Raw genomic sequence first — 163,434 nt, 5'->3', positions numbered from 1 at the left:
CACCCCCGGACAGACAGCCCGAGACGGACACCCCCGGACCGACGGCCCCAGACGGACAGCCCCAGACCGACGGGCCCCGAACGGACGCCACCGAACCGACACCCCCGAACCGACGACCCCGGACAGACGACCCCGGACAGACAGCCCCGCACCGACGCCCCCGGCCCCGCCTCACAGCACGGCGATCGGGTTCACCGGTGCCCCGGTCGCCGCCGGCAGCCGCAGTGGCGCGATCACGCACAGGAACGACCAGCGCCCCTGCGCCACGCATACCGGCAGCACCTCCTCCAGCCGCAGATAGTCCAGCAGATGCAGCCCCATGGCGTGCACGGCGAGGACGTGCACCGGGAAGTCCACGCCGCGCACCGGGCTGGGCGCGGTGTCGTTGTTGCCGTCGCCGCCGAGCACCGCCACCCGCCGCTCGGCCAGGAACTCCAGCGCCGCCGGGTCCAGTCCGGCCCGCGCGACGGAGGCGTCCCAGGGCCCGAGTTCCTCGCGGCGGCGCCGGTGCCCCACCCGGACGAGCAGGAGGTCCCCGGGGCCGGTCCGGACGCCCTGCCGGGCCTCGGCGGCCTCCAGGTCCTCCGCGGTGACGCTCGTCCCGGGTTCGAGCCAGGGCCGTCCGTGCAGCCCCGGGATGTCCAGCAGCACGGCGCGTCCCACGACACCGTCGTGGACGAGGTCGGCGGAGAGGGTCCGCGCCCCCTCGGGAGTGAGGGCGTCGGCGGCCGGGAGACCGCCGTGCACGGTGTCGTCGTAGAGGACGTGGCACAGGGCGTCGAGGTGGGTGTTGACGTCACCGTGGACGTCCATCGCGAACCGGTCCCGGGCGAACTCGAGGCCCCCGCCGGGCGCCGGGACCCCGCCCTGCGGCGCGGTGAGCCGGTGCTCGGCGGGCCGCGGGTCGTCGGGCGCGGCGACGGTGTTGACCGGGGAGGCCAGCGACACCGTACGGCCCGAACGCACCTCGCGTACGGCGGCCAGCACCCGGTCGGGTGTGAGGGTGTCCAGGGCGCCGCGCGGGGAGGCGGCGCCGGGTGCCGTGCTCAGCAGCCGCCGGTACAGCGACCGGAAGCCCGGCTCGCCGAGCTGGTCGGAGGTCCGCATGCTCCCACCATCGGGCAGCACCCGGCCGCGCGCACCCAGAGCCGTGCCGTCAGACCGTCCTCGGTGCGCCCTCGGACCCGGTGTCCCCGGTGTCCCCGGTGTCCCGGGTGTCTGCGGTGTCCCCGGTGTCTCCGGTGTCGAGGAACTCGCGGATGCCGAAGGCGGCCAGCACGATCACGGCCGTCCAGATCACGACGGCCATGGTCGGATAGCTCCAGGTGAACAGGACGATCGCGGCCACCGCGAGGATCGCCACCCCGATCCACATCTTGAAGCGGTGCACGAACCGGCCCACCGGGCCGAGCCGCAGCCCCGCCGAGAGGGCGACGTCCCGGCCCGCGCCGATGCCCTTGGTGAAGAAGTGCCGGGTGAAGACGGCGGGCCGGGAGGGCCCGACGAAGAACGCGCCGATGGCCGTGACCAGGGCCAGCGCCCCGACCGCCCGCACGCTGGAGCGCAGGAACCGCACCAGCGCGTCGTAGATCGCGCCCGCCGCGCCCTCGTTCGTGCCCGGCGGCAGATGGTCGAGGTACACCGCGCGGAAGACGGTGAGGGCGACGCCCAGCAGCACCATGGCGAGGAAGAAGCCGATCGCGGCCCCGATCAGCGCCCGCCGGCGGTGGGCGGCCATGAACACGCCCGCGGCGGCGACCAGCACCGCGATGACCGGCAGCCAGTTGCCGACGATCTCCAGGATCCGCAGGTACGTCTTGATCTTGCCGATGTCCTTGCCCTGGACCACCACGAAGTCCGTGTGGACGGCCGGGATCTTCGACGCCACGGTCAGTCCCGACTCGACCAGCCGGTCCTTCACCTGGGCGACGATGGGCCCGACGTCGATGGCGACCTGATCGTCCTTCAGCTGCACGACACTGTCGGAGCTGCCCGTCAGCGCCTTGTCGACGGCGGAGTGGGCCCGGCGGTTGGCGTTCGTCCAGGCCGTCTCGAAGGCGGAGCTGGAGACCACGCGCATCACGGTGGTGCTGATCAGCTGTTTCAGTCCGTTGGTGATGGGGCCGTCGAGGTTGTCGACGAGACCGGCGATCTTGGGCGGCACGCCCTTCTCCGCCGCCGCGTCACTGAGCTGCTTGACCAGCCCGTCCACGTCGATCTGCTGGATCACTGCGTCGGTGACGCGGGTGGTGACGGCCTTCTGGATGTCCGGGTTCGAGGCGAGCGGCGCCACTGTCGCGACATAGCGGTCGGTGTCCCGCACGATGCTGTTCGCCCAGACCGCGACCACGGCGAGCAGGGCCAGCAGGGACGCCAGGATGATCAGCAGGGTCGAGCCGAGCGCGCGCAGCCGGTGCTTCGGCTCGTGCCGGGCGCTCTCCAGTTCTCCGACCCGGCGCCGCAGTTCCCGGAGCTCCTGATCCGGGTCGCGGTCCGGCTGCCGCTCCGGCGGCGGTGTGTCGCTGCCTGTCATGTCTCCGAGCAGATCCCGGCGGGGACCGGCGGGCGAGCCGGGAGGGGCCGGTGGGGTGACCGGGCGGCCGGGAGGCGGCCGGTCGGGTGAACCGGGCAGCGGGTGCGACGGCCCAGGTCCGGTGTTGCAATGGCTGTCGGGGGACCCCCGAGCACCAGAGGTGACCGCCGTGAGCGAGCAAATCGACGAGATGGGACCCATCGACTACGTGGTCGTGGAGTTCCCCGGCAACCGCATGACGGGCGAGGCCTTCCCGCTGCTGGTCGATCTGGTGGACCGCGGCATCGTCCGCATCCTGGACCTGATGTTCATCAGGAAGGACGAGGACGGCTCGGTGACCGCCCTGGAGATCGCCGATCTCACCGGTGACGGGGAACTGGACCTGACCGTCTTCGAGGGCGTCCACTCCGGTGTGCTGGGCCAGGACGACCTGGAGGAGGCGGCCGCGGCGGTGGAGCCGGGCAACTCCGCCGGACTGCTGGTCTACGAGAACCTGTGGGCGGCGCCGTTCGCCGCGGCCCTGCGGCGCGGCGGCGCCCAACTGGTCGCCTCCGGGCGGCTGAACGTCCAGGCCGTCCTCGCGTCCCTCGAAGCCGCCGAGGCCGCCTCCTGAGAGAGCGGCCCAGCCGCCCCCGCCGGCTCAGCCGCCTCCACCGACGACGGAGTAGCTCAGCCACGGGGACTGGCCGGGCGTGTACTCGACGGACATCTGCGTGCCGAGGTAGAAGGCCTCGCCGCCGGTCCGGCCGCTCTGGTCGTTCCCGGCCGTCGTCAGCACACAGTCCGCGTTGGCGTACAGCCGGATGTCGTCGTCGGTGTGGTTGGTGACGTGGTGGGCACCGCCGGGCAGCGGGTGGCAGCCGTCGCGGGAGGGGCTCTGGATCTGCACCACCCGCTTCTCCGGGGTCGTGTACTCGATCGTGCCCACGGCGGAGTGCCCCGTACAGCCCGCGACGGCGAGCAGGAGAACGACGGCTGCGGCCCGCCGGCCGGCACGGCTACGACAGATCATGGCGACGGGTCCTCGTCTGTGTGGGAAGCCCTGCGGAAGGTCGTCGGGCTCTCTTCCGCCCAGGCTGCCGCGACCTGCGGTCCGCGTCATCCGGGACGGGCCCAGTCGTATGAATCCCGGTGCCGGGGACGCCGCTCAGGCGGGCCCCTCCGGGCGGCCGCTCCCCGGGGCCGCCCGGCGCAGGTCGGCGTCGGTGAGGGGCTGGAGGGCACCCTTGGTGTCGAGGCGGTAGAGCAGGACCAGGGGCGGCCCGACGAGCACCACCGCGATCAGCGTGACCAGGGCGAGCCAGCGCAGGGTGGTCGAGGCACCGGCCCCCTGGGAGACGGTCAGCGAGGTCGGGATGAGGTACGGCCGCTGGGCGGTCCCCCAGGCCAGGACGACGAGGGCGACCGAGGCGGCGGCGGTGAGCCGGGCCCAGCCGGTGGCCACGAAGCGGAGCAGTACGGCGGTGGCGAGGGCGCAGCAGGCCGCGAGGACCACCAGGAGCAGCCCGGTTCCGCCGGTGAGCCCGTCGTACACGTACCGGGCGTCGTCGTGGGTGATGCCGAGGCCGACACACGCCAGGACGGCGACCGCGCCGAGGCTCGCCCAGGCGCGCAGCCGGAAGTAGCCGACGAGCGGGGTCTGTCCGAAGCGGCGGGCGTCGGCGGTGAGGTTGACCGCGCCCAGGTACGCGGTCGCCGCGACGGTGAGCAGGCCCGCGATCACGGACGTCTTGTTGGACCAGGCGTCGGCCGAGGCCGGGGTCCCCGGGGCGACCCGCCCGGTGGCGAGGCCGCCGACGACCGCGCCGAGGAAGAACGGCGTGAGCAGGGAGGCGACGGCGAACACGGCGCCGTAGACCCGGCGTCCGGCGAGCCGCCGGGTCGGTTTGCGCAGGGCGAACCCGGCGCCGCGCAGGACCAGGCCCACCGCGGCGAGGGCCAGCGGGAGCCACATCGCGGAGAAGACGGTCTGGAACAGGACCGGGAAGCCGGTCCACATGACGACCAGGATGAAGATCAGCCAGACGTTGTTGGCCTCCCACACCGGGGCCATCGCGTGGTCGACGAGCCACCGGGGCCGCCGCCCGCGCTCGGCGCCCCCGGCCATCAGGTCCCAGAACCCGGCGCCGTAGTCGGTGCCCCCGGCGCAGGCGTAGGCGGCGACCAGGATCAGCAGCACCCAGGCGATGACACTGGCGATCGTCATGTCCGGTCCCCGTCCCCGTCCCGGTGCGCGGGCCCCGGTGCGCTCTCCCCGGCACCCGACATCGCCCGCGGCCCGTAGGGGATCTCGCTCTCCGGCCCCTCCGGTACGACGTCCCCGGCCGCGTCGGCCGCCTGCCAGCGGGCGCTCATCCTGCGGACGACGGTCAGGAACGCGGCGAAGGCGCAGACGTAGACGACGACCACGGTCCCGAACATCGTCCACAGCCCGTAGGCGTGCGTGCCGGTGACCGCCTCCGACACCCGCATGTGCTCGTACACGATCCACGGCTGGCGGCCCACCTCCGTGGTGATCCAGCCGCACTCCACGCACACCAGACAGGCCGCGCCGGCGACGGCCGCGCACCGGAAGAACCAGCGCGAGCGGGGCAGGTCGCGGCGGCGGAACCAGACCCAGCCGTACCAGAGGGCGAGCAGGATCAGCAGGCTGCCGAGGGTCACCATGATGTCGAACGCCCAGTGCACGAGGGTGGCCTGAGCGGCCGTCGGGCGGGTGTCGGCGGCGACCGCGGTGAGGCCCTGCACCTTGGTGGAGGGGCTGAAGCCGGCCAGGATCGAGTCCAGTTGGGGGATCTTGACGCCGCCGGAGATGCTCCCGTCGGAGTGCAGGATCCCGAACATGTACTCGGGCACATGGGTGCCGGTCGTCCAGACGATCTCCATGGCGGAGAACTTCACCGGCTGCTGGTGGAAGACGGCCCGGGCCAGCGAGTCGCCCAGCATGAACTGGATCGGGGTGAGGATCGCGGCCACCGTGAACGGCACGGTGAAGCCGAGCCGGTGGTAGCGGTCCCGGCGGCCGCGCAGCCGGCCGACCGCGTACACGCCGGCCACGCAGTACGCGGCGGTCATATAGGCGGCGCCCACGAAGTGCCAGTACTCGGGGCCGAAGATCGGCGTGAAGATCGCCCGTCGTACGTCGACGTCGGCCGGGTCGCCGGACGCGTCGAGGGTGAAGCCCCGGGGCGTGTTCATCCAGGAGTTCGCGGCGATGATCCCGAACGCCCCGAGCAGGGCGGACGCGCACAGCGGGACCCCGACCCAGAAGTGCGGCCACGGGCGCAGCGTGCGCCAGCCGTACAGATAGACGGCGATCAGGATGGCCTCCAGGAAGAAGGCCCAGCCCTCGATGCCGAAGGCCAGCCCGAAGACGTCTCCCCAGCGGCCCATCATGCCGGGCCACAGCAGCCCGAACTCGAAGGACAGCACGGTGCCGGTGACGATGCCGATGGCGAACTGCACGGCCATCACCGCCGACCAGCGGCGGGCGAGGCGCAGCGCGGCCTCGTCGCCCTTGCGCAGTCCGCGGTGGTGCATCAGCAGGGTGAGGAAGGGCAGCGCGACACCGAAGGGCACGAGCAGGATGTGGGTGCCCAGGGTGAAGGCCATCAGCTCGCGCGCGGGCAGCAGCTGGGGCGGGGTCGCCGCGAGGAGCCCGGCGGCGTGCACGGCGTCGATGTCAGCCGCCGGTGGCGAAGCCGGGGAACAGTGTCATGCCGCCGTCGACGTAGATCGTGGTGCCGACGACGTAGTCGAGCAGGTCGGAGGCGAGGACGGCGACCGTGTTCGCGATGTCGTCGGGGTCGCCGACCCGGCGGTAGGGGATGAGCCGCAGCAGATCGGCCTCGGCCTCCGGGGTGTCCCAGGCGCTGCGGTTGATGGGGGTGCGGATCGCGCCGGGGGCGACGGCGTTGACCCGGATCCGGAAGGGGGCGAGTTCCTGCGAGAGGGTCGCCATCAGCATCAGCACCCCGCCCTTGGACGAGGCGTAGTTCACGTGCCCGGCCCAGGGGATGAGCTGGTGCACCGAACTCATGCAGATGATCTTCCCGGCGGAGCGGGAGACCTCCGGGACGACACCGCGCCGCAGGAACTCCTTGGTGGCCTCGCGGGCGCACAGGAACTGGCCGGTGAGGTTGACGTCCAGCACCTTGTGCCACTGGTCCAAGGTCATGTCGGTGACAGGCGCGTCCCGTTGCAGGCCCGCGTTGGCCACCATGACGTCGATGGTCCCGAACTCCTTGACCATCGCGGCGACCATGTCGACGACCTGGTCCTCCTGGGAGACGTCCGCCTCGTGCGCGTACGCGCGGACCCCGAAGCCCTCGATCTCGCGGACCACCTCCTCGGCGGCGTCCCGGCCGGAGACGTAGTTCACGACGACATCGGCGCCCACCCGCCCGAGCGCCACGGCGGTCGCCCTGCCGATTCCCGAGTTCGCACCCGTGACGAGTGCTTTCTGGCCTTTCAGAAGGGGAAAGGCGATCGGCTGAACTCCCGGGCCGCCGCTGCTGCTCTCCACTGATGTCTCCCTACGGGTGCGCCCCCGGGACCGGGGAATTCCACACCCCACGAAAACACCGGTGTGCCGCCGGGGCCCGGTGGTACGGGCCCCGGCGGCACGTGCGGGTGACCGCCGGGGCCGAACGGCTCAACGCGGCGCCGGACGGGGAGCGGCGGCTCAGGTCGCCCGGGTGTCCCTGCTGGGTCCGACGCACAGCGCCCACATCACGAAGCCGTCGATGATGATCAGCATGACCGCCCAGAACGGGTACCAGGGCAGCCAGGCGAAGTTGGCGATCATCGAGATCCCGGCCAGTGCGATGCCGACGACCCGTGCCCACATGGCACCGCTGAACAGAGCGATGCCCGCCAGAGTGACCACGATGCCGAGCACGAGGTGCAGCCAGCCCCACCCGGTGAGGCTCCACTGGAAGGTGTAGTTCCTTGTCGAGACGAACACGTCGTCCTCGGCTATGGCGGCTATTCCCTCGAATATCGCCATGACGCCGCCGAACATCATCATGATCGCGGCGAACAGTATCCAGCCGGACACGGCCATTCCCCCGCGAGCCGTCGTGTCCGTCATTCCCCTGCCGTGCGTGGCCATGTCGAGCTCCTTCGCTTCGGCGAACACACAGACTCAGGCTGCCACGGATTACGGCACCCGGCAGATCAAGGGGAGGCGTGCTGCAATGGAGTGACCGTTCCGGACGAGAAAGGGGATCGTCATGCCTGGTCTTCTGCGCGGAGTCGCCCGCACCGCGGTGGTGGCGGGAACGGCGACCGCGGTCTCCAACCGAGTGTCACGCCGTCAGCAGGGCCGCTGGGCCGCCCAGGCCGAGGAGCAGCAGCCCCCGCAGCCCCCGCCGCCGCCCCCGGCACCCGCGGCACCCGCGGCGCCGCCGTCCACGGCCGACGAGATGACCAACAAGATCGACCAGCTCAAGCAGCTCGGCGATCTGAAGTCCCAGGGCATCCTCAGCGACGCCGAGTTCGAGGAGCAGAAGCGCCGGCTGCTCGCCTGAGGGCAGGGCGTACGACGGCGTACGATCGCCCGATGCCGCCCACCCCGGTCTCCCTCCGAGCCGCCGCGCACGCCGGCGCCCCCGCCCTCACCCTGCGCCCCTGGCGCCCGACGGACGTCCCCGCGCTGGTCGAGGCGCTGCGGGACCCCGTGCTGCGCCGCTGGACCAGCCACCGGGTGGACGACGAGGCCGAGGGGGCGCGCTGGATCGCCGCCCAGCGGGAGGGCTGGGAGGCCGGGACGCGGTTCTGCTTCGCCGTGACCGAGGAGAGCGCCGGCCCCGAGGACGCCGGCCGTCCGGGTGACCTCCTGGTCGGCCAGGCGGTCCTGAAGACGGTCGCACCCGGTGCCCCCACCGCCGAGGTGGGCTACTGGACCGCCGCCCACGCGCGCGGCCGGGGCGTGGCGCCCCGTGCCCTGCGCACCCTCACCGACTGGGCGTACGCCACCTTCGCACCCACCGGCCTGAGCCGCCTCGAACTCCTCCACCAGGTGGACAACGACGCGTCCTGCCGGGTCGCCGAGAAGACCGGGTACGTCCTCGACGGCGTCCTGCCCGCCGCACCGCCCGCCTACCCGCTGGACGGCCATCGCCACGTACGGAACGTCACCGGTCCGTCACGGCCCGCCGTCCGATCGCACCCCGCGCCGCGCCCCGCCGTGTGAGTCCGGGTGGGCCGGTGCGGACCCGGTGACGCACCCGACACCGGTCGCCGGCCGGTGACCGTCACCCGTCACCCCCGTGTCGTGGACCGAGCCCGCCCGGCCGGGCTCCCGGTGCCCTCGGCCCGGCCGCCCGCCAGGGCCAGCCCCGCGGTCACCGCCAGCGACGTCAGCGCCGTCACCGTCATCGCGGTGGCCGCGGAGGTGAGCTGGGCGACCGTGCCCGCCACCGCCGCGCCCACCCCCTGCATGGTTCCCATCCCGGCGGAGTGCAGCCCGAGCGCCTGCCCGCCGAGTTCGGCCGGGGTGAGGGCCATCAGGCGCTCCTGCTGGACCAGACTCGCCCCGAAGCCCACCGAGGCGAGGGCCGCGCAGCCGGCGGCGACGGGCAGGGCGGGCCGCAGGACGAAGAGGAGATAGGGGGTGGCCAGCAGGAGCAGCAGAGGCGTGGCGAGCCGCGCCCGCAGCGCCGGCGGGACGAACCGGCCGACCGTCACATCGCCCACCAGCATCCCCAGCGCCGCGCACGCGAACAGCGTGCCCGCCGCGTCGGGGGCGTACGGCACGAACAGCGCCTCGCAGCCGACGACCAGGCCGTTGGGGACCCACAGGCCGAGGTAGGTGAGGCGGCGGGGCCGTGAGGACCACAAGGCGGCGTTGGTGCGCAGGGTCGCGGCGGCCGAGGGGCGGCCCGTGGCGCGCGGCGGCCGGGCGGTCAGGCCGAGCCGGGCGACGGCCGCGGCGACGGTGTGGAGCAGGGCGGCGAGCAGGAGCACGGGACGCGGGGCGAGGGCGGTGACCAGGGCGCCGCCGACGGCGTACCCGGTGACCTGCGTCAGCCCGCTCATCACGTTGAAGAGCGAACGCCCCGGCAGATACGTCCCGTCGCCGCTGAGGAGCTCGTTCAGCAGGCCCCAGCGGACACCCCCGCCGAGCGAGGCGATCAGGCCCCCCAGGAGGACGACCGCGAGGACGGCCCGGACCGGGAGGCCGGGCAGGGCGACGGCGGCCGTGGTGACGGCGAAGGCGAGGGACAGGCCGATCAGGGTGGCCCTCGGGGCCAGCCGGTCGGCGCCCGAGAGCAGCAGGGTCGCGCCGACCGCCTGGGCGAGCGAGGGTCCGAACATGCTCACCGCCGACAGCAGCGGCGAGTCGGTGGCCTGGAAGACGAGGGTGCCCAGGGCGAGTCCGCTCACCGTCTGGGCGGCGGTGTGGGCGGCGGACGAGAGGAAGAGAGGGGTGAACTCCGGGGTGCGGAAGAGCTGTCGGTAGCCGGTCATGGCCGGAGTCTCGGGCGGCCCGGAAGGGGGTGGTTATTGTTTCGCGGTCACGCGAAAGGTCGTAGGGCACGGGGAGGTCCGCGGTGGGCTGGTGGCAGTTGAACGCCGACACGCTGGCCCGCAGCCGGTTCGTGCTCTCGCCGCTCGCCGAGACCTTCGCGAGCGTGAAGCTGCTCCAGTGGGGGGTGGGCGCCCACCCCGGCGAGCAGGCCTGGCTGCGGGCCCATCTGCCGGCCTACCGGGCCGAGTTGGCGGCGGACCCGGTCACCGCGCTGCTGATCCGCGCGGGGCTCGGGCGGAGCTGGATCGCGGACTTCCTCACTCCGACCCCGCGCGACGGCGAGAGCTTCGCGCAGGGGGTGGCGCGGGTGCGGGCGGCGGATCCCGCCGAGGCCCGCGCGCATCTGCGGCTCTCCGTCGGCGGTCCGCTGCCCCCCGCCCTGGACCGCGACGATCTGCCCGAGCGGGCGGCGGCACTGCTGGAGTACGTGTGGGAGGCGGCGGTGCGGCCGTCCTGGGAGCGTCGGCGGCATGTGCTGGAGGCGGATGTGGTCGCGCGGACGGCGCAGGTCAGCCGGGGCGGCTGGGCGGCGGCGCTGGACTCGCTGCGGCCGGGGACGCGGTGGCTCGGGGAGAGCCGGTTCCAGGTGAACGCGCATGAATACCCGCCCCGGGAGATCTCCGGCGCGGAGCTGGTGTTCGTGCCGGTCACCCCGAGGGCCGGCTGGGTGTCGTGGGAGGGGCGGGAGCGGTACGCGGTGGTGTACCCGTGCGCGGGGCCGCTGGCCGGGGACCCCCGGGAGCGGGCGGTGCCGGCGGCGCTCGGCGCGCTGCTGGGGCCGGGGCGGGCGGCGGTGCTGGTGCTGCTCGGGCAGGGGCCGCTGAGCACCACCCAGCTGGTCGCGCTGACCGGGCAGGGGCTGGGCTCGGTGGGCCGGCATCTGCGGGTGCTGCTGGACGCGGGGCTGGTGGAGCGGGGGCGGGCGGGGCGGTCGGTGCTGTACTCGCGGACGGCGGCGGGGGAGGTACTGGCCGGGGCGGCGAAGGAGACGGAGCGGGATACGGCACAGGAAACGGAAAGGGAGAGCGCCCCCGGTTGAGGGAGGGTTCACCGGGCGGGGCTAGCATCCGCCCATGACTACTGATGCCGTTTCCTCCCCCCTCGATGTCGAGATCGGCGCCCTCAAGGGTGGGTCCGCGCAGCTCTCGGAGTATTCGGGGCAGGTCGTCCTGATCGTGAACGTGGCCTCCAAGTGTGGTCTGACCCCGCAGTACAACGGGCTGGAGAAGCTCCAGGAGCGGTACGCCGCGCAGGGCTTCACCGTGCTGGGCGTGCCCTGCAACCAGTTCCTCGGGCAGGAGCCCGGCAGCGCCGAGGAGATCGCGGAGTTCTGCTCGGCGACGTACGGCGTGACCTTCCCGCTGACCGAGAAGGTCGAGGTGAACGGCGAGGGCCGGCACCCCCTGTACGAGCGGCTGGTCGGCTTCGCGGACGCGGAGGGCCACACGGGTGACATCCGCTGGAACTTCGAGAAGTTCCTCGTCGGCCGGGACGGGGCCGTCGTGGCCCGCTTCTCACCGCAGACCGAGCCGGAGTCCGACGAGATCGTCACCGCGATCGAGGCACGGCTCGGCTGATCGGGACCGCTTGACCTTGCCCCTGGGGCAAGGCGGAGTCTCCTCGTCGCCGGGCGGAGCAGACCGCCCGGTGACGGAGGATGACCAGGTGAACGTACGCGACGACGACGAACTGCTGACCATCGGCGCGTTCGCCGCGCGGGCCCGCCTCACGGCCAAGGCGCTGCGTCTCTACGACCGGCTGGGCCTGCTGGCCCCGGCGCGGGTCGACGAGGCCAGCGGCTATCGCTACTACCGGGCCGGCCAGGTGGACCGGGCCCGGCTGGTGGCGATGCTGCGGCAGCTGGAGATGCCGCTGGCCCGGATCGCCGAGGTGGTGGAGACCGGTGGCGCCGAGGGCGCGGACCTGCTCGCCGCCTACTGGGCCGAGGCCGAGGACCGGTTCGCCGGCCGGCGCGCGCTCGCCGAGTACCTCCGTGGACGACTGTCGGGGAGGAGCTCCGAAATGTACGAGAAGTTCGAGGTCGAGATCGTCGACCTGCCCGAGCAGGTGATCATCAGCGAGACCCGTCATGTGCTGGCGGACGAGCTGCCCCGGTGGATCCCCGCCGCCCTCGGCCGGCTGGAGGAGGCGGCGGGCGCGTGCGGGGGCACCACCGGCGCGCCGTTCGTGGCGTACCACGCCGAGGTGTCCATGGAGAGCGACGGACCGGCGGAGTCCTGTGTCCCGGTCGCCGACGAGGCGGCGGCCCGCGCGTGGGCGGCCGCGCAGGGGCGGGCCCGGGGGATCGAGGTGAAGGTGGAGCCGGCCCGGCGGCTGGCGTCCACCCGGATCAGCAAGGCGCAGGTCGCCCATCCGCAGATCATCGCCGCGTTCGAGGCGGTGGAGGCATGGATGAGGCGGGAGGGCTGGACGTACGACGGCCCGTGCCGCGAGATCTACTTCGCCGACTGGGACGCGGCGGGCCCGCAGGACCCGGTGTGCGACGTGGCGTTCCCGGTTCGACACACGCCCTAGGGCCCTTCGCCCGGAACAGGCCGAGCCCCCTCGGCAAGGACGGCGATCTTGTCGAGAGGGCTCTGTCGGTGGCTGTGCGATGGTCGAAGTGGAACCGGTGTGTTGCGGAGAACGTTCCTCGCCCTACTCCTTCACCGACGCCACGAAGGCGTTCCACGCGCCGGCCGGGAAGGCCAGCTTGGGGCCCTCGGGGATCTTGGTGTCCCCGAGCTCCAGCGTCTCCAGGACGGTCGACCTGACCATCACACAGGCGCCGTTGCCGTTGGTGTAGGAGGACGTCGTCCACGTTTCCGTGGCGCCCAGACGAATTGCCATTGATTGCTCCGTTAGCCAGTTGGCGAGTCACGGTTTTGCGCCAACGTCGGTGATCGTTGGCGTGATCGACGCTACTCGCCAACCCCGCTAATCGGAGGAGTCATTCACTCGGTCGAATGGCATATTCCAGGTGAGTCTTCCAATCGAGCGTGTCAGCGGTGTACCATCCGCCGCCACACCCCGGAAAGCTCATCCCGGGAGGATTTTCATCGCGCGTAATCCTTCGCCAGGTCGTCGATGACGCGGCGCGAGTGCTCCACGTTCAGCGCCTGCGCCCGCAGGTGTTCGTACATCACCGAGTACTGCTGGACGTCGTACGCCTTCTCCAGGTAGAGGTCGCTCGTCACGCCCTCGATGTAGACCACGCTGGAGTCGGAGGCGTCGGCGAACTCCAGGATCGTGTACTGGCCGTTGAGGCCGGGATGCGCGCCGACCTCGAACGGCAGCACCTGCACGGTGACATGCGGAAGCCTCGACAGCTCGGCGAGGTGCTCCAGTTGCTCCCGCATCACCAGCCTGCTGCCGACGACCCGGCGCAGGGCCGCCTCGTCCAGCACCACCCACAGCCGCAGCGGCCCGTCCTCGGTGGTGATTCGTTCCTGCCGCCGCAGCCGCACCTGCACCCGTTTGTCGACCTCGGCCTCCGGCCGCTCCGGCAACGCGCCCCGGATGATGGCCTCGGCGTACGCGCGGGTCTGCAACAGGCCGGTGACGGTCTGGGGTTCGTACACCCGCAGCGACTCCGCGTCGGTCTCCAGACCGATGTACACGCTGTACGGAATGTCCCCGAAGGCATGCCACCAGCCCTGCTGCCGGGAGTCCTTCGCCATTTCCATCAGCGATTCCACCATGCGCTGGTCCTCGACCTCGTAGACTCCGCAGAGGTCGCGCACATCACGCTGGCTGATGCTGCGCCGGCCGTTCTCCAGGCGGCTGATCTTCGACTGGGACACAAGCAGGCGCTCGGCGACCTGTTCGGCCGTCATGCCCTTCTCTTCACGGAGTCGGCGCAGCTCCTGGCCCAACCGGCGTCGCCTGACCGTGGGATTGACATTGGACGTCACGGGACGCGCACCTCCGGCTGCATGCCTGTAATTGACACTTTGCGTATCTGCTGTTGAGCAGACTGCCACCAAGGTGCTTCGTACCGCTGGAAAACGGTGGATATGCGGCCGGTACACGCCAGTTCGGATCACGCCCCGCACAACCTGCCGACCACGCCCCGGACATGCGTCCGCGCGGGGCGGCGATGCCGTGCGTCGCGACGGACGTACGGCCTCACCACCCCGCGCGGGCCGCGGCGGCTCCCGAACGGGTCATACGGGTCGTGCTCCCGGCGCTCGCGGTGCTTTCCGGCGCCGTGCCGGGTGTGCCGTGGAACTGCGGCTCAGTGGGCCACGACACGCGCCATGGGGCCGCGGCGCGGCTGTGCCGGAACTCCACGGGCGGGTTCCGGTACGGGCCGTCCGCCCGGTCCGGTCGGCCGGCCGGCCGGAGCCGCCGGGTTGCGGCGCGGCTGGGCCGCCGCACCGTTCTGGACGTCCATCACGGCGTGCGCGACGAGACCGCCCATGGGGTCGTGCCTGATCAGGTCCCGCAGCCGGGAGCGGGACGAGCGTCCCTCGTTCCCCGGGTACAGGTGCTTGCCGAGACCGACCGCGTGCGCCAGTGCGGCGAGCGCCGCGGTCCGCGGGTCCGGCGGTACGCCGGTGCGGATCGCGGAGTCCAGCCGGGCCTTGATCTCCCGGCTGATCTCGGTGTCCGTCGCCTGGTAGCGAGTGGTCGGCAGCACCCCGCACATCTGACCCGCCACGGCATGCACCATGCCGCACCGCTCCAGATGCGAGAGGTAGGTCTGGCGCAGCCCGAGACGCGGCCCGCCGATCCAGTGGACGGCACGGACCGGGGCGCCACGCCTTCGCAGCAACTCCAGTGCGCAGTCCAGTGTCGGATCTCCTGTCGGCCGTGGGGACACCACGGCGATACGATCCCCGTCAGGGGCTATCCGCCCGGCCAGCGCCAGCTCCACTAGCTGTGCTCCGGCCAGACCAAGGTCGAGCGACTGCGGCTGTGCGGTGGTACCCGTGGTCGGGTCCAACGCCAGCAGAAGAAGCTCTTCCGGAATCGTTCTGCGGCTCCTGCCCATCCATGCCTCCCCGCGTGGATGAATGACAGGGTGACCCCTCTCACATTGGTCTGTCGAGGGTGCGTGACCTGTTTGTAGTGGAACCAGTAGGTATGTCGTTCTCGTCTACCGCAGGAGCCAAGCCCTCTACACAGGACACTGGTACATGGTTCGGACAACGCCTCGAGGCGTTGTCCGGGGCGGGCGTTCACGGTTCGACAGGCACAAGGAGGCATCGGTGGCGGGCGAGTCCCCCGACAGGTCGAAGCAGCGCGAGTCGTCGGCGGAACCGACGTCGGGGAGCGCGGGTACGGTTCCCGAGGCACGCGAGGCCCGCGAGGTCCGCGATCCGCGGGTGGCGGTGGCCCGGGAGAACGGGGCCCCGGCGGCCTCGACCGCCTCGCGGGGCGGCGTCGACACGGCGACACGGGTTCTCTCCGTACGCGAACTGGAGATCGAGGAGCCCGAGGACGCTCGCCCGGAGCCCGAGGACGCGCCCGCGGAGCCCGAGGACGCGCCCGCGGAGGCCGACGGGGCCGAAGGCGTGGACGACGCCGAGGGGAGCCCTGAGAGCCCTTCTGAGGGCCCCGAGGGCACCGGGGCCGACTCGGACGCCGCCGAGGGCCGCGAGGACGCGGAGGACGCCGCCGAGGGGCGCGCGGACGCGGACAGCGCCCCGGAGAGCCCCGAGGACGCCGAGGACCCCGAAGACGCCGAGGACCCCGAAGACGCCGTCGGTGCGGGTGACTCTTCGGACGGTTCCGAGGGGGACGCGGACGAGGAGGGCGACGCGGAGGGCAGTGCGGAGGGTCCGGAGGACTCGGCTCCGGAGACCTCCGGGGCAGACTTGCGGACGGATCCTCGTACGGAACCCCGTACGGACTCCGCCGGCGCCGAGGACGACGACGACGCGCCCGCCCCCTCCGCCAAGCCCGTGCCCAAATGGGCCTCCGGGGGCGAGAAGGCCGACACGGCCGAGAAGGCCGAGAAGGCCGAGGAGGACGGGGAGGACGGGGAGGACGACGGCGGCAGGGCCGACGACTCCCCCGTCGACCAGCCCACCGCCATCTTCAAGGCGCCCCGGCCCAAGCCCACCGTCGACCAGCCGACCACCATGCTCAAGCTGGGCGGGGCCCTCAAGCCCAAGGCGGACGAGCCCAAGGCCGACGAGCCCAAGGCCGACGAGCCCGCGCCCGGTGAGAAGTCCTCGGCGGAGGACGGCGACAGGACCCCGCCGCCCGCCGAGCGGACCAGCAGGTTCGTCGCGCTCAAGCCGCTCGACGAGCCCCGCCCCCCGAAGGCGACCGGTGACATCACCGCCGTCACCGCGCTGGTGCCCCAGATCGGCCCCGAGCGGACGACCCAGCAGCCGCTGCCGCCGAAGCCGCCGATCGACCTGCTGGCGGAGCTGACCAACACCCCGCCGCCCCCGCCGACCCCGCTGCGCACCCTCGGCCGGCGGGTCAAGATCTGGACGCCGCTGGTCATCCTGCTGGTGATCGCGTTTGCGGTCGTACAGGCCTTCCGCCCGCTCCCGGCCACCGCGCTGGCGCTCACCGCGAAGGACTCGTACACCTTCGAGGGCGGCAAGCTCGCCCTGCCCTGGCCGGACGAGGGCCAGGGCTGGATGGACGTCGACGGCGTCGGCACGATGGACAGCTTCGGCAAGCAGACGCCCGTCGCCATCGGCTCGGTGGCCAAGACGATGACCGCGTACGTCGTCCTCAAGGACCACCCGCTCAAGGCGGGTGCCGACGGTCCGAGCATCACCGTCGACGCCACCGCCGAGAAGGAGGGCGGCTACGACCTGAGCGGCGAGTCCACCCTCAACAGCGTCAAGGCCGGTGACAAGCTCACGCTCCAGCAGGCCCTCTCCGCGGTCATGATCCCGTCCGCGAACAACATCGCCCGGCTGCTGGCCCGCTGGGACGGGGGCACCGAGGCGGCGTTCATCAAGAAGATGAACGCGGCCGCCAAGGAGCTCGGGATGACGAACACCACGTACACCGACGCCTCCGGGCTGAAGGAGACCACCGTCTCCACGGCCGAGGACCAGGTGAAGCTCGGCAACGCGGTCGTGAAGATCCCGGCCCTCGTGGCGATCACCAGCGCGGCCAGCTGGACCGACCCCTCCGGATACAACTGGCCGAACTACAACGAGCTGCCCTACCGGATGGGCGCGATCGGCATCAAGACCGGCTCCACCACCGCGGCCGGCGGCAACCTCCTCTTCGCCGCCCGCAAGGAGGTCGGCGGCGAGACGGTCACCGTCGTCGGCGCGATCCTCGGCCAGCACAAGCCGACCATCCTCAAGACGGTCAACGAGGTCAGCAAGACGGCCCTGGCCGCCGCCGAGGACGCGCTGAAGTCCGCGAAGATCCTCAAAAAGGGTGATGTCGTCGGGTACGTGGACGACCGGCTCGGCGGCCACACCCCGGTCGTCGTCACCAAGGACGTCACGGCGGTCGGCTGGGCCGGGCTGACGGTGAAGCTGAAGTTCGCCGCAGAGGAGGTGCCGCACACCGCGAAGGCCGGCACCCAGGTGGGCACGCTCACCGTCGGGGACGGCACCAGCGGCGCGGTGAAGGTCCCGGTCGCCCTGGAGAGCGACCTCGTCGAACCGGGCTTCCAGGACAAGCTGACCCGGCTCGGCTGACCCGCCGACCGCGTCCGTACCTCTCGCCACCCCGCCGGGCAGCCGCCCGGCGGGGTGCGTGCTAGCGTCGCGAAACGGGACAGGTCGCCGGTCGCAACGACGCTGCCGTGAAGCGGACGCGAACAGGGCGCGGCCGAGAACAGAAGACGGGACACGGGGAGTGCCTTCAGGTGGCCACTGCGGAGCCGACACGCGCCGACGACACCGGTCCGGGCCCGGACACCGGCCCGCGCATCAAGCTGCCCGCACCGCAGTCCGGTGACCACGACCATGATCCGCCCGCCCCGACGGCCGCAGCGCGTCGCGACGCCATGAAGGCCCCGACGCAGGCCTCGGCGGAGGCCACCGCGCCGCAGGACCCGGCGAAGGCGGGGCCGCGCGCCGCGCTCCACCGCCTCGGCGGCTTCCTCCGCCGGCACCTGGTGCTCTCCGTCACCGCGCTGTCCGGGATTCTGCACGTCATCTGGTTCTTCATGTTCGCGAACAGCGGTGGCGATCTCGCGGCGCAGGACGCCTGGGCCGAGTTCGTCGGCCGGCACCCCGACTCCGCGTACAACCTCGCCTGGTACGGCGGGATGCACCCGGTGTCGTACAGCGTCATCTCGCCGTATCTGATGTCGGTCCTCGGCGTCCGTACGACGATGATGATCGCCGGGACGCTGTCGGCCGGCCTCCTCACCCTGGTCCTGCTGCGGTGCAGGCCGGTGAAGAACCCGGTGTGGCCCGCCCTCGCCGGTGTCTTCGCGCTGCTGTGCAACGCCGCCTCCGGCCGGGTGACCTACGGCCTCGGGAACCTGTTCGCGCTGGCCGCCGTGGCCGTCGTGTTCTGCTGGCCGTACCGCTGGCGCTACAAACGCTGGGCGAAGGCCCTGTGCGCCGCCCCGCTGGCCGCGCTCGCCACGATGGGTTCGCCGGTGGCGGGGCTGTTCGTGGGCATCGTCGCCGTCGCGCTGTTCCTTCAGAAGCGGCGGCCCGGCGCCTGGGCCCTCGGGCTCGCGCCGACCGCCGTCGTCGCCGTCTCCGCCTGGCTGTTCCCCTTCTCCGGCACCCAGCCGATGTCCTTCGGCTCGGCCTCGCTGCCCCTGCTGTACTCGGCGATCGTCTTCGCGGTCGTCCCGCGCGACTGGAAGACCGTGCGGATCACGGCGGCGGTGTACGGCCTGGGGGTGCTGGGGGTGTGGCTGATCAGCTCCCAGATCGGGTCGAACATCACCCGGCTCGCGATGCTGTTCTCGGGTGTGGTGCTGGCGGCCGCGCTGCCGTTCGCGGTGCGGCGCAGCCGCAAGTGGTACGTCATCGTGCTCGCCCTGCTCGGGTTCGCCGGCTGGATCGGCTTCAAGTCGGTCGACGACGTCATCCGGACGACCCCGGCGGCCTCCTGGGCGCGCGAGCTGGCGCCGCTCGTCAACGAACTCCAGGGCGTCGGCGCCGAGAAGGGCCGTGTCGAGGTCGTCCCGGCCCGCTCCCACCGCGAGGCCTCCGCGCTCGCGCCGTACGTCAACCTGGCCCGGGGCTGGAACCGGCAGGCCGACATGGAGCGCAACCCCCTCTTCTACGACGACACGCTCAACTCCGCGAACTACCACGAGTGGCTCCAGCGGTGGGCCGTGCACTACGTCGTCGTCCCCAAGGAGGCGCTCGACGGGGACGGCGGGGAGCGGGAGCGGGAGCTGGTGCAGCGGGGGCTGCCGTATCTGGAGCAGATCTGGGGCGACGCCAACTGGCAGCTGTTCAAGGTCACCGATCCGGCGCCGATGGCCGAGCCCGACGCGGTGGTGGAGCGGGCCGAGCAGGGCGAGATGACGATCGACGTGGAGAAGGCCGGCCGGGTGCTGATCCGGATCCCGTACTCGCCGTGGCTGAGCGTCGTCGACGCGGAGGGCAAGAGCCTGAAGCCGCCGCAGGAGACGGAGGCGTCCAAGCACCGGGCCGAGGGCGAGCCGAAGTCCTACACGAACGTGAACGGCTGCCTGTACGAGACGGAGGAGGACGCGCAGGGCGACAAGTGGACGGTGCTGCTGGCCCCGAAGGCCGGGGTCTACCGACTCGCCGCCCCGTATCAGCTCCCGCGCGGCACTCCCTGCCCCGACGAGCTGAAGCAGCCCTGATCAACGCAGCCGGTCGACGTACCGGTCGGTGCCGGGCACGGTCGGTACGAACGGGGCCAGCAGCTCCAGTCTGCCCAGGCCCGATGCGGTGATCCGGGCGTCCAGGCCCGTGAAGTGGTCCTCCCAGCAGTCCCTGGGGTCGCTCTCCAGGAACCACAGCAGGGTCAGGCGGGTGTCGACGCCCTCGACCTGTTTGACGTAGGTCATGCGGTCGCCGGGGAGCGGGGTGGGGCGGAAGACGGTGACCAGGGCGGTCGGGGAGCCGGCCAGGAGCCGGGGGAGGTGGCGGGTGCGCAGCCACTCCAGGAGTGCGGTGCGCTGTTCGGGGGTGTCGGTGTCGATGACCTGGAGGACCAGGCCGGCGTAGGGGTGGTCGAGGGCGTGGTGGTCGCGGGGCCCCGCCGCGCCGTCGCGGTAGACCGTCGCCTCGTGGTCGTGGAACGCCGTGAAGACGTGGGTGCGGTCCTGGTAGACGCGGGCGTCGCGGTTGAGGCGTTGGTTGATGGCGACGGTCCACTTCATGTGGTCGTCGTAGCGGCCGGCGGTGATCCAGTAGGTGGAGAGGTAGCAGCCCGCCGTGACGGGCTGGGCGATCGCGGACTTCTCCGGGACGCGGAGCAGTTGCAGATCCCTGGTCGCCACCCAGCGGCGGCCCGCGTACATCCAGGGCATGGCCATCGCGCCGGCGTAGTAGTGGTCGTCCTCGTACCAGCGGTTGTAGGCGTACTCGTGGCCCGGGTGCGGTTCGACCATGGTGATCAGGGCGTGGCCGGGCCGGACCCCGTACGGTCCCACGGCGGCCAGCTCGGCGTACGTCTCGCTGCGGGTCTCCTCGCTCATGCGTGCTCCCCTTCCGTCCTCCTGCACCGGCCCCTACTCTGACGCCCCGTCAGAAAAGACACCAGAGCCCGGGAGGTCCCCGATGTCCGTGACACCACTGCTCGCCGGCAAGACCGTCGTCGTCTCCGGAGTCGGCGCCGGGCTCGGCCATCAGGTCGCCGCGGCGGTCGTCCGGGACGGCGGCAACGCGGTGCTGGGCGCCCGTACCGAGGCGAACCTCGCCAAGAGCGCGGCCGAGATCGACCCGGACGGGGCGCACACCGCGTGGCGGGCGACCGACATCACCGACGAGGGGAGTTGCGAGGCGCTGGCGGGGCTGGCGCGGGAGCGGTTCGGGGGGATCGACGCGGTGGTGCAGGTGGCGGCCTGGGATGCGTACTTCGGGGGCGTCGAGGACGCCGACTTCGCGACCTGGCAGTCGGTCATCGACGTGAACCTGCTGGGCACGCTGCGGATGACGCGGGCGTGCCTCGGGGCGCTGAAGGTGCGGGGCGGGTCGGTCGTGTTCATCGGGACGCAGTCGGCGGTGGCGGCCCCGTCCCAGGTGCGACAGGCGGCCTACGCGGCCTCGAAGGGGGCGCTGACCAGTGCGATGTACTCGCTGGCGCGGGAGCTCGGGCCGCACCGGATCCGGGTCAACACCGTGCTGCCGGGGTGGATGTGGGGGCCGCCGGTGCAGGCGTACGTGCAGTTCACGGCGCACACGGAGGGGGTGCCCGAGGCGGAGGTGCTGGGCCGGCTGACGGAACGGATGGCGTTGCCGGAGCTGGCCACGGACGGGGACGTGGCGGATGCGGCGGTGTTCCTGGCCTCGGACCGGGCGCGGGCGATCACGGGGCAGTCGCTGCTGGTCAACGCCGGGGAGCTGATGCGGTGACAGCTCGAGGGTAAGTTCATGTAGGTGAACGCAGGCCACCATGCCGAATAGCTTTACCTCCCTTTGACCTTACGGTTACTTGTCGTGTTCATGCGACAGCGCCCACGATGAGCGCCGGGCTGAACCCTGGGAGGACGCACATGAACGGTCTCGACTGGGCCGTGCTCATCGGCTATTTCGGCGTGATGGTCGCCATCGGCGTCTGGTCGCACAAGCGCGTCGACGACGTCAGCGACTTCTTCACCGCGGGCGGCAGGATGCCCTGGTGGCTGTCCGGGATCTCGCACCACATGTCGGGCTACAGCGCGGTGATGTTCACCGGGTACGCGGGCATCGCCTACACCTACGGCGTCACCTCCTTCGTCACCTGGTCCTTCCCCATCGCCCTCGGCATCGCGATCGGCTCCAAGCTGTTCGCGCCGCGCATCAACCGGCTGCGCTCGCGCCTGCACGTCGCTTCCCCGCTCGAGTACCTGAAGAACCGCTACGACCTGAAGACCCAGCAGGCGCTCGCCTGGTCCGGGATGCTGCTGAAGATCGTGGACGTGGGCGCCAAGTGGGCCGCCATCGCGACCCTGCTGTCCGTCTTCACCGGCGTCTCCCTCAACCAGGGCATCCTCATCACCGGCGCCATCACGGCCGTGTACTGCACGATCGGCGGCCTGTGGGCCGACGCGCTCACCGAACTCGGCCAGTTCGTCATCCAGTTGCTGGCCGGCATCGCGATGTTCGTGGCCGTCGTGCTGAAGCTGAACGACAAGGGCATCGGGTTCCTCGACGTCTGGGACGAGCCGGCGCTCCAGGGCCACGACAAGCCGCTGGTCGGCCCGTACGGCACGGTCTTCCTGCTCGCGTTCCTCTTCATCAAGCTCTTCGAGTACAACGGCGGCATGCTCAACCAGGCCCAGCGGTACATGGCCACGGCCACCCCGCGCGAGGCCGAGCGCTCCGCGCGGCTGTCGGCGGCGCTGTGGCTGGTCTGGCCGGTGGTGCTGTTCTTCCCCATGTGGATGTCCCCGCTGCTGGTCACCGCGCAGAAGCCGGACGGCTCCGACTCCTACGGCCTGATGACCGAACAGCTCCTGCCGCACGGTCTGCTGGGCCTGGTCATCGTCGGCTTCTTCTCCCACACGATGGCGATGTGCTCCTCCGACGCCAACGCCATCGCCTCCGTCTTCACCCGGGACTGCGCACCGGTGATCTCGCGCCGGGCACGGGAGTGGAACGCGCGGTCGGGCCTGATCGCGGCCCGGGTGACGACGGTCGTCTTCCTCGGCCTGTCCATGGCGGCGGCCACCCAGGTCAACTCGCCCACCTTCAAGGACATCATCACCGTCGTCATCAAGTGGGTCGCCGGTCTGATGGGCCCGATGGCCATCCCGATGATGCTGGGCCTGCTGCGCCCCTTCCGCCGCTCCGGCCCCACCGCCGCGCTGACCAGCTGGTCGATGGGCCTGCTCGCCTTCTGGCTGGTCAACTACCCCGTCAACTGGAACGTCGACGGCGGCGTCCCGCTCCAGTACCAGGTCTCGATCCCGCTCGCCGTCTCCCTCGTCCTCTACATCCTCATCGGCTTCGTCCGGCCGGAGGACACCCCGGAGCGGCTCGCCGTCATCGAGAAGATCAACACGGACGACGACTCCTCGGGCGCGGCGGCCGCCGTACCCGGACCGCGGGAGGCCGTACCGGCTCCGGCGAAGGACTGAGACCGGCCCGGGTCCCGTCGTCACGACAGGACCTGGCCGCCCCTCGGGTATCTCGCCAGCCACCCCGGTGAGGCGCCCGCCGGGTTGTGCAGGGCCGGACCCTGGGTCATCTCCATGGCGAAGTCGTCGGCGATCTCCAGGATCGTGGGACGGCCCTCCAACTCGGCCAGCCAGGCCGGCGGGAGGGCCGTCTCGCCGTGCAGGGCGCCGAGCAGTCCGCCGGTGAGGGCGGCGGTCGGGGCGGCGGGACCGCCCTGGTTGACCGCGAGGCGCAGCCCGTGTCTGACGTCCTCCGCGACGAGCGCGCAGTACACGGCGGCGGACAGCACGCCCGGCGCCCGCCCCTCCCCCACCAGTTCCGCCACCCGTGCCGGCCCCGGCAGCCCCTGCCGTACGGCGCCCAGCGCGCGCTGCAACGCCTCCGAGACGAGCTCGTGACCCGGCCGCGCCGCCAGCAGCGCGAGCGCCCGCTGCACCGCGCCGTCCATCTCCTCGCCCCGCGCCAGGGCGTGCACGGTGACCGCGTACGCGCCCGCCGAGAGGTAGGCCACCGGATGGCCGTGGGTCTGGGCCGCGCACTCCACGGCGAGCTGGGCGACGAGCTGCGGCTCCCAGCCGACGAGGAGCCCGAACGGCGCGGAGCGCGCGGTGGGTTCGGGCCCGTCGGCCGCCGGGTTCTTGGGATCGTCGAGCGTGCCCATCCGCTCGTCGCCGAGGCCCATGAGCAGCGGGCGGGTCGGCTCCCGGCGGGCGTACAGCCACTCCTCGCGGGCCAGCCAGCCGTCGTCCTTGCGGCGCAGGTCGGGGCCCCAGTCGCGCTGGGTGGCCGCCCATCTCAGATACGCCCGGTGCAGATCGGTCGGCGGATGCCAGGCGCCGGTGTCGCGCCGCACCTGGGCCCGGATGAGCCCGTCCACGGTGAACAGGGTGAGCTGGGTGTGGTGGGTGACGGCACCGCGCCGCCCGAAGGCGGGGGCCAGGTCGACGACCCCGTCCGGCCCGTGGAGCTGCCGGATCTCCTCCGGCCCCAGCCCGTCGACGGGCGCCCCGAGCGCGTCCCCGACGGCCGCCCCCAGCAGGGTGCCGCGCACCCGGCTGCGGAAGTCCTGCTGCTCGGCACGGCCCCAGACGGCCCCTGATGTCGTACTCACCAAGTCCTCCCAAGGCCACCCGGGCACCGTCCGTACGTACGACGTCCGTCACTGTAATCGAACGGGGTCACGGGCAGGCGATGGGTGGAGGGGCGGTGCAGGCCCGGTGGAGGTCTCGGTGGCCGGGGCGGTCCCGCGTTCCCTCCTGACGCACCTCAACTCGGAGGGGACGCCGGCGACTTGACGGGGTAGGGGAAGCGTCATGACCACGTCCACCTCACGTATCACGCAGACCTCACGCGTCCTTCCGCTGACGGCCACCCTGCTCACCGGCACGGTGGCCCTCTACATCGCCCTCGTGGCGTTCGGGAACATCACCGACTTCGGGACGAACCAGCAGTTCGTACGGCATGTGCTCGCGATGGACGACACGTTCAAGGACGACGACCTGATGTGGCGGGCGGTGACGAGCAAGGGGCTCCAGGACGCCGCGTACGTGGCGATCATCGCGTGGGAGACCGTGGCCGCCGTGGTGCTGGCCGCCGGGACCTGGTTCTGGGCGCGCCGGGACCTCGCACGGGCGCACACCTTCTCGACGTACGGCCTGCTGATGCTGATGCTGCTGTTCGGCGCCGGGTTCATCGCGATCGGCGGCGAGTGGTTCTCGATGTGGCAGTCGAAGACCTGGAACGGGCTGGAGGCGGCGACGCGGGTGTTCGTGCTCAGCGGGGTCGTGCTGCTGGTCGATCTGCTCGCGTTCAAAGAGGCCCGGCGGGACACCGCCTGACCGCTACGCGACGACCCTGACCTTCGTCCCGAGGTCGCCGAACGCCCACAGGGCCGCCCCGTCCGCCTTCGGCATCCGGATGCCACCGGTCTTCGCGCCGGCGGCGGCCGGGGGCGGGGAGGCACCGTCGACGGCGTTGGAGAAGGCGATGTTGACGCCGGAGACGACCGAGAAGTAGATGATGTGCTCGATCTCGACGCCGTCGGAACCGGTCGTCGTGTCCTTGCGGACGGAGATCGTGTAGGTGCCGGGCACGGGCGCGACCGTGCCCGGCCAGACCGTGAAGGTACGGCGGGCCGTGTCGTCCGCGTCGACCAGCCAGACCCGGTGGTCGGAGAGGTCGTAGACGATCCGGCGGCCGGTGCCGGAGGCCTCGGGCACATCGGTCGCGGCCGGGGAGGCCGAGGCCTTCGGCGAGGCGGACGCCTTCGCGCCCGGCGCGGCGGACGCCGACGCGCTCGGGCGGACCGCGGCGGCCGTGGGATGCGGGCCCCGCTCGGCCTGCACCGTCAGGGCACCGACCGCGGCGACGGCGCCGACCGTCAGACCGGTGACCCAGATCCACGAGGGAAGTCGGGCAGGCACGGGCACGCATCTCCTCGGCTATGGGACCCCGCCGGTGGGGTCTCCCCTGGGATCCTCCCTCCATGGGAGGGTCGGATCATCGTACTCACTCCAGCACGGGCAGGAGTTCCGGCAGATGCCCGTCCGAGGCCCGGGCGGCGCGCTGCCGTTCCTGCGGTACCTCGCCGTACAGGGTGGTGCGCGGGCGGGCCGGGCGGCCGGCGGCCTCGGCGACCGCGATCAGGTCCTTGACGGACTTGTAGGAGCCGTAGGAGGAGCCCGCCATGCGGGAGATGGTCTCCTCCATGAGGGTCCCGCCGAGGTCGTTCGCGCCGGAGCGCAGCATCTGAGCCGCGCCCTCGGTGCCGAGCTTGACCCAGCTGGTCTGGATGTTGGGGATGTGCGGGTGCAGGAGGAGGCGGGCCATCGCGGTGACCGCCCGGTTGTCGCGCATCGTCGGGCCGGGGCGGGCGATGCCGGCCAGGTAGACGGGCGCGTTGGTGTGGATGAAGGGGAGCGTCACGAACTCGGTGATGCCGCCGGTCCGCTGCTGGATGCCGGCCAGGGTGCGCAGATGCCCGAGCCAGTGCCGGGGCTGGTCGACATGGCCGTACATCATCGTGGAGGTCGACGGGATGCCGACCTCGTGGGCGGTGGTGATGACCTCGATCCAGGTGGCGGTGGGCAGCTTGCCCTTGGTGAGGACCCAGCGGACCTCGTCGTCGAGGATCTCGGCGGCGGTGCCGGGGATGGAGTCCAGCCCGGCCTCCTTCGCGGCGATCAGCCACTCGCGGATCGACAGGCCGGTGCGGGTCGCGCCGTTGACGACCTCCATCGGGGAGAAGGCGTGCACGTGCATCCCGGGGACCCTGGCCTTCACCGCCTTCGCGATGTCGAAGTACGCCGTGCCGGGCAGGTCGGGGTGGATGCCGCCCTGCATGCACACCTCCACCGCGCCCACGTCCCACGCCTGCCGGGCGCGGTCCGCCACCTGGTCGAGGGACAGGGTGTAGGCGTCGGCGTCGGTGCGGCGCTGGGCGAAGGCGCAGAAACGGCAGCCGGTGTAGCAGACGTTGGTGAAGTTGATGTTCCGGGTGACGATGTAGGTGACGTCGTCGCCGACCGCGGCACGGCGGACGTCGTCCGCGATCCGGGTCAGCGCGTCGAGCGCCGGACCGTCGGCGTGCAGCAGGGCGAGGGCCTCGGCGTCCGTGAGCTTCGTCGGGTCGTCGGCCGCCGTGCGCAGGGCGTCCCGTACGTCCGTGTCGATGCGCTCGGGTGCCATGCCGGGCGCGGCCGCCTCCCGCAGGGCGGACCAGTCGCCGTACACCTCGTCGAAGTCCGCGCGCCGGTCGGACGTACGGCCCTCGGTGTCGATGGCCGTGTGGAGATCCGTGCGGCCGGTCGCGGTGAACACCTCCTCGGGCTCCTGCCACGGCCGCCCCTCCACCACCGCGTCCGGCACGGCGAGGCCGGTCTCCGGGTCGGCGAGCGCGCGGACGTGCGGCAGCAGGCGGGGGTCCAGCCAGGGTTCGCCGCGGGTGACGAACTCCGGGTACACGCAGAGCCGTTCCCTGAGCGCGAAGCCGGCCGCCGCGGACCGTGCGGCCAGTTCCTCGATCTGCGGCCAGGGGCGTTCGGGGTTGACGTGGTCGATGGTCAGCGGGGAGACCCCGCCCCAGTCGTCGATGCCCGCGCCGATCAGCCGCTCGTACTCGCTGTCGACGAGGTTGGGCGGGGCCTGGAGGTTGGCGGACGGGCCCATGAGGAGGCGGGCGACGGCCACCGTCGCGACCAGTTCGTCGAGTTCGGCGTCCGGCATGCCGCGCATGGCCGTGTCCGGCTTGGCCCGGAAGTTCTGGATGATCAGTTCCTGGATGCCGTGGTGGGCGCGGGAGATCCCGCGCAGCGCGAACAGCGACTCCGCCCGCTCCTCGTACGTCTCGCCGATCCCGATGAGGATCCCGGAGGTGAAGGGGACGGAGGAGCGGCCCGCGTCCTGAAGGACCCGCAGCCGTACGGCGGGTTCCTTGTCCGGGGAGCCGTGGTGGGGGCCGCCGGGCTCGGACCACAGCCGGGTGGCGGTCGTCTCCAGCATCATGCCCATGCTGGGCGCGACCGGCTTCAGCCGCTGGAAGTCGGTCCAGGACATCACCCCCGGGTTGAGGTGCGGGAGCAGTCCCGTCTCCTCCAGGATGCGGACGGAGATGGCGCGGACGTAGGCGATGGTGTCGTCGTAGCCGTGCGCGTCGAGCCACTCGCGTGCCTCGGGCCAGCGGTCCTCGGGCTTGTCGCCGAGGGTGATGAGGGCTTCCTTGCAGCCGAGGGCCGCGCCCTTGCGCGCGACGTCGAGGACCTCGTCGGGGGACATGAACATCCCGTGCCCGGCGCGCCGCAGCTTGCCGGGGACGGTGACGAAGGTGCAGTAGTGGCATTTGTCCCGGCACAGCCGGGTGAGGGGGATGAAGACGCTCTTCGAGTACGTGATGACGCCCGGTCGGCCGGCCGCCTCCAGGCCCGCGTCGCGCACCCGGGCGGCGGACACGGCGAGGTCGTCGAGGGCCTCACCGTGCGCCTGGAGCAGGACGGCCGCCTCGCTCACATCGAGCGCGACGCCGTCCCTGGCCCGTTTGAGAGCGCGACGCATGGAGTTCTCGGTGGGGCCGGGAAGAGGGCCGGGGCCGGTTCCGGAGGTCGCGGAAGTCGTCATCTCTTGAGCATACGTTCGGGCTGATCAGGGCCGGTGGGGGAGCCCGATTCGTCCCTCATGGGAGGTCGTTACACGGTGTCACTGGAACCCGTGGTGTAAGGGCCGTACTCGTCGAGGACCTTGAGGATCTCGCTCTCGCCGGCCGGCGGCAGCTGGAGCACGACCTCCTCGATGCCGAGGTCGGCGTAGTACGCGAGCTTGCCCGGGGACGGGTGGACGGCGTACGGCACGATCCGGAGCGCCTCCGGCTCCCGCCCGGCGTCCGCCCATGCGGCGCGCAGCACCGGCAGGGTCTCGGACAGCCCGCGCCCGCCGATCGGCAGCCAGCCGTCGGCGTACTCGCAGATGTGGGAGAACAGCTTGGGCCCGGCGGCCCCGCCGATCAGCGTGCGGGGTCCGACCACCGGCCCGCGCGGCCGCTGCACGGGCTTGGGATGGGCGCTGCTGGCCCGGACGGACCCGTACGGTCCCTCGTACGCGGTCGGTTCCTCGCTCCACAGGGCGCGCATCAGCGCCATCCGGTCGCGCACCAGCTCCCGCCGGGTGCGCCACTCGACGCCGTGGTCGGCGGCTTCCTCCACGTTCCAGCCGAAGCCGAGGCCGAGGGTGAGCCGGCCGCCGGAGAGGTGGTCGACGGTGGCGATCTGCTTGGCGAGGTCGATCGGGTCGTGCTGGGCGACCAGGGTGATGCCGGTGCCGAGGCCGAGGCGCTCGGTGACGGCGGCGGCCTGGCCGAGGGCGACGAACGGGTCGAGGGTGCGGCCGTACTCACGGGGCAGTTCACCGCCCGCCGGGTACGGGGTGGTCCGCTCGACGGGGATGTGCGTGTGCTCGGGCACGTAGAGCCCGGCGAACCCGCGCTGTTCCAGCTCACGGGCGAGGCGGGTCGGGGTGATCGTCTCGTCGGTGAGGAAGATCGTGACGGCGATGCGCATGGCGGGCCTTTCGGTGCCGGTTCCTCTGTGTTCATCTGGGCCGGTTCATCTGTACCGGGAGATGGGGTCGGTGTCCATACCGACCGGTCGGCATTGTGAGGAGGGTGACTTGGTGACGAACGCACAGGACAACCCGATGGCACGCCGGGCGCTGTTCGCGACGGGAGCCGCCGCCGCGCTTACCTTGGGGAACGTGAGCTTCGCCGCCGCAGAGGGACAGCAAGGTCAGCAAGGACCGCAGCCGGAGACGAGGACGGTACGGGGCACCCTGCCGCCCGGCTCCCCCGACTACGTGTACGTGCCCGTCGACGTGCCGCCGGGCGTACGCGAGCTGAGGGTGTCGTACGCCTACGACCGCCCCGCCGTCCCCGCCGGCACCCCCGGCAACGCGCTCGACATCGGCCTCTTCGACGAGCGCGGCACCGAGCTGGGCGGGGCGGGCTTCCGGGGCTGGTCGGGCGGGGCGCGCACCGAGTTCTTCGTCCGGGCGGACGAGGCGACACCGGGCTATGCGCCGGGACCGGTCCGCGCGGGCCGGTGGCACATCGCGCTCGGCCCCTACACGGTGGCGCCGCAGGGACTGACGTACGAGATCACGGTGAGGCTGACGTACGGCGACCCGGCGCCGGCCGCCCCGCCCGCCTCCTACCCGCCCTCCGCCGCGAAGGGCCGGGGCCGGGCCTGGTACCGGGGCGACTGCCACCTGCACTCCTGGTACTCCGACGGCCGCCGCACCCCGGCGGAGATCGGCGCGCTCGCCCGGGCGGCGGGCCTGGACTTCGTCAACACCTCCGAGCACAACACACACGCGGGCCACGGGGCGTGGGCGGACGTGGCCGGCGACGACCTGCTGGTGCTGCTCGGCGAGGAGGTCACGACCCGCAACGGCCACGTCCTGGCGGTCGGCACCGCGCCCGGCACCTTCGTGGACTGGCGCTACCGGGCGAGGGAGGGGCGGTTCGGCCGCTTCGCCCGCCGGATCCGCCAAGCGGGCGGCCTCGTCGTCCCCGCCCATCCGCACGCCACCTGCATCGGCTGCTCCTGGAAGTTCGGCTTCGGGGAGGCCGACGCGGTGGAGGTGTGGAACGGGCCCTACACCCCCGACGACGAGGTGACGCTCGCGGAGTGGGACGCGACCCTGCGGGGCGGTCCGGCGCAGTGGCTTCCGGCGGTGGGCAACAGCGACGCCCACCGGGACCCGGACGTCGTGGGCCTGCCCCAGACCGTGGTCCTCGCGGACGCCCTGACCCGGGAGGCGATCCAGGAGGGCATCCGGGCGGGCCGGGTGTACGTGGCGGAGTCGAGCGCGGTGTCGCTCTCCTTCACGGCGACGGGCGGCCCGGGCGAGCGGGCGGGCATCGGCGAACGGCTGCGGGTGGACGCCGGCACCCCGGTGACGGTCCGTCTGGAGGCGACGGGTGCCCCGCGCTGCACGGTCCGCTTCGTGACGGACGAGGGCGTGGTGTTCACCAGCGCCCCGCTGCCGGTGTCGGGCACGGGCGTCGTGGAGTGGCGTACCACCCCGGCGTACGCGGCGTACGTACGGGCGGAGGTACGCCACGAGGTGGCGGCGGGACCGCTGCCGGGGGCGCTGGCCGCGTTCACGAATCCGGTGTTCCTGGGGAGGTGAGGCATTGCCGGAACCCGGCAGAAGAGCACGGCTCCCGACTGCCTGCCGCTTGCCTTGTCCGCCTGGTCACGGGGGGAGAGGCTACGGCGACGGGCGGACGGGAGCGGGGGATGCCGGAAATGGTGCGGACGAGACTTTGGGGAGCACTGCTCCTGACGCTGTCCTTGATCCCGGCCCTGGCCTGCTACCTGGTCTTCACCCTCTGGCTCCCCGGCGACATCGACCGCTACCGGGACTACACGAGGGCCGAGCCCTGCGCCGCGGGCACGTCACCGCGGGAGCACGAGGACTGCCTCCGCGAGGTCGCCTTCACGGTGGACGGGACGAGGATCAAGGGCGGCAGGAGCGCCGTCTACGAGGCCACGCTCTCCGGGGCACCCTCCTGGAACGGCGTCCTGGAGTTCGGCGACTCGGGCCCGCTGCTGTCCGAGCTGGAACGGGGCGACCGGGTCACCGGCACCGTCTGGCGCGGCGACATCATGGCCCTCAGCCGCGACGGCGTCCGCCAGAAGTCCTCCGACGAGCCCCGCGACGAGCCCCAGATGGCCGCCGCGCTCGGCACCTGCGCCGGACTCCTCTCCGCCCTGGCCCTCGCCGTCGGCGCGGCCCGCCTGACCAGGCCCCGCCCGCCTCACCCGTTCCCCTGGCGCGGCTGGGGCAAGCCGCTGCTGATCGTCCTCTCCGTCGGCTGCCCCGTCCTGGGCCTGGTGGCGGTGTGGTGGGGCATCCCCTGGTGGCTGCTCCCGACGGTCCTCGTCCCGCTCATGGGGTACACGGCGTGGGAACTCCACCGCTATCCCGGGCGCCGCCCGGGGCCGGCGGCGGATTCCGGGGGCGCTACGGGTTCCGGGAGCGCGACATGACGTGGACCGGCCGGCCGTGGGTCGGGACGTGTGTGGTGCGGTCGAGGGTCATGCCGAGTTTGGCCATCACGCGGGCCGAGGCGTGGTTGTCGACGTGGCAGATGCTGACGACATGGTCGAGACCCACCTCGCCGAAGGCGAACGCCAGGACCTCCCGGGCCCCTTCGGTGGCATAGCCCCGCCCCCAGGAGCGGCGTCTCAGCCGCCAGCCGATCTCCACCGCCGGCATGATCTCGGGGAGGAAGGCCGGAACGGCGAGTCCCACCCAGCCGACCAGCTCGCCGGTCTCCGTCTCCTCGGCGGCGAACAGGCCGTATCCGCGCTCGTCCCAGCCCGAGCGCACCCGGGCCAGCGCCGCGGCGGTCCGTTCGCGGGTTCCGGGTGAGCCGTCGCCGATGTAGCGCATGACCTCCGGGTCCGCGTCGATCTCCGCGAGAGCGTCCAGGTCGGTGTCCCGCCACTGTCGCAGCCACAGACGTTCGGTGTGGCGCTCCGGGTGTCGCCTGGGCACGGGGTCCTTCCCTCCGGTCGTGGAACGGCGCAAGCTCCGCGAGCGGGCCGGACTCACGGAAGTCTGGCACACGGGCCCGCGACACACGCCGCGTTTCGCTGGCCGGAGCCTCCCGCCCCGGCGTCTAGTCTCGGCCCGTGGAACAGCCCGAGCAGCGCGCCGAGGGTGCGGGACCGTTCACGACCCGGCTCACCTGGCGGCCTCCCGGTGGCGGCACCGCCGTCTGGGAGTCGCGGCCCGCCCGGCGCCAAGGCGTCATCGCCGTCCGCGCGCCCGGCGCGGACACCCACCACCCCACCAGCGCCGACGCGGTCGCCGTCCGCCGGCTGCGCCTGCTCAACGCCGTCGCCGCGACCGCCTTCGTCATCGGCGGGGCCCTCTTCGCGCTCGGCGCGGGCGTCGCCCAGTTCGGCTCCGGGGACGCCACCACCTGCGCGTCGATCTACTTCGCCGGGGGTCTGTTCTTCAACACCGGCGGTTTCGTCTCCCTCCTCCAGGTCGTCAACGCGCCCCGCCACGTCCCCGGCGGCGAGGGCCGGCTGGTCACGCTCCCGTGGCGCTGGTGGAGTTACGAGCCCACCCGCATCGACTGGCTGAGCCTGTTCGTCCTCTTCGCCGGAACCCTCGTCTTCGGCGTCAACCTGCTGGACTCGTTCCTCCAGGGCCTGAGCGTGCAGCAGGTCAACCGGCTGATCTGGGTGCCGGACGTGATCGGCTGCGCCCTCTTCCTGATCTCCGGCCACCTCGGCTTCTCCGAAATCTGCCACGGCCACCGGCCCTGTCTGCGCTGCCGCAGCCTCGGCTGGTGGATCGTCGCCGTCAACCAGTTCGGCTCCGTCCTCTTCATGGTCTCGGCGATCGCCGCCTACACCCGCCCCGCGACGGACAGCCTCGTCAACGCCGACATCGCCAACTGGGGCACCCTCCTCGGCGCGGCCTGCTTCTCCGTCGGCGGGGTGCTCCAGCTCTTCGAGCGCCCCTGACACCGCGCGGGACGGCGTCGGGGTTTCAGTCCACCACCTGTGGATCACGGAAGTAGAAGACGACCGTCACCCCCATGCCTCGAGTGTGCGTATAGACGACCGTGATCGCCTCGGCCGAGTCGCGCGCGAGAGGGGTCGTGTACGTGTATTCGACGGACGGCGGCCGCCAGCCGGGGATCTCTCGGCCCACCGCCGGGTCGCGTCCGATCGCCAGGAGCGCGTCCCGGACGACCTCCCGCTCCCCTTCGGTCAGATCACCGAACGCCTTCCTCGCGGGCTCGGCCTCCTCCAGAGGGACATCGTTCACGCACGGCCGCCTTCGCCGCGCGCGTCCTCCAGAGCGGTCATGATCTCCGGCGAGTTCCTGATCAGGATCCGGTGCCGGTAGGCCCGCACCACTGCTGCCGCGCCCGCAAAGTCATTGGTCGGCGCGGCTCCTATGGCGGCCGCCAGCTCCTCCTCGAAGCGTTCACGGTCGCCCGGGAAGCCGTAGCGGCTGAGCGCACTGCGCAGATCGTCCACGGTCCGGATCTCCGGGAGAGGCATCGCTCCCCAGCCGTGCTCGGGCTGTGCACTCATGGTCTGCTCCTGATGAACGGGGCATGGCTCCACTTCCAGTATGACGTCGGCCGACCGGGCCCGGCAGCGCGTACTCACCACGCCACCCCGCCTCCGCAGTCCGCCCACAGCAGCTTGCCGCCCTTCGACGCGCCCAGCTCGCGCAGCACGGACACCCCCACCTCGTCGGCACAGGCCCGGACCAGGTGCAGGCCCCGGCCGCCCTCGGTGTCGGGCGGCGGTACGGCGTCCTTGTCGACGTCGGCGGAGAAGGCGGGCGGGACCCTCGGGTCCGTGTCCCATACGGCGACCCGTAGACGGCCGGGGTGCGGGGACAGTACGCGCAGGGAGTACGGGCCCTTCGTGTGGCAGTGCGAGTTGGCGAGCAGCTCGCCCGCGACCAGTTCCGCCGTGGGGGTCAGCTCGCCCAGGTCATGGGCGGCGAGGATCAGTCTGAGGGTGCCCCGGGCGATACCCGGTGCGCGTGGATCCCGGGGAAGGTGCAGGGTGTAGTTCCAGGACGGGGATACGGTGGCCATGGAAGTCTCCGGTCACTGAGGGGAGTTGGACGAGTGCCTGGTGTCATTGCCGCGGCGTCCCGCGGTGCGCTTCCGGGCGGGGCGCCTGTGCAAGAAGGTAGGGGTTTCGCAAAGGTGCTTTGCGAAATTCCGAAGAATCTCGGCCTCTTTACCCTCGTGTGGGTGACAAGCTCCCTGGGAGAGGAGGGCACATGACGGCAAGGCCCGCTCCCACGGCCCGACGACTGCGGCTGGCCACGGAGTTGCGCAAACTCCGTGAGCGAGCCGGACTCACGTCAACAGAGGCGGCGAAACTGCTCGGGACGAGCTCCGGGCAGCTCAGCAACGTCGAGTCGGCCCGGTTCGGAGTGAGCGCGGAACGGGTCCGAGCGATGGCCAACGTCTACTCGTGCACGAACCCGCCCTACGTCGACGCCCTCGTCGCCATCGCGGCCGACAAGAGGCGCGGCTGGTGGGAAACGTTCCGGGAGGTGCTACCACCCGCGCTTCTGAACATCGCGGAGGTGGAGTTTCACGCCACCGCGCTGCACTCGGCCAACACCGCGCACATCCCAGGATTGCTGCAGACAGCGGACCACGCCCGAGAGATCTTCCGGCAGGTCGTCCCCGAGTTCTCCCGATCGGACATCGAACTCCGCGTGAGCCACAGGTTGCAGCGCCAAGCACTTCTGGACCGCGACGACCCGGCACCGTTCCACGCGGTCATCCACGAAGCCGCACTGCGCGTGCCCGTCGGCGGAGCTGCCGCCGCCAAGCGGCAGTTGGAACACCTGGTGGAGCAAAGCGAACGCGACCACGTCACGATTCAGGTGATCCCGTTCGCCATCGGCGCATACCCCGGGTCCGGGCAGAACATCCACTACGCATCCGGACTCGTCCCCCAGCTCGACACGGTCTCACTCGACCAATCTCATGGTCCCGTACTCGTGGACGCCGAGGCACAGTTGGAGATGTACCGCATCCTGCTGGACCGCATGGAGCGCGTGGCCATGACTCCCTCGGAGTCCCGCGACTTCCTCCGCACGCTCATCCACGACCTGTGAAGGGGAGCCGATGCCCACCTACATCTGGCAGAAGTCGTCCTACTGCGGACAAGGCGAATCGTGTGTCCATGTCGCCTCCACGGCCCAGAAGTCCTCGTACTGCCAAGAAGGCGACGCCTGCGTCCACATATCCACAGCGCCCCACCCCCACGCCATCCACCTCACCGAATCCGCCGACCCCGCCCAAGCCGTCCTCTCCGCCACCCCCACCGCCTTCGCCGCCCTCCTCCGCACGCTCGGGCGGAACCCGGACGGCCGTCGCCCGCGTCCTTGCCTCTGATCGGATCCGATGTGGAGGGGGGCGGCGCGTGAACGCGGGTCGGCAGACGGAGTTCCATGCCTCGTGCGGGCACTTGATCTCGGCTCCGGCCGACCGGGCCGGGCAGGACGTGCGCTGCCCCCACTGCCACCAGGTGGTCCGCGTCCCGCGGCCCGACGTGCCGTATGCCTCGCCCGTCCCCGTGCCCACCAGCGCCGTCGAGCCGGTCGGGCTGACCGCCGTCTATGTGATCGCGCTGCTCGGCGGCCTCGCGGCAGCCGGTTACGTCTACCTGGTCGCGTTCGACGACTTCTCGGAGTCCGAGCTGGTCTCGGTCACCCCGCTGTGGTTCTTCCCCATCGTCCTCGGCCTGTACGGCTTCGTCTCCCAGCGGCTGCTCCGCCGTATGGCGACGGGCGGCGCGAGAACCCTGCACGAGGCCGCCCGCATGTCGATCGACGTGGCCGGGCACTGGGCGGCCCTGGTCCTCTTCCCCTTCCTGGTGCTGAGGTGGCGCAGCTCGCTGCTCGTGTCGCTGGCGGCGGCGGTCTTCTGGGCCGTGCTGCTCTGGCTCTTCTTCGCGCTGGTCTTCCCGAGCCTCTAGGACAATGTCCCGGTGAACCACTTCTCGTACGGCAGCATCGGCCCCGGTCGTGACCGGCAGCCTCGCCCGGAGCCCAGGCCGGCCGAGCCCGGTCAGTGGCCGAAGCTGGAGGCCGCGCTCGCCGTGGTCAACCGGGACCTGAGGGCGACCCTGCCCGGTCAGGACGCGCTGATACTGATGTTTGACCCGCCTTGGCAGCCTTCGCCCCCGCCCGGAATCGACTGGGGTCAGGTCTACGTGGCGATGCCCGACGGCCGTTGGCACGGCAACGCGGTGAACGCGTGCGACCTGGAGGAGGGCGATCCGCCGGAGCCGGACGATATGGAGACGGTCCTGACGGTGGTCGCGGACGCGGCGCAGTCGACCCTGATGGAGTTGCTCTGGCAGGCCTGGCCGGTCTGCCAGGAACACAAGACCGGAATGCATCCTCGTCCCGCAGGCGGAACGGATGGGGCCGGCCCACCGGTGTGGTGGTGCCGGGGCAGTCTGGACGGCAACGGCCACGACGTCTCCCCGGTCGGCGAGTTGGCCGCCACCCTGCCGGGAGAACGGCGTCGCGCCCTGCGGCGCGGCGAGCGTGAACGGGACGGCCGCGGATAACCGCGGACAGCCGCAGGGCCGGACAACGGCGTTCAGCCGCCCTCCCCCAGGTCCGCCACCACCGCCGCATGGTCCGACGGCCACACCCCGTCCACCGGGGCCAGGCCCGCGCGGCGTACGCCGAGCACGTGGCCCTCGCCGACCGGCCCGGGTGGGCCCACGTGGATGTAGTCGATGCGGGCCGGGGGTTCCAGGACGCGTGCCGCGTAGGGGTTCTCGGGGGTCCAGGTGGCGGCGGGCGCGGACGGGTCGGCGTAGTCCCAGGCGTCGTAGAGGATCTGGCCGGGGACGGCTGGGGCGGTGCGGATGCCGCCGAAGAGGCGGAGCTCGTCGGAGTCGGGGCGGGCGTTGAAGTCGCCGGTGACGACGGGCGGATGGGGGGTGTCGCCCGCCCACGAGGACACGAACTCCGCCAGTGCCCCGACCTGTTCGCAGCGGACGGCGGACGTGCCCGGTGCCGAGGTCAGATGGACGGTGAAGAACGGGATGTCGTACGACGGGGTCGCCACGCGCGCGTAGAGCGCCGCCCGGCCGTCCGCCACCTCCGCGGGGGCCGGGAGGAGCAGCGTCCGACAGGCGGTGACCGGCCAGCGGCTGAGGACCGCGTTGCCGATGTCCACCGTGTCGTCGTCGATGCGGCGGCGCCAGCGCCCGGGAAAGGGCGAGGGGGCCCAGGCGCAGTGCAGGCCCAGGTCGGCGGCGAGCCACTCCGCGAGGTTCTCGCCGTCCGCCGCCCACACCTCCTGGAGGCCGACCACGTCGGGGCGCAGGTCGCGCAGGACGGCGAGGATCGCCTTCTGCCGCTCGCGCCACGGGCCGAAGCGCCACCACAGGTTCCAGGTCACCACGCGCACGACAGGCACCCGCTCTCGTCACGACGACCGCATGGGCGACCATTGAATCAAGTGATGCAGCAGAGCCTCACGCGAAGGAGTCCACCGGACCATGCCGCGCCCCAACGACCTCCGCTACCGCGCGACCACCGCCTTCCAGCGGCATGTCGCCAATCCGCTCATGCGCCGTCTGCCGTTCCACACGCTCCTGGAGACCACCGGCCGGGTCTCCGGCCTGCCCCGGCGCACCCCGCTGGGCGGCAAGCGGGTCGGGGACACCTTCTGGCTGGTGTCGGAGTTCGGGGAGCGGTCGCAGTACGTCCGCAACATCAAGGCCGATCCCCGGGTGCGGGTGCGGATAGCCGGGCGCTGGCACACCGGCACGGCCCACCTGCTGCCCGACGACGACCCGGTGGCGAGGCTGCGCACCCTGCCCAGGGCCAACAGCACGGCCGTACGGGCCCTGGGGACGCAGTTGCTGACCGTGCGGGTGGATCTGGACGGCTGAAGGGGAGAAACGCGAACAGTGGCCCCCTCGCACCGGGGGCCACTGCCTGGCGACCCATGCCTACTTGGCGGGCTTGTAGAACGCGTACGTCGCGGTGTACGGGACGCTGACCTGGTCGGTGCCCGTGCAGGCGGTCGTCGGGGCGACGCCGCCGGTGGTGTTCAGGCGCTGGATGTAGGTGACACCGGCGAAGGTGCCCGTGCCGCGCGTGGCGGTGGCCTGGAGCAGCAGCTCCGGGATGGTGCCGGTCTTGGGCGAGTTGGCGATCGCGGAGGCGTTCACCGCGCTGCCGTCGACCGTGGAGACCCAGACGGGGCCGCGGGAGTGCAGGGCGACGGTGCGCCCCCGCTTGTCGGAGAGGGTGGCGGCGGGCTCCAGGAGCTTCCAGGCGCCGTCGGTGCAGGTGTAGGTCTGCACACCGCGGGCCGGGAAGACACCGGTCAGCTTGTTGCCGTCGGGGACGGCGAGGGCGGCCGGGGCGGCCGGGGCCGTGGGGGCCTTCACCGCGGTCACGGCGGGCTCCGTGGCGGCGGCGTTGCCCGCCGTGGTGCCCAGGAAGAGACCGGCGGCCGCGGTGGCGGCAGCCGTGGTGGTGAGGACGAGACGCTTGGCGTGCTTCAAGTGAGCTCTCCGCAAAGGTTTCTGACGAAAGGGTGCGTGCCTGGCAGACGGCGCCTGGCAGACGGCGCCTGGCAGATGGTGTCTGGCAGACGTTGCCCGGCCGATGGTGCCCGACCGGTGTTGTCCGTCTGATGTTTCCGAGTCCGCGTCAGGGGGTAGAACCGATCGATGGGCCGTCCGTGTCCGTGTCCCCTGGGCCGGGACGCTACGGGCTCACCGGCGGATTTCCAGCCCCACCGGCCGAATGTGGACCTCTCGCACTCCCCTGTCTGCCCGCCCGGAACAGCCCCCGTGGCATCAAAGGGCACCTCGATCCGGCCGGACGACCGGGGGCGGCGGTCCATGCCGCCCGGTCCCCCGGCCCCGTCTCTCAGTCGCGCCGGATCAGCTCGGGATCGATGCGGCGCCCCACCAGCGGGAGCGACCCCACCCCGGCCACCACCACGACGCCCACCGCGGCGAGCGTCAGCAGCGGTACGCCCTCCACGTCCCAGCGGACCGCGCCGCCCCCGGTGATCAGATAGCTGGACTCGGCGAGCTTGCCGGTCACGAGTGCCAGGACGAGTCCGAGACTCAGCGGCAGCACGACCTGGGCGCACTGCACCGCCCGCATGGTTCTCGCGCGGGCGCCGATCAGTGTGACGGCGGTGACCTGTGCACGGCGTTCGACGGCCCGGTCGGTGACGGACACCAGGAACGCGGCCACCCCGATGACCAGGCCCATGATCATGCCCAGGGCCAGCAGGGTCTCGACCACGGAGATCTGCTCCAGCCCCTGGACGTTCAGTCCGACCAGCTCGATCTCGGCGATCGGGGCGACGGCGGCGATGCCGTCGAGGACGGCCCGCACCCGTCCGGGGTCGGAGCTGCCGACGAGCACGAGGTCCGCGTCGCGCGGGCGGGCGTCGGCGGGGAGCGCGGACGGCGGGACGAGGAGCACCGCGCCGCCGACCGCGGACGCCTCGTACCCCCGGTAGACGACACGCTCGGCCGGCATGGTGATGTCCCGGGTCTCGTCCTGCCCGGTGTCGGTGCGGAAGCGGAACGGGAACGACGTGCCGGGTCTGAGTTCGGATCCCACACTCGAGTTGCGGTCGACGAGCCGCAGCACCTTGCCGTCCACACAGCCCTCGGTGCGCACGGTCAGCTCCTCCAGCTGGGCGCAGGTGGCCACCAGGGCCGTGGCCGAGGACCCGAAGCTCCGCGAAGCCGGGTCGTCGAGGTCGATCCACGAGTTCATCAGGATGGTGTGCGCGCCGACGCCCGGCACCTCGGCGAGGTCCCGCTGCTGCTGCGCGCCGAGCTTCGACAGGGGCAGGGAGTACTCCTGTACCGGGCCGTACGGGCGGGTGACCTGTTCCAGCTGGATGAGGACGCCTTGCGCGAGTGAGGCGGCGTAGACGAGCAGGACCAGGCCGGTGACCACCCGCATCGTGCTGCCGGGCTCGGCCTCGTTGCGCCGCATCGCCAGGTTGAGAGTGAGGGATTGCGTGGTCCGCGCCACTCGCCTCGCCAGCTCGTACGACAGCAGCGGCAGGGTCAGTACGAGTCCGACGCCGGTCAGGACGACACCGGCGACCACCAGCAGCGCGTTCAGGCCGAGGCTGGAGGCGGGACGCCCCATCAGACCGGTGGCGCAGAAGCCGCACACGATGCCCAGGCCGCTGAGCAGCAGCAGACCGACCCATTTGGTCGGGGGGCGTGGCACCGCCGTACGCCGAACGGCGAGCGGGTTGGCGGTCGCCTCCCGCGCGCTCTTGCGGCCGACGAACCAGGCGAGGGCCGGGCAGCCGATCAGGCAGATCGCGACGGTGGTCGTGGACAGGGCACCGTCGTCCGGGTACCACCTCAGTCCGGGCAGCCCGGCCCGGGACATCACCTGGTTGAGCACCCCGTACTCACCGAGCCCCAGGACCGCGCCGAGCAGCGCGGCGACGACGGTCTCGGCGGCGTTCACCCGCTGAGTGCCCCTGCTGCTCAGGCCCAGCAGCCGCAGGGCGGCGAGCCGGCGCATCCGGCTGGCGGCGGACAGCCGGGCGCAGACGGACAGGAAGATGCCCAGGGGCAGCAGGACCAGCGTGGCCAGGGCGAACCGGACGTCGGTGAGGGTGGAGGAGTCGACGGCGGGGAACGGGGCGTAGCGGTAGCCGAAGTCCTTCAGGGTGCGGCCGTCGGCCGCGATCTTGGCCCGTTCGGTGCCTATGTACGCGTACAGCTCGTCGGGGTGGGCGAGCCCGGCTGGGCCGATCACGCCCGCTTCCCGGCCGGGCAGCAGGCCCTTGACGGCGGGTGCCTCGCGCAGCAGTTCGTGAACCCGTGGGGAGACGAACACCTCGCCCGGGGAGGGCAGCTCGCTCAGTCCCGGGGGGACCGCGCGTGCGCCCCCGGCGCCCTGGGCGACGAACACACGGGTGAAGGACTGGGAGCCGTAGGAGTCGTCGCGCTGCAGGACGAGGGTGCCGTCCGCCGGGCCCTTCGCCGACGTGACGGGCTGCCGTGCGGCGGCGCGCGCGTCGTGGGCGTCGAGGATCGCCGGGACGGTGAGGACGAGGGCGAGGCAGCACACCCCGATGGACCCGCCGGCCGCCATCAGGAAGAACCGGATGCGGTTGCCGCGGCCCGAGCCGAACAACAGGCGCAGGCCGAGCAGGAATTCGGTCACCGGGCACCTCGTGGGCCGAGAACGCCGTCGGACATCGTGTAGTGGGTGTCGGCCTGTGCCGCGATGGCGTGGTCGTGGGTCACCAGGATGACGGCGGTGCCCTGTGAGCGGGCCAGGTCGAGGAACTCCTTGAGGACGGCGTCGGCGTTGGCGCTGTCGAGCGACCCGGTCGGTTCGTCCGCGAAGACGACGGCGGGCCGGTGGACGAGGGAACGCGCGACGGCGACGCGCTGGCTCTGCCCGCCGGACACCTGGGCGGGCCGGCGTTCCCGCAGGTCGCCGAGGCCGAGGCGCTCGAGTACCTCACCGGCGGCCGCGAGGGCGGGGCGCTTGCGCTGCCCGGCCAGCCTCAGCGGCAGGGCGGTGTTCTCCTCGACGGTGAGTTCAGGCAGCAACTCGCCGTACTGGAAGACGAATCCGAAGCGTTCCCGGCGCAGCGTGCTGATCTCGTCGTCGCTGAGATCACCGAGCGTGCGCCCCTCGAACCGGACCTGCCCCCGGGTGACGGGCAGCACCCCGGCCAGGCAGTAGAGCAGCGAGGACTTCCCGGAACCGCTCTGCCCGGTGATCGCCACGACTTCCCCGGCCGAGACGGACAGATGCGCGTCACGAACGGCGAGCTGACTGCCGTAGGAGAGGTCAACTCCCGTGGCAGTGAGTATTTCAGACATTCCTGTGCTTCCCCCAAGAAGCGACGCGGGCCCAGGTGTGCACCCCTGGGCCCGCAGAGTCTGCCGAAGCGGTGGCTTACCTCTGGTAGTGCTTGGTCGGCGAGCAGTTGTCCGGGTTCAGCGATCCCTTGTCACGGCAGACGCGTATGTACGCGTCGTCGGTGTGGAGCGCGGCACCGTCCCAGTTCAGCTGGTCGAAGTGCACGGTGCTCCGCTGCTTGCCGTTGTACCGGCTCCAGTCGTAGCCCTCGACGCGCACCTGCACGTAGACGTTGTGACCGTCCCCGTTGTCGGTGTCGTCCAGGTCGCCCTTCCACTCGAAGGCGCCGTGGTTCTGCCCCGACGGCCAGAACGCGTACTGGCCGTTCAGGAACTTCGCTCCCCCCGTGGACAGCGTCGGAATGGTGTGCCAGGAAACCGCCATCGCGGACCCGGCGCTGAGCGCGAAAATGCCGCCGGCGAGCACGCCAACTGCCAACTTACGCAAGGTTCCTCCCGTTTTTTCTCCCCGGCGGGTCATGGCCGGGAATCGTCGGGAGATTAACAGGTGTTAACCGCGAAGGCGCAGCCAATTTTTGATCAAGCCACGACAAGGATGATTTTCGGCCACCCGGAGCCGCCTCACCCCGGCCACACGATCGCCTGCACCTCGCTGTACGCGTGCAGCGCGTACGAGCCGACGTCGCGGCCCACCCCGCTCTTCTTGAAGCCGCCGAACGGCGCCTCCATGTTGCGGGCGACCGTGTTGACGCCGACGCCACCGGCGCGCAGCTGCCGCGCCACGCGGAAGGCGCGGGCCACGTCGCCGGACCAGACGTAGTCGATGAGGCCGTAGTCGCTGTCGTTGGCCAGGGCCACGCCCTCGTCCTCCTCGTCGAAGGGGATGACGACGACCACCGGTCCGAAGATCTCCTCCCGGGCCACCCGCATGTCGTTGGTGCAGTCCGCGAGGAGGGTCGGGCCGACGTAGAACCCACGGGAGGGGAGCCCGTGCCCCGCCCCGTCCCCGCCCAGGACGGTCGCGCCCTCCTTCCGGCCGAGTTCGACGTACGACTCCACGCGGTCCCGGTGCGCGGCGGAGATCACCGGCCCGACCACCGTGTCCCGCCCCCTCGGGTCGCCGACCTTCAACCGGCCTGCGTAGGCGGCCAGTTGCTCCACCAGGCGTCCGTACACCCCGCGCTGGGCCAGCACCCGGGTCGGGGCCGTGCAGATCTGCCCGCTGTAGAAGGAGAAGGTGGTGCCGATGCCGGCGACCGCCGAGCCGAGGTCCGCGTCGTCGAAGACGAGCGCCGCGCCCTTCCCGCCCAGCTCCATGAGCTGGCGTTTCATCCCCCGCCCGCACACCTCGCCGATCCGCTGCCCGACCGCCGTCGAACCGGTGAAGCTCACCATGTCCACGTCCGGCGACTCCACGACCGCCTCGCCGACGGCGACCGCCCGCCCGGAGACGACGTTCACCACCCCGCGCGGCACCCCGGCCGCCTCCAGCGCCTCCGCCATCCGGTACACGGACAGGGGGTCCTGCGGGGCGGGCTTCACGACCACCGTGTTGCCCATGGCCAGTGCGGGGGCGATCTTCCCGGCCGGGTTCGCCCAGGGGTTGTTGTACGAGGTGACGCAGGCGACGACCCCGACCGGCTGGCGTACGGCGAGCGCGCCCATCACGCCCGCCCTCCCCATCGGCCCGGCCTCGTTGATCTGCGGCGCGATCGCCCACTCGGCGGGCTCCACGCGCGCGTACCGCCGGAAACGGGCCCCGGCCACCCCCACCTGCATTCCGCGCGCGGTACCGGTCGTGGCGCCGGTCTCGGCCTGCGCCAGGGCGGCGTACGGCTCCAGCTGCCCGCGGATGATGTCGGCGGCCCGGCCCAGGATCGCCGCCCGCTCCTCCGGTGCCGTGCGGGACCACGGACCGAAGGCCTCCCGGGCCGCCGCGCAGGCCGCGAGGGCCTGCTCCCGGGAGGCCTCCGGCGCCCCGCCGACGGTCTCCTCGGTCGCCGGGTCGGTCACCTCGTAGTACCCGCCGTCCGGCTCGGTCCACGCCCCGCCGACGAACAGCCGCTGCCCGTCGCCCCCTTGAGGAACCGGCCGGGAACTCACCGGGTGCTCACCGTCTCGGTGTCCCGCCCCGACCGCAGCACCCGCCCCGGCACCGCCCCGGTCACCACGTCGTCGCGGATGGCCTCGACGCCGTTGACCCAGACGGCCCGTACCCCCACCGCACGGGAGTCGAGGCGCGGGCTGTCACCCGGCAGGTCGTGCACCAGGGTGGCCTTGCCCGCGTCGATCCGGTCCGGGTCGAACAGGACGAGGTCCGCATGCCAGCCCTCCCGCACCCGCCCGCGTTCCCGCAGCCCGAACAGCCGCGCCGGGTCGTCGGTCAGCATCTTCACGGCCTGTTCGAGCGTCGCCAGCCGCCGCCCGCGCAGACAGTCGCCCAGGAAGCGGGTCGTGTACGGGGCTCCGCACATCCGGTCCAGATGCGCGCCCGCGTCGGAGCCGCCGAGCATCACGTCCTCGTGCTGCCAGGCCTCGGCGCGCAGGGCCCAGGAGGCGGGGTCGTTGTCGGTGGGCATCGGCCACAGGACCGTGCGCAAGTCGTCGGCCACGCAGATCTCGACCAGGCAGGAGAACGGATCCAGCCCCCGCTCCCGCGCGATGTCCGCCACCACGCGCCCGGTGAGCCCCTCGTTGGCCGCGCTGTACGTGTCGCCGATGACGTACCGCCCGAAGTTGGTGAGCCGCCGGAAGACGCCCGCCTCCTTGGAGCCGGCCCGCCGCACCAGTTCGGCCCGCACGTCGGGATCGCCGAGCCGCTCGATCCGCTCCGGCACGGGCAGTCCCAGGACCTCCCCCCACCCGGGGATCAGGTTCAGCGCGCAGAACGTGCCCAGGGACATGTTCATCGGCGTGAGGATCGGCATGGTGAGCGCCACCACCCGCCCGCCGGCCTTGCGCGCCCGCTCGCTCGCCACCAGCTGCCGGGGCACCCGCTCCGGCACGGCCGAGTCGATGGTCAGCACGTTCCAGTTCAGGGGCCGCCCGGCCGCCGCGCTCATCTCCACGAACAGATCGATCTCGGCGTCGCTGAACTGGTCCAGACACCCCGCGACGATCGCCTCGATCTGCGTCCCCTCGTGCTCACCGACGGCCCGGGAGAGGGCCAGCAGCTCCTGCGGCCCCGCATGCCGCGAGGCGACCGGCTGCCCGTCCCCGTCGGAGTGCGTGGACGACTGCGTGGTGGAGAACCCCCAGGCGCCCGCCTCCATCGCCTCGTGCAGCAGCCGTACGATCGCGTCCAGCTGCTCCGGGCTCGGCTGCCCTCCGACCGCGTCCGCCCCCATCACATACCGCCGCAGCGCGCAGTGCCCCACCATGAACCCCGCGTTGACGGCGATCCGCCCCTCCAGGGCGTCCAGGTACTCCCCGAACGAACTCCAGCTCCACGGCGCCCCCTCCTCCAGCGCGACCAGCGACATCCCCTCGACCTTGGACATCATGCGGCGGGTGTAGTCGGCGTCGGAGGGACGGGAGGGGTTGAGCGGGGCGAGGGTGAACCCGCAGTTCCCGGCGGCGACGGTCGTCACGCCGTGGTTGAGGGAGGGGGTCGCGTACGGGTCCCAGAAGAGCTGGGCGTCGTAGTGGGTGTGGGGGTCGACGAATCCGGGGGCGAGGACGAGTCCGGTGGCGTCCTCGGAGGTGCGGGCCTCCTCGGTGACCACACCGATGACGGCGATCCGCCCGTCCCGGATACCGACGTCGGCGATACAGGCGGGCGCCCCGGTCCCATCGACGACGGTCGCGCCCTTGATGACGTGATCAAGCATGGGGTGCCTCCTCGAGGTACGTGCCGGATGCCCACCTGGGGGCGCGGGGCCGGATCGACTTGCGGCTCCGCCACGTCGGCGCGACAGACCACGACGCACCCGCACCCCGCAACGGCGATCAAGCGGCTTGACGGAACCGCGTCGTCCGGTGAACGGGATCCGTGTCGATCTTCGGGATCACGTGCTCCCCGATCAGCCGGATCGTCTGCAACGTCTCCTCCTTCGGCACCCCCACCGGCAGCCCGAACGACAACTGATCGGCCCCCGCCTGCTCCCACCGCTTGCACTGCCGCAGCACCTCGTCCGGGTCCCCGCAGATCAGCAGCTCCTCCTCGACGAGCAGCTCCACGAACTCCGGCGTGTACTCGGGCAGCGTCTCCGGCCACTCCGGGAACCCCTCGGGCCGGGGGAAGGTGTCGTGGTACCGGAAGACGAGCGACGGCAGATAGTGCAGCCCGCCGCTCACGGCGACACGGATGGCCTCGTCGTGCGTGGGCGCGCAGATCGCCGTGGTCGTCACCATCACGTTGTCGTTGACGAAGTCCCCGACGGGTTCCGCGTTGACGATCGCGGTCTTGTACTTCTCCAGCACCCACTCCATGTCGGAGACCTTCTGGATGCTGAACCCCAGCACGCCGAGCCCCTTCCGCGCGGCCATCTCGTACGACGGCGGCGACCCGGCCGCGTACCACATCGCCGGATGCGACTTGCCGTACGGCTTGGGCAGCACCTTCCTCGGCGGGAGCTGCCAGTGCTTGCCCTGGAAGCCGGCGTACTCGTCCTGGAGCCACATCTTGGGGAACTCGGCGATGGTCTCTTCCCAGATCTCCTTGGTGTAGTTCATGTCGGTCACCCCCGGTATGAACCCGAGGATCTCGTGCGAGCCGGCACCCCGGCCGGACCCGAACTCGAAGCGGTTCTCGGAGAGATGGTCGAGCATGGCGACCTTCTCGGCGACCTTCACGGGGTGGTTGACCTGGGCGAGGGGGTTGAAGATGCCCGATCCGAGGTGGATCCGTTCCGTCGCGTGGGCGAGGTAGGCGAGGAACACCTCGTTGGCGGAGAGATGCGAGTACTCCTCCAGGAAGTGGTGCTCCGACGCCCAGGCGTACTTGAAGCCGGACCTGTCCGCCTGGATGACGTACTCGGTCTCCTCCATCAGCGCCTTGTGCTCGGCGAGGGGGTCGGTCTCGGCGCGCTTGCCCACGTATCCCTGTACAAAGAGCCCGAATTCCACGGAGGTTCACCGTCCCAGGTCCTGGATTGCGGTCCATTCGGTTCACTGACGATCCGTCAGATCTGCTGGATGGTCAATACCTGACGGGTAGTCAGATACTTTGGTTCGGATGATGGGGACCTCAGAAGAGGGGGACCTCAGATGATGGAGACCCCGGCCAGCCACCCCCCGTCGATCACGAACGGCTGTCCGGTGATGTACGAGGAGTCCTCCGAGGTGAGGAAGAGGGCGAGCCTGGCCACCTCCTCCGGCCGCCCGACCCTGCCCAGCGGCACGAGCTTGCGGTACAGCCCGTCGAGGGCCTTCGAGGTCTCCTCGGGGTCCGCGTCCGGGTCCAGGAGGGACGGGTTGGACATCGCGGTGTCGACGGCGCCGGGGCACATCGCGTTGACCCGGATGCCGCGTGGCGCGAGCTCCAGGGCGGCGACCCGGGTGAGCCCGAGGATCGCGTGCTTGGTCGCCGCGTACGCGCCCACCGCCGCCATCCCGGTCACGGCGGTGTACGAGGCCGTGTTGACGATCGTGCCGCCGTCCGCGAGCACCGGGGCCACCGTCTTCACACCCAGGAAGCAGCCGACCTGGTTGACCTGCACGACCTGCATGAACTCGTCGAGGGGCGTGTCGACGAGGGCGTTGAAGCGCAGGATGCCGGCATTGTTGACGAGGCCGTCGAGGCGGCCGTAGGCAGCTTGCGCTGCGCGCACCGCGGACCGCCAGTCGTCCTCCCGCCCCACGTCCAGGTGCACGTACAGCGCGCCGATCTCCTCGGCGAGGGCCGCGCCCTGGTCGTCCAGCACATCGGCGACGACGACCTCGGCCCCCTCCGCCCGGAACAGCCGGGCCTCCTTTTCCCCCTGGCCGCGTGCGGCGCCGGTGACGAGGACGACGCGCCCGTCGAGCTTGCCCATGCCGAACCCCCTTCGCATCGCATCACTGGAGTTCAGCATCGTAACGCCGGAACTGACGATGCGTCAGACAGTGGTCAAGAGTCGGCGAGAATTGCATAAGTACACATCAAGTGACTTGCGAGTAGGGATATTTGACCCTGGCCGCAGCCTGTGCAGAACCCCAATAATCCACAGCAGAAATGCAAAGGCACCCCCAAGAGCGGAAAAGGATATGGCCAAAAGGAGCAGGAAGTTCAAGAACAAGAAGATCCGGTTCGTCGCGATCGGCGCGGCGCTGGCGACCGGCGGCGCCGTTGTCGCGCTGCTGCCGTCGGCGAACGCGGCCGATGAGAAGACGCCCGAGCAGATCGTGGCGATGTGCGACAGGGCCGCGGTGATCAACGGCGAGCAACAATCCGCCAAGGGCGGGTTCGCGGACGGTTTCCAGGCCGACAACTGCGACTACGTCGAGACGAAGTTCGAGACCTTCGACGGCCCCACCGAGAAGTCGTCCATCGATTTCCCGAACTGTGAGCCGAACGCCACCGATCCGGCGAAGGTGTCCGTCACCTGGTCGGCAACCGTGGCCCAGGGCAAGGGCAAATACACGGAGACCAACCAGGGCGGTGGCGGCGGCCTCTTCGGATTCCTCAGCGGATCCTGGGTCAAGCACAAGAGCACTCTGGACATGACCGTGAACTCGGCCACGGCCAGCGCCACGGAACAGCGTGAGGTGCCGGTCGGCAAGGTGCTCCACATGGAGTTCACGCCGAAGATGCAGCGCATGACCGGCGAATGGCGAGCGCGGATCGACGCCAGGGAGGCGACGACCACCACCAATGCCACGCCCGAGCAGAACTTCGTAGCGCCGGAAGTCGTCGAGGGGCCCTTCGTCCTGCCGGGTGCCGCGGGCGCGCCGGGAATCGCCGACGGCACCTCCAAGGCGGTCCTGGAGGACTGCTGATCCCGGCAACAGCGCAGGAAGTCCCAGCTTTCGACCAGCACGCCATCCCCAGGAGGACCCATGACCACCCCCGCCCCGCGCCCCAGAAGGCACCGCAGCAAGAAGAAGCGCATCACCCTCGCTCTGGCACCCGTCGCAGCCCTCGCGGTGATCATCCCGCTGATGAACCAGGCGAACGCCTCCACCCCGTCCGAAGTGACCTCCGACTGTTCCTCGGACTCCGACAAACTCGAGAAGTGCGAGTTCGTCGACGTCCAGGCCAAGGCGAACAGCCTCGGCCCCAACGAGCGCGTCTCACCCGTGACCCAGAACTGCGGGACGACGACCGCGGCGACCAGCACCTTCAATGTCAGCACATCTGTCACCAGGGTGGTTCAGCTGCAGGAGGGATTCACCGCGAGCGCCGATTCGAGTCTGGGTGGTTCCCTCTTCGAGATCGGTGCGAAATTCAACACCACCGAGTTCAAGGTCTCGCGCGACGACAAGGCGACCGGCCTCGCGTTCAGCCGCTCCGACACGGTCCAGCCGGACAGCATCGGCTTCTTCATGTGGTCGCACAAGCGCACCGACGTGAGCGGATTCCTGCGGGCCACCTACAAGGAGGAACAGGACGGCCAGAAAGTGTTCTTCGCACCGAGCGATGGCGGCACGTCGGTCCATGTCTTCTATCCGCAGATCCTGAACAACGGCACGCCGGACGGCCGGCTGTGGCTGCGCAACGTGAAATGCGGTACGCCCGAGGCGAACGGCATCATCAACTCGGGGAACAGCCTCCGGACAGAGCCCGGATTCAACGAAGGCGGCGACGCCGTCACTGACGTGGAAATCCCGGTCTCGGAAATTCCCGCACCATGAGAGCGAACTGAAATATTTTCAGGTGCGAAGTACGGGCGCGACCGGAGTGGCCCCGAGCCACCGCAGGACCGCGTCCGTGCTGCCCCGCGCGTCCAGCTTGGCGTAGATGTTGCTGAGGTTGTTGCGGACGGTCTTCTCGCTCAGCCGTAATCTCAGCCCGATCTCCTGCGCGCCCAGGCCGGTCGACAGCAGCTCCATGACCTGCCGTTCACGCGGCGAGAGCAGGCCCCGCAGCCGCTCGACGGCGTCGCCGCCCATGGATATCCACCGGGCCCCCTCCCGCAGCGCGGCGCCCGCGGAGGGCGAGAGGTAGGTGTGCCCGAGGGCCGCCGCCACGGCCGCCGAAGACAGCATCCGGGGGCAGTAGTCGCCCTCGACCAGATAGCCGGCCCCGATGCGGAACACCTCGACCACGGCATCGGTGTCCCGGCGGGGGCTGATGACGATCACCGGGATGCCCCTGCGCCCCAGCTCGCGCAGATCCCGGAGAACGGCCGACGGGTCCTCGCAACGCAGGACGACCACGTCCACGTCCTCGGGGAAACGGAAGGGCCGGGACAGCCGGACGACCCGGCCCACGTACGGGTCGTCCGGGGCCGGCCAGTCGTCGCACGGCCAGTCGCCCTCCGCGCAGGCGAGGGCGACGGAGAGTCGTTCGGAGGATCGCACTTCACGGGTCCTTCCGCCGGAACCATCACGTCCGTACGTCCGTACATACGCGGCTCGGCGTGGCCGTGTTCAAAGCTTCAAGAAAATTCGGCTCGGCTGTCAGACAGGTGAGGTCAGGAGGTGGGTCAGGCGGGCGGCTCCTTGAGCAGCGGCCCCACCTCCGCCCCGAACTCGCTTATCTGGTCGGTGAGTTCGGTTCGGCTCCGGCAGCGGAAACGCACCTGGATCTGGTCCACGCCCATCGCCGGGTAGGCGCGGAGGGACTCGGCGAGGACCTCCGGCGGGCCGGTGAGGGTGCGGCGGCCGACGTCCCAGGCGGGTGCCCCCACGTACAGGGGCTCGGTGATGGCGCCGACGACGAACGGCTCCTGAACAGCCGCCTGTTCACGCAGCCGCCGGATCCGCTCGATCTGCGCGGGCAGCCGGTCCCTGGGGTCCCCCTGGGGCAGCCAGCCGTCGCCCTTGAGCGCGGCCCGGCGGACCGCCGCCGGGGAGGAGCCGCCGACCCACAGCGGCACCCGTGCCTGGGCCGGCCGGGGCCGCTGCCCGAGCCCCTCGAAGTCGTACCGCTTGCCGTGGTGGACCGGGAACTCCTCCTCCCCGAGCGCGGCCCGCAGCGCGTCGAGCGTCTCGTCCAGTACGGCGCCCCGCCGCTCGAAGTCGCCCCCGAGCGCCTCGAACTCCTCCCGTACGTGCCCGGCGCCGACCCCGAGGATCAGCCGGCCGCCCGAGAGCGCGTCCAGGGTGGCGTACTGCTTGGCGGTGACGAGGGGGTGGCGCAGGCCGACCACCGCGACATGGCTGAGCAGCCGGACGCGCTCGGTGACGGCGGCGAGGTGGGCGAGGGTGGCCACGGGGTCGTACCAGACGGTGCTCATCGCGTCCGCGAGGCGGCGCGGGATCGCGACATGGTCGCAGCAGGCGACATAGGCGAATCCGGCGCGGTCCGCGGCGCGGGCGATCTCCACGAGGTCCGCCGGTCCCGCGTCCGCCTCCCAGGGCTCGGCGAACATCGCGGACTGGGACTGGACGGGGAGCTGGATGCCGTAGGCGACGCGGTCCGGGGGCCCGTCGAGGCTCACCGGGGCCCCCACAGGCCGTCCGGGGTCAGGCCCAGCAGGTCGATGGCGTTGCCGCGGACGATCCGCTCGACGACCTCCGGGTCCAGGTGGCCCATCTGGGCCTCGCCGACCTCGCGGGACTTGGGCCAGGTGGAGTCGGAGTGGGGGTAGTCGGTCTCGTAGAGGACGTTGCCGAGGCCGATGGAGTCCAGGTTGCGCAGGCCGAAGGCGTCGTCGAAGAAGCAGCCGTAGACGTGGTCGGCGAAGAGCTCGGACGGCGGCTGGTGGACCTTGTCGGCGACCCCGCCCCACCCGCGGTTCTCCTCCCAGACCACGTCGGCGCGCTCCAGGATGTAGGGGATCCACCCGATCTGGCCCTCGGCGTACATCACCTTCAGATTCGGGAAGCGTTCGAACTTGCCGCTCATCAGCCAGTCGACCATCGAGAAGCAGCAGTTGGCGAAGGTGATGGTGGAGCCGACGGCGGGCGGGGCGTCGGCCGAGGTGGAGGGCATCCGGCTCGACGAGCCGATGTGCATGGCGACGACCGTGCCGGTCTCGTCGCAGGCGGCGAGGAACGGGTCCCAGTAGTCGGTGTGGACCGAGGGCAGGCCCAGGTGCGGAGGTATCTCGGAGAAGGCGACGGCGCGGACGCCGCGTGCGGCGTTGCGGCGGACCTCGGCGGCGGCCAGTTCGGCGTCCCACAGGGGGATGAGGGTGAGCGGGATCAGCCGGCCCCGCGCCTGCGGGCCGCACCACTCCTCCACCATCCAGTCGTTGTAGGCGCGCACGCAGAGCAGGCCCAGCTCGTGGTCGGCGGCCTCGGTGAAGGTCTGGCCGCAGAACCGCGGGAAGGTGGGGAAACAAACCGCGGACTGCACGTGGTTGACGTCCATGTCGGCGAGCCGGGAGGGGACGTCGTAGGAGCCGGGGCGCATCTGCTCGTAGGTGATGACCTCCAGCTTGATCTCGTCCCGGCTGAAGCCGACGGCGGTGTCGAGGCGGGTGAGGGGGCGCTTGAGGTCCTCGTAGACCCACCAGTCGCCGAGCGGGCCGTCGTCGCCGGGTCCGCCCATGACGGGCTTGAAGTGGCCGCCGAGGAAGGTCATCTCCTTCAGCGGGGCGCGCACGATGCGCGGTCCGGTGTCGAGGTGCTTCTTCGGGAGCCGGTCCTGCCAGACGGTGGGGGGTTCGACGGTGTGGTCGTCGACGGAGATGATCAGCGGGAGAGGGGTCGTGGTGCCGGATGTGGTCTCCATGGGGGCACGGTAGCGCCGATCTGACGACCCGTCAGCTCCGTCGGCTGTATCAGACGGGGCCGGAGTTGATCGACTCTGTGGAGAGGTGTGCGTCCCGGATGTGAGGGCTGTGCCGACTCACGTGTACCGCCCGGAATCGACGTCCTGCGCGGCTGACGACTCCGGCACCGACAAGGCAAGATGAACCGGTACTTCGGATGTCTAAGGGGAGCCCTGATGGACCACCGCGTAGGACCCGGCGGCCCGCGCGTGCCGGAGCAGAGGCGTCCCGGCTCCACCGGGGAACCGCCGGCGCTCCGCTTCGACGTGCTCGGCCCGGTGCGCGCACGGCGCGGCGAGGAGCATCTGAACACCGGGTCCCCCCAGCAGCGGGCGCTGCTGGCCGCCCTGCTGCTGCGCGAGGGCCGTACCGCGACGGCGGGTGAGCTGATCGACGCGCTGTGGGGCGAGGAGCCTCCGTCGCAGGCACTGGCGGCGGTACGGACGTACGCCTCGCGGCTGCGGAAGGTGCTGGACCCCGGGGTCCTGGTGAGCGAGTCCGGCGGCTATGCCGTGCGCGGCCTCGGCGAGGGCGCGCTGGACCTCGCGGTCGCGCAGGAGTGGGCGGCCGAGGCGGAGAAGGCGCGCACGTCCGGCGACCTGGGCCGGGCCCGCGAGGGCCTCAACCGGGTGCTGGGCCTGTGGGACGGGGAGGCCCTCGCGGGGGTCCCCGGTCCGTACGCGGAGACCCAGCGGGTCCGGCTGGAGGAGTGGCGGCTGGGGCTGCTGGAGCACCGGCTGGACCTGGACCTGGAGCTGGGCTGCCACGCGGAGGCGGTCTCCGAGCTGACCGCGCTGACGGCCGCGCATCCGCTGCGCGAGCGGCTGCGGGAGCTGCTGATGCTGGCGCTGTACCGCAGCGGCCGGCAGGCGGAGGCGCTGGCGGTGTACGCGGACACCCGGCGGCTGCTGGCGGAGGAGCTGGGGGTGGACCCGCGCGCGGGGCTGCGGGAACTCCAGCGCCGTATCCTCCAGGCGGACCCGGAGCTGGCGGAGCCCTCGGCCTCGCCGGCCGAGCCGGGGGTCGTCCGCGTGCGCCCCGCGCAACTCCCGGCGACCGTACCCGACTTCACCGGGCGGGCGCCCTTCGTCCGGCAGCTCGGCGAGGTGCTGGCCTCGGCCGAGGGCCGGGTCATGGCGGTCTCGGCGCTCGCCGGCATCGGCGGCGTGGGCAAGACGACCCTCGCCGTGCACGTCGCCCATCAGGCCCGGCCGGTCTTCCCCGACGGCCAGCTCTACGTCGATCTCCAGGGCACCGGCCCCCGCGCGGCGGAGCCGGAGACGGTCCTCGGCTCCTTCCTGCGCGCGCTCGGCACCGCCGACTCCGCGATACCGGACTCCCTGGCGGAACGGGCGGCCCTGTACCGGTCGGTGCTGGACGGGCGACGGGTCCTCGTCCTGCTGGACAACGCGCGCGACGCGGCACAGATACGGCCGCTGCTGCCCGGCACGGCGGGCTGCGCCGCGCTGATCACCTCCCGGGTCCGGATGGTCGACCTGGCGGGCGCGCACCTCGTCGACCTGGACGTGATGTCCCCGGACGAGGCACTCGCCCTCTTCACCCGGATCGTGGGCGAGGAGCGGGTGGCCGCCGAACGCAAGGCCGCGCTGGACGTGGTCGCGGCCTGCGGCTTCCTGCCGCTGGCCATCCGTATCGCGGCGTCCCGGCTGGCGTCCCGGCGCACCTGGACGGTGTCCGTGCTCGCCGCCAAGCTGGCGGACGAACGACGGCGGCTGGACGAGCTCCAGGCGGGCGATCTCGCGGTGAAGGCCACCTTCGAGCTGGGCTACGGCCAGTTGGAGCCGGCCCAGGCGCGGGCGTTCCGCCTCCTCGGCCTGGCCGACGGCCCCGACATCTCGCTGGCCGCCGCCGCGGCCGTGCTCGACCTGCCGGTGGTCGACACCGAGGACCTGCTGGAGTCCCTGGTCGACACCTCGCTGCTGGAGTCCGCGGCACCCGGCCGCTACCGCTTCCACGACCTCGTACGCCTCTACGCGCGTGCGTGCGCGGAACGCGACGAGCAGCCGGCCGGGGGGCGGGAGGAGGCGCTGTCGCGGCTGCTGGACTTCTACCTGGCCACGGCGGTGGGGGTGTACGCGCTGGAGCGGCCGGGCGACCGGCTGGTGGACCATCTGGAGCGGACCGAGCGTCCGGGGCTCGTCTTCTCCGACCGGGCCTCCGCGCGGGACTGGCTGTACACGGAGGCCGACTGCCTGCTGGCCTGCGCGCGCCAGGGCGCCGGGCGGCCGGGCACCCTCCACAAGGCCGTCGACCTGCTGTGGACGGTCCACGACATCTCCGAGTCCGGGGCCAACTCCCGTGAGTACGAGGCGACCGCGAAGGCCCTGCTGGAGGCGGCGCGGGAGGCCGGTGTCGTCCCGAGGACCGAGGCCCGGGCGCTGATGACCTCGGCGCACACGCACCTGGACGGCGGCCGGTTCGACACCGCCGACCAGGAGGCCGAGCGGGCGATCCGCCTCGCCCACGCGGCCGACGACCTGCTGACCGCGTGCTGGGCCCGCAACGCCCGCGGGGTCATCGCCCTCTACCAGAGCCGCCACTCCGACAGCGAGGAGCACCTCTCGCAGGCGCTGGAGCACTTCCGCACCCTGGGGGACCGCCCCGGCGAGGCCAGCGCGCTGTGCAACCTCTCCCGGATGCATCTGGCGACCGGATCCACCCACAGCGCCGTGGCGCTGGCCCAGGAGGGCATGGAGATCTACGACGGCATGGGCAACTCCATGCGCGGGGCCAACGGGCGCTACGCCCTCGGCATGGCGCTCACCCAGAGCGGCCGGCTCGACGCCGCGGCCGAACGGCTCCTGGAGGCGCTCCGGGTGTTCCGGGACAGCCGGCAGCGGCTGTGGGAGGGCATGACGCTGTTCCGGCTGGCCGAGGTGGATCTCGCCGGCCGGCGGTTCCGTGAGGCGGCGGGCCACGCGGAGCGGGCGCTGACCGTGCTGCGCGGGATCGGCGGGGACTGGCGGCGCGCCAATGTCCTCACCGTGCTCGGGCACGCCCTCACCGGCGTGGGCCAGACCGGCCGGGCCCAGGTCTGCTGGCAGGAGGCGGTACGGGTCTACGAGGAGCTGGGCTCCCCGGAAGCGGCCGCCCTGCGGGCCCTGCTGTCCACCGCGCCCACCACCTGAACCCGGTTGCCCGGGTCGTTCATTGTTCGTTTATCGTCGGGCTCCATGCTCAGGGGCAGTCGATGCGTCCCGTCGGGGAACGGACGGATCGCGGCGGGGCCGCCCACCGGAGAACCGGGGGGGGACGGGCGGCCCGAGGGCCCGCCCGGCCATCCGCGGGGGACGGACCGGGTGGGCCCTGATCACCCGAGCACAGCACACCACATGGGGAAGCGAGCGATCATGAGCGACGAGTCGAAGGTCAAGCAGCAGGACATCCACGCCACCTCCGAGCCCGTCCAGGCAGCCGAAGCGGCTCTCATCACGGGGGCCAACGGCGAGGCGACCACGCAGGGCGACATCCACGCCACCACGGAGCCGGTCGACGAGACGATCGAGACGAAGGACATCCACGCGACGTCGGAGCCGTTCAAGCCGGTGCGCTGAGGTGACGTGACCGCAGGACACGCACCGGCCGTGGTGACCCGGAGGGGAGTCACCACGGCCGGTGCGTGTGCATGTGCGGGTGCGGGTGCGGGTGCGGGTGCCGGTGCGGGTGCCGGCGTCCGTCTCTAGGGGAGCCGTCGCAGCTCCCCCTTCACGACCTTCCCGCTCGCGTTGCGCGGCAGTTCCCCCACGAACTCCACCGACCTCGGCACCTTGTAGTTCGCCATCTCGCGGCGGGCCCAGGCGATGAGGTCGTCGGCGGTGAGGTGCGCGCCGGGGCGGCGGACGACGTAGGCCCTGCCGACCTCGCCGAGGCGGGGGTCCGGGACGCCGATGACGGCCACGTCCGTGACGTCCGGGTGCAGGCCGAGGAGTTGCTCTATCTCCGCCGGGTAGGCGTTGAAGCCGCCGACGATGAACATGTCCTTCAGGCGGTCGGTGATGCGCAGGTTGCCCGCCGGGTCCAGGACGCCGATGTCACCCGTGCGCAGCCAGCCGTCGGGGGTCAGCACCTCCCGGGTGGCCGCCTCGTCCTCGTAGTAGCCGCGCATGACGTTGAAGCCCCGGACCAGGACCTCCCCGGGCTGTCCGGGAGGCGCCTCCACCCGTACCTCCGTGCCGGGGATCGCGCGGCCCGAGGTCGAGGCGATCACCGTGGGGTCGTCGCCCCGGCGGCACATCGTCACGATGCCGCTCGCCTCCGAGAGGCCGTACGCCGTGAGGACCGTCCCGACGCCCAGTTCGCCCCGCAGCCGTTCGACGAGCTGGAGGGGCACCACCGCCGCGCCCGTCACCACCAGCCGCAGTGCGGACAGGTCATAGGTGTCCCTCGACGCGTGGTCCAGCAGGGACTGGTGGAGCGTGGGCGGGCCGGGCAGGACCGAGACCCGCTCCGCCGCGAGGTTCGCGAGGACCGTGTCCACGTTGAAGACCGGCTGCGGGATCATCGTCGCGCCCCGCATCAGACAGGCGATCACGCCCGCCTTGTAGCCGAAGGTGTGGAAGAAGGGGTTGACGATGAGGTAGCGGTCGCCGTGGCGCAGGCCGGCCAGGTCGCTCCACACCTCGTACGCCCGCAGGGTCTGCGCGTGGGTGATCACCGCGCCCTTGGGGCGGCCCGTCGTGCCCGAGGTGAACACGAGGTCCGAGGGCCGGTCCCCGCGCACCGAGTCCGCCCGGGTCCGCACCTCCCCCGCGCCCACCCCCTCCCCGCTCGCCAGGAAGTCCTTCCAGGTGCGGAAGTCCACGGGCGCGTCGTCCGACAGGACCACCACCTGTTCGAGGGCGGGCAGGCCCGGCAGCGGACCCCGGCCGCCCGAGGGCCCCTCCCCGGCCGCCCGCCGCAGCGAGGCCACGTACGAGGTCCCCAGGAAGGTCCCCGTCACGAACAGCAGCCGGGCCCCGCTGCGGCGCAGCACGTCCGCCGCCTCCATGCCCTTGAAACGGGTGTTGAGCGGCACCAGCACCGCGCCCGCCGTCACCGCGCCCAGCGCCGCGACCATCCAGTCCAGGGAGTTGGGGGCCCAGATGCCGACCCGGTCGCCCGCCCGCACCCCGTTCGCCAGGCAGGCCGCCGCCGCACGCTCCACCCGGGCGCCGAGTTCGCCGTACGGGATCCGGGTGCGGCCCTCGACCACCGCCTCGGTGTCCGCGTACCGCTCGGCCGCCCGGCGCACCAGTTCGGGAATCGTCCCCCACTCCACGTCACCGCGCATGACCGGCCTCCCTGCCTCCCGGTAGCTGACCCAGTAGCTGACTACCCGTCAGATTAGCGGTAACCTGACGACCTGTCAGCCACGTCGGCTGCCTGTTGCCTGCCCTGTTGTTCTCCTTGCGGAGGTGCGTGCAGCGTGACCCTCAAGGACACCACCGCGATCGTCGGCATCGGCCAGACGCGGTTCGCCAAGCACCTCCCCGAGAGCGAGAAGACCCTCGCCTGCCGCGCCGTCCTCGCCGCGCTCGACGACGCCGGGATCGCCCCGGACGAGGTCGACGCGCTCGCCTCCTACACGATGGAGGAGACCGACGAGGTCGAACTGGCCAAGGCGGTCGGGTTCGGGGACCTGACCTTCTTCAGCAAGGTCGGCTTCGGGGGCGGGGGTTCGTGCGCGACCGTCGCGCATCTGGCCGCCGCCATCGCCGCCGGCCAGGCGACGGTCGGCGTCGCCTGGCGCTCCCGCAAGCGCGGCAGCGGCCCCCGCCCCTGGACCAACACCGCCGTCCAGCTCCCCACCCCCGCCCAGTGGACCCGCCCCTACGGCCTGCTCCGCCCGGCCGACGAGATAGCCATGCTGGCCCGCCGCTACATGCACGAGTACGGCGCGACCAGGGACCACCTCTTCAACGTGGCCCTCGCCTGCCGCAACCGGGCCAACCAGAACCCCGCCGCGATCATGTACGACCGCCCCCTCACCCGCGAGATGTACATGACCGCCCGCTGGATCAGCGAGCCCCTGTGCCTGTACGACAACTGCCTGGAGACGGACGGGGCACTGGCCTGCGTGATCGTCGGCCGGGAACGGGCCCGGGACTGCCGGCAGCGGCCGGTGTACGTCCACTCCGCCGCCCAGGGCCTGCCCGCCCAGCACCACGGCATGGTCAACTACTGGAACGACGACCCGCTCACCGGCCCCGCCTGGACGGCGGCCCGCCACCTCTGGAAGCACTCCGACGTCACCCCCGCCGACGTGGACGTGGCGCAGATCTACGACGCGTTCACGGCCCTGGTCCCCCTCTCCCTGGAGGGCTACGGCTTCTGCGGCCGGGGCGAGGGCGGCGCGTTCACCGAGGGCGGCGCCCTGGAGATCGGCGGCCGGCTGCCCCTGAACACCGGCGGTGGCGGGCTCAGCGAGGCGTACGTGCACGGCTTCAACCTCATCAACGAAGGCGTCCGCCAACTGCGCGGCACCAGCACCGCCCAGGTCCCCGACGCCGCGACCTGCCTGGTCACGGCGGGCGAGGGCGTCCCCACCTCCGCCCTCCTGCTGAGGAGCTGACCGCCCCATGCCTCTGCTGACCCCGGTCACCGACCCCGACGGCGCCCCCTTCTGGCAGTACGCCGCGCGGGGCGAACTCCGCGTCCAGACCTGCGCCGACTGCACCGAGCCCCGTTTCCCGCCCCGCCCCTGCTGCCCGCACTGCCAGTCCTTCGCGAGCGAGTGGCGGCCGACGTCCGGACGGGGCCGCATCTGGTCCTACGTCGTCCCGCACCCGCCCCTGCTCCCCGACTACGCGGCACAGGCCCCGTACAACGTGATCCTCGTCGAACTCACCGACGCCCCCCGGATCCGCCTGGTCGGAAACCTCGTCCGGCACGCGGGCGCCCCCCTCGACTCCCTCTCCCCCGACCGGATCCGCATCGGCGCCCGGGTACAGGCGGTCTTCACCGCCGAGGGGCTGGTGCAGTGGGTCCTGGAGCGGCCGTGAGCGTGAGACTGGAGGTGGCCGAGAAGACCGGGGTCGCCGTCGTCACCCTCGACCGCCCGCACAAGCTGAACGCCATCGACCTGGACACGGCCCGGCGGCTCGCAAAGGTGTGGCGGGACCTGCGCTTCGACGACACGGTGCGGGCCGTGGTCCTCACGGGGGCGGGGGGCCGGGCCTTCAGCACCGGCCTGGACCGCGACACCGCCGTCCCGCAACCCCCCTCCCCCTACATGCAGGACGACCCCCTCCTCACCATCGGCCCCAAGGCGAACGACCTCTGGAAGCCGGTGATCGCCGCGGTGGAGGGCATGGCCTGCGGCGGCGCCTTCTACCTCCTCGGCGAATGCGAGTTCATCGTCGCGGGCGCGGACGCCGTCTTCTTCGACCCGCACACCACGTACGGCATGGTCAGCGCCTACGAGTCCGTCCTGATGGCCCAGCGGATGCCGTACGGCGAGACCGCCCGCATGATGCTGATGGGCACCGCCGAACGGATCTCCGCCCGGCGGGCCCACGCCGTCGGCCTGGTCTCCGAACTCACCGATCCCGGCGAGGCACTGGGGGCCGCCACCGCCTGCGCCACGGTCATCGCCGGATACCCGACCACTGGCGTCCAGGGCACGGTACGGGCCCTGTGGTCGGCGACGGAGGCGGCACGCGGGGCGGGCTGGGCCCAGGCGCCGCATCTCATCGCGCTGGGGAACCTGCCGGACGAGGAGCAGGCGAGGTTGTTCGGGGGGCGGTCGGGGTCACGGCCCCGGGTCAGGTGAGGGGCTTCTGAGCGAATACAGCAAAGGAACATGCGGGACTGCGCCCACGCAGCGGCGGGACGGTGAGCATCCGCAGGGGCTTTTTGCGTTCCGTTGGCTGATTGCCGAGCGCGGCCGGCGGACGGACCAGCCGTTCGCCTCGGCGACCACCTCCGCCTTCGACGGGCGGACCAGCGACAGACAGTGGCGCAGCCGCTCCACATCCAGGACCGCCGAGCGGCCGGAGTCACGGCGCACGGTCGCCACGCGCCCCTCGTCGGCCGCGTCAAGGAGGTCCTTCAGGTGAGCGCGCGCCTGGGTGTAGCTCTCATAGTGGACCGCGGCCATGGCCTGCCTCCTCGCTCGTCCCGGCCTCTTCAGGGTGCACCGGGTCAGCAAGTACGTGAAGTACGTGAAGTACGCGATAGGCGTGGTCAGCTCATCGGTGCGTACGCCTCCGGCTCGCAGTGGTCGATCTTCGCTGTGAGGGCCGGGTCGGAGAGGGCCACCCGGACCGTCGTCGTGTCGTTTCCGGCGACGTACTCGGACGCGGTCCGTTCCTCCACCCGGTGGGAGTCGGCGTCGAGGAAATCGACCGTGACGGTGAAGGTGGCACCCCCGGAGTTGGGGTTGAACACCCGCACCGTGGCGTACGGTTCGGTCTTCGTCGCGCAGTCCAGCAGCTCGACCTCCGCCGCCTGCATGTCCTGCACGGTCGTGGAGCCGCTGCCGGACCCCCCGGACGTCGACGACGACCCGTCATGGTCCTGGCTGGAGCTGCTGCACCCGCCCCCGCCGCTGCCGTCGCTGTCGCCGTGGCTGCTGTGGTGGCGGCTCTTGCCGGTGGAGAAGCCCGTCAGGGCCAGCACCACCAGCACCGAGACCGCCGCGAACCTGAACTTTCCGTGCCCCCGTGTGTTCATACGGTCAGCCTAGACAGGTGCTGTCACGGGCATGTCACTGCCTGGCGACCGGGCGGCACCCGGCGTAGCGTCTGCGGTGGCGGCCGCCGCGCGGACCCCTTCCGTGCAGCCCGAGCCCGGTGCGACGGCCGTCCCGCACCCGGACGAGACGGGCGTCAGACCGTACGAGCCGTGCCCGTCCCCTTCTCCGCGTCCAGCGCGTACACGCAGCGGTCCTTGCTGCACGCGTACACCACGCCGTCCCGGACCACCGGGGAGCCGGTGATCTCGCCGCCGGTGGCCAGCTTCCAGCGCAGGCGGCCGTCGTCGGCCTTCAGGGTGTACAGGAGGTGGTCGGTGGAGCCGAAGTGGATACGGCCCGCCTCGACCGCCGGGGAGCCCACGATGTCGCCGCCCGCCTGGAAGCGCCACTTGGGCGTGCCGGTGACCGCGTCCAGGGTGTAGAGGCCCTTGCCGCTGCCGACGTGGACATGGCCGGCCGCCACCAGGACCGGGTCGATGGAGGAGCGGGACTCCGTCGCGATGCGCCAGCGGTCGCGGCCGTCGGCGGCGTCGAGGGCGTAGACCGTGCCGAGGTAGTCGGCCAGGTAGACGCCACCGCCGGTGACGGCCGGGCCGGGGACGAAGGCGGGCGGGGAGAGGAAGACCGCCGGGGCCTCGAAGTGCCAGCGCACCATGCCGCTCACCACGTCGACGGCGATGACGCGGGTGCCGGCCGAGAGGTAGACATGGCCGTCGGGGGCGGGGGTGACCCGGACCGGGACGCCGCCGCAGGAGGCCGCGTCGCCGATGGGGTACGACCAGCGCTCGTCACCCGTACGGGCGTCCAGGGCTCTGAGCCGGGCGTCCTGCCAGACGAAGACCGTGCCGTCGTGCAGGGCGGGCCCCGCCTCGGGCGACTCGAAGTCGCTCTGGCAGCCGGTGATCTCCCAGAGCTTCTGCCCGGTGGAGGCCTCCCAGGCCTGGACCCCGCCGCCACGCGTACCGGTGACGACCGTGCCGCGCTCGGCGCGCAGGCAGTAGACCCAGGCGTCGGTCTGGAGCCGCCACAGGTCCTGGCCCTCGCGGGCCTCCAGGGCGAACAGGGTGGGGCCGTCGGAGGCGTGGACGCGGCCGTCCGCGACCGCCATCGACCAGGCCACGTCCCGGGTCTTGAAGCGGCGCCGTCCGGTCGCCACGTCGAGCGCGTGCACCTCGAAGGAGGTGACGTAGACGAGGTCACCGGAGACGGCCGGGGTGCCCCACACGTCGTTCGACATGCGGAACCGCCAGGGGCGCCAGCCCGCCGGGTGGGCGTCGGGGGCCGCCGTGGTCTGCGGGGCCGTGAGGGCGGTGTCGGCGCCCGCGCCCAGGGCGGGGCGGATCCGGGTCCAGTTGGCGACCAGGCCGGGCTCGGGCAGCGGTGCCTTGACGGCGGCGGTGGCGCGGACGTCGGCGACGCGCGGGCCGGGGCCGATCGGCACGGCCGCGCCGGCCAGGCGCACCGGGCCGGTGTCGGGGGCGCCGACGGCGACGGGCACCGGGCCGAGGGCGGGCGCGGGCGCGGGCACCACGGGGTCGTGGGCGGGGGGCGGCGGCAGCGCCGGGACGCGCGGGCTCACCGGCGCCGGCTTGAGGGCGGGACGGCCGCCGCGGCGGGTCTCGATGAGGGTGACCGCCTTCTCGGGCAGCCACGCCGACGCCGTACCGCTGTCGTCGGAGCCGGAGCCGAACAGGTGCGGGGCGAGCTGGGCCTGGAGGTCGGCCGGGTTGGGGCGGGCCGTGGCGTCCATCTGCATACAGGACTCGATGAGCGGCCGCAGCTCGTCCGGAAGGCCTTCGAGGTCCGGCTCCTCGCGGAGCAGCATGAAGACCGTCTCGACCGGGTTGGCGCCGTGGAAGGGCGGGTGGCCGGTGGCGGCGAAGACGAGCATCGAGCCGAGGGAGAAGACATCGCTGGCGCCGGTGACGCTGCGGGAGTCCTTGGCCTGTTCGGGGGACATGTACGCGGGGGTGCCGACGGCGACGTTCGTCATCGTCAAACGGGTGTTCGAGACGCCGGAGGCGATACCGAAGTCGATCACCCGGGGGCCGTCCTCGACGACGAGGACGTTCGACGGCTTGAGGTCACGGTGGACGAGTCCCGCGCCGTGGATCGACTGGAGCGCCTCGGCGACGCCCGCCGCCAGCCAGCGCACGGCCTGGGCCGGCATCGGCCCGCAGTCGTTCACTATCTCCTCGAGGGAGGGCGCGGGGACGTAGGCCGTGGCGAGCCAGGGCACCGCGGCGCGCGGGTCGGCGTCGACCACGGCGGCCGTGTAGAAGCCGGACACCGCCCGTGCCGCCTCCACCTCGCGCGTGAAGCGCACGCGGAAGAGCTGGTCCTCGGCGAGCTCGGTCCGGACCGTCTTGATCGCCACGCGCCGGCCCGACGCGGAGCGCGCCAGATAGACCAGCCCCATGCCGCCGGCCCCCAGCCGTCCCAGCACCTCGAACGGCCCGATCCGCCGCGGATCGTGCTGCGTCAGCTGATCCACCACTTGCCTGCCACCTCCCCGTACGGGCCACGTCACCCACTATGTGTACGCGACCGAAGTGCAGCGTCTCACCACCGCACCGCCATGGCGGCACGCACCCCAGATTCTTCCTGGCCGGGCGGCTGGTTGCGAACCCGGGGGCGATCGGGGTGTCTCATCTCATATACGGGCGAAACAGCATGCGGGACGGTGCGTGAGCGGGTACTCCGGTACGTGGTTCAACGCTGAAGCAGCGCGAACGACGCACCTTGATTGTCCGTGACGACCGCCACGATTCCGTACGAAGCCGTGAACGGGCCCGCCTGGACCCGCCCGCCGAGCCGGCTCACGGTGCCGAGCGCCGCCTCGCAGTCCCGGACCCCGAAGTGGACCAGGAAGTGCGGCGGCATCACCTCCGGGAAGACATCGGTGACCGGTACCCGGCCGAAGTCGGGTGCGGCGCCGGGTCCGAAGAGGGCCTCGTGGAAGAGATGGCCGTAGAAGGTGTTCGCGACCTCGGTGTCCCGGGCGTAGAGCTGCGCCCAGGCGAAGGCGCCGGGGAGGTGCCGGACGCCGAAACCGGGGTGGGCGACCGGCTGCCAGAGGCCGAAGACGGCGCCCTCGGGGTCGGCGGCGAGGGCGGCGAAGCCCAGGCCGTCCACCGGGAACGGGGGCATCACCACCTGTCCGCCCGCCGACCGGATCCGCCGGACGGTCGCCTGGGCGTCGGGGGTGGAGAAGTACACCGTCCAGACGGTGGGCATCCGGCCGTCCGTCTTGTGGGCGAGCGCGGCGACCGGCCGGCCGTCCAGCAGGGCCCACACGGAGGCGCCGGACGCCGCCCCCGGCTGATCGAAGGTCCATCCGAAGAGCTCGCCGTAGAACCGTCTGCCCGCGTCCACGTCCGGAAGCTGCGCGTCCACCCAGCACGGGATGCCCTCGGGGACCGCCCCGGCGCCACCCTCTGCGTTCACCGATGCCCTGTTTTCGGCCATGCAGCCAAACTAACGGCGGTTCACGCAACGCGCAGACCAGCACACCCTTCCTCCGTGCCCCGCGCACCCCATTTGCAGTCGGCCGAATCGCGCTCCGATCACCCCTCGGTAAGCTGACGGCATGACAGGACAAGTGCGTACCGTCGACGGCCGCGTGGCCGGCCGGCGCGGGCAGGCGACGCGGCAGAAGCTGCTGGACTGCCTCAGCGAGATGCTCAGCTCCTCTCCGTACCGGGACGTCAAGGTCATCGACGTGGCCCGGAAGGCGGGCACTTCGCCCGCGACCTTCTACCAGTACTTCCCGGACGTCGAGGGCGCCGTCCTGGAGATCGCCGAACAAATGGCCGCCGAGGGCGCCGGGTTGACCGAGCTGCTGGAGGGCCGCTCGTGGGTCGGCAAGGCGGGCTGGCAGACGGCGCAGGAACTCGTCGACGGGTTCTTGGAGTTCTGGAAGAAGAACGACGCGATCCTGCGGGTCGTCGATCTCGGCGCCGCCGAGGGCGACAAGCGCTTCTACAAGCTGCGTATGAAGATCCTCAACTCGGTGAACAACTCCCTCTCGGAGGCCGTCGCCGAGCTCCAGTCCAAGGGCCGGGTCGACCAGGACGTGAACCCGGCCGCGGTCGCCGGTTCGCTGGTCGCGATGCTCGCGGCGGTCGCCTCGCACCAGAAGGGCTTCCAGTCCTGGGGCGTCAAGCAGGCCGAACTCAAGCCGAACCTGGCGCTGTTGGTGCACCTGGGCATCACCGGCAAGAAGCCGGCGAAGTAGTCCGGTCATCCCGGCGAGGTCATATCCAAGTCCTGTCTGACGGGCGGTGGTTCCACAGGGGTGGAGCACCGCCCGTGCCGTTATGCAGGCAGCGGCCGGTCCTTGACCACGTGCTTCATCACCAGCGTGGACGTCAGCCGCTGCACCCCCGGCAGGGTCGCGAGCCGCTCGTCGTAGAGCCGCTGGAAGGCCGCGAGGTCGGCGGTCGCCACCCGCAGCAGATAGTCGGGCTCCCCGAAGAGCCGCTGGGCGTCCAGGACGTGATCCAGCTCACCCACCGCCCGCTCGAACTCGGCGACCGTGTCCCGGTCCTCCTGCCGCATGGACACGAAGACCAGCGCCTCGAAGGTCAGCCCGACGGCGGCCGGTTCCACCACCGCCCGGTAGCCGCTGATCGCGCCGGACCGTTCCAGCTCCCGCAGCCGCCGATGGCAGGGCGAGACACTCAGCCGCACCCGCGCGGCCAGCTCGGTCACGGTCAGCCGCCCGTCCTGCTGAAGCTCGGCAAGAATCTTCCGGTCCACGTCGTCCATGGGGGAGATCTTCCCCCATTACACCGCGTTTCAGGAAAAGAACGGGAACACTTTCGGCCGGATCGCGCCTAATGTCCCCGGCATGGACACGGGAACGCTGATTTCTTTCCTCGCGCTGGACCTGCTGCTGGTCTGTGTGCCGGGCGCCGACTGGGCGTATGTGATCTCCGCCGGGCTGCGCGGCCGTTCGGTGGGCGCGGCGGTGGGCGGCCTGGTGAGCGGCTACGCCCTGCACACGGCGCTGGCGACGGCGGGCCTGGCCGTCCTGGTCGCGGGCTCGCCCGCCCTGCTCACCGCGCTCACGGTGGCGGGGGCGGGCTATCTGGTGCGGCTCGGGTGGGGGGTGCTGCGCCGGCCGGGCGTGCCGGAGGAGGGCGAGCCGGTGGCCGAGGGCCGGGTCTTCCTGCGGGGCGCGACGATCAGCGGCCTGAACCCCAAGGGGCTGCTGCTGTACCTGTCGATCCTGCCGCAGTTCCTGGTGACCGGGGGCGGCGCGCACCTGCCGGTGGCCGCGCAGACCGCCGTCCTCGGTCTGCTGCACATGGCGTGCTGCGCCGCCGTGTATCTCGCGGTCGGCGTCCTGGCCCGGGCGGTGCTGGGCGCCCGCCCGGCGGCGGCCCGGGCGGTCACCCGGACCTCCGGGGCGGCGATGCTGGGGATCGGCACGTTCCTGCTGATCCAGCACGCCTTCTAGGGCGTGTGTCGAGAGTAGTGTCGTCCGCCCGGAGGGCGGGGCCCGCGGCGTCCGGTGCGGTGCGTCGCACGGCGGAGGGTCGTCCGCGTACCGGGCGTACGCGGACGATCCCGACAACGCGGCGAGGCGCCGTGCCAGGCGTCGCGGGCCAGACGGGACTTTCGACACACGCCCTAGTGCCGCGGCACTAGCCGCCCCTGGGCACCAGCCGGAACACCCGGATCCCCCGCTCCACCCTCGCCTGGTAGGTCGCGTACGGCGGCCAGAACGCGAGCAGCTCCTTCCAGACCGCCGCCCGTTCCTCCCCCGTCAGCAGATGGGCGGTCACCGGTACGTCGGTCCCCTTCCAGCTGATCTCGGCGTCGGGGTGGGCGAGGAGGTTGGCGGTCCAGGCGGGGTGGCCGGTGCGGCCGAAGTTGGAGCCGACGAGGATCCAGGTGCGGCCCGCGGGCTCCGGCATGCAGGCCAGGGGCGTGCGGCGCGGCAGCCCGCTGCGGGCGCCGGTCGCGGTGAGGACGACCCCGGGCAGCATCTGGGCGCTGAGCAGCACCTTTCCCCGGGTGAGCCGGTGGACGGCCCGGTCGAGGGCGGGCACGACATACGGGGCGAGCTTGGCGAAGCCCCGGGTGGAGGACACCTTCTGCACCACACGGACGCCGATCACACCGTCACCCCCGCGCCCGCGAACAGTCCGGACTCCTCGGCCGCGTGGGCGCGCAGCCGGTGCACCGGCCCGAACAGCAGCTCGTCGCCGGCGGCCCGCTTGAAGTACAGGTGCGCCTGATGCTCCCAGGTGAACCCGATGCCGCCGTGCAGCTGGATGCCCTCGGCGGCGGCGAGCCGCAGCGCCTGGAGCGCCTGGGCGAGCGCGAGCCCGCCGACGTCCTCCCCCCGCCCGGTCGCCCAGGCGGCGTAGTACGCGGCGGACCGGGCGGCCTGGACCTGCACATACACATCGGCCAGCCGGTGCTGCACCGCCTGGAACGATCCGATCGCCCGTCCGAACTGCTCGCGCTGCTTCAGGTACTCCACGGTCCGCTCCAGCGCCCGGTCGGCGGCCCCGACGGCCTCGCAGGCGAGGAAGGCGGCGGCGAACTCCCCGGTGCGGGCCAGCGGCCCGTCCACCTGCGTCTCCTCATCCCCCAGCAACTCCGCCTCCACGTGCCGCAGTTGCACCCGGGCCTGCGGCCGGGTCGGGTCGAGGGCGGTCTGCCGGGTCCGTACGGCTCCGGCGGCGTCCCCCGCCACCAGGAACAGCAGGGTCCGTGACCGTACGAACCCCCCGGTGTGGGCGGCGACGAGCAGCAGCCCGGCGCTGTGCCCGTCGAGGACCTGGGCGGCCTCGCCGTACAGCCGCCAGCCGTCCCCGGCCCGCCGGGCCTGCACCCCGCCCGCGCGTCCGCCGCCGGACCAGTCGCCGCCGCCCGGCCCGGTGAGGGCGAGCGCGGTGGCGAGGACGGGCGCGGGGACGGCGAGGGCGGCGGTGAGGGTGCCGTCGGTGAGGCGGGGGAGCAGCCGGGCGCGCTGGGCGTCGGTGCCGAGGGCGAGGATCAGGGGCGCGGCGAGGACCGAGGTGGCGAGCAGAGGGGTGGGCGCGAGCGCCCGGCCGGTCTCCTCGGCGGCGAGCGCGAGGTCGGTGCGGGCGCAGCCGACACCGCCGTACGCCTCGGGGACGGCGAGGCCGGGCAGGCCCAGCTGTTCGGCGAGGGTGGTCCACAGGGCGCGGTCGTGGCCGGCCGGGGTGTCGAGGGCGGCCCGCAGCTCCTCGGGGCCGCAGCGTTTGTGGAGCAGTTCCCGCAGGGTGCGGCGGATCTCGTCCTGCTCGGCGGTGAGGCGGGGGTCCATGGATTCCCTCCGGATCTGGCACTTCCCTCCGGATCTGGCACTTCCCTCCGGATCTGACGGTCCGTCATATTAGGAGCGCCGGATCGAGATGCACAGAGGAAGACAGAGGAAGGTGGCTCCTCATGACCTCGGGGACCCGGAAAGTGGCCGTCGTCGGCGTCGCGCTCTCGGAGTGCGGGCGGGTGGACGACGCGACCCCGTACGCCCTGCACGCCCAGGCGGCCCGCCGGGCGCTGGCGGACGCCGGGCTCGACCGGTCGCGGGTGGACGGTCTCGCCTCCGCCGGGCTCGGCACCCTCGCCCCGGTCGAGGTGGCCGACCATCTGGGCCTGCGCCCCACCTGGGTCGACTCCACCTCGGTCGGCGGCTCCACCTGGGAGGTCATGGCGGCGCACGCGGCCGACGCGATCGCCGCCGGGCACGCGAACGCGGTCCTGCTGGTCTACGGCTCCACGGCCCGCGCCGACATCCGGGCCGGCCGCCGCAGCGGCACCTTCGCCTTCGGCGCCCGCGGCCCGCTCCAGTTCGAGGTGCCGTACGGGCACACCCTGATCGCCAAGTACGCGATGGCGGCCCGCCGTCACATGACCGAGTACGGCACGACGATCGAGCAGCTCGCCGAGGTCGCCGTCCAGGCGCGGGCGAACGCGGCGCTGAACCCGGAGGCGATGTTCCGCACCCCGGTCACGGTCGACGAGGTGCTCTCCGGGCCCATGATCGCCGACCCGTTCACCAAGCTGCACTGCTGTCTGCGCTCCGACGGGGGCGCGGCGGTCCTGCTGGCGGCCGAGGAGTACGTACGGGACTGCCGTACGGCGCCGGTGTGGATCCTCGGCACCGGTGAGCACGTCTCCCACGCGAGCCTGTCGCAGTGGGAGGACTTCACGGTGTCCCCGGCGGCGGTCAGCGGGCGGCTGGCCTTCGGGCGGGCGGGGGTGCGGCCGGCGGAGATGGACTTCGCGGAGATCTACGACGCGTTCACCTACATGACGCTGGTGACCCTGGAGGACCTGGGCTTCTGCGCCAAGGGCGAGGGCGGGGCGTTCGTGGAGAAGGGGCGGCTGACGGTCGGCGGGGAGCTGCCGGTGAACACCGACGGGGGCGGGCTGTCGGCCCAGCACCCCGGTATGCGGGGGCTGTTCCTGCTGGTGGAGGCGGTCCGGCAGTTGCGGGGGGAGGCCGGGGAGCGTCAGGTACGGCGAGGCGACGGCACGTTGCCGCGGCTGGGTGTGGCCTCGGGGACCGGCGGGTGGTTCTGCTCCTCGGGGACGGTGGTGCTGGGGCGGTGAGACCGGGCGGTGCCCGTTTCGGCGGGAAGCGGGTGAACCCGGGCGGCTCCACGAACGTATGGAGTGACGGCAACCTTTGGGAGGTCCGCGGCGACTGAAGAGGCGGATGCTCTCGTCACCGGAGCCCCGCCCGACCGAAGGACTCGACTGTGACCACCCCGTCGCACCGCCGCCGCTCCCGCCCCCGGCGCCACACCGCGCTGCTCTCCGCCGTCGCCGTCGCCGCCGTGGCGCTCGTCGTGTCGCTGGCCGTGGCCTTCCGCCCGGGCGGCCAGACCGCCGACGTGCGGGACGCGGCCAAACCCGTCGCCGGCACCCGGACGAGCGGGTCGCCGACGCCCGGGCCCCCCTCGGCCTCCGCGTCGCCGACGCCCTCCACCGGCTCCGCGAGCCCGACGGCCCGCGCGTCCGCGTCCCGCTCGGCCACCCCGACCGCCGCATCCGCCGCGTCCGCCCGCGCGAAGGCCACCACCGCCACCGCACCGAAGACGTCCGCGACGGGCTCCCTGGCCGGCCGGATCCGCCCCGGCGTCACCTACCCCGGCGTGGCCACCGCCTACGACGTCGGCAACGGCAACGGCGCCTGCTCCTACGGCCCCACCTCCGACGTGATGACCGCGGCGATGAACACCGCGGACTACGAGACCTCGAAGGCCTGCGGCGCGTTCGTGGCCGTCCATGCGGGCGGCAAGTCGATCACGGTCCGGATCACCAACGAGTGCCCGGCGCCCTGCCAGCCGGGCCAGCTCGACCTCAGCCAGCAGGCCTTCGCCAAGCTCGCCCCGCTGTCGGCCGGCCGGATCCAGATCACCTGGAACCTGCTCAGCCCGGCCACCGGCGACACGATCTCGATCCGCTACAAGACCGGCTCCACCCAGTACTGGTGCGGCATCCAGGCCATCGGCCACCGCAACCCGCTGGCCCGTCTCGAGGTCCGTACGGGCGGCGGATGGAAGCGGCTGGAGCGCACCGGGTACAACTACTTCCTCTCCGAGCAGGGCACCGGCTGCGGCGCCGCGATCCGGCTGACCGACATCTACGGCGAACAGCTCACGGTCGAGGGGATCGCCGTGAAGCCGGACACCGTACAGCCGACGGGCGTCCAGTTCACCCGGCGCTGACGGGCGGGCCCGATACTCGGGGCATGGCTACGGATCTTCATGAGCTGCTGAGGTCACTGCGGGTGTGGGACCCGGAGGTGACGGACCTGCCTCCCTTCGACCCGGAGCGGGCCCCCGGCACCCCGGTGGACCTGTTCGCCGCCTGGTTCGCCGAGGCGGTGGCGGCGGGTGAGCGGGAGCCGCACACCATGACCCTCGCCACCGCCGACGAGGAGGGCCTCCCGGACGCCCGGATCGTGATGCTGCACGGCGCCGACGCCACCGGCTGGTCCTTCGCGACCCACGCCACCAGCCGCAAGGGCCGCCACCTCGCCGCCCGCCCCTACGCGGCGCTCACCTTCTACTGGCCCCGGCTCGGCCGCCAGGTCCGCGTCCGCGGCCCGGTCACCTCCGCCCCCTCCGGCGAGTCCCGGGCGGACCTGCACGCCCGCTCCACCGGCGCCCTGGCCGCCGCCCTGACGGGCCGCCAGAGCGAGCCCCTCTCCTCGCCGCAGGAGCTGGCGGCCGTGTCCCGGGCCGCCTGGGAACAGGCGCAGGCCGACCCTACGGCCGAGTCCCCCACCTGGACCCTGTACCGGCTCCACCCCCAGGAGGTGGAGTTCTTCCAGGGCGAGGAGCGACGCCGGCATGTACGCCTGGTGTACGTCAGGGACGGCGACCACTGGTCACGGCAGCTCCTCTGGCCCTGAGGGGCCCGCGAGGTACCGGGCCGCCCCCGCGCGCGGCAGCACCGCCCACATCCGGGTGCCGCCGCCCGCCTCGCGCTCGCCGCCGATGCCCCAGTCGCCGTGGCAGGCCCGTACGACCTCGTCCAGGACGCGCAGCGACACGCGGCGGGACAGGACGCAGATGGCACCGAGGCGGGCCCGGTCGTGCCGGGGGTGGCCGTCGTAGACGGTGACGCGCAGATCACCGCTCCGGTGGCGCAGCGAGACGTACACCTCCTTGGTGGCGGACAGCCGGCAGGCGCAGGCGGTGAGTTCACTGACCACCTGGACGACCGCGTCCGTCACGTCGGTCAGGCCGTGCGCCCTGAGGATCGTCCGGGTCGCGGCGCGCGCGACACCGGGACTGCGCGGGGCGGCCGGGAGCGTGAAGCTGTACGAGAGGTTCTCCGGCAGCGCGGGGGCGAACGGGGCGTCGAGGGGAGCGCTGGTCGGCGACGGGCAGGTCGTGGTGTCGAGGTGCACGGCAACTCCCTGGTCTCATGGGGGTGTTCCCCAGAAAAGCAGAGAGCACGCGGGCCGCTGTGATGCCCGTCCGGACGACTCCGGTACGACGTTGTGGTCGGCCGGTGACAATCGCGGGACGGCGCGGCTGCGCCGTTCGGCCCTGTTCGGATTGCCGTCCGACTTCTGACCCTCTGTGATGATTCATGACTTTCCGTTGGCTTTCCCAGCCTTCGGACGAATCCTGCGGAGGTATCAGTGATGTTCCGTCGTTGGAGTGCGGCCGTGGCCGCGACGGCCGGGCTCGCCGGTTCCGTGCTGCTCGGCGCGCCCTCGCCCGCGGTCGCGGAGACGGGCGCCCGGGCCGCCGAGCGGCCCATGACCGCGCCGTTGCCCGTCGCGCGCTCGGGCGGCGAGGACAGCCGGACCCGGCAGGGGTACGGCGCCCCGGCACCGGAGGGCGGACACGCGTCCTGCCTGGGGCTGGTGCCCTCGCCCTACCCGTACGCGCACACGCCGTACTACTGCAACGACTGGCGGTTCGGCCCGGCCCGGCTGCCCGACTCCGGTCTCATCGGCGCCACGCTCGAGGGCTACAACCGGTTCGGCACGCTGACGCCCGTCGAGTTCCTGACCAAGTGGTGGAACCCCACCGCGGACCACGGGCAGGGCGACTGGAAGTACTCGTCGATCCCGGACGACGGCTTCGACCACAACGCCCAGGGCGCGCCCCTCGCGACCGAGACGGTCCTCCCGGTCGGCCAGTTGCTGGACCGCTTCGGCAACGAGTTCGGCAAGTTCCTCGCCCCGGCCGGCGCCAAGTACGCGGAGCGGTCCATTCCGCCGTCCGGCCTGGACACCCAGGACCCGCGCTTCCCGTACAACTACCACCTGTACCGGGTGAAGAAGCCGACGCTGGTCTGCGCCGGCCCGACCGCCCCCGCCTTCGAACAGCCGGGCCAGGGGGTGCAGTACGTCACCTCGGTCGCGTCGATGGCGATGTACTGCCCGCATGTGAAGACCGGCGCCACGGTGAGCTCCCTGATCAACAGCGAAAACCTGGAACGCGCCAACTGACACGGGACGGGAAGGGGGCCGGGGCATGGACGTACAAGGACTGTGCGCGGCACTGCGCGCGGCGGGTGTCCCCGCCGGGCTGTACGAGATCGCCGGCTGCCCCGCCCCGCCCGGCACACCCCGGCCGGAGGACCGCCTCTACCTGGCGCGGGAGGAGGGTGGCTGGGTCGTGGGCGTACGGCAGCGCGGCGTACGCACCGTCCTGGAGCGGTTCCCCGACGAGGAGCGGGCCTGCGGCAGTCTCTACGCCAGGCTGACCGACCCGGGGCCGCCGTCCGTGCCGCTCACCGCCGAGGAGAAGGCGCGGCTGCCGGGCCCCTGAGGTCGGTCCCCGAACCGGTACACCGCGAAGTCCGCCACCGGGCGGTAGCCGATGCGCTGGTAGAGGCCGTTGCTGGTGGGGTTGGCCAGGTCGGTGAAGAGGAGCACCTCGCGGGCCCCGGCGGCGCGGGCCGCGCGGCTGACCTCGGCGGTCGCGGCGCCGGCGTAGCCCCGGCCGCGCAGGTCGGCGGGGGTGTAGACGGTGGTGACCCGCACCTGGCCGGCCACCTGCGGGGTGACCACGGCCAGGGAGACGGGGGTGCCGTCCGGGGTCTCCCAGAAGAGGGCCCCGCCGTGGGCGATCCGGGCGTCGGCGAGCGCGCCGGGGTCCTGGAGGTTGCGCTCGCCGATGCTCTCGCCGAACTCCTCGTACCAGCTCGCGAGTCGGGCACGGTCGGTGGCGGTGGCGATCCGCGGGGCGCCCTCGGGCACCGGCTCGGGGACCGTCAACTCACCGAGCCGATAAAGGCGTTGCTCCCGCCAGAGATCCGCCCCGGCGCCGGTGTGCCGCTTCCAGGCGTCGGCGAAGGCGTCGGCCGTGGCGCGGTCGGCAAAGACTCCGGGGAGGCGGTGTCCGGCGGACGCCAGCCGGGCGGCGAGGGCGTCGGCCTGTTCCTCGGTGAGGGAGGTGGGATTGATCCAGTACGGCGGGGTGCGCAGGGACACCGCCTCCACCGCGCCGCCCCGCTCCAGCACACCGAAGACGGGGGCCTCCTCGCCGTAGACGTTCACTCCCCTGCGGCGCAGGTTGTCGAGCACGGTCAGCGGGACGGTGTGCGGCGCGGGCCTGGAGGCGAGGAAGTCGCCGGCGCGCCGGAGGAAGGCGTCGAGGTCCTGGGTGAGGTGCCAGTCGTCCGGTCTCATGCCCCGCATCGTGGCGCACCCTCCGGCCGTACCGCCCCCGATTTACGGCGCCTCCGGCTCCGGGTCCGTGGCCAGGCGTCCGTGCAGGTGGACGTCGCGGAAGGCGTCGCGTCGGCCCTCCTCCCACATCGCCCCGCGCACGGTCCCCTCGTACCGGAACCCGCACCGCTCGGCGACCCGGCAGGAGCCGCCGTGGCCGAGGGCGTGGCCCAGTTCCAGCCGGTGCAGGCCGACCTCGTCGTACGCCCAGCGGGCGGCGAGCAGCAGGGAGCGGGTGGCGATGTGCCGGCCGCGCGCCTCGGGCAGCACCCAGTAGCCGACCACGGCGTTGCTCAGCACCCGGTCGATCGCGTTGACGGAGATCTGGCCGAGGACCGTCCCGTCACCGGCGTCGGCGACACAGAAGGTCATGGCGCGCCCCGTCGCCCCGTCCGCGGCCTTGGCCTCCAGCGACTCCACGGCGCTCGCGGTGTCGGTGATCGTCCTGATCGGGGTGTTCCAGCGCCGGAACTCCGGGTCGAGGTGTCCGCGCAGCCAGGCGTCCACGTCGGTGGCGGACTCCGGGTCCCAGGGGCGCAGGGTCAGGCCGTGGCCGTGTATCTCCGGCGGGTGCGGGGCGGTGCGGGGGTCGCGGATGCCAGTCATCCGGCCATTCAACACCTGGCCGGTCAGCCGGCCGCCCGGAACACCGGCACCCCCTCCCGGAAGGTCACCTCCAGTGCCGTCCCGGCCCGCAGCGGGCCCTCCCCCACCACCTCGGTGGACATCCGGGGTCCCTCGGCGAGGTCGACGACCGCCGCGACGTACGGTGTCCGCTCCCCGAACGGCGGCAGGTCGTTGCGGTGGACGACCGACCAGGTGTACAGCGTGGCCCGGCCGCTCGCGTCCTCCCAGGTCACGTCCTCGCTCCAGCAGTACGGGCAGAACTCGCGGGGGTAGTGGTGGGCCCGTGCGCAGGCCGCGCAGCGCCGGATCAGCAGCCGTCCCCCGGCGGCCGCGTCCCAGTACGTCCGGGTGAAGGCGTCGGCCTCGGGGAGGTCGTACCGCGCGCTCACCGGAAGAGCCCCAGGGCGTCGTCCACCGACCACGTCTGCCAGGCCATGCCGCCCAGCGCGACCACCGAGATCAGGGCCATCATCCCGTTCTGGCCCTGCTCGGCCCAGTCGTGGATCATGAGGACGAGGTAGATCAGGTTGAGGAGCAGGCCTGCGACCAGGGCGATCGGGGTCAGGAAGCCCGCGATCAGCCCCAGGCCGAGGGCCAGTTCGGCGTAGACGACGACGTACGCCATGACCCGCGGCCGGGGCTTCACGACGACCTCGAAGCCGGACCGTACGGCGTTCCAGCGGTGCTTGGCCGCCACGTCCGCCGCCCAGGCGATACCGGAGCCCTCGAACCAGCTCTTCTTCTCCTTGTGCCGCCAGCTCTCCAGCCACCACAGCCCGAGCCCGATCCGCAGCACGGCCAGCCACTGAGCACCGTCGAGCCAGATCGCATCCATGGATCTGACGGTACGTCAGATCTCTGCTTCCGGGAAGCCCGTGGAAGCTGTGCGCCCGCCATGAAGCTGTGGGGTCCCCATGAATGACCCCAGATTGTTGGCAATTTTGTCTGCACTCTCGGTACGTTCACACCGCAAGCAGAGAAACCGAGGGAGTCGCACCGTGAAGCACAGGGCAATCAAGCGCAGGTCGGTCGTCATCGGCATCGGCGCCACCGCCGGGGTCGCCGCGATGGGCGGCATCGCCCTGAGCGCGCAGGCCTCCGACACGTCCTCGCCGGCCTCCGGCTCCCTGGTCTTCGACCCGGACGCCTACAACAAGCTGACGACGACCGTCACGGACACCGACGGCGACGAGCACTCCGTGACGTACCACTTCTGGAAGGCGATCACCTATGTCGCCGACCCCGTGGACGCCACCTACCAGTCCCTGATCGTCAGCGCCCCGGTCGAGATCGACGGCGAGAGCGTCGACGCGAGCAACGCGCCGATCCTGCTCGCGAACTCCGTCGGCGGGTACATGCCGTCCTCGGTCGCGGACGCCACCGGGGTCGGCGCGGGCGGGGGCGGCGGTATGCCCGGCGGCACCCTCCCCTCCGGCGCGGCCGGCGCCTCGGCCGCGCCCAACGCCAACGAGAACACCAACGCCACTGGCGGCGCCACCTCCTCCAACCAGCTGCTGGCCCTGGCCGCCGGGTACGTCGTCATCGAGCCCGGCGCCCGCGGCCGTACGCTGAAGAACTCCGACGGCGAGTACTACGGCGTCGCCCCCGCCGCCATCGTCGACCTCAAGGCGGCCGTGCGCTACATCCGGTCCAACAAGGGCCGCATCCCCGGCAACACCGACCGGATCGTCTCCGCGGGCACCAGCGCCGGCGGCGCCCTGTCCGCGCTGCTCGGCGCGTCCGGCGACAGCCCGCTCTACGACAAGCTCCTGAAGGAGATCGGCGCCGCCGACGCCTCCGACGCGATCTTCGCGACCGGCGCCTGGTGCCCGATCACCGACCTGGACCACGCCGACGGCGCCTACGAGTGGAACTGGGGCTCCAACGCCACCGGCTCCGGCTCGACGGTCGACCAGACCGTGTCGAAGGCCTTGCGGGCGCAGTTCGCCGAATACCAGGCCGGCCTCCGGCTCAAGGGCCTCGACGGGACCCGGCTGACCGCCCGCAACTACGACGCGTACCTCGTCGAGCAGTATCTGGAGCCCTCGGCCACCCGCTACCTCACCAACCTCTCGGACTCCGACCGCACCACCTACCTCGCCTCGAACACCTTCATCACCTGGAAGAACGGCAAGGCCTCCTTCTCCTGGGACGACTTCCTCACCCATGTCGGCGCCCGCAAGAAGACCGCCCCGGCCTTCGACGCCTTCGACCTGTCGGCGGGCGAGAACAACCTGTTCGGCAAGGGCACCGCCGAGACCCGCCACTTCACGGCGTACAGCCTGAAGCACGACACCAGCGGGGCCACCGCCAAGCGCCTCGACAGCGACATCCCCGAGGTGCTGCGGCTGATGAACCCCATGCACTTCCTCGTCGACCAGCCCAACCAGGCCCGCACCAAGCACTGGTGGATCCGCCTCGGCACCAACGACTCGGACACCTCGCACACGGTCTCCGCCAACCTCGCCGCCGCCGCGCACACCCTCGGCGACGACGTGAACCACCTCTACTACTGGGACGAGGGCCACGGCGCCAACACCGACCCGGGTGACTTCATCGCCTGGATCGCGAAGGTGACCGGACACCGGGCGAAGGCAAAGAAGTGAGCCGGACCCGGCAGTGATCCGTACCCTGAAGCACGGCACCCCCGAACGCGGCGGCGTCCGTTTCCCGTCATAGCTACTGACGCCGTCCGCCCGCGACGCCTGGCCCAAGCGCACCTGGACCAGGCGTCGCACCCTTCTCACAAGTAAGTGGCCTACGCCACAAGTTCCCCGCACCACTCCCCCAAGCGTGATCGATCCGCAATCAATTCCGGTCTTGACCGAGACCCACCAATCTCGCGCGTGATTACGCTCGCGCTCATGGAAGACTCCGCACCGCCCGCGATCACCACCGCGAACCCCGCCGACCGCCCCGTCTACGTCATCGGCGGCGGCCCCGGCGGACTCGCCACCGCGTACACCCTGCGCGCCCAGGGGATACGCGCCGTCGTCGTGGAGAAGGCCGACCGGGTCGGTGCGTCCTGGAGCCGCCACTACGACCGGCTGCATCTGCACACCACCCGCCGCCTCTCCGCCCTGCCGGGGCTGAAGATGCCCCGCCGGTTCGGCCGCTGGGTGACCCGCGACAACGTGGTGCGGTACCTGGAGAAGTACGCCGAGGTCCACGAGCTGGAGATCGTCACCGGCGTCGAGGTCTCCCGGATCGAGCGCACCCCCGACGGCACCGGCTGGCTGCTGCACGCCACCGGCGGCCGTGAACTGACCGGCGCCGCCGTCGTCGTCGCCACCGGCTACAACCACACCCCCTTCCTGCCGGACTGGCCCGGCCGCTCCGCCTTCACCGGCGACCTCACCCACGCCTGCGCCTACCGCGACGGCAAGCCCTACACCGGCCGGGACGTCCTCGTCGTCGGCGTCGGCAACACCGGCGCCGAGATAGCCGTCGACCTCGTCGAGAGCGGCGCCGAGCGGGTGCGGCTGTCCGTGCGCACCGCCCCGCACATCGTCCGCCGCTCCACCGCCGGCTGGGCCGCCCAGTACACGGCGATCCTCGTACGGCGACTGCCCGTCGGCCTCGTCGACCGGCTGGCCCGCCCGATGGCGAAGCTCAGCGTGCCGGACCTCTCGGCCCACGGCCTGCCGCGCCCCGGCACCGGCCTCTACAGCCGGGTCAAGGAGGGCGCGATCCCGGTGCAGGACGTCGGTCTGATCGACGCGATCCGCAGGGGCCGGGTGGAGGTGGTGGCCGCCGTCGAGTCCTTCGAGGACGGCGGCAAGGTCGTCCTCGCCGACGGCACCCGCGTCACCCCGGACGCCGTCGTCGCCGCCACCGGCTATGTCCGCGCCCTGGAGGGCCTGGTCGGCCATCTCGACGTCCTCGACGAGCGCGGCCTCCCCCTCGCCCACGGCCCGCGCACCCCGAAGAACGCCCCCGGCCTCTACTTCACCGGCTTCACCACCCCCATCAGCGGCACCCTGCGCGAACTGTCGATCGACGCGGAACACATCGCGAAGGCCGTCGCCCGCCACCTCCGGTAATTTCCGTTACTCACGGTAACTCCCGTCATTCTGCTGCCAGTTACACCTGTGCCAGATGTGGCGAGAGCGTTGTCGTGCGCCCTCGCGCGGAGCCAGAATGTGAGCCCTGTTCACCTTTCTGCTCCGCCCCCCTCTCTACGGAGGACGCACGTGGCACGTGAAAGACAGCTCTCCCCCCGCTCCGGCGACGGCCTCTCCCGCCGCTCCCTGCTCGGTCGCACCGCCGCCGTGGCCGCCGGCGCGACCGCCCTCACCGCGACCGCCGCCGGCCCGGCCTCCGCGGCGGCCACCCGGGACGTGGACGTCGCGATCGTCGGCGCCGGCCTGGCCGGTCTCACCGCGGCCCGCGACCTGGTGGCGGCCGGCCGGACGGTCGCCGTCCTGGAGGCCCGCGACCGCGTCGGCGGCCGGGTCCTCAACCTGTCCCTGGCCAACGGCGGGGCGACCGAGGGCGGCGGTGAGTTCATCGGCCCCACCCAGGACCGCATCAAGGCCCTCGCCGACTCCCTGGGCGTGGCCACCTTCGCCACCTACAACACGGGCGACAACCTCCTCTACAAGGACGGGAAGAAGACCCCGTACGCCACCGACGGCGTGCTCGGCTCGGTCCCGCCGGTCGACGTGGCCGGGCTCGCCAACGCCGCGATCGTGCAGTCCGCGCTGGACGACATGGCCAAGACGATCCCGGTCGACGCGCCCTGGACCGCCGCCAAGGCGCAGGAATGGGACCGGCAGACCTTCGAGACCTGGCTGCGCGCCAACGCCGTGATCCCGTCGGCCAAGTTCCTCCTGGACGTGGCCTGCACCTCGATCTTCTCGGCCGAACCCCGCGAGCTCTCCCTCCTGTTCGTGCTCTTCTACATCGCCGCCGCCGGCAACGAGTCCACCGTCGGCACCCTGGAACGCCTGACCGAGACCGCGAACGGCGCCCAGGAACGGCGCTTCGTCGGCGGCTCCCAGCAGGTGCCGATCAAGCTGGCCGCCACGCTCGGCGACCGGGTGGTGCTGAACGCCCCGGTGCGCACGATCACCCGGTCCGGCGGCACGTACGTCGTCACGGCCGACGGCATCACCGTCACCGCCAGGAAGGTCGTCGTCGCCGCGCCCCCGCCGCTCGCCGCCCGGATCGTGTACGACCCGCTCCTGCCGGCCGGCCGCGACCAGCTCACCCAGCGGCTGCCGATGGCCTCCGTCGCCAAGGCGATCGCGATCTACGACACCCCCTTCTGGCGGGCCGACGGCCTCAACGGCCAGGTCGTCAGCGACACCGGCGTGGTCAGCTCCACCTTCGACAACTCCCCGCCCGACGCCTCCTACGGCGCCCTGATGGGCTTCATCGAGGCCGACGAGGCCCGGGCCTACGATGCGGCGAGCGAGGCCGAGGTCAAGGCGGCGGTGCTGAAGGACTACGTGACGTACTTCGGCGCGAAAGCGGCCTCCCCCACCTCCTTCGTCCTGCAACGCTGGAACAACGAGGCCTACACCCGCGGCGGCCCCGTCTCCATCGCCGCGCCCGGCGTCCTGACCCAGTACGGTCCCGCCCTGCGCAAGCCGGTGGGCGGAATCCACTGGGCGGGGACCGAGACCTCGACCTACTGGATGGGCTTCATGGACGGTGCCGTCCGCTCGGGCGAGCGGGTGGCGAAGGAGGTTCTGGCCGCGCTGTAGGGCCATGGGCCGCCACCGCCGTCCCCGAAGGTCCGCCCCTTTCTCACTGCACGCCCATTCCTGACATCCCGTCAGGTATGTAATCTGACAGTGCGTCAGTTACTTGGCAGTCACACAGGAGCGGGCGGACCGATGCTTGGATCAACCCACGGCACCCTCACCACCGACTCCCGCCGCGCCCGGGTCATCGCGTGCGGCGAACAGCCCGGGCCCGCCGTCCACGGCCGGCCCGCCGACGTCGACGACCTGGACGTCAGCGGCCGGCCGCTGTATTCGACCGTCCCCGATCTGGACCGGTTCTTCCGGCCCGAGTCGGTGGCGGTCATCGGCGCCTCGGACGCCGAGGGACGCCCCAACACCGGTGTCACCCGGCAACTGGTGGGCTGGGCCGAGCGGGTGGGGGCACGGCTGCACCCCGTGCATCCCACCCGCGCGTCCGTCTTCGGCATCCCCTGCGTGGCGTCGGTCGCCGACCTGCCGGAGCAGATCGACCTGGCCGTGCTGCTGGTCGCCGATCCGCTGCCCGTGATCGAGCAACTGGCCGAGGCGAAGGTGCGGTTCGCCGTCGTGTTCGCCTCGGGCTTCGCGGAGACCGGCGAGGCCGGCGCGGCGGCGCAGGCCCGGCTCGCGGCGGCTGTGGAGGGCTCGGGCATCCGGCTGCTCGGCCCCAACACCAACCTCAACGCCTTCGAGCGGTTCCGGGAGGATCTCACCGGCCCGTCGATCGCGCTGATCACCCAGTCCGGTCACCAGGGCCGCCCGGTCTTCGCCCTCCAGGAGCTGGGCATCCGGCTCTCGCACTGGGCGCCGACCGGCAACGAGGCGGATCTGGAGACCTCCGACTTCCTGTCCTACTTCGCCGAGCGGCCCGAGGTCGGCGCCATCGCCTGTTACGTGGAGGGGCTCAAGGACGGCCGCGCCTTCCTGCTGGCCGCCGACCGGGCGGCCCGGCGCGGGGTCCCGGTGGTGGCGGTGAAGGTGGGCCGCACCGAGACCGGCGCCCGCACCGCCGCCTCCCACACCGGCAAGCTGACCGGCGCGGACGAGGTGGTGGACGCGGCGATGCGGCAGTACGGGGTGATCCGCGTCGACGGCCTGGACGAACTCCAGGACACGGCCGCCCTGCTGGCCCGCGCCCGCCGACCGCAGGCGGACGGTGTGGTCGTCTACTCGATCTCGGGCGGCACCGGCGCCCACGCGGCCGACCTGGCGACGGCGGCGGGACTGCGGCTGCCGGCCCTGTCGCCCGCCAAGCAGGCCGAGCTGCACCAGTGGATCCCCGAGTACCTGAACGTGGCCAACCCGGTCGACAACGGCGGCCATCCGGTGGGCGACTGGCGCGGCCGGAAGATCATCGACGCGATCCTCGACGATCCCGGGGTGGGGGTGCTGATCTGCCCGATCACCGGCCCCTTCCCCCCGCTGAGCGATCGTCTGGTGCAGGACCTGGTGGACGCGGCGGAGCAGACGGAGAAGCTGGTGTGCGTGGTGTGGGGCTCGCCGGTGGGCACCGAACCGGCCTACCGCGAGGTGCTGCTGGGCTCCTCCCGGGTGGCGACCTTCCGCTCCCTCGGCAACTGCGTCACCGCGGTCCGGGCGCATCTGGAGCACCACCGCTTCGTGAGCGACTACCGCTCGCCCTTCGACCAGGCCCCGCGCACCCCGTCCCCGTCCTTCCGCAAGGCGCAGCTGCTGATGCGTCCGGGCCAGCAGCTCAGCGAGCACGCGGCGAAGCAGCTGCTGCGGGCGTACGGCATCCGGGTCCCGCGCGAGCAGCTGGTGACCAGCGCGGCGGCGGCGGTACGGGCGGCGGCGCTGGTCGGCTACCCGGTGGTGATGAAGGCGTCCGGCGAGCGGATCGCGCACAAGACCGAGCTGGGACTGGTGAAGATCGGCCTGACCTCGGCGAGCCAGGTCCGCGACGCCTACCGCGAACTGACCGACATCGCCCGCTACGAGGGCGTCTCGCTGGACGGCGTCCTGGTCTGCCAGATGGTCGAGCGGGGGGTGGAGATGGTGGTCGGGGTGACCCATGACGACCTGTTCGGCCCGACGGTCACCGTCGGTCTGGGCGGGGTCCTGGTGGAGGTGCTGCGCGACGCCGCCGTGCGGGTACCGCCCTTCGGGGAGGAGCAGGCGCGGGGCATGCTCGCCGAACTCCGCGGGAGGGTTCTGCTGGACGGCGTCCGCGGCCGCCCGCCGGCCGATGTCGACGCCCTCGTCGAAGTCGTCCTGCGGGTCCAGCGCATGGCGCTGGAGCTGGGCTCCGACCTGGCCGAGCTCGACATCAACCCGCTCGTGGTGCTGCCCTTCGGGCAGGGCGCGGTGGCGCTGGACGCGTTGGCGGTGTGTCGCTGAGATGGACATGTTGGTACGGCACACCACGGACCACCACGTCGCGTTCCTCACCCTCAACCGCCCCGAAGCCCTCAACGCCATCACCCCCGACCTGCGAGAACATCTGATCCGGAGTTTTTCGGAGGTCTCCGCCGACCCCGCTGTCCGGGCCGTCGTCCTCACCGGCGCCGGGCGTGGCTTCTGCGCGGGAGCGGACCTGCGGGGCGGCGCGTCGGCGGGGGACCGGGTCCCCGGCGACGTGGCCCGCACGATCCGTCTCGGGGCCCAGCGCCTGATCGCGGCCGTGCTGGACTGCGAGAAGCCGGTGATCGCCGCGGTGAACGGCACGGCGGCCGGCCTCGGCGCGCATCTCGCCCTCGCCTGCGATCTGATCCTGGCCGCCGAGTCGGCGCGGTTCATCGAGGTGTTCGTCCGCCGCGGCCTGGTCCCCGACGGCGGCGGCGCCTATCTCCTCCCCCGGCTGATCGGCCCTCAGCGGGCGAAGGAGCTGTTGTTCTTCGGCGACGCGCTCGGCGCACCGGACGCCGAACGCCTGGGCCTGGTCAACCGGGTGGTGCCGGACGGCGAGCTGGAGAAGACGGCCCGGGAGTGGGCGGCCCGCCTGGCCGCCGGCCCCACCCGCGCCCTGGCCCTCACCAAGCAGCTGGTCAACGCCTCCCTCGACACCGACCGCGGCACCGCCTTCGCCGCCGAGGCCGCCGCCCAGGAGATCAACATGACGACGGCGGACGCGAGGGAGGGCATCGCGAGCTTCGTGGAGCGCCGGGCGGCCGAGTTCGGGGGGCGGTGAGAAACAGCCCGGGTCGGCTCCCGGCCGGTTCCAGGATCCGCACCCGCGCGGCGTCCCGGCCCCGACGAGCCGGAACAGCCCGGGCTCGCCCGCACCGCGCCGGACGCCCCCGCACGCCCCCGCACGCCCGCGCGTGGGCCATCGCGGGCAGGACACCGAGCGCCGCGAGGACGAGGGGCGGGCCCCGTTTCGCGCCCCCGCGCACTGCCCCCGCACACCCCTTCCTATCTGACATACCGTCAGCTTCAATGGGGGACATGATGGGACACGCGGGGATGGCGGCCGCCGCCGTCCGTTACCTGAGGGCGGGCCCGGTCGAACCGCTGCCCCGTCCCGAACTGCGCTGCGTCCGCGAGGACGAGCGGGCGCCGGTGGACCAGGGCGAGTTCCGGCGGGTGCTGGGGAACTTCGCGTCCGGCGTGACCGTCGTCACGGCGACGACACCGGACGGCCCCGCCGGCTTCGCCTGCCAGTCCTTCTCCTCCCTCTCCCTCGACCCGCCCCTGGTCGCCTTCATGGTCGGCCGTACGTCCACGACCTGGCCGCGCATCGCCCACGCGGGCGTCTTCTGCGTCAACGTCCTCGCCGCGAGCCAGGCCGCGCTGTGCCGCGCCTTCGCGGTGAGCGGCGGGGACAAGTTCGCGGGCGTGCCCCACGACGCGGCCCCGGTCTCCGGTTCCCCGCGCCTGACCGGCAGCCTCGCCTGGATCGACTGCACCGTCCACGCGGTGCACACCGGAGGCGACCACCTCATCGTCGTGGGACGGGTGGACGCCCTGGGGTCGACGCCCGCCGCGGACGCGGAACGGCCCCTGCTGTTCCACAGGGGCCGGTTCCTCTAGGCACGCGCCTCCCGCGCGCCCGGTCGCGCGCGGGACGTCCTCGCCGTCAGGCCGCCGCCAGGGCCGGGCTCACCGGCCGCCGGCGGATCACCAGCGCCATCAGCGCCGCCGCCGCGCACAGGGCGCCCGACGCGTACCAGACCACGTCGTACGAGCCGAAGGTGTCGCGGGCGACGCCGCCGAGGAAGGCGATCAGGGCCGCCCCGACCTGGTGGGAGGCGAGGACCCAGCCGAAGACGATGGCGCTGTCGTCGCCGTAGTGCTCGCGGCACAGGGCGAGGGTGGGCGGCACGGTGGCGACCCAGTCGAGACCGTAGAAGACGATGAAGAAGATCATCGGGGGGTGGACGGTGGGGGCCAGCAGCAGAGGAAGGAAGAGCAGCGAGATCCCGCGCAGCGCGTAGTAGACCGCCAGCAGGCGGCGCGGGGAGAAGCGGTCGGTGAACCAGCCGGAGGCGATCGTGCCGACGACGTCGAAGACACCGATGACCGCGAGGAGCGAGGCCGCCGCCGTGACCGGCATGCCGTGGTCGTGGGCGGCCGGCACGAAGTGGGTCTGGACCAGGCCGTTCGTGGAGGCGCCGCAGATCGCGAAGGTGCCGGCGAGGAGCCAGAAGGGGCCGGTGCGCATCGCGGCGAGCAGGACCTTGACGGTGCGGCTCGCGGCCCCCTGCACGGGTGCCGGCTTCGGGACGAACTCCTTCGCGCCGTACGGGCTCGCCCCCACGTCCGCCGGGTGGTCGCGCAGCAGCAGCCAGACGAAGGGGACGACGGCGAGGGCGGCCAGGGCCACCGTGACGGCCGCGGGACGCCAGTCGTGGCGGGTGATCATCCAGGACAGCAGCGGCAGGAAGATCAGCTGGCCGGAGGCGGACGCCGCGGTGAGGATGCCGCTGACCAGACCGCGGCGCTCGGTGAACCAGCGGTTGGTGACCGTCGCGGCGAAGGCCAGCGCCATCGAGCCGGAGCCCAGGCCGACCAGCAGGCCCCAGCACAGGAGCAGTTGCCAGGCGGCCGTCATCCATACCGTGAGGCCCGAGCCGAGCGCGATCACGGTCAGGGCGGCCGCCACCACCCGGCGGATGCCGAAGCGGTCCATCAGCGCGGCGGCGAACGGCGCGGTGAGCCCGTACAGGGCCAGGTTGATCGAGACCGCCGCGCCGATCGTGCCGCGCGACCAGCCGAACTCCTGGTGCAGCGGGTCGATGAGCAGGCCGGGCAGCGAGCGGAAGGCGGCCGCGCCGATGATCGTGACGAAGGTGACGGCGGCGACGAACCAGGCGCGGTGGATGCCTCGACGGGTAGGGGGCTTCTGTCCCTTTACGGCTGCGGGAGCCTCGCTTGTCTGGGTCACGACATAAAGGATCCGTTTTCCTCCCGCCCTCAACGAGTGGCCCGAGGGACAGCATTAGCTAGGATCGGGCCATGAGTGTCCGGACTCCCCATCGCGTCGTCGTCCTCGCCCTGGACGGCCTGCTCCCCTTCGAGCTGGGCATCCCGCACCGCATCTTCGGCCGCCCCAAGGACGCCGGGGGGCGGCACCTGTACGAGGTCGTGACCTGCTCGGTCCGGCCGCCGGGCCCGGTACAGACCGACGCCGACTTCGCGATCATGGTGGAGCACGGGCCGGAGACCCTCGCCACCGCCGACACCGTCGTCGTCCCCGCCTCCTACGAGCTCGGCCCGGTCTTCGAGGAGGGCGTCCTCACCGACGAACTCGCCGCCGCGCTCGCGCACATCCGCCCCGGCACCCGCCTCGCCTCCATCTGCACCGGCGTGTACGTCCTCGCCGCCGCCGGACATCTCGACGGCCGCCCCGCGACCACGCACTGGGCCGACGCCGAGCGTCTCCAGCAGCTCTTCCCGAAGATCGACGTCGACCCGGACGTCCTGTTCATCGACGACGGAGACGTCCTCACCTCCGCCGGGGTCGCCGCCGGCATCGACCTGTGCCTGCACATGGTCCGCCGCGACCACGGCACCGCGGTCGCCAACGACGTCGCCCGCCGCACCGTCGTACCGCCGCACCGCGACGGCGGTCAGGCGCAGTACATCGAGCGGCCCGTGCCCGATCCGCAGCAGGCCGGCACCACCACCGCGCGCGCCTGGGCGCTCGGGCGGCTGCACGAGCCGATCCAGCTGCGGGACATGGCCGCGCAGGAGTCCCTGTCCGTACGGACGTTCACCCGCCGCTTCCGCGAGGAGACCGGTGTCAGCCCGGGCCAGTGGCTCACCCAGCAGCGCGTCGAACGGGCCCGGCATCTGCTGGAGTCCAGCGACCGGTCCGTCGACCAGGTCGCCCGGGACTCCGGGTTCGGCACCGCCCAGTCGATGCGGCAGCACCTACAGGCGGCCCTCGGGGTCACCCCCACCGCGTACCGCCGCACCTTCCGGACCGGCGCCGGCGGGACGGGCGCCGGCGAGCGCGAGCGCCGGGGCGGTGTCGGCGCCCCGAGCTGACCGGGCGGCGTGCCGGGCCTCGCCCCACCAGCCGATCCCGGTCAGCGCCAGCGTCAGCCCCACCCCGGCCAGCACCGCCGTGGACGGCGCCACCACCCGCAGCAGCGCGCCGGCCAGCGATCCCGTCGCCGCGTAACCCGCCCCCGCCGCCGCGTACATGACGGAGTAGCCCGCGGCCAGCGCACCCGGCGGGAGGACCTCGCGCAGGGACAGATTGCGGGTGAGCATCGCGCCCGACTGGAGCATGCCGCCCAGGGTCAGCGCCACCGCGATCCCCGCCGCGTGGGGTATCAGCGCGGCGGCCGTCACACACACCGAGGTGCCGGCCATCAGGACCACGCTGCGCTCGCGCAGCCGCCCCGGCCAGGCGCGCAGTCCGTGGACGAACGCGCCGAACCCGCCGCCCACCGCCATCCCGGTCAGCAGCGGGCCGGACCAGCCGACGGCGACGCCCCGCTGTTCGAGCAGGGCCGGCAGGACCAGTTCGGACAGGCCGAGCAGGGTCAGGCTGGCCGCGCCCGTCACGTACACCGGCCAGGCGCCGGCCAGGACCCGCGCCGGCGACGCCCCGCCGCGGGCCGCGCCGGTGCCGCCGTCCGCGCCCCAGGCGGCCGGCAGCAGCGACAGGCAGGCGACCGAGGAGGCCATCAGCGCGGCGGCGAGAAGCAGCGGGACGCGCGGCGCGACGCCGAGGGCCAGGCCGGCGACGGCGGCCGGGGAGGCCGCCCACACACCGGCCGTCAGGATCGACTCGGCGGACAGCGCCTGCGCCGCCGACCGCTCCGGGACCAGTTCGGTGAGCAGGGTGCGCAGGCCGCCGGTGGTGGCGGCGGGCGCGGCACCGGCCAGGAACGCGAACCCGCCGAGTACGGCCGGATGCGCACCCGGCAGGACGCCCGGCCCGGCGAAGCCGACGGCCCCGAACCCGAGGCCGACGGCCAGATGGGCGCGGGCCCGGTCGTGGCGCAGCCGCATCCCGAGGACGGGGGCGCCCAGGATCTCGCCGAGGACGTAGGCCGCCGCGAGGATCGCCCCCAGGGAGTACCCGCCGGGGCGCTCACGCACCAGGAACACCAGGGCGAGCGGTGCCATCGCGACCGGCATCCGCGCGCCGACGGCGGTGCAGGCCCAGGTCAGGACCTGTCGGGAGGCGAGGTCGCGGTAGCTCATGCTTCGACGGTAGGGCGTGGGTCCGACGACGTCCCACGGGTTTTCGGCCGGTCGCGGAGGCCACCGCCGTCACCCCGGCATCACCCCGGCATCACCCCGGCCCGCCCTCAGGTGAGCATGCCAAGATGCTTCTGCACCGGGGCACTTGCCCGGACTGGGAGCGCGAGCAGAGTCATGCCTGAGACAGAGACGGTCCGCCGGTGGCTGCTCCCCGCACTGCTGGCGGCGGCGCAGCTCGCCTGGCTGGCGATCGCGGGCCCCTGGCGCGACGGCGATCCGCGCGCAGTGGTCGCGGCCGGGGCGGTCGGGTGCGCTCTCGCGGTGGAGACCGCGGCCCTCGGCCGGCGCCGGCAGGCCCCGGTGAGCGCCCTGGCCTGGTCGGTCGGCGCCATGGCGGTCGGGCTGGTCGCCTGGCAGGACGGCTACTTCGCGCTGGGCGCCATGGTGTCCCTGTACTCGGTCGCGGTGCGCTGCCCCCTTCCCGTGACGCTGCGGGCCGTCGCCGCGGTCGTCGGCGCCGAATGGCTCCTGTCGTTCGCGCTGGCGGGGTTCCGCACGGTGCCGGTGGCGGAATGGGCGGTCGCGGCCCTGCTGTACGTGCTCTGCGCGGGCCTGGGCGAGGCGCGCCGCAAGTGGCACGCGCGGCGCCTGACCGCGGCCCGTCGGCTGGCGGGGGCCGAGGAGGGCCGGCGGAACGCCGCCGAAAACGAACGCCAGCGCCTCGCACGCGAGTTGCACGATGTGAGCGCACACCATCTGACCTCGGTGGTCGTCACCGTGGACACGGCACTCCGGCTCGGCGGCACGCGGCCGGAGCTGACCGCCGAGGCCCTGGAGTTCGCGGAGCGCACCGGCCTCGAGACACAGGCGTCGCTCCAGCGGCTGGTGGGACTCATGCGGGACCCGGAACCGCGCGAGGCCGCGTCGCTGACCGGCCGCATCCAGGAACTGGTCGCGGGCTTCGGCCGGCTGGGCCGCCCCATCGCCACGGAACTTCCCCCGGACCTGACGGGCCCGGTCGGGGAGGCCGTCCACGGGATCGTGCGCGAGGCCCTCACCAACGCCGTCCGGTACGCCCCCGGCGCGGCCGTCCGGGTCTCCGTACGGCGTGCGGCGGGGCGGTTGCTGCTGTCGGTGACCAACGGCCCCGCGGAGGCGCGGGCATCCCGCACGACCGGCATCACGGGGGCGGGGCTCGGCATCAAGGGGATGGAGCAGCGCGCGGCCGCGGTCGGCGGTGAGCTCGACGCCGGTCCGACGGCCGAGGGCGGCTGGCGGGTGGAGGCGGTGCTGCCCGACGCGGGCGGGGCGCAGCCGGCGCACGGGTGGCAGCGGGACGTCCTGAGGGAACAGCTGCTGGTCGATCCCGCGCTCGCGTTCACCGCCGCGGTGCTGCCGGTCTTCTTCGTCCTGGTCGGGGCCGAGGACCTGAGCCGGCAGGCCAGGCACGCGGCGATCCCCGGAATCGTCCTGGCCTCGGTTCTGTTCGCCCTCCACGGTCTTCCCCTGGTGTGGCGGCGGCGCGCGCCCCGAGCCGCGCTCCTCGCCGTCCTGGCGAGTTCCCTGCTCTGGCCGGTGGCCGCCGCACGGGCACCGTTGTCGCAGCTGTCCGCCTACTTCGTCGTGGGCCTGGTCGCCGAATGTCTCGCCGTGAACGCGCTGGGCGCCTACAGCCATCGCGGCGCCCGCACCTGGCCCTGGGTGATCGCGGCGGGGACCGTGAGCGCCTGTGCGGTGATCACCACGGCGGCCGCCGACGGCGAACTGACGGCAGAGGAGCCCTCGTGGCTCCTCGCCACGGTACTGATCGTGCCGTCGGGCATGCTGGCGTGCGCGGGCTTCGCCCTCCTGTGGGGTGCCGGCCTGTTGGTCCGGCGGCGCCGGCTGCGCGTGCTCGCCCGGGACGACTTCGCGCTCGCCAGTTCCGCGTGGCAGGCCGACCGGTCCGCCGGAGCGGAACGGGAGCTGCTGGCCGGACAGTTGAGCGATGCCGTACTGCACCGCACGGCGCGGCTGGTGGAGCTGGCCCGTGCGGGACGGCTGGACGAGGTCGCGGCCGAGGCCCGCTCGACCCTCGCCGCCATGCGCGCACTGCTGCACGGCCTCGACCGGCCGCCGCGCGCCTGACGCGGGTCTCTACCCAGAGATACAGGCAGGGTTCGTTCCCCAAGACGATGGGAGGGCCTTCGTCCGCCGGAACACTCATGGGTATGTATCTCACCCTGGTCGTCGCGCTCTGCGCCGTCGTGGCCCTCGCGGGCGTCGTGGTGACCGTCGTCCACGAGCCGCCGACTTGGGCCGTGGTCGTCGGCACCGTCGTCGGATTCGCGCTGGGCACCGTGCTGCTCCGGATGCCGGCCCTCGCCGACGTCGCGCAGTCCTCGATCGGCTCCTGGAGTCTGCGCCTCGGCGCCTTCTCCGCGGTCGAGGCGCTGCTGAGCCTCGCCGTGACCACGAGGAGCCGTACCGCCGAGAGCCGACCGCTGTCTAGTGCCGCGGCAGGCAACGTTCGCCCCGTCGCGACGCCCGGCACGCACTCTCGCCGCACCGGCCGAAAGCCCAAGTACGTCCAGTACGAGGACTTCCGGCCGGCACGCCGAGAGCACGCACCGGACGCCGCTCCTTGACGGGCAAACGTTGCCTGCCGCGGCACTAGAACGTGAGCACCCCCCGCGCCACCCGTCCCGCCTCCGCGTCCGCCGCCGCCTTCTCGAAGTCCTCCACCGGGTAGGTCCGGGTGATGAGTTCGTCGAGGAGCAGCCGGCCCTCGCGGTACAGGCCGGCGTACAGGGCGATGTCCCGCTGGGGGCGGGAGGCGCCGTAGCGGCAGCCCAGGATGGACTTGTCGAGGAAGAGGGAGGAGACCAGGAAGGACGCCTCGGCGGTGGCCGGCGGCACCCCCAGCAGGACCGCCTGCCCGTGCCGGTCCAGCAGGTCGACGGCGGCCCGGATCAGCTCCACCCGTCCGACGCACTCGAAGACATGGTCCGCGCCCGTCGGCAGCACGTCCCGCACGGCCTCCGTGGACGTCAGGAAGTCGGTCGCCCCGAACCTCCGGGCCACGCCCTCCTTCGCCGGGTTGGAGTCGACCGCGACGATCCGCAGCGCGCCCGCGATCCGCGCGCCCTGGAGCACGTTGAGCCCGATCCCGCCCGTGCCGATGACGACGACGCTCTCGCCGTACCCCACCCGCGCGCGGTTGAGCACGGCGCCCACGCCGGTCAGCACCCCGCACCCGATCAGGGCGGCGGACGCCAGCGGGATGTCCTCGGGTATCCGCACCGCCTGGACGGCCTTCACGACGGTCCGCTCGGCGAAGGCGGAGTTGGAGGCGAACTGGTACACCGCCCGCCCCGCGCGCGTGAACGGCCTCTGGGGCCGCCCGATGGCCTGCCGGCACATCGTCGGCCGCCCCCGGTCGCACTCGGCGCAGGTCCCGCAGCTGGCGAGGGTGGACAGGGCCACGTGGTCGCCGGGGGCGACATGGGTGACCCCGGCCCCCACGGCCTCCACCACCCCCGCCCCCTCGTGCCCGAGCACCACCGGCGCCGGGAAGGGGATCGTCCCGTCGATCACCGACAGGTCGCTGTGGCACAGCCCGGCCGCCGAGATCGCCACGAGCACCTCGCCGGGCCCCGGATCGCGTACGTCGAGGTCGTCGACGACCTCCGCCCGCTTCCCGTCGAACAGCACGCCTCGCATCAGACGACCCCCTTGCGTTCTCTGGGCAGGCCGAGCACGCGCTCGGCGATGATCGTGCGCTGGATCTGGTCCGAGCCGCCGTAGATCGTGTCGGCCCGGGAGAACAGGAACAGCTGCTGCGCGTCGTCGAGTTCGTACGGCGTCGCGGGCGTCCAGTCCGCCGGGCCCGCGCTCGCCGACGCGCCGCGCACCCCCACCGCGGCCTCCCCGAGACGCTGGTGCCAGCCCGCCCACAGCAGTTTGGCCACGCTGGGCGCCCCCGGCCCGCCCGAACCGCCCAGGGTCCGCAGCGCGTTCCACCGCATGGTCCGCAGCTCGGCCCACAGCCGCACCAGCCGCTCGCGTACGACGGGATCGTCGGCGGCGCCCGTCTCCACGGCCGTACGGACCACGCGCCCCAGTTCCTCGGCGAACCCGATCTGCTGGGCGAGCGTCGACACTCCGCGTTCGAACCCGAGGAGGCTCATCGCGACCCGCCAGCCCTCGCCCACGGCCCCGACGACATGCTCCGCGCGCGCCTGCGCCCCGTCGAAGAAGACCTCGTTGAACTCGCTGGTGCCGGTGAGCTGCCGGATGGGCCGCACCTCGATCCGGCCCGGCTGGTCCATGGGCACGAGGAGGAAGGACAGCCCGTGGTGACGGGTCGAGCCGGGGTCGGTGCGGGCGAGGACGAAGCACCAGTCGGCCTCGTGCGCGAGGGAGGTCCAGATCTTCTGCCCGCTGACGCGGTACGTCCGGCCGCCCTCGTCGGCCTCCGCCCGCGTCCGCACTCCGGCGAGGTCGGACCCGGCACCCGGCTCGCTGTACCCCTGGCACCAGAGTTCGGCACCGGCGGCGACGGGCGGCAGGAACCGGTCCTTCTGCTCGGGGGTGCCATGGGTGATCAGGGTGGGCGCGAGCAGGTTCTCCCCGATGTGCCCGGACCGGGGCGGGGCACCCGAGCGCGCGTACTCCTCGGCCCAGGCGACCTGCCGGGTCAGACCGGCGGTCCGGTTCCCGTACCCCCCCTCCCCCCACCCCAGCCCGATCCACCCGGCAGCACCGAGCGTCCGCTCCCAGCTTCGGCGGTCGGTGGCGTGCGGGGCATGCGCGTCCAGCCATTCCCGAGCTTCGGCGCGGAACCCGTCGTCGTCCGCGGTGAACCCGAAATCCACGTTCAGCTCCTTGAGTCAGGGCCACTGCACCCACCTGGGGCCTGGTCACCCGTTGGGCCGCGCGCCTTCCGCCGCGGCCCGCCGCATCTCCTCCAACCGCTCCAGCATCGGCATCGGATCCACCCCCACCGACCCCGGCAGCACCTCCGCGATGCGCGAGGGCGTCCAGGAACCGCCCTCCGCATACACGGCGCGCATCTCCCGGGGCTGTGCCCACACAGCGATCTTCGCACCGGCGACCGTGTAGACCTGCCCGGTTATCCCCAGCTCCCGCGAGCGGTCCGACAAGAGGAAAATCACCATCGCGGCGACATCCTCCGGCTCCCCGATCTCCGCGAGCTCCATCGGCACCCCGGCCGACATCCGCGTCCGCGCGACCGGCGCGACCGCGTTGGCGGTCACCCCGTACTTGTGCAGGCCCAGCGCCGCGCTGCGCACCAGCGAGATGATCCCGCCCTTCGCCGCGCTGTAGTTGGCCTGCGAGACGGACCCCTGGTGGTTGCCGCTGGTGAAGCCGATGAGCGCGCCGGACCCTTGCCGGCGCATGACCGCGGAGGCCGCCCGGAAGACCGTGAAGGTGCCCTTGAGATGGGTGGCGACGACCGGGTCCCACTCCTCCTCGGACATGTTGAACAGCATCCGCTCACGCAGGATCCCGGCGACGCAGACGACCCCGTCGAGCCGCCCGTACGTCTCCAGCGCGGTGTCCACGACCCGCTGTCCGCCCGCCATCGTGGAGATGTCGTCGGCGACCGCGACGGCCTGACCTCCCGCCGCCTCGATCTCCTTGACGACGGCCTCGGCCACCTCGCTCGTGGGCGACGCGCCGTCCACGCCCACCCCGTAGTCGTTGACGACGACCCGGGCGCCCTCGGCCGCCGCCGCGAGCGCCACCGCCCGTCCGATGCCCCGTCCCGCCCCTGTGACGGCGACGGCCTTGCCGGCCAAGAAGTTCCCCACGCCCGGCCCCTTCCCGCGTTTTCCGACGGACGGTTAGATGCTTTCGAAGAACGTATCTGACGGACCGTTAGATTTTATGTCCCGCCGGTCGGGCGAGGACAAGCCCCGGGGAGGCACCGGATGGCACTGCCGGAGGAGTTCCACGACATCGCCAAGCGCGTCAACAACTGGGGGCGCTGGGGAGCCGCCGACGAGATCGGCACGCTCAACCTGATCACCGACGAGGTGGTGCGGGGCGCGGCCGCCGAGATCCGCTCGGGGCGCCGGGTGCCGCTGGCCCTCCCCCTGCGCGAGGACGGTGTGCAGACCGGGATGATCCCGGGGCGGGTCAACCCGATGCACACCATGGTGCAGATCAACCAGGAGATCTTCGGCCCCGGCACGGTCGCGTGCAGCGACGACGCCGTGACGATGGGCCTGCAGGCGGCCACCCACTGGGACGCGCTGACCCATGTCTCGCACTCGGGGAAGATCTACAACGGCCGTCCGGCGTCCGGCATCACCGCGCACGCGGGCGCCGAGTTCAGCGGGATCGACAAGGCGCGGCACATCGTCTCGCGCGGGGTGCTCCTGGACGTGGCACGCGCGCGGGGCGTGGACCGGCTGGCGGGCGGGCATTCGGTGACACCGGAGGACCTGGAGGCGGCGGAGGAACTGGCGGGTACGCGGGTGCGCGCCGGCGACATCGTGCTCGTACGGACCGGGCAGGTCCAGCTCTATCTGGCGGGTGACAAGCACGCGTACGCGTTCCCGTCGCCGGGGCTGTCGGTGCGTACGCCGGAGTGGTTCCACGCGCGCGATGTGGCGGCCGTCGCCAACGACACCATGACGTTCGAGATCTTCCCGCCGGAGATCGAGGGCCTGTGGCTGCCGGTGCACGCCCTCGACCTGGTGGAGATGGGGATGCTCCAGGGCCAGAACTGGAATCTCGAAGAGTTGTCCACAGCCTGTGGACAAGAAGGCCGGTACGCGTTCCTGCTGTCGGCGATGCCGGAGCCGTTCGTCGGCGGCACGGGAACTCCGGTGGCCCCCGTGGCCGTCCTCTGAGCCCCCCGGGGTCCGCGCCTCCGGCGGACGTCCGATGGCGGCGCGCCGCTGCCCGCCCCGAGCACGGCACCGCGCGCCGCCATCCGACTCGGCGTGCCCTCCCCGGCTCCCCCTCCGGCCCTGAGGGACTCGACGCCGACTCACGACCCACACTCGGCAAGGGCTCGCGTCGTCGAGGCCCTCGTCGTCCCCTCGCGGTGAATCGCTGACCACAAGCGTGATCAAACGGACACGCCGCGTCAACACCTGGACGGAGATTTGTTACTTACGCCCCATTTGCAATGGGCGCGCACGGAAGCACATCCGGGCGCACCGAGGCCGCGCCGGCTCAGGACGACAGCGCTTTCTGCCCCGGTGCCCCGCAGGCCGCCGCCCTTTCGCGGCGATGCGCCCGCCGACCGACCCACCGAACCACCCGCCGCACCGGCACGGCATCAGGCCATCAGGTCACCACGGCAGCACGGCACCACGGCAGCACGGCAGCACGGCAGCACGGCAGCACGGCAGCACGGGACTCACACCGCCTCGAACGCGCGCCCCTCGTAGGCGGGTTCCGGGCGGACCGGCGGCTTCGGGTACAGGGGCGGCTTCGGGTACACCGGCTCCGGGTAGGCCGCGGCCTGCCGGCCACCCGTCAGAACCTCGCGCTCACCCGCGCTCTCGCCGCCCACCGCGCCCTCGACGGGCCGCTCGCAGCGGTCCAGCTCGCACCAGATGCGCTTGCCGCCACCCTCCACGTTCCAGCCCCAGCGGTCCGCGAGACAGTCGACGAGGGCCAGGCCCCGGCCGCCGGTGGCGTCGTCACCCACGCAGCGGGGCACGGGGGCGCGGTCACTGGTGTCCACCACCTCCAGCCGGACGGCGGCCGCCCCGCCCGCCGCGCCCGGTCCGGCGCCCGGCAGCGACAGCCGCACGACGGCCGGACAGCCGGTGTGCACCACGGCGTTGGTGACCAGTTCGGAGACGAGCAGGACCAACGTCTCGGCGAGCGGTTCGTCGTCCCCTATGCCGCACCCGGCCAGGCGCGAACGGGCCCACCTCCGGGCGCGCCCCACTTCTGCGGGGTCGGGCCGGATCTCCAGTTGCACTTGAAGCACCTGCACCGCTCACACCATCCGAACCGGCGGACACATGGCCGTGCGCCACGCGAGCCACGCGGGTCGCGTGGGCACCATGACGACGGGGGCCACGATCGTAGCCATTTTCTGCATGGCCAGAACAACGGCCAGAGGCAGCGTGACGGAACGTGAATCCCTTACGAGACAGCTTGGTTGACGTACAGTCACCTCAACAAGCGCTTCGGGCATATTCCAGCGCGAAGGAGTACCCGTGCGGCATACTGTGCGACGCCCGCGCCAGGGAGTCGAACAGACGGAGGCCTGAAGCCCGTCCGCCCTGCGAGCAGCGGCGCGCACCGCCGGTTTCGGCACCGCCCCAGGGGCACCGCCGGCATGGCTCATGCTCGGAACCACTCGCATCCCACAGAAGGTACCGGAGCGCCCGGTCGACTCCGGGCCGTGACGGGTCACACATCGGACACAACCCGGTATCAACGCTCCGTGAACCCGGTATGCCACAATCCGCGACACCCGTACGGCAGTCCGAGCCCCGCGCATGTCGTCGGCGCAGGCAGCGGCGCTACCGGCCCGCTCCGCTCAGCAGTTCACGCGCGAGCAGTTCCTCACTCTCCGTACCACCCCCCGCACGCCGGGTGCGCACCCAGGCGCGTTTCAGCAGCAGATGGACGTCCGCCTCCCAGGTGAACCCCATGCCGCCGTACACCTGGAGACAGTCCCGCGCACCGCGTACGGCGGCCTCGTCGGCGAGGAGCCGGGCGGCCGCGACGTCGGCGGGATCGGCGGTCACGGCGGCCGCGTAGACCGCCGCACGGGCCACCTCGACCCGCACCAGCAGCTCCGCACAGAGATGCTTGACGGCCTGGAAGGCGCCGATCGGCTGCCCGAACTGCTCGCGTGCCCGCGCGTGTTGCACGGCCAGCTCGCACGCGCGCGTGGCGGTACCGAGCTGTTCGGCGGCGGTGAGGAGGACGGCGACGGGCTCGGACGCCGTACGCCGGGAGCGCCGCGGCACCCGGTGCAAGGGAGTCAACGGGTCGACCGACCGCAGCGCCACGGCCCCCGCGGCGTCCCCGTTCCCCCCGGCCGCCCCGCCCTCCCCGCCCCTCTCGTCCACCACGTCCGCCGCGGCCAGCCACTCCACCAGCCCGCCGGCGTCCACGGTCGTCACGACGGTCTCCCCCTCGGCCGCTCCGGGCACCCGGCCCGCCGCGAGGTGGGTGGCGACCAGGGGGCCCGGCAGAAGCGCCCGGCCCGCCTCCTCGAAGGCCAACACCGCCTCGGGCAGCCCGAGTCCGACCCCGCCCTCCGTCTCGGGCAGCCGCAGCGCGAAGAACCCGGCCGCGCCCAGCTCCCGCCACAGCGCCCGGTCGAGTGCGGGCCGTTCCACGGCCGCCCGCAGCGCGTCCCGGTCGAAGCGCCGGGCGAGCAGGTCCCGTACCCCTTGTCTCAACGCCCGCTGGTCGTCGGTCAGTCGGAAACGCACGGAGAAGTCTCACCGCCCTTTCGGCAGCCCGAGGATCCGTTCGGCCACGATGTCGCGCTGGATCTGCGACGTGCCGGCCGCGATGGTGTACGACAGCGAGGAGAGCCGGTCGAGCACCCAGGGCCGGTCGAGATCGAGGGCCGCGTCGCCCAGGACGTCGGCCGCGGCGTCGTACAGCTCCTGACGGGCGTGCGAATACCTCAGTTTGAAGACCGAACCCCCGACACCGGGCACCCCGCCCGCCGAGGCCTCGCTCACGTTCCACTGCGTCAGCCGCCACAGCGCCCGGAACTCGGCCTCCAGGAGGGCGAGCCCGCGCCGCAGGACGGGGTCGTCCCAGCGGCCGTTCGCGCGGGCCTCGCGGGCCAGTTCGCCGAGCACGCGCCGGCAGGCGACGACCTCGCCGACGAACGCGGTGCCGCGCTCGAAGGACAGCGTCACCATGGTGACCCGCCAGCCGTCGTTCTCGGCGCCGACCCGGTGGGCGACGGGCACCCGCACCTCGTCGAGGAACACCTCGGCGAACTCGGCGGACCCGGCGAGCGTCCGCAGCGGCCGTACGGTGATCCCGGGAGCGTCCATGGGCATCGCCAGCCAGGTGATGCCCCGGTGTTTCGCCGCCGTGGGGTCCGTGCGCACCAGCAGTTCGCACCAGTCGGCGACCTCGGCGTGCGAGGTCCAGATCTTGGACCCGCTCACCACGTAGTCGTCGCCGTCGCGCCACGCGCGCGTGCGCAGCGCCGCGAGGTCGGAACCGGCGTCCGGTTCGCTGAAGCCCTGGCACCAGACCTCCTCGCCGCGCAGGATCGGCTCCAGCCAGCGCGCGCGCTGGGCGTCCGTGCCCTCGGCGGCGATCGTCGGGCCCGCGTGCAACAGTCCGACGAAGTTGGCCCCCACGTAGGGCGCCCCGGCCCGCTCCGTCTCCTCCAGGAAGATCAGCCGGGTGGTCGGGTCGGCGTCCCAGTGCACGTACGCGTACCCGGCGTCGTACAGCGTCCGCTGCCAGCCGAGGTCGTAGACGCGGCGGCCGGGCCAGTCGTCCGGGGACGGCTTCGGCGGGAGCGCGGGCAGCGCCTTGCCGAGCCACTCCCGCAGCCGGGCGCGGAAGTCCTCCTCCTCGGCCGTGTAGGACAGGTCCATCACTGGTCGAAGTCCAGGTCCAGCATGCGGATCGCGTTGCCCCGCATCAGCTTGTAGACCGTCTCGTCGTCGAGGCCCTTGACGTGGTCGAGGGCGACCTCCTTGGTGTGCGGGAAGGTGGAATCGACGTGCGGGTAGTCGGTTTCGAAGGTCGCGTTGTCCCGCCCGACGACGTCCAGCGAGGCGACCCCGTGCTTGTCGCGGAAGAAGCAGCAGTACATCTGCCGGTAGTAGTACGTCGACGGCGGCTCGGGGATCAGGTCGCGGACCCCGCCCCACGCGCGGTGCTCCTCCCACACGTCGTCGGCGCGTTCCAGGGCGTACGGGATCCAGCCCATCTGGCCCTCCGAGTAGGCCAGTTTCAGCGCCGGGAACTTCACCAGGACCCCGCTGAACAGGTAGTCCATCATCGAGGCCATGGCGTTGTTGAAGGACAGGGAGGCCTGGACGGCGGGGGGTGCGTCGGGGGAGGCGGCCGGCATCTGCGAGGACGAGCCGATGTGCATGTTGACGACCGTCCCGGTCTCCTCGCACACGGCGAAGAACGGGTCCCAGTGGCCGGAGTGGATGGACGGCAGCCCCAGGTGGGTGGGGATCTCGGAGAAGGTGACCGCGCGCACCCCGCGCGCGGCGTTGCGCCGGATCTCGGCGACCGCGAGGTCGATGTCCCACAGCGGGATCAGGCACAGCGGGATGAGGCGGCCGCCGCTGTCGCCGCACCACTCCTCGACCATCCAGTCGTTGTAGGCCCGCACGCACGCGTGCGCGACCTCCTTGTCGTGCGCCTCGGAGAAGGTCTGGCCGCAGAAGCGCGGGAAGGACGGGAAGCACAGGGACGCCTCGACGTGGTTGAGGTCCATGTCCTCGAGCCGGGCCTTCGGATCCCAGCAGCCGCGCCGCATCTCCTCGCGGGTGATGCCCTCCAGGGTCATCTCGTCCCGGTCGAAGCCGACGGCGGCGATGTTGCGCTTGTACGGGAACTTCAGGTCCTCGTAGATCCACCAGTCGGTGGGCTGGCCGTCCGGGTCCATGGTGATCTGGTACTTCCCGCCGACGTAGGCCAGCTCGCCGATCCCGGCCGTGAGCGGCTGCGGCCCGCGGTCGCGGTACTTCTGCGGCAGCCAGGTCGCGAAGAGGTGCGCGGGTTCGATCACATGGTCGTCGACGCTGATGATGCGGGGCAGTTCGGTGGCCATGGGTTCCCCTCCGCCGGACGGTACTTATCTGATGACCCGTCAGATAGCATGGCACCTGACGAGTCGTCAGCCAAGCTGGGGGCAGACATGAACGCCATCGCGCACTCCCTGAGTTCCGCCCGCACCCTCTGGGACCTGGTCGCCCGCCGCGCCGAGCTCACCCCCGACCGGCCCGTCCTCCTCCAGGGCGACCGCACGCTGACCTTCGACGAGCTGCGCGCGCGTGCCGAACGGACCGCGGCCGGGCTGTACGGCATGGGCGTGCGCCCCGGCACGGTCGTCGCCTGGCAGTTGCCGACCCGCATCGAGACGGCCGTGCTGTCCTTCGCGCTGGCCCGCCTGGGCGCCGTGCAGAGCCCCGTCATCCCGTTCTACCGGGACCGCGAGGTCGGTTTCGCGCTGCGGGAGTCACGGGCGGAGTTCTTCGCCGTACCGGGCGTCTGGCGCGGTTTCGACCACGGCGAGATGGCGCTGCGGCTCGGCGCGAAGGGCGTGTTCGACGCCTACGACGACCTGCCCGGGGGCGACCCGGCCGTGCTGCCCCCGCCGCCCTCCGACGGCACCTCGGTCCGCTGGATCTACTGGACCTCGGGCACGACCTCCGACCCCAAGGGCGTCCTGCACACCGACCGTTCGCTCATCGCGGGCGGCTCCTGCCTCGCCCACGCGCTGGAGCTGACCGCCGACGACGTGGGCTCGATGGCCTTCCCGTACGCGCACATCGCGGGGCCCGACTACACCGTCATGCTGCTGCTGTACGGCTTCCCCGCGGTGATGTTCGAGCAGTTCGCGCTGCCGGACGCGCTCGCCGAGTACCGCCGGCACGGGGTGACCGTGGCGGGCGGGTCGACGGCGTTCTACTCGATGTTCCTGGCCGAGCAGCGCAAGCAGCCGGGCGTCCCGGTGATCCCCTCGCTGCGGCTGCTCGCCGGGGGCGGGGCGCCGAAGCCGCCCGAGCTGTACCACGCGGTCGTCCGGGAGCTGGGTGTGCAGCTCACCCACGGCTACGGCATGACCGAGGTCCCGATGATCACCATGGGGGCGCCGGACGACACCGTGGAGAACCTCGCCACGACCGAGGGACGGCCCCCGGAGGGGATGGAGATACGGATCGCCGAGGGCGGGGAGGTACGGCTGCGCGGGGAGGCCGTGTGCCGCGGCTATCTGGACCCGGCGCAGACGGCGGAGGCCTTCGACGAGGACGGGTTCCTGCGCACCGGGGACCTCGGGCGGCTGACCGGGAGCGGGCATCTGGTGCTCACCGGGCGGCTGAAGGACGTCATCATCCGCAAGGGCGAGAACATCTCCGCCAAGGAGGTCGAGGACCTGTTGGCCGCCCGCCCGGACGTCGGGGACGTGGCGGTGATCGGGCTGCCGGACGCCGAGCGCGGGGAGCGGGTGTGCGCGGTGGTCGAGCGGGCGGCGGGGGCGGCGGATCCGACGCTGGAGGCGCTGACGGCGTATCTGCGCGCGGCGGGACTGTCCGTGCACAAACTGCCGGAGCAGCTGGAGGTGGTGGACGCCCTGCCGCGCAACGACACACTGCGCAAGGTCCTGAAGTACAAGCTGCGCGAGCGCTACTCGGAGACGGTGAAGTAGCGCGCCACCGCGGGGACGATGTCCTGCTCGCCGACCTTGTCGTCGCCGTCGGTGTCGAGGGCGGCGGCGACCGTGCGGGTGAGGCCCTCGTGGACGCCCAGGACGTGCAGCACGCGCGCGGTGTCCTCGACCGTGGCCAGGCCGTCGCCGTCGGCGTCCGCGAGGGCCAGGGCGGCGTGCAGGAAGGGCCGGGCGATCTCGGCGAAGCGGTCGGGGTTGTCGTGGAGTCGCTTGACGGCGCCGCCCACGAACTCGTCCCGGGTGATGCGCTGGTCGCCGTCGCGGTCCGCGATGCCCGCCATGCCCTGCCAGAAGGCCTCCGCGCCCGCGTACAGCGCCTGTCCCTTGTCGGACCGGGCCGCCGTGCCGAACTCGGCGAGCAGCGCCTTGGCGGCCGCGCCGAAGTCCTCGCGGTCGATGTAGCCGTTGCCGTCCTGGTCGAACGTGGCGAACCGGTCCGCGATCCTGCGTTCGTACTCGCTGCTGACCATGCTGTCCTCCAGCCGCCTGGCGTCCTGGTGCGGAAATCCTTCCGGCAGGGAGCGTACGACGCCGCCGGCCTCGTGGGAGCCGGTGGGCGGCCTCTGTACCCGGACCGGGGGAATTTCGGGACACCCTTGTCGCAGGGCGGCTCACGCCGTCAGCGGTTCGGGGCCGTCCTCGGCCACGGCCTCCGCGAGGTCGTCGTAGACGTCGAAGAGGCGCCGGACGCCGAGCGCGCCCAGGACGCGGTTGACGTGGGAGTCCTCCGCGGCCCCGCGCGCGGGCAGGATCAGCCGCAGCCGGCCCCGGCAGGAACGGATGAGTCTGCGGGCCGCGATGAGCACGCCGACCCCGCTGGAGTCGCAGAAGTACACCTCGGAGAGGTCCAGGACGAGACGGTGGCGGCCCTCGGCCACCTCGTCGTGCACCCGCTGCCGCAGCACCGGTGACGTCACCAGGTCCAGCTCGCCCGACACATGGAGCACGGCCCAACCGCCCTGCTCGCCGCCGGTCACATTGAAGGCCACCACCACGCCTTTCCCTCGCCGTAAACGGAAGCCGTCCCTACGCTTCCTTGCAGCGCGGCTGCCCAGCGGCGTTGCCCCGAAACACCTGGCGAAAAACAGGTACGTGACGGAAGAGGCTTGATTCCGTCGCATCCAGTCCTGTTCGATCCACATCGGTCTCACATCGGTCAGAAACAGCACACACTTGATCCGGATTGGTCGTGATGAGTCTGGGTAGGCGCGGCCTCATACCACCGCCCGGCCGCTCAGGGGCGCACATTGAAACAAAGGGGCGTGCGTTGTCGTACGTGCCGACTACATTCGAGGTGACGGTGGACGCAGGCTGGGCCGAGACACGGGCACAGGTGAGGGGGCCGCATGGCGAAGAAGGACGCACCGCCCCGCTGGGACCGCAAGATGCAGCAGCGACTCGCGCGCGGTGAGGCGGCCGCCCTCGGTGAGCTCTACGACCGGTTCGCTTCACTCGTGCACGGCCTCGCCCATCGTGTGCTCGGAGACGAACACGCGGCCGACCGCGTCACCCGCGAGGTCTTCGTCCACGTCTGGCAGCACCCCGACGCCTACGACCCCCAGCAGGGCCCCCTGCGCACCTGGATCGCCGCGCTGACCCACCGGCTGGCCGTGCAGCGGCTGCGCGCCACCGAGACCGCCGCGCTGGCCGAGGGCGGCCCCGGCACCGCCGAGGACCTGGAGAGCAAGGTGCGGCACGCCGCGGTCGCCGCCCGCGCCGACTACATCGTCCAGGCCATGCCCGCCCCGCTGCGCGCCGCCCTGGAACTGGCCTACTTCCAGCGCCGTGACTACCGCCAGACCGCCGCCGACCTCGGCGTCACCGAGGACGAGGCCCGCCGCCGGCTCCGCCTCGGCCTGCAACTGCTCTCCACCGCCCACGACACACCGGCCTCCGGGGCCCCGCCCGAATACGGGGGTGCGGCGTGAGCGACGCGGACGGATACGAGGGCTGCGACGGCGAGACCGAGGACGGCACGGACGGCAAGGACGGCAAGGACGGCGGCGAAGGCTACGACGGCACCATGGACGACCACACCGCGCACGGCGGCGAACCGCACGGCGACCACGGCGACGGCACCCGCCGTGCGGCGCCCCGTATCCCCTTCCCCCGCGCCTCCGTCGAGGACACCGGGCTGCCGCTGCCCGCACTGGAGTCGCTCGCCGTCGCGGAACCGCTGCGGCTGGAGCACCGCGTACTGAAGGCCCTGCTGGGCGCTGGCGGCCTGCTCGGCCGAGGAGACGGCGGCCGTCGAGGACCACCTCGGCGACTGCGGCGCCTGCGCGGACGAGGCCCGGCGGCTGCGCGAGGCGGTCGGCCTGCTCCAGCGCCCGGAGAGCCTCGACCTCGACCCGGGCCTGCGCACCCGCGTCCTGGAGGCCTGCCTCGACCGCCGCCCGCCGCGCATCCCGGTACCGGCGTGGGCGACCTCGTACGACGCCGAGACCGCGCGACTGGACGCCCTGCTCCAGGACTTCGGCGACGCCGAGTGGCACGCGCCCGTGCGGCTGCGCTGGTTCCGCGGCGACGGGGAGACCACCCGGCGCACCACCGTCGCCGGAGTCATCGCCCATCTCCTCGCCGTGGACGGCCTGGTCGCGGTGGCCCTCGGCCTGGAGGACCCGCTCGGCCCCGGCGAGGACGACAAGGAGGCCGACGGCGTCCGCGGCCCCGCCGAGCGTACCGAGGCGTTCTGGGGAGCCTCGCACTTCCCGCCCACCCGCTCGGTGCGCGGCCCCTGGCGCGAACAGAGCCACGCACTCGTGCGCACGGTGTCGTTCACCGGCGGGGGAGGGCCCGGCACCCTGCCGATCTCGTACGGCGGCTTCGAGCTGCCCCTGCGGGACGCGATGCTGGACCGGGCGTTCGAGTGCTGGGTGCACGCCGAGGACATCGCGGAGGCGGTCGACTATCCGTACGCGCCGCCCGCGCCCCGCCATCTGCACGGCATGATCGACCTGGCCGCGCGGATGCTGCCGACGGCGCTCGCCGCGCGCCGGCGCGCGGGACTGGCCGCGCCCGCGCCGAGCGCCCGCCATCTGGTGAGCGCCGGCAGCCCCGGTCGCAGCCTGCGGCTGGAGATCGAGGGCGACGGCGGGGGCGAGTGGCTGATCCCCCTGGACTCGCCCGGAGCGGTGGGCTCCGCCGCGCACGAGGTGGCGCACGTGGCGCTGGACGACGTGGAGTTCTGCCGGCTGGCCGCGGGCCACGTGCCGCCGGAGGAAGCGGCCGCGGGTCAGCTGGGCGACCGGGAGGCGATCAGGGACGTTCTGTTCGCCGCGGCTTCCCTGAGCCGGATGTAGAGGCCGGTTGCGGTTCGTGGGCGACTGCGGGCCTGCGGGCCTGCGGGCCTGTGGGGGATGGTCGCGCAGTTCCCCGCGCCCCTGACAGCCGACGTGCGTTCCAGGGGCGCGGGGAACTGCGCGACCGGCCACAGACCACCCGCACCCGCCCGCGCAGCGCAACCCCCCGCCTCGCTAGGCGAACACCACCGTCCGGCGCCCGTTGAGCAGGATCCTCCGCTCCGCATGCCACTTCACGGCCCGCGCCAGCGCCTGGCACTCCACGTCACGGCCGACCGCGACCAGCTGGTCGGGGGTGGCGTCGTGCCCCACCCGCTCGACCTCCTGCTCGATGATCGGCCCCTCGTCGAGATCGGCGGTGACATAGTGCGCGGTCGCCCCGATCAGCTTCACGCCCCGCGTGTGCGCCTGGTGGTACGGCTTCGCGCCCTTGAAGCTCGGCAGGAAGGAGTGGTGGATGTTGATGATCCGGCCGCTGAGCTGCTTGCACAGGTCGTCCGAGAGCACCTGCATGTAGCGGGCGAGCACCACCAGCTCGACGTTCTGCTCGCGCACGATCTCGAGCAGCTTCGCCTCGGCCTCCGCCTTCGTCTCCTTCGTCACCGGGATGTGGTGGAAGGGGATGTCGTACGAGCCCACCAGCTCGGTGAAGTCGGTGTGGTTGGACACCACCGCCGCGATCTCCACCGGCAGCGCACCGATCCGGGCGCGGAACAGCAGGTCGTTCAGGCAGTGGCCGAACTTGCTGACCAGCAGGACGATGCGCATCTTCTCGTCGGCCCGGTTGATCTGCCAGTCCATGTGGAAGGAGTCGCCGATCGCCGCGAAGCTCGCGCGCAGCTTGTCCACGGACTGCGGCGCATCGGCCGAGAAGTGGACCCGCATGAAGAACAGACCCGTGTCGTGGTCGCCGAACTGCTGGCTGTCCTCGATGTTGCAGCCGGTCATGAACAGGTAGCTCGACACGGCGTGCACGATGCCCTGCTTGTCCGGGCAGGAGAGGGTGAGGACGTACTGGTCGGCGGGGGACGCCGCGGCTCGGGCGGTCTGCTCACTCATGCAGCACAGGGTCTCACGTCCGCCCCGGCACGGTGGAGGCCGTCCCGCTACGCGGACCTCGTCATGATCCGCAGCACTTCCAGTGTGCGCGGCGGCGCGTCCGGGTCCTCGCCGTCGGCCACCGCCAGGCGGACGTGCGCCTCCCGCGCCGCGTGCACCGCCTCGGGCCAGCCGGGGTGGGAGACATAGGTGGAGACGGGCGCGTCCGGGCCGACCTGGTGCATGATCCGCAGGACCCGCAGCACGGCGGTGTCGACGAGGGCCGCCTCCTGCGAGTCACGGAAGATCGTGCCGACGTACTTCTCGGCGGACCAGTTGTCGAGCCAGGTGTCCTCGACCAGACGGTAGACGGCGTCGGTGACGTCGCCGTATCCGTCCACACCGGCCAGCCAGACGTTCTGCTGGAACACCGGGTCGGAGAGCATGTGCAGCGCGGAGCGCACATTGCTGCGCCAGCGCCACCATGGCATGTCGTTGAGTGGCATGCCGCCCATGGTGGAGGAGCGACGGCCGCGACGGGAAGAGTTCTCCGAACCTTGCACGGTCATCGATCGTACGTTTTCCCGTCCCCGGGACCTCACGGACCCCTGTAATTCACCCTCGCGTCACCTCTCATTGACCGTGGGTCACTCCCGGGTTAGTGATGTGACGGAATGGTGTGTGCTCATGACCGGCAGGCGACGCACCTTCTCGCGAAGTACCTTCCTCCCCGGGTTTCTCCGCGGTACCGGAAACGGCAGATCGGCCGCCCTCGCGGCAGGCGCTCTGGCCGCCGTCGCGTCGCTGACCGCCGGATGCGGGGTCGTCCCCGGAGTCACGGGGGGTTCCGGGGACGACCCGATCGTCGTGATGACCTGGGCACCCGTGGGAACGGCCGCCACGAACAAGCCCGGCATGCCCGCCTTCGCCCGCGCCTACGCCCGCTGGATCAACTCCAAGGGCGGCATCGACGGCCACAAGCTCACCGTGCTGACCTGCAACGACCACAACGACGCGGTCTCCGCGGCGGCCTGCGCCCGGCGCGCGGTCAAGGAGAAGGCGGTCGCCGTCGTCGGCTCCTACAGCCAGCACTCCGACGCGTTCTTCCCGCATCTGGAGGGCGCCGGCATCCCCTACATAGGCGGCTACGGCGTCACGACCTCCGAGTTCACCAGCCCCCTGTCCTACCCCGTCAACGGCGGCCAGCCCACGCTGCTCGCCGGTCTCGGCAAGGTGCTGGCCGGTTCCTGCTCGGGGCCCGTCGCACTCGTCCGCCCCGACACCATCGCGGGCGACGCCCTGGCGCCGATGCTCGACGCCGGTCTGAAGGCGGGCGGGCACGACAAGGCCGAGGACCAGCGGGCGGCGGAGGACGCCACCGAGTACTCCGCGCAGAGCGAGAAGGCCCTGCGGACGGCCGCCGGCGGCACGGCGTCCGGCGGCACGGCGTCCGGCGGCAAGGGCTGTGTGGTGCCCGCGCTGGGCGACCGCAACGGCACCTTCATGGACTCCTTCCGCCGCAGCCGCGCCGACTATCCCGCGGTGAACACCGGAAGCGTGCTGGGCAGCGTCGACCAGACCGTCATCGACGCCAGCGGCGGCGGATCCGGCCCGTACGAGGGGGCGTACGTCACCGGCTGGTACCCGGTGGAGAGCGACAAGCGGTGGGCCGGGATGAAGAAGGTGATCAGCCAGTCCGCCTTCTCCGACACCAGCATCGACCCCTCCGACACCGGGGTGCAGACCACCTGGATCGCCTACAACGTCCTGCGGCAGGCCCTGGAGTCGCTGGGCGACGGCGAGGTGAGCGCCGACACCGTCCGCGGCGCCCTGAACAGCGGCCGCACGTTCACCACCGGCGGACTCACCCCCGCCCTGCGCTGGAGGTTCACCAGCCGGCTCGCCGCCGTCGGCTTCCCCCGGCTGTCCAATGCCGAGGTGACCGTGCAGCAGGTGCGCAAGGGCGTGCTGGTGGCCTCGCAGCAGGGCTTCGTCGACGTCACCGACACCATGGAGAACGCGGACGTCGGCTGAGGTCCGCCCGGCTCGGCTCAGAGCTGGGTGGGCTGGCGCTGCGTCAGACCGTACTTCTGGGCGATCGCGTTCCACAGCCGGGCGGCCTGGTTCTTCTGGGCGCTCGCGGTGCCGCTCTCCCGGTTGCCCTGCTGGGTGGCGTTCGTGGTGCGGGCCCCGCCCTTCTTGCAGGCCTTGCGCTGGTTGCCGGCGACCTCGTCGGCCCAGTCCGCGTAGTGGTTGTCGGCGGCCGCCGACGCCTGCCAGGCCTTGGTGAGGGCGCCGGTCAGCGCGGCGTGGTCGGGCAGCTCGTCGACGTCGAGCGCGGCCAGCTTCGTGACCAGCTCGTTGCGCTGGCCGGCGGCGGCCCGCAGGTCCGAGGCGGCCTGGTCGAGGTTGTTGCACGCCTTCACGTTCGCCACCGCGGCGATCACGCTGGCCCGGCTGCTGCCGCTGTCCGCGAGCAGCTTGTCCAGGGCGGTCGCCTGCTGCTCGGCCGCGTCGTCGGAGGAGGCCGACGACGCGCCCGCGGAGGCGGACGCGGCGACGGGCTTGCTGCCGTCGCCCTTGTCGTCGTCGCCGCCTCCGCCGCCGCCGAGCAGCGCGCCCGCGCCGATGCCGACGACGGCGATCGCGACACCGACCGCCGCGAACAGCGGGAGCCGCGAGCCGGTACGGCCGCCGCGGCCGCGCTCGTCACCGTGGTCGTCGGAGCGTACGGGCGGCACATAGGTGGGCTGGGGGGCGCGCGCCGCGGGCCCCGCGCCGTAGCGCTGCGGGCCGCCGCCGTAGCCGGGGGTCTCCGGCTCGGTGATGCGCGGCAGCTGCTGGGTGGCCCCGGCCGGGGCGCCGGCCCCCGGGCCGCCATGGCCGCCCGGTCCGTCGCGGAAGAGGTTCTCGAACCCGGCGGGCGGCTGCGCGCCGCCGCCGGCCGCCGGATACCCCTGGGCGGGCACGGGCGGTATGTACTGCGTGGCCTCGGCGTCGGAGTGCGCGGCGCCCGGCACCGGGCCCGCGCCGTGCCCGCCGGTGCCCAGGAAGTGCGTCGACTCGCCGGGGCTCTCGGGCGGCAGCGCGCCCGGCCGGACCGGCGGGATGTACTGCGTCGCGCCCTCGTCGCCACCGGGGACGGGCCCGGCGGCGGGGACGGGCGGCAGCAGCTGGGTACGGCCGTCGTCGACCGGGCCCGCCGGGACCGGCGGGATGTACTGGGTGGCCCCCTCGGCGCCGTCGGCGAACGACGGCATCGGCATCCCGGGCCCGCCCTGGGGGTACGTCGGCGGCGCGGCCGACACCTGCGGGGCCTGGCCGTAGCCGGACGGGGTCTGCGGGCTCGGGCCGTAGGCGGCGGGGCCCTGCGGGTTCTGGTCGTACGACGGCTGCGGCGCCGCCGGCGCGTTCTGGCCGTACGTCTGCCCCGGCACGCCCTCGGGCGGGAGCGGGCCCGCGCCCCACGCGTCGGGCTGCGCGGCGCCCCACTGCTGGGGCTGCTGGTCCGCGGGCAGCGGCCAGCCCTGCTCCCCCTGCCCGGCCGGCGCCTGCTGCTCGGGACCCCACGGCTGGCCCCAGGTCCGACCGCCGGCCGGCGGCTGCTGCCCGTACGGCTGAGCCCCGTACGGACCGGTCTGCCCGCCCGGATGGTGGCCCGACTGCGGTCCGCCGGCGTCCGTCAGCCCCGGAATGAGGGGCTCACCACCGTCGGAGGGCAGCACGATGCCTTCGCGCGCGGGCCGCGCCGAGGGCTCCTCGCCCTGTCCACTCTGCGTCACCGGGACTCCTACGAACGGGGGACTGTCGGAATCGTCGGCTCACGCTACCGGGTCCCCGGAACCCCGTGCCACGCAGCTCAGGACGTGATCTGCCTCCCAGTGACGTCGGTAACAGATCCGGAGCGCCGTGCGCTGTGTCCGTCGCTTCCCGTACGGGACCTGTTCGTTTCCCGTACGTTCACGCAACGGCGCCCCGTCCGTTCACGCCGCGGCCTGGAGCTCCAGGCGGGCCCCGAACTCCCTTACCACCGGCTCCTCCCGGTACGGCTCCAGCCGCTGCTGGAGGTCCTCCAGATACTCCGCGCCCCGGTTGGAGCGCAGGGTCTCCAGGAGCTCCACCGCCTTCAGGCCGGTGCTGCACGCCTGCTCGACCTCGCGCTGCTGCACCTGCGCGGTGGCGAGGAGGACGTACCCGATGGCCCGGCGGCGGGCCCGGTTCTCCGGATGCCCGGCCAGCGACTGCTCGGCGCACCGCGCCGCCGCCTCCGGCTGGCCCAGGTCGCGGTGGCAGTGGGCCAACTCGTCGGCCAGATAGGCCTCGTCGAAGTGCGCGATCCAGGCCGGGTCGTCGCCCGCGGACGGATCCGCCGCCTCCAGCGCCGACACCGCCCGCCCCGAGGAGAGCTGGGCGGACCGGATGTCGCCCAGCAGCGCGTGCCCCCGGGCCTCCGCCGCGTGGAACATCGACTCCGCGCGCGCGGTGACCCGCCCGCGCGCCCCCTCCTGGGCCGCGCGCGCCAACTGGGCGATCTCGCGCGGGTTTCCGAGCTGGGCGGCGAGATGGCTCATGGACGCGGCGAGGACGTACCCGCCGTAGCCGCGGTCGTCCGCCGCCTGCGCGAGCCGCAGGGACTGGATGTAGTACCGCTGGGCCAGGCCCGGTTGGCCGGTGTCGACGGCCATGTACCCGGCGAGTTCCGTCAACCGGGCCACCGCGGCGAAGAGTTCACGGCCCACCGCCTCCCGGTAGGAGCCGGCCAGCAGCCCGGAGACGACGCTGTTGAGGTAGTGCACGACCACCGGGCGGACATGCCCGCTGCCGTACTGGTGGTCCAGGTCGACGAGGGCCTGGGTCATCGCCTTCACGGCCGCCACGTCGGACAGGCCCACCCGCGGTCCCGCCGACCGCGCCACCTGGGCGTCGGGCGACGAGATCAGCCAGTCGCGGCTGGGCTCGACCAGCGCCGAGGCGGCGACGGACGAACCGGAGAGGAAGTCGCGCCGGCCCACGTCGCTGCGCCACAGCTCGCAGACCTGCTCGATGGCCCCCAGCACCGTCGGCGAGAACTGGAGACCCACGCCCGAGGCGAGGTTCTTGCCGTTGGCCATGCCGATCTCGTCGATCGTGACCGTACGGCCGAGCTTGCGGCCCAGGGCCTCGGCGATGATCGCCGGGGCGCGCCCGCGCGGCTGCTGTCCGCGCAGCCAGCGGGCCACGGACGTCTTGTCGTAGCGCAGGTCGAGACCGTGCTCGGCGCCGCACATGTTGACCCGGCGGGCGAGCCCGGCGTTCGAGCACCCCGCCTCCTGGATGAGCGCCTGCAGCCGTTCGTTCGGCTGCCGCGCGACGAGAGGCCTTGCGGCCATTGGCACTACCCCCTGTGGAGTTCCGCACCGAAAAGTTCCGGCCGAGAAGATCAATGCCCCATGGAAACAGCGAAAATGCGAGGCATGTGCTGATTGCACGAGAATTGCCGGGATATCGGCGGAAGCCCCGCCCCCCATCGGTGACTACCCGCTCCCGCGCCCGTTCCTTCCACGCGCCCCCCGGGATGCACCCATGCGCCCCGGACGCAAAATCGGTGCTCCTCCCCCGCGCACAGTGGCGTGCGTAACCCCCGGTGACCGCTAGAGTTGTGCTCATCGTGGAAGAGACCATCGCGGGCGCCGACGCCACTCAAATCCCGAAGCAGCGCGGGGAATCGCTGCTCGAGACCGCTGTTCGCTACGCCGAGGAACGCCATTGGGACGTCTTCCCCGGCACCTGGCTGGAAGCCGTCGACGGTGTGCAGCGCTGCTCCTGCGGCGACACGGCGTGCGCGGCACCGGGGGCGCATCCCTCGCGACCGGACTGGGTGACGCAGGCGACGGGCAGCGCGACCGTCGCGCGCCGGATGTGGCAGAAGCAGCCGACCGCCTCGATCCTGCTGCCCACCGGGCGTACGTTCGACGCGATCTCCGTGCCGGAGACGGCCGGGTTCCTCGCGCTGGCGCGGATGGAGCGGATGGAACTGACGCTGGGGCCGGTGACGTTGACGCCGGACCGCCGGATGCAGTTCTTCGTGCTGCCGGGGGCGTCCGCGAAGGTGCCGGACCTGGTGCGCAAGCTGGGCTGGTCTCTCGGGTCGCTGGACCTCGTGACGTTGGGCGAGGGGACGTATGTGGCCGCGCCGCCCACGCGGTTCGGGTCCCGGGGGGCCGTGCAGTGGGCCTGCCGGCCGACCGCCGCGAACCGGTGGCTGCCGGACGCCGAGGAGTTGATCTCGCCGCTCGCCTATGCGTGCGGGCGGGATCGCTGACCGGCTGTTCGCCGTTGCCGGGTGCAGGTGCGGGTGCGTCATGGTTGATCGCGCCCCGCGGCGGAGCCGCATATGGGGCACATCCCCGCGCCCCTGAAAAGCACCTCGCCTGACCGTAGGGTTCAGGTATGACGTCGGCCGTGCGTGTGCGTGATCTCTGGAAGCGGTTCGGGCAGCAGGTCGCGGTTGCCGGGATCGATCTCGATCTGCCTGCGGGGAAGTTCATCGGGCTCGTCGGGCCGAACGGGGCCGGCAAGACGACCACGCTCTCCATGGTGACCGGGCTGTTGCGGCCCGATCAGGGGTCCGTCGAGGTGGTCGGGCGGGACGTGTGGCGGGATCCCGTGGCGGTGAAGGCGCGGATCGGGGTGCTGCCGGAGGGGCTGCGCCTGTTCGAGCGGCTGTCGGGGCGCGAACTGCTCGGATACAGCGGACGGCTGCGCGGGCTGCCCGGTGCCGAAGTCGACCGGCGGGCCACGCAGTTGCTCGACGTCCTCGATCTCGCGGGGGCCCAGCACAAGCTGGTCGTCGACTACTCGACGGGCATGCGCAAGAAGATCGGACTCGCGACGGCGCTGCTGCACAATCCCGAAGTGCTCTTCCTCGACGAGCCGTTCGAGGGGGTCGACCCGGTGTCCGCGCAGACCATCCGCGGGGTGCTGGAGCGGTACACCGCCTCCGGGGCCACCGTCGTCTTCTCCTCGCACGTGATGGAACTCGTCGAGTCCCTGTGCGACTGGGTGGCGGTGATGGCGGCGGGGCGGATCCGGGCGCACGGGACGCTGGAGGAGGTCCGCGGGGCGGCTCCCTCGTTGCAACGGGCGTTCCTGGAACTGGTCGGCGCCGAGGGGCGGGACGGCGGGGCGGATCTCGACTGGCTGGGCGGCGGGGCGGCCCGGTGACCGCGCTGACCTCCACCGTCGTACGGCTGAAGCTGTCGCTGTTGCGCAACGGGCTCAGGCAGTCCGGTGGGCGGCGGGCCGCGTATGTGGCGTCCGCCGTGGTCGTGCTGGTGTTCGCGGTGCTGCAACTGCTCGGGCTGATCGCGCTGCGGGGGCATGCGCACGCCGATGCGCTCGTGGTGCTGCTGGTGGGGGTGCTGGGGCTGGGGTGGGCGGTGATGCCGCTGTTCTTTCCCGGCGGGGACGAGACGCTGGATCCGACGCGGCTGGTGATGCTGCCGCTGCGGCCCCGGCCGCTGGTCCGGGCGCTGCTGGCGGCCTCGTTGGTGGGGATCGGGCCGCTGTTCACCGCGCTGATGCTGGTGGGTTCGGTGGTCGCGGTGGCGCACGGGGCCGCCGCGTACGTCGTCTCGGTCGTCGCCGTCGTCCTGGCGCTGCTGGTGTGCGTGGCGCTCGCGCGGGCCGTCGCCGCCGCCAACGTCCGGCTGCTGACCAGTCGCCGGGGGCGGGATCTGGCGGTGCTGAGCGGGCTGGTGATCGCGGTGGGCGCGCAGGTCGTCAACTTCGCGGCGCAGCGGCTGGGCACGGCCGGACTCGGGCAGCTCGATCCCGCGGCCGAGGTGGTGCGATGGCTGCCGCCGGCCTCCGCGGTGGGTGCGGTGGACTCGGTGAGCGAGGGGGCGTACGGCCTCGCCGCGGGACAGTTGGCGGTCGCCGCGGCGGCTCTGGCGGGGCTCGTGGCGGTGTGGGCGCGGAGTCTGGACCGGCTGATGACCGCGCCGGACGGTTCGACACTGGGGGCCGCCGAGGAGGACGCGCGGGACCGGCGCGGCGGTGCCGGGTGGGCGCGGCTGCTGCCGGACGGCCGTACCGGCACCGTCATGGAGCGCAGCCTGCGCTATGTGTGGCGGGATCCCAAGACGAAGGCGGCCTGGGTGACGTCGCTCGCGATCGGGCTGATCGTGCCCGTGTTCAACGCGGTGCAGGGCACCGGCTCGATCTACTTCGCCTGCTTCGCCGCCGGGATGCTCGGCATCCAGATGTACAACCAGTTCGGACAGGACACCTCGGCGTTCTGGATGGTCGCGCTGACGATCTCCTCGCCCCGGGACGCCTACGTCGAACTCCGCGCGCGTGCCCTCGCGCTGCTGGTGATCACCCTGCCGTACGCGACGCTGGTGACCGTGGTGACGACGGCGCTCCTCGGGGACTGGCCGAGACTCCCGGAGGTGCTGGGGCTGTCGCTGGCACTGCTGGGCGCGATGCTGACGACCGGCGCCTGGACGTCGGCCCGCTTCCCCTACTCGATCCCGCAGGAGGGCTACAAGAACGTGGCCCCCGGGCAGACGGGGCTGGCCTGGATCTCCATCTTCGGCGGGATGGTCGCGGCCGCCCTGCTGTGCGCCCCGGTCATCGCGGTGACGATCTGGCTGAACGTCACCGTGGACGGTGAGCTGTGGAGCTGGGTGCTGCTGCCGGTCGGCGCGGTGTACGGGACGGCGATCACCCTGCTGGGCCTGCGGCTGGCGGCGCCGCAGGTGGCGGCCCGCCTGCCGGAGATCCTGGCGGCGGTGAGCAAGGGCTGAGCCGCCGGACGGGGCCCAGGTCCGGCCTAGGGCGCCAGTACGCCGTCCAGGAACGGTTCGATCGCCGTCCGCCAGGCCTCGGGCTGGTCGTAGTGGACGAGGTGGCCGGCGTCGGCGACCTCCGCGTACTCGCCGCGGGGGAGCACCCGGACCATCTCCTGGGCCTCGGCCCGGCCCAGCTCGCCGTCGAGGCCGCGCACGACCAGCGCGGGGCACTGGACCTGGGTCAGCTCCTCCCAGTGGGCGTCGTAGACCCAGGTCTCGCGGGACTTGAGCATCTGCTCGGGTGCGAAGACGGGGCGCCAGCCGTCGGGGGACTCCTGCATCACCTCGGCGTAGAACTCGCCGCGGGAGGGGTTGGGGCGCTCCACCCAGGGGTCGTCCTCGCCGAACCACTTGCGGACGTCGGCGAGGGTGGCGAAGGGCAGGGGCCAGGACGTGAACCAGTCGGCCCACTCGCGCTGCGAGGCCGAGCCGAGCGCGGAGGCCCGCATGTCGCAGAGGATCACGGCGCGGACCAAATCGGGGCGTTTCGCGGCGAGCTGCCAGGCGGTGAGCGCTCCCATGGCGTGGCCGATGAGGACGGCCGGGGTGAGGCGGAGCTGTTCCAGGGCGGCCTCCGCGTCCTCGACGTACGCCTCGCGGGTGAAGGCGGCCTCGGGGGGCTTCTCGCTCTGGCCGTGGCCGCGCTGGTCGAGGGCGACCGCGCGGTGCCGCTCGGAGAGCCAGCGGGCGGTGGACGCCCAGTGCGAGGCGCGGCCCATCAGGCCGTGCAGTAACAGGACCCCGGAGGTGCGCTCGGGCTCGGCACCGGAAGCGGGTCCGAGGCCGGTGCCGGGCGCGGTGCCGTGGTGGCCGTCCCGCCCGCCGGTCGACTGGGCCGGGATCATGGCGTCCGTCCCGCTCCCGGGCTGATCGGCCTTGGGAGGGTCGCCGAACTCCCAGGCCGCCAGACGTACGCCGCCCGCCCCGGTCACGTCGATGCGTCGCGCCATGGATCCTGGCACCCCCCTAGCCGTCGTACCGCTGTGCTGCCGATGCCCTAGTGCTGCCTTCGCTCTGCCCTCGATCACCTGCAGGCTATCGAATGCCCTTTCGAGAAATGCACTCTCCGCGACCAACACCCCTCGTTCGAGTGACCCCCCTCAAGGAATGATCGCCGCTGTCGAGGGGAGATCTTCAGCGGGAGGCGGACCGCTCGGGGAAAACGGTCCGAGGGGAACGACCCTGAGAGCTCGGGGCTCCGGGTCGAAACAGGGGAGGACAGGCCCCGGTGCCGAACGGCACCGGGGCCCTCCACTGCTCTGCGGCACATCATCCCCGCCCCCTCAGGTCATATGCCTCACGCGACAGCGTGGCACGCGAACCGTCCGCGCGCTGCCATTCGACACAGGGAATCTGCGATTCGACAACATCGCAGGGGCGCATCAACTACCCCAGGAGCACCAGGAGTTGAACATCGCTCAGCATTTCAACAATCGCCGGGCTACCGCCGGACGGCCGTTCAGCGCTTGGCCACGAACACATGGGACGCGACGTCCGCCTCCAGCTCGGCCGCCTCGCCACCGCTGCCGACCAGCACCCCGCCCGCCGACTCCGTCACGCTCACCACCGAACCGGGCTGCACACCCGCCCGGCGCAGCGTGTACATCAGCTGCGCGTCCGTCTGGATCGGCTCACCGATACGCCGCACGACGACCGTCTTGCCCTCCGCACCCGGGTCGAGGTCGGCCAGCGAGACCATGCCCTCGTCCAGGAACGGGTCGGCGCCGTCCTTCTCGCCCAGCTCCTCCAGACCCGGGATCGGATTGCCGTACGGCGACTCGGTGGGGTGCCGCAGCAGCTCCAGCACGCGGCGCTCCACGGCCTCGCTCATCACGTGCTCCCAGCGGCACGCCTCGGCATGGACCTGCTCCCACTCCAGGCCGATCACATCGACGAGCAGACACTCGGCGAGCCGGTGCTTGCGCATCACGCGCGTGGCCAGCCGACGGCCCTCGTCCGTCAGCTCCAGATGCCGGTCGCTCGCCACGGAGACCAGACCGTCGCGCTCCATGCGCGCCACTGTCTGGCTCACCGTGGGCCCGCTCTGGTCGAGGCGCTCGGCGATCCGGGCCCGCATGGGGACCACACCCTCCTCCTCCAGCTCGAGGATGGTGCGGAGATACATCTCCGTGGTGTCGATCAGTCCGGACATTCGTGTGCCCCTCGATGAGATCTGCCGAAGGCTCGACGGCTCTCCGGCGCGTGCGCTGGCCCTGGCATCAATTCTGCCGGATACCACTGACAACCGTGCCTCGCCATGGAAACCGTACGGTTACGCGGGGCTCCCCGGAGCGCCGTCGGCCGTATTGACACGGCACTGGTCCAGACCGCACGGTGATCCGCGACACGGACCCCCGACGGCGAAGGAGCCCCCTCGGATGAGCGACCGCAGCGACCACGAGCTCGCCGCCCGCTTCCTCGACGCCGCGATCGGCCTGCTGGAGCGGGTCCGCGACGAGGAGGCCGACGCGGTACGGGCCGCCGGCACGCTCCTCGCCGACACCGTCGCCGCCGGCGGCCGGCTCTTCGCCTTCGGCGCCGGCCACTCCTCCCTGCCCGCCCAGGACCTCGTCTACCGCTCGGGCGGCCTCGCCCTGGTGAACCTGCTCGCCGTCCCGGGCCTCGTCGGTGTCGACGTCATGCCCGCCACCCTCGGCTCCGCCCTGGAACGCGTCGACGGCCTCGCGAGCACCGTCCTCGACACCTCCCCGCTGCGCGCCGGCGACGCCCTCGTGATCATCTCGCTCTCCGGCCGCAACGCCCTGCCCGTCGAGATGGCCCTCAAGGCCCGCGCCCTCGGCGTCAAGGTCATCGGCGTGACCTCGGTGGCGTACGCCTCCGAGACCACCCCCCGCAACCCCACCGGCACCTTCCTCAAGGACCACTGCGACGTCGTACTCGACTCGAAGATCGCCGTCGGCGACGCCGTACTCACCCTGGACAGCGTCCCGGCCCCCTTCGCCCCCGCCTCCACTGTCGTCACCTCGGCCCTCCTCCAGGCCGTCATGGCCACCGCGGCCGGCTCCCTCGCCGACCGCGGCATCGAGCCCCCGCTGCTGCGCTCCGGCAACGTCGACGGCGGCCACGACTGGAACCGGCGCGTCATGGACGAGTACGGCGACCGGATCTTCTACCGACGCTGAAGCCGGGGCGGCACGGACCGGCGGCCCGGCGGTCAGGCGCCCGTGCCGCCCCCCGCCAGGTCCGCCAGGTCCGCCAGGTCCAGCGCCGCCGCTATCCGCACCGCCACATCCTCGGCGTACGTCGCGTCGGAACGCTCGAAGGACGTCCGGCCGGCACCCCGCAGAAACGTCACCACACCCAGCGTCCGGCCCCGGCTGCGCAGCACCGCGCACAACGCGTGCACCGTGTCCTGCGGCCACTGCCGTGCCCGCGCCCACTCCCGTGTCTCCTCCGCCGGCACGCCCCCCGCGCCCGCCCGCACCGAACCGGCCCGCGCGACGCACTGCAACGCCGGATGCCCCTCCGGATACCGGACCGGCAGACCGGCGTAACCGGTCAGCGCACTCGGGCCCGGACCACCCGACGGCGTGGCCGCGACCCGGACCAGCCGCAGCGGCACCGCCACCGACTCCGACTCCGCCGCCGCACCGCCCGCGACCCGGTCGATCAGCGCATGGTCGGCGAACCCCGCCAACGCGAAGTCGAGATGGACCGTGGCCGCCTCCGCCGGGTCCTCGCACTCGGCCGCCGCACGCGCGGCCCGGTGCAGCTGATTCGTACGGAACCGCAGCAGCGACGCCTCCTGCTCCCCCTGCTTGGCCTCCGTGACGTCCTGGAACAACCACCCCACACCGAGCGGCACCGGCTCCTCCGCCAGCGGCGAGGCCAGCCGCAGAAACCCGCTCCGCCAGCAGCGCCGCCGCTCCCCCTCCGGGGTGCGCACGCCCACCCACACCTCCGCCGGAGCGGGCGGGGCGCCCTCCGCGAGGACATGCGTCAGCGCGTTCTCCAGCTCCTCCACACCCTGGGTCAGCAGCTCGCCCAGCGGACGGCCCAGCACCGCCGTACGCCCCGTGCCGAGCGCGCGGGCGGCATGCGCGTTGACCACGGCGGGCCGCAGATCCGCGTCCACGAGGACCACGCCCCAGGAGGCGTCGTCGAACAGCGCCTCACTGAGCGCGATGGACCGCTCGAGGTCGATCTGCGCGTGCACCTCGCTGAAGGCGCAGTACAGCCCGGCCGGCTTGCCGTCCGGGCCGGGCACGGCGGCCGACTGGGTGCGGACGAGCACCCGGCCCCCGTCCTTCGTCAGCAGCGCGAACTCGTGCACCTGGCGGCCCGACGCGTGCATCGCCGACATCAGCCGCGTCTCGACCTCCTCGGCGTCCGCCTCACGCACCGCCCACCCGGCGAAGCCCTGCCGGCCCACGGCCTCCGCCGCGCTCCAGCCGAGGATGCGCTCCGCCTCGCGGTTCCAGTGGGTGACGACACCGTCGGCGTCGAAGGCGCACAGGGCCGCGTCCATGCCGTCGAGGAGCGCGGCGAGGAGATCCGCGCCGTCCGGGCCGACGGGGCCGCCGGGGTTCTCCGACCGCTCGGGCTCGTCCGGCCCCAGTTCGTCGGTGGTCCCCTTACGCCGGGAAGCACTCACCTGGACCCCCTGCAGGTTCGCTCACTTGCCCTCATTCAACTCGAACGTGACGCAGCCCACATATGGTTCCCGCAAGATTGCAGGGGAATCGTTGCACCGCCGCCGTCGCCACCGTCACACCGGAACGGGCATCAGCCTCAGGTCGACCCATTCCGCCGTCCCGCCGTCCAGCACATAGCGCTCGACCTCGATGAAGCCACGCGCGCGTGCGAAACGCAGACCGTCCTCGTTGACGGCCAGCACACACGTCTCGACCGCGCCGGCGCCCAGCACCCGCGCCTGCCCGAGAACATGATCGTAGAGCTCCGCCCCGTACCCCCGCCGACGGAACCCGGGCAGCACGCGCGCGACGACGGTCACCACCCCGTCCCCGGTCGGCGGGCGCACCGTGGAGCAGCCGACCAGCACCTCACCGACGTACGCGTTCTCCAGCCGGTTGCGTCCCGCCCGCTCCCGCACCTCGTCCAGCGACAGCGCGGCCGGCGGCACGATCACGTTGTGGACGTACCGCCACTGCTCCAGCGCGGCCTCACCGGCGACCGCCTCGACACGAAGATCACTCACCCCACCAGCGAACCGCGCGCCCGCGCACACGTCAACGCGTTCCCTCGAACCCGCTGGGCGTTAGCACGAAGATCGATCGCACGTTTGACAAACACGCAAAGTTCGCACATGTGAGCTATTTAGATCTGATCCGGCACGCGCCACACACCGCCCCGGATGACTACGTTTTCTGCAGGCGAACAGACCCACCAGGCTGTGCTTCCTCAGCAGCCTGCTCTGGAATCCGTGAGAGCAGACACCCCCGGGAGCAGGGACGAAACGGCTCACGGACACCCCGCCACCAAGCGGGGCACCGGCAGGGAACATGGGCGAGGGGAGACCGGCGGGCGCGGCGCCCGGGCCCGCCAGCGTCACGCCAAAAGCACTGCCTCGGCAGCGCAGGCGGCAGAGAGCGGGAGCGGTGACGCTCCTCCAGGCGATCAGCTGCACGAGGGCGGAATCGGCGTCGGCAGGGTCTTCGTGCTCTCCAAGGAAAGGCAGCCGCTCATGCCCTGCCACCCCGCCCGCGCCCGAGAACTGCTCACCGAGGGACGAGCCGTGGTCGCCCGGCAGACGCCCTTCACCATCCGTCTCAAAGACCGCACCCGCGCCGAGTCGGAAGTCGACGGCGTCCAATTACGCATCGACCCCGGCTCCAAAGGCACCGGGCTCGCCCTCACCGACGAGAAGAAGGAAACCGACCAGCACGGCACCACCGTCACCGTCCGCCGCGGACTGATCTCCGTCGAACTCCAACACCGCGCCGACCAGATCAGTGCCCGCATGCGCCAACGAGCCGGCTACCGGAACCGGCGACGATCAGCGAACCTCCGCTATCGGGCCCGCCGCTCACTCAACCGCAAACAACGGCCTGATTGGCTCCCACCCTCCCTCCGCCACCGCGTCGTCACCGAGATCCACATCGAACAGGTCGCCTTCGACACCCACTCCATGAGCGCGGACAGGCCTCTCCGAGGAGCCGAGTACGAGCAGGGACCACTCGCCGGGACGAACGCCCGCGCCTACCTGCGTGCCAAGTGGAACAAGGCCTGCGCCTACTGCGACGCCACGGGCGTGCCCCTGAACATCGAGCATCTTCGGCCTCGAGGCCGAGGAGGGTCGAGCCGGATCTCCAACCTCGTCCCCGCATGTGTCCCGTGCAACCGGGCCAAGGGCACGCAATCACTGGAAGCGTTCCTGTCCCACAGGCCCGACCGGCTCGCCGAGATCCTCCAGCAGCTCAAAACTCCGCTCACCGACGCGGCCGCGATGAACGCCATCGGCCAGCAGCTCACAGCCGCCCTGGACACCCTCGGCACCCTCATCCACGCCTGGCCAGGCCGACTCACCAAAATGAACCGCGTCGCGATGGGCCCGGCCAAGACCCACACCCTGGACGCGCTGTCCGTCGGCCCTCTCGATCACACTGCGGGCTGCAAGATCGTGCGCTTCCCCAGCCATGTCCTCGTCGCCAAGGCCACCGGTCGCGGCTCCTACGCCAGGACCACCCCGGACCGATACGGCTTCCCCCGCCTGCTGCGCTCCACTGCCAAACAGCACTTCGGATACGTCACGGGAGACCTGGCGGGGAGACGGGTATGGCTACAGCAGGCGGCCCGAGGCATCTCCGTCAACTTCTCAGAAAAACACTTGAGTCCAGGGAAACAGGTTCTTAGGGTGTGAGGACCGTCGAAAGGAGGTGATCCGGAGCATGTATGCACACCGGACGTCGGAGGTGGCTGCGGGCTAGCGGCCCGCCACCACACTCAGTGCGGTGCCGGACCCGCGCGCGGGACACGCGTGCAGCCGGCCCAATCCCAGCAGTCACCCGACCCGCGAGTCGCCGGTACGTCCGGCCGGCCCCTTCCTCTGGGAGGACCAGACTCGCGGGTCGTCTGCGTTTTCGGGGCCGACCCGGGCGTTTCGGAACATTTTCGTAGGCAGTACGCTGGGGAACATGCTTTCGCTCGTTCGACGCCGCCACGTGGACTTCGTCCGCGTCACGAGCATGGGCTGTCGGCGCTCCGCCTGACCCAGCCCCCTTCTGCTTCTTCTCCCTTTCCGGCAGCTGGGCTCCGCCCCACCCTCGGCGGCCGCCCGTGCCCCGTACACCCCGCGGACGCATTCCATGACGCACCTCGCGACGGCACCGTCGTACGACCAGCTCCCCCTCATCGATCTGTCGGCCGCCGACCGTGGCCCCCAGGCACGTGCGCTGCTCCACGCGCAGCTCCACAGTGCCGCCCATGACGTGGGCTTCTTCCAGCTCGTCGGGCACGGGGTGAGCGGGGAGGAGACCGAGCGGCTGGTGGGAGCCATGCGAGCCTTCTTCCGGCTGCCCGAGGCCGAGCGGCTCGCCATCGACAATGTGAACTCGCCGCACTTCCGGGGGTACACGCGCACCGGTGACGAGCGGACCGGAGGGCGGCAGGACTGGCGGGACCAGCTGGACATCGGGGCGGAGCGGGCGGCTCGGGTGCCGGGGCCCGGTGAGCCCTCGTACTGGTGGCTGCAAGGGCCCAATCAGTGGCCGGGCGGGCTGCCCGAGCTGCGGGAGGCCGCGCTGGCGTGGATCGACCGGCTCAGTGGTGTCGCCGAGCGGTTGCTGCGGGAGCTGCTCACGTCGATCGGGGCCGAGCCCGGGTTCTACGACTCCGTCTTCGGGGAGCACGCGCATCCGCATCTGAAGCTGGTGCGGTATCCGGGGAGCCCGGGGGACGGGGCCGGGCAGGGGGTGGGGGCCCACAAGGACTACGGGTTCCTGACGCTGCTGCTCCAGGACCAGGTCGGTGGGCTTCAGGTGCAGCGGGAGGACGGGGTGTTCCACGACGTGCCGCCGGTGGAGGGGGCGTTCGTCGTGAATCTCGGGGAGTTGCTGGAGGTGGCGACCAACGGGTACCTCGTCGCCACCAACCATCGGGTCGTGTCACCGCCGGGGGCCGTGGAGCGGTTCTCCGTGCCCTTCTTCTACAACCCCCGGCTGGACGCCCGTGTGGAGCCGCTGGTCTTCCCGTACGCCTCCGCCGCTCCGGGGGTGACGGACGATCCGGGGAACCCGCTGTTCGCGGAGTACGGGTTCAACGAGCTGAAGGGCAAGCTGCGGGCGCATCCGCTGGTGGCGGAGCGGCATCACGCGGAGCTGCTCAGCCCCGCGTGAGCGCGCCGCGTGCGGCTCAGTGCGCGATGTCCTCGTAGCCCTCGATGTCCTGGGGGCTGCGGGTGCCGGGGCCGATGTAGCGGGCGGAGGGGCGGACCAGGCGGCCGGTGCGCTTCTGCTCGAGGATGTGGGCCGACCAGCCGGCGGTGCGGGCGCAGGTGAACATCGAGGTGAACATGTGCGCGGGCACCTCGGCGAAGTCGAGGACGATCGCCGCCCAGAACTCGACGTTCGTCGCCAGGACGCGGTCGGGGCGGCGGGCGTGGAGTTCGGCGAGGGCGGCTTTCTCCAGGGCTTCGGCGATCTCGAAGCGGGGGGCGCCGAGTTCGCGGGCGGTGCGGCGCAGGACGCGGGCGCGGGGGTCCTCGGCGCGGTAGACGCGGTGGCCGAAGCCCATGAGGCGTTCGCCCTGGTCGAGGGCGCGCTTGACGTAGGCCTCGGCGTCGCCGGTGCGCTCGATCTCCTCGATCATGTGCAGGACGCGGGAGGGGGCGCCGCCGTGGAGGGGGCCGGACATGGCTCCCACGGCACCGGAGAGGGCGGCGGCGACGTCGGCGCCGGTGGAGGCGATGACGCGGGCGGTGAAGGTGGAGGCGTTCATGCCGTGCTCGGCCGCGCTCGTCCAGTAGGCGTCGACGGCCTTGACGTGCTTGGGGTCGGGTTCGCCGCGCCAGCGGATCATGAAGCGTTCGACGACGGAGTGGGCCTTGTCGATCTCGCTCTGCGGGACCATGGGGCGGCCCTGGCCGCGGGCGGACTGGGCGACGTAGGACAGGGCCATGACGGCGGCGCGGGCGAGGTCCTCGCGGGCGTGCTCGGCATCGATGTCGAGCAGCGGCTTGAGGCCCCAGACCGGGGCGAGCATGGCGAGGGCGGACTGGACGTCGACGCGGATGTCGCCGGAGTGGACGGGGATGGGGAAGGGCTCGGCGGGCGGCAGGCCGGGGTTGAAGGCGCCGTCGACGAGGAGGCCCCAGACGTTGCCGAACGAGACGTGGCCGACCAGGTCCTCGATGTCGACGCCCCGGTATCGCAGGGCACCGCCTTCCTTGTCCGGTTCGGCGATCTCCGTCTCGAACGCGACGACTCCTTCGAGTCCGGGTACGAAGTCGGACATCAGGCGGCTCCTCGTGAGGTGTGCTGCGGGTTGTGGCGCCGGTGGGTCCACTGCGCCGGTACGGCACTCGTCGTGGCTTCTGCACCATATCCCCGAGTGTCACCTTTGGGGAGTGGTGCGGCACTCAGTGCCACAGGGTTGGTGGAGGTGTCGGTCCGCAGAGGTGTTCCATACGGCAGGATGGCCACGTGACCGCTCACGACTCCGTCTACTCCGGGCCCGTGCCCGATCCCGCCGCCATGCGCAAGCAGTACCGGGCGGAGGGGCTCGACGAGGCGGAACTGGCCGCCACACCGGTGGAGCAGTTCGCGCGCTGGTTCAAGGACGCGGCCGTGGAGGCGCATCTCTTCGAGCCGAACGCCATGGTCGTGTCCACGGCGGACGCGGAGGGGCGGCCCAGTTCCCGGACGGTGCTGCTGAAGCAGTTCGACGAACAGGGGTTCGTCTTCTATACGAACTACGAGTCCCGCAAAGGGCGCGATCTCGCCGCGAACCCGTATGTGTCGTTGCTCTTCCCGTGGCATCCGATGGCACGCCAGGTCATCGTGCGGGGGGCGGCCCGGCGGACGGGGCGGGACGAGACCGCGGCGTATTTCCGCAGCCGGCCGCACGGTTCACAGCTCGGGGCGTGGGCGAGCGGGCAGTCGTCGGTGATCGCCGGACGGGCCGAGCTGGACGCGTCCTATGCCGAGCTGGTGGCGCGGTATCCGGAGGGTGAGCGGGTGCCGGTGCCGCCGCACTGGGGTGGGTTCCGGGTGGTGCCGGAGTCGGTGGAGTTCTGGCAGGGCCGGGAGAACCGGCTGCACGACCGGCTGCGGTACGTGGCCCGGGCGGACGGCACCTGGTCGGTGGAGCGGCTCGCCCCCTGAGCGGGAGTGTTGTCCCAGGTCCGCTCCCGGTCCCAGCCGTCGGTGTCCAGGGAGGCTGTGGGCGTGGCGGTGCGGGCCGGGCGGGTGTGCGCCCGGCACGGAGTCCTCGCGTGCGCGTCGAGGACGATGCCGTCGGCGACGGGGCGTTCGCCCAGCTGTTCCGCGAGCCTGGGTGCGTCCTTCTCGCGCACGTCCAGGTCCACGATCACCTGGACGTGGTCGCCCGTCGGTCCGGCCGTCCGTCCAGCAGCACGTCCAGCAGTCCCGCCCACTGTGTGACGACGCGTTCGCGGCGGCCGGTGTCGTCGGTGAGGAGGTTGGCGAGGCCGAGACCGCGGGCCATGTCGAGGAGGCCCTGGACGGTTTCGCGGACGCCGGGGACGGATTCGTCGGCGCCGAGGAGTTCGAGGGCGACGCGGTGGGTCTCGCGGCCGACGCGGCCCTCCAGTTCGGCGACGCGGGGGCCGAGCTGTTCCTCGTTGGAGGCGGCGACCCAGAGGTGGAGGGCGGCGCGGAAGAGGGGGCCGGTGTAGACGTCGACGAGGGCGGTCAGGACCGCGCGGCGGTCGGCGCCGCCGTCGGGGAACAGGGCGCGCAGGGCCAGGCAGCGTTCCTCGGCGACGTACTCGACGGCCGCGGTGAACAGGTCTTCGCGGGTGGGGAAGTGGTGCTGGGCGGCGCCGCGGGAGACGCCCGCGCGTTCGGCGACGACGGAGACCGTGGAGCCGGCCCAGCCGTGTTCGGCGAGGCAGGCGACGGCGGCTTCGAGGAGTCGCTGCCGGGTGGCCCGGCTGCGGTCCTGTTTGGGGACTCGGTCGCCGGGCGGCCGGTCGCCGGACGGCCGGTCGGCCGCGGTCACAGCACCCATGCGGGATCCCGTCGTTCGAGGAAGGCCGTCATGCCCTCGCGGGCGGGCGCGGAGGAGAACAGCCGGGCCGAGAGCGCGGTGAGGTGGGTCGCGTCCCGGTCGAATGTCTCCAGCACCCTAGCCGTGAGCAGCCGTTTCGTCTCGGTGAGGGCCTGGGGGGAGGATCTGCGCAGTCCGTCGAGGACGGGGGCGAGGACGGCGTCGACATCGTCGCCGGTGGTGGTGAGCAGGCCGATGCGGGCGGCCTCGGGGGCGTCGAAGCGCTCGCCGGTGAGGTAGTAGCGGGTGAGGGCGCGGGGGTCGGTGCGGGGCAGCAGGGGGAGGGAGATGACGGCGGGGGCGACGCCGATGCGTACTTCGGTGAAGGCGAAGGTGGCCGGGGTGGCGGCGGCGGTGATGTCGCAGGCGGCGAGGAGGCCGAGGCCGCCGGCCCGGACGTGGCCGGTGACACGGGCGACGACGGGCCGGGGTAGTTCGACGATCTGCCGGAGGACGGCCACGAACGTGTCGGGGGCAGGCGGGTCGCGCAGGTCGGCTCCGGCACTGAAGGTGTTGCCGGTGTGGGTGAGGACGACGGCGCGGACGTCGGCGTCCTCGGCGCAGTCGCTGAGCGCGTCGGTGAGTTCGCCGACGAGGGCGGCGGAGAGGGCGTTGCGGGTGGCGGGGGCGTCGAGGGTGAGGGTCTCGATGCCCTGGACGCGGGTGCGGGCGACGAGGGTCACGGTGTCTCCCTGAGCTGCCGGCGCAGGATCTTGCCGGAGACCGCGCGCGGGACGGCGTCGATGAAGGTGACGCGGCGGACGCGTTTGTAGGGGGCGACACGTTCGGCGACGTACATCGCGATCTCTCCTTCGGAGAGGTCGGGGGCGGTGGGCTGGCGGACGACGAAGGCGTGCGGGACTTCGTTGCCCTCGTCGTTGTAGACGCCGATGACGGCGGCGTCGGCGACCGCGGGGTGGGTGAGGAGGAGGGCTTCGAGTTCGGCGGGGGCGACCTGGAAGCCCTTGTACTTGATGAGTTCCTTGACGCGGTCGACGACGAAGAGCCAGCCGTCCTCGTCGACGCGGCCGATGTCGCCGGTGTGCAGCCAGCCGTCGGGGTCGATCATGGCGGCGGTGGCGTCGGGACGGCCGAGGTAGCCCTTCATGACCTGGGGTCCGCGGATGAGGATCTCGCCGTCCTCGCCGGGGCCGAGGTCCTTGGCGGGGTCGTCGAGGGCGACGATCCGCATCTCGGTGCCGGCGATGAGCCTGCCGACGGTGCCGGCGGGGGCGTCGCGCATGGCGTCGAGGGGGACGATGTGGGTGCCGGGGGACAGTTCCGTCATGCCGTAGGCCTGGCCGACGGGCGGCAGGTCCAGGCGGTCGGAGCAGGCGGCGGCGAGGCCGGCGTCCAGGGGGGCGGCGGCGCTGATGACGTACTTCAGGGACGACAGGTCGTACCGGGCGACCGCGGGGTGTTTGGCGAGGGCGAGGACGATCGGCGGGGCGACGTACAGGCCGCTGATGCGGTGGGTCTGGATGGCGCCGAGGAAGGTCTCGAGGTCGAAGCGGGGCAGGACGACGACGGTGGCGCCCTGCCGGAGGGGGGCGTTCATCAGGGCGGTGAGGCCGTAGATGTGGAAGAAGGGCAGGACGGCGAGGATGCGGTCGCCGGGGCCGACGGTGATCGCGGGTTCGAGCTGGGCGAGGTTGGTGGCGATCTGCCGGTGGGTGAGCATGACGCCCTTGGGGGTGCCGGTGGTGCCGGAGGAGTACGGCAGGGCGGCCACGTCCTCGACGGGGTCGATGTCGATCTGCGGCTCGGGGGCGGCGGAGGCGAGCATGTCGATCAGGGAGCGGTGTCCGGGCGCGCTGTCGCAGACGAAGATCTCCTGGACGCCGCCGGCGAGTTCGGCGGCGCGGCGGGCGGTCTCCAGGAACGGCGAGACGGTGACGATCCAGCGGGCCCGGGAGTCGCCGAGCTGCTTGGCGAACTCCTCGGCGGTGGCGAGCGGATGCACGGTGGTGACGGAGGCGCCCGCGCGGGTGGCGGCGTAGAAGGCGAGGGGGAAGGCGACGGTGTTGGGGCTGTGCAGGGCCAGTACGTCGCCCTTGCGGACCCCGGCCTCGGCGAGGGCGGCGGCGACGCGCCGGTGGAACCGGTCCACCTGCTCGTAGGTGAGGGTGGTGCCGTCCGTGCCGTCGATCAGTGCGGGCTGCTCGCCGAAGGCGGCGGCGTGGCCCAGGACGGCGTCGTGGATGGGGAGTTCTACCGGCGGGACGTCTGCGTACACGCTGCGGAACACGGTTCCTCCAAGACGGTTCAGTACGACTTGGGCAGGCCCAGGGTCTGGTGGGAGACGTAGTTGAGAATCATCTCCCGGCTCACCGGGGCGATACGGGCCACGCGGGAGGCCGTGATCAGTCTGGCGATGCCGAACTCGGCGGTGAGGCCGTTGCCGCCGAGGGTCTGGACCGCCTGGTCCACGGCCCGGACGCAGGCTTCCCCGGCCGCGTACTTGGCCATGTTGGCGGCCTCGCCCGCGCCGGTGTCGTCGCCGGCGTCGTAGAGGTGGGCGGCCTTCTGCATCATCAGGCGGGCCAGTTCGAGCTCGATGTGCGCCTGGGCGAGGGGGTGGGCGATGGCCTGGTGGGCGCCGATGGGGGTCTTCCAGACCGTGCGGTCGCGGGCGTACGCGACGGCCTTGGCGAGGGCGTGGCGGCCCATGCCGATCGCGAAGGCGGCCGTCATGATCCGCTCCGGGTTGAGGCCGGCGAAGAGCTGGAGGAGGCCGGCGTCCTCGTCGCCGACGAGGGCTTCGGCGGGGAGCCGGACGTCGTCCAGGACCAGTTCGAACTGCTTCTCCACGCTGTGCAGTTCCATGTCGATCCTGCGGTGGGTGAAGCCGGGGGCGTCGCGCGGGACGATGAACAGGCAGGGCTTGAGGGTGCCGGTGCGGGCGTCCTCGGTGCGGCCGACGATCAGGGTGGCGTCGGCGATGTCGACCCCGGAGACGAAGACCTTGCGGCCGGTGAGCAGCCAGTCGGTGCCGTCGCGGCGGGCGGTGGTGGTGATGCGGTGGCTGTTGGAGCCGGCGTCGGGTTCGGTGATGCCGAAGGCCATGAGGCGGGTGCCGTCGGCGAGGGCGGGGAGCCACTGCTGTTTCTGGGCCTGTGTGCCGAAGCGGGCGATGACCGTGCCGCAGATCGCCGGGGAGACGATCATCATGAGGAGGGGGTTGCCCGCGGCACCCATCTCTTCGAGGACGAGGGAGAGTTCGGTGATGCCGCCGCCGCCTCCTCCGTAGGTCTCGGGGAGGTTGACGCCGATGTAGCCGAGTTTGGCTGCCGCCTGCCAGAGATCGCCGGTGTCGGTGTGGGCCGTGGCGAAGGAGGCGACCGCGGCGCGGAGTGCCTTGTGCTCGTCGGATTCGATCAGGGTCGTCACTGTGGCTCCTTTGGCTGCGGGTCGTACGTGGTTCTCGCGCAGTTCCCCGCGCCCCTGAGGTCAGTTGCTCTCCACGACCACCAAGAGCGCGCCGACCTGCACCTGCTGTCCCTCCGTCACCTGCACCGCCGTCACCGTCCCCGTCGCCGGGGCGGAGATGACGTGTTGCATCTTCATCGCTTCGAGCCACACCAGCGGTTCGCCCGCTTCGACACTCGATCCGGTGATGAGGGTGGGCGCCAGCTTGACGACCGTGCCCGGCATCGGCGCCAGGAGGGAGCCGGGGGCGTGCTGGGTCTCGGGGGCGGGGAAGCGGGGCAGTTCCGTGAGGGTCGTGGTGCCCACGTGGACGCGGTCGCCGTAGCGGGCCACCTCGAAGCGGCGCCGTACGCCGTCGGTCTCCAGGACGACGAGGGCCGGGTCGGCGTGCACGACCTGGACGCCCTGGGCCGTGAGGCCGGTGCGCCCGTGCGCGTACTCGACCTCGATCTCCTCGCCGCCCACCGCGTACCGCTTGCGCTGCGGCTGGGAGGGCAGGTTGCGCCAGCCGCCGAACCGGGAGCGGGTCCGTGCCTCGGCCAGCGCCGCCGCCAGCGGGGCGTACGGATCCACCGTCGAGGTGGTCAGCTCGGCCAGGTGGCGGTCGTAGAAGCCCGTGTTCATGCGGGCGGAGGTGAACTCCTCGTGCCGCAGGGAGCGGATCAGGAGGTCGCGGTTGGTGACCGGGCCGTGGAGCGTGGTGCGTTCCAGGGCGCCCGACAGCTTTCGCAGCGCCTCCGCGCGCGTGGGGGCGTGAGCGACGATCTTCGCGAGCATCGGGTCGTAGTGGACGCCGATCCCGTCGCCGTCGCCGTAGCCGGTGTCCAGGCGGACGCCGTCCGGGACGGTCAGGCGGTGCAGGGTGCCGGTCTGCGGGGTCCAGTCGGCCGCGGGGTCCTCGGCGTAGAGGCGGGCCTCGATGGCGTGGCCACGCGCGCGTGGCGGTTCGGGGGCGAGGGCGGCGCCCTCCGCGACGCGGATCTGTTCCGCCACGAGGTCGAGGCCGAAGACGGCCTCCGTGACGGGGTGTTCGACCTGGAGGCGGGTGTTCATCTCCAGGAAGTGCGCGCGGCCGTCGGCGACCAGGAACTCGACGGTGCCGGCGCCGACATACGCGACCGAGCGTGCCGCGCGTACGGACAGCGCCCGCAGTTCCTCCTCCAGCGCCGGGGAGAGCCCGGGCGCCGGCGCCTCCTCGATCACCTTCTGGTGGCGGCGCTGGAGGGAGCAGTCGCGGGTGCCGAGCGCCCACACCGTGCCGTGGGTGTCGGCGAGGATCTGGACCTCGACATGGCGGCCGTTCTCGACGTAGGGCTCGACGAAGACCTCGCCGTCGCCGAAGGCGCTCGCGGCCTCCGCGCGGGCGGCCTCCAGGGCGGCCGGCAGGTCCGCCAGACGGCGTACGACCCGCATGCCGCGGCCTCCGCCGCCCGCCGCCGCCTTCACCAGCACCGGGAGATCGGACTCCCCGGCCTCCGTGAGCGGCGCCAGCCCCATCAGCCGCTTCGCGCGTGTCTTGGACGCCATCGCCTCGATGGCCTCCGGCGGCGGGCCGATCCAGACGAGTCCGGCGTCCTGGACGGCCCGGGCGAAGTCGGCGTTCTCGGAGAGGAAGCCGTAGCCGGGGTGGACGGCGTCCGCGCCGGCCGCGACGGCCGCCTTCACGATCAGGTCGGCGCGCAGATAGGTGTCCGCGGGGGCCGCCCCCGGCAGTCGTACGGCCGTGTCGGCCACGCGCGCGTGGAGGGCGTTGTCGTCGGCGTCCGAGTGCACGGCGACCGTCCGGATTCCCAACGCACCGCAGGTGCGGAAGATACGGCAGGCGATCTCACCGCGGTTCGCGACCAGGACAGACGTAATCGCGGCAGAAGCGGTCGGAACAGAAGCAATAAGAGCAGAAGTAACCATGAGCCTCACATCCGGAAGACGCCGAAGCCACCGCGCGCGCCCTCGTACGGCGCCGTGTGGATGGCCGACAGGCACAGGCCGAGGACCGTGCGGGTGTCGCGCGGGTCGATGACGCCGTCGTCGTAGAGCCGCCCGGACAGGAACATCGGCAGCGACTCGGACTCGATCTGCTGCTCCACCAGGGCGCGCAGGGCGGCGTCGGCGTCCTCGTCGTACGGCTGTCCCTTCGCGGCGGCCGACTGGCGGGCGACGATCGACAGGACGCCGGCGAGCTGCTGCGGGCCCATGACGGCCGACTTGGCGCTGGGCCAGGCGAACAGGAAACGGGGGTCGTAGGCGCGGCCGCACATGCCGTAGTGGCCGGCGCCGTAGGAGGCGCCCATGAGGACGGACAGGTGCGGGACGCGGCTGTTGCTCACCGCGTTGATCATCATGGCGCCGTGCTTGATGATGCCGCCCTGCTCGTACTCCTTGCCGACCATGTAGCCGGTGGTGTTGTGCAGGAACAGCAGTGGGATGTTCCGCTGGTTGGCGAGCTGGATGAACTGGGCGGCCTTCTGGGACTCGGCGCTGAACAGCACGCCCTGGGCGTTGGCGAGGATGCCGACCGGGTAGCCGTGCAGCGCGGCCCAGCCGGTGGCGAGGCTCGTGCCGTACAGGGGCTTGAACTCGTCGAAGTCGGAGCCGTCGACGATCCGGGCGATCACCTCGCGCGGGTCGAAGGGGATCTTGAGGTCGCCGGGGACGATGCCGAGCAGGTCCTCGGGGTCGTGCTTGGGGGGCTCGGCCGGGCCCGGGTCGTCGTACGCCTTGCGGTGGTTGAGGCGGGCGACCACCCGGCGGGCCTGGCGCAGCGCGTCGCGTTCGTCGACGGCGAAGTAGTCGGCGAGGCCGGACACGCGCGCGTGCATCTCGGCGCCGCCCAGCGACTCGTCGTCGCTCTCCTCTCCGGTGGCCATCTTGACCAGCGGCGGTCCGCCGAGGAAGACCTTGGCCCGCTCCTTGACCATGATCACGTGGTCGGACAGGCCGGGGATGTAGGCGCCGCCCGCCGTGGAGTTGCCGAAGACGACGGCGACGGTGGGGATGCCGGCGGCGGAGAGCCGGGTGAGGTCGCGGAAGATGGCGCCCCCGGGGATGAAGATCTCCTTCTGGGAGGGCAGGTCGGCGCCGCCGGACTCCACCAGGCTGATGAAGGGCAGCCGGTTGGCGAGCGCGATGTCGTTGGCGCGCAGGGCCTTCTTCAGCGACCAGGGGTTGCTGGCGCCGCCGCGGACGGTGGGGTCGTTGGCGGTGATCAGGCACTCGACGCCCTCGACGACCCCGATACCGGTGACCAGGGAGGCGCCGACGGTGTGGTCGCTGCCCCAGGCGGCGAGCGGGGACAGCTCCAGGAACGGGGTGTCGGGGTCGAGGAGCAGTTCGATGCGTTCGCGGGCGAGGAGCTTGCCGCGGGAGCGGTGGCGTTCGACGTACTTCGGGCCGCCGCCCGCCAGGGCCTTGGCGTGCTCGGCGTCCAGGTCGGCCAGCTTGGCGAGCATGGCCGCGCGGTGGGCGCGGTGGTCGGGGCCGGTCGTGTCCAGCGCCGACGGCAGGACGGTCACAGGAGTGCCTCCGGGAGGTCCAGATGACGGGAGCGCAGCCATTCGCCGAGCGCCTTGGCCTGCGGATCGAAGCGGTGCTGGGCGGCGACTCCGGCGCCGAGGACGCCCTCGACGACGAAGTTCAGGGCGCGCAGGTGGGGGAGGACGTGCCGGGTGACCTTCAACTCCGCTGTCTCCGGGAGGAGTTCGCGGAACCGGTCGACGGTCAGGGTGTGGGCGAGCCAGCGCCAGGCCTGGTCGGTGCGGACCCACACCCCGACGTTGGCGTCCCCGCCCTTGTCCCCGCTGCGGGCCCCGGCGAGCAGGCCGAGCGGAGCCCCGCGGACGGGGCCGGGCGGCAGGGGCTCGGGCAGCTCCGGTGACGCCACGTCCTCGAGTACGAGGGTGTCGGCGGCCGGGGGGACGGGGATCCGGCGTCCGTCGTCGAGGACTGCGGTGTGCGCGACCTCGTCCTGGGGGACGTACGCGGCCTCGCACACCCCGTAGGGGGCGCCCTTTCCGGGTGGGGCGAGGACGTGGAAGCCGGGGTAGCTCCCGAGGGCCAGTTCCACGGCGGCGCCGCTCAGGGCCCTGCCCACGACGGCCTGTTCGGGGTCGCGGACGACGAGCCGCAGCAGGGCGCTCGCGGTCTCCTCGGTGTCGGCGTCGGGGCGGTCGGTGCGGACGAGGTCCCAGCGGACGTCGGCGGCCTTCGCCAGGGAGCCGGCCAGCTGCTCGCGCACCAGCTCCGCCTTGGCCTCGACGTCCAGGCCGGTGAGGACGAAGACGACCTCGTTGCGGAAGCCGCCGATCCGGCTGCGGCCGACCTTGAGGGTGGGCGGCGGGGCCTCGCCGCGTACGCCGTCGATCCGGACGCGGTCGGGGCCGTCCTGGGTGAGCCGGACGGTGTCGAGGCGGGCGGTGACGTCCGGTCCCGCGTACCGGGCGCCCGTCGTCTCGTACAGCAGCTGTGCGGTGACCGTGCCGACGTCGACGAGTCCGCCGGTGCCGGGGTGCTTGGTGATGACGCTGCTGCCGTCGGCGTACAGCTCGGCGAGCGGGAAGCCGGGCCGGCGTACGTCCGCCTCCCGGAAGAAGGCGTAGTTGCCGCCGGTGGCCTGGGTCCCGCACTCCAGGACGTGCCCGGCGACGACCGCGCCCGCGAGCCGGTCGTGGTCGTGCGGCGTCCAGCCGAAGTGGGCGGCGGCGGGCCCGGTGACCAGGGCCGCGTCCGTCACGCGCCCGGTGACGACGATGTCCGCGCCCTCGCGCAGACAGGCCGCGATGCCGAATCCGCCGAGGTAGGCGTGGGCGGTGAGGGAGCCGGGGAACCGGGGGCCGAGGTCGTCGCCCTCGACGTGCGCGACGCGTACCGGGACGCCGACCCGGTCGGCCAGTTTCCGCACGGCGTCGGCGAGTCCGGCCGGGTTGAGGCCGCCGGCGTTGGTGACGATCCGCACGCCCCGCTCCCGGGCGAGCCCGAGGGACTCCTCCAGTTGGCGCAGGAAGGTGCGGGCGTATCCGGCGGAGGGGTCCTTCAGCCGGTCGCGGCCCAGGATGAGCATGGTCAGTTCGGCGAGGTAGTCGCCGGTGAGGACGTCGAGTTCGCCGCCGGTGAGCATCTCGTGCAGGGCGTCGGCGCGGTCGCCGTAGAAGCCGGAGAAGTTGCCGATGCGCAGGGGTGACGGCGGTGACGGGGGTGACGGGGGCGAGGGCGTCACGCGGAGTCCCCTCGTGGGGCGCGCCCCTTGCCGGGCGGGCCCGCGAACGCCTGGGCGATGTCCAGCCAGCGGTCGGCGTCCTCGCCCTCGGCGCGCAGGGCGAGGTCGGCGCGGTGGGCCCGCTGGGTGACGAGGAGGCAGAAGTCGAGGGCGGGGCCGGTGACGCGGTCGGTGGCGTCGTCGGGGCCGTACGCCCACGACTCGCCGGAGGGGGCGGTGAGTTCGAGGCGGAAGTCCTCGAACGGCGGGGTCAGTCCGTGCACGCCGAAGGCGTAGTCGCGGGTGCGGACGCCGAGGCGGACGATGTGCCGCAGGCGGTCGCCCGGGGTGCGGACGGCTCCGAGGGCGTCGGCGATGTCCAGGCCGTGGGCCCAGGTCTCCATCAGGCGGGCGGTGGCCATGGAGGCGGTCGACATGGGCGGCCCGTACCAGGGGAAACGGGCGCCCTCGGGGGCGGTGCGCAGGGCGTCGGCGAGGGCCGCGCGGCCGGTCCGCCAGTCCGCGAGGAGCCGTGCGGGCGGCTTCCGGGCGCCCTCCTCGGCGCCGTTGTCCACGAAGTCCCCGGGCTCGGTCAGGGCCGCCTCGACCTCACGGGCGAAGGCCCGCTGGTCGGTCACCGCGAGCAGCGAGGAGTGGTCGGTCCAGGCGAGGTGGGCGATCTGATGGGCGACGGTCCAGCCGGGGGCGGGGGTCGGGAGCATCCACTGCTCCGGCTCCAACTCGGCGACGAGAAGATCGAGTTCGTCGCTTTCGGCACACAGGTCGTCGATCACGGGCGTCGGGTCGGCCATGGGGTGGAGCATGGCAGGGCCCCCAGAAACAAGCAAGCATGCTTGCATTAATTTCCGGGCGGCGGCCGGAGCCTCTCAGCTCTCCGGTACGGCCCTCTTCCCCCGGCCCACCTGGGTGCGTACCGCGCCCATGCTCGCCGCGACCACCAGGGCGATCGCTGCCGTCTCGGGGAGGGTCAGGGACTGGCCGAGGACGAGGAGGCCGGCCGTGGCGGCGATGGCCGGTTCCAGGCTCATCAGGATGGCGAAGGTGGACGCGGGCAGCCGGCGCAGGGCCAGGAGTTCCAGGGTGTACGGCAGGACGGAGGAGAGGAGGGCGACCGCCGCGCCCAGGCCGAGCGTCACCGGGTCGGCGAGTTTCGCGCCGGACTCCGCGACGCCCAGCGGGAGGAAGAGCAGCGCGCCCACCGCCATCGCCAGGGCCAGACCGTCGGCCTGCGGGAAGCGGCGGCCCGTGCGGGCGCTGAACACGATGTACGCCGCCCACATCGCGCCCGCCCCGAGGGCGAACGCGACGCCCACCGGGTCGAGGCCGGCGAAGCCTCCGCCGCCGAGCAGGAAGACCCCGGCGAGGGCGAGTCCGGCCCAGACCAGGTTGAGGGCGCGGCGGGAGGCGAGGACGGAGAGGGCGAGCGGGCCGAGGACCTCCAGGGTCACCGCCGGGCCCAGCGGGATGCGGTCGACGGCCTGGTAGAAGAGGCCGTTCATCGCGGCCATGGTGACGCCGAAGACGACGACCGTGCCCCAGTCGGCGCGGGAGTGGCCGCGCAGCCGGGGACGGCAGACGACGAGCAGGACCACCGCCGCGACCGCCAGCCGCAGCGCCACGACCCCGAGCGCGCCCGCCCTCGGCATCAGCGTCACCGCCAGCGCACCGCCGAACTGCACCGAGATGCCGCCCGCGAGGACGAGACCGACGGGACCGAAGGAGCCGAAGCGGCCGGGGACACCGGGGGCGCCGGCCGGGACGGGGGTGGCGAGGGAGGGCGCGGAGGCTTCCGAGGGGGCGGTCACGGGCGGTCCAAGGGCTCTTGTGTTCATCCGGTTGAACTGTCGAGTCCAGAGTAATGAACCAGAACAGGTGCGTAAACCGGGGACGCCGCTGTCTCGCGCCGTGAGACGTTCAGATGCCGGGCCAGTGCCTCGGGCCGTAGGGGTCGTACGGGGCGTAAGGGTCGTACGGGTCGGGCACCGGCCGGGTCCAGGGGTCCTGCGCCGCCGCCGGGGCCGCGTAGGGGTCGTGACCGTATCCGTTCCCGTCGCCGCCGTACTCGGCCGCCGGCATCGGCACCGAGACCGGCACCGAGACCGGCACCGGCTGCTCCACGAACAGCGGCAGACGCAGCTCGCCCGTGTCCATCAGGGCGTTGTTCTGCGAGCGGTGCAGCCGTGCGTACGCCCCGCCCCAGGCCAGCAGTTCCTCGTGGCGGCCGGTCTCCACGATCCGGCCCTGGTCGACCACGAGGATGCGGTCGGCGTCGGGGGCGAGGTTGAGATCGTGGGTGATCATGATGGTCGTCCGGCCGGCCATCAGGCGCCTCAGCGGCTTCACGATCCGCCGGGCGGCCATCGCGTCCAGACCGGTGGTCGGCTCGTCCAGGACCAGGACCGGGGCGTCCCGCAGGATCGCGCGGGCGATCGCGAGGCGCTGGAGCTGGCCGCCGGACAGCCGGGCCGAACCCGGGTCGATCTTCGTGTCGTAGCCCTCGGGCAGCCGCACGACGAAGTCATGGGCGTCGGCCGCGCGGGCCGCCTCCTCGATGGCCTGGTCGCTCGCGCCGGGCCGGCCGCAGGCGATGTTCGCGCGGACGGTGTCGTGCAGGACGAGCGTCTCCTGCGGGAGCAGGGTCAGGTACTCCCGCAGCCGCGCCAGCGGGAAGTCGCGCACCGGCACGCCGTCCAGCAGCACCTCGCCGGCGTCCGGGTCGTAGAAGCGCAGGAGCAGCTTGGAGACGGTGGACTTGCCCGCGCCGCTCGGCCCGGTGATGATCACCAGCTCGCCCGGGTGCACGGAGAAGGAGAGCCCCTCCAGGGCCTGCCGGTCCGCGCCGGGGTAGCGGAAGGAGACGTCCCTGACCTCGACCGTGCCGTCCGGGCGGCCGGGGGGATCGGCCACCCGCCGGGGGTCCGTCACCGAGGGCCGTACGTCGAGGATCTCGATGAGCCGCTCGGCGCCCGCCGTCGCCGCCGTGATCGTGAGGCCCAGCTGGGCGAGGCCCCGCACCGGCGGGTACAGATAGCCGAGGAAGGCCGCGAAGGCGAGGAGCTGGCCGAGGGTCATGCGCCCGGTGGAGATCTCCCAGGCGCCGATGCCGATCACCGCGAGCACGCACACGGTCTCGATGACGGTCACCAGCTGTTCGTACGCCTCGTTGAGCCGGGTGGAGCGCACGGAGGCGCGGAACCAGGCGTTCGCCTCCTCGCCGAGCCGGCGGCGCTCGGCGTCGCGCCGGTCGTACGCCTGGGTCAGCACGATGTTGCCGAGCGACTCCTCGACGACGGAGGTGATCGCGCCGTCGGCTACCCGGCCCTCGCGCGAGACGTCCTTGATGGAGCCGGAGAAGCGGCGCGCGGCCAGCCAGAACAGGGGGGCGAGGACGAAGGTGGCGGCGGCCAGGTCCCAGCGCAGCCAGAAGGCGGCGGCCGCGTAGAAGATCGCGGAGAAGGCGGCGGAGGCGGCGCCGACCAGGCCCGACACGACCATCGTCTCGATGGCCTCGACGTCACTCGTCAGCCGGGACAGCAGATCGCCCTGGCGGTGGCGTTGGAAGAAGTGCGGCGGCAACTGCTGGACGTGGTCGAAGACACGCTCGCGCAGCCGCATCACGAACCGCTCGGTCGCCCAGGCGGCCAGGGAGTTGCCGGCGTAGGCCACGATCGCGCCGACCACGGCGACCCCGAGCCACTTCACGGCAGGCGCCCAGAACGCGGCGAGCGAGCCCTCGCGCAGGGCGTTGTCGGTGAGGTCGCCGAAGAGCAGGATGGCCTCGGTCTCGGCGAGCGCGGCGAGGATCGTGCACACCCAGACGACGAGCAGCCACTTCCGCAGGCCCCGGGTGAGCGGCCAGAAGCGGCGGAACGCTACGCGCGCGGGAATGGTGGGGGTGTCGTACTCATATTCCTCATCCCCTTCCTCCAGCTCTTCCCGTTCTCCCTGCAAGAATTCCCCTCCTTGAAAAAGCCCCCTGATTTCCCGCCTGATTTTCGAAGGGAAAGGGGCCGACGGTGCACCGTCGGCCCCTTTTCAGCGTGTCGGCGTGGGCTCAGCCGTCCTGGCCCGGCACCGGCGGAATCGGCTTGAGCTTCTTCTTCGGCTTGGGCTTCGGCGGGGGCGGGAGCTGCTTCGACTTGGGCTTGGGGGGCAGCGGGGCAAGCTTCTTGAAGCTCATTCCAACTCCTTGCGGGGATTGCGCTGTGCTTTCGTCGTTTCGGGCTTTCCGCGTCCGGCTCCCGACATCGAGAAACTTACACGCTCCTCATCTCCACGAACGGCAAAAAGAGCAAAGGTGCGCTGTGAATACCCTGGGAGAAGCTGGCAGTTGCTTGAGCAAGCCGTGGATCCTTGATCGTCATCGAGAATCGTCATCGAGCGCGTCCGCCAGCACCTCCGCCAGGTGCCGGGCCTGCACCCCGGCCAGCTGGTCGAGCTGGGTGCGGCAGGAGTAGCCGTCGGCGAGGACGACCGTGCCGGGCGGGGACTGCCGTACGGCGGGCAGCAGTTGCTCCTCCGCGCACGCGGCCGACACCTCGAAGTGGCCTTTCTCGAAGCCGAAGTTGCCCGCGAGGCCGCAACAGCCGCCGCTCAGTTCGCCGGTGAGTCCGGCGGCCTCGCGCAGCCGCCGGTCGGGGGCGTCGCCGAGCACCGCGTGCTGATGGCAGTGGGTCTGGCCGACGACCGGACGGTCCAGCCGGGGCGGCGCCCAGCCGGGCGCGTACCGCTCCAGCGCCTGGGCGAAGGTCACCACCCGCGCCGCGAGCCGCGGTGCGCGCGGGTCGTCGGGCAGCAGCTCGGGCAGGTCCGTCCGCAGGGCGGCGGCACAGCTGGGCTCCAGGACGACGAACGCCACCCGCGTCGGCTCCTCCCGCGTCAGGAACGGCTCCAGCAGGTCCAGGGTGCGCCGCATGACCTCCCGTGCCCGGTCCAGCTGGCCCGTGGAGACGTATGTCAGTCCGCAGCACACGCGGCCGCGCCTCGCCGTGAGCGGGTTGAAGACGTACGACACCCCGTCGCCGACGGCCGCCCTCGTCCACCGGTGAGCGGGCGGAGTGAGCACGTCCAGGCCCGCCGCCTCCAGGACCCGTACGGCCGCCTTGCCGACGGACGGGGAGAGGTGCTCGGTGAAGGTGTCCGGCCAGAGGAAGACCGCCGGCCGGGGCCCGCCCGGCCGGCGTTCGTCGTCCTGGAGCCCAGCCGCCTCCGCCCGCGCCCGCGCCACCAGAAGCCGCCCCCACCACCGGGTGAACGTCTCCCGGGCCAGCGGCGGGATCGCCCGCTCCGGCGCGATCCCGGCCGCCCGTTTCGCCGCCCACGCCAGGGGCCGCACGCGCGCGAGGGCGTTCACGAGCCGACTCGCGCGCGTGCGCGACGCCCAGCGCAGCCACTGCGGCAGCCGGCCCAGCGCGTAGTGGGCGGCGGGACGGCGCCGGCCCGCGTAGTGGTGGTGCAGGAACTCCGCCTTGTAGGTGGCCATGTCGACGCCGACCGGGCAGTCGGAGCGGCAGCCCTTGCAGGACAGGCACAGGTCCAGGGCGTCGCGGACCTCGGCCGACCGCCATCCGTCGGTCACCACCTCGCCGGCGAGCATCTCGTGCAGCAGTCGGGCACGCCCGCGCGTGGAGTGCGCCTCCTCGCCCGTCACACGGAACGACGGGCACATCACGGCGGGCCCGGTCGCCGCCGTCGTACGGCACTTGGCGACGCCCACACAGCGGCGTACGGCGGCCGAGAAGTCACCGCCGTCGGACGGGTAGCCGAAGACGACCGGCAGCGGTTCGCGGGGCAGCACGGCGAAGCGCAGCCCGGAGTCCAGCGGCGCGGGGCGGACCAGCATGCCGGGGTTGAGCAGGTCGTCGGGGTCCCACACACCCTTGGCCCGCTCGAACAGGGCGACCAGATCGGGGCCGTACATCCTCGGCAGCAGTTCGGCCCGCGCCTGCCCGTCGCCGTGCTCCCCGGACAGCGAGCCGCCATGGGCGACGACCAGGTCGGCGAGCTCCTCGGAGAAACGGCGGAAGCGCGCGACGCCCGGCCCGGTCAGCAGGTCGAAGTCGATCCGGACGTGGATGCAGCCGTCGCCGAAATGGCCGTACGGCGTCCCGCGCAGCCCGTGCGCGGCGAGCAGCGCCCGGAAGTCGCGCAGATAGGCGCCGAGGCGGGCGGGCGGCACCGCGCAGTCCTCCCAGCCGGGCCAGGCCTCGGAACCGTCGGGCATCCGCGTCGCCGTGCCGCTCGCGTCCTCGCGGACGCGCCACAGGGCGCGCTGGGCGGCCGGGTCGGTGACGACCAGCGCATCGACGGTGTCCGAGGCGGCCCGCACGATCGTCTCCGCACGCGCGCGTGCCTCGCCCTCCGACTCCCCGCCGGTCTCCACGAACAGCCAGGCACCCCCGCGGGGCAGCCCCGCCGTCGGCGGGACCAGGTCGGCCGCCATACCCTCGACCGTCAGCGGCCGATACGGGAGCAGACCGGCCGCGGCCTCGGCGGCGGCGCCCTCGTCGCCGTACCCGAGCACCGCGAGCGCACGCGCGCGTGGCGCCTCGACGAGCCGGACGACCGCCTCCGTGAGCACACCGAGCGTGCCCTCCGAGCCGCAGAAGGAGCGGGCGACGTCGGTGCCCTTCTCGGGCAGCAGCGCGTCCAGCGCGTACCCGGAGATCCGGCGGGGCAGCTCGGGGAAGCCGGTCCGCAGCCGCGCCAGCTCGCCCTCGACCAGCTCCCGCAGCCCGTCGGGCGCCCCGGACCAGCCCTGGCCGAGCCGCAGCCGCCGCCCGCGCGCGGTGACGACGTCCAGCTCGCGCACACTGTCCGCGGTCGTCCCCCACGCCACCGAGTGCGCGCCGCAGGAGTTGTTGCCGATCATCCCGCCGAGGGTGCAGCGGCTGTGTGTGGCCGGGTCGGGCCCGAAGCACAGCCCGTGCGGGGCGGCGGCCTCCTGGAGCCGGTCGAGGACCAGCCCGGGCTGCACGACGGCGGTGCGCGCCTGCGGGTCCAGGGCGAGCACCCGGTTCATGTGCCGGGTGAAGTCCAGCACCACCCCCGTACCGGTGGCCTGCCCGGCGATCGACGTGCCGCCGCCGCGCGCGACGACCGGCACACCGTGGGCGCGGCACACCACCAGGACGGCGCTCACGTCGTCGGCGTCCCGGGGGGCGACGACACCCAGCGGGACCCGCCGGTAGTTGGACGCGTCCATGGTGACCAGGGCGCGGGAGGTGACGTCGAAGCCGACGTCACCTCCGACGACCTTGCGCAGCTCGGCCTCGAGCTCTGTCGTGCCGTCCATGCCGTCCATGCCGTCCACCCAATCAGCCCACCTGCTGGAAAACACCGTCTCACCCGACGGACGAGGTTTCGCCGAGGTTTCCCGCACCGGCTAACCTCCCTGCGTGGCTGAGATCCAGATTCCCTCTGACATCAAGCCCGCCGACGGACGTTTCGGCGCGGGCCCCTCCAAGGTGCGGACGGAGGCGCTGGACGCCCTCGCCGCCACCGGCACCTCCCTCCTCGGCACCTCCCACCGCCAGGCTCCGGTGAAGAACCTGGTCGGCAAGGTGCGCGAGGGCATCTCCGAGCTGTTCTCCCTCCCCGAGGGCTACGAGGTGATCCTCGGCAACGGCGGCTCCACCGCGTTCTGGGACGTCGCGACCCACGGGCTGATCGAGAACAAGTCGCAGCACCTCACGTTCGGTGAGTTCTCGTCGAAGTTCGCGAAGGCGGCCAAGCTCGCCCCGTGGCTGGCGGAGCCCACCGTCGTCTCCTCCGACCCCGGCACGCACCCCGAGCCGCGGGCCGAGGCGGGCGCGGACGTGTACGCCTTCACGCACAACGAGACGTCGACGGGTGTCGCGGCCCCGCTGAAGCGCGTCCAGGGCGCCGACGAGGGCGCGCTGGTCCTGGTGGACGCCACCTCCGGCGCCGGCGGCCTCCCGGTCGACATCGCCGAGACGGACGTCTACTACTTCGCCCCGCAGAAGTCCTTCGCCTCCGACGGCGGTCTGTGGATCGGCGTGTTCTCCCCGGCGGCGATCGAGCGCGCCGAGCGGATCCACGCGTCCGGCCGCCACATCCCGGAGTTCTTCTCGCTCCCCACGGCGATCGACAACTCGCGCAAGAACCAGACGTACAACACCCCGGCGCTCGCCACCCTCTTCCTGCTGAACGAACAGCTGGAGTGGATCAACGGCCAGGGCGGTCTCGCCTTCTCCACCGGCCGCACCAAGGACTCCTCGACCCGCCTGTACACCTGGGCCGAGGAGTCGAAGCACGCGACGCCGTTCGTCACCGACCCGGCCAAGCGCTCGCAGGTCATCGGCACGATCGACTTCGCGGACGAGATCGACGCCGCCGCGATCGCCAAGGTGCTGCGCGCCAACGGGATCGTCGACACCGAGCCCTACCGCAAGCTCGGCCGCAACCAGCTGCGCGTCGCGATGTTCCCGGCGGTCGACCCGGCGGACGTCGAGGCGCTCACGCAGTGCATCGACTATGTGATCGAGAAGCTCTGATCACCGCTTCTCCATGATCGTGAGGGGCGCCCGGCGGATCACCGCGGGGCGCCCCTCGGCGTTCGCTACTCGCCGATGAGCTGCTGGTACGCCTTGGCGTCGAGCAGCCCGTTGGACGAGTCCTTCGACGCGGGCCTGATCCTGTAGAGCCACGTCCCGTACGGGTCGCTGTTCACGTCCTCGGGGGAGTCCACGACGTCGGGGTTGACCTCGACGACCTCCCCCTCCGCCGGGCTGAACAGCTCGGACACCGACTTGACCGACTCCACCGTGCCGACGGAGTCGCCCACCTCGACCTTCCTGCCCACGTCCGGCAGCTCGAAGAAGACGATGTCACCGAGCGACTTCTGCGCGTGGTCGGTGATGCCGACGGTGACGATGCCGTCGGACCCGGTGCTCACCCACTCGTGTTCGTCGGTGTAGCGGAGGTCGGCGGGCACGTGGGTCATGTCTGCTCCTTCGGCGGTCTCGGTGCGCTCGGGAACAGCGTGACCCCACCGATGTGCATATCCTCGCATTTCGGGCGGTGCGTCCTGTCCTCCGACAGGGGAAGGGCGCCCGGCGGACACCGGGCGCCCTTCTCGGTCGTGCGTCGCTCAGCCGCGGACGCCGACCAGGGTGTGCAGGGTGTCGGCGGACGTCGCGCCGGCCGACCGGTCCGCGGTCAGGGCGGACTGCGTCGTGGCCTCCGGCTTGGGGTCGGCCGTCTTCTTGCAGACCGCGTCGGCCGTGCCGCTGCCGCGCGGCACCGTGCCGTCGGTGAGGTACTTGACGAGGTACTTGTCCAGGCAGGCGTTGCCGCTCAGCGTGATGCCGTGGTTGCCGCCGCCCTGCTCGACCACCAGGCTGGAGTGCTTGAGCAGACGGTGGACGGCGACACCGCCCTGGTACGGGGTGGCCGCGTCGTTCGTCGCCTGGAACAGCAGGACCGGCGGGAGCTTGCTGTTGGCGACGTTCACCGGCTTGAGCGTCTTCGTGGGCCAGTAGGCGCACGGCGCGTTGTACCAGGCGTTGTTCCAGGCCATGAACGGGGCCTTGGAGTACACGGCCCAGTTGTCCTCGCGCCACTGCTTCCAGTCGCGGGGCCAGGAGACGTCACGGCACTGCACGGCGGTGTAGACGCTGTAGCCGTTGTCACCGGAGGCGTCGATGGCCGCGATGCCCTCGTACGCCTTGACCAGCGGGGTGGCGTCCTTGTCGTTGACATAGGCGGCGAACGCCTCGGCGAGGGTGGGCCAGTAGCCGTTGTAGTAGCCGCCGGGGATGAAGATGTCCTCCAGCTCGGAGGCCCCCACCTCGCCGCCGGCCGGCTTCGTGGCGAGTTCGGCCCGCATCGCGTACCACTTGGCCTCGATCGCGGCCGGGTCGGTGCCGAGCTTGTACGTGCCGTTGTACTTGGCGATCCACGCCATCAGCGCCTTGTGGCGGGCGTCGAAGGCGTAGTCCTGGGAGATGTTGGCCCCGTACCAGACCCCGCCGGGGTCGACGATCGAGTCCAGGACCAGCCGGCGCACCCGGGTCGGGAAGAGCTTGGCGTAGACCTGGCCCAGGTAGGTGCCGTACGAGTAGCCGAAGTAGTTGATCTTCTTGGCGCCGAGCGCCTTGCGGATCCGGTCCATGTCCTTCACGGCGCTGACCGTGTCGATGTACGGCAGGACGTCCGCGTACTTGGTGCCGCAGGCCTTGGCGAAGGCCTTGGCGCGGGAGAGGTTGGCCTTCTCGATCGCGGCGGTGCTGGGCACGGAGTCCGGGCGGACCGGGTTGAAGTAGCCCGGCTTGCAGTCCAGGGCGGGCTTGCTCTTGCCGACGCCGCGCGGGTCGAAACCGATGACGTCGTACTGCGACGCGACCGCCTTGGGCAGCGAGGACGCCACGAACCCGGCGAGCGTCAGTCCGCTGCCGCCGGGGCCGCCGGGGTTGACCAGCAGCGGGCCCTGGTACTTGCGCGCGGTGTGCGGGACGCGGGACAGGGCCAGGGTTATCTTCCGGCCGTTCGGCTTGGCGTAGTTCAACGGCACCTTCACCGACGCGCACTGGAGCGTCGGGTAGTCGTCCGTCGCGCACTTCTTCCAGGTGACCCTCGCCGCCTGGGCCGCTGGCTGCGCGGACTGCGACGAGGCGGCCTCGGCCGGGACGGCGGTGAGAGATCCGGCCAGGACGACGGTCGCGCCGCACAGCACGGCGGTGCTTCTTCTCATGAAGTTCCTTCACAGCATGGGGGGTTCGGCAGGACCGGAAAGTTCACGATCCTCGCGGGATCTTTCCGAAGAAGCACGCCCGCAAGAAGCTTTTCGCCCAAAAATTTGGAACTCATTTGGCCCGGAGGCCTGCCGGCGAGTCCGACCGGCACCGGAAAGCTGTCGCAACGTCAAGGCAAAGGCTCCCACGCTCTGTTGAACCCCCGTGGCCGCGCACCGCACACTGACGATCACTCCAAAGGGGACGGCGGGGACATGAACAGGCCCATACCCGGCACCGTGCAGGTCGCGGTACGGCACATCCTCAGCGACCGGGTGACCGGCGGCCTGATCCGGCCACGCACCCGCACGATCACCTGGCGCGACACCTTCCTGCGGGTCCGCCGGCCGCAGTCGGGCAAGCAGACGGTCGAGGTCATCTGCGGGGTCTGCGAGACCTCGTTGCTCGCCGAGGTGCGCGACGAGACCCGGACCGGCCGGACCAAGGCCGTTCTCCTCACCCTCGCGGCGGTCTCCGTGCTCCTCTTCGTGGCCGCCCTCGCCTACGCGATCCACGAGGGCGGCAAGACGCTTCCCGAGGGCCAGTCCCTCCCCGTCCTCTTCCCGGTCAGCGTGATCGGCGTCTTCGTCACCTTCGTGGCCTCGCCCGTCCTGTACACCCGGGGCCGTCACTACGACGGGGTGAGCATGCTCAGCCCACGCCGGGAGGCAGCGGGCCACCAGCTCAAGCCGGTACGGGGCTGAAGCGGGCGATCGGGCGAACTCCCTCCCCAGGAGGGCTGTCGTCCGGCCCCGCCGCGCGAGGAGAAGTGCTGGAACCTGGGGCTGTCACGCCTCCTCGACCGATGACACGGCCACCGGCTGGACGAGGGACCCCAGGGGGCGCCCGGCGCCCTCGGTGCCGGGCGTCCGCCGTTCAGGTCGCCGTGCAGCTCACGCTGGGCACCGCCCCGCCCCCGGGCGCGCCCCCGAAGCCGAAGCTCGTCGAGGCGCCCGCCGCGATCGTGCCGTTGTGGGAGGCGTTCACCGCGGTCACGGTCGACCCGCTCTGGGTGTACGACGCGTTCCAGATGTTCGTGATCTGCTGGGCGCCGCTCCAGGTCCAGGTGACCTTCCAGGAACCGGTCGCGGTCGTCCCGGTGTTGGTCACCTTCACCTCGGCGTTGAAGCCGCCGCCCCAGTCGCTGGTGACCGTGTAGGCGGCGGAGCAGGCGGCCGTGCTTCCGCCGCCTCCCCCGCCTCCGCCTCCGCCGGTGCCGGTTCCGGGGAAGCCCGGCGCCTTGACGCTCGCCAGGTAGCCGTCCTTCACGGTGTCCACCGTCTGCCAGTCGTCCTTGAGGATCCCTCCCGTGTCACCGGAGTTGGGGTTCCAGGACCAGAACGTCCAGTGGAAGGAGTCGGCGCCGTACGTCGCCGTCGGCCGCAGGTAGCTCACCAGCGCCGTCAGCCACTTCTGGTCCACCGTCGAGGCCAGCGTGGTACCGAACTCCCCCACCCACACGGGCGCGATGTTCTGCTTGAAGATGTAGCCCCAGTACTTGTCCCAGATCCCCGGCATGTTGGCGGGGAACGTCGGATCGCTGAACCAGCTCTGCTGGGCCACGCTGGTGGCGTAGTCGTGGGCCGAGTAGACGACCCGGTTCGCCACGCTCAGCTGCACCGGGTACTGCGCGACCCCCATCAGGTTCCCGCCCCACCAGCCGGAGACCCCGTTGAAGGTCTGTACGCCCTCGACGAAGATCAGCAGGTCGGGGTTGACGGACAGGACGGCGTTCCCGGCGCGCTGGGCGGCCAGCCGCCAGTCGGTCGCGGTGTCGCCGCAGCCCCAGCAGGCGGGGTCGTGGGGCTCGTTGTGCAGGTCGATGCCGACGACCGTGGACTGGCCCGCGTAACGGGCCGCCAGGGACTTCAGGTTGGCGATCCAGGTCGACTCGGGGACGGCCGAGGTGTACCAGAGGGCCGACTGGCCGCCCGCGTCCGGGCGGTGCCGGTCGAGGATCACCTTGAGGCCGTCCTGACCGGCGTACGAGACGATCCTGTCCAGCACTCCGAGCGGGCCGAGCCCTTGCAGGTCCGCGTTCTTGCCGCTGCTGAAGTCGATGCTGTTGGGCACGGTCGAGCTCTTGAAGATGTCGTCGCTGTACGGGATGCGGATCGTGTTGTAGCCCAGCGACTTCATCTGGTCGATCATGCTCTTGTAGTCGCGGGACCACAGGCCGTGGACGACGTAGTTGCCGGTCTCGAAGCCGAACCAGTTGATCCCGGCGATCCGGACCGGCTGCCCGGCCGCGTCGAGGATCTGCCGGCCGCTGGTGTGCCAGTACCCGGCACCGGCGTCGGCCGCCACGGCGGTGGCCGGGGCTGCTTGGGCGGACTGCGCGCCCGCCGCCAGGGGGAGCAGCAGGGCCGCGGCGGCGGCGCACAGCGCTCTGCGGAGGTTGCGGAACATGACGTTGCTTCCTCTCGGGGGCGGCGCGGGCCCGGAACTCATGGGAGCGCTCCCATACACCGCGCACCACCCAGGAAACTGGCACTGCATGAGCGCGTCAAGGAGGACGGCGGCACCGGGCGCGATGCCGGGCCGCCGTCGGACCACCGGTCAGGGATTGTCGGGATCCTCGATGAGGTTGAGCAGCGCGACGATGTCGTCGATCTCCCCGTCCGAGGAGACGACCACGCCGACCTTCAGGAAGCTGATCGGGTGCGGGGGGACGATCGGGTGGGGAGGCACGTACGGGTTGATCTGGAGGAAGGCCGGGGAGGCGATCAGCGGCGCGACCGGATCCGGCGGCCAGGCGACCACGTTGCTGTCCGCCCCGACGAACAGATACCGCCCGCCGGTCGTCCGTCCCACGCCGGTCGTGGGGCCCAGCGCGCTGATGATCCGGGCCGTGCCGCCGCCGCCCGGGTTCGTTCTGGTGACGACCGTGACGGAGAGGCTTCCGGTGATGTCGATCTTCTCGTCGGCGCCCGTGATCTGACCGCTCAGCGCCAGGTTCGCGGTGCGCACATGGACGGCCGGGAAGCCAACGGCGGCGGCTGCGGCCGGCGGCGCGGCGGCGAGGCCCACCGGCACCGTCAGGGCCAGGGCGGCGACGAGCAGACAGAGTTGACGAGCGACGCGTTTTCTCGCGGCGCGCACGGCATGACCGCGCATCGGGTCTCCCAAAGGGTGAGGGCGGGACCGCGTTCCGAGTCCGCCCCCGTCCCGCGGGACACCTCAGCCTGACCGGACGGCCGGACCCCTGTCGCGCGGTACGGCGCGGACGGGTGACGCCGCCGCACCGCGGGAGCCGCGGTCGGGAGACTCAGTTACGGCGCAGCAGCCGCCGGAAGCCGAAGAAGACGGCGACGACGACGGCCACGGCGAGGGCGCCGAACTTGACGCTCCCGGTGGCCGCCGAGAAACCGGAGGAGTCGGAGGCGGTGTCCGAACCACCCTTCCCCGAAGGGGACTTGGAGGCGGACCCGCCGCCGGGCGCGTCCTCGGCGACCACCGAGCTCCCGGTGCCCTCGCTGCCGTACATCAGCTTGGTGCCGTCGGCGGAGTAGCTGAGGGACTCCCCCTGCCGCTGCAACGGCACGTCGAGCCGGCCCTCGCGCTTGAGGTCGCCGCCGTTCCAGTCGTACTGGATACCGCCGAAGTAGCCGCGTACGGCGAGTTGGGTGCCGTCCGGGGAGAAGGCGGCGTCGGTGGCCCACAGGTCGACGGTGGCGACGGGCTTGAAGACGTTCGTACCGGAGGCGGACAGCTTGGCGGGCCCTTCGTAGAGATGCCCGCCGTCCTCGTGCTTGTCGATGATGTAGACGCGCCCGGTCCTGGGGTGGACGATCATCGACTCGGCGTCACGGGACCCGTCCGTGTACTTCACGACGTACTGCGTGGCGCGGATGGTCTGGTCGGTGAGCTTCTTGGGCTCGGGCAGCCGGTAGATCCATACGTACGGCCAGGTCACGCCGTCGTTGTCGCCGATGTCACCGACGTAGATCTGGTTGTCGGGCCCGATGGCGATGGCCTCGACGTCCCGCTGCAGGCCCACCCCGCTCAGGGTGATCCGCGCGACGGTCTCGCCGGTGCTGCTGTCGACCGCGTAGAGGTAGCTGCCGCTGTCCTGGTCGTTGTGGGTCCAGTAGATGCCGGGGTGCTGGTGGGAGGCGGCGAGGCCGCTGGACTCCGTGATGCGCGGATCCTTGACGGTGAAGCCGTCGTCGCCCTCGGCGGCGGAGGCGGGCACGGCGAAGGCGCCCACGAGGAGGGTGGCGGCGAGGAGGGCCCCGGCTCGGGCGGCGAAGGGTCGGCGCATGCCCTCAAGCCTGCCATCCCGCCCGGGCGTTCCGTCGTCGTGGCCGGTCTCACACGCCAGGGGACGCCTTGATCCCTCATCATGAGCGGATGCTCAGGTTCATGCCCGTAGGCGACTCGATGACGATCGGAAGCGCGGGCGAACACACGTGGCGCTACCGCATGTGGCACCACCTGTGCGCGACGTACGGCGGCCCGTTCACGCTGGTCGGCCCGCGCGAGACGCTCTACGACAAGGCGGCGGACGCCCCGACCTCGCACGCGTACGCCGACCCCGGCTTCCCGCGCGCCCATCTGGCCGGCTGGGGCGAGGGCTGGCTGCACATGGCCCCCCTGATCGCCGACGCCGTCCGTGCCGCACGGGCGGACGTCCTGCTCGTCTCCCTCGGCCTGATCGACCTCGGCTTCTACACGAACGCGGAGCAGACGGCCCAGAACGCCCGCGCGTTCGCGGCCGAGGCCCGCTCGGCCAACCCGCGGATCCGTATGGTCTGGCTGCCGGTGATCCCCAACGTCCGCGCGGCGAACGACGAGCCCTTCGCCGCGCAGGTCACCGCCTTCAACGAACTCCTGGCGAAGACGGCCGCCGACCTGGACGACAGCGCCTCCCCGATCCTCATGGCCTCGGTCCCGGACACCTGGGACATCCACACCGACACGTACGACGGCACCCACCCGAACGCGACCGGCGAACACAAACTGGCGGCGGCCTTCGCGGAGGCGATGTACCAGGGGTGGGGGCTGGGCGGGGCGTACCAGGGCTGAAAAGCCGTCCGGCATATGCACGCCGAGCCGTGACCTTGTCACCGTGCGTATCGTTGTACTGCGCGGCGGCTCTGATCCATGAGGACCGCCGGGGAGGAGCGCCAGATGACCGTCCTGGAAGACAGGATCGAGATCGACATGGCCGACGAGAACACCAAGCCCTTGGACGAGTGGTTCGAGCGGCTTGAGCGACTGCCCGTCCCCGAGGGATACAAGGTTGAGATCGTCGGGGGCAACATCTTCATGACTCCGCAGCGGGATATCCACTGGGAAACCATCCGCGAGATCCTCTGGGCCCTTGAGGACCACTTCGGAAGGCGGTCGGCGCGGGTCTTCTCGGACGTCCGCGTCGACTTCCCCGGCCATCTGAACGGATTCTGTCCCGACGTGGCCAAATTCCGTGAGGGAGCGACGAAGGACGAAGAGGGCCGCTGGCGGTACAAGGACATCGAGTTCGTCGGAGAGGTCATCTCGAAGGGGACAGCGCCCAACGACTACGGCCCCAAGAAGACGGCCTACGCGGTCGCCGAGATCCCGGTGTACCTCATCGCCGACCCCTACAAGCGCAGGTGCACCGTCTACACCGAACCCAAGGACGGCGACTACCGGAGCGAACTCCGCGTCGCTTACGGCTCCACTGTGGACATGACCACCACCGCTCTTGGTCTCACCTTCAAGACCGACCACTTCCCCCACGACTGACCGATTGCCCTTGCCTGGAGCGCACTCCAGGACGTTGGCTTGAGTTCCATGAAGTACACGCAGCTCGGACGCACCGGACTCAAGGTCAGCCGACTCGTCCTCGGCACCATGAACTTCGGCCCGCAGACCGACGAGGCCGACTCCCACGCGATCATGGACTCGGCCCTCGGCGCGGGCATCAACTTCTTTGATACGGCCAATGTCTATGGCTGGGGTGAGAACAAGGGCCGTACCGAGACGATCATCGGCAACTGGTTCGCGAAGGGCGGCGAACGGCGCGACAAGGTCGTCCTCGCCACCAAGGTGTACGGCAACATGGCCGCCGACGGCGAGGCCTGGCCCAACCACGACAAGCTGTCCGCCGTGAACATCCGGCGCGCGGTCGACGCCAGCCTCAAGCGGCTGAAGACCGACTACATCGATCTCTACCAGTTCCACCACATCGACCGCAGCACGCCCTTCGAGGAGATCTGGCAGGCGATCGACGTCCTGGTCCAGCAGGGCAAGATCCTCTACGCGGGATCCAGCAACTTCCCAGGCTACAAGATCGCCCAGGCCAACGAGACCGCGGCCCGGCGCGGCTCCTTCGGCCTGGTCAGCGAGCAGTGCCTCTACAACCTCGCCGAGCGCCGCGCCGAGATGGAGGTCATCCCGGCCGCGCAGGACTACGGCCTCGGGGTGATCCCCTGGTCGCCGCTGCACGGCGGGCTGCTGGGCGGGGTGATCAAGAAGGAGGTCGAGGGCGGGCGCCGGGCGTCCGGACGGGCCGCCGACACCCTGGCCGACCCCACCGAGCGGGCGCGGATCCAGGCCTACGAGGACCTGCTGGAGAAGCACGGCCTGGAACCCGGCGAGGCCGCCCTGGCCTGGCTCCTCACCCGCCCCGGCGTCACCGGCCCGATCGTCGGCCCGCGTACGGCGGAACAGCTCGACTCGGCGATCCGCGCGGTCGGGCTGGAGCTGAGCGAGGACCTGCTGGAGGGCCTGGACGAGATCTTCCCGGGCCCGGGGCCGTCTCCGGAGGCCTTCGCCTGGTAGAGGCTCTGGCTTACGGCTTTTGCTTTCAGGGGCGCGGGGAACTGCGCGATCGGCCACGACGGGCCCGCACCCGACGAACGACGTGCAGCCCCCTCGCCTCTACCTCCCCAGCGCCGCGGCCAACGCGACGACGACGAACATCAACACAAGCGCACCGGCCATGATCCGGTTCCGGGTCTTCGGGTCCACGCATCGAGCCTAACCGGCCCCGCCGAGAGCCCAGCGCCCGACCGGCTCGTAACGGGGCTGCTCCCCCGGTACCCCGGACGTCGGCAGATTGCTGCGGACCAGGACCAGTTCCCGCACGGTCCAGGTCCGCCCCCGGAACCCGTGCAGCGCCTCGACGTACGGCCGTACGTCCACCGCGTCCCGGCTGCGGGCCAGCGTGAGGTGGGCCTTGTAGCGGCGGTGCTCCCCCATGTCCAGGCCCGCCTTGCGTGCCGCCGCCTCCGCCCGGTCGGCCAGCAGGCGCAGGGCCGGCATCTCTCCCGCCGCCCCCGCCCACAGCGCCCGCCCGTGCCCGAACTGTCCCCCGCCCCGCACGGACAGCTCGAAGGGGGCGCTCCGGTGCGCGGCCCGCTCCAGCCGTGCCGACAGCTGCGGTACGACGTCGTCGTCGACCTCGCCGTAGAAGGCGAGCGTGAAGTGCCAGCCGGGGCGGCCGGTCCAGCGCAGCCCCTCCGCGCCGGGCAGCCCGCGCAACTCGGCCACCTCCGTGGCGAGTTCTTCGGCGACGTCTTCGGGCGGCAGCACGGCTGCGAAGAGTCTCATACGGACCACCCTGCCACCATGGGGGCATGGAGATCACCATCAGGGACGGCGGACCCGACGACGTCCCCGCGATGCTCGGCATGCTCGACAGCAGTGTGGAGTGGCTCGTCTCCCAGGGGCGCACCGGCCAGTGGGGGACGAAACCGCTCTCGGAGAGCCCCCGGACGGTGGAGTCGGTCGTCCGGTACATGGAGGAGGGCGCGGCGTTCATCGCCGAGGTCGACGGGGTGCCGGCCGGGACCCTCACGCTGACCGGCGCCCCCGGCGGCTACCTCGCGCACCTCCCGCCGCCCGGCGAGCCCGAGCGGTACATCCACTGGCTCGCCTCGGACCGCCGCTTCAAGGGGCTCGGCGTGGGCGGCGCACTGCTGGCGCACGCGGCCGAGGAGACCCGGCGGGCGGGTGTCGCCCTGCTGCGGGTGGACTGCTACGCCGGTGACGACCGCAAGCTGGTCGCCTACTACGAGGCCAACGGCTTCACCCCGACGCACGCGTTCACCGTGCAGGACGCGTGGCCGGGGCAGCTGCTGGAGCGGCGGGTGTGACCCCGGGGGGCCGGGGGCCGGTCACCCCACGGTGGCCAGCTCCCCGCTCTCGCGCGGCACGAACCGCACCCGGGGGTGACCGTGGTGCCAGCCGACCGACAGGCGCAGATTGCCGACGCGGGCCAGGACCAGGCCGATGGTGGCCGCGGCCGCCGCGGCGATCACGCCGCCCACCGCGAGGCCGGCGCGGACGCCGTACGCGTCGGTGATCCAGCCCGCTATCGGTGCGCCGACGGGCGAGCCGCCGAGGAACACCATCATGTAGAGGGCCATGACCCGGCCGCGCATGGCGGGGTCGGTGCCCATCTGGATGCTGGTGTTGGCGGTGACGTTGATCGTCATGCCGAACATCCCGATCGGCGCCATGAGCAGGGCGAACAGCCAGAGCGAGGGGGCCGTCGCGGCGAGGATCTCCATCGCGCCGAACAGCACCGCCGCCCCGATCATCACCCGCATCCGGGCCGTGCCGCGCCGGGCGGCGAGCAGGGCGCCGGCCAGCGAGCCGACCGCCATCAGCGTGTTGAAGAGGCTGTAGGAGCCGGCGCCGGCGTGGAAGACGTCGTCGGCGAAGGCCGAGAGGTACACGGGGAAGTTGAAGCCGAAGGTGCCGACGAACCCGACCAGGGTGATCGTCCAGATCAGGTCGGGGCGCCCGGCCACATAGTGGAGCCCCTCTCTGAGCTGGCCCTTGCCGCGCGGGGCGCGCTCGACGACGTACAGCTCGCGGGCGCGCATCAGCAGCAGGCCCGCTATGGGCGCGACGAAGGACAGGCCGTTGGCGAGGAAGGCCCAGCCGGTGCCGACGCCGGTGATCATCAGGCCGGCGACGGCGGGGCCGACCAGCCGCGCGGACTGGAAGTTCGCCGAGTTCAGGCTGACCGCGTTCTGGAGCTGGTCGGGGCCGACCATCTCGGAGACGAAGGACTGGCGGGCCGGGTTGTCGACGACCGTGGCGAGGCCGACGGCGAAGGCGGCGAGGTAGACGTGCCAGACCTGGACATGGCCGGAGAGGGTGAGCGCGGCGAGCGCGATGCCGGTGACGGCCATCGCGGACTGGGTGACCAGCAGGGCGCGGCGCTTGGGCAGGCGGTCGACGAGGACCCCGCCGTAGAGGCCGAAGAGCAGCATCGGCAGGAACTGCAGGGCCGTGGTCACGCCGACGGCGGTGGCGGAGCCGGTGAGGCTCAGGACCAGCCAGTCCTGTGCGATCCGCTGCATCCAGGTGCCGATGTTGGAGACGACCTGGCCGGCGAAGAACAGGCGGTAGTTCCTGACCTTCAGCGAGCTGAACATCGAGGTTCCGCGGCGAAGGGTGTCGGGGGTGGACGGGGTGTCGGGGGTGGTCGGTGCGGGGGCGGAGTCTGCTCCGGGTCCCGTACTCAACAGGGTTCGCCTCCTCAACTACTGCGGGTTACAGGTGTGCGAGCTTCTCCAGTACGGGGGCGGCGGCGCGCAGTTTCGCCCACTCGTCCTCGTCGAGGCCGTCGACCAGGGTGGCCAGGAAGGCGTTCCGCTTGCGGCGGCTCTCCTCGAGCATGGCCTCGGCCTGCTCGGTCTTGGTGACGACCTTCTGGCGCCGGTCCTCGGGGTGCGGCTCCAGCCGGACCAGGCCCTTGGCCTCCAGCAGCGCCACGATGCGGGTCATCGAGGGCGGCTGCACGTGCTCCTTGCGGGCGAGTTCGCCCGGGGTGGCGCTGCCGCAGAGGGAGAGGGTGCCGAGCACCGACATCTCGGTGGGGCTCAGCGACTCGTCGACCCGCTGGTGTTTGAGCCGGCGGGAGAGCCGCATCACTGCGGACCGGAGCGCGTTCACGGCGGCCGCGTCGTCGCCATGGGTGAGGTCAGGCATCTCTTTAGCGTAACTCATTACTCTGGCTAAACAAGCTGGGCGCGCCAGGATTCCCGTGACCCTGGCCACGGAAACCCCTTCATCACTCGAACGAGTGAGACGCGCGCGGAAAGTCACTGACGTACGGCACGGTGCGGCGACCCTCGACTCATGGGGACCACTGTGCTCAGCCTGCGGATAGACGGGGAGCTGCTCGAACGGCTCCGGCAACATGCCGCCAAACGCGGAATGAGCGTCCAGGACTATGTCGTCCAGACGCTCATTCGCGATGACTTCGACCAGCGCTTCCAGTCGGCCGTCGAGGAGACCCAGAAGTTCTACGGGCACACCTGAGCCGCGCCGGTCAGGTCAGGTCAGGTCAGGTCAGACCGAGGGCCGGCATCAGGTAGGAGAACGTGAAGACCGCCGAGACCACGTACATCGGGACCGGGATCTCACGGGCCCGGCCCGCCACCAGGCGCAGCAGCACGAAGGTGATGAAGCCCATGCCGATGCCGTTGGTGATGGAGTAGGTGAACGGCATCATCACCATCGTGATGAAGGCCGGGATGGCGATCGTGTAGTCGGCCCAGTCGATCTCCTTGACCGAGTTCGCCAGGATCATGAAGCCCACCGCGAGCAGCGCGGGCGTGGCGGCCTGGGACGGGACCATGGTGGCGACCGGCGTGAGGAACAGCGCGACGGTGAAGAGGCCGCCCGTGACGAGGTTCGCGAATCCGGTGCGGGCGCCCTCGCCGACCCCGGCCGTGGACTCCACGAACGCGGTGGTGGCCGAGGAGGAGCTGGCGCCGCCGGCCGCCACGGCGAGACCGTCCACGAAGAGGACCTTGTTGATGCCGGGCATCTCGCCCTTGGCGTCGGTCAGCTTCGCCTCGTCGGAGACGCCCATGATCGTGCCCATCGCGTCGAAGAAGCACGACAGCAGGACCGTGAAGACGAACAGCACGCCGGTCAGCACGCCGACCTCGCCGAAGCCGCCGAACAGGCTGACGTCGCCGATCAGCCCGAAGTCGGGGGTGGCGACCGGGTTGCCGGGCCACTCGGGGGTGGTCAGGCCCCAGGACGGGACGTGGGCGACCGCGTTGATGATCAGCGCCAGGCCCGTCATGGCGACGATCGAGATCAGGATCGCGCCCGGGACCTTGCGGACGATCAGGGCGAGGGTGAGCAGCGCGCCCAGGATGAACACCAGGACCGGCCAGCCGACCAGATGGCCGTCGGTGCCGAGCTGGAGCGGGACGGTGGTGTGGGCGGCGTCCGGGATGCGGGTGACGAAACCGGAGTCCACCAGACCGATCAGCATGATGAACAGGCCGATACCGATCGAGATCGCCTTGCGCAGCCCGAAGGGGACCGCGTTCATGACGCGCTCCCGCAGACCGGTCGCGACCAGCAGCATGACGATGAAGCCGGCCAGCACGACCATGCCCATGGCGTCGGGCCAGGACATCCGGGGGGCGAGCTGGAGCGCGACCACGGAGTTCACACCGAGCCCCGCGGCCAGCGCGATCGGCACGTTGCCGATGACGCCCATGAGGAGCGTGGTGAAGGCCGCGGTCACACAGGTGGCGGTGACGAGCTGGCCGTTGTCGAGTTGATGCCCGTACATGTCCTTCGCGCTGCCGAGGATGATCGGGTTCAGCACGATGATGTACGCCATCGCGAAAAAGGTGGCGAAACCGCCCCGGATCTCGCGGGGCAGGGAGCTGCCGCGCTCGGAGATCTTGAAGTAGCGGTCGAGTGCGCCGTAGGCGGGCCTGGCTCCCGGCTGTTCAGGGGCGGGGACCTTGGCGGGGGCCGAGGTGGACATGTTTTTAGTGTTTCCTACGAAGAGAAGCGGTCAGACTCAAACCGTTTCAGTATGAACATATGACGATCCGATCGGCCATCTTCGCGCGTAGATGTGACCACCTCGTAAGCTGTCCCCATGGCGAAGTGGACACCCAAGCATGAGGCGCCGGAGCCCCTGGAAGGGCCCGTGGTCCCGGTCATCACCGGCGGCACGATCATCTGGTTCGTCCTCTTCCTCGCACAGCTCCCCTTCTACGGCTGGTTCGACGACCACGGCCATCTGTGGTGGCTGTGGACCTGCCTGGCCGGAAGCGCGCTGGGCCTCCTCGGCATCCGGATCACCCGCAGCCGGGACGCGGCCATCAAGCGGGCGCGGGCGGCGGCGGAGGCCGAGCCGACGCACGAGACCGAGCAGACTCCCGCCGAGTAGCCGTACACCCCTCGCAGGACCCGTCTCCTCCCCAGGTCGGATCTTCCGCGCCTTCGGGGGGTGAACCCCCAAATCCGCACGTACCGTCGATTCCATGACCCCTATCGACGCGACCGCCACCGTGCCGGCGGCGACCGGGCTCACCGCCACCGAGGTCGCGGAGCGCGTCGCACGCGGTCAGGTGAACGACGTCCCCGTACGCAGCAGCCGGTCCATCGGCGAGATCGTCCGGGCGAACGTGTTCACCCGCTTCAACGCGATCATCGGCGTCCTGTGGCTGATCGTGCTCGCCGTCGCCCCCTTCCAGGACGGCCTCTTCGGGTTCGTCATCCTCGCCAACACCGGGATCGGGATCATCCAGGAATGGCGGGCCAAGCAGACCCTGGACTCCCTCGCCGTCATCGGGGAGGTCCGGCCCACCGTGCGCCGGGACGGGGCAACGGTCGAGCTGGCCACCTCCGACCTCGTCCTGGACGACCTCGTCGAGATCGGCCCCGGGGACAAGGTCGTCGTCGACGGGGTGTGCGTCGAGGCGGACGGGCTGGAGATCGACGAGTCCCTCCTCACCGGTGAGGCCGACCCGGTGGTCAAGCGCCCCGGGGACCCGGTCATGTCCGGCAGCTTCGTGGTGGCCGGCGGCGGCGCCTTCCGCGCGACCAAGGTGGGACGCCAGGCGTACGCCGCCCAGCTCGCCGAGGAGGCCTCCCGGTTCACCCTCGTCCACTCCGAGCTGCGCTCCGGCATCTCCACGATCCTCAAGTACGTGACGTGGATGATGATCCCGGCCGCGATCGGCCTGGTCGTCACCCAGCTGTTCGTGAAGAACCACGACCTCAAGGAATCCATCGCCCGGACCGTCGGCGGAATCGTCCCGATGGTCCCGGAAGGCCTGGTCCTGCTCACCTCCGTCGCCTTCGCGATCGGCGTGATCCGGCTCGGCCGCAAGCAGTGCCTGGTGCAGGAGCTGCCCGCCATCGAGGGCCTCGCCCGCGTCGACACCGTCTGCCTGGACAAGACCGGCACCCTCACCGAGGGCGGCATGGACGTCACCGAGCTGCGCACCCTCGACGGCGCCGACGAGACGTACATACGCCAGGTGCTCGGCGCGCTCGGCGAGTCCGACCCGCGGCCGAACGCGTCCCTGCGGGCGATCCTCGACGCCTACCCGGACGCCGAGGAGTGGCGCTGCACCGAGTCCCTCCCCTTTTCCTCCGCCCGCAAGTACAGCGGCGCCACCTTCAGCGAGGGCGACGGCGTGAGCAGCACCTGGCTGCTGGGCGCACCGGACGTACTGCTCGGCGACGACGACCCCGCCCTCGCCGAGACCGGGCGGCTCAACGAGCAGGGCCTGCGGGTGCTGCTGCTCGCCCGGGCCGTACGGGACCTGGACGATCCCGGCGTCGCCGAGGGAGCGGGCGCGGTCGCCCTCGTCGTACTGGAACAGCGGCTGCGGCCCGACGCGGCGGACACCCTGCGCTACTTCGCCGAGCAGGACGTGCGCGCCAAGGTGATCTCCGGGGACAACGCGGTGTCGGTCGGGGCGGTGGCCGCCAAGCTGGGGCTGCGGGGCCGTACGGTCGACGCGCGGCGGCTGCCCGCGGAGCGCGAGCCGATGGCCGCGGCCCTCGACGAGGGCACGGTCTTCGGGCGGGTCACCCCGCAGCAGAAGCGGGACATGGTCGGGGCGCTCCAGTCCCGGGGGCACACGGTCGCGATGACCGGCGACGGCGTCAACGACGTGCTCGCGCTCAAGGACGCGGACATCGGCGTCGCGATGGGGTCGGGCTCGGAGGCGACCCGGGCCGTCGCACAGATCGTGCTGCTGGACAACAGCTTCGCCAGCCTGCCGTCGGTGGTGGCGGAGGGGCGGCGGGTGATCGGCAACATCACCCGGGTCGCGACGCTGTTCCTGGTGAAGACGGTCTACTCGGTGCTGTTGGCGCTGCTGGTGGTCTGCTGGCAGGTGGAATACCCGTTCCTGCCCCGGCACGTCACCCTGCTGTCCACCCTCACCATCGGCATCCCGGCCTTCTTCCTCGCCCTCGCCCCCAACAGGGAACGGGCCCGGCCGCATTTCGTCCGGCGGGTGATGCGGTACTCGATCCCGGGCGGGGTGGTGGCGGGGGTCGCCACCTTCGTGTCCTATCTGGCCGCCCGTCACTACTACAGCGGTGCGCGGGCGTTGGAGGCGGAGACCAGTGTCGCCACCCTCACGCTCTTCCTGATCTCCATGTGGGTGCTGGCGATCGTGGCGCGGCCGTACACCTGGTGGCGGGTGCTGCTCGTCGCCTCCATGGGGGCGTCGTTCCTGCTCGTACTGGTGGTGCCCTCGCTCCAGGACTTCTTCGCGTTGCGGCTGGTGGGGATGACCATGCCGTGGATCGGGGTGGGGATCGCGGGGGTGGCGGCGGTCGGGTTGGAGCTCGTGTGGAGAGGGGTCGACCGCCGCGTTCCCGTCTAGTGCCGCGGCAGGCAACGTTTGCCCGTCAAGGAGCGGCGTCCGGTGCGTGCTCTCGGCGTGCCGGCCGGAAGTCCTCGTACTGGACGTACTTGGGCTTTCGGCCGGTGCGGCGAGAGTGCGTGCCGGGCGTCGCGACGGGGCGAACGTTGCCTGCCGCGGCACTAGTTACTGGACGTCGACGTAATCCGCTGCCGAGTTCACCGGGGCCGTCGTGGACGTTCCCGCGAAGGCGTAGCGGTAGTAGCCGTCCGCGGACGCGGTGACCGTCGTCTTCAAGGTGCCCGTCGACGTGGTCTTGATGGTCTTCACCGTCGTGTAGGCGGTGGCGCCCTTCTTCTTGAACTGGAGCTTCACCGACTGGGTGCCATAGCCCGCGTACTTGTTGGTGTCCCAGTTGGCGCGGGCCAGCTTGCCGGTGACCGTGAGGGTCTTGCCCTTCTTCACCGGCTCCGGGGTGGCGTCGGCGGTGAGGGTGGCGCCGCGCAGGAGCTTGGTCGTGCCGAGGTCGCCCTGGTAGGTGACGCCGCCGGCCGCGTTGGCCGCGAAGGCGCCCAGCTTCCAGCTGCCGGCGTCGGCGTTGGTCAGATCGATGTCCACGTCGGAGGACTTCGGACGGAACTGGATCTTCGCCGTGCACTTCAGAACGGTCGAGGAGGACTTGGTGCAGGTGGCGACATCGTCACCGGCGAGACCCTCGGAGTCGTCGTTCAGGGTGGCACCGCGGTAGAGCACCGGCATGCTCGCGATGGTGTTCGGGTCCAGGCTCGCGGGCTTGGTCACCGTGTAGGTGGCCGTGACGGTGACCGTCGTCGCGGGGCCGACCACGATGTTCTTGCCGCTGTTGACCTTCAGGCCGGAGAAGGTGACGGCGGGGCCGACCGGGGCGGCCTGCGCGGCGGGCACGGCGAGGGCGGTCAGGGCCACGGCGCCGGAGGCGGCGAGGACGAGGGCGCGTATGCGCATGTGCGTTCCCCATGAGGAGAGAAGTGATCTCGGGAGTCTGTTGACTCACCTGATAGATCCGTGGCTCCTGGGGCGAGTTGTACGGGAAAAGGTAAGGAGAGGGGAAGAATGCCTTCCCCTCTCCCTCTCCTCGCCCTCGCGGTTACTTCACGTCGACGAAGTCGGCGGAGGAGCTGACCGGAGCGGTCGTGGTGGTGCCGGCGAAGACGTAGCGGAAGTAGCCGTCCGCCGTCGCCTTGACCGTGGTCTTCAGGGTGCCGGTGGAGCTGGACTTGATGGTCTTCACCGTCGTGTAGGCGGTGGCGCCCTTCTTCTTGAACTGGAGCTTCACCGACTGGGACGCGTAACCGGCGTTCTTGTTGGTGTCCCAGTTGGCGCGGGCCAGCTTGCCGGTGACCGTGATGGTCTTGCCCTTCTTCACCGGCTCCGGGGTGGCGTCGGTGGTGAGGGTGGCCTTGCGGAGGACCTTGGTGGTGCCGAGGCCGGTCTGCCACTTGAGGTCGTCGGTGCCGTCGGCGTCGTTGGGGATGGCGAGGGCGCCGACCTTCCAGGTGCCGGCCTGGCTGTTGGCCAGGTCGTCGTAGGCGTCGCTCTCGGTGGGCCGGAACTGGATCTTCGCGGTGCACTTGAGGACCGTGCTCGAGGACGCGGTGCAGGTGCCCGGGTCGTCGCCGAGGATCGAGTCGGTGTCCTCGTTCAGGGTGGTGCCCCGGTAGAGGACGGGACCGTTCAGGAAGGAGCTCGTGCTGAGGTCCGCGGGCTTGGTCAGGGTGTACGACACGCTGACGGTGACCTTGGTCGAGGGACCGACCACGATGCTCTTGCCGGCGTTGACCTTCATGTTGGAGAAGGTCACGTCGGGCGCCGCCGTCGGAGCGGCCTGGGCGGCCGGAACGGCGACGGCGGAGAGGGCGACGGCACCGAGTACGGCCGTCACCGAGGCGCGAATGCGCATGTTGTTCCTCGGATGGAGAGAAGTAAGAATGACTGGGTTGCTCACTTGACGTCGACGAAGTCACCCGCGGCGTTGACCGCCGGGGTCGTCGAGGTGCCCGCGAAGCTGTAGCGGAAGTAGCCGTCCGCCGACGCCTTGACCGTGGTCTTCAGGGTGCCGGTGGAGCTGGTCTTGATGGTCTTCAGGGTGGTGTAGGTGGAGCTGTTCTTCTTGCGGAACTGCAGCTTCACCGGCTGGCCCGTGTAGCCGTGGTACTTGTTGTCGTCCCAGTTGGCGCGGGTCAGCTTGCCCGTGACGGTGATGGTCTTCCCCTTCTTCACCGGCTCGGGGGAGGCGTTGACGGTCAGCTTGGAGAAACGCTGGAGCTTGGTGGTGGCGAGGTTGTCCTGCTCGGCGTAACCGACCTTGGACCAGTCGATGTCGTCGATGTCGACGCCCAGCTGGTCGTTGAAGTCGATGACGTAGCCGCCGGCCTTCCAGGAGGTGGCGTCGACGTTGTTCAGCTGCTGGCCGGGGCGGACGTCGAGGGTCCCCTTGCAGCTGGCGACGGTGGACGAGGTCGCCGTGCAGGTCGGCCAGTCGTCGCCCCAGAGCAGGTTGACCGGCGAGTCGTAGGAGGTACCGCGGTAGATCTCGACGTCCAGGAAGACGTCCGGAGCGGTGACGTCGAAGTCCGCGTCGTGCGTGACCTGGTACGTCACCGGCACGCTCACGCGGTTGGTGGTGCCCGCGACGATCGGCTTGCCGTTGTTGATCTTCACGGCGGAGAAGGTGATGTTCAGCGGGTACGGGACACCGTCGGCGTCGGCGGTCGCCCCGGTGAAGGCCGTCTTGCCCGAGGCGGCCTGCGCTGCGGCGGCGGCCTTCTGGACGTCGTCCTTGCCGTACGAGGATCCGC

General features: G+C 72.0%; 151 protein-coding genes and 1 pseudogene (1 of these 152 only partly in view). 63 read left to right on the top strand and 89 right to left on the bottom strand.

Annotated features, from left to right (window positions below; all coding sequences use genetic code 11):
- Positions 1 to 171: 171 nt before the first annotated feature.
- Both AQJ64_RS27490 and AQJ64_RS27485 read right to left on the bottom strand, forming a co-directional pair.
- Positions 172 to 1,107: a cyclase family protein gene (locus AQJ64_RS27490; RefSeq protein ID WP_055636668.1), complete on the bottom strand. Its 936-nt coding sequence runs from the start codon at positions 1,105 to 1,107 to the stop codon at positions 172 to 174.
- A 49-nt stretch (positions 1,108 to 1,156) separates the two neighbouring features.
- On the bottom strand, positions 1,157 to 2,533 hold the full coding sequence (locus AQJ64_RS27485) for a hypothetical protein (protein WP_240512813.1): 1,377 nt from the start codon (positions 2,531 to 2,533) through the stop codon (positions 1,157 to 1,159).
- A gap of 190 nt (positions 2,534 to 2,723) precedes the next feature.
- On the opposite strand from AQJ64_RS27485, the gene AQJ64_RS27480 reads away from it, so the two are divergent.
- Positions 2,724 to 3,146 (top strand): DUF6325 family protein, encoded by a 423-nt coding sequence (locus tag AQJ64_RS27480; protein WP_055636670.1) that lies wholly within the window; start codon positions 2,724 to 2,726, stop codon positions 3,144 to 3,146.
- Between the two features lie 27 nt (positions 3,147 to 3,173).
- On the opposite strand, the gene AQJ64_RS27475 is transcribed toward AQJ64_RS27480, so the two are convergent.
- From AQJ64_RS27475 to AQJ64_RS27455, 5 genes are all read right to left on the bottom strand, one after another.
- Complete coding sequence (locus tag AQJ64_RS27475) at positions 3,174 to 3,545, bottom strand: hypothetical protein (protein ID WP_055636667.1); 372 nt, start codon at positions 3,543 to 3,545, stop codon at positions 3,174 to 3,176.
- A gap of 135 nt (positions 3,546 to 3,680) precedes the next feature.
- Positions 3,681 to 4,739, bottom strand: a complete 1,059-nt coding sequence (locus AQJ64_RS27470) for a cytochrome d ubiquinol oxidase subunit II (protein ID WP_055636666.1) — start codon at positions 4,737 to 4,739, stop codon at positions 3,681 to 3,683.
- Entirely contained in the window at positions 4,736 to 6,145 is a 1,410-nt protein-coding gene (locus tag AQJ64_RS27465) for a cytochrome ubiquinol oxidase subunit I (RefSeq protein ID WP_079061979.1), read from the bottom strand. The genes AQJ64_RS27470 and AQJ64_RS27465 overlap by 4 nt, the downstream gene beginning before the upstream one ends.
- Positions 6,146 to 6,215: 70 nt before the next feature.
- Positions 6,216 to 7,058, bottom strand: a complete 843-nt coding sequence (locus AQJ64_RS27460) for an SDR family oxidoreductase (protein WP_055636664.1) — start codon at positions 7,056 to 7,058, stop codon at positions 6,216 to 6,218.
- Positions 7,059 to 7,217: 159 nt separating this feature from the next.
- Positions 7,218 to 7,646 (bottom strand): DUF7144 family membrane protein, encoded by a 429-nt coding sequence (locus AQJ64_RS27455; protein ID WP_055636669.1) that lies wholly within the window; start codon positions 7,644 to 7,646, stop codon positions 7,218 to 7,220.
- 121 nt (positions 7,647 to 7,767) lie between these two features.
- Here AQJ64_RS27455 and AQJ64_RS27450 point away from each other — a divergent pair, with 121 nt between their 5' ends.
- The gene (locus AQJ64_RS27450) at positions 7,768 to 8,064 is read left to right on the top strand and encodes an SHOCT domain-containing protein (protein ID WP_059203074.1); all 297 of its coding nucleotides are present in this window, start codon (positions 7,768 to 7,770) and stop codon (positions 8,062 to 8,064) included.
- Between the two features lie 32 nt (positions 8,065 to 8,096).
- On the top strand, positions 8,097 to 8,729 hold the full coding sequence (locus AQJ64_RS27445; protein ID WP_055639032.1) for a GNAT family N-acetyltransferase: 633 nt from the start codon (positions 8,097 to 8,099) through the stop codon (positions 8,727 to 8,729).
- Between the two features lie 68 nt (positions 8,730 to 8,797).
- Here AQJ64_RS27445 and AQJ64_RS27440 read toward each other — a convergent pair whose 3' ends face one another.
- Positions 8,798 to 10,006, bottom strand: a complete 1,209-nt coding sequence (locus tag AQJ64_RS27440; RefSeq protein WP_055639031.1) for an MFS transporter — start codon at positions 10,004 to 10,006, stop codon at positions 8,798 to 8,800.
- Positions 10,007 to 10,089: 83 nt separating this feature from the next.
- On the opposite strand from AQJ64_RS27440, the gene AQJ64_RS27435 reads away from it, so the two are divergent.
- From AQJ64_RS27435 to AQJ64_RS27425, 3 genes are all read left to right on the top strand, one after another.
- Complete coding sequence (locus AQJ64_RS27435; RefSeq protein WP_059203073.1) at positions 10,090 to 11,106, top strand: ArsR/SmtB family transcription factor; 1,017 nt, start codon at positions 10,090 to 10,092, stop codon at positions 11,104 to 11,106.
- 34 nt (positions 11,107 to 11,140) lie between these two features.
- Positions 11,141 to 11,644 carry a glutathione peroxidase gene (locus AQJ64_RS27430; protein ID WP_059203072.1) on the top strand — a complete coding sequence of 168 codons (504 nt, stop codon included), beginning with the start codon at positions 11,141 to 11,143 and terminating at the stop codon, positions 11,642 to 11,644.
- Between the two features lie 70 nt (positions 11,645 to 11,714).
- Positions 11,715 to 12,602, top strand: a complete 888-nt coding sequence (locus tag AQJ64_RS27425) for a MerR family transcriptional regulator (RefSeq protein WP_059203071.1) — start codon at positions 11,715 to 11,717, stop codon at positions 12,600 to 12,602.
- A 123-nt stretch (positions 12,603 to 12,725) separates the two neighbouring features.
- Here AQJ64_RS27425 and AQJ64_RS27420 read toward each other — a convergent pair whose 3' ends face one another.
- From AQJ64_RS27420 to AQJ64_RS27410, 3 genes are all read right to left on the bottom strand, one after another.
- Positions 12,726 to 12,917, bottom strand: coding sequence for a DUF397 domain-containing protein (locus tag AQJ64_RS27420; protein WP_055633126.1), 192 nt, complete (start codon positions 12,915 to 12,917; stop codon positions 12,726 to 12,728).
- A 206-nt stretch (positions 12,918 to 13,123) separates the two neighbouring features.
- The gene (locus AQJ64_RS27415; protein ID WP_055633127.1) at positions 13,124 to 13,981 is read right to left on the bottom strand and encodes a helix-turn-helix domain-containing protein; all 858 of its coding nucleotides are present in this window, start codon (positions 13,979 to 13,981) and stop codon (positions 13,124 to 13,126) included.
- 323 nt (positions 13,982 to 14,304) lie between these two features.
- The gene (locus tag AQJ64_RS27410; RefSeq protein WP_055633128.1) at positions 14,305 to 15,063 is read right to left on the bottom strand and encodes a GOLPH3/VPS74 family protein; all 759 of its coding nucleotides are present in this window, start codon (positions 15,061 to 15,063) and stop codon (positions 14,305 to 14,307) included.
- A gap of 217 nt (positions 15,064 to 15,280) precedes the next feature.
- Here AQJ64_RS27410 and AQJ64_RS27405 point away from each other — a divergent pair, with 217 nt between their 5' ends.
- Together AQJ64_RS27405 and AQJ64_RS27400 are read left to right on the top strand one after the other, a co-directional pair.
- A complete protein-coding gene (locus AQJ64_RS27405; RefSeq protein ID WP_055633129.1) occupies positions 15,281 to 17,698 on the top strand; it encodes a D-alanyl-D-alanine carboxypeptidase in 2,418 nt (805 codons plus the stop codon).
- A gap of 170 nt (positions 17,699 to 17,868) precedes the next feature.
- Positions 17,869 to 19,806: an MFS transporter gene (locus AQJ64_RS27400; RefSeq protein WP_055633130.1), complete on the top strand. Its 1,938-nt coding sequence runs from the start codon at positions 17,869 to 17,871 to the stop codon at positions 19,804 to 19,806.
- On the opposite strand, the gene AQJ64_RS27395 is transcribed toward AQJ64_RS27400, so the two are convergent.
- Entirely contained in the window at positions 19,807 to 20,646 is an 840-nt protein-coding gene (locus tag AQJ64_RS27395) for a hypothetical protein (RefSeq protein ID WP_055633131.1), read from the bottom strand.
- 82 nt (positions 20,647 to 20,728) lie between these two features.
- On the opposite strand from AQJ64_RS27395, the gene AQJ64_RS27390 reads away from it, so the two are divergent.
- Together AQJ64_RS27390 and AQJ64_RS27385 are read left to right on the top strand one after the other, a co-directional pair.
- Positions 20,729 to 21,523, top strand: a complete 795-nt coding sequence (locus AQJ64_RS27390) for an SDR family oxidoreductase (protein WP_055633132.1) — start codon at positions 20,729 to 20,731, stop codon at positions 21,521 to 21,523.
- Between the two features lie 140 nt (positions 21,524 to 21,663).
- On the top strand, positions 21,664 to 23,229 hold the full coding sequence (locus AQJ64_RS27385) for a sodium:solute symporter family protein (protein WP_055633133.1): 1,566 nt from the start codon (positions 21,664 to 21,666) through the stop codon (positions 23,227 to 23,229).
- Between the two features lie 20 nt (positions 23,230 to 23,249).
- On the opposite strand, the gene AQJ64_RS27380 is transcribed toward AQJ64_RS27385, so the two are convergent.
- The gene (locus AQJ64_RS27380; protein ID WP_059203070.1) at positions 23,250 to 24,380 is read right to left on the bottom strand and encodes an ADP-ribosylglycohydrolase family protein; all 1,131 of its coding nucleotides are present in this window, start codon (positions 24,378 to 24,380) and stop codon (positions 23,250 to 23,252) included.
- A gap of 202 nt (positions 24,381 to 24,582) precedes the next feature.
- Here AQJ64_RS27380 and AQJ64_RS27375 point away from each other — a divergent pair, with 202 nt between their 5' ends.
- On the top strand, positions 24,583 to 25,107 hold the full coding sequence (locus AQJ64_RS27375; protein WP_055638705.1) for a DUF2165 domain-containing protein: 525 nt from the start codon (positions 24,583 to 24,585) through the stop codon (positions 25,105 to 25,107).
- 3 nt (positions 25,108 to 25,110) lie between these two features.
- On the opposite strand, the gene AQJ64_RS27370 is transcribed toward AQJ64_RS27375, so the two are convergent.
- The 3 genes from AQJ64_RS27370 to AQJ64_RS27360 all read right to left on the bottom strand — a co-directional run bounded on the left by AQJ64_RS27370 (position 25,111) and on the right by AQJ64_RS27360 (position 29,316).
- The gene (locus AQJ64_RS27370; protein ID WP_099054159.1) at positions 25,111 to 25,698 is read right to left on the bottom strand and encodes a hypothetical protein; all 588 of its coding nucleotides are present in this window, start codon (positions 25,696 to 25,698) and stop codon (positions 25,111 to 25,113) included.
- 79 nt (positions 25,699 to 25,777) lie between these two features.
- Positions 25,778 to 28,381 carry a bifunctional FO biosynthesis protein CofGH gene (locus AQJ64_RS27365; protein WP_055638703.1) on the bottom strand — a complete coding sequence of 868 codons (2,604 nt, stop codon included), beginning with the start codon at positions 28,379 to 28,381 and terminating at the stop codon, positions 25,778 to 25,780.
- A 68-nt stretch (positions 28,382 to 28,449) separates the two neighbouring features.
- The gene (locus tag AQJ64_RS27360) at positions 28,450 to 29,316 is read right to left on the bottom strand and encodes an LLM class F420-dependent oxidoreductase (RefSeq protein ID WP_055638702.1); all 867 of its coding nucleotides are present in this window, start codon (positions 29,314 to 29,316) and stop codon (positions 28,450 to 28,452) included.
- Positions 29,317 to 29,452: 136 nt separating this feature from the next.
- Between AQJ64_RS27360 and AQJ64_RS27355 the strand changes: the two genes are divergently transcribed.
- Positions 29,453 to 30,946, top strand: coding sequence for a CehA/McbA family metallohydrolase (locus AQJ64_RS27355; protein WP_059203084.1), 1,494 nt, complete (start codon positions 29,453 to 29,455; stop codon positions 30,944 to 30,946).
- Between the two features lie 110 nt (positions 30,947 to 31,056).
- Entirely contained in the window at positions 31,057 to 31,809 is a 753-nt protein-coding gene (locus tag AQJ64_RS27350) for a hypothetical protein (protein WP_240512882.1), read from the top strand.
- Here AQJ64_RS27350 and AQJ64_RS27345 read toward each other — a convergent pair.
- The gene (locus tag AQJ64_RS27345; protein WP_055637408.1) at positions 31,784 to 32,320 is read right to left on the bottom strand and encodes a GNAT family N-acetyltransferase; all 537 of its coding nucleotides are present in this window, start codon (positions 32,318 to 32,320) and stop codon (positions 31,784 to 31,786) included. The genes AQJ64_RS27350 and AQJ64_RS27345 overlap by 26 nt on opposite strands.
- Positions 32,321 to 32,457: 137 nt before the next feature.
- Between AQJ64_RS27345 and AQJ64_RS27340 the strand changes: the two genes are divergently transcribed.
- The gene (locus AQJ64_RS27340) at positions 32,458 to 33,303 is read left to right on the top strand and encodes a hypothetical protein (protein ID WP_055637407.1); all 846 of its coding nucleotides are present in this window, start codon (positions 32,458 to 32,460) and stop codon (positions 33,301 to 33,303) included.
- A 25-nt stretch (positions 33,304 to 33,328) separates the two neighbouring features.
- On the opposite strand, the gene AQJ64_RS27335 is transcribed toward AQJ64_RS27340, so the two are convergent.
- The 3 genes from AQJ64_RS27335 to AQJ64_RS27325 form a co-directional block, all read right to left on the bottom strand.
- Positions 33,329 to 33,610 (bottom strand): hypothetical protein, encoded by a 282-nt coding sequence (locus AQJ64_RS27335; RefSeq protein WP_055637406.1) that lies wholly within the window; start codon positions 33,608 to 33,610, stop codon positions 33,329 to 33,331.
- Entirely contained in the window at positions 33,607 to 33,882 is a 276-nt protein-coding gene (locus tag AQJ64_RS27330; RefSeq protein WP_157881114.1) for a hypothetical protein, read from the bottom strand. The genes AQJ64_RS27335 and AQJ64_RS27330 overlap by 4 nt, the downstream gene beginning before the upstream one ends.
- Before the next feature lie 74 nt (positions 33,883 to 33,956).
- The gene (locus AQJ64_RS27325; protein ID WP_206189845.1) at positions 33,957 to 34,400 is read right to left on the bottom strand and encodes an ATP-binding protein; all 444 of its coding nucleotides are present in this window, start codon (positions 34,398 to 34,400) and stop codon (positions 33,957 to 33,959) included.
- Positions 34,401 to 34,591: 191 nt separating this feature from the next.
- On the opposite strand from AQJ64_RS27325, the gene AQJ64_RS27320 reads away from it, so the two are divergent.
- From AQJ64_RS27320 to AQJ64_RS27305, 4 genes are read left to right on the top strand one after another with little or no spacing between them, the layout of a single operon-like run.
- Positions 34,592 to 35,443: a helix-turn-helix domain-containing protein gene (locus AQJ64_RS27320; protein ID WP_055637404.1), complete on the top strand. Its 852-nt coding sequence runs from the start codon at positions 34,592 to 34,594 to the stop codon at positions 35,441 to 35,443.
- Between the two features lie 10 nt (positions 35,444 to 35,453).
- Positions 35,454 to 35,723: a DUF397 domain-containing protein gene (locus AQJ64_RS27315; protein WP_059203069.1), complete on the top strand. Its 270-nt coding sequence runs from the start codon at positions 35,454 to 35,456 to the stop codon at positions 35,721 to 35,723.
- 28 nt (positions 35,724 to 35,751) lie between these two features.
- A complete protein-coding gene (locus tag AQJ64_RS27310; RefSeq protein WP_055636170.1) occupies positions 35,752 to 36,306 on the top strand; it encodes a TFIIB-type zinc ribbon-containing protein in 555 nt (184 codons plus the stop codon).
- A gap of 12 nt (positions 36,307 to 36,318) precedes the next feature.
- Positions 36,319 to 36,906, top strand: a complete 588-nt coding sequence (locus AQJ64_RS27305) for a hypothetical protein (RefSeq protein ID WP_055636171.1) — start codon at positions 36,319 to 36,321, stop codon at positions 36,904 to 36,906.
- A 32-nt stretch (positions 36,907 to 36,938) separates the two neighbouring features.
- Here the strand turns inward: AQJ64_RS27305 and AQJ64_RS27300 are convergent, their stop codons facing one another.
- Positions 36,939 to 37,760 (bottom strand): endonuclease/exonuclease/phosphatase family protein, encoded by an 822-nt coding sequence (locus AQJ64_RS27300; RefSeq protein WP_055636189.1) that lies wholly within the window; start codon positions 37,758 to 37,760, stop codon positions 36,939 to 36,941.
- Between the two features lie 91 nt (positions 37,761 to 37,851).
- On the opposite strand from AQJ64_RS27300, the gene AQJ64_RS27295 reads away from it, so the two are divergent.
- Complete coding sequence (locus tag AQJ64_RS27295) at positions 37,852 to 38,247, top strand: nitroreductase/quinone reductase family protein (RefSeq protein ID WP_055636172.1); 396 nt, start codon at positions 37,852 to 37,854, stop codon at positions 38,245 to 38,247.
- Between the two features lie 60 nt (positions 38,248 to 38,307).
- On the opposite strand, the gene AQJ64_RS27290 is transcribed toward AQJ64_RS27295, so the two are convergent.
- The 8 genes from AQJ64_RS27290 to AQJ64_RS27255 all read right to left on the bottom strand — a co-directional run bounded on the left by AQJ64_RS27290 (position 38,308) and on the right by AQJ64_RS27255 (position 48,176).
- The gene (locus tag AQJ64_RS27290; protein WP_055636173.1) at positions 38,308 to 38,868 is read right to left on the bottom strand and encodes a DUF3455 domain-containing protein; all 561 of its coding nucleotides are present in this window, start codon (positions 38,866 to 38,868) and stop codon (positions 38,308 to 38,310) included.
- Positions 38,869 to 39,238: 370 nt separating this feature from the next.
- Entirely contained in the window at positions 39,239 to 41,530 is a 2,292-nt protein-coding gene (locus AQJ64_RS27285) for an ABC transporter permease (RefSeq protein ID WP_055636174.1), read from the bottom strand.
- Positions 41,527 to 42,201 carry an ABC transporter ATP-binding protein gene (locus tag AQJ64_RS27280; RefSeq protein WP_055636175.1) on the bottom strand — a complete coding sequence of 225 codons (675 nt, stop codon included), beginning with the start codon at positions 42,199 to 42,201 and terminating at the stop codon, positions 41,527 to 41,529. Before AQJ64_RS27280 ends, AQJ64_RS27285 begins: the two co-directional genes overlap by 4 nt.
- 76 nt (positions 42,202 to 42,277) lie before the next feature.
- Entirely contained in the window at positions 42,278 to 42,679 is a 402-nt protein-coding gene (locus AQJ64_RS51140) for a hypothetical protein (RefSeq protein ID WP_338060003.1), read from the bottom strand.
- Positions 42,680 to 42,822: 143 nt separating this feature from the next.
- A complete protein-coding gene (locus AQJ64_RS27270) occupies positions 42,823 to 44,304 on the bottom strand; it encodes an aldehyde dehydrogenase family protein (protein ID WP_055636177.1) in 1,482 nt (493 codons plus the stop codon).
- Entirely contained in the window at positions 44,301 to 46,031 is a 1,731-nt protein-coding gene (locus AQJ64_RS27265; RefSeq protein WP_055636178.1) for an N-acyl-D-amino-acid deacylase family protein, read from the bottom strand. The genes AQJ64_RS27270 and AQJ64_RS27265 overlap by 4 nt, the downstream gene beginning before the upstream one ends.
- 118 nt (positions 46,032 to 46,149) lie before the next feature.
- A complete protein-coding gene (locus AQJ64_RS27260; protein WP_079061964.1) occupies positions 46,150 to 47,268 on the bottom strand; it encodes an LLM class flavin-dependent oxidoreductase in 1,119 nt (372 codons plus the stop codon).
- Between the two features lie 137 nt (positions 47,269 to 47,405).
- Complete coding sequence (locus AQJ64_RS27255) at positions 47,406 to 48,176, bottom strand: SDR family NAD(P)-dependent oxidoreductase (RefSeq protein ID WP_055636180.1); 771 nt, start codon at positions 48,174 to 48,176, stop codon at positions 47,406 to 47,408.
- Between the two features lie 211 nt (positions 48,177 to 48,387).
- On the opposite strand from AQJ64_RS27255, the gene AQJ64_RS27250 reads away from it, so the two are divergent.
- On the top strand, positions 48,388 to 49,119 hold the full coding sequence (locus tag AQJ64_RS27250; protein ID WP_055636181.1) for a hypothetical protein: 732 nt from the start codon (positions 48,388 to 48,390) through the stop codon (positions 49,117 to 49,119).
- 60 nt (positions 49,120 to 49,179) lie between these two features.
- Positions 49,180 to 49,974, top strand: a complete 795-nt coding sequence (locus tag AQJ64_RS27245; protein ID WP_055636182.1) for a hypothetical protein — start codon at positions 49,180 to 49,182, stop codon at positions 49,972 to 49,974.
- An 18-nt stretch (positions 49,975 to 49,992) separates the two neighbouring features.
- Here AQJ64_RS27245 and AQJ64_RS27240 read toward each other — a convergent pair whose 3' ends face one another.
- From AQJ64_RS27240 to AQJ64_RS27230, 3 genes are all read right to left on the bottom strand, one after another.
- Positions 49,993 to 50,643, bottom strand: coding sequence for a helix-turn-helix transcriptional regulator (locus tag AQJ64_RS27240; RefSeq protein ID WP_055636183.1), 651 nt, complete (start codon positions 50,641 to 50,643; stop codon positions 49,993 to 49,995).
- A 125-nt stretch (positions 50,644 to 50,768) separates the two neighbouring features.
- Positions 50,769 to 51,656 (bottom strand): TIGR03619 family F420-dependent LLM class oxidoreductase, encoded by an 888-nt coding sequence (locus AQJ64_RS27235; protein WP_079061977.1) that lies wholly within the window; start codon positions 51,654 to 51,656, stop codon positions 50,769 to 50,771.
- Between the two features lie 65 nt (positions 51,657 to 51,721).
- On the bottom strand, positions 51,722 to 52,963 hold the full coding sequence (locus tag AQJ64_RS27230) for an amidohydrolase family protein (protein WP_055636184.1): 1,242 nt from the start codon (positions 52,961 to 52,963) through the stop codon (positions 51,722 to 51,724).
- A 216-nt stretch (positions 52,964 to 53,179) separates the two neighbouring features.
- Between AQJ64_RS27230 and afsR the strand changes: the two genes are divergently transcribed.
- Both afsR and AQJ64_RS27220 read left to right on the top strand, forming a co-directional pair.
- Entirely contained in the window at positions 53,180 to 56,152 is a 2,973-nt protein-coding gene (gene afsR, locus AQJ64_RS27225; protein ID WP_055636185.1) for an SARP-family global regulator AfsR, read from the top strand.
- Between the two features lie 222 nt (positions 56,153 to 56,374).
- On the top strand, positions 56,375 to 56,578 hold the full coding sequence (locus AQJ64_RS27220) for a hypothetical protein (RefSeq protein WP_059203068.1): 204 nt from the start codon (positions 56,375 to 56,377) through the stop codon (positions 56,576 to 56,578).
- 125 nt (positions 56,579 to 56,703) lie between these two features.
- On the opposite strand, the gene AQJ64_RS27215 is transcribed toward AQJ64_RS27220, so the two are convergent.
- Positions 56,704 to 58,293 carry a FadD3 family acyl-CoA ligase gene (locus AQJ64_RS27215; RefSeq protein WP_059203067.1) on the bottom strand — a complete coding sequence of 530 codons (1,590 nt, stop codon included), beginning with the start codon at positions 58,291 to 58,293 and terminating at the stop codon, positions 56,704 to 56,706.
- Between the two features lie 135 nt (positions 58,294 to 58,428).
- Between AQJ64_RS27215 and AQJ64_RS27210 the strand changes: the two genes are divergently transcribed.
- From AQJ64_RS27210 to AQJ64_RS27200, 3 genes are read left to right on the top strand one after another with little or no spacing between them, the layout of a single operon-like run.
- On the top strand, positions 58,429 to 59,574 hold the full coding sequence (locus AQJ64_RS27210; RefSeq protein WP_059203066.1) for a lipid-transfer protein: 1,146 nt from the start codon (positions 58,429 to 58,431) through the stop codon (positions 59,572 to 59,574).
- A 13-nt stretch (positions 59,575 to 59,587) separates the two neighbouring features.
- The gene (locus AQJ64_RS27205) at positions 59,588 to 60,004 is read left to right on the top strand and encodes a Zn-ribbon domain-containing OB-fold protein (RefSeq protein WP_059203083.1); all 417 of its coding nucleotides are present in this window, start codon (positions 59,588 to 59,590) and stop codon (positions 60,002 to 60,004) included.
- The gene (locus AQJ64_RS27200; protein WP_055638567.1) at positions 60,001 to 60,774 is read left to right on the top strand and encodes an enoyl-CoA hydratase/isomerase family protein; all 774 of its coding nucleotides are present in this window, start codon (positions 60,001 to 60,003) and stop codon (positions 60,772 to 60,774) included. The genes AQJ64_RS27205 and AQJ64_RS27200 overlap by 4 nt, the downstream gene beginning before the upstream one ends.
- Here the strand turns inward: AQJ64_RS27200 and AQJ64_RS50200 are convergent.
- The 4 genes from AQJ64_RS50200 to kbpA form a co-directional block, all read right to left on the bottom strand.
- Complete coding sequence (locus AQJ64_RS50200) at positions 60,754 to 61,101, bottom strand: hypothetical protein (protein WP_206189936.1); 348 nt, start codon at positions 61,099 to 61,101, stop codon at positions 60,754 to 60,756. The genes AQJ64_RS27200 and AQJ64_RS50200 overlap by 21 nt on opposite strands.
- An 86-nt stretch (positions 61,102 to 61,187) precedes the next feature.
- Positions 61,188 to 61,676, bottom strand: a complete 489-nt coding sequence (locus AQJ64_RS27190; protein ID WP_055638566.1) for a hypothetical protein — start codon at positions 61,674 to 61,676, stop codon at positions 61,188 to 61,190.
- A 155-nt stretch (positions 61,677 to 61,831) separates the two neighbouring features.
- The gene (gene afsK / locus AQJ64_RS27185) at positions 61,832 to 64,195 is read right to left on the bottom strand and encodes a protein serine/threonine kinase AfsK (RefSeq protein ID WP_059203065.1); all 2,364 of its coding nucleotides are present in this window, start codon (positions 64,193 to 64,195) and stop codon (positions 61,832 to 61,834) included.
- Positions 64,196 to 64,410: 215 nt separating this feature from the next.
- Positions 64,411 to 65,166: an AfsK-binding protein KbpA gene (gene kbpA, locus AQJ64_RS27180; protein WP_055638131.1), complete on the bottom strand. Its 756-nt coding sequence runs from the start codon at positions 65,164 to 65,166 to the stop codon at positions 64,411 to 64,413.
- A gap of 133 nt (positions 65,167 to 65,299) precedes the next feature.
- Between kbpA and AQJ64_RS27175 the strand changes: the two genes are divergently transcribed.
- Complete coding sequence (locus AQJ64_RS27175) at positions 65,300 to 65,935, top strand: TetR family transcriptional regulator (protein WP_055638132.1); 636 nt, start codon at positions 65,300 to 65,302, stop codon at positions 65,933 to 65,935.
- An 80-nt stretch (positions 65,936 to 66,015) separates the two neighbouring features.
- On the opposite strand, the gene AQJ64_RS27170 is transcribed toward AQJ64_RS27175, so the two are convergent.
- Positions 66,016 to 66,468 carry an Lrp/AsnC family transcriptional regulator gene (locus AQJ64_RS27170; protein ID WP_055638133.1) on the bottom strand — a complete coding sequence of 151 codons (453 nt, stop codon included), beginning with the start codon at positions 66,466 to 66,468 and terminating at the stop codon, positions 66,016 to 66,018.
- 82 nt (positions 66,469 to 66,550) lie between these two features.
- Here AQJ64_RS27170 and AQJ64_RS27165 point away from each other — a divergent pair, with 82 nt between their 5' ends.
- On the top strand, positions 66,551 to 67,162 hold the full coding sequence (locus AQJ64_RS27165; RefSeq protein ID WP_059203064.1) for a LysE family translocator: 612 nt from the start codon (positions 66,551 to 66,553) through the stop codon (positions 67,160 to 67,162).
- A gap of 187 nt (positions 67,163 to 67,349) precedes the next feature.
- On the opposite strand, the gene AQJ64_RS27160 is transcribed toward AQJ64_RS27165, so the two are convergent.
- Together AQJ64_RS27160 and AQJ64_RS27155 are read right to left on the bottom strand one after the other, a co-directional pair.
- Positions 67,350 to 67,826: a nitroreductase/quinone reductase family protein gene (locus tag AQJ64_RS27160; RefSeq protein ID WP_059203063.1), complete on the bottom strand. Its 477-nt coding sequence runs from the start codon at positions 67,824 to 67,826 to the stop codon at positions 67,350 to 67,352.
- On the bottom strand, positions 67,823 to 69,007 hold the full coding sequence (locus tag AQJ64_RS27155; protein WP_059203062.1) for an acyl-CoA dehydrogenase family protein: 1,185 nt from the start codon (positions 69,005 to 69,007) through the stop codon (positions 67,823 to 67,825). Before AQJ64_RS27155 ends, AQJ64_RS27160 begins: the two co-directional genes overlap by 4 nt.
- 122 nt (positions 69,008 to 69,129) lie before the next feature.
- On the opposite strand from AQJ64_RS27155, the gene AQJ64_RS27150 reads away from it, so the two are divergent.
- The 3 genes from AQJ64_RS27150 (at position 69,130) to AQJ64_RS27140 (ending at position 72,106) form a co-directional block, all read left to right on the top strand.
- Complete coding sequence (locus AQJ64_RS27150) at positions 69,130 to 70,296, top strand: thiolase C-terminal domain-containing protein (RefSeq protein WP_059203061.1); 1,167 nt, start codon at positions 69,130 to 69,132, stop codon at positions 70,294 to 70,296.
- Between the two features lie 149 nt (positions 70,297 to 70,445).
- Positions 70,446 to 71,417 (top strand): expansin EXLX1 family cellulose-binding protein, encoded by a 972-nt coding sequence (locus tag AQJ64_RS27145; RefSeq protein ID WP_055633779.1) that lies wholly within the window; start codon positions 70,446 to 70,448, stop codon positions 71,415 to 71,417.
- Positions 71,418 to 71,440: 23 nt separating this feature from the next.
- The gene (locus tag AQJ64_RS27140; RefSeq protein ID WP_055633778.1) at positions 71,441 to 72,106 is read left to right on the top strand and encodes a pyridoxine/pyridoxamine 5'-phosphate oxidase; all 666 of its coding nucleotides are present in this window, start codon (positions 71,441 to 71,443) and stop codon (positions 72,104 to 72,106) included.
- Here AQJ64_RS27140 and AQJ64_RS27135 read toward each other — a convergent pair.
- On the bottom strand, positions 72,083 to 72,607 hold the full coding sequence (locus AQJ64_RS27135) for an ATP-binding protein (protein WP_055633777.1): 525 nt from the start codon (positions 72,605 to 72,607) through the stop codon (positions 72,083 to 72,085). The genes AQJ64_RS27140 and AQJ64_RS27135 overlap by 24 nt on opposite strands.
- A gap of 240 nt (positions 72,608 to 72,847) precedes the next feature.
- Here AQJ64_RS27135 and AQJ64_RS27130 point away from each other — a divergent pair, with 240 nt between their 5' ends.
- The gene (locus tag AQJ64_RS27130) at positions 72,848 to 73,663 is read left to right on the top strand and encodes a TNT domain-containing protein (RefSeq protein ID WP_079061963.1); all 816 of its coding nucleotides are present in this window, start codon (positions 72,848 to 72,850) and stop codon (positions 73,661 to 73,663) included.
- A gap of 25 nt (positions 73,664 to 73,688) precedes the next feature.
- Positions 73,689 to 73,985 carry a hypothetical protein gene (locus AQJ64_RS27125; RefSeq protein WP_055633775.1) on the top strand — a complete coding sequence of 99 codons (297 nt, stop codon included), beginning with the start codon at positions 73,689 to 73,691 and terminating at the stop codon, positions 73,983 to 73,985.
- Here AQJ64_RS27125 and AQJ64_RS27120 read toward each other — a convergent pair.
- From AQJ64_RS27120 to AQJ64_RS27105, 4 genes are read right to left on the bottom strand one after another with little or no spacing between them, the layout of a single operon-like run.
- The gene (locus AQJ64_RS27120; RefSeq protein ID WP_079061976.1) at positions 73,907 to 74,848 is read right to left on the bottom strand and encodes a GNAT family N-acetyltransferase; all 942 of its coding nucleotides are present in this window, start codon (positions 74,846 to 74,848) and stop codon (positions 73,907 to 73,909) included. The two genes, AQJ64_RS27125 and AQJ64_RS27120, sit on opposite strands and share 79 nt — an antisense overlap.
- A 42-nt stretch (positions 74,849 to 74,890) precedes the next feature.
- Complete coding sequence (locus AQJ64_RS27115) at positions 74,891 to 75,493, bottom strand: GNAT family N-acetyltransferase (RefSeq protein ID WP_055633774.1); 603 nt, start codon at positions 75,491 to 75,493, stop codon at positions 74,891 to 74,893.
- Between the two features lie 23 nt (positions 75,494 to 75,516).
- Complete coding sequence (locus AQJ64_RS27110) at positions 75,517 to 75,903, bottom strand: Zn-ribbon domain-containing OB-fold protein (RefSeq protein ID WP_055633773.1); 387 nt, start codon at positions 75,901 to 75,903, stop codon at positions 75,517 to 75,519.
- On the bottom strand, positions 75,900 to 76,349 hold the full coding sequence (locus AQJ64_RS27105) for a DoxX family membrane protein (protein ID WP_055633772.1): 450 nt from the start codon (positions 76,347 to 76,349) through the stop codon (positions 75,900 to 75,902). The genes AQJ64_RS27110 and AQJ64_RS27105 overlap by 4 nt, the downstream gene beginning before the upstream one ends.
- Before the next feature lie 232 nt (positions 76,350 to 76,581).
- On the opposite strand from AQJ64_RS27105, the gene AQJ64_RS27100 reads away from it, so the two are divergent.
- The 6 genes from AQJ64_RS27100 (at position 76,582) to AQJ64_RS27075 (ending at position 85,215) form a co-directional block, all read left to right on the top strand.
- Positions 76,582 to 78,120 (top strand): subtype B tannase, encoded by a 1,539-nt coding sequence (locus AQJ64_RS27100; protein ID WP_397804057.1) that lies wholly within the window; start codon positions 76,582 to 76,584, stop codon positions 78,118 to 78,120.
- Positions 78,121 to 78,378: 258 nt separating this feature from the next.
- Positions 78,379 to 79,557, top strand: coding sequence for a flavin-containing monooxygenase (locus tag AQJ64_RS27095; RefSeq protein ID WP_055633771.1), 1,179 nt, complete (start codon positions 78,379 to 78,381; stop codon positions 79,555 to 79,557).
- A 150-nt stretch (positions 79,558 to 79,707) separates the two neighbouring features.
- Complete coding sequence (locus tag AQJ64_RS27090) at positions 79,708 to 81,225, top strand: flavin monoamine oxidase family protein (RefSeq protein ID WP_055633770.1); 1,518 nt, start codon at positions 79,708 to 79,710, stop codon at positions 81,223 to 81,225.
- A 132-nt stretch (positions 81,226 to 81,357) separates the two neighbouring features.
- Complete coding sequence (locus tag AQJ64_RS27085; protein WP_055633769.1) at positions 81,358 to 83,583, top strand: acetate--CoA ligase family protein; 2,226 nt, start codon at positions 81,358 to 81,360, stop codon at positions 83,581 to 83,583.
- Position 83,584: 1 nt separating this feature from the next.
- The gene (locus AQJ64_RS27080) at positions 83,585 to 84,373 is read left to right on the top strand and encodes an enoyl-CoA hydratase/isomerase family protein (protein WP_055633768.1); all 789 of its coding nucleotides are present in this window, start codon (positions 83,585 to 83,587) and stop codon (positions 84,371 to 84,373) included.
- Between the two features lie 260 nt (positions 84,374 to 84,633).
- Positions 84,634 to 85,215, top strand: a complete 582-nt coding sequence (locus AQJ64_RS27075) for a flavin reductase family protein (protein ID WP_244902693.1) — start codon at positions 84,634 to 84,636, stop codon at positions 85,213 to 85,215.
- A gap of 46 nt (positions 85,216 to 85,261) precedes the next feature.
- Here AQJ64_RS27075 and AQJ64_RS27070 read toward each other — a convergent pair whose 3' ends face one another.
- Positions 85,262 to 86,569, bottom strand: a complete 1,308-nt coding sequence (locus AQJ64_RS27070) for an MFS transporter (RefSeq protein ID WP_055633766.1) — start codon at positions 86,567 to 86,569, stop codon at positions 85,262 to 85,264.
- A gap of 71 nt (positions 86,570 to 86,640) precedes the next feature.
- On the opposite strand from AQJ64_RS27070, the gene AQJ64_RS46475 reads away from it, so the two are divergent.
- On the top strand, positions 86,641 to 87,675 hold the full coding sequence (locus AQJ64_RS46475; protein WP_079061962.1) for a GlxA family transcriptional regulator: 1,035 nt from the start codon (positions 86,641 to 86,643) through the stop codon (positions 87,673 to 87,675).
- Here AQJ64_RS46475 and AQJ64_RS27065 read toward each other — a convergent pair.
- Entirely contained in the window at positions 87,559 to 88,845 is a 1,287-nt protein-coding gene (locus AQJ64_RS27065) for an MFS transporter (RefSeq protein ID WP_055633765.1), read from the bottom strand. The genes AQJ64_RS46475 and AQJ64_RS27065 overlap by 117 nt on opposite strands.
- Before the next feature lie 174 nt (positions 88,846 to 89,019).
- Here AQJ64_RS27065 and AQJ64_RS27060 point away from each other — a divergent pair, with 174 nt between their 5' ends.
- Both AQJ64_RS27060 and AQJ64_RS27055 read left to right on the top strand, forming a co-directional pair.
- Positions 89,020 to 90,972, top strand: a complete 1,953-nt coding sequence (locus tag AQJ64_RS27060; protein ID WP_055633764.1) for a sensor histidine kinase — start codon at positions 89,020 to 89,022, stop codon at positions 90,970 to 90,972.
- 77 nt (positions 90,973 to 91,049) lie between these two features.
- On the top strand, positions 91,050 to 91,472 hold the full coding sequence (locus tag AQJ64_RS27055) for a hypothetical protein (RefSeq protein WP_159060310.1): 423 nt from the start codon (positions 91,050 to 91,052) through the stop codon (positions 91,470 to 91,472).
- Between the two features lie 25 nt (positions 91,473 to 91,497).
- On the opposite strand, the gene AQJ64_RS27050 is transcribed toward AQJ64_RS27055, so the two are convergent.
- The 3 genes from AQJ64_RS27050 to AQJ64_RS27040 are packed head-to-tail and all read right to left on the bottom strand — an operon-like array spanning position 91,498 to position 94,661.
- Positions 91,498 to 92,547: a Zn-dependent alcohol dehydrogenase gene (locus tag AQJ64_RS27050; RefSeq protein WP_059203059.1), complete on the bottom strand. Its 1,050-nt coding sequence runs from the start codon at positions 92,545 to 92,547 to the stop codon at positions 91,498 to 91,500.
- Positions 92,547 to 93,701, bottom strand: coding sequence for an acyl-CoA dehydrogenase family protein (locus tag AQJ64_RS27045; protein ID WP_059203058.1), 1,155 nt, complete (start codon positions 93,699 to 93,701; stop codon positions 92,547 to 92,549). The genes AQJ64_RS27050 and AQJ64_RS27045 overlap by 1 nt, the downstream gene beginning before the upstream one ends.
- 45 nt (positions 93,702 to 93,746) lie before the next feature.
- Complete coding sequence (locus tag AQJ64_RS27040) at positions 93,747 to 94,661, bottom strand: SDR family oxidoreductase (RefSeq protein WP_059203057.1); 915 nt, start codon at positions 94,659 to 94,661, stop codon at positions 93,747 to 93,749.
- A gap of 120 nt (positions 94,662 to 94,781) precedes the next feature.
- Between AQJ64_RS27040 and AQJ64_RS27035 the strand changes: the two genes are divergently transcribed.
- A complete protein-coding gene (locus AQJ64_RS27035; protein ID WP_055637074.1) occupies positions 94,782 to 95,708 on the top strand; it encodes a cyclase family protein in 927 nt (308 codons plus the stop codon).
- A gap of 515 nt (positions 95,709 to 96,223) precedes the next feature.
- On the opposite strand, the gene AQJ64_RS27030 is transcribed toward AQJ64_RS27035, so the two are convergent.
- The 4 genes from AQJ64_RS27030 to AQJ64_RS27015 all read right to left on the bottom strand — a co-directional run bounded on the left by AQJ64_RS27030 (position 96,224) and on the right by AQJ64_RS27015 (position 100,606).
- On the bottom strand, positions 96,224 to 96,811 hold the full coding sequence (locus tag AQJ64_RS27030) for an ATP-binding protein (RefSeq protein WP_397803762.1): 588 nt from the start codon (positions 96,809 to 96,811) through the stop codon (positions 96,224 to 96,226).
- A gap of 535 nt (positions 96,812 to 97,346) precedes the next feature.
- A complete protein-coding gene (locus tag AQJ64_RS27025; RefSeq protein WP_059203056.1) occupies positions 97,347 to 98,270 on the bottom strand; it encodes an acyl-CoA dehydrogenase family protein in 924 nt (307 codons plus the stop codon).
- A 9-nt stretch (positions 98,271 to 98,279) separates the two neighbouring features.
- On the bottom strand, positions 98,280 to 99,410 hold the full coding sequence (locus tag AQJ64_RS27020; RefSeq protein WP_059203055.1) for an acyl-CoA dehydrogenase family protein: 1,131 nt from the start codon (positions 99,408 to 99,410) through the stop codon (positions 98,280 to 98,282).
- Positions 99,410 to 100,606, bottom strand: a complete 1,197-nt coding sequence (locus AQJ64_RS27015; protein ID WP_055637126.1) for an amidohydrolase family protein — start codon at positions 100,604 to 100,606, stop codon at positions 99,410 to 99,412. The genes AQJ64_RS27020 and AQJ64_RS27015 overlap by 1 nt, the downstream gene beginning before the upstream one ends.
- 87 nt (positions 100,607 to 100,693) lie before the next feature.
- Here AQJ64_RS27015 and AQJ64_RS27010 point away from each other — a divergent pair, with 87 nt between their 5' ends.
- Positions 100,694 to 102,205, top strand: coding sequence for a class I adenylate-forming enzyme family protein (locus tag AQJ64_RS27010; protein ID WP_055637125.1), 1,512 nt, complete (start codon positions 100,694 to 100,696; stop codon positions 102,203 to 102,205).
- Here the strand turns inward: AQJ64_RS27010 and AQJ64_RS27005 are convergent.
- Together AQJ64_RS27005 and AQJ64_RS27000 are read right to left on the bottom strand one after the other, a co-directional pair.
- Positions 102,184 to 102,696: an EF-hand domain-containing protein gene (locus AQJ64_RS27005; protein WP_055637124.1), complete on the bottom strand. Its 513-nt coding sequence runs from the start codon at positions 102,694 to 102,696 to the stop codon at positions 102,184 to 102,186. The genes AQJ64_RS27010 and AQJ64_RS27005 overlap by 22 nt on opposite strands.
- A 141-nt stretch (positions 102,697 to 102,837) precedes the next feature.
- Complete coding sequence (locus AQJ64_RS27000) at positions 102,838 to 103,221, bottom strand: STAS domain-containing protein (RefSeq protein ID WP_055637123.1); 384 nt, start codon at positions 103,219 to 103,221, stop codon at positions 102,838 to 102,840.
- 351 nt (positions 103,222 to 103,572) lie between these two features.
- On the opposite strand from AQJ64_RS27000, the gene AQJ64_RS26995 reads away from it, so the two are divergent.
- Both AQJ64_RS26995 and AQJ64_RS26990 read left to right on the top strand, forming a co-directional pair.
- Complete coding sequence (locus tag AQJ64_RS26995) at positions 103,573 to 104,154, top strand: RNA polymerase sigma factor (protein ID WP_059203054.1); 582 nt, start codon at positions 103,573 to 103,575, stop codon at positions 104,152 to 104,154.
- A gap of 95 nt (positions 104,155 to 104,249) precedes the next feature.
- Positions 104,250 to 105,528, top strand: a pseudogene (locus tag AQJ64_RS26990) (maleylpyruvate isomerase mycothiol-dependent enzyme family protein).
- A gap of 174 nt (positions 105,529 to 105,702) precedes the next feature.
- Here the strand turns inward: AQJ64_RS26990 and purU are convergent.
- Complete coding sequence (gene purU, locus AQJ64_RS26985; RefSeq protein ID WP_055637121.1) at positions 105,703 to 106,587, bottom strand: formyltetrahydrofolate deformylase; 885 nt, start codon at positions 106,585 to 106,587, stop codon at positions 105,703 to 105,705.
- 47 nt (positions 106,588 to 106,634) lie between these two features.
- Entirely contained in the window at positions 106,635 to 107,135 is a 501-nt protein-coding gene (locus tag AQJ64_RS26980; RefSeq protein WP_055637120.1) for an SCO4402 family protein, read from the bottom strand.
- A gap of 118 nt (positions 107,136 to 107,253) precedes the next feature.
- Between AQJ64_RS26980 and AQJ64_RS26975 the strand changes: the two genes are divergently transcribed.
- Positions 107,254 to 108,600: an ABC transporter substrate-binding protein gene (locus AQJ64_RS26975; RefSeq protein WP_055637129.1), complete on the top strand. Its 1,347-nt coding sequence runs from the start codon at positions 107,254 to 107,256 to the stop codon at positions 108,598 to 108,600.
- Between the two features lie 17 nt (positions 108,601 to 108,617).
- On the opposite strand, the gene AQJ64_RS26970 is transcribed toward AQJ64_RS26975, so the two are convergent.
- Both AQJ64_RS26970 and AQJ64_RS26965 read right to left on the bottom strand, forming a co-directional pair.
- Complete coding sequence (locus AQJ64_RS26970) at positions 108,618 to 110,348, bottom strand: hypothetical protein (protein ID WP_055637119.1); 1,731 nt, start codon at positions 110,346 to 110,348, stop codon at positions 108,618 to 108,620.
- Between the two features lie 201 nt (positions 110,349 to 110,549).
- Positions 110,550 to 111,935, bottom strand: coding sequence for an NsdA family TPR-like regulatory protein (locus AQJ64_RS26965; RefSeq protein WP_055637118.1), 1,386 nt, complete (start codon positions 111,933 to 111,935; stop codon positions 110,550 to 110,552).
- A gap of 269 nt (positions 111,936 to 112,204) precedes the next feature.
- Between AQJ64_RS26965 and AQJ64_RS26960 the strand changes: the two genes are divergently transcribed.
- From AQJ64_RS26960 to AQJ64_RS26950, 3 genes are all read left to right on the top strand, one after another.
- The gene (locus AQJ64_RS26960) at positions 112,205 to 112,867 is read left to right on the top strand and encodes a bifunctional DNA primase/polymerase (protein WP_099054081.1); all 663 of its coding nucleotides are present in this window, start codon (positions 112,205 to 112,207) and stop codon (positions 112,865 to 112,867) included.
- 128 nt (positions 112,868 to 112,995) lie between these two features.
- A complete protein-coding gene (locus AQJ64_RS26955) occupies positions 112,996 to 113,769 on the top strand; it encodes an ABC transporter ATP-binding protein (RefSeq protein ID WP_059203053.1) in 774 nt (257 codons plus the stop codon).
- Positions 113,766 to 115,355, top strand: coding sequence for a transporter (locus AQJ64_RS26950; RefSeq protein WP_107120622.1), 1,590 nt, complete (start codon positions 113,766 to 113,768; stop codon positions 115,353 to 115,355). Before AQJ64_RS26955 ends, AQJ64_RS26950 begins: the two co-directional genes overlap by 4 nt.
- Positions 115,356 to 115,381: 26 nt before the next feature.
- Here the strand turns inward: AQJ64_RS26950 and AQJ64_RS26945 are convergent, their stop codons facing one another.
- Positions 115,382 to 116,350, bottom strand: a complete 969-nt coding sequence (locus AQJ64_RS26945) for an alpha/beta fold hydrolase (protein WP_055635288.1) — start codon at positions 116,348 to 116,350, stop codon at positions 115,382 to 115,384.
- A gap of 509 nt (positions 116,351 to 116,859) precedes the next feature.
- On the bottom strand, positions 116,860 to 117,552 hold the full coding sequence (locus AQJ64_RS26940) for an iron-dependent transcriptional repressor DtxR (RefSeq protein ID WP_055635287.1): 693 nt from the start codon (positions 117,550 to 117,552) through the stop codon (positions 116,860 to 116,862).
- Positions 117,553 to 117,778: 226 nt separating this feature from the next.
- Here AQJ64_RS26940 and AQJ64_RS26935 point away from each other — a divergent pair, with 226 nt between their 5' ends.
- Positions 117,779 to 118,543, top strand: coding sequence for an SIS domain-containing protein (locus tag AQJ64_RS26935; protein ID WP_055635286.1), 765 nt, complete (start codon positions 117,779 to 117,781; stop codon positions 118,541 to 118,543).
- A gap of 32 nt (positions 118,544 to 118,575) precedes the next feature.
- Here the strand turns inward: AQJ64_RS26935 and AQJ64_RS26930 are convergent, their stop codons facing one another.
- On the bottom strand, positions 118,576 to 120,015 hold the full coding sequence (locus AQJ64_RS26930; protein ID WP_055635285.1) for a PAS domain-containing protein: 1,440 nt from the start codon (positions 120,013 to 120,015) through the stop codon (positions 118,576 to 118,578).
- Positions 120,016 to 120,129: 114 nt separating this feature from the next.
- Positions 120,130 to 120,579, bottom strand: coding sequence for a GNAT family N-acetyltransferase (locus AQJ64_RS26925; RefSeq protein ID WP_059203052.1), 450 nt, complete (start codon positions 120,577 to 120,579; stop codon positions 120,130 to 120,132).
- A gap of 459 nt (positions 120,580 to 121,038) precedes the next feature.
- Between AQJ64_RS26925 and iscB the strand changes: the two genes are divergently transcribed.
- Both iscB and AQJ64_RS26915 read left to right on the top strand, forming a co-directional pair.
- Complete coding sequence (iscB, locus tag AQJ64_RS26920; protein ID WP_244902692.1) at positions 121,039 to 122,241, top strand: RNA-guided endonuclease IscB; 1,203 nt, start codon at positions 121,039 to 121,041, stop codon at positions 122,239 to 122,241.
- Positions 122,242 to 122,686: 445 nt separating this feature from the next.
- Positions 122,687 to 123,715 (top strand): isopenicillin N synthase family dioxygenase, encoded by a 1,029-nt coding sequence (locus AQJ64_RS26915; protein ID WP_059203051.1) that lies wholly within the window; start codon positions 122,687 to 122,689, stop codon positions 123,713 to 123,715.
- Positions 123,716 to 123,731: 16 nt separating this feature from the next.
- Here the strand turns inward: AQJ64_RS26915 and AQJ64_RS26910 are convergent, their stop codons facing one another.
- Positions 123,732 to 124,832 (bottom strand): citrate synthase 2, encoded by a 1,101-nt coding sequence (locus AQJ64_RS26910; RefSeq protein ID WP_055638924.1) that lies wholly within the window; start codon positions 124,830 to 124,832, stop codon positions 123,732 to 123,734.
- A gap of 239 nt (positions 124,833 to 125,071) precedes the next feature.
- Between AQJ64_RS26910 and pdxH the strand changes: the two genes are divergently transcribed.
- Positions 125,072 to 125,701 (top strand): pyridoxamine 5'-phosphate oxidase, encoded by a 630-nt coding sequence (pdxH, locus tag AQJ64_RS26905; RefSeq protein WP_099054169.1) that lies wholly within the window; start codon positions 125,072 to 125,074, stop codon positions 125,699 to 125,701.
- A gap of 205 nt (positions 125,702 to 125,906) precedes the next feature.
- Here pdxH and AQJ64_RS26900 read toward each other — a convergent pair whose 3' ends face one another.
- From AQJ64_RS26900 to AQJ64_RS26850, 12 genes are all read right to left on the bottom strand, one after another.
- A complete protein-coding gene (locus AQJ64_RS26900; protein ID WP_055638922.1) occupies positions 125,907 to 126,569 on the bottom strand; it encodes a TetR/AcrR family transcriptional regulator in 663 nt (220 codons plus the stop codon).
- A complete protein-coding gene (locus tag AQJ64_RS26895) occupies positions 126,557 to 127,291 on the bottom strand; it encodes an enoyl-CoA hydratase family protein (RefSeq protein ID WP_059203050.1) in 735 nt (244 codons plus the stop codon). The genes AQJ64_RS26900 and AQJ64_RS26895 overlap by 13 nt, the downstream gene beginning before the upstream one ends.
- Positions 127,288 to 128,856, bottom strand: coding sequence for a 4-coumarate--CoA ligase family protein (locus AQJ64_RS26890; protein WP_055637581.1), 1,569 nt, complete (start codon positions 128,854 to 128,856; stop codon positions 127,288 to 127,290). The genes AQJ64_RS26895 and AQJ64_RS26890 overlap by 4 nt, the downstream gene beginning before the upstream one ends.
- A 17-nt stretch (positions 128,857 to 128,873) precedes the next feature.
- Positions 128,874 to 129,998, bottom strand: coding sequence for an acyl-CoA dehydrogenase family protein (locus AQJ64_RS26885; RefSeq protein WP_055637580.1), 1,125 nt, complete (start codon positions 129,996 to 129,998; stop codon positions 128,874 to 128,876).
- 60 nt (positions 129,999 to 130,058) lie between these two features.
- Positions 130,059 to 131,945 (bottom strand): acetyl/propionyl/methylcrotonyl-CoA carboxylase subunit alpha, encoded by a 1,887-nt coding sequence (locus AQJ64_RS26880; RefSeq protein ID WP_055637579.1) that lies wholly within the window; start codon positions 131,943 to 131,945, stop codon positions 130,059 to 130,061.
- 5 nt (positions 131,946 to 131,950) lie between these two features.
- Positions 131,951 to 133,549, bottom strand: a complete 1,599-nt coding sequence (locus tag AQJ64_RS26875; RefSeq protein WP_055637578.1) for an acyl-CoA carboxylase subunit beta — start codon at positions 133,547 to 133,549, stop codon at positions 131,951 to 131,953.
- Entirely contained in the window at positions 133,546 to 135,249 is a 1,704-nt protein-coding gene (locus AQJ64_RS26870) for an acyclic terpene utilization AtuA family protein (RefSeq protein WP_055637577.1), read from the bottom strand. The genes AQJ64_RS26875 and AQJ64_RS26870 overlap by 4 nt, the downstream gene beginning before the upstream one ends.
- Entirely contained in the window at positions 135,246 to 136,040 is a 795-nt protein-coding gene (locus AQJ64_RS26865) for a TIGR03084 family metal-binding protein (protein ID WP_055637582.1), read from the bottom strand. Before AQJ64_RS26865 ends, AQJ64_RS26870 begins: the two co-directional genes overlap by 4 nt.
- 75 nt (positions 136,041 to 136,115) lie before the next feature.
- The gene (locus tag AQJ64_RS26860; RefSeq protein WP_059203049.1) at positions 136,116 to 137,081 is read right to left on the bottom strand and encodes an EamA family transporter; all 966 of its coding nucleotides are present in this window, start codon (positions 137,079 to 137,081) and stop codon (positions 136,116 to 136,118) included.
- A gap of 82 nt (positions 137,082 to 137,163) precedes the next feature.
- Positions 137,164 to 139,200: an ABC transporter ATP-binding protein gene (locus tag AQJ64_RS26855; RefSeq protein ID WP_425315617.1), complete on the bottom strand. Its 2,037-nt coding sequence runs from the start codon at positions 139,198 to 139,200 to the stop codon at positions 137,164 to 137,166.
- Between the two features lie 103 nt (positions 139,201 to 139,303).
- Positions 139,304 to 139,429, bottom strand: a complete 126-nt coding sequence (locus tag AQJ64_RS51805) for a hypothetical protein (RefSeq protein ID WP_276206625.1) — start codon at positions 139,427 to 139,429, stop codon at positions 139,304 to 139,306.
- 180 nt (positions 139,430 to 139,609) lie between these two features.
- Positions 139,610 to 142,552, bottom strand: a complete 2,943-nt coding sequence (locus AQJ64_RS26850) for an FAD-binding and (Fe-S)-binding domain-containing protein (protein ID WP_244902691.1) — start codon at positions 142,550 to 142,552, stop codon at positions 139,610 to 139,612.
- 94 nt (positions 142,553 to 142,646) lie between these two features.
- On the opposite strand from AQJ64_RS26850, the gene serC reads away from it, so the two are divergent.
- Positions 142,647 to 143,765: a phosphoserine transaminase gene (serC, locus tag AQJ64_RS26845; RefSeq protein ID WP_055632493.1), complete on the top strand. Its 1,119-nt coding sequence runs from the start codon at positions 142,647 to 142,649 to the stop codon at positions 143,763 to 143,765.
- A gap of 65 nt (positions 143,766 to 143,830) precedes the next feature.
- Here the strand turns inward: serC and gcvH are convergent, their stop codons facing one another.
- Positions 143,831 to 144,214 carry a glycine cleavage system protein GcvH gene (gene gcvH / locus AQJ64_RS26840; protein WP_055632494.1) on the bottom strand — a complete coding sequence of 128 codons (384 nt, stop codon included), beginning with the start codon at positions 144,212 to 144,214 and terminating at the stop codon, positions 143,831 to 143,833.
- Between the two features lie 147 nt (positions 144,215 to 144,361).
- A complete protein-coding gene (locus tag AQJ64_RS26835) occupies positions 144,362 to 145,963 on the bottom strand; it encodes an alpha/beta hydrolase (RefSeq protein ID WP_055632495.1) in 1,602 nt (533 codons plus the stop codon).
- A gap of 255 nt (positions 145,964 to 146,218) precedes the next feature.
- On the opposite strand from AQJ64_RS26835, the gene AQJ64_RS26830 reads away from it, so the two are divergent.
- Positions 146,219 to 146,707, top strand: coding sequence for a hypothetical protein (locus AQJ64_RS26830; protein ID WP_055632496.1), 489 nt, complete (start codon positions 146,219 to 146,221; stop codon positions 146,705 to 146,707).
- A 172-nt stretch (positions 146,708 to 146,879) separates the two neighbouring features.
- On the opposite strand, the gene AQJ64_RS26825 is transcribed toward AQJ64_RS26830, so the two are convergent.
- The 3 genes from AQJ64_RS26825 to AQJ64_RS26815 all read right to left on the bottom strand — a co-directional run bounded on the left by AQJ64_RS26825 (position 146,880) and on the right by AQJ64_RS26815 (position 150,267).
- A complete protein-coding gene (locus AQJ64_RS26825) occupies positions 146,880 to 148,412 on the bottom strand; it encodes a cellulase family glycosylhydrolase (protein WP_055632497.1) in 1,533 nt (510 codons plus the stop codon).
- 150 nt (positions 148,413 to 148,562) lie between these two features.
- Complete coding sequence (locus AQJ64_RS26820) at positions 148,563 to 149,120, bottom strand: hypothetical protein (protein ID WP_055632498.1); 558 nt, start codon at positions 149,118 to 149,120, stop codon at positions 148,563 to 148,565.
- Positions 149,121 to 149,271: 151 nt separating this feature from the next.
- A complete protein-coding gene (locus tag AQJ64_RS26815; RefSeq protein WP_055632499.1) occupies positions 149,272 to 150,267 on the bottom strand; it encodes a TolB-like translocation protein in 996 nt (331 codons plus the stop codon).
- A gap of 89 nt (positions 150,268 to 150,356) precedes the next feature.
- Here AQJ64_RS26815 and AQJ64_RS26810 point away from each other — a divergent pair, with 89 nt between their 5' ends.
- The 3 genes from AQJ64_RS26810 (at position 150,357) to AQJ64_RS26800 (ending at position 152,771) form a co-directional block, all read left to right on the top strand.
- Positions 150,357 to 151,031, top strand: a complete 675-nt coding sequence (locus AQJ64_RS26810) for a GDSL-type esterase/lipase family protein (RefSeq protein ID WP_055632500.1) — start codon at positions 150,357 to 150,359, stop codon at positions 151,029 to 151,031.
- A gap of 105 nt (positions 151,032 to 151,136) precedes the next feature.
- The gene (locus AQJ64_RS26805; protein ID WP_055632501.1) at positions 151,137 to 151,733 is read left to right on the top strand and encodes a Uma2 family endonuclease; all 597 of its coding nucleotides are present in this window, start codon (positions 151,137 to 151,139) and stop codon (positions 151,731 to 151,733) included.
- 48 nt (positions 151,734 to 151,781) lie between these two features.
- Positions 151,782 to 152,771, top strand: a complete 990-nt coding sequence (locus AQJ64_RS26800; protein ID WP_055632502.1) for an aldo/keto reductase — start codon at positions 151,782 to 151,784, stop codon at positions 152,769 to 152,771.
- A 198-nt stretch (positions 152,772 to 152,969) separates the two neighbouring features.
- Here AQJ64_RS26800 and thpR read toward each other — a convergent pair whose 3' ends face one another.
- On the bottom strand, positions 152,970 to 153,542 hold the full coding sequence (gene thpR, locus AQJ64_RS26795) for an RNA 2',3'-cyclic phosphodiesterase (RefSeq protein WP_059203048.1): 573 nt from the start codon (positions 153,540 to 153,542) through the stop codon (positions 152,970 to 152,972).
- Between the two features lie 26 nt (positions 153,543 to 153,568).
- Here thpR and AQJ64_RS26790 point away from each other — a divergent pair, with 26 nt between their 5' ends.
- The gene (locus tag AQJ64_RS26790; protein WP_055636010.1) at positions 153,569 to 154,087 is read left to right on the top strand and encodes a GNAT family N-acetyltransferase; all 519 of its coding nucleotides are present in this window, start codon (positions 153,569 to 153,571) and stop codon (positions 154,085 to 154,087) included.
- A gap of 21 nt (positions 154,088 to 154,108) precedes the next feature.
- On the opposite strand, the gene AQJ64_RS26785 is transcribed toward AQJ64_RS26790, so the two are convergent.
- Entirely contained in the window at positions 154,109 to 155,470 is a 1,362-nt protein-coding gene (locus tag AQJ64_RS26785) for an MFS transporter (RefSeq protein WP_099054033.1), read from the bottom strand.
- 28 nt (positions 155,471 to 155,498) lie between these two features.
- The gene (locus AQJ64_RS26780; protein WP_055636008.1) at positions 155,499 to 155,936 is read right to left on the bottom strand and encodes a MarR family winged helix-turn-helix transcriptional regulator; all 438 of its coding nucleotides are present in this window, start codon (positions 155,934 to 155,936) and stop codon (positions 155,499 to 155,501) included.
- Between the two features lie 150 nt (positions 155,937 to 156,086).
- Here AQJ64_RS26780 and AQJ64_RS26775 point away from each other — a divergent pair, with 150 nt between their 5' ends.
- Positions 156,087 to 156,269, top strand: a complete 183-nt coding sequence (locus AQJ64_RS26775) for a ribbon-helix-helix protein, CopG family (protein ID WP_055636007.1) — start codon at positions 156,087 to 156,089, stop codon at positions 156,267 to 156,269.
- A 25-nt stretch (positions 156,270 to 156,294) separates the two neighbouring features.
- On the opposite strand, the gene AQJ64_RS26770 is transcribed toward AQJ64_RS26775, so the two are convergent.
- Complete coding sequence (locus tag AQJ64_RS26770; RefSeq protein ID WP_055636006.1) at positions 156,295 to 157,746, bottom strand: NCS2 family permease; 1,452 nt, start codon at positions 157,744 to 157,746, stop codon at positions 156,295 to 156,297.
- A 117-nt stretch (positions 157,747 to 157,863) separates the two neighbouring features.
- Between AQJ64_RS26770 and AQJ64_RS26765 the strand changes: the two genes are divergently transcribed.
- Positions 157,864 to 158,157 carry a DUF2530 domain-containing protein gene (locus AQJ64_RS26765; RefSeq protein ID WP_055636005.1) on the top strand — a complete coding sequence of 98 codons (294 nt, stop codon included), beginning with the start codon at positions 157,864 to 157,866 and terminating at the stop codon, positions 158,155 to 158,157.
- Positions 158,158 to 158,251: 94 nt separating this feature from the next.
- Positions 158,252 to 160,618 carry an HAD-IC family P-type ATPase gene (locus tag AQJ64_RS26760; RefSeq protein ID WP_055636004.1) on the top strand — a complete coding sequence of 789 codons (2,367 nt, stop codon included), beginning with the start codon at positions 158,252 to 158,254 and terminating at the stop codon, positions 160,616 to 160,618.
- Between the two features lie 165 nt (positions 160,619 to 160,783).
- Here the strand turns inward: AQJ64_RS26760 and AQJ64_RS26755 are convergent, their stop codons facing one another.
- The 3 genes from AQJ64_RS26755 to AQJ64_RS26745 all read right to left on the bottom strand — a co-directional run.
- A complete protein-coding gene (locus tag AQJ64_RS26755) occupies positions 160,784 to 161,581 on the bottom strand; it encodes a hypothetical protein (RefSeq protein WP_055637647.1) in 798 nt (265 codons plus the stop codon).
- A 142-nt stretch (positions 161,582 to 161,723) separates the two neighbouring features.
- Positions 161,724 to 162,536, bottom strand: coding sequence for a hypothetical protein (locus AQJ64_RS26750; protein ID WP_055637648.1), 813 nt, complete (start codon positions 162,534 to 162,536; stop codon positions 161,724 to 161,726).
- 41 nt (positions 162,537 to 162,577) lie between these two features.
- Positions 162,578 to 163,434: the 3' portion of a hypothetical protein gene (locus AQJ64_RS26745; protein ID WP_055637649.1), read on the bottom strand. It continues 82 nt past the right edge of the window; 857 of the gene's 939 nt are visible here — the last part of the coding sequence; the start codon falls outside the window, past its right edge — the gene reads right to left on this strand; the stop codon is at positions 162,578 to 162,580.

It is taken from the genome of Streptomyces griseoruber (genome assembly GCF_001514205.1).
GTDB lineage: Bacteria > Actinomycetota > Actinomycetes > Streptomycetales > Streptomycetaceae > Streptomyces > Streptomyces griseoruber.
This window is presented reverse-complemented; position numbering and strand designations above follow the sequence as displayed.

Coding starts and splice junctions, on each gene's coding strand:
- AQJ64_RS27475 (WP_055636667.1), bottom strand. CDS start 3,545: ATGATCTGTCGTAGCCGTGCCGGCCGGCGGGCCGCAGCCGTCGTTCTC.
- AQJ64_RS27315 (WP_059203069.1), top strand. CDS start 35,454: ATGCCCACCTACATCTGGCAGAAGTCGTCCTACTGCGGACAAGGCGAA.
- AQJ64_RS26915 (WP_059203051.1), top strand. CDS start 122,687: ATGACGCACCTCGCGACGGCACCGTCGTACGACCAGCTCCCCCTCATC.
- AQJ64_RS26865 (WP_055637582.1), bottom strand. CDS start 136,040: ATGGCCGACCCGACGCCCGTGATCGACGACCTGTGTGCCGAAAGCGAC.
- AQJ64_RS26815 (WP_055632499.1), bottom strand. CDS start 150,267: ATGCGCCGACCCTTCGCCGCCCGAGCCGGGGCCCTCCTCGCCGCCACC.
- AQJ64_RS26980 (WP_055637120.1), bottom strand. CDS start 107,135: ATGACCGTGCAAGGTTCGGAGAACTCTTCCCGTCGCGGCCGTCGCTCC.
- AQJ64_RS26955 (WP_059203053.1), top strand. CDS start 112,996: ATGACGTCGGCCGTGCGTGTGCGTGATCTCTGGAAGCGGTTCGGGCAG.
- AQJ64_RS26830 (WP_055632496.1), top strand. CDS start 146,219: ATGAACAGGCCCATACCCGGCACCGTGCAGGTCGCGGTACGGCACATC.
- AQJ64_RS27325 (WP_206189845.1), bottom strand. CDS start 34,400: ATGGCCACCGTATCCCCGTCCTGGAACTACACCCTGCACCTTCCCCGG.
- purU (WP_055637121.1), bottom strand. CDS start 106,587: ATGAGTGAGCAGACCGCCCGAGCCGCGGCGTCCCCCGCCGACCAGTAC.
- AQJ64_RS26750 (WP_055637648.1), bottom strand. CDS start 162,536: ATGCGCATTCGCGCCTCGGTGACGGCCGTACTCGGTGCCGTCGCCCTC.
- AQJ64_RS27190 (WP_055638566.1), bottom strand. CDS start 61,676: ATGAACACACGGGGGCACGGAAAGTTCAGGTTCGCGGCGGTCTCGGTG.
- AQJ64_RS27115 (WP_055633774.1), bottom strand. CDS start 75,493: ATGACTGGCATCCGCGACCCCCGCACCGCCCCGCACCCGCCGGAGATA.
- AQJ64_RS26860 (WP_059203049.1), bottom strand. CDS start 137,081: ATGAACACAAGAGCCCTTGGACCGCCCGTGACCGCCCCCTCGGAAGCC.
- AQJ64_RS46475 (WP_079061962.1), top strand. CDS start 86,641: ATGAGTGTCCGGACTCCCCATCGCGTCGTCGTCCTCGCCCTGGACGGC.
- AQJ64_RS26940 (WP_055635287.1), bottom strand. CDS start 117,552: ATGTCCGGACTGATCGACACCACGGAGATGTATCTCCGCACCATCCTC.
- AQJ64_RS27485 (WP_240512813.1), bottom strand. CDS start 2,533: ATGACAGGCAGCGACACACCGCCGCCGGAGCGGCAGCCGGACCGCGAC.
- AQJ64_RS27215 (WP_059203067.1), bottom strand. CDS start 58,293: ATGCGCGGTGACGTGGAGTGGGGGACGATTCCCGAACTGGTGCGCCGG.
- AQJ64_RS26820 (WP_055632498.1), bottom strand. CDS start 149,120: ATGCGCGGTCATGCCGTGCGCGCCGCGAGAAAACGCGTCGCTCGTCAA.
- AQJ64_RS26880 (WP_055637579.1), bottom strand. CDS start 131,945: ATGGTTACTTCTGCTCTTATTGCTTCTGTTCCGACCGCTTCTGCCGCG.
- AQJ64_RS27350 (WP_240512882.1), top strand. CDS start 31,057: ATGCCGGAAATGGTGCGGACGAGACTTTGGGGAGCACTGCTCCTGACG.
- AQJ64_RS26825 (WP_055632497.1), bottom strand. CDS start 148,412: ATGTTCCGCAACCTCCGCAGAGCGCTGTGCGCCGCCGCCGCGGCCCTG.
- AQJ64_RS27490 (WP_055636668.1), bottom strand. CDS start 1,107: ATGCGGACCTCCGACCAGCTCGGCGAGCCGGGCTTCCGGTCGCTGTAC.
- AQJ64_RS27375 (WP_055638705.1), top strand. CDS start 24,583: ATGACCACGTCCACCTCACGTATCACGCAGACCTCACGCGTCCTTCCG.
- pdxH (WP_099054169.1), top strand. CDS start 125,072: ATGCGCAAGCAGTACCGGGCGGAGGGGCTCGACGAGGCGGAACTGGCC.
- AQJ64_RS27320 (WP_055637404.1), top strand. CDS start 34,592: ATGACGGCAAGGCCCGCTCCCACGGCCCGACGACTGCGGCTGGCCACG.
- AQJ64_RS26810 (WP_055632500.1), top strand. CDS start 150,357: ATGCTCAGGTTCATGCCCGTAGGCGACTCGATGACGATCGGAAGCGCG.
- AQJ64_RS27050 (WP_059203059.1), bottom strand. CDS start 92,547: ATGCGAGGCGTGCTGTTCGACGGGAAGCGGGCGGAGGTCGTCGACGAC.
- AQJ64_RS26770 (WP_055636006.1), bottom strand. CDS start 157,746: ATGTCCACCTCGGCCCCCGCCAAGGTCCCCGCCCCTGAACAGCCGGGA.
- AQJ64_RS27235 (WP_079061977.1), bottom strand. CDS start 51,656: ATGTTCGCCGAGCCCTGGGAGGCGGACGCGGGACCGGCGGACCTCGTG.
- AQJ64_RS27035 (WP_055637074.1), top strand. CDS start 94,782: ATGGCACTGCCGGAGGAGTTCCACGACATCGCCAAGCGCGTCAACAAC.
- AQJ64_RS50200 (WP_206189936.1), bottom strand. CDS start 61,101: ATGGCCGCGGTCCACTATGAGAGCTACACCCAGGCGCGCGCTCACCTG.
- AQJ64_RS27055 (WP_159060310.1), top strand. CDS start 91,050: ATGGGTATGTATCTCACCCTGGTCGTCGCGCTCTGCGCCGTCGTGGCC.
- AQJ64_RS27140 (WP_055633778.1), top strand. CDS start 71,441: ATGGCTACGGATCTTCATGAGCTGCTGAGGTCACTGCGGGTGTGGGAC.
- AQJ64_RS27170 (WP_055638133.1), bottom strand. CDS start 66,468: ATGGACGACGTGGACCGGAAGATTCTTGCCGAGCTTCAGCAGGACGGG.
- AQJ64_RS27355 (WP_059203084.1), top strand. CDS start 29,453: ATGGCACGCCGGGCGCTGTTCGCGACGGGAGCCGCCGCCGCGCTTACC.
- AQJ64_RS27230 (WP_055636184.1), bottom strand. CDS start 52,963: ATGGAGACCACATCCGGCACCACGACCCCTCTCCCGCTGATCATCTCC.
- AQJ64_RS26975 (WP_055637129.1), top strand. CDS start 107,254: ATGACCGGCAGGCGACGCACCTTCTCGCGAAGTACCTTCCTCCCCGGG.
- AQJ64_RS27095 (WP_055633771.1), top strand. CDS start 78,379: ATGGAAGACTCCGCACCGCCCGCGATCACCACCGCGAACCCCGCCGAC.
- AQJ64_RS27465 (WP_079061979.1), bottom strand. CDS start 6,145: ATGGCCTTCACCCTGGGCACCCACATCCTGCTCGTGCCCTTCGGTGTC.
- AQJ64_RS27390 (WP_055633132.1), top strand. CDS start 20,729: ATGTCCGTGACACCACTGCTCGCCGGCAAGACCGTCGTCGTCTCCGGA.
- AQJ64_RS27430 (WP_059203072.1), top strand. CDS start 11,141: ATGACTACTGATGCCGTTTCCTCCCCCCTCGATGTCGAGATCGGCGCC.
- AQJ64_RS26765 (WP_055636005.1), top strand. CDS start 157,864: ATGGCGAAGTGGACACCCAAGCATGAGGCGCCGGAGCCCCTGGAAGGG.
- AQJ64_RS27020 (WP_059203055.1), bottom strand. CDS start 99,410: ATGGACCTGTCCTACACGGCCGAGGAGGAGGACTTCCGCGCCCGGCTG.
- gcvH (WP_055632494.1), bottom strand. CDS start 144,214: ATGACCCACGTGCCCGCCGACCTCCGCTACACCGACGAACACGAGTGG.
- AQJ64_RS27130 (WP_079061963.1), top strand. CDS start 72,848: ATGTTCCGTCGTTGGAGTGCGGCCGTGGCCGCGACGGCCGGGCTCGCC.
- AQJ64_RS27155 (WP_059203062.1), bottom strand. CDS start 69,007: ATGGACCCCCGCCTCACCGCCGAGCAGGACGAGATCCGCCGCACCCTG.
- AQJ64_RS27360 (WP_055638702.1), bottom strand. CDS start 29,316: ATGCGCATCGCCGTCACGATCTTCCTCACCGACGAGACGATCACCCCG.
- afsR (WP_055636185.1), top strand. CDS start 53,180: ATGGACCACCGCGTAGGACCCGGCGGCCCGCGCGTGCCGGAGCAGAGG.
- AQJ64_RS27420 (WP_055633126.1), bottom strand. CDS start 12,917: ATGGCAATTCGTCTGGGCGCCACGGAAACGTGGACGACGTCCTCCTAC.
- AQJ64_RS27280 (WP_055636175.1), bottom strand. CDS start 42,201: ATGTCTGAAATACTCACTGCCACGGGAGTTGACCTCTCCTACGGCAGT.
- AQJ64_RS26995 (WP_059203054.1), top strand. CDS start 103,573: ATGGCGAAGAAGGACGCACCGCCCCGCTGGGACCGCAAGATGCAGCAG.
- AQJ64_RS27455 (WP_055636669.1), bottom strand. CDS start 7,646: ATGGCCACGCACGGCAGGGGAATGACGGACACGACGGCTCGCGGGGGA.
- AQJ64_RS26900 (WP_055638922.1), bottom strand. CDS start 126,569: ATGGGTGCTGTGACCGCGGCCGACCGGCCGTCCGGCGACCGGCCGCCC.
- AQJ64_RS26800 (WP_055632502.1), top strand. CDS start 151,782: ATGAAGTACACGCAGCTCGGACGCACCGGACTCAAGGTCAGCCGACTC.
- AQJ64_RS27165 (WP_059203064.1), top strand. CDS start 66,551: ATGGACACGGGAACGCTGATTTCTTTCCTCGCGCTGGACCTGCTGCTG.
- AQJ64_RS27395 (WP_055633131.1), bottom strand. CDS start 20,646: ATGAGCGAGGAGACCCGCAGCGAGACGTACGCCGAGCTGGCCGCCGTG.
- AQJ64_RS27470 (WP_055636666.1), bottom strand. CDS start 4,739: ATGACGATCGCCAGTGTCATCGCCTGGGTGCTGCTGATCCTGGTCGCC.
- AQJ64_RS27445 (WP_055639032.1), top strand. CDS start 8,097: ATGCCGCCCACCCCGGTCTCCCTCCGAGCCGCCGCGCACGCCGGCGCC.
- AQJ64_RS27220 (WP_059203068.1), top strand. CDS start 56,375: ATGAGCGACGAGTCGAAGGTCAAGCAGCAGGACATCCACGCCACCTCC.
- AQJ64_RS27385 (WP_055633133.1), top strand. CDS start 21,664: ATGAACGGTCTCGACTGGGCCGTGCTCATCGGCTATTTCGGCGTGATG.
- AQJ64_RS27330 (WP_157881114.1), bottom strand. CDS start 33,882: ATGAGTGCACAGCCCGAGCACGGCTGGGGAGCGATGCCTCTCCCGGAG.
- AQJ64_RS27065 (WP_055633765.1), bottom strand. CDS start 88,845: ATGAGCTACCGCGACCTCGCCTCCCGACAGGTCCTGACCTGGGCCTGC.
- AQJ64_RS26760 (WP_055636004.1), top strand. CDS start 158,252: ATGACCCCTATCGACGCGACCGCCACCGTGCCGGCGGCGACCGGGCTC.
- AQJ64_RS26850 (WP_244902691.1), bottom strand. CDS start 142,552: ATGGACGGCATGGACGGCACGACAGAGCTCGAGGCCGAGCTGCGCAAG.
- AQJ64_RS27080 (WP_055633768.1), top strand. CDS start 83,585: ATGGACATGTTGGTACGGCACACCACGGACCACCACGTCGCGTTCCTC.
- AQJ64_RS26945 (WP_055635288.1), bottom strand. CDS start 116,350: ATGGCGCGACGCATCGACGTGACCGGGGCGGGCGGCGTACGTCTGGCG.
- AQJ64_RS26935 (WP_055635286.1), top strand. CDS start 117,779: ATGAGCGACCGCAGCGACCACGAGCTCGCCGCCCGCTTCCTCGACGCC.
- AQJ64_RS26910 (WP_055638924.1), bottom strand. CDS start 124,832: ATGTCCGACTTCGTACCCGGACTCGAAGGAGTCGTCGCGTTCGAGACG.
- AQJ64_RS27005 (WP_055637124.1), bottom strand. CDS start 102,696: ATGGTCAGCAGCGAGTACGAACGCAGGATCGCGGACCGGTTCGCCACG.
- thpR (WP_059203048.1), bottom strand. CDS start 153,542: ATGAGACTCTTCGCAGCCGTGCTGCCGCCCGAAGACGTCGCCGAAGAA.
- AQJ64_RS27410 (WP_055633128.1), bottom strand. CDS start 15,063: ATGGGCAGGAGCCGCAGAACGATTCCGGAAGAGCTTCTTCTGCTGGCG.
- AQJ64_RS27060 (WP_055633764.1), top strand. CDS start 89,020: ATGCCTGAGACAGAGACGGTCCGCCGGTGGCTGCTCCCCGCACTGCTG.
- AQJ64_RS27480 (WP_055636670.1), top strand. CDS start 2,724: ATGGGACCCATCGACTACGTGGTCGTGGAGTTCCCCGGCAACCGCATG.
- AQJ64_RS27100 (WP_397804057.1), top strand. CDS start 76,582: ATGGGCGGCATCGCCCTGAGCGCGCAGGCCTCCGACACGTCCTCGCCG.
- AQJ64_RS27250 (WP_055636181.1), top strand. CDS start 48,388: ATGGCCAAAAGGAGCAGGAAGTTCAAGAACAAGAAGATCCGGTTCGTC.
- kbpA (WP_055638131.1), bottom strand. CDS start 65,166: ATGGCCGAAAACAGGGCATCGGTGAACGCAGAGGGTGGCGCCGGGGCG.
- AQJ64_RS27245 (WP_055636182.1), top strand. CDS start 49,180: ATGACCACCCCCGCCCCGCGCCCCAGAAGGCACCGCAGCAAGAAGAAG.
- AQJ64_RS27255 (WP_055636180.1), bottom strand. CDS start 48,176: ATGGGCAAGCTCGACGGGCGCGTCGTCCTCGTCACCGGCGCCGCACGC.
- AQJ64_RS27365 (WP_055638703.1), bottom strand. CDS start 28,381: ATGACGACTTCCGCGACCTCCGGAACCGGCCCCGGCCCTCTTCCCGGC.
- AQJ64_RS51805 (WP_276206625.1), bottom strand. CDS start 139,429: ATGAGCTTCAAGAAGCTTGCCCCGCTGCCCCCCAAGCCCAAGTCGAAG.
- AQJ64_RS26755 (WP_055637647.1), bottom strand. CDS start 161,581: ATGCGCATACGCGCCCTCGTCCTCGCCGCCTCCGGCGCCGTGGCCCTG.
- AQJ64_RS26965 (WP_055637118.1), bottom strand. CDS start 111,935: ATGGCCGCAAGGCCTCTCGTCGCGCGGCAGCCGAACGAACGGCTGCAG.
- AQJ64_RS26835 (WP_055632495.1), bottom strand. CDS start 145,963: ATGAGAAGAAGCACCGCCGTGCTGTGCGGCGCGACCGTCGTCCTGGCC.
- AQJ64_RS27440 (WP_055639031.1), bottom strand. CDS start 10,006: ATGACCGGCTACCGACAGCTCTTCCGCACCCCGGAGTTCACCCCTCTC.
- AQJ64_RS26775 (WP_055636007.1), top strand. CDS start 156,087: ATGGGGACCACTGTGCTCAGCCTGCGGATAGACGGGGAGCTGCTCGAA.
- AQJ64_RS27105 (WP_055633772.1), bottom strand. CDS start 76,349: ATGGATGCGATCTGGCTCGACGGTGCTCAGTGGCTGGCCGTGCTGCGG.
- AQJ64_RS27150 (WP_059203061.1), top strand. CDS start 69,130: ATGACCTCGGGGACCCGGAAAGTGGCCGTCGTCGGCGTCGCGCTCTCG.
- AQJ64_RS27450 (WP_059203074.1), top strand. CDS start 7,768: ATGCCTGGTCTTCTGCGCGGAGTCGCCCGCACCGCGGTGGTGGCGGGA.
- AQJ64_RS27295 (WP_055636172.1), top strand. CDS start 37,852: ATGCCGCGCCCCAACGACCTCCGCTACCGCGCGACCACCGCCTTCCAG.
- AQJ64_RS26805 (WP_055632501.1), top strand. CDS start 151,137: ATGACCGTCCTGGAAGACAGGATCGAGATCGACATGGCCGACGAGAAC.
- AQJ64_RS27010 (WP_055637125.1), top strand. CDS start 100,694: ATGAACGCCATCGCGCACTCCCTGAGTTCCGCCCGCACCCTCTGGGAC.
- AQJ64_RS27085 (WP_055633769.1), top strand. CDS start 81,358: ATGCTTGGATCAACCCACGGCACCCTCACCACCGACTCCCGCCGCGCC.
- AQJ64_RS27120 (WP_079061976.1), bottom strand. CDS start 74,848: ATGAGACCGGACGACTGGCACCTCACCCAGGACCTCGACGCCTTCCTC.
- AQJ64_RS27265 (WP_055636178.1), bottom strand. CDS start 46,031: ATGCTTGATCACGTCATCAAGGGCGCGACCGTCGTCGATGGGACCGGG.
- AQJ64_RS27015 (WP_055637126.1), bottom strand. CDS start 100,606: ATGGCCACCGAACTGCCCCGCATCATCAGCGTCGACGACCATGTGATC.
- AQJ64_RS27075 (WP_244902693.1), top strand. CDS start 84,634: ATGGGACACGCGGGGATGGCGGCCGCCGCCGTCCGTTACCTGAGGGCG.
- AQJ64_RS26790 (WP_055636010.1), top strand. CDS start 153,569: ATGGAGATCACCATCAGGGACGGCGGACCCGACGACGTCCCCGCGATG.
- AQJ64_RS27125 (WP_055633775.1), top strand. CDS start 73,689: ATGGACGTACAAGGACTGTGCGCGGCACTGCGCGCGGCGGGTGTCCCC.
- AQJ64_RS26780 (WP_055636008.1), bottom strand. CDS start 155,936: ATGCCTGACCTCACCCATGGCGACGACGCGGCCGCCGTGAACGCGCTC.